At 53.9% G+C, this 230,686-nt stretch carries 208 protein-coding genes, 3 tRNA genes and 6 pseudogenes (2 of these 217 cut by a window edge); 116 read left to right on the forward strand and 101 right to left on the reverse strand.

Annotation, left to right across the window (positions count from 1 at the left end; translation table 11 throughout):
- Positions 1-124, reverse strand: the 5' portion of a protein-coding gene (nac, locus tag HA50_RS01780; RefSeq protein WP_084871932.1) for a nitrogen assimilation transcriptional regulator NAC. The gene continues 800 nt to the left of window position 1, outside the view; only the first 124 of its 924 coding nucleotides appear in the window; its start codon is at positions 122-124; the stop codon falls past the left edge of the window.
- Positions 125-617: 493 nt separating this feature from the next.
- Between nac and HA50_RS01785 the strand changes: the two genes are divergently transcribed.
- A complete protein-coding gene (locus tag HA50_RS01785) occupies positions 618-1,826 on the forward strand; it encodes a pyridoxal phosphate-dependent aminotransferase (RefSeq protein ID WP_084871933.1) in 1,209 nt (402 codons plus the stop codon).
- 53 nt (positions 1,827-1,879) lie between these two features.
- Here the strand turns inward: HA50_RS01785 and HA50_RS01790 are convergent, their stop codons facing one another.
- Genes HA50_RS01790 through HA50_RS01805 form a run of 4 tightly spaced genes read right to left on the reverse strand, consistent with a single transcriptional unit; the run spans position 1,880 to position 5,209 of the window.
- Positions 1,880-2,647 carry a 5-oxoprolinase subunit PxpA gene (locus HA50_RS01790; protein WP_084871934.1) on the reverse strand — a complete coding sequence of 256 codons (768 nt, stop codon included), beginning with the start codon at positions 2,645-2,647 and terminating at the stop codon, positions 1,880-1,882.
- A 19-nt stretch (positions 2,648-2,666) separates the two neighbouring features.
- On the reverse strand, positions 2,667-3,653 hold the full coding sequence (locus HA50_RS01795; RefSeq protein ID WP_084871935.1) for a 5-oxoprolinase subunit C family protein: 987 nt from the start codon (positions 3,651-3,653) through the stop codon (positions 2,667-2,669).
- A complete protein-coding gene (pxpB, locus tag HA50_RS01800) occupies positions 3,650-4,357 on the reverse strand; it encodes a 5-oxoprolinase subunit PxpB (protein WP_084871936.1) in 708 nt (235 codons plus the stop codon). Before pxpB ends, HA50_RS01795 begins: the two co-directional genes overlap by 4 nt.
- A 3-nt stretch (positions 4,358-4,360) precedes the next feature.
- Positions 4,361-5,209 (reverse strand): transporter substrate-binding domain-containing protein, encoded by an 849-nt coding sequence (locus HA50_RS01805; protein WP_084871937.1) that lies wholly within the window; start codon positions 5,207-5,209, stop codon positions 4,361-4,363.
- 253 nt (positions 5,210-5,462) lie between these two features.
- Between HA50_RS01805 and HA50_RS01810 the strand changes: the two genes are divergently transcribed.
- The gene (locus HA50_RS01810; protein ID WP_084871938.1) at positions 5,463-6,353 is read left to right on the forward strand and encodes a DMT family transporter; all 891 of its coding nucleotides are present in this window, start codon (positions 5,463-5,465) and stop codon (positions 6,351-6,353) included.
- Between the two features lie 45 nt (positions 6,354-6,398).
- Here HA50_RS01810 and HA50_RS01815 read toward each other — a convergent pair whose 3' ends face one another.
- Both HA50_RS01815 and HA50_RS01820 read right to left on the reverse strand, forming a co-directional pair.
- Positions 6,399-7,094: an RraA family protein gene (locus tag HA50_RS01815; protein WP_084871939.1), complete on the reverse strand. Its 696-nt coding sequence runs from the start codon at positions 7,092-7,094 to the stop codon at positions 6,399-6,401.
- Positions 7,095-7,105: 11 nt separating this feature from the next.
- On the reverse strand, positions 7,106-8,617 hold the full coding sequence (locus HA50_RS01820; protein ID WP_084871940.1) for a sialate:H+ symport family MFS transporter: 1,512 nt from the start codon (positions 8,615-8,617) through the stop codon (positions 7,106-7,108).
- A 308-nt stretch (positions 8,618-8,925) separates the two neighbouring features.
- On the opposite strand from HA50_RS01820, the gene licT reads away from it, so the two are divergent.
- Positions 8,926-9,789, forward strand: a complete 864-nt coding sequence (gene licT / locus HA50_RS01825) for a BglG family transcription antiterminator LicT (RefSeq protein ID WP_084871941.1) — start codon at positions 8,926-8,928, stop codon at positions 9,787-9,789.
- An 82-nt stretch (positions 9,790-9,871) separates the two neighbouring features.
- Here the strand turns inward: licT and HA50_RS01830 are convergent, their stop codons facing one another.
- The 3 genes from HA50_RS01830 to HA50_RS01840 all read right to left on the reverse strand — a co-directional run bounded on the left by HA50_RS01830 (position 9,872) and on the right by HA50_RS01840 (position 14,344).
- On the reverse strand, positions 9,872-11,266 hold the full coding sequence (locus HA50_RS01830) for a glycoside hydrolase family 1 protein (RefSeq protein WP_084871942.1): 1,395 nt from the start codon (positions 11,264-11,266) through the stop codon (positions 9,872-9,874).
- Positions 11,267-11,281: 15 nt separating this feature from the next.
- Complete coding sequence (gene bglF, locus HA50_RS01835; protein WP_084871943.1) at positions 11,282-13,138, reverse strand: PTS beta-glucoside transporter subunit IIABC; 1,857 nt, start codon at positions 13,136-13,138, stop codon at positions 11,282-11,284.
- Positions 13,139-13,420: 282 nt separating this feature from the next.
- Positions 13,421-14,344, reverse strand: coding sequence for a LysR family transcriptional regulator (locus HA50_RS01840; protein WP_084871944.1), 924 nt, complete (start codon positions 14,342-14,344; stop codon positions 13,421-13,423).
- Between the two features lie 147 nt (positions 14,345-14,491).
- Between HA50_RS01840 and HA50_RS01845 the strand changes: the two genes are divergently transcribed.
- The 10 genes from HA50_RS01845 (at position 14,492) to HA50_RS01890 (ending at position 24,525) form a co-directional block, all read left to right on the forward strand.
- Positions 14,492-15,448: a PDR/VanB family oxidoreductase gene (locus HA50_RS01845; protein ID WP_084871945.1), complete on the forward strand. Its 957-nt coding sequence runs from the start codon at positions 14,492-14,494 to the stop codon at positions 15,446-15,448.
- Complete coding sequence (locus HA50_RS01850; protein WP_084871946.1) at positions 15,445-16,650, forward strand: amidohydrolase family protein; 1,206 nt, start codon at positions 15,445-15,447, stop codon at positions 16,648-16,650. The genes HA50_RS01845 and HA50_RS01850 overlap by 4 nt, the downstream gene beginning before the upstream one ends.
- Positions 16,640-17,095: a RidA family protein gene (locus tag HA50_RS01855; protein ID WP_084878278.1), complete on the forward strand. Its 456-nt coding sequence runs from the start codon at positions 16,640-16,642 to the stop codon at positions 17,093-17,095. Before HA50_RS01850 ends, HA50_RS01855 begins: the two co-directional genes overlap by 11 nt.
- Positions 17,096-17,109: 14 nt before the next feature.
- A complete protein-coding gene (locus HA50_RS01860) occupies positions 17,110-17,988 on the forward strand; it encodes a creatininase family protein (protein WP_084871947.1) in 879 nt (292 codons plus the stop codon).
- A gap of 14 nt (positions 17,989-18,002) precedes the next feature.
- Complete coding sequence (locus HA50_RS01865) at positions 18,003-18,974, forward strand: ABC transporter substrate-binding protein (RefSeq protein ID WP_084871948.1); 972 nt, start codon at positions 18,003-18,005, stop codon at positions 18,972-18,974.
- A complete protein-coding gene (locus tag HA50_RS01870; protein WP_084871949.1) occupies positions 18,971-19,807 on the forward strand; it encodes an ABC transporter ATP-binding protein in 837 nt (278 codons plus the stop codon). Before HA50_RS01865 ends, HA50_RS01870 begins: the two co-directional genes overlap by 4 nt.
- Positions 19,804-20,604: an ABC transporter permease gene (locus HA50_RS01875; protein ID WP_084871950.1), complete on the forward strand. Its 801-nt coding sequence runs from the start codon at positions 19,804-19,806 to the stop codon at positions 20,602-20,604. Before HA50_RS01870 ends, HA50_RS01875 begins: the two co-directional genes overlap by 4 nt.
- A 23-nt stretch (positions 20,605-20,627) precedes the next feature.
- Positions 20,628-22,019, forward strand: coding sequence for an FAD-binding oxidoreductase (locus HA50_RS01880; protein WP_084871951.1), 1,392 nt, complete (start codon positions 20,628-20,630; stop codon positions 22,017-22,019).
- Between the two features lie 103 nt (positions 22,020-22,122).
- A complete protein-coding gene (locus HA50_RS01885; RefSeq protein WP_084871952.1) occupies positions 22,123-23,400 on the forward strand; it encodes an OprD family outer membrane porin in 1,278 nt (425 codons plus the stop codon).
- A gap of 327 nt (positions 23,401-23,727) precedes the next feature.
- Complete coding sequence (locus HA50_RS01890; protein WP_338117367.1) at positions 23,728-24,525, forward strand: helix-turn-helix transcriptional regulator; 798 nt, start codon at positions 23,728-23,730, stop codon at positions 24,523-24,525.
- On the opposite strand, the pseudogene HA50_RS32060 reads toward HA50_RS01890, so the two are convergent.
- Positions 24,500-24,772: pseudogene (locus HA50_RS32060) on the reverse strand (hypothetical protein); the annotation flags it as partial. The gene HA50_RS01890 and the pseudogene HA50_RS32060 overlap by 26 nt on opposite strands.
- A gap of 158 nt (positions 24,773-24,930) precedes the next feature.
- Between HA50_RS32060 and HA50_RS01900 the strand changes: the two are divergent.
- Positions 24,931-25,167 (forward strand): helix-turn-helix domain-containing protein, encoded by a 237-nt coding sequence (locus HA50_RS01900; RefSeq protein WP_084871956.1) that lies wholly within the window; start codon positions 24,931-24,933, stop codon positions 25,165-25,167.
- Between the two features lie 13 nt (positions 25,168-25,180).
- Here HA50_RS01900 and HA50_RS01905 read toward each other — a convergent pair whose 3' ends face one another.
- Positions 25,181-26,608, reverse strand: coding sequence for an alpha,alpha-trehalose-phosphate synthase (UDP-forming) (locus HA50_RS01905; RefSeq protein ID WP_084871958.1), 1,428 nt, complete (start codon positions 26,606-26,608; stop codon positions 25,181-25,183).
- A 222-nt stretch (positions 26,609-26,830) separates the two neighbouring features.
- Between HA50_RS01905 and kup the strand changes: the two genes are divergently transcribed.
- Positions 26,831-28,696, forward strand: coding sequence for a low affinity potassium transporter Kup (gene kup / locus HA50_RS01910; RefSeq protein ID WP_084871960.1), 1,866 nt, complete (start codon positions 26,831-26,833; stop codon positions 28,694-28,696).
- 319 nt (positions 28,697-29,015) lie between these two features.
- On the opposite strand, the gene HA50_RS01915 is transcribed toward kup, so the two are convergent.
- The 3 genes from HA50_RS01915 to HA50_RS01925 form a co-directional block, all read right to left on the reverse strand.
- Entirely contained in the window at positions 29,016-29,936 is a 921-nt protein-coding gene (locus tag HA50_RS01915) for an OTU domain-containing protein (protein ID WP_084871962.1), read from the reverse strand.
- A 401-nt stretch (positions 29,937-30,337) separates the two neighbouring features.
- Positions 30,338-32,077 carry a hypothetical protein gene (locus HA50_RS01920; RefSeq protein WP_084871964.1) on the reverse strand — a complete coding sequence of 580 codons (1,740 nt, stop codon included), beginning with the start codon at positions 32,075-32,077 and terminating at the stop codon, positions 30,338-30,340.
- Positions 32,078-32,283: 206 nt separating this feature from the next.
- On the reverse strand, positions 32,284-32,493 hold the full coding sequence (locus tag HA50_RS01925) for a YdgH/BhsA/McbA-like domain containing protein (protein ID WP_013512655.1): 210 nt from the start codon (positions 32,491-32,493) through the stop codon (positions 32,284-32,286).
- 1,277 nt (positions 32,494-33,770) lie between these two features.
- Here HA50_RS01925 and HA50_RS01930 point away from each other — a divergent pair.
- The 4 genes from HA50_RS01930 to cydC are packed head-to-tail and all read left to right on the forward strand — an operon-like array spanning position 33,771 to position 39,690.
- Positions 33,771-35,216: a cytochrome ubiquinol oxidase subunit I gene (locus tag HA50_RS01930; protein WP_084871967.1), complete on the forward strand. Its 1,446-nt coding sequence runs from the start codon at positions 33,771-33,773 to the stop codon at positions 35,214-35,216.
- Positions 35,217-35,232: 16 nt separating this feature from the next.
- Positions 35,233-36,279, forward strand: coding sequence for a cytochrome d ubiquinol oxidase subunit II (locus HA50_RS01935; protein ID WP_084871970.1), 1,047 nt, complete (start codon positions 35,233-35,235; stop codon positions 36,277-36,279).
- Positions 36,280-36,286: 7 nt separating this feature from the next.
- A complete protein-coding gene (gene cydD, locus HA50_RS01940) occupies positions 36,287-38,041 on the forward strand; it encodes a thiol reductant ABC exporter subunit CydD (RefSeq protein ID WP_084871972.1) in 1,755 nt (584 codons plus the stop codon).
- Positions 38,042-38,043: 2 nt separating this feature from the next.
- The gene (gene cydC / locus HA50_RS01945; RefSeq protein ID WP_084871974.1) at positions 38,044-39,690 is read left to right on the forward strand and encodes a thiol reductant ABC exporter subunit CydC; all 1,647 of its coding nucleotides are present in this window, start codon (positions 38,044-38,046) and stop codon (positions 39,688-39,690) included.
- 162 nt (positions 39,691-39,852) lie between these two features.
- On the opposite strand, the gene HA50_RS01950 is transcribed toward cydC, so the two are convergent.
- The gene (locus tag HA50_RS01950) at positions 39,853-40,029 is read right to left on the reverse strand and encodes a YlcI/YnfO family protein (protein WP_084871976.1); all 177 of its coding nucleotides are present in this window, start codon (positions 40,027-40,029) and stop codon (positions 39,853-39,855) included.
- A gap of 507 nt (positions 40,030-40,536) precedes the next feature.
- Between HA50_RS01950 and HA50_RS01955 the strand changes: the two genes are divergently transcribed.
- The 25 genes from HA50_RS01955 (at position 40,537) to pilV (HA50_RS02080) (ending at position 66,404) form a co-directional block, all read left to right on the forward strand.
- A complete protein-coding gene (locus HA50_RS01955) occupies positions 40,537-41,421 on the forward strand; it encodes a ParA family protein (RefSeq protein ID WP_084871978.1) in 885 nt (294 codons plus the stop codon).
- Entirely contained in the window at positions 41,418-42,524 is a 1,107-nt protein-coding gene (locus HA50_RS01960) for a hypothetical protein (protein ID WP_084871981.1), read from the forward strand. Before HA50_RS01955 ends, HA50_RS01960 begins: the two co-directional genes overlap by 4 nt.
- Positions 42,525-42,901: 377 nt before the next feature.
- Positions 42,902-44,266 carry an SPI-7-type island replicative DNA helicase gene (gene dnaB-PI, locus HA50_RS01970; RefSeq protein WP_084871985.1) on the forward strand — a complete coding sequence of 455 codons (1,365 nt, stop codon included), beginning with the start codon at positions 42,902-42,904 and terminating at the stop codon, positions 44,264-44,266.
- The gene (locus HA50_RS01975; protein ID WP_084871988.1) at positions 44,263-45,978 is read left to right on the forward strand and encodes a ParB family protein; all 1,716 of its coding nucleotides are present in this window, start codon (positions 44,263-44,265) and stop codon (positions 45,976-45,978) included. Before dnaB-PI ends, HA50_RS01975 begins: the two co-directional genes overlap by 4 nt.
- Complete coding sequence (locus HA50_RS01980) at positions 45,971-46,228, forward strand: TraR/DksA C4-type zinc finger protein (RefSeq protein WP_084871990.1); 258 nt, start codon at positions 45,971-45,973, stop codon at positions 46,226-46,228. The genes HA50_RS01975 and HA50_RS01980 overlap by 8 nt, the downstream gene beginning before the upstream one ends.
- A complete protein-coding gene (locus HA50_RS01985; RefSeq protein WP_084871992.1) occupies positions 46,218-46,961 on the forward strand; it encodes a DUF2786 domain-containing protein in 744 nt (247 codons plus the stop codon). The genes HA50_RS01980 and HA50_RS01985 overlap by 11 nt, the downstream gene beginning before the upstream one ends.
- 84 nt (positions 46,962-47,045) lie before the next feature.
- Entirely contained in the window at positions 47,046-47,645 is a 600-nt protein-coding gene (locus HA50_RS01990; RefSeq protein ID WP_084871994.1) for a DUF2857 domain-containing protein, read from the forward strand.
- Entirely contained in the window at positions 47,645-47,875 is a 231-nt protein-coding gene (locus tag HA50_RS01995; RefSeq protein WP_084871996.1) for a ParE family toxin-like protein, read from the forward strand. Before HA50_RS01990 ends, HA50_RS01995 begins: the two co-directional genes overlap by 1 nt.
- Before the next feature lie 78 nt (positions 47,876-47,953).
- A complete protein-coding gene (locus tag HA50_RS02000) occupies positions 47,954-49,183 on the forward strand; it encodes an STY4528 family pathogenicity island replication protein (RefSeq protein ID WP_084871998.1) in 1,230 nt (409 codons plus the stop codon).
- A 530-nt stretch (positions 49,184-49,713) separates the two neighbouring features.
- On the forward strand, positions 49,714-50,433 hold the full coding sequence (locus HA50_RS02005; RefSeq protein WP_084872000.1) for a PFL_4669 family integrating conjugative element protein: 720 nt from the start codon (positions 49,714-49,716) through the stop codon (positions 50,431-50,433).
- Positions 50,434-50,450: 17 nt separating this feature from the next.
- Positions 50,451-52,463, forward strand: a complete 2,013-nt coding sequence (locus HA50_RS02010) for a DNA topoisomerase III (RefSeq protein ID WP_084872002.1) — start codon at positions 50,451-50,453, stop codon at positions 52,461-52,463.
- 630 nt (positions 52,464-53,093) lie between these two features.
- A complete protein-coding gene (locus tag HA50_RS02015) occupies positions 53,094-53,588 on the forward strand; it encodes an STY4534 family ICE replication protein (protein WP_084878280.1) in 495 nt (164 codons plus the stop codon).
- A 75-nt stretch (positions 53,589-53,663) separates the two neighbouring features.
- Positions 53,664-54,212, forward strand: a complete 549-nt coding sequence (locus tag HA50_RS02020) for a single-stranded DNA-binding protein (protein WP_084872003.1) — start codon at positions 53,664-53,666, stop codon at positions 54,210-54,212.
- A gap of 136 nt (positions 54,213-54,348) precedes the next feature.
- Positions 54,349-54,780, forward strand: coding sequence for a DUF29 domain-containing protein (locus HA50_RS02025; RefSeq protein WP_084872006.1), 432 nt, complete (start codon positions 54,349-54,351; stop codon positions 54,778-54,780).
- A 709-nt stretch (positions 54,781-55,489) separates the two neighbouring features.
- Positions 55,490-56,776 carry a PFGI-1 class ICE element type IV pilus protein PilL2 gene (pilL2, locus tag HA50_RS02030; protein WP_084872007.1) on the forward strand — a complete coding sequence of 429 codons (1,287 nt, stop codon included), beginning with the start codon at positions 55,490-55,492 and terminating at the stop codon, positions 56,774-56,776.
- Position 56,777: 1 nt separating this feature from the next.
- Positions 56,778-57,221: a type IV pilus biogenesis protein PilM gene (pilM, locus tag HA50_RS02035; RefSeq protein ID WP_084872010.1), complete on the forward strand. Its 444-nt coding sequence runs from the start codon at positions 56,778-56,780 to the stop codon at positions 57,219-57,221.
- Between the two features lie 19 nt (positions 57,222-57,240).
- The gene (gene pilN, locus HA50_RS02040; RefSeq protein WP_084872013.1) at positions 57,241-58,914 is read left to right on the forward strand and encodes a PilN family type IVB pilus formation outer membrane protein; all 1,674 of its coding nucleotides are present in this window, start codon (positions 57,241-57,243) and stop codon (positions 58,912-58,914) included.
- A 3-nt stretch (positions 58,915-58,917) separates the two neighbouring features.
- Complete coding sequence (gene pilO2, locus HA50_RS02045; RefSeq protein WP_084872016.1) at positions 58,918-60,198, forward strand: type 4b pilus protein PilO2; 1,281 nt, start codon at positions 58,918-58,920, stop codon at positions 60,196-60,198.
- The gene (gene pilP / locus HA50_RS02050; protein WP_084872019.1) at positions 60,185-60,682 is read left to right on the forward strand and encodes a type IV pilus biogenesis protein PilP; all 498 of its coding nucleotides are present in this window, start codon (positions 60,185-60,187) and stop codon (positions 60,680-60,682) included. The genes pilO2 and pilP overlap by 14 nt, the downstream gene beginning before the upstream one ends.
- Before the next feature lie 7 nt (positions 60,683-60,689).
- Positions 60,690-62,264, forward strand: a complete 1,575-nt coding sequence (locus tag HA50_RS02055; RefSeq protein WP_084872022.1) for a GspE/PulE family protein — start codon at positions 60,690-60,692, stop codon at positions 62,262-62,264.
- A complete protein-coding gene (locus tag HA50_RS02060) occupies positions 62,254-63,369 on the forward strand; it encodes a type II secretion system F family protein (RefSeq protein ID WP_084872024.1) in 1,116 nt (371 codons plus the stop codon). The genes HA50_RS02055 and HA50_RS02060 overlap by 11 nt, the downstream gene beginning before the upstream one ends.
- Positions 63,370-63,378: 9 nt before the next feature.
- Positions 63,379-63,975: a type 4 pilus major pilin gene (locus HA50_RS02065; RefSeq protein WP_084872027.1), complete on the forward strand. Its 597-nt coding sequence runs from the start codon at positions 63,379-63,381 to the stop codon at positions 63,973-63,975.
- Between the two features lie 4 nt (positions 63,976-63,979).
- The gene (locus HA50_RS02070; protein WP_084872030.1) at positions 63,980-64,459 is read left to right on the forward strand and encodes a lytic transglycosylase domain-containing protein; all 480 of its coding nucleotides are present in this window, start codon (positions 63,980-63,982) and stop codon (positions 64,457-64,459) included.
- On the forward strand, positions 64,456-65,112 hold the full coding sequence (locus HA50_RS02075; RefSeq protein WP_084872033.1) for a prepilin peptidase: 657 nt from the start codon (positions 64,456-64,458) through the stop codon (positions 65,110-65,112). The genes HA50_RS02070 and HA50_RS02075 overlap by 4 nt, the downstream gene beginning before the upstream one ends.
- Positions 65,113-65,117: 5 nt before the next feature.
- Positions 65,118-66,404 (forward strand): shufflon system plasmid conjugative transfer pilus tip adhesin PilV, encoded by a 1,287-nt coding sequence (pilV, locus tag HA50_RS02080; protein WP_244193552.1) that lies wholly within the window; start codon positions 65,118-65,120, stop codon positions 66,402-66,404.
- A 369-nt stretch (positions 66,405-66,773) separates the two neighbouring features.
- On the opposite strand, the gene HA50_RS31650 is transcribed toward pilV (HA50_RS02080), so the two are convergent.
- The 3 genes and pseudogenes from HA50_RS31650 to HA50_RS02090 form a co-directional block, all read right to left on the reverse strand.
- A complete protein-coding gene (locus HA50_RS31650; protein WP_244193553.1) occupies positions 66,774-66,911 on the reverse strand; it encodes a hypothetical protein in 138 nt (45 codons plus the stop codon).
- A gap of 60 nt (positions 66,912-66,971) precedes the next feature.
- A pseudogene (gene pilV / locus HA50_RS31655) lies at positions 66,972-67,261 on the reverse strand (shufflon system plasmid conjugative transfer pilus tip adhesin PilV); the annotation flags it as partial.
- 426 nt (positions 67,262-67,687) lie between these two features.
- Entirely contained in the window at positions 67,688-68,581 is an 894-nt protein-coding gene (locus HA50_RS02090; protein ID WP_084878285.1) for a LysR family transcriptional regulator, read from the reverse strand.
- A gap of 218 nt (positions 68,582-68,799) precedes the next feature.
- Between HA50_RS02090 and pckA the strand changes: the two genes are divergently transcribed.
- The gene (pckA, locus tag HA50_RS02095; RefSeq protein ID WP_084872036.1) at positions 68,800-70,425 is read left to right on the forward strand and encodes a phosphoenolpyruvate carboxykinase (ATP); all 1,626 of its coding nucleotides are present in this window, start codon (positions 68,800-68,802) and stop codon (positions 70,423-70,425) included.
- A 53-nt stretch (positions 70,426-70,478) separates the two neighbouring features.
- Here pckA and HA50_RS02100 read toward each other — a convergent pair whose 3' ends face one another.
- The 14 genes from HA50_RS02100 to HA50_RS02160 all read right to left on the reverse strand — a co-directional run bounded on the left by HA50_RS02100 (position 70,479) and on the right by HA50_RS02160 (position 86,354).
- Positions 70,479-72,053, reverse strand: coding sequence for a phage tail fiber protein (locus HA50_RS02100; RefSeq protein WP_084872039.1), 1,575 nt, complete (start codon positions 72,051-72,053; stop codon positions 70,479-70,481).
- Between the two features lie 84 nt (positions 72,054-72,137).
- Positions 72,138-73,808, reverse strand: coding sequence for a hypothetical protein (locus HA50_RS02105; protein ID WP_084872042.1), 1,671 nt, complete (start codon positions 73,806-73,808; stop codon positions 72,138-72,140).
- Between the two features lie 49 nt (positions 73,809-73,857).
- Complete coding sequence (locus HA50_RS02110) at positions 73,858-74,604, reverse strand: beta-1,6-N-acetylglucosaminyltransferase (RefSeq protein ID WP_158087392.1); 747 nt, start codon at positions 74,602-74,604, stop codon at positions 73,858-73,860.
- Positions 74,605-74,804: 200 nt separating this feature from the next.
- Positions 74,805-75,341, reverse strand: coding sequence for a serine acetyltransferase (locus tag HA50_RS02115; protein ID WP_139810889.1), 537 nt, complete (start codon positions 75,339-75,341; stop codon positions 74,805-74,807).
- Entirely contained in the window at positions 75,341-76,651 is a 1,311-nt protein-coding gene (locus HA50_RS02120) for a flippase (RefSeq protein WP_084872051.1), read from the reverse strand. The genes HA50_RS02115 and HA50_RS02120 overlap by 1 nt, the downstream gene beginning before the upstream one ends.
- Positions 76,652-76,721: 70 nt before the next feature.
- Positions 76,722-77,537 (reverse strand): glycosyltransferase, encoded by an 816-nt coding sequence (locus HA50_RS02125; RefSeq protein WP_084872053.1) that lies wholly within the window; start codon positions 77,535-77,537, stop codon positions 76,722-76,724.
- 39 nt (positions 77,538-77,576) lie between these two features.
- A complete protein-coding gene (locus tag HA50_RS02130) occupies positions 77,577-77,930 on the reverse strand; it encodes a glycosyltransferase (protein WP_084872055.1) in 354 nt (117 codons plus the stop codon).
- Complete coding sequence (locus HA50_RS02135; protein WP_084872058.1) at positions 77,837-78,613, reverse strand: glycosyltransferase; 777 nt, start codon at positions 78,611-78,613, stop codon at positions 77,837-77,839. Before HA50_RS02135 ends, HA50_RS02130 begins: the two co-directional genes overlap by 94 nt.
- 31 nt (positions 78,614-78,644) lie before the next feature.
- Positions 78,645-79,889, reverse strand: a complete 1,245-nt coding sequence (locus HA50_RS02140) for a hypothetical protein (RefSeq protein ID WP_139810890.1) — start codon at positions 79,887-79,889, stop codon at positions 78,645-78,647.
- A 43-nt stretch (positions 79,890-79,932) separates the two neighbouring features.
- Positions 79,933-80,823, reverse strand: coding sequence for a glycosyltransferase (locus tag HA50_RS02145; RefSeq protein ID WP_244193554.1), 891 nt, complete (start codon positions 80,821-80,823; stop codon positions 79,933-79,935).
- A gap of 63 nt (positions 80,824-80,886) precedes the next feature.
- Positions 80,887-83,037: a polysaccharide biosynthesis tyrosine autokinase gene (locus HA50_RS02150; protein ID WP_084872066.1), complete on the reverse strand. Its 2,151-nt coding sequence runs from the start codon at positions 83,035-83,037 to the stop codon at positions 80,887-80,889.
- Between the two features lie 29 nt (positions 83,038-83,066).
- Positions 83,067-83,237, reverse strand: coding sequence for a hypothetical protein (locus tag HA50_RS31365; protein ID WP_158087393.1), 171 nt, complete (start codon positions 83,235-83,237; stop codon positions 83,067-83,069).
- Positions 83,238-83,353: 116 nt separating this feature from the next.
- Positions 83,354-84,097 (reverse strand): hypothetical protein, encoded by a 744-nt coding sequence (locus HA50_RS02155; RefSeq protein ID WP_084872068.1) that lies wholly within the window; start codon positions 84,095-84,097, stop codon positions 83,354-83,356.
- Between the two features lie 76 nt (positions 84,098-84,173).
- The gene (locus tag HA50_RS02160) at positions 84,174-86,354 is read right to left on the reverse strand and encodes a polysaccharide biosynthesis tyrosine autokinase (RefSeq protein WP_084872072.1); all 2,181 of its coding nucleotides are present in this window, start codon (positions 86,352-86,354) and stop codon (positions 84,174-84,176) included.
- Positions 86,355-88,133: 1,779 nt separating this feature from the next.
- Here HA50_RS02160 and HA50_RS02165 point away from each other — a divergent pair.
- Together HA50_RS02165 and HA50_RS02170 are read left to right on the forward strand one after the other, a co-directional pair.
- Entirely contained in the window at positions 88,134-89,354 is a 1,221-nt protein-coding gene (locus HA50_RS02165) for an oligosaccharide flippase family protein (protein WP_244193555.1), read from the forward strand.
- Positions 89,351-90,142: pseudogene (locus HA50_RS02170) on the forward strand (ATP-grasp fold amidoligase family protein). Before HA50_RS02165 ends, HA50_RS02170 begins: the two are co-directional and overlap by 4 nt.
- A gap of 165 nt (positions 90,143-90,307) precedes the next feature.
- Here HA50_RS02170 and HA50_RS02175 read toward each other — a convergent pair.
- Positions 90,308-91,570, reverse strand: coding sequence for a hypothetical protein (locus HA50_RS02175; RefSeq protein ID WP_139810891.1), 1,263 nt, complete (start codon positions 91,568-91,570; stop codon positions 90,308-90,310).
- Positions 91,571-92,072: 502 nt separating this feature from the next.
- Between HA50_RS02175 and HA50_RS02185 the strand changes: the two genes are divergently transcribed.
- The 3 genes from HA50_RS02185 to HA50_RS02190 all read left to right on the forward strand — a co-directional run bounded on the left by HA50_RS02185 (position 92,073) and on the right by HA50_RS02190 (position 93,028).
- Positions 92,073-92,273: a hypothetical protein gene (locus HA50_RS02185; RefSeq protein ID WP_084872080.1), complete on the forward strand. Its 201-nt coding sequence runs from the start codon at positions 92,073-92,075 to the stop codon at positions 92,271-92,273.
- Entirely contained in the window at positions 92,270-92,443 is a 174-nt protein-coding gene (locus HA50_RS31370; RefSeq protein ID WP_158087394.1) for a hypothetical protein, read from the forward strand. The genes HA50_RS02185 and HA50_RS31370 overlap by 4 nt, the downstream gene beginning before the upstream one ends.
- Positions 92,444-92,626: 183 nt before the next feature.
- Positions 92,627-93,028, forward strand: coding sequence for a VOC family protein (locus HA50_RS02190; RefSeq protein WP_084872082.1), 402 nt, complete (start codon positions 92,627-92,629; stop codon positions 93,026-93,028).
- Between the two features lie 174 nt (positions 93,029-93,202).
- On the opposite strand, the gene HA50_RS02195 is transcribed toward HA50_RS02190, so the two are convergent.
- Positions 93,203-93,865, reverse strand: coding sequence for a glutathione S-transferase (locus HA50_RS02195; protein WP_084872084.1), 663 nt, complete (start codon positions 93,863-93,865; stop codon positions 93,203-93,205).
- Positions 93,866-94,049: 184 nt separating this feature from the next.
- Between HA50_RS02195 and HA50_RS02200 the strand changes: the two genes are divergently transcribed.
- Together HA50_RS02200 and HA50_RS02205 are read left to right on the forward strand one after the other, a co-directional pair.
- Positions 94,050-94,616, forward strand: a complete 567-nt coding sequence (locus HA50_RS02200) for a TetR/AcrR family transcriptional regulator (protein WP_084878288.1) — start codon at positions 94,050-94,052, stop codon at positions 94,614-94,616.
- A gap of 243 nt (positions 94,617-94,859) precedes the next feature.
- Positions 94,860-95,282: an ester cyclase gene (locus HA50_RS02205; protein ID WP_084872086.1), complete on the forward strand. Its 423-nt coding sequence runs from the start codon at positions 94,860-94,862 to the stop codon at positions 95,280-95,282.
- Here the strand turns inward: HA50_RS02205 and HA50_RS02210 are convergent.
- The 4 genes from HA50_RS02210 to HA50_RS02225 form a co-directional block, all read right to left on the reverse strand.
- Entirely contained in the window at positions 95,279-95,692 is a 414-nt protein-coding gene (locus tag HA50_RS02210; protein ID WP_244193556.1) for a MarR family winged helix-turn-helix transcriptional regulator, read from the reverse strand. The genes HA50_RS02205 and HA50_RS02210 overlap by 4 nt on opposite strands.
- A 155-nt stretch (positions 95,693-95,847) precedes the next feature.
- Positions 95,848-96,159: a cupin domain-containing protein gene (locus HA50_RS02215; protein WP_084872091.1), complete on the reverse strand. Its 312-nt coding sequence runs from the start codon at positions 96,157-96,159 to the stop codon at positions 95,848-95,850.
- 159 nt (positions 96,160-96,318) lie between these two features.
- The gene (locus tag HA50_RS02220) at positions 96,319-97,647 is read right to left on the reverse strand and encodes an MFS transporter (RefSeq protein ID WP_084872092.1); all 1,329 of its coding nucleotides are present in this window, start codon (positions 97,645-97,647) and stop codon (positions 96,319-96,321) included.
- A 167-nt stretch (positions 97,648-97,814) separates the two neighbouring features.
- Positions 97,815-98,978, reverse strand: a complete 1,164-nt coding sequence (locus HA50_RS02225) for a mandelate racemase/muconate lactonizing enzyme family protein (RefSeq protein ID WP_084872094.1) — start codon at positions 98,976-98,978, stop codon at positions 97,815-97,817.
- Between the two features lie 169 nt (positions 98,979-99,147).
- Between HA50_RS02225 and HA50_RS02230 the strand changes: the two genes are divergently transcribed.
- Both HA50_RS02230 and HA50_RS02235 read left to right on the forward strand, forming a co-directional pair.
- Positions 99,148-100,074 (forward strand): LysR family transcriptional regulator, encoded by a 927-nt coding sequence (locus HA50_RS02230; RefSeq protein WP_084872096.1) that lies wholly within the window; start codon positions 99,148-99,150, stop codon positions 100,072-100,074.
- 189 nt (positions 100,075-100,263) lie between these two features.
- Positions 100,264-100,479: a YdgH/BhsA/McbA-like domain containing protein gene (locus HA50_RS02235; protein ID WP_084872098.1), complete on the forward strand. Its 216-nt coding sequence runs from the start codon at positions 100,264-100,266 to the stop codon at positions 100,477-100,479.
- 81 nt (positions 100,480-100,560) lie between these two features.
- Here HA50_RS02235 and HA50_RS02240 read toward each other — a convergent pair whose 3' ends face one another.
- Positions 100,561-101,391, reverse strand: coding sequence for an endonuclease domain-containing protein (locus HA50_RS02240; protein ID WP_276515514.1), 831 nt, complete (start codon positions 101,389-101,391; stop codon positions 100,561-100,563).
- Positions 101,392-101,821: 430 nt separating this feature from the next.
- On the opposite strand from HA50_RS02240, the pseudogene HA50_RS31660 reads away from it, so the two are divergent.
- Positions 101,822-102,046, forward strand: a pseudogene (locus HA50_RS31660) (VOC family protein); the annotation flags it as partial.
- A gap of 51 nt (positions 102,047-102,097) precedes the next feature.
- Here HA50_RS31660 and HA50_RS02250 read toward each other — a convergent pair.
- The 8 genes and pseudogenes from HA50_RS02250 to aspA form a co-directional block, all read right to left on the reverse strand.
- A pseudogene (locus HA50_RS02250) lies at positions 102,098-102,286 on the reverse strand (ISNCY family transposase); the annotation flags it as partial.
- 58 nt (positions 102,287-102,344) lie between these two features.
- Positions 102,345-102,534 (reverse strand): annotated as a pseudogene (locus HA50_RS31665) (ISNCY family transposase); the annotation flags it as partial.
- 158 nt (positions 102,535-102,692) lie between these two features.
- Positions 102,693-102,768: transfer RNA gene (locus HA50_RS02260), tRNA-Phe, on the reverse strand.
- Positions 102,769-102,876: 108 nt separating this feature from the next.
- Entirely contained in the window at positions 102,877-103,455 is a 579-nt protein-coding gene (dicD, locus tag HA50_RS02265) for a division control transcriptional repressor DicD (RefSeq protein WP_084872102.1), read from the reverse strand.
- Between the two features lie 64 nt (positions 103,456-103,519).
- The gene (locus HA50_RS02270; RefSeq protein WP_084872104.1) at positions 103,520-105,217 is read right to left on the reverse strand and encodes a protein-disulfide reductase DsbD; all 1,698 of its coding nucleotides are present in this window, start codon (positions 105,215-105,217) and stop codon (positions 103,520-103,522) included.
- The gene (cutA, locus tag HA50_RS02275; protein WP_084872106.1) at positions 105,193-105,516 is read right to left on the reverse strand and encodes a divalent cation tolerance protein CutA; all 324 of its coding nucleotides are present in this window, start codon (positions 105,514-105,516) and stop codon (positions 105,193-105,195) included. The genes HA50_RS02270 and cutA overlap by 25 nt, the downstream gene beginning before the upstream one ends.
- Positions 105,517-105,590: 74 nt before the next feature.
- Positions 105,591-106,892, reverse strand: coding sequence for an anaerobic C4-dicarboxylate transporter (locus HA50_RS02280; protein WP_084872107.1), 1,302 nt, complete (start codon positions 106,890-106,892; stop codon positions 105,591-105,593).
- A gap of 104 nt (positions 106,893-106,996) precedes the next feature.
- On the reverse strand, positions 106,997-108,433 hold the full coding sequence (gene aspA / locus HA50_RS02285) for an aspartate ammonia-lyase (RefSeq protein ID WP_084872109.1): 1,437 nt from the start codon (positions 108,431-108,433) through the stop codon (positions 106,997-106,999).
- Between the two features lie 385 nt (positions 108,434-108,818).
- Here aspA and HA50_RS02290 point away from each other — a divergent pair, with 385 nt between their 5' ends.
- The 4 genes from HA50_RS02290 to HA50_RS02305 all read left to right on the forward strand — a co-directional run bounded on the left by HA50_RS02290 (position 108,819) and on the right by HA50_RS02305 (position 112,004).
- Entirely contained in the window at positions 108,819-109,271 is a 453-nt protein-coding gene (locus HA50_RS02290; protein WP_208617275.1) for an FxsA family protein, read from the forward strand.
- 197 nt (positions 109,272-109,468) lie between these two features.
- The gene (locus HA50_RS02295; RefSeq protein ID WP_013507632.1) at positions 109,469-109,762 is read left to right on the forward strand and encodes a co-chaperone GroES; all 294 of its coding nucleotides are present in this window, start codon (positions 109,469-109,471) and stop codon (positions 109,760-109,762) included.
- Positions 109,763-109,810: 48 nt separating this feature from the next.
- Positions 109,811-111,460 (forward strand): chaperonin GroEL, encoded by a 1,650-nt coding sequence (gene groL / locus HA50_RS02300; protein WP_084872114.1) that lies wholly within the window; start codon positions 109,811-109,813, stop codon positions 111,458-111,460.
- Between the two features lie 196 nt (positions 111,461-111,656).
- On the forward strand, positions 111,657-112,004 hold the full coding sequence (locus HA50_RS02305; protein WP_084872116.1) for a DUF4156 domain-containing protein: 348 nt from the start codon (positions 111,657-111,659) through the stop codon (positions 112,002-112,004).
- A gap of 50 nt (positions 112,005-112,054) precedes the next feature.
- On the opposite strand, the gene epmB is transcribed toward HA50_RS02305, so the two are convergent.
- Positions 112,055-113,083, reverse strand: a complete 1,029-nt coding sequence (epmB, locus tag HA50_RS02310; RefSeq protein ID WP_084872118.1) for an EF-P beta-lysylation protein EpmB — start codon at positions 113,081-113,083, stop codon at positions 112,055-112,057.
- A 41-nt stretch (positions 113,084-113,124) separates the two neighbouring features.
- Here epmB and efp point away from each other — a divergent pair, with 41 nt between their 5' ends.
- The 4 genes from efp to epmA all read left to right on the forward strand — a co-directional run bounded on the left by efp (position 113,125) and on the right by epmA (position 115,305).
- Positions 113,125-113,691 (forward strand): elongation factor P, encoded by a 567-nt coding sequence (gene efp, locus HA50_RS02315; protein ID WP_084872120.1) that lies wholly within the window; start codon positions 113,125-113,127, stop codon positions 113,689-113,691.
- Between the two features lie 55 nt (positions 113,692-113,746).
- Positions 113,747-113,878: an entericidin A/B family lipoprotein gene (locus HA50_RS02320; RefSeq protein WP_013507637.1), complete on the forward strand. Its 132-nt coding sequence runs from the start codon at positions 113,747-113,749 to the stop codon at positions 113,876-113,878.
- A 102-nt stretch (positions 113,879-113,980) separates the two neighbouring features.
- The gene (locus HA50_RS02325) at positions 113,981-114,115 is read left to right on the forward strand and encodes an entericidin A/B family lipoprotein (RefSeq protein WP_084872122.1); all 135 of its coding nucleotides are present in this window, start codon (positions 113,981-113,983) and stop codon (positions 114,113-114,115) included.
- 212 nt (positions 114,116-114,327) lie between these two features.
- Positions 114,328-115,305 (forward strand): elongation factor P--(R)-beta-lysine ligase, encoded by a 978-nt coding sequence (gene epmA / locus HA50_RS02330; RefSeq protein WP_084872124.1) that lies wholly within the window; start codon positions 114,328-114,330, stop codon positions 115,303-115,305.
- Positions 115,306-115,334: 29 nt separating this feature from the next.
- Here the strand turns inward: epmA and degS are convergent, their stop codons facing one another.
- From degS to zapG, 3 genes are all read right to left on the reverse strand, one after another.
- The gene (degS, locus tag HA50_RS02335) at positions 115,335-116,396 is read right to left on the reverse strand and encodes an outer membrane-stress sensor serine endopeptidase DegS (RefSeq protein WP_084872126.1); all 1,062 of its coding nucleotides are present in this window, start codon (positions 116,394-116,396) and stop codon (positions 115,335-115,337) included.
- Between the two features lie 86 nt (positions 116,397-116,482).
- Positions 116,483-117,856 carry a serine endoprotease DegQ gene (gene degQ / locus HA50_RS02340; protein ID WP_084872127.1) on the reverse strand — a complete coding sequence of 458 codons (1,374 nt, stop codon included), beginning with the start codon at positions 117,854-117,856 and terminating at the stop codon, positions 116,483-116,485.
- Between the two features lie 107 nt (positions 117,857-117,963).
- Entirely contained in the window at positions 117,964-118,368 is a 405-nt protein-coding gene (gene zapG / locus HA50_RS02345) for a Z-ring associated protein ZapG (protein ID WP_084872129.1), read from the reverse strand.
- Between the two features lie 184 nt (positions 118,369-118,552).
- Here zapG and zapE point away from each other — a divergent pair, with 184 nt between their 5' ends.
- From zapE to sspB, 5 genes are all read left to right on the forward strand, one after another.
- A complete protein-coding gene (gene zapE, locus HA50_RS02350; protein ID WP_084872131.1) occupies positions 118,553-119,680 on the forward strand; it encodes a cell division protein ZapE in 1,128 nt (375 codons plus the stop codon).
- A 236-nt stretch (positions 119,681-119,916) separates the two neighbouring features.
- Positions 119,917-120,345: a 50S ribosomal protein L13 gene (gene rplM, locus HA50_RS02355; RefSeq protein ID WP_084872133.1), complete on the forward strand. Its 429-nt coding sequence runs from the start codon at positions 119,917-119,919 to the stop codon at positions 120,343-120,345.
- Between the two features lie 15 nt (positions 120,346-120,360).
- Complete coding sequence (gene rpsI / locus HA50_RS02360) at positions 120,361-120,753, forward strand: 30S ribosomal protein S9 (RefSeq protein WP_013507645.1); 393 nt, start codon at positions 120,361-120,363, stop codon at positions 120,751-120,753.
- A 327-nt stretch (positions 120,754-121,080) separates the two neighbouring features.
- Positions 121,081-121,722 (forward strand): stringent starvation protein SspA, encoded by a 642-nt coding sequence (gene sspA / locus HA50_RS02365; RefSeq protein ID WP_021184232.1) that lies wholly within the window; start codon positions 121,081-121,083, stop codon positions 121,720-121,722.
- A 3-nt stretch (positions 121,723-121,725) separates the two neighbouring features.
- A complete protein-coding gene (gene sspB / locus HA50_RS02370) occupies positions 121,726-122,211 on the forward strand; it encodes a ClpXP protease specificity-enhancing factor (RefSeq protein WP_084872135.1) in 486 nt (161 codons plus the stop codon).
- A gap of 79 nt (positions 122,212-122,290) precedes the next feature.
- Here sspB and HA50_RS02375 read toward each other — a convergent pair whose 3' ends face one another.
- From HA50_RS02375 to HA50_RS31985, 4 genes are all read right to left on the reverse strand, one after another.
- Complete coding sequence (locus HA50_RS02375) at positions 122,291-124,084, reverse strand: fibronectin type III domain-containing protein (protein ID WP_084872137.1); 1,794 nt, start codon at positions 124,082-124,084, stop codon at positions 122,291-122,293.
- A gap of 216 nt (positions 124,085-124,300) precedes the next feature.
- Positions 124,301-126,058, reverse strand: coding sequence for a sulfite reductase subunit alpha (locus tag HA50_RS02380; protein WP_084872140.1), 1,758 nt, complete (start codon positions 126,056-126,058; stop codon positions 124,301-124,303).
- A 67-nt stretch (positions 126,059-126,125) separates the two neighbouring features.
- Entirely contained in the window at positions 126,126-131,657 is a 5,532-nt protein-coding gene (locus HA50_RS02385) for a glutamate synthase-related protein (RefSeq protein ID WP_084872142.1), read from the reverse strand.
- 750 nt (positions 131,658-132,407) lie between these two features.
- Positions 132,408-132,536, reverse strand: a complete 129-nt coding sequence (locus tag HA50_RS31985; protein ID WP_276329366.1) for a hypothetical protein — start codon at positions 132,534-132,536, stop codon at positions 132,408-132,410.
- 28 nt (positions 132,537-132,564) lie between these two features.
- Between HA50_RS31985 and arcB the strand changes: the two genes are divergently transcribed.
- Both arcB and mtgA read left to right on the forward strand, forming a co-directional pair.
- The gene (gene arcB, locus HA50_RS02395) at positions 132,565-134,910 is read left to right on the forward strand and encodes an aerobic respiration two-component sensor histidine kinase ArcB (RefSeq protein WP_084872146.1); all 2,346 of its coding nucleotides are present in this window, start codon (positions 132,565-132,567) and stop codon (positions 134,908-134,910) included.
- A gap of 886 nt (positions 134,911-135,796) precedes the next feature.
- A complete protein-coding gene (gene mtgA / locus HA50_RS02400) occupies positions 135,797-136,519 on the forward strand; it encodes a monofunctional biosynthetic peptidoglycan transglycosylase (RefSeq protein WP_084872148.1) in 723 nt (240 codons plus the stop codon).
- A gap of 5 nt (positions 136,520-136,524) precedes the next feature.
- Here mtgA and npr read toward each other — a convergent pair whose 3' ends face one another.
- The 11 genes from npr to HA50_RS02455 form a co-directional block, all read right to left on the reverse strand.
- Complete coding sequence (npr, locus tag HA50_RS02405) at positions 136,525-136,797, reverse strand: PTS phosphocarrier protein NPr (protein WP_013507653.1); 273 nt, start codon at positions 136,795-136,797, stop codon at positions 136,525-136,527.
- On the reverse strand, positions 136,794-137,648 hold the full coding sequence (gene rapZ, locus HA50_RS02410) for an RNase adapter RapZ (RefSeq protein ID WP_084872149.1): 855 nt from the start codon (positions 137,646-137,648) through the stop codon (positions 136,794-136,796). The genes npr and rapZ overlap by 4 nt, the downstream gene beginning before the upstream one ends.
- Positions 137,649-137,700: 52 nt before the next feature.
- Positions 137,701-138,183, reverse strand: a complete 483-nt coding sequence (ptsN, locus tag HA50_RS02415; RefSeq protein WP_208617305.1) for a PTS IIA-like nitrogen regulatory protein PtsN — start codon at positions 138,181-138,183, stop codon at positions 137,701-137,703.
- A 173-nt stretch (positions 138,184-138,356) separates the two neighbouring features.
- Positions 138,357-138,644 carry a ribosome hibernation promoting factor gene (hpf, locus tag HA50_RS02420; RefSeq protein WP_013507656.1) on the reverse strand — a complete coding sequence of 96 codons (288 nt, stop codon included), beginning with the start codon at positions 138,642-138,644 and terminating at the stop codon, positions 138,357-138,359.
- 21 nt (positions 138,645-138,665) lie between these two features.
- A complete protein-coding gene (rpoN, locus tag HA50_RS02425; protein ID WP_084872155.1) occupies positions 138,666-140,099 on the reverse strand; it encodes an RNA polymerase factor sigma-54 in 1,434 nt (477 codons plus the stop codon).
- Positions 140,100-140,147: 48 nt separating this feature from the next.
- A complete protein-coding gene (gene lptB, locus HA50_RS02430) occupies positions 140,148-140,873 on the reverse strand; it encodes an LPS export ABC transporter ATP-binding protein (protein ID WP_084872159.1) in 726 nt (241 codons plus the stop codon).
- Between the two features lie 5 nt (positions 140,874-140,878).
- On the reverse strand, positions 140,879-141,433 hold the full coding sequence (gene lptA / locus HA50_RS02435; RefSeq protein ID WP_084872162.1) for a lipopolysaccharide ABC transporter substrate-binding protein LptA: 555 nt from the start codon (positions 141,431-141,433) through the stop codon (positions 140,879-140,881).
- On the reverse strand, positions 141,402-141,980 hold the full coding sequence (lptC, locus tag HA50_RS02440) for an LPS export ABC transporter periplasmic protein LptC (RefSeq protein WP_084872164.1): 579 nt from the start codon (positions 141,978-141,980) through the stop codon (positions 141,402-141,404). Before lptC ends, lptA begins: the two co-directional genes overlap by 32 nt.
- Positions 141,977-142,543, reverse strand: a complete 567-nt coding sequence (gene kdsC, locus HA50_RS02445; protein ID WP_084872167.1) for a 3-deoxy-manno-octulosonate-8-phosphatase KdsC — start codon at positions 142,541-142,543, stop codon at positions 141,977-141,979. Before kdsC ends, lptC begins: the two co-directional genes overlap by 4 nt.
- A 13-nt stretch (positions 142,544-142,556) precedes the next feature.
- Entirely contained in the window at positions 142,557-143,537 is a 981-nt protein-coding gene (gene kdsD, locus HA50_RS02450; protein ID WP_084872170.1) for an arabinose-5-phosphate isomerase KdsD, read from the reverse strand.
- A gap of 17 nt (positions 143,538-143,554) precedes the next feature.
- Positions 143,555-144,535 (reverse strand): calcium/sodium antiporter, encoded by a 981-nt coding sequence (locus tag HA50_RS02455; protein ID WP_084872172.1) that lies wholly within the window; start codon positions 144,533-144,535, stop codon positions 143,555-143,557.
- 226 nt (positions 144,536-144,761) lie between these two features.
- Here HA50_RS02455 and mlaF point away from each other — a divergent pair, with 226 nt between their 5' ends.
- The 7 genes from mlaF to murA all read left to right on the forward strand — a co-directional run bounded on the left by mlaF (position 144,762) and on the right by murA (position 149,548).
- Positions 144,762-145,577 carry a phospholipid ABC transporter ATP-binding protein MlaF gene (gene mlaF, locus HA50_RS02460; RefSeq protein WP_084872174.1) on the forward strand — a complete coding sequence of 272 codons (816 nt, stop codon included), beginning with the start codon at positions 144,762-144,764 and terminating at the stop codon, positions 145,575-145,577.
- Positions 145,578-145,581: 4 nt separating this feature from the next.
- A complete protein-coding gene (gene mlaE / locus HA50_RS02465) occupies positions 145,582-146,364 on the forward strand; it encodes a lipid asymmetry maintenance ABC transporter permease subunit MlaE (RefSeq protein ID WP_084872177.1) in 783 nt (260 codons plus the stop codon).
- A gap of 4 nt (positions 146,365-146,368) precedes the next feature.
- Positions 146,369-146,896 carry an outer membrane lipid asymmetry maintenance protein MlaD gene (gene mlaD, locus HA50_RS02470; RefSeq protein WP_084872179.1) on the forward strand — a complete coding sequence of 176 codons (528 nt, stop codon included), beginning with the start codon at positions 146,369-146,371 and terminating at the stop codon, positions 146,894-146,896.
- An 18-nt stretch (positions 146,897-146,914) separates the two neighbouring features.
- Entirely contained in the window at positions 146,915-147,547 is a 633-nt protein-coding gene (gene mlaC, locus HA50_RS02475; RefSeq protein WP_084872182.1) for a phospholipid-binding protein MlaC, read from the forward strand.
- Positions 147,547-147,852 (forward strand): lipid asymmetry maintenance protein MlaB, encoded by a 306-nt coding sequence (mlaB, locus tag HA50_RS02480; RefSeq protein WP_084872184.1) that lies wholly within the window; start codon positions 147,547-147,549, stop codon positions 147,850-147,852. Before mlaC ends, mlaB begins: the two co-directional genes overlap by 1 nt.
- Before the next feature lie 115 nt (positions 147,853-147,967).
- Positions 147,968-148,225: a BolA family iron metabolism protein IbaG gene (gene ibaG / locus HA50_RS02485; RefSeq protein WP_007886637.1), complete on the forward strand. Its 258-nt coding sequence runs from the start codon at positions 147,968-147,970 to the stop codon at positions 148,223-148,225.
- Positions 148,226-148,288: 63 nt separating this feature from the next.
- Positions 148,289-149,548, forward strand: a complete 1,260-nt coding sequence (gene murA, locus HA50_RS02490; RefSeq protein WP_084872186.1) for a UDP-N-acetylglucosamine 1-carboxyvinyltransferase — start codon at positions 148,289-148,291, stop codon at positions 149,546-149,548.
- Positions 149,549-149,617: 69 nt separating this feature from the next.
- Here murA and HA50_RS02495 read toward each other — a convergent pair whose 3' ends face one another.
- Positions 149,618-149,902: a helix-turn-helix domain-containing protein gene (locus HA50_RS02495; protein WP_084872189.1), complete on the reverse strand. Its 285-nt coding sequence runs from the start codon at positions 149,900-149,902 to the stop codon at positions 149,618-149,620.
- A gap of 239 nt (positions 149,903-150,141) precedes the next feature.
- Entirely contained in the window at positions 150,142-151,113 is a 972-nt protein-coding gene (gene ispB, locus HA50_RS02500; RefSeq protein WP_084872191.1) for an octaprenyl diphosphate synthase, read from the reverse strand.
- 254 nt (positions 151,114-151,367) lie between these two features.
- Here ispB and rplU point away from each other — a divergent pair, with 254 nt between their 5' ends.
- From rplU to HA50_RS02520, 4 genes are all read left to right on the forward strand, one after another.
- A complete protein-coding gene (rplU, locus tag HA50_RS02505; RefSeq protein ID WP_013507673.1) occupies positions 151,368-151,679 on the forward strand; it encodes a 50S ribosomal protein L21 in 312 nt (103 codons plus the stop codon).
- A 15-nt stretch (positions 151,680-151,694) separates the two neighbouring features.
- Positions 151,695-151,952, forward strand: a complete 258-nt coding sequence (rpmA, locus tag HA50_RS02510; protein WP_006121751.1) for a 50S ribosomal protein L27 — start codon at positions 151,695-151,697, stop codon at positions 151,950-151,952.
- 247 nt (positions 151,953-152,199) lie between these two features.
- Positions 152,200-153,375 carry an Obg family GTPase CgtA gene (gene cgtA / locus HA50_RS02515; protein ID WP_084872194.1) on the forward strand — a complete coding sequence of 392 codons (1,176 nt, stop codon included), beginning with the start codon at positions 152,200-152,202 and terminating at the stop codon, positions 153,373-153,375.
- A gap of 278 nt (positions 153,376-153,653) precedes the next feature.
- Positions 153,654-156,506 (forward strand): SET domain-containing protein-lysine N-methyltransferase, encoded by a 2,853-nt coding sequence (locus HA50_RS02520; RefSeq protein ID WP_084872197.1) that lies wholly within the window; start codon positions 153,654-153,656, stop codon positions 156,504-156,506.
- A 52-nt stretch (positions 156,507-156,558) separates the two neighbouring features.
- Here HA50_RS02520 and HA50_RS02525 read toward each other — a convergent pair whose 3' ends face one another.
- The 5 genes from HA50_RS02525 to HA50_RS02545 are packed head-to-tail and all read right to left on the reverse strand — an operon-like array spanning position 156,559 to position 161,411.
- Positions 156,559-156,975: a hotdog fold thioesterase gene (locus tag HA50_RS02525; protein WP_084872199.1), complete on the reverse strand. Its 417-nt coding sequence runs from the start codon at positions 156,973-156,975 to the stop codon at positions 156,559-156,561.
- Positions 156,976-156,978: 3 nt separating this feature from the next.
- Complete coding sequence (gene dhbA, locus HA50_RS02530; protein WP_084872203.1) at positions 156,979-157,737, reverse strand: 2,3-dihydro-2,3-dihydroxybenzoate dehydrogenase; 759 nt, start codon at positions 157,735-157,737, stop codon at positions 156,979-156,981.
- The gene (locus HA50_RS02535; protein WP_084872206.1) at positions 157,737-158,588 is read right to left on the reverse strand and encodes an isochorismatase family protein; all 852 of its coding nucleotides are present in this window, start codon (positions 158,586-158,588) and stop codon (positions 157,737-157,739) included. The genes dhbA and HA50_RS02535 overlap by 1 nt, the downstream gene beginning before the upstream one ends.
- A gap of 17 nt (positions 158,589-158,605) precedes the next feature.
- Positions 158,606-160,222, reverse strand: coding sequence for a (2,3-dihydroxybenzoyl)adenylate synthase (locus tag HA50_RS02540; protein ID WP_084872208.1), 1,617 nt, complete (start codon positions 160,220-160,222; stop codon positions 158,606-158,608).
- Positions 160,223-160,232: 10 nt separating this feature from the next.
- Positions 160,233-161,411, reverse strand: a complete 1,179-nt coding sequence (locus HA50_RS02545) for an isochorismate synthase (protein ID WP_084872211.1) — start codon at positions 161,409-161,411, stop codon at positions 160,233-160,235.
- A 176-nt stretch (positions 161,412-161,587) separates the two neighbouring features.
- On the opposite strand from HA50_RS02545, the gene fepB reads away from it, so the two are divergent.
- Positions 161,588-162,553 carry a Fe2+-enterobactin ABC transporter substrate-binding protein gene (gene fepB, locus HA50_RS02550; RefSeq protein ID WP_084872214.1) on the forward strand — a complete coding sequence of 322 codons (966 nt, stop codon included), beginning with the start codon at positions 161,588-161,590 and terminating at the stop codon, positions 162,551-162,553.
- Here fepB and entS read toward each other — a convergent pair.
- Positions 162,548-163,798 (reverse strand): enterobactin transporter EntS, encoded by a 1,251-nt coding sequence (gene entS / locus HA50_RS02555; RefSeq protein ID WP_084878291.1) that lies wholly within the window; start codon positions 163,796-163,798, stop codon positions 162,548-162,550. The genes fepB and entS overlap by 6 nt on opposite strands.
- Positions 163,799-163,980: 182 nt before the next feature.
- Between entS and fepD the strand changes: the two genes are divergently transcribed.
- From fepD to HA50_RS02570, 3 genes are read left to right on the forward strand one after another with little or no spacing between them, the layout of a single operon-like run.
- Positions 163,981-164,937, forward strand: a complete 957-nt coding sequence (gene fepD, locus HA50_RS02560; RefSeq protein ID WP_244193557.1) for a Fe(3+)-siderophore ABC transporter permease — start codon at positions 163,981-163,983, stop codon at positions 164,935-164,937.
- 14 nt (positions 164,938-164,951) lie between these two features.
- Complete coding sequence (gene fepG, locus HA50_RS02565; RefSeq protein ID WP_420851455.1) at positions 164,952-165,905, forward strand: iron-enterobactin ABC transporter permease; 954 nt, start codon at positions 164,952-164,954, stop codon at positions 165,903-165,905.
- A complete protein-coding gene (locus HA50_RS02570) occupies positions 165,902-166,702 on the forward strand; it encodes an ATP-binding cassette domain-containing protein (protein WP_084872221.1) in 801 nt (266 codons plus the stop codon). Before fepG ends, HA50_RS02570 begins: the two co-directional genes overlap by 4 nt.
- Positions 166,703-166,803: 101 nt before the next feature.
- On the opposite strand, the gene HA50_RS02575 is transcribed toward HA50_RS02570, so the two are convergent.
- The 3 genes from HA50_RS02575 to fes are packed head-to-tail and all read right to left on the reverse strand — an operon-like array spanning position 166,804 to position 172,169.
- Entirely contained in the window at positions 166,804-170,721 is a 3,918-nt protein-coding gene (locus HA50_RS02575) for an enterobactin synthase subunit F (protein ID WP_084872225.1), read from the reverse strand.
- Positions 170,714-170,935, reverse strand: coding sequence for an MbtH family protein (locus tag HA50_RS02580; protein ID WP_084872228.1), 222 nt, complete (start codon positions 170,933-170,935; stop codon positions 170,714-170,716). Before HA50_RS02580 ends, HA50_RS02575 begins: the two co-directional genes overlap by 8 nt.
- 16 nt (positions 170,936-170,951) lie before the next feature.
- Positions 170,952-172,169 carry an enterochelin esterase gene (gene fes / locus HA50_RS02585; RefSeq protein WP_084872230.1) on the reverse strand — a complete coding sequence of 406 codons (1,218 nt, stop codon included), beginning with the start codon at positions 172,167-172,169 and terminating at the stop codon, positions 170,952-170,954.
- Between the two features lie 254 nt (positions 172,170-172,423).
- Between fes and HA50_RS02590 the strand changes: the two genes are divergently transcribed.
- Positions 172,424-174,676, forward strand: coding sequence for a TonB-dependent siderophore receptor (locus HA50_RS02590; RefSeq protein ID WP_084872232.1), 2,253 nt, complete (start codon positions 172,424-172,426; stop codon positions 174,674-174,676).
- Here the strand turns inward: HA50_RS02590 and pmrB are convergent.
- The 3 genes from pmrB to dacB are packed head-to-tail and all read right to left on the reverse strand — an operon-like array spanning position 174,673 to position 177,823.
- Positions 174,673-175,731, reverse strand: a complete 1,059-nt coding sequence (pmrB, locus tag HA50_RS02595) for a two-component system sensor histidine kinase PmrB (protein ID WP_084872235.1) — start codon at positions 175,729-175,731, stop codon at positions 174,673-174,675. The genes HA50_RS02590 and pmrB overlap by 4 nt on opposite strands.
- Entirely contained in the window at positions 175,728-176,390 is a 663-nt protein-coding gene (gene pmrA, locus HA50_RS02600) for a two-component system response regulator PmrA (protein WP_084872237.1), read from the reverse strand. Before pmrA ends, pmrB begins: the two co-directional genes overlap by 4 nt.
- Positions 176,390-177,823, reverse strand: a complete 1,434-nt coding sequence (dacB, locus tag HA50_RS02605) for a serine-type D-Ala-D-Ala carboxypeptidase (protein WP_084872240.1) — start codon at positions 177,821-177,823, stop codon at positions 176,390-176,392. The genes pmrA and dacB overlap by 1 nt, the downstream gene beginning before the upstream one ends.
- Positions 177,824-178,070: 247 nt before the next feature.
- On the opposite strand from dacB, the gene greA reads away from it, so the two are divergent.
- The gene (gene greA / locus HA50_RS02610; protein WP_084872242.1) at positions 178,071-178,547 is read left to right on the forward strand and encodes a transcription elongation factor GreA; all 477 of its coding nucleotides are present in this window, start codon (positions 178,071-178,073) and stop codon (positions 178,545-178,547) included.
- A gap of 107 nt (positions 178,548-178,654) precedes the next feature.
- On the opposite strand, the gene yhbY is transcribed toward greA, so the two are convergent.
- Entirely contained in the window at positions 178,655-178,948 is a 294-nt protein-coding gene (gene yhbY / locus HA50_RS02615; protein WP_084872245.1) for a ribosome assembly RNA-binding protein YhbY, read from the reverse strand.
- Between the two features lie 126 nt (positions 178,949-179,074).
- On the opposite strand from yhbY, the gene rlmE reads away from it, so the two are divergent.
- The 17 genes from rlmE (at position 179,075) to HA50_RS02695 (ending at position 197,387) form a co-directional block, all read left to right on the forward strand.
- Complete coding sequence (gene rlmE, locus HA50_RS02620; RefSeq protein WP_084872247.1) at positions 179,075-179,704, forward strand: 23S rRNA (uridine(2552)-2'-O)-methyltransferase RlmE; 630 nt, start codon at positions 179,075-179,077, stop codon at positions 179,702-179,704.
- Positions 179,705-179,878: 174 nt separating this feature from the next.
- Complete coding sequence (ftsH, locus tag HA50_RS02625; RefSeq protein ID WP_036627470.1) at positions 179,879-181,807, forward strand: ATP-dependent zinc metalloprotease FtsH; 1,929 nt, start codon at positions 179,879-179,881, stop codon at positions 181,805-181,807.
- 85 nt (positions 181,808-181,892) lie between these two features.
- Positions 181,893-182,726 carry a dihydropteroate synthase gene (gene folP / locus HA50_RS02630; protein ID WP_084872249.1) on the forward strand — a complete coding sequence of 278 codons (834 nt, stop codon included), beginning with the start codon at positions 181,893-181,895 and terminating at the stop codon, positions 182,724-182,726.
- A gap of 6 nt (positions 182,727-182,732) precedes the next feature.
- Positions 182,733-184,067 carry a phosphoglucosamine mutase gene (gene glmM, locus HA50_RS02635; protein WP_084872251.1) on the forward strand — a complete coding sequence of 445 codons (1,335 nt, stop codon included), beginning with the start codon at positions 182,733-182,735 and terminating at the stop codon, positions 184,065-184,067.
- A 218-nt stretch (positions 184,068-184,285) separates the two neighbouring features.
- A complete protein-coding gene (gene secG / locus HA50_RS02640; protein ID WP_013507698.1) occupies positions 184,286-184,618 on the forward strand; it encodes a preprotein translocase subunit SecG in 333 nt (110 codons plus the stop codon).
- A gap of 47 nt (positions 184,619-184,665) precedes the next feature.
- Positions 184,666-184,752 (forward strand) — tRNA-Leu (locus tag HA50_RS02645).
- Positions 184,753-184,811: 59 nt separating this feature from the next.
- A tRNA-Met gene (locus tag HA50_RS02650) sits at positions 184,812-184,888 on the forward strand.
- Positions 184,889-185,101: 213 nt separating this feature from the next.
- Positions 185,102-185,554, forward strand: a complete 453-nt coding sequence (gene rimP / locus HA50_RS02655) for a ribosome maturation factor RimP (protein ID WP_139810892.1) — start codon at positions 185,102-185,104, stop codon at positions 185,552-185,554.
- Positions 185,555-185,578: 24 nt separating this feature from the next.
- Positions 185,579-187,066, forward strand: a complete 1,488-nt coding sequence (gene nusA, locus HA50_RS02660) for a transcription termination factor NusA (protein ID WP_084872254.1) — start codon at positions 185,579-185,581, stop codon at positions 187,064-187,066.
- Between the two features lie 17 nt (positions 187,067-187,083).
- The gene (gene infB, locus HA50_RS02665) at positions 187,084-189,777 is read left to right on the forward strand and encodes a translation initiation factor IF-2 (protein WP_084872256.1); all 2,694 of its coding nucleotides are present in this window, start codon (positions 187,084-187,086) and stop codon (positions 189,775-189,777) included.
- A 65-nt stretch (positions 189,778-189,842) separates the two neighbouring features.
- Positions 189,843-190,250, forward strand: coding sequence for a 30S ribosome-binding factor RbfA (gene rbfA, locus HA50_RS02670; protein WP_084872258.1), 408 nt, complete (start codon positions 189,843-189,845; stop codon positions 190,248-190,250).
- A complete protein-coding gene (truB, locus tag HA50_RS02675) occupies positions 190,250-191,206 on the forward strand; it encodes a tRNA pseudouridine(55) synthase TruB (protein ID WP_084872261.1) in 957 nt (318 codons plus the stop codon). Before rbfA ends, truB begins: the two co-directional genes overlap by 1 nt.
- A gap of 213 nt (positions 191,207-191,419) precedes the next feature.
- Positions 191,420-191,689, forward strand: coding sequence for a 30S ribosomal protein S15 (gene rpsO, locus HA50_RS02680; RefSeq protein ID WP_038016938.1), 270 nt, complete (start codon positions 191,420-191,422; stop codon positions 191,687-191,689).
- Positions 191,690-191,998: 309 nt separating this feature from the next.
- A complete protein-coding gene (gene pnp / locus HA50_RS02685; protein WP_084872264.1) occupies positions 191,999-194,137 on the forward strand; it encodes a polyribonucleotide nucleotidyltransferase in 2,139 nt (712 codons plus the stop codon).
- A gap of 252 nt (positions 194,138-194,389) precedes the next feature.
- A complete protein-coding gene (gene nlpI / locus HA50_RS02690; protein ID WP_084872267.1) occupies positions 194,390-195,274 on the forward strand; it encodes a lipoprotein NlpI in 885 nt (294 codons plus the stop codon).
- A gap of 105 nt (positions 195,275-195,379) precedes the next feature.
- On the forward strand, positions 195,380-195,436 hold the full coding sequence (gene yrbN / locus HA50_RS32100; RefSeq protein WP_100229640.1) for a protein YrbN: 57 nt from the start codon (positions 195,380-195,382) through the stop codon (positions 195,434-195,436).
- A gap of 16 nt (positions 195,437-195,452) precedes the next feature.
- Complete coding sequence (locus HA50_RS02695) at positions 195,453-197,387, forward strand: DEAD/DEAH family ATP-dependent RNA helicase (protein ID WP_084872270.1); 1,935 nt, start codon at positions 195,453-195,455, stop codon at positions 197,385-197,387.
- A gap of 68 nt (positions 197,388-197,455) precedes the next feature.
- On the opposite strand, the gene HA50_RS02700 is transcribed toward HA50_RS02695, so the two are convergent.
- Complete coding sequence (locus tag HA50_RS02700; RefSeq protein ID WP_084872273.1) at positions 197,456-198,202, reverse strand: SDR family NAD(P)-dependent oxidoreductase; 747 nt, start codon at positions 198,200-198,202, stop codon at positions 197,456-197,458.
- Positions 198,203-198,385: 183 nt separating this feature from the next.
- Here HA50_RS02700 and HA50_RS02705 point away from each other — a divergent pair, with 183 nt between their 5' ends.
- Complete coding sequence (locus tag HA50_RS02705) at positions 198,386-199,300, forward strand: AraC family transcriptional regulator (protein WP_084872276.1); 915 nt, start codon at positions 198,386-198,388, stop codon at positions 199,298-199,300.
- Between the two features lie 5 nt (positions 199,301-199,305).
- Here HA50_RS02705 and HA50_RS02710 read toward each other — a convergent pair whose 3' ends face one another.
- The 3 genes from HA50_RS02710 to ubiU form a co-directional block, all read right to left on the reverse strand.
- The gene (locus tag HA50_RS02710) at positions 199,306-200,316 is read right to left on the reverse strand and encodes a luciferase-like monooxygenase (RefSeq protein ID WP_084872279.1); all 1,011 of its coding nucleotides are present in this window, start codon (positions 200,314-200,316) and stop codon (positions 199,306-199,308) included.
- A 118-nt stretch (positions 200,317-200,434) separates the two neighbouring features.
- Entirely contained in the window at positions 200,435-201,319 is an 885-nt protein-coding gene (locus HA50_RS02715) for a U32 family peptidase (protein WP_084872282.1), read from the reverse strand.
- A gap of 9 nt (positions 201,320-201,328) precedes the next feature.
- Positions 201,329-202,324 (reverse strand): ubiquinone anaerobic biosynthesis protein UbiU, encoded by a 996-nt coding sequence (gene ubiU / locus HA50_RS02720; RefSeq protein WP_084872285.1) that lies wholly within the window; start codon positions 202,322-202,324, stop codon positions 201,329-201,331.
- Positions 202,325-202,526: 202 nt separating this feature from the next.
- On the opposite strand from ubiU, the gene ubiT reads away from it, so the two are divergent.
- Positions 202,527-203,054, forward strand: coding sequence for a ubiquinone anaerobic biosynthesis accessory factor UbiT (gene ubiT / locus HA50_RS02725; RefSeq protein ID WP_084872288.1), 528 nt, complete (start codon positions 202,527-202,529; stop codon positions 203,052-203,054).
- Positions 203,048-203,554, forward strand: a complete 507-nt coding sequence (locus tag HA50_RS02730) for a GNAT family N-acetyltransferase (RefSeq protein ID WP_084872290.1) — start codon at positions 203,048-203,050, stop codon at positions 203,552-203,554. The genes ubiT and HA50_RS02730 overlap by 7 nt, the downstream gene beginning before the upstream one ends.
- Here HA50_RS02730 and HA50_RS02735 read toward each other — a convergent pair.
- A complete protein-coding gene (locus HA50_RS02735; RefSeq protein ID WP_084872293.1) occupies positions 203,538-203,825 on the reverse strand; it encodes a GIY-YIG nuclease family protein in 288 nt (95 codons plus the stop codon). The two genes, HA50_RS02730 and HA50_RS02735, sit on opposite strands and share 17 nt — an antisense overlap.
- Before the next feature lie 101 nt (positions 203,826-203,926).
- Here HA50_RS02735 and HA50_RS02740 point away from each other — a divergent pair, with 101 nt between their 5' ends.
- The gene (locus HA50_RS02740) at positions 203,927-204,358 is read left to right on the forward strand and encodes a YhbP family protein (protein ID WP_084872295.1); all 432 of its coding nucleotides are present in this window, start codon (positions 203,927-203,929) and stop codon (positions 204,356-204,358) included.
- An 89-nt stretch (positions 204,359-204,447) separates the two neighbouring features.
- Here the strand turns inward: HA50_RS02740 and HA50_RS02745 are convergent, their stop codons facing one another.
- On the reverse strand, positions 204,448-204,972 hold the full coding sequence (locus tag HA50_RS02745; protein ID WP_084872299.1) for a type 1 glutamine amidotransferase domain-containing protein: 525 nt from the start codon (positions 204,970-204,972) through the stop codon (positions 204,448-204,450).
- A 183-nt stretch (positions 204,973-205,155) separates the two neighbouring features.
- Here HA50_RS02745 and HA50_RS02750 point away from each other — a divergent pair, with 183 nt between their 5' ends.
- A complete protein-coding gene (locus tag HA50_RS02750; protein WP_084872302.1) occupies positions 205,156-206,193 on the forward strand; it encodes a permease in 1,038 nt (345 codons plus the stop codon).
- Here the strand turns inward: HA50_RS02750 and nrdG are convergent.
- Together nrdG and nrdD are read right to left on the reverse strand one after the other, a co-directional pair.
- Positions 206,086-206,652: an anaerobic ribonucleoside-triphosphate reductase-activating protein gene (gene nrdG, locus HA50_RS02755; RefSeq protein WP_084872304.1), complete on the reverse strand. Its 567-nt coding sequence runs from the start codon at positions 206,650-206,652 to the stop codon at positions 206,086-206,088. The two genes, HA50_RS02750 and nrdG, sit on opposite strands and share 108 nt — an antisense overlap.
- Entirely contained in the window at positions 206,649-208,787 is a 2,139-nt protein-coding gene (nrdD, locus tag HA50_RS02760) for an anaerobic ribonucleoside-triphosphate reductase (RefSeq protein ID WP_084872307.1), read from the reverse strand. Before nrdD ends, nrdG begins: the two co-directional genes overlap by 4 nt.
- Positions 208,788-209,055: 268 nt before the next feature.
- Between nrdD and HA50_RS02765 the strand changes: the two genes are divergently transcribed.
- On the forward strand, positions 209,056-211,440 hold the full coding sequence (locus HA50_RS02765) for a beta-N-acetylhexosaminidase (protein ID WP_084872311.1): 2,385 nt from the start codon (positions 209,056-209,058) through the stop codon (positions 211,438-211,440).
- A 72-nt stretch (positions 211,441-211,512) separates the two neighbouring features.
- Here HA50_RS02765 and ridA read toward each other — a convergent pair whose 3' ends face one another.
- From ridA to argF, 4 genes are all read right to left on the reverse strand, one after another.
- Positions 211,513-211,899 carry a 2-iminobutanoate/2-iminopropanoate deaminase gene (ridA, locus tag HA50_RS02770; protein WP_084872313.1) on the reverse strand — a complete coding sequence of 129 codons (387 nt, stop codon included), beginning with the start codon at positions 211,897-211,899 and terminating at the stop codon, positions 211,513-211,515.
- 81 nt (positions 211,900-211,980) lie between these two features.
- Positions 211,981-212,445, reverse strand: coding sequence for an aspartate carbamoyltransferase regulatory subunit (gene pyrI / locus HA50_RS02775; RefSeq protein WP_013507722.1), 465 nt, complete (start codon positions 212,443-212,445; stop codon positions 211,981-211,983).
- Between the two features lie 13 nt (positions 212,446-212,458).
- Positions 212,459-213,394: an aspartate carbamoyltransferase gene (gene pyrB, locus HA50_RS02780; protein WP_084872316.1), complete on the reverse strand. Its 936-nt coding sequence runs from the start codon at positions 213,392-213,394 to the stop codon at positions 212,459-212,461.
- Positions 213,395-213,636: 242 nt separating this feature from the next.
- Positions 213,637-214,644, reverse strand: a complete 1,008-nt coding sequence (gene argF / locus HA50_RS02785; RefSeq protein ID WP_084872319.1) for an ornithine carbamoyltransferase — start codon at positions 214,642-214,644, stop codon at positions 213,637-213,639.
- 164 nt (positions 214,645-214,808) lie between these two features.
- Between argF and rraB the strand changes: the two genes are divergently transcribed.
- Both rraB and miaE read left to right on the forward strand, forming a co-directional pair.
- Entirely contained in the window at positions 214,809-215,231 is a 423-nt protein-coding gene (rraB, locus tag HA50_RS02790; RefSeq protein WP_084872321.1) for a ribonuclease E inhibitor RraB, read from the forward strand.
- A gap of 58 nt (positions 215,232-215,289) precedes the next feature.
- Complete coding sequence (gene miaE / locus HA50_RS02795) at positions 215,290-216,051, forward strand: tRNA isopentenyl-2-thiomethyl-A-37 hydroxylase MiaE (RefSeq protein ID WP_084872324.1); 762 nt, start codon at positions 215,290-215,292, stop codon at positions 216,049-216,051.
- Between the two features lie 67 nt (positions 216,052-216,118).
- On the opposite strand, the gene HA50_RS02800 is transcribed toward miaE, so the two are convergent.
- The 4 genes from HA50_RS02800 to pepA form a co-directional block, all read right to left on the reverse strand.
- Positions 216,119-216,622 carry a GNAT family N-acetyltransferase gene (locus tag HA50_RS02800; RefSeq protein ID WP_084872326.1) on the reverse strand — a complete coding sequence of 168 codons (504 nt, stop codon included), beginning with the start codon at positions 216,620-216,622 and terminating at the stop codon, positions 216,119-216,121.
- Positions 216,623-216,690: 68 nt separating this feature from the next.
- Positions 216,691-219,546: a valine--tRNA ligase gene (locus HA50_RS02805; RefSeq protein ID WP_084872329.1), complete on the reverse strand. Its 2,856-nt coding sequence runs from the start codon at positions 219,544-219,546 to the stop codon at positions 216,691-216,693.
- A gap of 5 nt (positions 219,547-219,551) precedes the next feature.
- Entirely contained in the window at positions 219,552-220,010 is a 459-nt protein-coding gene (locus tag HA50_RS02810; RefSeq protein ID WP_084872332.1) for a DNA polymerase III subunit chi, read from the reverse strand.
- Between the two features lie 114 nt (positions 220,011-220,124).
- Positions 220,125-221,636, reverse strand: a complete 1,512-nt coding sequence (pepA, locus tag HA50_RS02815) for a leucyl aminopeptidase (protein WP_084872334.1) — start codon at positions 221,634-221,636, stop codon at positions 220,125-220,127.
- A 269-nt stretch (positions 221,637-221,905) separates the two neighbouring features.
- Between pepA and lptF the strand changes: the two genes are divergently transcribed.
- Both lptF and lptG read left to right on the forward strand, forming a co-directional pair.
- Entirely contained in the window at positions 221,906-223,006 is a 1,101-nt protein-coding gene (gene lptF / locus HA50_RS02820) for an LPS export ABC transporter permease LptF (protein WP_084878299.1), read from the forward strand.
- Positions 223,006-224,082 carry an LPS export ABC transporter permease LptG gene (gene lptG / locus HA50_RS02825; RefSeq protein WP_084872337.1) on the forward strand — a complete coding sequence of 359 codons (1,077 nt, stop codon included), beginning with the start codon at positions 223,006-223,008 and terminating at the stop codon, positions 224,080-224,082. Before lptF ends, lptG begins: the two co-directional genes overlap by 1 nt.
- A gap of 100 nt (positions 224,083-224,182) precedes the next feature.
- Here lptG and HA50_RS02830 read toward each other — a convergent pair whose 3' ends face one another.
- From HA50_RS02830 to HA50_RS02840, 3 genes are all read right to left on the reverse strand, one after another.
- Positions 224,183-225,469 carry a DUF445 domain-containing protein gene (locus HA50_RS02830; RefSeq protein ID WP_084872339.1) on the reverse strand — a complete coding sequence of 429 codons (1,287 nt, stop codon included), beginning with the start codon at positions 225,467-225,469 and terminating at the stop codon, positions 224,183-224,185.
- Positions 225,470-225,479: 10 nt separating this feature from the next.
- Entirely contained in the window at positions 225,480-226,982 is a 1,503-nt protein-coding gene (locus HA50_RS02835; RefSeq protein ID WP_084872342.1) for a helicase HerA-like C-terminal domain-containing protein, read from the reverse strand.
- A gap of 71 nt (positions 226,983-227,053) precedes the next feature.
- Positions 227,054-228,625 carry an ABC transporter substrate-binding protein gene (locus HA50_RS02840; RefSeq protein WP_084872345.1) on the reverse strand — a complete coding sequence of 524 codons (1,572 nt, stop codon included), beginning with the start codon at positions 228,623-228,625 and terminating at the stop codon, positions 227,054-227,056.
- 532 nt (positions 228,626-229,157) lie between these two features.
- Here HA50_RS02840 and HA50_RS02845 point away from each other — a divergent pair.
- Together HA50_RS02845 and HA50_RS02850 are read left to right on the forward strand one after the other, a co-directional pair.
- Complete coding sequence (locus HA50_RS02845; RefSeq protein WP_084872347.1) at positions 229,158-229,889, forward strand: gluconate 2-dehydrogenase subunit 3 family protein; 732 nt, start codon at positions 229,158-229,160, stop codon at positions 229,887-229,889.
- Between the two features lie 36 nt (positions 229,890-229,925).
- Positions 229,926-230,686 carry the beginning of a GMC family oxidoreductase gene (locus tag HA50_RS02850; RefSeq protein ID WP_084872350.1) on the forward strand. Its footprint extends 1,009 nt past the window's final position, so the window shows 761 of its 1,770 coding nt (coding positions 1-761); its start codon is at positions 229,926-229,928; its stop codon lies beyond the right edge, outside the window.

The following is a 230,686-nucleotide window of genomic DNA, read 5'->3' on the forward strand; positions in this document are numbered from 1 at the left end:
CCCCTTCCAGCGTTGCCAGCTGCTGGCTCAGGGCGGGCTGGGCGATATGTAAAATATCGGCGGCCTGCGTCAGACTGCCGACATCGACAATTTTGACAAAATATTTAAGACGGCGAAGATTCATGGTCACTCCCTCCAACGGAACGCATATCAGCATCAAGCAAAGTTGATGCCAGAATAAGGTTTAGTGATTGAACTCAGACAGGAGGGTACGGCCAGTGTGCCTCCTAAGGCTTTTGCTGAGTTGACTCCGTGCCTGCTCAACAAATGCTCAGGCGGGGTATTTCGCACCGTTTTGGTGCGCTTTCCCATCAGCGTTACCAATGGCTGACGACAGCGATGCGCCAGATTGGCGCGTAAAACCGGCTAAAAGTAACACTTTTTTAACATATCCAGCGTAGCAACTGCGTGACCCGCCGCGCATTTCCGCGTAAAGCGCTGGATTTGTGGCCAAAGTGTGCGACCGGTCCAGTCATCGTTTTGTGTTATATCACCACAACAAAGCGCTATTAACGGTGGCTTTGGGCAAAAACCTATCCTCAGAGAACCTTGCTGGCCCTGCGCGTTTCGGCGTGCTGCGCCGTTTCTGCTGACCCTGAGATCAGGAAGAGTTCCCCATGCCCGAGATAGCCGATCGACTCAAGAATGTCACTGTTTCCGCCTCCGTCGCCATGACCCAGAAAGCACGCGATCTCGCGGCGCAGGGGATTGATGTGGTAGCGCTTTCCACCGGGGAGCCAGACTTCCCGACGCCGGATCACGCCATCGAGGCGGCCTACGCGGCGGCACGCGCCGGAGATACCCGTTACCCGCCCACCGATGGCACCCCGGCACTGCGCCAGGCGATTCAGCGGAAATTCAAACGTGATAACCAGCTGGATTACGACGTCAGCCAGATCCTGACGGCAGGCGGTGCCAAGCAGATCATTTTTAACGCGATGCTGGCGACCATTAATCCCGGTGATGAAGTGGTGATCCCGACGCCATCGTGGATCAGCTATGCCGATATCGTGAAGTTCGCCGGGGGCATTCCGGTGCCGCTGCCTTGTGCCCAGGAAAACGGTTTCAAGCCGCTGCCGGAACAGCTGGAGGCAGCGATTACCGACAAAACCAAATGGTTGCTGCTTAACTACCCGAGCAACCCGACCGGTTCCGTGGCGAGCAAAGCGGAGTTACAGGCGCTGGGCGAGGTGCTGCTGCGCCACCCGCAGATGTGGATCATGACGGATGATATCTACGAACACCTGATTTATGACGACGTGCGTTTTTACACCCTGGCGCAGGTGGAACCACGTCTGTATGACCGCGTGCTGACGGTAAATGGTGTATCAAAAGCGTATTCCATGACCGGCTGGCGTCTCGGTTTCTGCGGCGGCCCGGCAACGCTGATTAAGGCGATGAGTAACGTCAACACCCAGAACAGCGGCGGTGTCACCACCCTGACCCAGGCGGCAGCGGTTGCGGTGCTGGAAGGTCCGCAGGATTTATTGCAGGAACGCGCACGTATCTACCGCGAACGTCGTGATTATGTGCTGGAGCGTCTGACCTCGATCGATGGCCTGCGTTGTCACCGACCGCAGGGGGCGTTTTACCTGTTTGTGAATATCAATGGGTATATCGGCAAAGTCAGCGCCGGTGGCCGCCCTATCAATAACGATGCGGACTTTGTACTGGCCTTGATTGAGGAACAACATGTGGTGACGGTGCAGGGAGCGGCCTATGGCATGAGTCCGTTTATTCGTCTTTCCTACGCCACCAGCATGGAGCGTTTACAGACCGGCTGCGACCGTATCGCGGCGTTTTGTGCCGGTTGCCGTGAAGCCTGATGAGAGATGGATAAAAAAACGGTCGCTTCAGGGCGACCGTTTTTATTGGTGAATTATGCTACCACCTCGGCCGCTGGTGCCACCTGATGGCCGCTGGCCTCCACTTCGCTGCGTACGATGCTGGCGAGTGCCAGCGAACCGGGGGTATCGCTGTGGACCAGAATCGAGCGTGCACGCACGGCCAGTTCCTCACCCTCAATCGTGGTGACGGTGCCCTGTTGCAGAAACTGCCGCACTCTGGCGCGCAGCGCGCCTTCTTCGTTAATTACCGACCCCGCCACACCGCGTGGCACCAGACGCCCCTGGGCATCGTAGGCGCGGTCGGCGAGGAACAGCGTCAGGGTTTTTAATCCTGCCGCCTGCGCGGCGCGTTCAATAAGGGTATCCGGCTGGGCGAAGATAATCAGCGAACTGTCGATGCGGGCTACCAGCGCCATCACCTGCTGTGCCAGCTTTTCGTCGCGATTGACGATATTACCCATCGCGGCATGGAAGCTTAAATGCGCCACGGTGGTGCCTTCGGCGCGGGCGATGGCCATCAACGCACCCAGCTGATAGGCCACCTGCTGGCAAATTTCGTCAGCGGAAAACGGCAGCTCACGGCGGCCAAATCCCTGACGATCCCGCAGGCCAGGATGCGCACCAATGCCGACGCCATGTTGCTTTGCCAGCCGCACCATGTTGGTCATGATCGCCGGATCGCCAGCATGAAAACCGCAGGCGATATTGGCTGATGACACCACTTTCATCAGCGCAGCATCATCGCACAGCTGATACACGCCGAAGCCTTCTCCCATATCGGAATTCACATCAATCTTCATCGTAGGGTCCTTGCTCTGGTTAAGCGCTGATGGCCTTGCGCAGCGGCAGGCAGCTCAGGCGCAGCCGGGTGAGCCAGTGCGCGACTGCCTGCTCGATGGCGATGGCTTCACGCGCATCACTTTTCACTAACTGGATCGACTGGCCCGGCAGCAGCTGGCCGAGTCGCCACAGATCCTGTTCGATCACCCCGGCGATCTTGGGATAACCCCCGGCGGTGTTGGCATCGCTCAGCTGAATGATCGGTTCACCCGCTGGCGGCACTTGTACGATGCCGGGGATCAGACCGTACGATCGCATCTCCACCGTTTTTGACGGGAAGATCGGATCCCCTGCCAGCCGGTAACCGGTGCGGTTGCTTTGGTTCGATATCTGCCAGGATTGCTGCCAGAAACGGGCTGCATCGGCGGCAAACAGGTGATATTCCCCGGACGGAATGGCGCGTAGCTGGATCTCGCCCGCATTGTTGCGGGGAAACAGCGCGCGCAGTGCGCTTTCCGGCGGTTCAATGCCGATGCCGGACGTGGGCAGGGCCGGGCCGCTTGCGGCACCGAGCGCCAGCTGGTCGCCGCGCTGCAATGCCCGGCCATGATGTCCGCCAAATGCGCCACGTAGCGCGGTGCTGCGCGAATTCAGCACCACCGGCACATCAATGCCGCCACTGATGCACAGATAACCGCGTGCACCGCTGCGCGGATAACGCAGCTCCAGCACCTGTCCGGCTTTCACGCCGCAGCCCCACCAGGGCGGCAGCGGCTTGCCGTCCAGCGTGGCGCGGCAGTCGGCCCCGGTGACGGCGATACTGGTGTCCTGCAAAAAGCGCACGCGAAACGGAAACAACTGCACTTCAATCGCCGCGGCGTTCTCATCGTTGCCGAGCAGCAGATTACCCGCGCGCAGCGCCAGCGGGTCCATCACGCCGCTGACCGACACCCCCATATGGCGGTAATGAAAACGCCCCAGGTCCTGCACCGTATTGAGTGCGCCGCTCTGTTCAATCTCAATCACAGCTCAATCCTCTGCGGCAGAAAGCGGATACGGTCGCCGGGTGCCATCAGCGCCGGGGAATCCGCCAGCGGGTCAAACACCTCCAGCTCGGCATAGCCGATGGCGTTCCAGCCGTTCGGTCCGGTCAGCGCCGAAACCCCTGCCTGCGCGCCACCGATGGTGACGGTGCCTTTCAGCATGCTGAGGGAGGGCACTTTTTTACGCGGCGTTGCCAGCTGGGGATCCAGCCCGTGCAGATAGCCAAAGCCCGGCGCGCTGCCGAGCGCAAACACGGTGTATTCGTTTTGATGATGACGACGCACCACTTCGCGCGCACTGAAGCCGGTATGGCGGCAGACCGCATCGAGATCGATAGCGTGTTCACCGCCGTAATCCACCGGAATCTCAATCAATTTGCCCTGTGGATGCACCGCCTGCGCCTGCTCCCAGGCCGCATGCAGCCTGGCGCGTACCAGGGTTTCATCCGCTGGGATATGACGAAACAGCACCAGCAGATTGGTGACGCCGGGGATTAGCGCTTCGACGTCGTCATCGCCCGCCAGCAGACGTGCCAGCGACCAGACGCGGCGCTGCGAGGGCAGATCAAACCCCCCCGGAGCTTCAACCAGCCAGGCGCGCGCGCCAATGGTGGAGAGGGTAATGGTGGCACCCGCCAGTGCCGGAGCACTGGCAGGCTGGATAGCCGTTTTTGACATCACGGGCATGGGTTATTCCAGCGGTTCGAATTTCAGACTGGCGAGCGGCTGTACGCGCTCCTCACGCACCATTTTGTATTCGGTATTTGGCCCAATCCAGGTATCCCAGATTTTGTCGATGGTGCCATCATCGTCCATGGCTTTCAGGCCGCTGTTCACGCTGGCAAGCAGAGCGGGCTCATCACGTTTCATGCCGATGCCAATCGGTTCCAGCGCCATCGGTTCCTTGATCATCGCGAGGTCGATACCGTCTTTTTTCGCCTGAGTGATCATCTTGATGCCGGTCATGGTGTTGGTGACAAAGCCCAGCGCTTTGTTCTGTTCAACAGCCAGGAAAGCCGAAGCGGTATCCTGGAAAGTCACCGCTTTGGCCCCTTTCAGGTAGATCGACTGTTCCGAGGTGGTGCCTTTGGTGGCGCTGATACGCTTACCTTTGAAATAGCTGAGCGGCTTGTCGGCCAGCGGCGCTTTTACCAGCAGCATCTCTTTGGCGACGTAGTAGGGGTCGCTGAACTGGATCTGGCTGCCACGGGTTTTGGTGTAGGCGAGGTTGGCGATCAACACATCGGCACGGCCAGTGGCGATCACCGCAATACGCGCTTCCACCGAGGTCGGCACCAGCGTGGCTTTAACCCCCAGCTGTTTCGCCAGCGCATGACACAAATCCACATCCATACCGGCCAACTGACGGGTTTGCGGGTCCGGTGAGGAGAAGGGCGGCACATCGGAATACACCGCGCATTTGAGTTCACCGCTCGATTTAATGTTTGCCATCAGATCAGCATGGGCGGAAGCGATAGCCAGCAGCGGCAGCAGCGGCAGCAGCGCCAGCCCGATGGTGGTACGTCTTTTCATGGTCATGTGGTGCCCCTCAATGATGGTTATCGCGGCTGCGCCGGAAAATGTTCACTTTTCCCGGACTATATCGGCTTTGTTTTAAGGCGAATAAGAGGGAAACCCTGTTGCGCGATAGCGAAATACTATGACGGCTGGCGATAAGTTATTGCTATCCAGGCAGAACAAAATAGTGTTATCACGCGCGCCGCTCTCTCCTTAACGTAGGCACGTTGTCCTGCCGACAGGTGACTGGCAGAGAGAGAGTAAGGTTAAAGCAATGAATGCCCGATTAGGCGTATTACTGAAGATAATGGCGGCGCTGTGTTCCACCCTGATGCTGGCGTGCGTGAAGGGATTAAACGGCACCATTCCTACTGGCGAAGTGATTTTTTTCCGCAGTTTTGTGGCGCTGTTTCCCCTGCTGCTGTGGCTGAAAATCCAGGGGAACGTGCTGGCAAGCCTGAAGACGCGAAATTTGTTCGGCCATTTGATTCGCGGCTTTTCCGGCACCGGCGGCATGTATTTCAACTATCTGGCGCTGGTGTATATCTCGCTGGCCGATGCCACCGCACTCAGCTATGCCGCTCCCTTATTTACCGTGATCATGGCGGCGCTGCTGCTGAAAGAGCGGGTGCGGGCTTCGCGCTGGCTGGCAGTGGTGGTGGGGCTTTCCGGCATTCTGATTATGCTGTCTTCTAAACTGACGCTGTTTTCCGGCAGCGTAGCCCATGCCAGCGCCGGGATTGGCGTGCTGTGCGCGCTGGTCGCCGCCCTGTGTACCGCCATTTCCAACGTGCAAATTCGTTTTCTCAACGGTATCGAACAGCCGGGCGCGATTGTGTTCTATTTTTCGCTGATGACCACGATGATCGGCCTCGCCACCGCGTTGTTTGGCTGGACGATGCCCGGCGGCATGCAGCTGTTACTGCTGATTGGCTGCGGGTTATTTGGCGGCATGGCACAGATTCTGGTGACCCTCAGCCTGCGCTATGCCGATGCGTCGCTGCTGGCGCCGTTCGATTACACCACGCTGGTATGGTCGATGGTGGTAGGTTTCGTGTTCCTTGACAGCCTGCCGGGGCAAAGCACGCTAATGGGGGCTTCGATTGTGGCGCTGGCGGGGATTTTTACCGTGTGGCGCGAGCAACGCAAACTGGCGGTGGCCTGAACGATAAACCGCACCCCAGGGGAGCGGTTTATCGCACCATCACGATCAGCGGTAAATATCGTCGATAATTTCTACCTGCTTATTACGCAGCGTTTCATCCAGCCAGCCGCGCTCCAGCGAGCCGGTTTTCGCCAGCTCGAAGTTGCGTTTATCCACCTGCAAATAGGCCAGCGCATCTTCCAGAATGCGCGCCGCATCCTGGCGGGGAACCACAATCACCCCATCGGCATCGCCAAGGATAATATCGCCCGGCGCGACGTGGATTTTGCCACAGGCAATCGGCACGTTGATTTCGCCCGGTCCATCTTTAAACGGACCGCCCGGCGTCACACCTGCCGCGTAGATCGGGAAATCCATACGCGATAAACCCTCGATATCACGTACCGGACCATCCAGCACAATACCTTCCATACCGCTCTGTCTGGCATACGTTGCCATCACCTCACCCATCAGCGACTGGCTGCGATCGCCTTCATTTGACAGGATAATCACATCGTTACGACCGGCGATATCCATGGCTTTATGTAGCATCAGGTTATCGCCCGAGCGGGCTTTTACCGTGACGGCCAGGCCGCACATAATCGGTTTTTTTGGCGCGGTTTTCAGGTTGATCTCCGCCGCCAGCGCGGGCAGGCGGCTCATACAATCCGCCACGACGGCGGCGGGCAGGGTGCGAAACGCTTCCAGCAGCGGTTCGGCATCATTCGGACGGCGTAAATAAATACGATTTCCTGCGGTCATAGGGTCTCCTTTCAGGGTTTGCCTGAGTTAATCGGGGTAAGGTGTTCAGCGGCACGTTCTTCACGGGTGAACGCGCCAGAAAGTGGGGTGCCATCGACGGTGTCGTAGTGACGCACCGCCTGTGGCTTCAGCCAGCGCTGCATCCGGGAAGGCATATCAAAACCAATCAACAGCATCACCACGAAGGTCAGGCCGAAGGACAGGCCACCGAGGGCGCTGCCGAGAGAGGCGTGCTGGGCAATCAGCGCCCCCAGCACCGGTGCCAGCGCGCCGCCGAGTGAACCAATGTTGTAGATAAAGCTGAGGTTAGCGGCGCGTTGTTCGGTATCGAAGTAGCCACTGATCATCTTCGCCAGCAGGCCACCGACGCCCTGACTAAACAGCTGTTGCAGGAAGATCAGCAGACACAGCAACCAGACACTGGAGCCGTTCAGCATAAACACCGGGATGATGATCATCTGGGCAATCAGCAGGCTCAGGACATAGGTTTTGCGGGTGCCGATGCGGTCGGCGGCAATACCTGCTACGCAGCAGCCAAGTCCCATGCCGAAGCGGCTAAAGGAGAACACCAGCGCTACCACCTCCGGCGAGTAATGCAGCTCGGTTTTCAGGTAAGTCGGCAACAGCGCGTGGATCGGCCAGCCGTAGAGAAACACGCAGACGATGGTGACGGTGAGCATCAGGCTGGTGGGCCAGCGATCCCCGCCGCTTTGTATCAGAAAGCGGATAAAGATTGCGGCGGTGATGACGGCCAGCACCGCCGTCATTAGCCCGGAAGTTTGATGATCAAAGCAGAAGTAGAGCGCCGCCGCCGCCAGCAAACCCAGCAACAGGTTGAGGGCATTACGAAGCCGATTTGGCCCGCGAAATAGCGTATCGACCATGGTTTCTGTCGGTTTTGCCGCTTTGGCTTTAGCCGCTGCCCACTCTTCGGCTTCCGGGATGGCCCGGCGTAGCCACAGGGCGTAAAACACCGGGATGATGCCGAGGTAAAACAGCGAGCGCCAGCCCCACAGCGGCACCACCCAACTGTAGGCCAGCACCGACAGAATCGCACCAGCCGAAAAACCGGAATTGAGGAAGGCGCTGGCTTTGTTACGCATATCTTTCGGCCAGGTTTCGATGGCATAGGCCGAACTGGTGCCATATTCTCCGGCCATGCCAATACCCACTAAAATGCGGGCGATAAACATCCAGGTATAGTTAGGAGCAATACCACAGGCTAAGGTGCCACCAGCAAATAATATAATGCTGGTGATCATCGCACTTTTACGTCCGTATTTGTCGCCCATTGCGCCGAGGGCCAATCCACCAAACCAGCGCAAAATAAACGCCGCAGAAATTAACGCTGCCGCTTCTGCGGTACTGACATTAAATTCCGCCATTATTTCCGTCAGCACTAACGTAATAATGACGAAATCAAAACCATCCAGCATATAACCCATCCATGCGGCCCAGAACGCTTTCCATTGCTGGCGGTTAAGCCTTTTATACCAGGGTAATAGCGAGGTTTCTTCAGGCATGACTGGCTCCTGATGCGATTTATAGGGTAAGAGGAATAAGGGGCGTGCAGGCACGTCCGGTTCAGGGTGTTTATTTTTCTGTTTGAGGAAGCCTACCGGATAAATAACGTGTTACGAAAGTTGTGTTACGGCTAACAGCGGGGTGATCACGAAATGAAATTCAGTATTGATTTAACACAATGATAAATAAACTTATTGGATTTTATTATGGGGGGATAATTTTATTGTATGGGATTCTGGTATCATAGGTGCAATGAAATGGCGTCGAATCACCGTTATCCTGATTTCAGCTTGCCGCAGGGTGCAAAATGAAGATTGCGAAAATACTTAATAATAATGTGGCTATCGTACTGGGCGAGCAGGGCCAGGAACAGGTGGTGATGGGACGCGGGCTGGCGTTTCAAAAACGCGTGGGCGACCCGCTGGATGCGCAGTTGATTGAAAAGGTGTTTGCACTACAAAACCATGCGCTGACCAGCCGCCTGAGCGAGCTGCTCTCGGAGATCCCGATTGAGGTGATCACCACCACCGAATTGATCATCGCGCGCGCCCGGCAGCAACTGGGATCGACGTTGCACGAAAGCCTGTCGATCGCGTTATGCGATCACTGCAACTTCGCCATTGAACGCCACCGACAGAACCTGCCGATCCGCAATGTGTTGATCTGGGAGATCAAAACCCTGTACCCCAATGAGTATGCGCTTGGACTGGAGGCGCTGGCGATCATCGAAAAACGTCTCGGCGAACGGCTGCCGGAGGATGAAGCGGGGTTTATTGCCATGCATCTGGTCAATGCGCAGCTCGACAACGATATGTCGGATGTCGCGCATATCACGCGTTTTATGCAGGATATTTTGCAGATCGTGAAGTATCGCCTGCAACTGGATTATCGCGTCGAAAGCCTGAGTTACAACCGGTTCGTCAACCATCTGAAATTCTTCGCACAGCGCATGCTGGGCAAACGCGGCGTGTGCAGTGAGGACGAATCATTGCACGATGTGGTACGCGACAAGTACCCGGAAGCCTATCAGTGCACCCTCAAAGTGGATCAGCATATTCAGCAGAAATATCAGTACGCCCTGTCAAATGAGGAACGGATGTTTCTCACCATCCATATTGAGCGGGTGCGCAAAGAGACGCGCGCGTTGCAGGAAGATCCTGATGAAGCCTGAAAACGGCACGATCCGTAGCGGCGCGATTTATCGCGCGGTTTTTTGGCCTGCGCGATAAATCGCACCGCTACGACCAGGTGCTTTACTTCAGCGCCGCGCCGTGGCTGCTGATCACCTTCTGATACCAGAAGAAGCTTTTCTTGCGTGAGCGCGCCAGCGTGCCGTTGCCGTTATCGTCACGATCAACATAGATAAAGCCGTAGCGTTTGGAGAACTCCGCTTTGGAGGCACTGACCAGATCGATCGGTCCCCAGCAGGTGTAGCCCATCACTTCCACACCGTCTTCAATCGCTTCACGCACCTGCACCAGATGGTCGTTAAGGTACTGAATGCGGTAGTCATCATTGATGCTGCCATCGGCTTCGACCTTATCTTTGGCACCCAGACCGTTTTCCACGATAAACAGCGGCTTCTGATAGCGGTCATACAGCAGGTTCATCAGGATACGCAGGCCTTCCGGATCGATCTGCCAGCCCCAGTCTGAACTGGCCAGATGCGGGTTCGGCACCATCGACAGAATGTTGCCGCGTGCTTTCTGATTCTCTTCTTCATTGGTGGTGACGCAGCCGGTCATGTAGTAACTGAAGGAGATGTAATCGATGGTGTTTTGCAGATCGCGTTTGTCCTGTTCGGTCATTTCGATCTGGATCTGGCGATCGGCAAAGAAGCGTTTCATATACGCCGGATAGTAACCGCGTACCTGCACATCACCGAAGAACAGCCATTCACGGTTCTGTTGCATAGTTTCCATCACATCCGCCGGGCGACAGCTGAGCGGGTACAGCAGCGCACCCAGCAGCATGTTGCCGATTTTGCCGCCAGAAACAATCTCGTGGCAGGCTTTGGCCGCGCGTCCGCTGGCAACCAGCTGGTGGTGAATCGCCTGATAAATTGCCTGCTGGTCGCTCTCTTCCGGCAGACCGACGCCGGTAAAGGGCGCATGCAGTGACATATTGATTTCATTGAAGGTCAGCCACAGCTTCACCTTGTGCTGGAAGCGGGTGAACACCGCGCGCGCATAGCGTTCAAAGCAATCGATGGTGGTACGGCTGCCCCAGCCGCCGTACTTTTTGATCAGGCCATACGGCATTTCATAATGCGACAGCGTAACCAGCGGCTGGATGTTGTATTTCGCCATCTCATCAAACAGACGATCGTAAAACGCCAGACCTTCTTCATTCGGCTCGGCTTCGTCGCCCTGTGGGAAGATACGCGTCCAGGCAATTGAGGTGCGCAGCACGGTAAAACCCATTTCGGCGAACAGTTTGATGTCTTCCGGGAAGCGATGGTAGAAATCAATCGCGGTATCTTTGATACCGAAATCTCCGGTGTGGCGCTCAACGCGATCGCCAAAAATGCCTTTCGGTTGCAGGTCGGAAGTGGACAAACCTTTACCGCTGGTCTGATATGCCCCTTCTACCTGGTTAGCAGCGACAGCGCCGCCCCATAAAAATCCATCCGGGAAACGTGAGTTCATCTTGTAGCTCCTCAATTATTTCACCGCACTGAGTAACGGCGCACAGGCCGTGACCACAGACGGTTGCAGGGGTAAAACATCAATAAATTCATCGCTGTTGCTGACCACCACCGGGGTGGTGAGATCGTAACCGGCGGCCTCGATGGCGCAGATATCGAACTCCAGCAACAGATCGCCCACTTTGACGACGTCATCCACGGCGACATGTGGGGTGAAAAATTTCCCGTCGAGTTTGACGGTATCGAGGCCGACGTGGATCAGCACTTCCGCGCCATCCGCTGCCGTCAGGCCGATGGCGTGACTGGTGCGGAACAGCGACGACACCACGCCATCAATCGGTGACACCACGCGGCCATTGTCCGGCACAATGGCGACACCTTTGCCCAGCAGGCCGCTGGCGAAGGTCTCATCTTTGATCGTTTCCAGTGCCAGTACCTTGCCTGAGATCGGGCTAAACACGGTTTGTTTGCGTACCGGAGAAGTCGGTTCCGCTGGCGGCGCGCTGGGTGGTGCGACCTGCGGCAGGCCAAACAGGTATGTCGCGATGGAGGCGAACAGCAACGCCACCGCCGCCCCGGCAAAAGAAGCGTAGACGCTGGCATCAATGCCGCTGGTGGGCACCACCTGAATAAAGGTGAAAATGCTGGGGAAGCCGAAGGAGTAAATGGTGGTGTGCCAGAAACCGAGAATCGCCGCACCCAGCGCGCCACCGATACAGCCGAAGATAAACGGGCGACGATGGGGCAGGGTGATGCCGTACACCGCCGGTTCGGTAATGCCGAAGATGCTGGCGCTGAACGCAGAGCCCGCCATCGCTTTCACTTTGGCCTCGCGGGTGCGCAGCATCACGCCGAGCGTGGCACCTGCCTGGCCGAGCACCGCAGGCATCAGCAGCGGCAGCAGGGTGTCATGGCCGAAGTTGGCGAGGTTGTTCAGCATGATCGGCACCAGCCCCCAGTGCAGACCGAAGATCACGCAGATCTGCCAGATCGCTCCCATCACCGCACCGGCAATGGTTGGGCTGAGGCTGTAGATCCACAGATAGCCTTCGGCCAGCATCCGGCTCAGCCAGGTCGCCGCCGGGCCGATGGCGAGAAAGGTCAGCGGTACGGTGATCAACATACAGATCAGCGGCGTGGTGAAATTGCGCACCGCGCCCGGTGAACGTGGGTGCACCGCGCGTTCAATCAGGCTGGCAACCCAGGAGGAGAAGATAATCGGGATCACCGAGGCGCTGTAGTTAAGGATCTCCAGCGGGATGCCGAGGAAACTGAAGTGCTGGCCCTGCTGCTGCTGTTCAAACGCGGTCAGCATCAGCGGATGCACCAGCGCGGCGGCAATCGCCATACCGACAAACGGGTTAGCGCCGAATTTCTTGCTGGCGCTGTAGCCCAGCAGAATCGGCAGGAAGTAAAACAGGCCGTCGCTGGTGACAAACAGCAATTTATAGCTGCCGCTCTCCTGATCCATCACGCCGAGCACCAGCGCCAGCGCCAGCAGACCCTTGATGATGCCCGAGGCGATCATCACGCCAATAAATGGGGTGAAGATGCCGGAAACCAGATCGATAAATCGCGCGAACAGGGTTTGTTTGGGTTCATCAGCCCGTTCTGCGCCATCATTCTCCAGCCCGTGACGACCCACCACCTGTTGATAAACATCGCCGACGTGGTTGCCAATCACCACCTGATACTGGCCGCCGCTCTCCACCACCATGATGATGCCGGGATTATTCTTTAGCTGCGCGGTATGCGCTTTGCCCGGTTGTTTCAGTTTGAAGCGTAAACGCGTGGCGCAATGCACCACGCTGATGATGTTGGCTTTACCGCCCACACCTTCGACAATTTCGTCGGCCAGTTCCTGATATGGCATACACACTCCCGCTTTTTCGGCTGTTGTTGTCGGGTTTTCCCGGATTGGAGGCAAAAAAAAACCTAAATCGCACCGCGCTCGGAAATCCGAATGCGGTGCGATTTAGGTTTTGCCTGCGTCAGCAGTAACAATCCTCAAACGCCGCCATCTTCCAGCAATCAACGCTGAACAGGCAAAGGGAGAAGGGTGGAAATGTGAAGAGGGTCAAAAAATATGCGCGATAAATCGCGCCGCCACGGCTGGATGCGGTCTGTAGCGGCGCAATTTATTGCGCGGGTTTTGCTATCCCGCCTGCGCTTCTTCGTTCTGCATTAACGCGAAAAATGACTCCAGCTCGCGCAGCATCATCGACGCGGCAATCGACAGCTGGCGCTGCGGGGCGACGCACAACGACAGGGTGAACGGCTTCAGGATGCCATCAATCAGCGGGATAAATTTCAGCTCGCCACGGCGGTATTCATCCACAATATCCAGCCAGCACATCAGGCTGATACCGACGTCATCACGCACCAGCGAACGCAGCATATGGATATTGTTGGTGCGGCCCACCTCATTCAGGGTGATGCCGGAACTGTTCACCAGCGCCTCCAGCGGCTCCGCCAGCATCAATGGCGCGGCGGGCACGATAAACGGCCAGGACTCGCAATGGCTGAAGCGGATACTTTCCAGCTTTGCCAGCGGATGCTGGCTGCTGACCACGATGCCGAGCCGCAAGTCGGCGAATGATTTCACCAGCAGTTCGCGTGAGCAATTTGGATTGAGCATGATGCCGAAATCGGCGTCGCCATTGGTCAGCGCATTGGCGATATGGATATTGCTCATGGTGGTGAGCGTAAAGGAGATGCCGGGATACTCGGTGCGGATACGTTGCAGAATCGACGAGAAAAAGCCGCGGTTGATGGCGTCAATGGTGGCGATATGCACATGACCGTGACGCAAACCGCGCAGATCATCCAGCTGGGTACAGACGCGCCCAAACTCGCGCTGCCAGTTCTTTGCGGCGTTAAGCAGGATTTCCCCGGCGGCTGTCATACGTAATCCTGATGGATGACGCTCAAACAGCGGCATATCCAGCTGCTTTTCCACACGCAAAATTTGCCGGTCGATGGAGGATGCCGACACGTGCAGCGTCTCGGAAGCCTTACGCAGTGAACCCTGGCGGGCCACCTCGGTGAAATAAATCAGAAACCGGGAGAAGGCGAACATAGCAGGTGCTCTCTTTTTTGCAACGCTTCGTGCTAATTAAACAGATGGACGCTTACACACAGGCAAAATAATAATCGCAATCACGATAAAAACAAGACTACGCGCGGCTTCCCGGCCGATGACGAGTCCGTCGTATGCAGGATTATTATGAAGCAGGCAGAGAATCTGGCTGTCACCGTCATCGCAAAGCAGTTCAACGGTGCTGGCAATGTATTACTGACCCTGGCGTCTGCCAGCGGACACCCACTACCGGCATTCACCCCCGGTGCCCATATTGATGTGACCATTCCCGACTGCGGCAAGCGGCAGTATTCGCTGTGCTCGGCTGCCGGGGAAGATCACTACCAGATTTGCGTCCGTCTCGATCAGGCATCGGGCGGCGGCTCCCGCTGGCTGCACCATTATGTGCAGTCAGGGGCGAACTTAGCCATTTCCGCACCCCGTAACCATTTCCCGTTACCCGATGCACCGCGCACGCTGCTGTTTGCCGCCGGTATCGGCCTGACGCCGCTGCTGGTGATGGCGGAAGAGCTGGCGGCGCGCGGTGCGGATTTCACGCTGCATCTGTATCTCAAACGCCACGATGAACTGCCGTTCAGCACCCGTCTGGAGCGGCTGGGCGAGCGCGTGCAGCTGCATTACAGCAGCGAAGGCGACAGCCTGCGCCAGCGTATCCCGGCCGATCTCCAGCAGCCGCTTAACAGCGTACTGGTGAGCTGTGGACCGGCCGGATTTATGGATCATCTGCACCAGCTGGCATTGCAGCACGGCTGGCAGGCCACGCAACTGCATAGCGAGAAATTCAAAGCTGTTGCCACTGCGCAATCGGTTGCTGGCGACACGTTTGAGGTTGAAATCGCTTCCAGCGGGGCGCGTTACACCATCGATGCCGATGAAACCATTGCCGAGGTGCTGGAGCGGGCAGGTATTGAGATCGAACTTTCCTGCGAGCAGGGCATGTGCGGTGCCTGCATCACCAGCGTGCTGAGTGGTGAACCGGACCATCGCGATGAAGTGCTGAGTCAGAAAGAACGCGCCGCCAATGACTGCATTGTGTTGTGCTGCTCACGCTCCCGTTCCCCGCTGCTGGTACTCGATCTATGAACGCGTATCCAGGCGCGAGCGGCGCGCGTTTACCCCGCTGGCTGTTACCCGAAAACTGGCCGATGCAGCAGGGGCAACCGGCGCTGGCAACCTTGCATTTCACTGCCGATGGCACCCGTTTCGAGCCACATCGCGACATCAGCGGCTATCTGGCGCTGGGTGGTGCGCTGGTGCTGCCCGCGCTGATTGAACCCCATGCCCATCTGGATAAAACCTTTACCGTGCAGCGCAGTCCGGCTCAGCAGCCGGGCCTGCTGGCGGCCATTGCCGCCATGCATCAGGATCGCGACCGCTGGAACGCGGACGATCTGCGCAGCCGGGCCACGCAGGCGCTGAACTGGGCAGTGGAGGCCGGTGTGGGCCTGCTGCGCACCCATATCGACTGGTTTTCTGCCGACGCGCCGCTGGCGTGGCAAATCGTTGGCGAGTTGCAGCACCCGTTATGCGTTATCGAGCGGGTCGCGCTGGCCCCGGTGACATTTTTTGCGGACGCCGACCAGGCAGAGCATATCGCTGCGCAGGTGGCGGCCAGCGGTGCCGTGCTCGGCGGCTTTATTCACAGCAGCAACTGGGACGCTCAGGCGTTCACCCATTTGTTGCAGGCAGCAGAGCGCTGGCAGCTGGATATCGATTTGCACATCGACGAAGAGTTGAGTGCTGATGCGCAGGGGCTGCGCTGGCTGGCGCGCTATTTGCAACAGCATCCGTTTAGCGGACGCATCACCTGTAGCCACGGCTGTGCGCTGGCGCAGCAGGATGACGGCACCGCCATCCTGGATGTGCTGGCGCAACATCGCGTCACGCTGATTGCGCTGCCGCTCACCAATCTGTTGTTGCAGGACGCCGTGCCGGGCCGCACGCCGCGTCAGCGTGGTTTAACGCTGATTAAAGAAGCGCAGGCGCGCGGCATTCCGCTGCTGCTCGGGGCGGATAACGTGCAGGACGCTTTCTGCCCGGTTGGCAGTTACGACCCACTCGACACCCTGTTCAGCGGCCTGCTGAGCGCTCAGCTGGGTGCGGCTTTTGATGAGGCATCGGCCCTGATTTGCCAGCGCACCGCGCTGCATGACGGTGCAACTTTGCCTGCGAATGATTTTGTCATTTTCCCTGATGCCGATACGGCCAGCTGGCCGCTGCGCCACCGTCGTCGCTATCGGCTAACACAGGGGATCTGTTATGGGGAATTCTCTGATGACGCTTGATGTTGGGGCGGGTAAACCGCTGGCGAAATATGCCGCGTGGCGACGCGCGGGCGACTTTATCTTTCTCTCCGGCATTATCCCGGTGAACCCGCAAACCGCGCTGATTGTGCGCGGTTACGACGATATTCCTGCTGCGGCCCAGCAACTGCTGGGACGTACCGGTGAGTTCTCCACCGATATCAAAGAAGGGCCGATTCTGGCGCAAAGCTGGTATGTGCTGGAGAGCATCCGCACCACCATCGAGAGCGCGGGCGGCCAGATGAGCGACGTGATCAAACTGGTGCAGTACTTCCGCAATCTGGACCACTTTCCCCACTACAGCCGGGTGCGCAAGCTGTTTTATCCCGATGCGCCGCCGGTTTCCACCGTGGTTCAGGTCAGCGAAATGCTGCCCAGTCCGGATGTCTTAATTGAAGTTGAAGCGACGGCGTGGTTGCCGCAATAACACGAGGAAGCGAGATGTTACATGGTTATATTCCGGCAAACCGCTTTTTGCCGTACCTGAGCTGGACTGATATCGCCACGCTGGAAGACAAAGCCAACACGGTGATTGTGCTGCCAACCGGCGCGATTGAACAACATGGCCCGCATCTGCCGTGCGCGGTGGATAGCGTGATTTCATCCGGCGTGGTGGGGCATGCACTGGCGCGTTTACCGGCGACGATCCCGGCCTATGCCATTCCGCCGATCACCTATGGCAAATCCGATGAGCACCTGCATTTCCCCGGTACCCTGACGCTGACCGGTGAAACCCTGCTGCACACCATTCTGGAGATTGGCGAGTCCTTGTACCGCGCCGGTTTCCGCAAGTTCCTGATGGTCAATGGTCATGGCGGTCAGCCGCAGCCGTTGCAGATGGCGGCGCGCGAGCTGCGTCTGCGCCACGGCGACATGATCATCATCATGCAGGACACCTTCAAAGTGCCGAACTGCGCCGAAAGTTTTATGGACGAGCAGGAACGCCAGATGGCGATGCACGCCGGACATGCAGAAACGGCGCTGATGCTGGCGCTGGCCCCCGACACGGTGCAGATGGAAAAAGCGGTGGTGAATTATCCCCCGGAGTTTCCCTGCCCGACGCTTTCCAGCACCCGCCCGATGGCAGCCTGGGCGTCATATGACTTTGGGCCCAGCGGCGTGATCGGCGATCCGCGTCCATCTACCAAAGAGCAGGGTGACGCGATTCTGGATTCACTGGCGACCAGCTGGGCGCAGGTGATTACCGAAGTGCATCAGATGGCATGGGTGACACGCGCCGAACCGGCGTGGGGCACCGGGCAGTGGCAGGGCAAAGTATTAGACCAAAACGACGCAGCATCATTATTACCACCGCGCTAATTCGGGGATCGGCTATGAAAAAAACATTGAGCATTGTTGCCGCGCTTTCCGTGGCCCTGTCGGCCCAGGGGATGGCTGCCGAGAAATTTACCTTTATGACCAACTGGTATGCTCAGGCCGAGCATGGCGGTTTTTATCAGGCTCAGGCACAGAATCTGTATCGTGATGCCGGGCTGGACGTCACCATTAAGATGGGTGGGCCGCAGGTGCACACCATGCAGCTGATGGCGGCGGGCCAGGCGGACTGCATCATCAGCGATAACATGCAGGCGCTGGAATCCTGGCAGCAGGGCGTGGAAGCGGTGCCGGTTGCTACCACCTTCCAGCATTCGGCGATTGTGTTTATCACCCACCCGGATGTGAAAAATCAGGCTGATTTGCAGGGGAAAACCTTCCTGCTGGCCGCCGAAGCGTACACCTCCTACTGGCCGTGGGCACAGAGCGCGCTCAACCTGAAAAACGCCCATGTGCGTCCGTATACCTTCAGCGTGCAGCCGTTCCTCGCGGATAAAACCCTGGTACAGCAGGGCTACGTAACCTCCGAACCTTTCGCGGTGCAGAAAGCCGGGGCGCAGGCCAACGTCTACCCGATCAGCGACTGGGGCTACCCGCCGTACGGCAACAGCATCGTGTGCATGAAATCGACCATCGAGAAACGTCCGCAGGCGGTCGCGGCCTTTGTTAAGGCTTCAATGCAGGGCTGGAAAAACTACCTGGAGAATCCGGCAGCGGGCAACGCGCTGATTAAGAAAGAAAACCCGCAGATGACCGACGAACAGATCGCCTTCGGTATCGCCCAGATGAAGAAGTATCAGATGCTGACCGGCGGTGATGCACAGACCGGGGGTATCGGCATTATGACCGTGCCGCGCCTGAAGCAAACCTGGCAGCTGCTGGTGGATAACAAGCTGATCGATCCGGCCAAAGTCCCGTTTGATGGCAGCTACACCCTGAAATTCATTCAAGATGTGAAGGTTATGCCATGAATGCCGCCAGCCGACTGACTCTGATGAGCAATGATGCGCAAGCGGTGCCGCTGCATGCGGCACCTCCGGCGATTGAAGTGCTCTCTGCCGAGAAAATTTACCCGAACGGTACACGCGCGCTGCTGCCAGTGGACCTGACGATTCGCCAGGGCGAGTTTGTCTCGCTGCTCGGTCCGTCTGGCTGTGGCAAAAGTACCTTACTGAAAATGATCGCCGGTTTGATTGAACCGAGCGATGGCAAACTGATGCTGTTCCGTCGCGATCGCCGGGAAAAACAGCGGGATTTGCCGTTATCGTTCGTGTTTCAGGAAGCGACATTGATGCCGTGGAGCAGCGTGCACAAGAACGTGCGCCTGCCGCTCGATCTGGCCGGTGTGCCGCGTGCTGAAGCGGACACCCGCGTGCGGGAAATCCTTGAACTGGTCGGTCTCGGCCAGTTTGGGCATGTGCTGCCGCGTGAGTTGTCCGGCGGGATGCAGATGCGTGTCTCGATTGCCCGTGGGCTGGTGACGCGCCCGAAAGTGCTGCTGATGGATGAACCTTTCGGCGCACTGGATGAGATCACCCGTAACAAGCTGGATAGCGATCTGCTGCAACTGTGGCAGGAGCAGAAGCTGACCGTGGTGTTTGTTACCCACTCGATTCAGGAAGCGGTGTTTTTATCGCAGCGCGTGATCATGATGGCAGCCCGCCCAGGGCGCGTGGTGGATGACATCAGCATTGATGCGCCGTTCCCGCGTGATGACGAGTTCCGCGTCAGCCAGCAGTTCACCCAATATGCGCAGCAGTTGCAGCGCGGCCTGTTCGCCGCCAGTCAGGAGAGCAAATCATGAAAAAGCCGTTAGCCGCGCAGCGTCAGTTTCAGCAGTGGCTGTTTCCGGCGCTGGTCGCCATCGCCCTGTTGCTGCTGTGGCAGTTTCTGGTCACTACGTTGAAGATCCCGGCCTTTCTGGTGCCGTCACCGCTGGTGGTAGCGCAAAGCCTGGTGCAGAACTTCCCGACGTTGTTTATGTCGCTGCTGTATACCCTGAAGATCACCGTGATCTCCTTTGTGGTGGCGATTGTGATCGGATCGATCGTGGCGTTCCTGCTGGTGCAGAACCGCTTTATCGAAACCGCGCTGTTCCCGTATATCGTGTTTTTGCAGGTGACACCGATTGTCGCTATCGCACCGTTGATCATCATCTGGGTGAAAGACACCACCATGTCGCTGGTGGTCTGTGCCACGCTGATGGCGGTGTTCCCGATTATTTCCAACACCACTCAGGGCCTGCGTAGCGTCTCGCCGGGTTTGCTGAGTTATTTCAAACTTAACCATGCCTCGCGTTTGCAGATTTTGCTGCGCCTGCGCATTCCCTCGGCTCTGCCGTACTTCTTCGGTGCACTGCGGATCTCCAGCGGTTTGTCGCTGATTGGCGCGGTGGTGGCGGAGTTTGTTGCTGGCACCGGCGGCACCGATACCGGGCTGGCCTACCAGATTTTGCAGGCGGGTTATCAGCTCAATATTCCGCTGATGTTTGCCGCGCTGCTGCTGATTTCTCTGGCCGGGTTCCTGCTGTTTGCTGTGATGTCCTGGCTGACGCGCCGTGTGCTGGCCGCCTGGCATGAGAGTGAACTTAGCCCGACCTGATACCTCAACTACAGGAAATGAAGATGTCTGATTCCGATCGTCAGTCTGCACTGGCGGCGCTGGTTGCGGCGTTGCCTGAACTCGACTGGATTAAAGAAGCGCCGAAGGTGAAACGCCTGTCGCGTGATTTTCACTGGTTCAGCCCGGTGCTGAAACCGCAGCTGGAAGAGAAGTTTGCTGAGCTGGCTGTGCGCCCGCGTGATGAACAGGAGCTGGCAGCGGTGGTGGCAGCCTGTGCTGCCCATCGTATCCCACTTAACCTGCGCGGTGGCGGCACCGGCAACTACGGCCAGCTGATCCCGCTGGATGGCGGGTTGATGGTCGATATGACCAAACTGAATGCGGTGGTGAGTATGGGGCAGGGCACGGTGCGTGCGCAGGCCGGGATTCGCCTTGGCGACCTGGAAGCGCATACCCGTCCGCTCGGCTGGGAGCTGCGTTGTATGCCGTCCACCTGGAAGCTGGCGACCCTCGGCGGCCTGTTTGGTGGTGGCTTTGGCGGCGTGGGCTCCATCAATTATGGTCCGCTGGCGGCACCCGGCAACGTGCTGGCGGTGAAGATGATGACCATGGAAGAGACGCCGCGTATTTTGACGCTGGAAGCGCCCGATGCGCTGCTACTGCATCATGCCTATGGCAGCAACGGCATTGTGCTGGAGATTGAGCTGGCACTGGCTCCGCGTCATGACTGGATCGAACGCCTTGATACCTTTGCCAGTTTCCCGGCGGCGATGGCGTTTGCCGATGCGCTGGCGAAATCGCCAGGGCTGGTGAAGCGTCAGATTGCGGTGATGGCTGCACCGGTGCTGGATTATTTTACCGATCTGGCCGAGGCCGACGTGGCAGGGCAGCATGGCGTGATTTCTGTGGTAGGCGTGGAGAGCGACCGTCTGCTGCCGTCGTTGCTGGCCCAGCATGGTGGACGCAGCGCGCTGCATTTTGCCGAGGGCGAGAATCCCGGCCATTCGCTGATTGAATATTGCTGGAACCACACCACCTTGCAGGCGTTGAAGGTGGATAAGACCCTGACCTATCTGCAAACCGCTTACGCAGCGGACAATTATTATCAGCAGGCGCTGGCCATGGAAGCGCAGCTGTCTGATGAAGTGATGTCGCATATTGAGTTTCTGCGCGATATGAATGGCACCCTGACCTGCAGCGGATTGCCGCTGGTGCGATATAGCGATGAAGATCGTCTGAACGCCATCATGGATATTTATCGTGATAACGGGGTGAAAATTAATAACCCGCACGTCATTCATATTGAAGATGGCAAACAAGGGATGGTGCGTGCCGATGTTGTGGCTATGAAACGTGCCTGCGATCCGTATAATTTACTTAATCCCGGCAAATTACGTGGCTGGGAAGTGCGCGAAACATTGCCGGATGTGAAAATAACCGGTGTAAATAATTAATCGATAATAAGACTTTTTTGTGGCAAAGCTCACCACCGACGGTACATTTATTGTCCGTTTGGCGAAGCTTTGCTCTTTTTAAAAAGTGACGAGGCTTGGGACTATGCAATTAAAAACACTGAGTGGTGCGTGTCTTGCTGCGCTGTTTTTCCCTCTGGCTCCCGCTGCACTGGCGGCGACACAGAGCAATATCAGCGATTGTCAGTATGGTGCGAGTGGCGTAAATAGCTTCACCGATATATTTACCTGCGGTACCGTGAGCGGCAGTCTGCGTACGCTTTATTATTCAACACACAACGCTTATTTCTCCAAAGGCTTTAATCAGGACACCGTGAGTTACGGTGGTAGCCTGAAATATGAAACCGCGCCATTCTATGGTTTTCGTGCCGGTGTGAGTGGTATTTTTCTGCGCGGTATCGATCATCCTGACGAAGCGCACACCATCAGCGATATTGGTGATAATCAAACCAACTTTGGTGAAGCTTATTTAAGCTGGCAACAGGATAACTTTAAAATAACGGCCGGTGATCAACGAATCAATATTCCTTTCGTTGGCGATTACGACTGGCGTATTACCCCCATCCTGTTCCGCGGTATCGACACCAATTACGGTGACAGCACTAACTTCCTGCATGCGACTAAAATCTGGCGTTATAAGCCGTGGGGTGATGATCAGTTCCTGAATACCACCGCTTATACCGATGTGGAAGAACGCACCAACGGTATGTGGGCGTTGGGTGGCGGTCGCGGTACGCAGTGGGACAATAAGAAGCTGACCGGGCAGCTGTGGTATCAGGAATACGCCGACTATACGCGTCTGGTGTATGCTGAGAGCCATCTGCAATGGCAGGATACCTTGTTCCAGCCGGATGTGGGATTACAGTTTATTCGCGGCACCAGCGCAGGCAAGGCTCTGGCCGGTGAAGTGAATAGCACCTCATACGGTGCGCAGCTGGCGCTGACGTTTACTCCGGCACTGAGCTGGAAACTGGGCTATGACCATATCGCTGCCAGCGGCAATAGCTGGAATAACGGCTCGCTGGTGACGCCTTATGCGCACAATACTTCCTCCGGACCTTATTTTGCTCAGCCGTTCTTCACCAGTACTCAGGATCTTGGCAGCGGCAACGCCTATATGACCAACCTGAACTACGTGATGAATGAAAGCCTGTCGCTGGGTACGCAGTATTCCTTTATGGACCTGAAACCGTCACCGGCTTCGGCCAGCATCAACCAGTCGGAATATCTGGTTTATTTCACCTGGAGCTTCAGTGGTGTGCTGAAGGGCCTGAGCCTGACCGATTTCGCCGGGGTGCAGACATCACCGTTGTATGATTCTCACTTCTGGCAGAACCGTTTAAGCCTGGAATACGATTTCTAACCCTGCCAGGGAGGCCTTCCGGCCTCCCTTGTTTATTGCGCGGTGCATGGAATTGCGCGATAAATCGCGCCGCTACGGGTTGGTGCCGGTATTATTTCACGGGGTGTTTACAAGGAAACGTAAATAATTCCATGTTGATTTACTGAGTAAAAACTACTTATTGATGCTTTTAAACTGTAGCCTGACTCACATTATACTAATGAATAGTTATTTAATTTAAGGTGGGCCTTTACTCGCGATAATATCACGAATAGTCTTTTGTTATTCGTGCTGAAGGGTAAACAAGGAGTGTTTATGAGTGGTTCTCATAATTATCATTTGCAGGCAATGATTAAATTCTGGGAGGTAAGCAGTGAGCCATGGGGGGCTAAAGATAGAAATTCAAAGTTTATTTATGCGAATAAACGCTATCATGAGCTACTCTCGCTACCATATGGCTTTAATGTTGAAGGTCGATATGACGGAGAATTACCCGCTTCAACGGCTGAGTTTCAAAATGAGTTTCAGGCCCATGATCGTAAGGTTGAAAAATTATTGGATAGAGTTACTTCAATAGAGATACACCCTTTTGAGCAGAATCATTATCTCCAGCCGTGGTATTTTGATAAGTATCCTTTAATGGACAGTCATGGTGTCTGTATAGGAACTATCTTTCATGGCAGACCAGTGGAAATGATTACGTTAACACGACTGGACAAAATTAAAATCCCCTCGTCTCTGGTGTTTACTCCGCCATCTGATTTCTTTTTAAAAAGAGAATGGGAGATCGTATTTTACTTATTACAAGGGTTTTCAGCGAAAGATATTTCTGCTCACCTCCATATATCACATCGCACAGTGACTAACCATATCCAAAATGTTTATCAAAAAGCCAATGTTAGCTCAAGAAGGGGATTGATAGAGTTCTGCTATGAAAATAACATATCTAATTATATTCCGGATAGGTTTTTTCAAAACGCCAGAATCTCTATCAATTTAACAGGATTTCTTAGGAAATACTGTCAAAACCCGTTCGATCATATGTCAGATGTGATGGTGGGCATAAAAATATTAATTCTACGCGCGTATGAGCGACCAGCTGATGCGCGGTATTTGCGGAGATACAAAACGTACTGCCCCGCCTGAAGGTCGTTTCGGTGATATGACCTAAACTCCCCTCATTGACTTCGGCAGTAAAAATAGCACCCTCACCAGAAAGGATGATATACCACTCTTCACCTTCGTGGTGGCAATGGCAGCCAACCTTATTTCCTGCTTCGATCACCGTGGCATAAAGATCCTGATCCGTACCATTGATCAGGTTTTGAATTGAAATTCCAACAGAATTATCCTTGATTGCATCATCGGTATGAAAATCTGAGAATAAGATCACATTAATACTCCTTTATAAAATAAGTATTCCATACTCTGTCCATTTGATACCCGTCAATATCATAATGATCTATGATTATCGAGTTAAGTATTGCATAGATTAATGTTCTTCTGTCAATTTTAAATTAAAAAACTTCCCATTATGCTGGAGATAAAAGAATGGACTCAAATCAACCCTTATCCGACTGGCACCGGGAAGATATACTCGCCGCAATCAGAAAGAAGAAAAAATCAATGGCTGCGCTATCACGGGAATTTGGTCTTTCTTCGGGGACATTAATCAATACGCTAAACCGTCCATGGCTGCGCGGAGAACGTATAATTGCGGGTGCGATCGGCGTAAAAGCCGAAGAAATCTGGCCGAGTCGTTACCAATTAAGAAAGCAAAAGTCGTGACGTCGTCTTTTAATTAATACCTCACACGACTACTAAACCCGGAAGACAACAGCAGGCTGCCCGCCATTAATCCGATATCTTCATTTTCCGGGGTATTGAGATCCTCCAGAAAATGCGTGGCCCACCAATGGCAATCCTGCTGATGAATACCTTTCATCAGCCGGGCATGGCGATTTTGCCGTTCGCTGAGCGGAATACGCAGCGCAGTATGAATGGCATCGGCAATGGCATCGGGATCGTAAGGATTGACGATCAGTGCGCCATCCATATGTTCTGCGGCTCCGGCAAACTGCGACAGGATCAGCACGCCAGGATTGGCGGGATCCTGCACCGCAACATACATCTTCGCCATCAGACTCATACCCGCCATCAGCGGCGTGACCAGTGCGACGCGAGACGCGCGGTAGATACCGGCCTGCTCCTCCCGGCTATAGGATTTGGTCAGATAACTGATCGGGCACCATTCCAGCGTACCCTGTACACCATTCATTTCACCGCACAGATTCTCCAGTTCATGACTCAACTCAGCCGTGCGCGGTGTGTAGCCAGCAGCCGGAGAAGCCAGTTGTAGCAACATCATATTTCCCGTGTAATCCGGGTGATGGCGCAGTAACACCTCAATGGCGCTGATGCGGTAAGGCAGACCGGCGCTGTCATCAAGATGGCCGCCGCTCAGGATGGTGTTTTCCGGCAGGGTTGCCCGACATTGTTCTTCCATATAACGGCAACTGTTACTTGCCAGCAGACAGTGCGCATCTTCCAAATCGATACCCACCGGATACACCCCGGTGCTGATAATCTGCCCGTGAATGCGTATGCGCGTGGCGCTCAGGCGTTCGCAGCGGAATGTGCTTTCGACCCACAACAGAAAATTGTTCATATCCTGGCTGGTCTGAAAACCAATCAGATCGCAACACAATAACGACTCAGCCAGCCATGACCAGTCAGGAATGGCGGAAAACCCCGCGCCTGCCGGGAAGGGTTGATGGAAAAACAAGCCGATGCGATTTGTCAGCCCGGCAGTGCGTAGCATTTTCACGCTCGGTATCAGGTGGTAATCCTGGACCCAGATAACATCATCGGGCATGGCGTATTCGGCGATTGCTCTGGCATAGCTTTCGTTGAGTTTCCGATACTGGCTCAAATCGTCCTGATTAAAACGTGCCAGGTCAGGTCGCTGATGAAACATCGGCCACAGCCCCTGATGAACATAATGATGGTAGCCCTGTTCCACTTCACCCCGACTCAGCGGGAAGCTGAGGGTGTCAAATTTATGGCCGTGGCGAAAATTCAGCGGGTGAGGTGTCTCTGATGAAATGGCCTGAGTTTTTCCGTCCCAACTAATCCACAACCCGCCACGGCGTGACAGGATGCTTTCATACAGCGCGGATAAGGTCGAAGCCCGTGACAGATTGTGCGAAACCAGAATGAAGCCTGACATAGCATTTTCCCTTTGATCACCATGAAAACCATTTCCATTGATTTAAGCGTTCTGCATATAAAAAAGGCGTAAAAAAACGACGGACAGGTATAAAAATCAGGCAAAAACGGGCCTTACTCTCCACTTCGTTAGTCAGGGGCAGCAGCTATAATTGCTTCATCCAGTGGTTGGCAAACTGGCTATCTGACGCGTGTGATAACCCTCTGAAAGGATGCATTCCTTATGGCTTCAACAAAGCAATCTCTTCCGGCTGGCATGCTGGCGGCAGCAGGCATTGTGTTTGGTGATATCGGCACCAGCCCGCTTTATACGTTGCGGGAATGCCTTTCAATTTTGCCCGATGGCAGTCCGACACCAGCAGCGGTGATGGGGTTTCTGTCACTGATCTTTTGGGCACTGACGTTGATCGTCACCGTGAAATACGTTTGCTTTGTGATGCGCGCCGATCATGACGGTGAGGGCGGGATCCTGACGCTGATGTCACTGGCGCGTCAGCATGTCACCGGTCGCGCCGGATATTTTATTGTGCTGGCGGGGTTGATCGGCAGTGCATTCTTTTATGGTGACGGCGTGATTACGCCTGCCATTTCGGTCATGTCGGCGATTGAAGGGATTGAGGTGGTTGCACCTGGGCTGGATCACCTGATTGTTCCGCTTTCAGTGATCATCCTGACCTTGCTGTTTATTATTCAGAAACACGGCACCGAGCGGGTGAGCCTGGTATTTGGTCCGGTGATGCTGGTGTGGTTTCTGACCCTTGCGGTGCTGGGTATACGCGGCATCATGATGAACCCCGGCGTGTTGCAGGCGTTGAATCCACTCTTTGCGCTGGAATTTCTCAACAGCCATAAGGCGCTTTCCTTTGCCGCGCTGGGCATGGTAGTGCTGGCGGTGACCGGGGCTGAAGCCTTGTATGCGGATATGGGCCATCTGGGAAAAACACCGATTCGTCTGGCATGGCTGGTTATTGCCATGCCCGCGCTGGTGCTGAACTACTTCGGCCAGGGGGCGCTGGTGCTGGCGGACGCCGACGCGGTGCGTAATCCTTTTTACCTGCTGGCTCCCGACTGGGCGCAGATCCCACTGATTGTGCTGGCGACCTTATCGACGGTGATCGCCGCGCAATCGGTCATTTCCGGTGTTTATACCCTGACGCATCAGGCCATCCGGCAAGGATTCCTGCCACCGGTGCGCATCGTCTATACCTCATCAACGGAGTCCGGGCAGATTTATATCCCGGTCGCGAACTGGCTGCTGTTCGCGGCAGTGACGGTGATTATTATCTCTTTTCGCCAATCTTCGGCGCTGTCGTCGGCATACGGTATCGTGGTCACGGGAACCATGGTGCTGACAGCTTGTCTTGCAAGCGTGGTTGCCTTTAAAAACTGGCGCTGGCCGCGGGCGGTGGCACTGGTGTTCCTCGTTTGTATGCTGATCATCGATGTCCCGTTGTTCAGTGCCAATCTCATGAAACTGCTGTCTGGCGGCTGGGTGCCCGTGTTACTGGCGATGACGATGCTGGTCCTGATGCTGATCTGGAGTAGTGAGCGCTCACTGTTGATCCGTCGTCTGGCGGATGACCCGATAGGACTGAAAGCTATGATCAGTTCGCTGGAAGCAAATCCGCCGAAACGGGTGGAAGGTACTGCTGTCTTCCTGTCACGCAAGGAATATGAAATTCCCCAGGCGTTGCTCCACAACCTTAAACATAACCGCGTGCTGCATGCACGGACGGTACTTTTGCATATCCGGACCATCGATACGCCAAGGGTGCATAACCAGAAACGGATCAGCATCCAGCAACTTTCGCCTTCGTTCTGGCAGGTGACAGCGGCCTATGGCTGGCATGAAGTGCCGTCGATGCAGGAGATCCTGCATTTATGTGGACTGGAAGGGTTCGGTTGTACCTTGCAGGAAGCGTCGTTTTTTACCTCACACGATACGCTGGTGATGAAGAAACGAAATGGCCTGGCGCGGGCGAAAGGGGCGATTTTCCATTTCTTTCAACGTAATGCCTTGCGGGCACATGAACAATTTATGATTCCACCCAATAGGGTGATTGAGTTGGGCGGGCAAAAGGAGTTCTAAGCTGAACCTAGACGGTTCTTAAATCTAAAGCAGATATCCATGCCGAACAGACTAACCAAAGGTATAGTTTTACAACCTTTGGTTAGCTGTCGGGGACATTATGGTTATCACTCATTTCTTACATCTGCGCGAATTACTGCAAATACTTTTCGTTATTATCTGTGTGATTTTAAAGCATTTTTCTCACCGTAATTTGTGGGCGAAAATTGTACTGGCCTGCATGATCTATGCCGCTGAGGCACTGATATTAATTCTCTTTAACCAGACCTAGTTTCGGCCTGCTGGATTAACCAGCGTTGTCGTGAACGGCGGTCGGAACTCAATACGGTGTCGCTTTAACGCTGGTTCTCGCTTCCTGCCATTCCTGATAAAGCGTCGCCATATCCACCCACTGCAACCATTTTGCCGGGTGCAGTAAAAATTCATCGGCGACGGCATTGCGTAGCGCTTCGGCAGTAAACCCGACAAAGCCCAGTAGCCCGAGTCCGATGCTGACGCTTTCGTACAGGCAGTTACCATCATAACGGGTGTCAATGGTCCTGCCATCAAGGCCGACAGGCCAGTAATGTGCTGATGCATCACTCCCGGTGGATGTTCCCGACAGGGTGGTATCCCGCTGCAAAACGAGGCTTAAATAGATTTCGTTTAACTGAGGTTCTTCACTGGCACGTATTTCCTGGGCATTGATGCTGCCATCGGCGCGAAACTCGTTAACCACAAACACGATGCCGGACGGCATTATCCCGGAGGCCAGCAACATATTGAGAGCATCATCCGCGAGCTGGTTATTGAAACTTCCTGACTGGCGTAACAGGAAATGACTCATCTCCTGGATCTGCTGAACGGAAGGCTCCCAACCGGAAGCTGGGGGGACAGCAGCCATATTGAAATGAATGGCGGCAGGTCGTGGGGTTATCACGCTATTCAAATCGACCGGTGAAGAGATATGGGAGGGAAGGGGTGTTATCAGCCGGTTGATATCACCGGGAGCCAGTGTTTCGAAGGGAGCTGGCGTGGGAATCGGGGTCAGATTATTGAAATCAAGTAATGAAGGCACCGGTGAGACAGCCACAGGCGCAGGGATAAGGAAATTATCGGCGTCTCTGACGCGCCCCGAAACTTTTATACCCAGCTCATGCAGGGTGCGTATATCTAAACAGGTCAGTACGCTGATATCGCTCAGTGGCAATCGCGGGTACAGCTTATGCAGGCGTCCGGCGTATTCATGGAGGGTTTCCATTTTCTTCCGTGGGGTGATTTTCTTTATCCTGGCACCTTCCTTCGACAGCGATTGATATTCTGGCCGATAGCGCAGCCTGCGTTCGTCTTCTCCTGTCAGCAGGCTGATATCACGGTAGGATGGTTTAGGCTTTAAGCTGAGTAGTCGGCGGGCGTAATCTTCCGTTGATTCGGCAGTGCCTCGCGGAGTGCTGACATGGATTTGCTTCCCGAGGTCTGACAGCGTTTGAAACGCAGGTATTTTCTTCAATGCCTGCAAACTTAATTTTGTCAGCCGACAAATCGCCCTTTGGGGGATATTGGGAATCAGTTGCTGCAAACGCACGGCATAGTCTTCAGGAGCCTCTTCCGGCTGCCAGGTGTGCTGAAAAATGGTCGTCCAAACGAGCCTGGGGAATTTTTTTAATTTTTTAGCCTGTTATTCGCCTCCAGCAAATGGTGGCTGGCAGCGTGGGTCTTAACTGGACGCGGTTGAGGTAAGCGCGGGACGGGGGCCGTCTTTTTTCGTCGCATGGCTTTCTTATTTGAATCAACAATATCCCTGAATTCCGGCCTTTTGCGCAGGGCTGATCCTGATGCTTTGGTGATGCTACTTAGCTCGGGGATGGTTAACCCCGGATGATCTTTATGCAGCCGCACCGCCCAATCCATCGGTGTTTCCTTATCCTGTTGCGGCGTTGCCTTACCCGCTTCTTTAGCCGTGTCGGTCAGCGGGATAAATTCAGGCCACTGCCGCAAATTTTGTTCGCTCACGCCAACCACAACGCAAATTTCAGTGGGTTTCAGATGTGGATGCCCGGTAAGCAGACGTACCGCGTAGGCATGGTTGCTCTCGCCATCCTGACGGCGTGTGGTTTGCTGCGCGATTTCAGCCGCAGGCGTCAGTTCCTTAAATTCCGGTCTTTGCCGCAGATTCGGTTCGCTCATACCGGAGATATAACTGATATCGTCAAGAGTCAGGTCGGGGTTAGCCCGAAACAGGCGTATGGCACATTGCAGCGGCGATTCATCATCGCGGCGGAATTGGGTTGCGAAAGCTCTCTGGCCCGCTTCCGATAGTGTTTTGAATTCTGCTCTTTGCCTTAGATCGTTTTCATCCATCCTGGCGATAGCACTCAGTTCATGAGGTGTCAGGCGTGGGTAAAGTGTGTGCAGGCGGCGGGCGTACTCCAGCGGGGTTTCATCCTTAAGCTGCCGGGTCAGTTGCATCGCGCTGGTGGCTGCTTTGGTGAAACTTTTAAACATCCACAACTTGCGCAACCGCCGGATATCCATCCCTGCCAGCACGCAGAAATCATCTTCACACAGGTCGGGATAGAGCGGATAAATGCGCCGGACGTAAGCTGGACCTGATTCATTTTCTTGCTGTGGCGTGGCTGCCTGCGCTTCCTCCCCTTCTGGTGACAGGATTTTAAACTCCGGCCGATAGCGCAAATCCTGTGCGCTCACCCCGGAGAGCATGCTGATATCGCGCTGTAATAAATCAGGGTTTTGCATCAGCCGCAGAACATAGTGACTATCGGATTCATTAAGTTGTCGGCGGGTGGTGATTTTGGCAATCTCACCGGCCGATGACAGGGGGTGATGACGCTTTTTTGCTCGCGCAATTTGTTGCCTGCCATTATCGCTAAGGACTGCCATCAGCGCCGGCATCCCCCCTGGCTCATGTGCTGCGCGATAAAGCAGGGTTTCAGCCGGAGTGAGTGATTCCGCCAGCGTGGTGTTCTGCAACTGATGGGTGATCCTTTCATTAATGGTCGTCAGCACTTTTTTAGCTTTTCCCACATTTTCCAGCTTCTTCGTTAACCTGTGCTTCATCGCCACGATTTTGGGGTGCTTTGCGGAATGTTGCCGCTGATCGGGGGTGAGCACTCTGCTTGCAGCATCAGGCCGATGGATACGGGGTTTCACCGCCTGGCGCGGCTGGTGTTTGAAGGTTACCTGCGGTTGCAATGGGGGATCGTTTTCACGGTTGCTGCCTGATGAAGGCCCCTTGCCTGGCTCACGCGGTTGCAGAGATACCGGGAGCTGCCAGCAGGAAGAGACAGCGTTAAAGGGCAGGGTGAGGGGATGGGGGACTGCATGGGAAAACCGAATCGTTCCGGTACTGGAGTAAGGCACAATAATGTTGTTATCCGACATGGAGATCGCTTTTGCTGGATTGGGTTAGAGCAAGTGAGGTTTATAGATGCCTGATAACCAATGATTTGATAATCATTAAAAAGGGATTTTTCCCTGATATTTAAATGAGGCTGCGCCTGGCTTGCAGAGATGTCAGGAGAGGGCGCTTAAAAGCAAAAGGCCGCCATGTGGCGACCTTTTCCAGTGATTCTCAATACAACTATCTGTTATTTGTACAGTTCTGCAGTCATGTGCACACGGTTATTGGTGTTCGCTTCGGTGATTTTGTATTGAGCACCTTGTTGCGCTGCCTGAGCAGCGATTTTGGCTTCAGCGCCATCCAGGGTTGAGGCGGAAGCGGTGATGCTCTGCGCGAAGCTACCGAAAGAAATCAGTGACAGGGCGGCAACTGCAACGAAAGTTTTGATGGATTTCATGGTCATTTCCTCAGAGATAATTTTTAGTGGGTGGGGTGTCGTGCCCCGATGTGAGAGAGAATAGACCTGTCGCCCGATGGATAAAAGCTGAGCGTTTTGCTCAAATAATTCAAAAAAATTGACTAAGAATTGCACGGGTTTGCTCTGTGCGGTATCCGGCGGTGTGCACCGGCACAACATTGCGCGATAAATCGCGCCGCTACGGCTCCGTGCGGTTATTGGCCTGGTCGGCATTAAGGTACAACTGGGCACACAGGCGTAGGGTGCGAATTTATTCACACCAGGGATTGACGCTCAAGACGGTAGCGACGGTGTTATGCGATGTTGACACCTGGCCCCAATGCGCATGAATTGCAGCGGCACAATTTGCTGAATTTTGCATTTCAGTGCTATCGAGCCGAATGACGTTTGTTCAGGCAATAAGGTGGCAATGTTACCAGGAAGTTATATTTGTTGTTAATAATGGATCGAAAGGTTGGCAATGTAGCTTATGTGATAATCCAAATGTCGGTTGTTTTGTGAATTTCATGTTTTTATATTGGCTGTGACGTTATTATTAATGGCGGGAATTATTATTTTTTTAAAGCCAAATTGATTGTTGTTTCTCTCTTCATTTTCCCATCTTGCGGGATTCCCTATGCGATGATATCGTTGTAATAAATTGATTTAAATCAATTTTTTGTTTAACGAATTGTTATAATTGAGCGAGATGGAAGCATCAGTTTTAGCGATTTATTTTCTTTTGGTTACAGTTCGTTGATTGATTGCGGCCATTTTTCTTTCTTGTGAATGAATATAATGTGGCGGGCAACAAAAATATGGATTACCCACATTTTTCTTGACAATATCCGGGTGGGGAGGAATATACTGAGCCTCATTCGGACTACACAGAACCTATATTGGGCTTTTATGACAATATATGCGTCTCGAAACCTGGGTACATCTCTAATAAGTAAATTTCAGCAGTAGCAGTAATTTGCTTATTGTCGGGTACTGTTAGCGCTTAGTTAATAAGCTTCGTCAGCAAACGCGTCTTAGTCAGCATGGTTTATCACCAGGCTACAAAGTCACGGCTATGCTTTCGAACATTATCCTGTTTCAGTCGTTTCTGTCAGGGGAATGTGCTAGCGGTAAGTCACCGACGTGAGGCATACGATGGTGCGGCACCTGTTTCTACTCTCCCTGTCTCGACTCTTATCATTTCACCTGCCAGGTAAGAGGAAGGGCGCCCGGTTGTCGCTGGCTAATACGGTCACTTAATAGAAAAGAAGATAGTCATGTTAAGTAATGATCTCACATCGCTGATTACGCGCATCGACTTTGCGCTAATCTCTTCAATACATATCATTTATCCACCGCTGACCATTGGTCTGGCTGCGCTTCTGTTCATTTCTGAACTGATGTGGGTCAGAAAAAATGACGAGAAGTGGTATCGGTTGTGTCGTTTTTTCGAAAAGCTGTTCATTGTTAACTTTGGTGCCGGTGTGGCCACCGGTGTCACGATGGAAATGGCTTTTGGTATCCTTTATGGTCGTTTTTCCCAGGCTGCCGGACCCTTTTTCGGTCAGGTGCTGGGCTATGAGACCATCACCGCCTTTATGTATGAAGCGGGCTTCATTGGATTGATGATTTTTGGCTGGGGCAAGATTAGCCGTGGCATGCATCTGTTCGCTACCTTCAACGTTGCCGTTTCCTCAACGCTGTCAGCGATGTGGATTCTGGTGGCTAACTCCTGGATGCAAACGCCTACCGGAGTCGAATATACGGATGGCATCTTCCATGTGACTGACTGGATGGCCGCGCTGTTCAATCCGAACGCCCGTACCGCCTTCCCGCATATGCTGCTCGCCAGCTTTGAGCTGTCGCTCACCTTCGTGGTCGCGACCTGTGCCTGGTTCGTGCTGAAGCGTCGTAATGTTGACCTGTTCCTGCGACCGTTGAAGTATTCACTGGTTTTGCTGGCCATCGTCGCTGCCACCCAGATCTGGATGGGCGATATGCTGGGCGAAGAAACCCTGGAGCATAAACCTGCTGCGCTGGCCGCGATGGAAGGGCATTACGACACCTATGATGCCGACGGTAACGTCAACAGCGCCTGGCATATCCTCGGTTGGCCGAATGCCGAAGGGACGGGGCTGGCATGGTCGATTTCTATCCCTCATGCATTGAGCCTGATTGAAACCAAAACCTGGAACGGTCCGGTCCGTGGCCTGAACAGCTTCCCGAAAGATGAACAGCCGCCGGTGGTGCTGCCGTTCTATGCCTTCCGCGCCATGAGCGCTGCGGGTGGTGCCATCCTGCTGGTGAGTCTGTGGGGTATCTGGTTGATGTGCCGTCGCCGTATGACGGTCGAATTGGCTCCACGTAACACTGTGTTCCTGTTTATCGCTGTGGCGATGGTGGTGCTGCCTTATATCGCGGTGATCGCCGGTTGGTGGACGCGTGAAATCGGTCGTCAGCCGTGGATCGTCAACGGCCTGATGCGCACCGAGGACGGTATGAGTGCCATGACGCTGGGTCTGGCTATCTTCTGGTTTGTCGGCTTTGCCATCTTCGAGTCGGCGGTGATCGCCGGTACGATCTGGTTTATGGCGAAGGTGGTTCGTATCGGACCTGACTTAACCAGCAAGCTGCCAGGTGAAGGACATGATCACCTCGGCCAGCTCGACCTGCCGCCAGACGGTGGTCACGCTGACCATCCTGAATACGTTCGCCCGGTCTGATACGGAGAAGACACCCATGGATATGCTTACTCATACTCAGCAGTTCCTGACCATCGCCTGGTGGTTGGCGTTTGGCATCAGCGTGCTGCTGTACATTGCGCTTGATGGCGCAGACCTTGGGGCGGGGATCTTCTCGCTCTTCGTTAAAGATCATGACGAACGCGGTGCCATCATGGCCGCGATGGCCGGTACCTGGGATGCCAACGAAACCTGGCTGATCGTAGCCGGTGGCATTATGTTCGGTACCTTCCCGTTCGTGTACGGTTCGGCTTTCAGCTATCTGATGGTGCCGATGGCTCTGGTGCTGTGGGGCATTATGTCCCGTGCGGTTGCGCTGGAGTTCCGTCACCTGGCTTCCCCGTTCTGGCAGCGTTTTTCTGACCACGTATTTGGTATCGCCAGCCTGGCGGTCACCTTCTTCGGTGGGATGTGTGTGGGTGCGGTGTTGCAGGGCTTTGCACTGGATACCCCGGCGCATGGCGTGCCGCATTACGCGGGTGGGGCGTTTAACTTTATTTCGGCTTTCTCCATCTGGACCGGTATCGCCTCCTGTGTGGCCATGACCTTTTCCGGCGTACTCTTTGTGCGTGCGCGTTTTGAAAAGTCTGAGCCTATCCGCCAGGATGCCGCTCGCTGGACCGCGACCATCTTTTGGTTAGCGATTGCTGCGGTTGTCATCACCTGGGTGTGGAGCGCTGCGATCTTTGACTGGGCGCGTGCGAAATGGTTTGGCCCGCATTTCTGGGTCTGGGGACTGTTCGGTCTGATCGCCCTGTACTGCATTGAGCAGGTGCGTCGTGACACGCTGAAGGACAAAGATGTTGCCGCGATTATGTGGTTCAACGGTGCTGCGCTGATTCTGGGCTTCGGCATGCTGATTAGCATGTTCCCATGGTTAGTTCCGGGTACCTGGACCATCTGGGCCGGTGCCAGCCCGCAGGTTTCCCTGATCACCTTTACCCTGACGATGGGTGGGTTTGTACCCGTGATGCTGATGTATAACTGGTATCAGATTTGGGTGTTCCGGGGACGCATCTCCAAACTGGTTGGCTACGGACACTAAATAAATCATGTCGGCTCGTCCTCCCCTTAGTGGAGCGGCCGCTCGCCTGGCGGAACGCTGGCTCTCCAGCCAGCGTCGCCAGGCAGGTGCGCTCTTTTCCCTGTCTGTCACCATGGCAACGCTGAATGCCATCATGATGATTGTCCAGTGCTGGTTGCTGGCATGGTTGATTGACCGGGTCGTTATCGGCGGTAAAGGATTAGCCGACCTGTTCCCGGCGCTTTGGCTGTTACCCGCCGTGATGATCCTGCGTGCAGGCCTGGATTGGCTGCGCCAGGGCTTTGCTTTTGAGACCGCTGCACGTATCCGTCAGACGTTGCGCACAACCTTACTGGAACGTATCTCAGCACTTGGCCCTGCATGGAGCCAGCAACAACGCACCGGCAGCATTGCCAGCTCGTTGGGTGAGGGTGTTGAAGCGATCGAAACCTATTTTTCCGCTTTCCTGCCGCAAAAAATCATTATCGGCATCGTCCCGCTGGCGATTCTGGCCGCGTTGTTCCCGTTTGATTGGGTCTCCGGGCTGATCATGCTGATAACGGCTCCGCTGGTGCCGCTCTTTATGATTCTGGTGGGCAAGGGGGCAGAGAAAATGAGCCTCAGGCAGTGGCATAAGCTCAGCCTGATGAGTGCGCATTTCTTTGATGTTATTTCCGGCCTGACGACGTTGCGTCAGTCCAATGCGGCCCGCAGACAGGCGGCGATCATTGCCGCGATCTCCGAAAACTATCGTCATACGACGATGAAAGTTCTGCGTGTTGCCTTTCTTTCTTCGCTGGTGCTGGAATTCTTTGCCACCATCAGTACCGCCATGGTGGCGGTGTATGTCGGCTTCCGCCTGTATTACGGCGAGATGGCTTTCCTGCCGGGCCTGTTCGCCCTGCTGCTGGCGCCTGAATTCTTTCGCCCGCTGCGCGATTTGGGTGCGCATTATCACGCGCGTATGGATGCGATTGGCGCAACCGAAGGCTTGCTGGCGATTCTGAACACCGAGCCGCCAGCACAATCAGACAGCAAGCCACTGCCTTGCGCTGTGCCGCAGGAAATTCAGCTCGAAGGTGTGGGATATCGTCACCCGGAAGGCGGGGGTATCGAAGATATCTCCTTTACGCTACGCCGGGGCGAAACGCTGGCTATTGTCGGCACCAGCGGCGCAGGCAAGACCACTCTCGCCAGGCTGCTGCTGAGGTTTATCACCCCAGCTTCAGGACGGATTCTGGTTGATGGGCATGACTTGTCAGCGCTGGATCTGCCTGAGTGGCAACAGCACATTGGCTGGTTGCCGCAACGCCCGACTTTGTTTGCCGGATCGATAGCGGACAACATTTGTCTGGCGCGTCCTGATGCCGGAAAAGAAGAACTGCTTGCCGCAGCAAAACTGGCTCAGGCTGCCAGCTTCATTGAGGCGTTACCGAACGGGTATGCTTCCCAGGTGGGTGATGGCGGCCAGGGATTATCTGGCGGACAAATCCAGCGCGTGGCGATGGCCCGCGCGGTGCTGACTGCGCCACCGCTGCTGATTCTGGATGAACCAACGGCGGCACTGGACGGCAAAACCGCACGGCAGATGATGACTGCGCTGGCCGAGGCACTGCCGGATTCGGCACGTTTGGTGATTACCCATGACACCGAAATGGCGGCGATGGCCGACCGGGTATTGGTGCTGGCAAACGGCAGGGTGATCGAATCGGGCAAACCTGAGGAGCTGTTGCAGAGTGGCGGCGTGTTCGCCGAACTCGAACGGCTACAGAAGGGAGCATAAACATGAATGACTTACGACATTTATTGCAGCTGGCGCGCCCCTGGCGGTTGCGCATGGCGCTCGGCATCGGTTTGTCTGTGGTCGTCATCCTGTCTAACGTCACGCTGCTGGCGCTGTCTGGCTGGTTTATCACCTCGATGGCGCTGGCAGGCATGGGCGCACTGACGCTGGAGTTCTTCGCGCCTGCTGCTGCCATTCGTGGCTTGGCGGTGCTGCGTACCATCGCACGCTATCTTGAACGCCTGGTCACCCATGATGCGACATTACGGCTGCTGTCGGTGTTGCGTGTCTGGTTCTATCAGCATCTTGAGCCTCTGGCTCCGGCGCGATTGCAGGCATTCCGTGATGGCGATGTGCTGGCTCGCCTGCGGGCAGATATTGATAGCCTCGACAACTTTTATCTCAGAATCTTTGCGCCTGCCGTTGCCGGGCTGATCTCATCCGTTGTGATTCTGTGCGTGTTGTTCTGGTTTTCTCCGGGCGTCGCGGCGATTGATGCCGCCATGCTGGTGCTGGCCGGGGTGATTGTCCCCCTCGTGGTGGTGGCACGTACCCGGACCAGCGGCAACGCGGTTGCGGGCTCACGTGCATCGATCCAGGTCGCCTCGACCGATCTTATCCGCGGTCTGGGTGAGTTGCAGGTTGCAGGTGCCGTCAGCCGCCAGGCCCGGCATTTGTCGCAGCTTTCGCAAAAGCTGATTGCTGCACAGCGTCAGCAGGCCTGGGTCGGCGCATTGGGCAGCGTACTGTCAGCCCTTGCGGGTCAGATCGGCATGTTTTGCGCCTTTATCCTGCTGGTTAGCGCGGGGCATGCAGGCGGTCTGGCCGGTAACGACATCGTGATGTTGTTGTTTGCGGTGCTCGCCAGCGCGGAAGCCGTGGCCGCATTGCCGACCGCCTTTGCCGCGCTGGGCGTCACCCGCGAAGCAGCACGCCGTATTTTTTCTCTGGCAGAGCTGACACCTGCCGTTGAGTTGCCCGCAGCCAGCCCGATGCCTGAAACCTTTGACCTGACGTTTTCAGCGGTGACCATGCGTTATGGGCCAGAGCATCCGACGGTGTTCGACTCGCTCAGTTTCCACGTACCCCAAGGGCATTGCCTTGCCATTCTTGGTCCGAGCGGGGCGGGTAAAACCACCATTCTCAACCTGATTCAGGGTTTCTGGCGTTGCGATAAGGGCAGCGTTGCGATAGGTGGCTGTGAAGTAACCGATCTGTCTGACGAAGTATTACGCCAGGCTATTTCAGTGGTCGGGCAAAAAACCTATCTGTTTAATGCATCGATTCGCGACAACCTGCGGCTGGTTGCCCCTGACGCGGATGATGACGCGTTATGGCAGGCGCTCAGCCAGGCTTCACTGGCAGAAGAAGTGCGGGCTTTCCCGCATGGGCTGGATACGCTGGTCGGGGAACTGGGTGCGCGTCTTTCTGGCGGACAGGCACGGAGAATTTCCATTGCCCGCGCATTCCTGTCGCATGCACCGATTATTTTGCTGGATGAACCGACGGAAGGTTTGGATGCCACGAATACGGAAATGGTGCTGAATGCACTGAAGGAACTGGTAAAAGGAAAAACCACGTTGTTGGTGACGCATCAAATTCAGCCATTAATGCTTGCCGATAGCCGACTGGTGCTTGAAGGCGCGTAAAATAAAAGGCCTGTGACGGATTGGGCTATTATCCGGACAGGCCTTTAATTCGTATTTGATATTACCCTTCGCCAAAAATCTGTTATATCCAACCAATACTTCATCCTGAACTATTCCTTTTTCTGCTGCCAAGCTGGATAAATATTACAAGAAAGGCTGCGATTAATCCTTTTTCAGACTCTTCTGTACTTCCCGCACTTTAAGACGGCAGGCATCCACCACCCAGGCTGAGAAGTTCTGGCTGTTCTCACTCCCCATGCTTTCTTCAATCTGATCAAGCAACGCATGCGAGAAGCGAATGTGTTTGCGACGGGTCTTCGAATTTGTCATCTTGTCCATATATTTCCCCTGTGAAATTATCAAAATTTATAAAATGGATGAAAGGCAAAATAATATTTTTATCAGACGGTTTCTGTAGAAAGAGTATCAGCAGGTGTTTTTGATATTTTCCCGAACCGGTCAGGTCTCTCTGATATGAAATACTATCTTACCAGAAGGTCATCGAATTCATCGTTATTTCAATTCGCGGATTCAGGATTATTCCCGGTGCGGGTTTTGAGTAGCGAACATCACGGATGTAATAATTATGCTATAAAAATTTCTGAGATATTGGTACTGAAAGTACCGAATTTTTATTTACAAAGCGTTAGCTAATGTAAACCGGCGAGAGTCGCTGGCAGATGGGGGCTAAAAAGCAAAAACCCAGCCATAAGGCTGGGTTTTCTGAATTTTGGTGCCCGAACCCGGAATCGAACCAGGGACACGGGGATTTTCAATCCCCGTGTTTTTGGAAAGCAGTGAAGTGAGCAATCGTTCTCATCTGAATAACGTTATTCAGGTTACGAAATGCATTCAAAAACGAAAGTTGTCCCCGTAGTTTCTACCAAAGGTGGTGAGGGGAAATCAACCCAGGCCGCTAACCTGGGCGGTTTTCTCGCCGATGCGGGTATAAAAGTCCTCATCATCGATGGCGATCATGCTCAGCCTACCGCCAGCAGTATCTACCCCTTATCTTATGAAGCCCCTTGTGGACTGTATGAGCTCCTCATGCAGACCGTTGACCTTTCCCGGGCTGATAACATTATTTCCCGTACCGCGATCGATAACCTGGACGTTATTGTCTCCAACGATCCGCGCAACCTTCTGCCCACTTACATGCTCAATGTTGCTGACGGGCGCGTTCGTCTCCGTAATGCACTTTCAAATCCACTCTTCAGCCAGTACGACGTCATCCTGATCGATTCTCAGGGGTCACGTTCCGTGATGTCTGAGCTCATTATTCTTGCCGCAACCGGTGAGATGATCGGGATGGTTAAACCCGTGCTGCCTGATGTCCGCGAATTTATGCGCGGTACTGTTGCACTGATGGAGGAGCTGCTTCCTTACGGAGCATTTGGGATCAGCCTGCCGTGCATTCGTATGCTGGTGAACTGCATGGATTACACGCTTCTGGCGAAAACTACCGTTGAGCAGGCTGAGAGCATCATTCTGAGCGGAGATTACAGTCAGCATTCAGACAAGATCCGTATCGGGATGCTTCAGACCCGCATTTACGATCTGGATGTGTATAAGCAGGGGCACGCTTCCGGGCTTCCCGTCCACCGCCTGGAGAAAAAGACCACCCGTAAGAGCGATTCAGCATTTGATTCCATGCATAAGCTCGCCTGCGAACTGTTTCCTGAGTGGCGGGACCGCTTTGATATGCTGGCGTCTGCAGGAGATGAAAAATGAACGTTCGCGAGCTGAAATACGCATTTCCCGGTTCACTCACCCGCTCATCCCTGGAGGAAATCAGTGAGGTGGTCAATGCGGCCTGCGCAGGAAACATCGTTTTCCGGTCACATCCTCTGCGTGTTCAGTTCCGTGCTGCAACCGGTGGGCTGTTGCAACAACAACGTCTTCTGGACGGTTCAACCGGTTACTGGACTGAGCATCCCGTGGAACTGGAGCAGTGGTATCGCACGTACTGGTGTCCTCTGCATCAGGCGGCAGTAGATGCTGATCAGTCAGCATGGCGTCAGGCACTGGTACATCTGTATGTGTCTGAAACGGGTGACCTTAATACTCATGAAAGTATTCACGGTTACTACGATGCCTCTGCACTGCTGCTGAGTCAGTATGAAGAAGATGATGACGAAGAAGACGGTCATGGTGTAAGTCGGATTGACAGTCTGCGCCATCAACGCTATCTCGCCAAAGTCTGGGTGGGACGCGAACTTTACAGGGCGTTGAGGTTATACCGTTTTGGCGAAAAAGAGATGGTCCGCCAGGCCTTTATAAAAGGCAGCCAGAGCCGCAGTGTAGCCCGTCACTATGAGGCGCTGTCTTCTCTTCATCAGTTTAAACGTCCGGGGCTGTTATTGTCCTGGGCAATCGAAAACACCTGTGAACTTTCCGGCTCTGAAGCGGGTACACAGTATCTTCAGCAGTGGATCACCCGGTTACTTGCGGACCCTGGTTGTTCTTCTTTAGCGGAGTCTGGTGCCGCTGATGGAGAATGGTTCCGTGAGCATCTTGTCCGGGCTGCCAGCCTGTTTACTGAGCTCTGGCGTGAAATGTTCTTACCTCCGTTGTCCATCCCGGCTGAAAGGCACGATCAAGCTCAGGCGGGAGCTCCGCCGCTTCCACAAACACATCTGTGTGCCAGCACTCCGTATAAGGACCGTATTCCTGATGATGCGCATTGCGGTGATTTTCTTCTGGCGCTCCGTTTTTCCTGCGAAGGTGATGCACCACATCACGGACCCTCAGAACGGCAGGATACGAAGCCTGCGGACCAACCAAATCAAGTTCAATCCAGTCACCGGAATGAACAGGAGGGAAAGGATGATTAGATTCCATAAGGTGTGGCGTCAGCGGGGTTTCAACACCGTCCTTCCAGATGACCTGACTGTTGCGAAAGAAGTGAAATTTCAGCGTGTAAGTCTTAACAGAATCAATGCCGGACGACAGCTGTTTGTTTGTTTCCATTTTGTTTCCTCAAACTTGTTAGTGGGAATAGACATGCTGCCTGCATCTTCAGACCAGAGCGGGCAAACTCAGTGGTCTGTAATCGTGCAGGCAGTCTCAGGGAGTTTACTTCCGGCAGCTGTTCGTCTGGCACCCTTTACGTATGTTTACGTCAGTGTCAATTCTCTGAAAAGGAAGGCTTTATCAGAGAGTGGCAAAGTAGCGAAATTTATATCAGTAGCCTTCCGACAGGGAGGTGCGTATGTCTGATAATCGCAGAAATATCCCGGGTATTTATTCACCCGATGCAGAGCAGTCCGTCATCGGTGGTCTCATGCTGGATAACGATCGCTGGGATGAGGTCGCTCTCCGTATGAATGCTGATGATTTTTTCCATAAAGTACACAGGGCTATATTCCAGGAAATGACGCGTCTGGTCGCCGCCGGTAAGCCGCTTGACCTGATTACGCTCGCGGAAAGTATCGAGAGCCGCGGGAAAGACGCGCTTGAACAACTGGGTGGTTTCGCCTACCTGGCCGAACTGGCCAAAAATACCCCGAGTGCGGCCAATATCGTTGCGTACTGCGACATTGTGGCGAAACACAGCCGGGGACGGCAGCTTGCCGCCATTGGCGCTGAAATTACTGAATCCGTCAGAACCCCCGGCACTGATATCGAAAGGTTGATGGAAACTGCCGAGCAGAAAATCACCCGACTGGCAGAGCGTGGGGAACCGGGGCAGGGTGTCACGCTGATTGATGGTCTGGAAAAACTGCTTCCGGAGCTGGAGCGGCGGTGCAATGTACCGGATGGTATCACCGGCACGCCTACCGGGTTTGATGAGTTTGACCGCATGACCAGCGGTCTGCAGGCGGGCGACCTGGTGCTTATCGCGGCGCGTCCATCAATGGGGAAAACTGCCTTTCTAATCAGCCTTCTGCTCAACTCATTGCTGAAAAAAATAGATTCTCATGGTCAGTTTTACAGCCTTGAACAGCCCACCGAGCAGATCGTGATGCGCATGGTTGCTTCACTGGGGAATGTAGACCTTACCCATCTCAAAAGTGGTCTGATGGATGATGAGGACTGGGCGCGGGTTTCAAATGCCTGTGCACTGATGACCGGAGATATCAAAGATCGCCTAATTATCGATGATACCGGCTCGCTGACACCGACGATGCTGCGTATCCGTGCCCGGCGCAATGCCCGTCGCTATGGCCACCCTTCGATCATCGGACTTGATTATCTGCAACTGATGCGCTGCCCGGAGCAGGAAAACCGTACGCAGGAAATCTCCGAGATTTCACGCTCACTCAAAGCGCTGGCCAAAGAGATGGGGTGTCCGGTGGTGGCGCTGTCTCAGCTGAACCGCCAGCTGGAAAGCCGTGCTGATAAGCGCCCTAATAATGGTGATCTGCGCGATTCCGGTGCGCTGGAGCAGGACGCTGACGTCATCGTCTTTATCTATCGTGACGAGGTCTATCACGAGAACACCGAAGATAAGGGTGTTGCTGAAATTATTATCAGTAAACAGCGCCAGGGACCCACGGGAACGATCCGCCTGCAGTATGAAGGCCGCCACACCCGTTTTTCTGACATCGGGAATCGTTCAGGGAGGAGCGTATGAGTAATGCGAACAACGTCCGCCACATTAATCTCGGTGCAGCCATGCTGCAGCGGGGCAAAACCCCGGCTCAGGGGGATACGGTTCCCGCCGCCGCTCCCCTGCCGGTCAGCGAAATGGCGATGGTACTCACGCTCGATCAACTGCGACCGAACCCCGATAACCCGCGTAAAGGTCGTAATCCGCGTTATGAGGAGATCAAAGCCTCCGTTCGCGCACGCGGACTGGATTCCATTCCCAAGGTGACACGCGATCCGGACGGTGAAGACGTTTATATCTTCAGTGACGGAGGCAATACCCGGTATCAGATCCTGTGTGAGCTGTGGCAGGAAACCGGTGATGAGCGTTTCTATCGTGTTCACACCATTTTTAAACCGTGGCCCGGCCGGCTGAAATGTCTTGTCGGGCACCTGGCAGAAAATGAGGTGCGTGGAGAGCTTACCTATATAGATAAAGCGTTTGGTGTACACAGTGCCAGAGCCATTCAGGAAGAGCTGATGGGGCGAGCTGTGACACTGAGAGAACTGTCAGAATTATTAAATAATGAAGGCTATCCCATTGACTATTCAACCATCAGCAGGATGGAGGATACATTAAAATATCTCTGGCCCTGCATCCCGACCTTGCTCAACAGTGGTCTGGCACGTCTGCAGGTGCTGGCATTGCTGCGCATCCGTTCTCAGGCGGGAAAGGTCTGGTCGCAGTTCGCCCATGAGTCCTCCCCGCAGTGTACGTTCGATCAGGTCTTTGAGGATAGTTGCCGGGGGTTTGACGATCCAGACAGCTATGCGTATGAGACATTCCGTGATGAGTTCATCGGCCAACTGGTTAAGGTGCTACCGCATCCCAGCCTGAACTATGACCGCTGGCTGATTGAACTGGACCCACGCGAGCAGAAACGCCGTGAGCAGTTTGGCGAGCCGCCTCCGCTGCCGGTACTGACGCCGCCACCGGAAAGAGCGGCAGGTCGTGAACCCCCGGAGCCTCAGGTCACTGTCCTGCCTCCGGATACTGCGTCCGAAACACCGTTCACGGGGCTGCGCAGCGGCACGCTGACATCCCCCGGACGCCCGGAGCCGGCGCCGGAACTGCCTGCTGCCGCTGAACTGCCGGTGAACGCACTGGTGACCGCCGGCAGTGAACCGCGTCGTGAAGTGCAGAATGACCTTTTTGGAGGACGGCCGGTTATTTCCAGCGAAACGGCTGACAATGACAGCATTCCCCTCCCTGAACTCAGCCCGGGCACACTGATGTCAGCTTTTGGCGAGGATAATGCGTCCCCGGCTGCGTCCGTCAGTTCGGTCGCCTTCGCGGCAACCGGCCTTGAGCCCGTCAGCGATATCTGGCATATCCCGGCACTCCAGGATGATATCGAGCACCTTCAGGATATGGCCTACCGTCTCGTTTTCGAAATCGCGGAGGCGATGGGCTGTGCGGACAGCGTGCGTGAGGATAAAGAACTTTTGTCTGCGGGCTTTACCGTTTCTGATGACGGCAGCGAGTTCTCCCTTTTCCTTGCCGGTCTCTCCGGCTCGTTACCCGACAGGCAGTTCAACATGTTTATGTTCTGCCTGAATTTCTTCGGTTCTCAGTCACCCGCTGATACAGCCGTATTTGACGATATCACGGTGGTGAAAACCCTGCGCCTTATCCGCGTTATCCGCCGTCTGCGGGAACTGCAGCGTCAGGCTGCGAAAGGAGGGGAAAATGTCTGATGACCTGAACGACGAAATGGCCCAGGCCAGCACGGCCCTGTTTACCCAGCGCGGTATCGATGCCGTCAGGGCGCAGGTGCATTCTGCGCGTCCGTCAAAAGCGTTCTGTGAATGCTGCGGTGCGGATATTCCGGTTGCACGACAGCGGGCCGTCCCGGGCGTGGAACTCTGTGCCGGCTGTCAGGACGTAAAAGAGCGTCAGGACCGACACCGGGCTGCCGGTGGAAGGGGGATGCGCTATGCCGGATAACGCAAAAATCACTGCCCGTATCCGGCGCCTGATGGCGCTGGGCACCCGCAACAGCAACCCGCATGAAGCCGCGCGCGCCGTGGCGCTGGCTCAGCGTCTGATGCAGCGTCACGGGCTGACGCCAGACATGCTTTCCCTCAGTGAAGTCACTGAATCAGTCTGCTTCAGCCTGACCAGTGATGCAGAAAAGGTGCCGGCCTGGCTGAGCTCACTGGCCACCGTGGTCTGCATGGCGACGGGCTGCCGGTGCTGGTTTGGCTGGCACGTTCATGTCAGTACAAATGGAGTGAGCAGCGTGCGCCGTTCACTGCACTTTTATGGTTTCAGCGAACGACCGGAGGTGGCGCTCTACATCTATACCGTTCTCCAGCGGCAGTTGCGTGCCGCTACAGACGCGCATATGTCCGGGTATCGCACGCGCCGCATTCTTCTGCGCACGCGCCGTCGCCGGGCAGACCAGTTCCGTGAGGGCTGGGTATCCGGCGTCTGTCAGGTATTGCAGTCCTTTTCACCCTCCGGGGAAGAGAACGCCGTACTGCAGCGCTGGCTGGCTCAGCGCCATGCCGGCGAGCCGCTGGAAAATATGGCGGTCCGGTCTGCAGGTAAGTGCCGGGGTGACAGAACGGCCCGGGTGGCCGGTTTTTTCGCAGGCCGCGATACCGACCTCCATCATGGCCTCAGTGGCGCACAGGCTTCCCGGCAGATTACGGCGGGAGGGCACGCACATGACTGACGTTCTTTTATGGAGTGCCTGCCTGTCGGGCTGGCTTTTTGATGTTCTGCTCATCGCTGACCGGGCGATATCAGGAGGTGGCCTGTGAGCCAGCATAATCTTTCTCAGGCCACCACGGCCATTCTGTCCTCACTGCTGATGGACGTCAAAAACGGCAATATCCGCCGCTGTGAGTCACTGGGTATGTCGGTCGAGGAAATCCGCGCGCTGAGTCATCTGAGTCTTGATGAACTGCACTACCTCAGCCAGTCACACGTTTCTGTGCTTGATGTCACCCTGAACCATGAAAACTTCTGGCTGATGCTGAATCAGGCACGCAATGAGCAGAAGCGCTTCATGATGATTGACCGCGCACTGGAGCTCGGCGGTTCGATGGAGCTGATTGACAGATACTTCGGTCTGTCTCCTTCCGAGGTGAGTGCCCGCCGCCGTCTGATGGGCATTGAATCGCGGCAGGGGCGAACCCAGGCCCTGACAGAGCCACAGGACGCTGCGCTCTGGGCTGAGTGGAAAGCGGCCGGTTTGTCATCACCTGACTCCCACCAGGCGCTGGAAGCGATGATGCTGGCGGCTGAGCAACTGGGTCTTTCCCTGACAGCCGTATGGAGCCGGGTCTGCCAGTGGTGTCGCGAGGCGAATGCCGCCGGCCGCCGGGCTGAACCCCCTGTGCGTAAGGAGGCCTGATGGAGATGGGTGATTTTTCTCCCCGCCAGCAGGTATCGCCGGCAGTCCGCCGCCGTGCGCAGCAGCTGTTCCGCGCGGCATGCTGCGGACAGAAGGTGTTCAGTCGCCTGACCATGAACGGCTACCTCAAGATAGATGTGGGGCCGTTCTGGCGCATTCTCAGCAAGGATGGCGGCCGGCAGTGGTGGCTGATGGATCATGAGACCTACAACCGTGAAATACGCCGGTAACGGATTGCCGCTGATGACCACACAGTGCCGGGTTTATCCCGGCACTGTGCTGTCTCAGGCAGAAGAGGAGAGCATAAAATGACCATTCCCGCCGACAGCATCGTGGCGCACACGCTCGCTAGAATGCAGCAGAATCTTGAGCGGCGCGTCGATACGGGCGATGTCAGCCAGGAGCGCAGCGGGCTGCTGTTCATGGGGAACGTGCACGATGCGTTCCCGCGCAGGCTGTTTCTGGATACACGCCTGTCACCGCTGGATAAAACCGCCTGGGTGATGATAAGGCTCTACGCCCAGCAGAATGAGGGCGCCATCTTCCCGACCTACGATGAGCTGCAGGTTCAGCTTGCCTCCGCGCATTCAGAGAAAGCCTCCCGGGACACTGTGAGCCGCGTTCTGCTGATGCTGCGCCTGACCGGCTGGCTCAGCCTGTGTAAGCGGGTGCGCGATGACCGGGGGCGTGTGCGGGGGAATATCTACGCACAGCATGATGAGCCGCTGGGTTACCGTGACGCCGAAACCTTCGATCCGGGCTGGCTTAAGCTGGTTGAAGAGAGCTGCCTTAGTCGTAATAAAGCGGTCCGCATGACCGCGCTGGCCGTGGTGAATGACATACTTCAGGACCCCGGAATGCGTCACCGTCACAGCCGCCTGTCCCTCATCGAAAGCCGCCTGGGCGCGCCGTCCACGCCTGAGCAGATGGTCAGTCAGCGCCGGGCTGTGTACCGGAGTCCGGAATCCGGACTCAGTCAGAAAAGCGCCAAAAATACCGCGGGATCACTGAGTCCGGAAAACGGACTCAGTACCCCGACAGCGGATAAAACACAGAGTCCGGAATCAGGACTCAGTCTGAAATCAGGGAGTTACACCGGAGTCCGGAATCCGGACTGTAACGTACGTTCTTTCACACAGAGTGTGAATAAAAAAACGTACGTACCGGGTGAAGAACATTTTCTGCCTGACGATTTTGTGAACGGACTGAACAGCGAGGACCGGCAGATGCTGACCACACAGATGGCCTCACTGCCTGAGGCGGTGGCGAAGACGCTGGCTGACATGCTGCGTGAGCAACTGCGGCTTGGCAGACTGAAGAACCCGGTGGGCTGGCTGTTCACGATGCTGCGACGTGCCCGGAGCGGTGAGCTGAACCTGCCGGAAGCAGCACCTGCCGGTTCCGGCAGCAACAATCCACAGACAACCGGTACGCGTGCTGTACCGGCAGCAGCACTGCCTGTTCAGCCTGCCAGAAGGCCTTCCCGGGATGAGGTCAGGGCGATGATCGAGAGCATACGACAGAATGTTGGCCGATAAACCGGCGGTTAAAATTTAATCTTGCTGCCAGTGGCAGCAAGATTAAAAAACGTACAAAGGATAACTCCTGGCAGAATGAGTAACCCTGTAGGCTGGCTGTTCACGATGCTGTGACGTGCCCGAAGCGGTGAGCTGAACCTGCCGGTTCCGGCAGCAACAATCCCCGGACAGCTGGTACGCGTGCTGTACCGGTGGCGATCATCCCTGTGCAGCCTGCCAGAAGGCCTTTCCGGGATGAGGTCAGGGCGATGATATAGAGCATACAACAGAATGTTGGCAGATAAACCGGTGGTTAAAATTTGAGCTTGTTGCCACTGGCAACAAGTATGTTTTTTGAGCAGTGCAGATCTGGCAAGTTAAAAGTGGCTCTTAATTTCGATTAAAAAGTGACCTTGTTGCCAGTGGCAACAAGATTAAAAAACGTACTAATGATAATTTCCTGTAGTTAATTATGAGTTTCACATTGTTGGTCATGCATGTGATTCAGGACTATGCCAGCTCTTCTTAACTGAATACAGGCGATGACAACGATGGCAGAAAAGCAAAAACGGGCCGGGGCCCTCCAGTCCGAACTCCATATCGAACTGCATACCAACTACGCGATAGGTTTATGGGAGGGGCGCAAACGGGAGAGCCGGGAGGATGGTAAAAAAGGAAAGCAGCCGATTATGGGCATGCCCCAGTTCCTGTACCGCGCTACGCTCATTAACAAAGACTCCATCCAGAACGATCCCTGGGCAGATATGGCTATGCTGGCTCTGGAGGAAAAAATTGAGTATGCCGGCAGGCAAATGAACTCTCTGATTGCGAGCCTGGACAAACAAATGAGCTTTATCCCGGCGGGTGTGACTATCAGCGATGCTCAGGCGGCGGAACCTCTGGACTTGACCGTTTTCAGCGGTACTCCGCTGGGGTATCGATGCGTATTTCTGCTGATGGGGTTCGATCAGTTTGCCAAAAAAGTCCTCCAGGCGGCGCATTATGGTGTCATTTCACGCACGCAGCGCTATGAACTGCTGGGTGATGGCAGCCGGCTTCTGCGTGAAATTTACGGATGTGTGCTGCGTTATCGCAAAACCGGCGTAACACGTCTGGATGCGGTGGAGAATAATGAAGTCTGGCAGAAAGCCTGTCAGGAGGTGGGTGAGCCCGATCGTGCTGTCCTGCTCGGAGAAAAACGCTCAGCATTTTCCCCGCCTGTTAATGAAGCGAGCGTGAACCTGCTGCGCCTGCGTTATCAGGCAGTCTGAGTCGCAGGAGGCAGGTTATGCGTCTTTATATCTGTGAAAAACCCTCTCAGGGGCGCGATCTGGCCGGTGTTCTCGGTGCCACCCGACGCGGTGACGGCTTTCTGGCAGGCGCGGGCGTTACCGTCACCTGGGCGGTGGGGCACCTGCTCGAAACCGCCCCGCCGGAGGCTTACGGTCAGCAGTACGGTCAACCCTGGTCATTGTCTGTATTACCCATTCTGCCCGCCCCCTGGCAGGTTGTTGTCAAAAAAGAGACACAGGATCAGTTCAAAGTCATCGAGCGGCTGCTGCGTCAGGTTGACGACGTTGTCATTGCCACTGATGCTGACCGTGAGGGGGAGGTCATTGCGCGCGAGTTGCTGGATTACTGCCGCTGGGAAGGCCTGGTGCAGCGACTCTGGCTGTCTGCACTGGATGAACTCAGCATCCGGACGGCGCTTCAGGATCTGCGTCCCGGTCAGGCCACGCTAGGAATGTATCACGCCGGACTGGGGCGCGCCCGGGCCGACTGGCTGATAGGCATGAATCTCTCGCGCCTTTATACCCTGCGCGCGGCAGAGGCGGGTTTTGATGGCGTGGTTTCGGTCGGCCGGGTGCAGACGCCGACGCTGGCGCTGGTTGTCCGGCGGGACCGGGAAATCGCTTCCTTTGTGCCGAAACCTTACTGGCAGGTTAAAGCGATCATTTCCGCCGCTGGCCTCACCTTTCCGGCGCAGTGGGTGCCGGCTAAGGTGTATACCGACGAGGAAAAGCGCTGTGTTCACCAGAACATTGCGCAGCAGGTGGCGCAGCTTTGCCGGCAGACAGGTCACGCAGTGGTGACAGAATGCGACACAAAGCGGGAAAAAGCTGCCGCGCCGCTGGCTTTTTCTCTCGGGTCTCTGCAGCAGGCATGTGGCAGGTTGTGGGATATGTCCCCGCAGCAGGTGCTGGATACTGCCCAGAGCCTGTATGAAAAGCACAAGGCGACGACCTACCCCCGCACCGACTGCGGTTATCTGCCCGAATCCATGCGTGAGGAGATTTCCGGCGTGCTCGATGCCATCGGCCGCACCGACCCGGAATGTTCGCCGGTGCTGGCCCGCCTCGACAGAACCTTTGTCTCGCGCATCTGGAACGACAAAAAAATCACGGCACACCACGGTATTATCCCCACCCGCAACGCGTTTCAGCTGTCCGCACTAACGGAAGCCGAGCGTAACGTTTATCTGCTCATCCGCCGTAACTATCTGGCCCAGTTCCTGCCCCTGCACGAGTCTGATATCACCCGCCTGCAGTTTGACATCGGCGGACAGCTGTTCCGCACCACGGGGCGGACGGAGGTCATTAAGGGCTGGAAAGCCCTGTTTGAAAAGGCCGGTGATGATGAGCCGCAGGAGGAGGATGACGCGGCAGTGGCCCTGCCGCCGCTTGCCCGGAATGACCGCTGCGCCGTGACCGGTGCGGAGGTGACGCAGCTGATGACCCGCCCGCCGGCGCACTACACCTTTGCCACGCTGATTGGTGCCATGATGAACGCGGCAGCATTCGTCACCGACATCGCACTGCGTAAAGTGCTTAAAGACAACGCAGGCCTGGGCACCGAAGCCACCAGGGCGGGTATTGTTGAGCAGTTGCTGAACCGACGCTTCATTGAGCGGAAAGGCAGCAAGGTCATGACGACCGAACTGGGCGCCGATGTGATCGATGCCCTGCCGCCCCAGCTGACCGAGCCGGGCATGACGGCACTGTGGGAGCAGGCGCTGGACGAGGTTGCCGCCGGGCGCATGTCACTGGAGGACTTCCTGCATCGGCAGGCTGGCTGGACGCGCAACCTGGTCAGCCTGGGGGCACAGCAGCAGGTCCGCATCCGCGTGCCCCCCACGCCTCCCTGTCCGCTGTGCAGCGGGAAAACGCGCCTGCGTAAGGGGGAGAAAGGCGAGTTCTGGAGCTGCCTGCGCTATCCGGCATGCAAAGGTGTCATCAACATCGGCAGCACCAAAAAGAAACGTCCGCGCAGGGCTAAGTCTCCTGAATCAAAGAAGAATTAATCCGCCGACTCCGATTGCGGGTCGTCAGGGGCTTTGCTATTGTGACCCCGGCTCTGAAGCCGCACCCCGTGACTGCGGGTTCCGTCAGCATCTAATGCATGTGCTGGCGGAATACAGTCTGACCGGTCCCGTCCACACCTGAACGGGAGCCGGTAAGGCACAAAAACTCCGTGAAACCCGTGCCGGGCCCTTTCAGCCTGCGGAGCCACTGCGTTACGCAGATTAACCTCAGGTCGATGGTGCAGACCTCAGAAGGCGGTGCCGCAGGGCACCGCTTTTTTATTTTGGTGTACTGATGATTTTTTGCACGCTGCGGCGTTGACAACCGCAGCGCCAGAATGAATGATAATGAGGCTTATCGTTGTCGTTCCGACAACTGCCAATGCCTGGGTGATTTGAGACAGGCGCCTTCGGGTAATCACAGCCAATGCCACATTAACCTGAGAGTGGCGCCTTCGGGTGGTTTAAACCTGTTAACCTTTGCAAACAGGGACCTGATAACCAGGTTAAGGTCCATTTCACCAATTCAGCCAGTCGGCAACCCTTGCTGACCTCCCTGCGGGAAACACTTCCCGTACGGGACAGATGTTTCTCCGCAACCTGTTCAGTTTTTACTCCGGAGAAACCATCATGACTGCAAACACTGCCACCCCTGCTTCAAACGACTCTGCTTCTGGTACTCAGCAGAAAAAAGAGTTTTTCAACCTTAACGTCAGTGGTATCGGCTATCTCAGTTCGATACGCCGCGTACAGGGCCCCAACGGCGAATTCACCTGCGCTGTTATCAATGCCCTGACCGGTCCGACGGACAATGCGTCTTATACCCGTTTCGATGTCACCATCGCGGGAGCAGAGACCACCAAACTTATCAACCGCTGCCAGAAGGCCGTTGATGAAGAAGAAAAGGTGCTGACTGGCTTCGTGCTGAGCGGACTGAAAGCCGATGTGTTTACCCTGCAGTCGGGGGAGCACGCCGGTGAAAGCCGCCCTTCCCTGAAGGCCCGCCTGATTAAGGTGGAGTTCATCAAGAAAGGACAGGACGTCGTTTATCAGGCCCCCAATGCTTCCCAGACGCCGGAATCCGGTTCATCGGCTCCGAAAGAGTACGATGCGAACTCATTCTAAGCGTCACGGACACACCACCGGAACACATCCCGGTGGGTGTGCTCCTCTCAACCCCATTCTTAAGAGGAAATCATTATGTCCGCACGCGGCGTCAACAAGGTGATTATTGTCGGTCACTTAGGGCAGGACCCTGAAGTACGTTACATGCCAAATGGTAATGCAGTGACCGGATTAAATCTGGCCACATCTGAAACCTGGCGTGATAAACAGACCGGTGAAAACCGTGAAAATACTGAATGGCATCGTGTCGTGCTGTTTGGCAAGCTGGCTGAGGTGGCCGGTGAATACCTGCGCAAGGGTTCACAGGTGTATATCGAAGGTCAGCTGCGCACCCGAAAATGGACGGACAACAGCGGCACTGACCGCTGGACAACCGAAATCGTTGTAGGGGTAAACGGAACGATGCAGATGCTGGGCGGTGGTCGTAACAACGGCACCAGTACCACTGGAAACAATGCGCCGTCAGGTCAGCAGAGTGGCTGGGGCGAGCCTCAGCAACCTCAGCAGACACCGTCAGCGCCACGAAATACGGCGAATGAGCCACCGATGGATTTTGACGACGATATTCCGTTTGCGCCGCTCGGGCTCAGTATCCCGAACCATGCGTTATACGCGATTTCATAATACTAATGCCGGTTATTCCGGCATTTTCTTTAACGATAACAGCAGGGTTGATTGAGCAGATCTGATCAATTTTGACTGTCACCCTTTTCTCTGACAGACTCAGGTGCTACCTCATTTCTGAGTTTCAGGAGGGATTATGACAACCCGATATGACAGTGACTTTTATGGCTGGACCAGAGAACAGGCAGATTTGCTGCGCTCAGGCAAGCTCGCACAACTGGACACTGTGAACCTTCTGGAGGAAATCGAAAGTATGGGCAACAGCCAGAGGAATGAGCTGGAATCCAGACTGGAGGTTCTGTTTCTTCATTTACTGAAGTGGACATTCCAGCCCTCCCACAGGGGAAAAAGCTGGCAGCTCACCATAGCAGAACAACGACGGAAAATTGAACGTCGCCTGGCGAAAAGTCCAAGTCTGAAACATGATCTGGATGAAATAGCCCTGGATGCTTATGGTGATGCCATTTTGTCTGCGGCGCGTGAAACAGGCATGGATGAACATGTTTTTCCTGAGTCCTGCCCCTGGTCGGTTGAACAGGCAATGACGCATGATTTCTTTCCAGGCTGACTGATATACATCGATGATAAAGCCAGCTTTTTGCTGGCTTTTTTTTTGGGTAATTCATTCCCATCTGGATGCCACTGAGCCAGCCGGATGTACTGCCACTGGGGCAGACTTTCATGTGTTTGCCGATAACGCCATCAGACCATAAAACTGGCTTTTATGGTCTGACGGCGTTGCCCCGAAGGGGATCTTTGCATCATGGTGACATATTTACCGGTATTCCCTGTACACGCACAGAAGCAGAATAGTCAGCATCCTGTTTCTGAGGTCGTCTGCTATGTCACGTTATGCCGGAGCGAAAAAGAATCTCAGGTTATCGAATATCACCTGGATCATCTCTCTTTTTGATTTCCTGGTGGTTGTGATACCTGCTGCAGTGATGTTTATGTTAATTGTGTTGTTGTGCATATTCAGGGGAACGTATGCTGAGAGGGGCTGTTCCCCGGTGCCCTCATCACACAATCAGCCCCTCACTGAACAGCAGATAAACACTGACTGTGCACGCCGCACTGGCATCATTACCCCCGCTGAATAATTGGGATAAAACCGCACTAGTGCGCTGTTGGTGACAGCTGTCCCGATCCATCCTTAACCTGCCCGACTGACTCCGCGCTGTTTTTCTTCAGCTCCGGGAAAGAGTTTCGCATTGCCCGCATTTTCATCACCGCCAGAATAGCACTCCTGACTAAGACTATTCCTGGGGTAGATCCTGATGGCAGTACCTTCACGACGCGCGACAAACGGTGCCGGACTGCTCGCCTGCTCCGTCCTGCTGGCCGGCTGCAGCCACACGGTTTCGGACACCGCATCCTATCCTGCCGGGCGCTATCAGCAGCCCGCCCGTTTTGATGATATTTACCGCACCCGCGTACCTGAAGTTGTGCGCTATGACCGCTACACGCTGGCCAGTACGCGTCCGGACGATGCGCAGCGCGACCCGCTCAGCCAGATAATTGATATCACCATGCCGTCGCAGCTGGTCAGCACCGTCGGCGAAGGGTTCCGCTATCTGCTGCTGGAGTCAGGGTATTCACTGTGCTCAGCCACTTCTTCAGCATTTTCGGAACTTCTCAGCCGTCCGCTGCCTGCGGTGCAGCGCGATATCGGCCCGGTGAAGCTCAGTGAAGCCCTGCAGATTGTGGCCGGACCGGCCTGGCGACTGAAGGTGGATGAAGTTAACCGCGAAATCTGCTTTGAACTGCGGGATCAGTACCGCAGCTTCGCCGCACCTTTACTGGTTCCGGTCTCACTGGCATCACAGCATGCGTCCGTCAGTCTTCCGCCTGTCATACCATCCGCTCGGACTGCGGGGGCAGCCGGCACAGTCAGTGCGGTGCCGCGTAATCCCTTTACCGGTGATACGCGCATCAGCAGCACCCCGGGCACCGGGCAAAAACCGGTACTGACGCCGCAGAGTCTGGCCGTCCCGTCACCGGTACTGTCAGCAGCGAAGACACCGTCCGCGCCGAAGTCCACCGCGCGGTCGCCAGCCGGAAGCCTGCCCGTGCCACGACCTGCAGCCGCACCGAAAACAGCTTCATCTCAGAAAACCCCTGTTACAGCCGTTCACCCGGTGACGGTGCAACCGACTACAGTGAACGCCGCCCGGCAGGCTGTTCCTGTCCGTCCTGTCACCTCGCTGCCGCCCGCCCCATCCGTCAGCAGTCAGACAGCTTCTGCCTATCTACCCGGTGCGCCGGTTGCGGCACTGCCCACCGGACAGGCGTGGCGGGCTGAGCCGGGCTCCACGCTGAAGGAGACCCTGACCGGCTGGGCCGCGAAGGCCCCCTGCAGCAACGGCGGGAACTGGGTGGTCATCTGGCCGGTGTCGCTGGACTACCGCATTGATGCACCCCTGGTGTTTCACGGCAACTTCGAATCCGTGCTGGTACAGGTCTTTGACCTCTACCGCAAAGCGGAAAAACCGCTGTTTGCCGAAGCCAGCCGTATCCAGTGCCTGGTATCGGTGAGCGACAGCCCGGCGGGCGGAGGTCACTGAGGTGGGGTTCGCGCTGCCCGTATTTGTTTTCTGCCTGGTCATTGCGCTGATGGCCGGTGAGGCACAGCGCCACTCGGCTGAGCACGTCCGTACAGCCATGCAGCAGACCCTGCCTGACCAGCTTGCCACCGACATGCTGCGCTCCGCTGACGCGGTGAACAACTGGCGCCACGGCCGGGCGGTGGTGGACGGACCGGTGTCACCCGCGCAGACCGGCATGATGCCGGTGCCGGACAGCCGTATTCAGACCGTGATCCAGGGGGGACGCCTCTGGGTCTGGGTGCCCGCCACCGGCGGCGTGTTTGCGGCGCTGCGTACGCAGTCCGTGACCTCGGCGCTGGTGCTGACCGTCAGCGGCGGCCGTCTGCGGATGGCGGACGGCACCGACATGAACCTGCCCCTGCCGTCCGGCGTGACGGAGGGCAGCATTGTTTACCTCAACTAATCTCATCAGGGAGCTGCGGATGCCGCGTTTACCTTTCTGTCTGACCGCGCTGGCCGCTTCGCTTGTGCTGTCATCATGTTCGCTGAATGAAATCAGCAAAATGGATAAGGAGGCCACGGGGCAGGCCGATACCGCTCAGCGGGTGCTGCAGAGTCGCCAGACCCTGACTCAGCCCACCGTTGTCTGGTCCGATAAACCCTGGGTGAACCTGCAGCCGGTCACGCCGGTCATCTCCACGCCGGATGAGAAGAACCTGCCCGCCTGCCAGATAACCATTAACCGGCCGGAGGGGATTTCACTGCCTGAGCTGGGGCAGCGTATCACTGCACTCTGCGGCGTGCGCGTCTCCATCACGCCGGATGCGTTTGCCGCGCTGAACACTATGAGCACCGGCAGCGTGGTGACCTCGCAGATGAGCGGTAATCTGCCGGCACCGGATGATAACGGACGCGTGCCGCTGTCACAGATGGGCACCACGGCTGCACAGGCGGTCTCCTCTCAGCAGGCCCCCTCGCTTATCCGCGGTCTGAAATTCCAGGGCGATATCCGCGACCTGCTGGATTATGAAGCCAGCGGCTACGGACTGTCATGGCGCAGCGACAGCAGCGGCGTGTATTTTTATCAGCAGGATACGCGTACCTTTCAGCTCGTTATCCTCAATACGAAGGTGAACAGCAGCGCGTCGATCAACTCCGGCTCCGGCAACCAGCTCGGCAGCGGTGGCGGCACGTCCGGCGGGACGACCGGCGACATCAGCTCGAATCAGAAGACCGATTACGGCATGAACAGCGACCTGTACGATGATATCCGCAAAACCATTGAGCAGATGGTGACGCCGAAATCGGGTCGCTTCTGGCTGTCGGCGGCCACAGGCACCCTGAGCGTGACCGATACGCCGGACGTGCTGAACCGGATCGGCCGCTACATCGAATACCAGAACAAAGTGCTGAGCCGGCAGGTCCAGCTCAATATCCAGATTGTCAGCGTCAACCAGACGCATAACGAGCAGATGGGGCTGGACTGGGGTCTGGTCTATAAGTCTCTGCAAAACGTGGGGGCAAGCCTCACCGGTTCAATGGCGAACGCCTCCACGTCTGCGGCCAGCGCCGGTATTTCGATTCTGGACACCGCCAGCGGCAATGCCGCGAAATTCTCCGGCTCCAGCCTGCTGATCCATGCCCTCTCCGAGCAGGGTAACGTCAGCATGGCGCTGAACCAGACCGACCCCACCGCCAACCTGACGCCGGTGGCCTATCAGCTCTCGAAATCCACCGGGATGCTGACCAGCTCCAGCTCGACGGCCACCGCCAACGTGGGGGTGACGTCAACGATGACCACGACCAACGTCACCACCGGCCTGTTCATGACCATGCTGCCGTTCATTCAGGAAAACGGCGACGTGCAGCTGCAGTTCGCCTTCAGCTATACCAGCCCGCCGGATATCAAAAGCTTCGTCAGCCGCGACGGTAACACCCGCAATGACACGGCAGACACTTCCACCGAGGGGCTGGCGCGTAAGGTGAACCTGCGCTCCGGCCAGACGCTGGTCCTGACCGGCTCGGAGCAGCAGAACGTCTCATCGGATAAGCAGGGGACGTTCACGCCGGGCAATTTTATCCTGGGCGGTGGCCAGAGCGGCACGCGCGGCCGCACCACGCTCGTCATCATGATCACCCCTGTTCTGCTGAGGTAACCCATGTCTTCACGCCAAAAATCTTCCCTGCGCCCCGGCATCCGCATCACACACCGGCGCCGTGACTGGCTGGCCGGGCTTCACTGGGAACCGCAGCGGAGCCCATTAACGGCCCGGCTGCGGGGAAAAGCCTCACCGGACACGCACGGTGTCATTGCCGGCAGAGGAAATGCAGCCATGTCAGGCGTGGTTTCCCCGGGGCGCGTGCGCCGCAGCCTTTATTCACTGGCCGTGGCGTTCCTGCTGTCCGAAGGCGGCAACGCCTGGGGCATTTACCGCCTGAGCCGGGATGAAGACCTGTGGGTGTTCTTTGCCGCCAGCGGCGGTCAGCTCTCCGTGATGGGCGACGTGACCGGCTCACGGGCATTTATTGCGTCGGCGGCACAGAACTTTCTGCGCTTTAACGATGCCGATGCTCCGGGCCTGCGCTGTGCGGCCATCGCAGACGATGAGAGCGAGGCCACCACGCTCACGGACTGGCTGAGCGGTGCGCAGCTGAAGCGCTGCCGCCTGCATAAACGCCTGACGCCGCTGTCCCTCATCCTGCCGGCTGTTGCTGTCACTCTGGCGACGGCGGCCGGCCTTTACTGGCACGGCACAGTGCAGCAGCAGGCCGAACAGGCGGCGTCGATGGCGGCGTTTCGTGCCCGCATGGCGATGACGCCGGAAAAGCCGGCGACCCCGGCCCGCGCACCGCACCCGTGGGCCACACTGCCTCCGGTGTCCGTGCTGCTCAGCAACTGCTGGCTGACGCGGGAGCCGGTCTTTGCCTCGGTGGCCGGCTGGCGTTTCACCGACGGTGAGTGTGTGCCGGAAGGACTGCGGCTGCGATTTGTCGCCACGCCCGGCTCAACGGTTGAAGACTTCTCCCGCCGCGCCCGCGAACTGCTGGGACATGCGGCTGTTTTTAACCTGCAGGAAGGCGGAAAAAATGGCGATGTTTTCATTCCCTTCCGTCAGTACACCGTCAGTGAGTACACCGATGAAGCGCTGCCCGGTGCCGATGCGCAACTGATGCGGTTTATCTCTCACCTGCAGCGGCGCAACCTGGACGTGAAATTCACGGAGGTGAAGCCACCTGCCGTCGCGCCGGGTCAGAAGAAAACCACGCCCGTGCAGGACTGGCGGGAGTTTACGTTTTCTGTCAGTTCGCGCCTGCAGCCTGAACGCCTGCTGCAGGATTTCGATGCAACGGGGCTTCGCCTGAGCAGCGTGTCCATCACCATGAGGCCGCAGGGGCAGTTCGGATACACCATGAAGGGGAGCATTTATGCGCAGAATTAATCCCGCCAGGACGGGGCTGCTGCTGTCCGTTCTGCTCAGCGGACCCGCGCTGTCAGCCACCACGGCCGATGTGCTGCCGCCGAACGTCACCCTCGGGGAGCTGGAAGCCGCACAGGCCAGGAACCTGATTCTGGAGCAAAAGGTCCAGACCGCCCGTCTGGAGCAGCAGCTGCGCGAAAGCCAGTCCGGGCAGAGTACCAACCGTAATTATCTGGCCTCCGCCACTCAACCTGCAATGCCACTGATGGCGCAGCCTGCCCCCTCACAACAGGCCACGTCAGCAGGCACGGAGAAGCGCGCCGGCAGCGTACGCCTGCAGGAGATTTACGGTCGCGGCACACAGCTGCGCGCCCGCATTGTGCTGCCGGACGGTGGTGTAACCGAGGTGGTGAAAGGCGACCAGATCCCCGGCACCGCAAAACGGGTCACGGAGGTCACGTCCACGCTCGTGCGCCTCAGTGACGATTCTGAACTCTCCTTCTGAGGCCACGATGACGCCCGATAAAGACATTATGGATTTTGTGTTTGCCGAACAGCATTCGTCCGGCGGCGTGACGCTGCTTATCGACGGTAACCGGCGAAAAGAACCGGCCATACAGCGCTGGGTAATGGATGTCACCCGCGAGTATCCGACCGCTAAAACCGAGTTTGTGGCGCTGAGCGAGCTGAACCGCCGGCGCGAAGTGGCAGAGCGTCAGGGGCTGGCCCTGTCTCAGAGCGTCAGTGAGGCTGAACTTAACAGCCGTGATATCAGCGTATCTCAGGATAAAGTCATCAGCTATATGAGACTGGGGAACGAGATCAGTGCGTCTGATATCCATATTGAAATCAGCGCCGACCGTAAGCTCAGTATCGTCCAGCTGCGCATTCACGGCGAGCTGGAAGTGGTGGATGAAGTGAAAGATGCGGAGGGGATGACGCTGGCCTCCACCGCCTATCTTTCCATGTGTGACGTACGCGAGCAGTCCTTTTTTGCCGGCCGCGAACAGTCAGGGCGCATCGATGCGAAGTTTGCCCGCCGTGCCGGTCTGTATGGCGCCCGCTATGAACACCGCCCCACGCCCGACGGGCTGATTGTGGTCATGCGACTCATTCCTGATGACGGCGATAACATTCCCGGGCTGCCGAAGCTGGGTTTTCTGCCGGAGCAGATAGCGCTCATTGTGCAGATCCTGCGCCTGCCGGAAGGCATGGTGCTGCTGACCGGGCCGACCGGTTCCGGCAAAAGCGCCACGCTGCGCGTGTTCAGCGATATCTGGCTGAAACTGACCGGCGGAAAAAAGCGTCTGCTGACGCTGGAAAACCCGCCGGAGGGACGTATCCCCGGCGCCATCCAGACCCCCGTCATGCCGGCTGACAACTCTCCTGATGCCATCAGCCGTGCCTGGGATAACGCCAACGCCTCCGCGCTGCGTCTCGATCCTGATGCCATTCTGAATGGCGAAATGCGTGACCTGTATTCCCTCATCGCCGCCATTTACGCCAGTGAAACCGGCCACGCGCTGTTCTCCACCCTGCACACCCAGAGCGCCATCGGTGCCCTGCGGCGTATGGAGCACTTCGGCGTTGATCGCCACCTTCTGGCCGATGCGTCACTGGTCACTGGCCTGATAGGCCAGCGTCTGGTGCCGCTGCTGTGTGAACACTGCCGTATTCCCTGGCAGGTGAAAGCACCTGAGCTTGACGGCGAAACCCGTGCGCGCCTGGAAAAATACTGCACTGTGGAGGGGGTGTGCGACACCAGCAAACTTTTCTTCCGTAATCACGAGGGCTGTTCTCACTGCCAGAAAACGGTGCCGCTGACCGGCCGCATCGTCAGCCGCGGCGTCACCGGCCGCACGGCCATTGCCGAGGTGGTCCGGACGGATGCCCGACTGATGCAGCTCTGGTTGTCTCTCGGCCCGGCCGTTGCCCGTCAGCACTGGGTAAACCAGGGGGGTATCACCCGCCGTATGCATCTGCTGCGTTATCTCGCACAGGGGCGCGTTGATCCGGTGGAAGGCGATCTTATCTGTCCTCTGGACGAGGACGACATCATGCAGTGTGAGGTGCCCTATGTCGGTTAAGACCCGTTTTTCGCCTGAGCGTGATATGTCGCTGGCGGAAATGCTGCGGTATCGCCTGGTCAGGGCCACCTTCACCGGGCAGTATCGCCAGCCGTTTTACGAAACCCTGCGCTTTTTGCTGGAAAACCGCAAACAGCTGAAAGAGGCGCTGACCCTGATTGGTGAGGTGCATACCGACTTTGGCCGGCGCTGGCACCCCTATCATGAGCTGGTACAGGACTGCCTTGAGGGCGTGAAAGACAACCGCGAGGGGCGGTCCCTGCAGGATGTGCTTGCTGCCTGGGCACCTTATGAAGAGGCAGCGCTTATCAGCGCCGGGATAGAAACCGGCAATATTCCCGGCGCGCTGATGCAGGCTGACAAGCTGATTGTCGCCCGTCGGCGCATCCTCGGTCAGGTGGTTTTTGCCTCGGTCTTTCCGTCAGCGCTGGCCCTGCTGAGCACGGGGCTGCTGCTGGCCAACAACATGGCACTGGTGCCCACCTTAAGCAAAATGTCTGACCCGGCACGCTGGACCGGTGCACTCGGGCTGATGAACGGCGTGGCACAGTGGACGGATCAGTGGGGGGTGACCGCAGCGGGTGCCGCCGTCGGGGGCGTCATTCTGGCGTTCTGGTCGCTGCCGCGCTGGCGGGGACGGCTGCGACGCCTGGCCGATCACCTGATGCCCTGGTCGGTTTACAAAGACCTGCAGGGCGCGGTGTTCCTGATGAATATCGGGGCGCTGCTCGGTGCCGGTGTGCAGGAGCTCAAGGCGCTGCAGATCCTGAACGCGTTCGCTCCGCCCTGGCTCCAGGAGCGTATTGAGGCCGCAATGGCGTGCATGAGCGAGGGGGACTCGCTGGGCATGGCGCTGCGCCAGAGCGGTTATGACTTCCCCAGCCGCGAGGCGGTGAACTACCTCTCGCTGCTGGATAAAGGCAACAGCGCCGCGTCGCTTATCACAAATTATGCCGATCGCTGGCTGGAGCAGGCGCTGGCGCGCGTGGCCCGCAAAGCGAACGTCACAAAGCTCTTTTCTCTCGTTCTGATTATGAGTTTCTTCTTACTCATCCTGCAGATGGTGATGCAGATTCAGGACATGAACACCTTCAACATACATTAAGGAACGACCATGTCATCTCAGACATCACATTATCACCCGCGCCAGCCAGACCGGGGCTGGGGCATCCTTGAACACGGCAGCATTGCCCTGTTTACGGTTATCGTCATCTGCATTGTCGGGGCGCTTGTCTGGAGTCTCTCAGGCAAAAAGTCTGTTGCGGTGGAAACCTCAAATATCCAGACCGTTGTGACCAATGCCCAGCAGCTCAAGCAAACCCAGGGTGGGTATAACTTTACCAGTGGCACCACCATGACCGGTACGCTGATTCAGCAGGGGGGCGCGCCGAAGGCTGGCTGGACGATTCAGGGGACGGCCAGTTCCGGCACGGCGACGATGTGGAACAGCTATGGCGGCCAGGTTGTCATGGCACCGGTGGCATCAAACGGATTCAATAATGGTTTCTCCGTCACCACGCAGAAAGTGCCGCAGGCCGACTGTATCTCCATTGCCACCCAGCTCGGCTCCGGTGGCGCGTTCAGTGCCATCAGCATCAACAGCACCGACTACAGCGATGGCCTGGTCAGCGCCGAAGATGCCGGCAAAGCCTGTACTGCTGACACAGGCATGACGGGCAACAACACCCTGGTCTTCACGCACAACGGCTGATGACATGCTGCGCCTGACTGCCCTCCTGCTGTTTATCCTGCTCAGCCCCCGCGCGGGGGCATTCTGCTTTGACGCAGCAGGGGCAAAGTACCACATCGATCCGCTGCTGATTCAGGCCATTGCCACCGGCGAAAGCAGTCTGCGTCCGGGGATTACGAATGTTAACCGCGATAAAAAGACCGGGCGTGCACTCAGCAATGATTACGGGCTGATGCAGGTCAATTCCTCACACATCCCGGGGCTGATAGCGCAGGGGGTTATCAGCAGTCCACAGGATCTGCTGACCCGTCCCTGTCTCAATGTGCAGACTGGTACATGGATTCTGGCAAAACATTTTCAGGTATGCGGCATCAGCTGGAACTGTCTGGGTTCTTACAACGCCGGTTTTCGTCAGGATCGCCATGAAACGCGCGAATCCTACGCCAACCGGATTTATGCCATTTACCGGCGCCTTTTACTGAAAGAACGGGGGATCAGACTGTGACGCTGCTGACGCTGAGTATGCCGTGGCCAACGCTCGGCATCCTTTTTCCACTGAGCCTCGGTTTGTTTAATTTTATGGCGAGCCTCGTCAGTATTAACCTGGTGACATCGGGTAACTGGAACGGGCGCAGTACTCCTGTACCTCCGGCGATAGTCTGGCTGTATGCCGCTGCTGTCAGTGTCATGCTGCTGGCCCCCGCACCGGCGATGGCGCGCCTGCTGTCATTTTTTATCAGCCTGTTTCTTTTCAGAATGACGCTTACCGATGCGCTGACGGGACTGCTGCCCCGGGAAATGACGGTGAGCTGCCTGACTGCGGGGCTTGCTGCCGCACTTCTGCACCCGGGGTTTACGGAACATCTCCTTTCTGCGGTCATCGCGATGCTGATATTCGGCGGCTGGCGATATGGCTCAGCGAAGATTCAGGGTCGCGAGTGTCTGGGGCTGGGCGATGTGTGGCTGGCAGGTGCCATTGCCGCATGGCCCGGTGGAACCGATGGGCTTTTTGCCCTGCTGACCGGTGTAATGTTTTTTGTGCTGTGGCAGTTAACGGTGCGTCGCATCAGCGAGGGTGGGCCGATGGGGCCCTGGTTGTGTGCCGGTGCGATGTCAGTGACGCTTCTAAAACTTTATCAGCCGCTTATTACATGGTGATGCCAGTGAACTCAACAAAAACAATCGATCGTGGCTGGGCTATTCTCAGCACGGGTGCGGCTTTAGTCATTCTGCTGCTGGTCAGCGTATGGGGATATTCGCTTATCAGTGACTGGATGCAGAAACGAACCTGGATGAACACCTCCGCGCAGGTGTCCCGTTTCACGCAGGCGGTAAAAAGTTATACCGGGCGTTATTACGATACGCTGCTCGCCAGTGCCAGCACCACCGCGCCGGTCATTGTTACACCCACTATGCTGAAAAATACCGGTTTTCTGGAGCAGGGCTTCAGTGAGACCACCATTGACGGTCAGGCTTATTCCGCTGCGGTGATACGCAATACCACCAACACCGACCAGCTACAGGCGATGGTCTACACCCGGAACGGCTCTGCGCTGCCGTTTCTCGCTCTGCGTCAGATATCAATGGATATCACTGCCGGCATGGGGGGGTACATCTGGACGTCAGGTATCGCCACCGGTGCAATGGGGAGCTGGACCGTTCCTCTCTCTCAGTTTGGTGTCAACAGCACTCAGGGTCATATTGCCACACTGCTGACTACGGATGAACTGGGGGTAGCACGCGGCGAAAGTGACCGCCTTTACCGTTTTTCGGTCACCGGTAAGCCCGATCTTAATACCATGCATACCAGCATCGATATGGGCGGCAACAACCTCAACAATACCGGAACCGTCAATGCCGTAACGGGGACGTTCAGCGGCAACGTGACCGCCGGTGGCAATATGACCGCAAGTGGCACGGTCACGGGACAGAACGTCACTGCAGGGACAAATGTTACCGCCGGCAATACCATTACAGCCAATAGCGATATCCGTTCGAATAATGGCTGGTTCATTACGCGGGACGGGAAAGGCTGGCTGGATGAAACGCATGGCGGTGGTTTTTATATGTCCGATGATGACTGGGTTCGGGCTGTTAATAACAAAAATATTTACACCGGTGGCCAGGTGCGCGGGGGAAGCCTGCGGGCCGATGGCAACGTGTCCGCAGGCGGCGTATTAACTCAGGATCAGGTCAACACAGCAGACACATCGTGCAACATTACTGGGGCGAGAAGCCATGATGCGTCTGGAGCCCCACTTTCCTGTCAATCCGGTGTGTGGAAAGATAGTGATGCAAACCTCAAACAGGACCAGTGTACTCAGATCGGAAACTCTCAGGGGCGAGACTTTTCCGAACATCGTTGCCCGGCTGGCTGGTACACCGCTGGCCTGGAGTTTGTTGGCCACCAGGATAGCGAATCTGCCTATGTCATTACCTGCTGTCACTGAACGATTGTTAATTTAGCCGTTTCGGTACATGCGTTTGGTTGCAGAATGAATACGTTTTGAAAACTATTTGCCTGTCTGTCAATCCGGTGTGTGGAAACGGTCATCCACTGAGACACAGATCCGCAGTGCTTCCGCACCCAAGACGGTAACCGTTGACTGCAATGGTGATGAGGTTCTGGTCGGAGGGGGAGCAGCATGCTATTCCGGCTCCGATGAACGTTTAAAATGGAGTAATCCGAACGGAAATAGCTGGGCAGGTGCCTGCCCAAACACGACCGTAACGGCTTATGCTATCTGCGCTCACAAATAATGACTTATGCGTATTCATCTTGTGATTGATGCCTCTTTCAGACCTGTTCACAGGAAAAGTCAGGGCTGGGCTGAAGCACAAAGCTGCATGTAGTCGCCGTCGTTTGGCACCCCATTCTGGTAGGTGCCACCACAGGATGGACCGTAGCCGTTAAAGTTAACGCCGCTGTCGCCGTGCAGCACGAAATTCGCCAGCATGTAAGGCCATCGGCCTCCACAGGTGCGGCAGGTCTGCCACTGGACACCGCCACTTTTTGACCACACACCGGATTGACAGGAAAGTGGGGCTCCAGACGCATCATGGCTTCTCGCCCCAGTAATGTTGCACGATGTGTCTGCTGTGTTGACCTGATCCTGAGTTAATACGCCGCCTGCGGACACGTTGCCATCGGCCCGCAGGCTTCCCCCGGCGCACCTGGCCACCGGTGTAAATATTTTGTATTAACAGCCCGAACCCAGTCATCATCGGACATATAAAACCCACCGCCATGCGTTTCATCCAGCCAGCCTTTCCCGTCCCGCGTAATGAACCAGCCATTATTCGAACGGTATATCGCTATTGGCTGTAATGGCTAGCTAGCTAGTGATGATGTGTAAACAGTAGGCTATTCCGGCCACGTTATTCCTATCAAGATTAAATGGCAACTTAAATAGATAAATACATTAAAAAAAATTGTACAGCGGAAGTGAACTTTGTCAGAAAACTCAATTCATCCCGATAAAGACGTGGGATAAGAAAACATTATCCCTTATCACTTTCATTTAGATGCAATTATTCATAGCTGTGAAACACATTAATAACCGCATCGGGATAATTCTTTACTCACTTACACTGCTACGATTCTCATTCTTATTACTATTATTCTGCCGGGTTGCAAGAAAATTCGAACAAAGCATGAGCAGGTGGCGCGAAGTAGAGAAACGCTACTGTCCTTTATAACTCACCCAAACATGCCCGCCGAACATGATTAACACTAATCCAGTCTGATATTTTGCGATTTTATATGCTGCCAGAAGCGCTCTGCTGCAAGATTTAACCTCGCCCCCGAACGATAAACATACGCCGAGATCGGCAACGACAGCGAACCATCCATAATGGCCAGTTTACCTTCTCGCAATTCCCGCTGAATCGAATACTGCGGTAACCACCCCACCCCATGGCCGTTTACGATCATCCGTTTGAGCAGCTCACTCATGGAAGACACAAAACTGAGGGTAAAGGTATTCTCGGGAATTTTATCGATGACCTGATTAACCTGGCGTCCCATATAGCTGTCGTTGGCATATTTCATCAGCGGCAAAACATCGCCATTCAGACTGAATAAGGGTCTGCCATCAACATCACAGGGGCTGACCAGATGAAGGAAGGAGTCAAAAACCTTATGATGAATAAAGGGATAATTCATAAACTCTTCGTTGTAGAAGGTCAGAATAAAGTCGCTTTTGCCTTCTTTCAGGTTATAAACCGCCTCGTCTACGTTGATCGACTCAACATAATGGATTCTTTCCGCGCTATCGGTGTATCCGGCGATCAGATTAGGCAGCAGCAGGACGGAAAGTGAGGGCGCGGCATCGAACTTGATACTTTGCCGAAAGTTGTCCAGCCCTTTGATTCGATTCAGCTGGTAATCCATATCATCCAGCATGTTGCGAGCGTAACCGACAAAACTCTTCCCCTGCCGGGTAAGTTGCAGTGGATTGACGCTGCGATCGAAGATGGCAAAGCCGATGGCAGACTCAAGTGATTGAATCCGGCGGCTAAATGAAGACTGGGAAATGTTTCTTTTTTCCGCCGCTAAGGTAAAGCTGCGGGTCTCTTCCAGGGCAATGACGTCATAAAACCACTTAACTTCAAGATTACTGACCACAGTGCGGAATCTCACAAAACCATAACTGGCGCTATGCAAATTATGCATGGCATATAGAAATTATGCAATCATTGCATCTGAATGATGGTGCTAGTATCCAGAACAGTTGATTAACTGATTTGCGCAAACTCATTAACAGCTCAGTTAACTATCACGCTCAACAACCGGTCGCAGTTTCATGCAACCCAATATTCAGCCAGCTATCAGTCAGGTATAATATGTCCAGCACTGCGATGATTAAAACAGCCCTGTCAGATTTAGGGATCACCGACGTTTCGGAAGTGATCTATAACCCGGATTATGATCTGCTTATCGAGCATGAAACTTCATCTGAACTCAGTGGCTATGAGCGCGGAATGATGACCGCATCCGGTGCCGTCGCAGTGGATACCGGCGAGTTCACCGGGCGTTCTCCGAAGGATAAATATATTGTCCGCGACGAGCTGACGCAGGATAGCGTGTGGTGGTCTGACGCTGGTACTGGCCGCAACGATAACAAACCCCTGTCCCCTTCGGTCTGGACTGAATTACGCCATCTGGTCTCAAACCAGTTATCCGGTAAAAAGCTGTATGTCGTCGATGCCTGGTGTGGTGCCAGCACCGACTCACGCCTGGCGGTACGCTTTATTACCGAGGTTGCCTGGCAGGCGCACTTCGTGAAAAACATGTTTATTCCGCCGCTGGCTGAAGAACTGGAGAATTTCACACCTGATTTTATCGTGATGAACGGTTCTAAATGCACCAATCACAACTGGCAGGAACAGGGCCTGAACTCTGAGAATTTCGTCGCCTTTAACCTCTCTGAGAAGATGCAGCTGATCGGTGGTACCTGGTACGGCGGTGAAATGAAGAAAGGTTTGTTCTCGGTGATGAACTATTTCCTGCCGCAGCGGGGTATTGCTTCCATGCACTGCTCAGCCAACCGTGGTGCAGCGGGTGATGTCGCATTGTTCTTTGGCCTCTCCGGAACCGGCAAAACCACCCTTTCCACCGACCCGCAGCGCGAGCTGATCGGTGACGACGAACATGGCTGGGACCATGAAGGCGTCTTCAACTTTGAAGGGGGTTGCTACGCCAAAACCATCAATCTGAGTGAAGCCGCTGAGCCAGAGATCTACCGCGCCATTCGCCGCGATGCGCTGCTGGAGAATGTGGTGGTCAGAGCTGACGGCAGCGTCGATTACGCTGATGGTCGCAAAACCGAGAACACGCGTGTCTCCTACCCGTTGTCGCATATTGAGAATATCGTCAAGCCGGTATCACGTGCCGGAAATCCGTCTAAAGTGATTTTCCTCGCGGCTGATGCCTTTGGCGTATTACCGCCGGTATCGCGCCTGACGACTGATCAGATGAAGTATCACTTCCTGTCTGGCTTTACCTCGAAACTGGCGGGCACCGAACGCGGCATTACCCGACCTACCCCAACGTTTTCAGCCTGCTATGGCGCAGCATTCCTGATGCTGCATCCGACCCAGTACGCTGAAGTGCTGGCGGAGAAAATGGCCGAAACGGGCGCAGAAGCCTGGCTGGTCAACACTGGCTGGAATGGCGCAGGTGAGCGACTTTCACTGCGCGACACGCGCAATATCATTCGTGGCATTTTGAATGACACCATTGTGCTCGGCGATAATACGCTGCCGATATTTGGGTTGTTGATCCCGGATGCGGTGCCGGAAGTGCAAACCAGCCAGCTCGATCCGCGTAATGGCTGGGGATCTGAAGAAAAATGGCAGGAAGAAGCGACCAAACTGGGCCGTCTGTTTGTGGCGAACTTCAGTCAGTACGCCGGGACGACGGAAGGTGCGCGCATCGCCCTGGCAGGGCCTGACGTTGCCAGCGAATAACGGCTAAGCACGCATGCCTCCCCGCTGTGCAGTGGGGAGGCCATCTGCACGCATCACAGCAGTGTTGTGTGTATATCGACCCAGCTGTCAGCGGGAATATCAGCATAGTCACCGGCAACCGGGGTCACCGTGCCTTCCGCACTGTTATAGGTGTATTTCAGCGACCTGACACCAATCACAAGGGCATTGGAAGCGTCGGATTCGATGGCTGCCACCAGATGTTGCATTCCTCCCCCTCCCGCAATCATCGGATTGCTGATTCTCCAGGCGGAATTTTTCCTGATTGCCGATGCGCCGCTGACTTTATATTTCCCTGTCGATTCCTTTGTCACCACAATTTGACCTGACTGCGCATAACCACGATTAATCGCACTAAAATTATCGTTTTGTTTAAAGCCATCCTGCACCGGCGATCGTGTTGCTGCGGGTATCGCATCACAGATGCGGATCACCGCTCCCAGCGTCTTTACCACACGGCCGTCGTTAAGTGGAACATAGGTATTTGATGTTAATGAATTGGCCGTCTCCACATACACAATACCATCAGGCTCACTGGTGACGTGCTCATCACCTGAACTGTTAATAAAGACTTTTTCCACGCCTGAATTTGCGGCATCCGTATAACGCAGTGGAATGAATGTCGCCCCTTCATTGCGTGCTTCGATTTTTGCATACACGATGAGCATGTTGTTCGGAACATCGTACACGTAGCCAAATTGCGTTAGATCTGCGCTGCCATGGCGGGAGTCGGAGGGATCGCGCAGGTTGGTAATACGCAAAACATGCTTTGCGGTAGAAGCATTCAGAGATGAAACCAGCACATCATTGCACTGGATAAGATAGGTATAGATTGATTCTGATAGCGTCCCGCCGGAGATATAAAAGCCGGTGAAGTTGGGGCCTGAACTCCTGATACCGGTCTTAATCGCAAATAATTTGACCCAATAAGGCTGGCTGTTCCAGCCAGTGGGATAGACACTGCCCTTCCTCAACGGCGCGATTAAATCCTTATCTGTTAATGCGCGTGGAGCAACCACCCCGGCACCACCATAAGGTGCACCGTAATCGGTATATTGCCCGGGACCTGCAATGTACATGTCAGCAGAACCGTCGGATTTGGGGAGAAAAATCAACGATGAATGCAGCGTATCATCCTCAGCACCGGCAAAAGGTAATCGCAATATGCTGCCATTCCATGCCGCGACACCCTGCCCATAGGGTTCTGTGAACGGAATCGCCACTCTGGCCGCCGTGGGACGTCCTTCTTTTGTCGCATAGGTCTGCATACGACCACGTTCATCAATAATTAAAGCCGCCCGGTTGTCCGGACCGCCAAAAGTCATTCCGGCGATACCTTTTGGATCCGAAGCGCCCTGCACCACGTCAAACTGACCACGTTGTTTGACCCGGTCAAACACCGAGACTAAACCATTGCCAACGGTATCCTTCCCTTCACCGCTAAAAACGTCAGCCGTTGGTTCTGCTTTGGTCGCGTGAGGAATGCCCTGCACCGGATGAGCAGGTAATCGGACCTCAGCGGAAGCTGCCGCCGAACTCCGGGTTGAGAACAGCGTGAGAAGTGCTGAAGGAAGGATCCAGTTCAAAAGATTTCTGCGTGATATCGTCATAATTAATCACTGCCTATGCTGGTCATATTAAAAAACTCTACAGCACAAAAAAGAGTCCCGGACATCATTATTATCGGCCGATAATTATTGTTGCCAGCCAATGTTATTTCCTGTCTTACCCCATATATCCACACTGGCGTTGGCCGTTCCTGTTTTTAACGCAGGGGAATCGCTGGCAAGCTGAAGGATATTTTTTGCCTCTTTCATTCCCGCTGGAGGGACCAGGGGTACGGTGAATCTGAATTTGGGATCGACATAGTGTAAGTCGCGGGTTGAAACCCCCGGTAAGGCTGCCGGAGCTGCGGCAACCCAGGCTTCCGAGAAGAAAATACAATTTTTAAAGGCATATTTGGTCAGTAAACTACCAAACGTCGCGACATGCTCCGGGCTGATAAGATCTGAGTTATCCCGGTGCTTCCAGTAAAAAATACAATTCTCAAGGGTCAGCGCGGTGGCAGCCGGATTATCTTCTTTACGTGGATTGCAATAAAGAACATGGTCATTGGCCTGAGAAACGGTGTCGATGAACAGACAATTACGCACCACATTGTTATAGCAGTAGCGAAAACAGCAGGCTTTTTTCCAGTAAATATCAGAGGTTCGCTGCGTTCGCGCTACCCCATCATTGTACGAGACAATATATTCAATCACGTTATCAACACAGCCAACACCGTAGGTATGGTAGAGCGTGTAGGTATCTTCACTGAGTGGTTTATAGCCGTTAGCATGGTACCAGCTGTTAGAGAACGGCCCCTGTACCAGCATGAAGGGTTTGGCATTATTGGTCAGGTAGCCCCAGCGCAACAGGCAATTATTGCAATGGTAATCTAAATCCAGTGCGTAACGATCGGGTGCTGCCGGGCCGGAACCATGCACTTCAAAATTCTGGCCAGTGGCATAAGCGCACATAGTCATCCATAACGGAACATCAGCACGGGCGGTGGTCCAGGCCTGTGGATCTTTTACCGGGTTATAAACATTGGTGCGGTAGGAAGAATAATAAATATTATCCCAACCCGATTCCCATTCATCACCACGAACATCGCGGTTTTTGTTTTTACTGGCGGCACCGGAAAGTAAAACGCCGTAGTTGACAATATTAGTGAATGAAACATCAAGGATACGTACCCCATAACTCTTGCGCTGGTCACCGTAATAGGTTGCAGGATCGGAAAGATTGGGGTTACCGCGAAAAAATATGCCACAGTTGATATGATCACCATAAATATCATGGATAAAGATTTTATGGGCAATATTCGTCTTGTCTCTGACTGCCAGATGAATACAGGCAACTTCTTTAGTGGGTGCTGACCCAGCTATCGCAGCGGGATCACCGATAAAATTAATATGGTGAATTTCCAGATTGCATATCCCGTTTTCGTCTCCCCGAACCGTGCCATACAGATAACCGCCGGTATGCTGTTCACCAGGTGGCGAGGAGAGCTGTAACGAATTGATATTAAAGTTCTGGAACGTCGTGTCGGTATGACGTGTGGCGGCATCTTTAGGATACCAGATCGGCCAGGCACCCTCTCCATACGATGTCAGAACACTTTGCGTCCCCGAACGATTGAGGAAAAAGGCGAGTTTATTCTGGCTAAGATAGGACCAGTTAAAACGCGTGCCACATTTGATCGCAACAGTGACAGGATGGCTGACACCGGAGGCGATGACTTCATCCATCGTACGAAAAGGGTGCTCCTGACTCCCGTCACCACGCGCAGTCGATGAAGGATCAACATAGATATACTTCATTCTGAAATACCCTGATAATAAGCGGGCCAGGATGCAAGCCCTCTACTATTTATTGGATCAGTTTTTCGAAGAACTCATAAGGAATGCCTGATGATATTTTCCTTGTAAAGACACAGCCCGAAGCTTTGATCCTGGCGAGGTCACTACAATCAAGAGTTCTTGGATAATCCGGCCCGGTTGTCCAGTCGATATATCTTAGAGCGTCATTCAGTTTATTTTCATCATGATAATTATCGGTCACACCGATCTCCTTAAGAGCAGTATGAAAGAAAACCTCATCAGAAATAAAAGAATGATGAAACAAATCACGATACCAGTCATTGGCGTTAATAAATGCCATTAAAGACTGCAACGTTTTCTGGTTCAATGAAATCCAGTTGGTACCTTTGTAAAACTGTGCGACCTTATGGGCATCCTGTTTAAAACGTCTGCTGACATAAAATGGCATAATAATCCTGAACATTCGAGTCTTCATCTTTTCAGGAAGGCTTTTATTTTTCTTATAGAAATAGTGTGGGTAGTCATACCTGACCCTGAGCAGAGGATCCACATAAGTATTGCGTTTATCCTGATAGTGGATCAGATTCCTCATTGCAATGGAGGATAACAAATCATTGATTTCCTGGTTGGTCATACACGGGAGGTCATCTCCCGAAATTAAAAACATATAATCAAAGCTAAAGTTTAATGCTTCATTAAAAGTTTTAATCGTCGAGTCAACAAGGCTGTACCCTCCCCAGGATATATCAACACGATCTCTGACAAAGAAAATATTTTTTTGCAGTGAAAACGTCAAATTCATCCATCGGAGACTTAGCATCCACATGAATTAAAATGATATTTTCTTCAAAGGCAGACAAATAATTCACCGTATATAAAAGTGGATTGGTGATTTTATGGCAAAGAATACAAAATATTTTCTTCATTTTCTACTCTCCTAAAGATGAAACAGCTCATTTTAATGAATTCGATCAACAGGATAAGCAATACTTCACATCAGGCTACGCGAATATTTTCTGGTTGATACTTACGGGTTTTGATAAAGGGCTTCTGCGCTATCACGTAGTGATCGTCAGCGACACTGGTCATCACTATGGCCCCTGCACCAATAACAACATTATGGCCGATCTCAATATCATCACCGAGAATACAGGAGTTAACTCCCATCGAGACATTATCACCGATGATAAAATGCTCTGGATAAGACAACCTATTCCCTCCCACGGTACAACATTGTCTGATATTGAAATTCTTGCCGATGACACAGCCGCTATTGATAACCACCGAGTAGGCATGCCAGACGACAAATCCATGACCAATTTTCGTCCGGTATGAAATTTCAATGCCAAACATAAATTCATTAAAAAACTTATGCATAATAACAAAGAGTAACGTTATCGGATAAAACACCGCCACGCGCCGGGCATGTAATGAGGCCAGCCGATACAGCAGTACAACCAGCTTCGATTTGATGCCTGGATTCATTTTAATTTCTGACAACGTCAGTTTCATGCTGCGAAAGATATTCATCATCACTCACCTGATCCAGGATTGTAGTTAATCCTGACTTGTTTATTATTAAGAAAACCAAGACAATTAATCTGAAATGTTCTGACATGCAACCTGAATACAATCCCGCTCCTGAAGAAATAATTAAACACAGTTAAAGAAATGAGTTCTGTCAATAGCGTCGCTATCGCGGCACCACAGATGCCATAGAACCAGATAAGTGGAAAATTTAAAACTATACTGGTCAGCAGCACCAACAGTGTTTTTTTGGACAAAAAGGCATAGCCAGAATACTTAGCGATAAAGCGTCCTGACACGGTTCCCAACGCTGACAGCATGGTTGAACCAAAAATAATCAACAAAGGTATGTAGGCAGCCTCATATTTTTCGCCATAAAAGTAATCGATGAAGTAGCGACCAAAAAAGAATGACACGATAAAAACGGGTAATGATATGGCAATAACTGTGATATTAAGCTTAGCCGTTTTGTTCAATGCTTCTTCTTCATCATTTTCTGAAAAAATTGCCGGAAATGCAGAGGTCGTAAAGGCATTGAAGACAAATGACCATGCACCAGCAAGGGTAGCCGCAACCGAGAACACACCGACGGTCCCATGACCCTCCATAAATTCCAGCCCCATCATCGAGAGTCGCGTATAAAGTGCAACCGAGATTGAGGAGATCACGAATGCCATACCGGAGTAAAAGAGGTATTTGGCATAGCGCATCTGATTTCGCCAGACCACTGTTGGCCGGTCGATTTCAAGATGGAAAAGAAACCGACGCAATACAAAAGGTATCAGGCCTGTCAGGATTATCGGTACACATAACCAGACTGGATCCATTTCCAGCCAGGCAATCCCCCAGCGGCAAAGCAGGCTCACCACCAGACCAATCACATTGATCAACGTGTTCTTTTTTGACTCCAGCTTTGCATCAAAGAACAGGTTATAAACATCGAGTGTGGTGAATAAGCAGGCCAGACAACAGGCAAAAACAAAATAGATCCCCTCTTCACCCAATCGCCACCAGGTAAATGCAATGAAGGGAATACAGAGCACAGCAAAAATCAACAACCTGAACCAGGTTGTGGTGAGTGTGATCTTGATCCCCGACTGCTGGTTCCTGCTCATCCTTTTGTAAATGATGACATCGCTGCCCATCTGGGCGACAATTTGTGTTATCTGGAAAATTGACGTCGCGAACGCGATCTCTCCAAATATCTCTGGCCCTACATATTTTGCTACGAAGGACGTAACGAAAATCAGGCCAAATACAGCTATCAGCTTTTCAGATATGATCCAGAAAGCATTAGTGACCACTCGCCTGTTCACAGCAATCTCCTGTAAGAGCACAACTGTTTCACATCAAAAAAATAAATATGGTGGGATGGAAAGGTAAAGATTAAATTTTTACTCTATCAACACGATAAAGAAAGTTTAGAAACTTCTCTGGTGCAACCCGGGTAGAAACCCGAACAAGAAAAGCAGCAAGATTGTTAACTATCGAAACCGTCTTCAATTGTCTTTTCAGATTAAAGAGAGACGCTTCACTCTTAATGTAGTTAAAACCCCGGCGTTTCTTTAACATGCCAGAACCGACACGCACATTCAACAAAATATCTGTTAAATTATGTGTTGTAAAATTCTCTGCGATTATTCTTAACCAAAGGTTGTAATCCTCCATAAATAAATGATGACGATAGCCCCCAACCTGTTCAACTACCGATTTTTTAAAAATCACACTCATATGATTGAAGGGATTTTTGAGTCTTGAAAAGCGTTTAATATCCGTATGATTCTCGGGAAGACGTTTAAGTCGTTGCTGTCCGGTTTCATCAAACTCAATAACCGCAGCCCCGAGTAAGGCGACATCAGAATTTTCCTCCATATACTTCATCTGTCGCTGAAAACGCTCCGGAAAACAAATGTCATCCGTATCCATACGCGCGATATATTCGCAAGAACAGTGCTTCATTCCTTCTGCCAGCGCCAGTCCTAATCCGATATTCTTTTCCAGTTGTACCCGTTGAACGGAGAGTTTACTTTCCCACCGTGTTACCACTTCCTCCAGAACATTATCAATAGGGCCATCGATAACCAGAATGATTTCCTTAGGCTGAAGCGTTTGTTGTTCCAGACTGAGAAAACAACTTTCCAGGTTTTCTGGTGTTTCTTTATAGTATAAGGACATGAGTACAGAGAATGGTTGTTGTAACATATGTCACCTTTTGCTGTGTGTAATCAGTAATCAATGCAATCAAATCTCCTGATAAAGTTCGCTATAGCTAAGTGCCATTTTTTTTGCGGAATAGTTTTTTGAATAATTGTTTTTAGCGTTTACTGACAGGCTGACCTTGTCGTTAAAAAAATAGTGTTCATCAAGACAATCAATCAGTCCTGATGTTGTTTTATTAAATAAAAAACCGCTTTTCTCCTTATGGGCATCAAGGACTTCTTTGTGTGGTTCGATATCTGAACAAATAAATGTCTTACCTGAAGCCATTGATTCGATAAGTGCTAATGGAAGACCTTCAGCATGTGATGCTGAAATGAAACAATCGAAGTCTTTATAAAGGGCATACGGTTGATCGATGCTGCCATGAAAAATAATCTTTTGTTATTAAAACGACTCCGAAGATGTTCTTCATCCACACCCGCACCAATAATATGCAGTTCAGCTCGCTTCCCTGGGCACCAGGCATCAAAGGCTTCCAGAACCTGTTGAACATTTTTCCGTTTGTTTAGCACACCCAAATAAAAATAATGCACGACATTGCCATGGCGCTGATGCTGCAAAGCGCGTGGCTGTTCGACACCATTGGGAATAGCCGTCACTTTCTTCATCGCGTGATGACTCACGCAATGCTTCATCACCGCATAAGAACAGGCCACTTTATGAAAATGACGAATCATGAAGCGTCCGACCAGGCCCTCAAGCATTCCTTTAACGAATCCTTTGGTCTGAACGAAGTCCACTTCAAAATAATTATGTATCGTGGTGACCTGCGGGGCCGAGGCAAACGAGAAATAGTTGAAGATATCGGAGACCGTGCAATGACTATGCACAACCGAAAACTCCCCTTTGCGGATAAACTTCAGCACCTGTAAAACAGCGGTTCGTTTGAATATGGTGACTTTAGCTCGTGCAGCAAACTCCCCTTTGCGTTCGCCATCGTTAAGGGCCAAAACTTCAATGTTATAAAAGTCAGGCAGATTTTTTATTATGGTCAGACATACGTTTACGGGTCCCGCATTTTTTAAACTCGGGACAATAAAAAGGATCTTGTTTTTCATTGTGTGGTGTCTTTTTTAAAAATTGATAAAATTATCTATGCTTTATCCAGTACCCGTCATAGTCGATATCGTTGAGGTACTTATCAAAATCTTTCTCGCTATAACTCAGCAGAAATACCGGGCTTGTCCAGGCGTAAGACCACAAGCCGCCCATCGACAACGTTCTTCTCTGTGTATAGATATTGATGACCAGCAGACTCAGCAGTGCAAATACGACAAGAAAATTCCTGAGCAGAATGCGAAACCTTGCCGAATTGAGTCCAGCAGAAAATAAATAGACATAGCAAATCCGAATTGCCAGCAGATACTGTGCAACGTTGAGATAGCGCCCCATTGCCGTATATGAGATAGACATGATAAAGCAGCAGGGAATAAATATATTCAGAAATCTGTCGAATCCTTTTACTTCACTTTTACTCAGGAGGTAAAAAACTAAGGAAACTAATCCAAGCACGCGAGTAATAAACGCCACAGCAATAGTATTACTATCGTTTGGCGTGGCACTAAAGGAACCGTCTACGTACCCTCCCATTGCATAATCACCAATTCCCATAAATGCGATACTGGGCAGAATCGAGCGCAACGCCACGGCACTCAACAACCAGAAAAATATGCTGAGTGGCAGTACATATTTCTTTTCGACTTTCACCACGATGCTCGCCAGAAAAGCAAGTAACACAAACATCATGGAAAAATGCATCATTATCGAAAGTGCCAAAAATCCACCACAGCGTAACTTACTACGACTGTAATAACAGGTGACGGCATAAATCATAAATACCAGAGAAGTCCCATAACGGATGCCCAACACCAGGTTTAAAATATTTAATGTTGAAAATACCGTGAAATAGGTTAATGCGAGCCTGCCGGATGAGACTGTCCGGTTTTCATTCCCTGGATTTTTTATCAGCGTGACATTTCTGAAAGATGCCAGCAACAGATAACACATCACTCCGCCATAAAAAGCAGGAATAAAAAAGAACGGGATTTTCAATAGCTGGAATATCCAGCCATTAACATAGAGCAGGACATCAGTATGCACCCCGGCAATATCTGAAAATCGGGTTCCCGGACCATATGCACTGATCTCAAGATAGCGTCGGTAGAGATCACCTAATGGTGGAATCTTGATCAGTAAAAAAAAGTAGAACATCGACATGACAAAAAATGGCAAACGGTTCATTCCCTTTTTATCCAGAGAGAAAAAGGAAAGCACCAAACCGCCTAATGGAATAGTCATGCTCATTGCTAAGCTCAGGGGCATCAGCTTATTCATTCTCATAGTCATGAGCGCACCTTAAATTATTGTCAGTTATTCTTTATTTATGGATGCCAATAAGTTTTCTGACTTTGTGCTTAGCCAGTATCAGCAGGTTGTCAATGCCAGGATAATGAATAAATTCTTTAAAATTTATCTCGTCTTTCCTGTTCTGCTTATCCTGAAAGTAGAGTGAATTAAGATGCTGACGACTCAGATGCGCTTTATGTGTGGTAATAAATTTTTGATATCCCTGCCATGCCTTACTTCCCGTGGTAATCCGTGGCCGGTCATCTTCAATGTTCACCACATAAGTTGCATCATTCATTCTGTAACAGGCACCGTAGCGCAGAATCATGCGATACCAGAGATCATAATCCTGCCAGGCGGGGAAACTGGTATCAAAACCCCCGACGTTTTTCATCATCACTGTCTTGATAAAAACCTGGTTACCCACCCAGTTTTTAAAACCCATCATATTCAGCGTGACATCCCCGGTGTATTCTTTCCATTTACGCTCGATGTCACGGTTTTTGAAGATCATGTTGGCGCACAGGAATGATTTATTCAGCCTTCTGCTGGCATCAACAAAGTTAGCCACCCTTGCACTGAGGAAATAATCATCATCATCAAGGCCAGTAATAAACTCACCCCTGGCAATTTCGATACAGCGATTGCGTGCATAACATGCCCCCATCGGCACGTCGTTTTTCAGATACACGATTCGATTATCACTCTTTTGCATCTCAGCGATGACGGCTGCGGTGTCATCAGATGAACCATCATCACAGACAATAATTTCCAGATTTTTATATGTCTGGTTTTGGACTGATGCTATCGCGCTCTTAACCAATGACGAACGGTTATGCGTGGGAATGTAAACTGTGACCAGTGGTTGCGCTGCATGCCTGGCATTCATAATCTTATCTCCATGCATAAAAGGAATATGCATATTTATTTTTAGATACCGTATTTATAATAAAAATCAATTCATCTGATGCTCTAAAAACTGCTTTTAACTTTTACCTGCGGATTCATACGAATATTGGATATCGCTGTAACTGTAGTAACCATTGGCACGAAGTTTTGCCCCATTCAGAATAAAGCCATTCACAGTGATGCCGCTGCGTTCAAAACGACGCAGACTAATTTCTAATTCCTTCACCGTATTTTTTGCACAGCGAACCACCATCATCGTGGTGCCAGCGTAGGTGCCGATAATTTCCGCATCTGTGACCGCCAGCACCGGGGGCGTATCTATCACTACTAAATCGTAATGCTTCTCTGCCCAACGCATTAATTCGCCAAATCGTTTGCTCATCAGCAGTTCGGTAAAACCCTGGGTGACTTTGCCACGTCCGATAAAGTGCAAACTGTCACTGATTTCAACCGGCAGGACTGATGAGATCGGATAATCCGCCGCAAGTATGTCCGCTAACCCAGTCTTACCTGGGATATTGAAAATTTGATGTGCGGTTCCCCTGCGTAAATCCGCATCAATCAACAGCACTTTCTTGCCTGTTTGTGCAATCACTGCACTGAAGTTAGTGCTGACGAAAGTTTTCCCTGCGCTCGCACTGGCGCCTGAAATCATCAGGATATTGTTGCGCGCTTCAAGCATGGCGAAATACAGGTTGGTACGCAGGCTACGCATCGCTTCAATGGCCAGATCGTCAGGATTTTCACGCAGCAGAAAAGCCGAAGACATTTGACAGGATTTTTTCCGGTTATTTTTTTCCAGCCATTCCGAAAAGGGAATGCTCGAATACACCGCTAACCCCCGTTGTTCCAACTCATCTGAAGTTTCCACCGCTTTATTCATCGCTATTCTGATAAAAATCACCGTCGCTGAGACAAAAAGCCCCAACAGCAATCCCTGAATAACAATAATGAGTTTTTGCAGTGCCAGTGATTCAGAATCATCTACCGCGCTATCGACAATGCGAACGTTGCCTATCGCGCCGGAAATGGCGACGTTAAGTTCCTGCTGCCTCGCCAGTAAACGCATGTAAATATCATGTTTAGAATCCACGTTCCGCGTCAGGCGCAATATCTCCTGCTGGATAAGCGGCATGTCGGAGATCTTCTCATTCAACTTCGCTTTTGCTGTCAGCAGCGTGTTGCGTTTTTCCAGCAGGATCTTATAAGCCGGATGATCTCTGGTATACAGCTGTGAAATTTCAGACTCGCTGATGGTGAGGTCATTCAGCTGGCTATCAATAGCTACCGACTGGTCAAGAACGGATTGCGCCTCTAACGGCAGATCAATCGTTCCATTTATCTCTCTGGCCGCATTGAGCTTATCTTCATAGTTATCTAAATCACGGCGGACAATCGGCAGTTGTTGATCTAAATACGCGAGGCTTTGGCTATCCTGCGCAGCCTGTTCACTGATGTTCTGGCTCAGATAATGCGATGCGATATTATCCAGGATTTTAATGGTTTCGCTGCGATTATGACCTGTCAGTGTCAGGGTGAGCATGCCGCTATTGATGACCGGGTCAAGTACCGTCAGATTGCGCATCACCGCGTTAATCGCATTCAGTCGCGAGGTATAGGTTGCGATAAATTGCGTGCCAGGCAGGGCACTGATTCTGTCTGCCAGAATCTTCATCCCCGCCTGGCCGGCCACTATCCCGGTTTCCGCAATGAAGGATCTATTTTGATAATCAACCTGATAGTGATGGCTATCAATCACCGTTAATATTGCCTGGTCAGTTTTATCGTCCGTTGCCCCAGGGAGATAGAGCTGGCTGACATCGATTTCGCCCCCGGTTTCACCTGTCAGCTGCGCCAGCGCATCACCAATGAGCGGCAAACGCTTCGGCTGAACATTGGCCTGCAAATTCAGGTCGTCAACCGTCTTACCGATAATCTCTCTGGACTGTAGCAACTTCACATCTATCGAAGAGACCGGCTTACCGTCTGGCATTAAGCTACTGTGACCGGCAATAACGGTGTTGGTCGGTTCTGGTTCAACCTGAATAAGCGCGTTTGCCTGGTACGTGGCGGGCAATAGTAAGGCGTAGCCCAATGCCAGTAGCATAAAACCAGTGGTGATACCCAGAATCAAATGACGGGAATCAAGCAACTCTGCGCAGAGTCGGCTTACCTCAACGCCATCTTCTTCTTCCATATAAATATTCACAACGGGTTTAGTGGCCATGATTTCATCCTGTTATCTTGCTGCATTACTTACAGGCATAGCCCGCGCCAAATGACAGACAGACAAATATCTGCGGCAATCTCCAGATTGAGATTTTTCGCAATAATGGCTGCCAGTGGCGAGTGCGCCATAAAATGAATCAATGCCAGAGAGATTAACAAGGCGGCGTTAAAGTGTATGCGCTGCTGTAAAGTAGTCATATAAAGTAAATCCAATCCATTACATCACTGATTATTTTTTTCTATACATATTTTAAAAATGCAAAGCTATCTCAGAAAACCTGATTTCGTTAAAGCATCATTGATAACACATCGTTTCAATAGCGAAACCGACTCACTTTAACGGATAAAAATCCATCACGTATTTTGTCAAGCAAGCGCCATTTACTGGTTAAATCGTGAGATTGTGCAAGTGAATAGTTAAGTGTATTGACCACTTGTATCGCCACATCAATCTTTTCCATTTTCAGCAATTCAAGCCGACTAAAAAATCCGGTATCACAACTATTCAGTGTGAAATGATTGTCGAACACACCTGTACTTATTGCAGAAAATTTTTCAACCAAAGAGCGATAGATCACCAGACCTAAACCTAATGATTTCACGCTCACCCCGGTGTTGATTTTCAGGCCATCACTGGTTTTGCATACCGCGTCATTAATGATGGGGAAATACACTTTCCCATCAAGCCGACCGCGGATACTTGGTATCTGCAAATCCACGCCATTTTCATGATAACGGTCCAGTCTTTTTATATATTCTTTGTTCAGAATACTGTCATCATCAAAGAAAATAAATCGTTCGTATCTTTCATTTGACCTGATAACGTCATTGCAGACTTCACCGAGCGGTAGCTCACCAATCGATTCTTTGATATCGATACTACTCACAAAAAACCCTAACGTATGAATGAAGTCTTTATCAAATTGCAGTGGAGTAGGTCCCCGATTAATGATCAGCAGATCCGTATCAGCATAAGTTCTGTTCATCATGCAATTCAGTACGCGTGAGTCTTTATAATTTTTACCACTTAAAATTACGACGAAGATAGTTTTACGCATAGGAAAACCCTTAACCATTGAGTTTAGCGTTTAAAAGCAGCCTCTTTTTCAGGACGGCAATTTCATTTACTCACAGCTATCGTCCATTTTTGTCTTCTGCATAAGTGTAGTTATATGGACTATATCCGTAGACATAATAACTACTCACTTTATTGACCACGCCATTAAGAATGCAGCCTTTAATTTCCACCCCTGCGCTTTCGAAACGTTTAATGCTCACTTCAACTTCTTTGAGGGTGTTAACTTCAAACCGGGCTACCAGCATTGACGTACCGACATGGCGTCCAATAATGGCGGCATCGGTAACAGCCAGAATCGGTGCGGTATCAACCAGTACCAGGTCATAATTGTTGGATGCCCAGGCCAGAAATCCTTCAAATCTCTTATGTGAGAGCAATTCCGCCGGATTAGGTGGAATACTTCCGCGAGGAATGAAATCGAATCCCGCGCAGGAAATCTTCTTATCTAACTCCGCCGGATTCACATTGCCGGTAATAATGTCCGACAATCCCTGTTTGCCAGTATGGTTAAACAGTTTGTGGGCATAACCTTTGCGCATATCCGCATCAACAAATAGCACCCTCTTGCCGGACTGAGCCATCACGGCCGCTAAGTTGCTGGCAACAAATGTCTTACCCGCATTTTGTGTGGGACCAGAGATCATCAGAACATTATTTCTGGCTTGCAGCATCGCGAAGTAAAGGCTGGTGCGCAGACTACGCATCGCTTCTATGGCGATATCCGCAGGATTCTCAATTGCCAGGAATTTGCTCTCTGCAACAGCGTTCTTCCCTTTGAAGCGTTTTGCTTTCCCGCCGTTGTTCAGTTTACTTAGCCATTCTGACATCGGGATACTGGCATAAACGCTAATACCCTGCTCTTCCAGCTGCTCAGGAGATTCAATTCTGCGGCGCAGCAGAATTTTCAGCACGATCACCAGTAGTGCAAACAACAACCCCAGAAGCAGACCCGTGACAACCACCATCAGTTTTTGTGGCTGGACGGGTTTAGGTTGCGTGACGGCCCTATCAATAATCCGCACATTGCCGATGACGCTGTTCTTCGATACATCCAGCTCTTGTTGACGATTGATCAGCTGCATGTAAATCGCCCGGCCAGAATTGACATCGCGGCTCAGTCGTTCAACTTCCTGTTGGGTAGCTGGCATTTCTGAAGCACGATTATTCAGGTTATCGCGTTCCTGCAATAAGGTCTGACGCTTTTCAAGTAACGTCTTATAGGTTGGATGACCTTTGGTATACAGCTTAGAAATATCAGCTTCGAGGAAAGTCAGCTCATTCAGCTGGCTATCAACATTCACCATTTGATCAAGCAGCGATTTTGCTTCCAGCGATAAATCGACTGAGTCTTTCTGGCTACGATAATGATTCAGTTTGTCTTCTGCGGTATCGAGGTCACTGCGCACCTGTGGCAGTTGCTGATCGATAAAATCCAGACTTTGCGCATCCTGGGTCGATTGCCGGATAACATTCTGATCTAAATAGTTCTGGCTGATATTGTTGAGGATCGTCCCTGCCCTGGCTTTGTCATCACTGCTCAACCTCAGCAACAGGATCCCAGTATCTTTACCCTGATCCTCCACACTGAAAGCATCCTGCAAATTGGCAATGGCGGCCAGGCGTGAGACATATTTAATGGTGAATTGGGTGCCCGGTTGGGCGTTCATGCTGTCAACATTCATAGCGAAGCCATCACGGGTAGCGAGCTGGCCCACTTCACCATCAAACTGGATGTTATCACCCGCAACATGAAAGCGGTTCTTGTCCAAAACCGTTAAGGTAATATGCGGGGCGTCACCACCGGTTCGCGGCATATAGAGCCGATTGATGCTGAGTTTACCTGGCACCTCACCGGTCATTCTCGCCCAGCCACGGCCAAAAAACGGAAAATAGTTCTGGCTAATAACGGCCTGTAAGTTCAAATCCTCTACGGTTTTTCCCAGGATCATGCGTGATTGCAGCAATGCCATTTCGGGTTTAGCAACGGACTGCGTATCCGGCAGTATCTGGTTAATACTTTCGAGGATGGCATTACCCTGATTTTTCTGAATCCGAACCATTGCATTAGCCTGATAAATCGGCGTAGCGAATAACGCATAGGTCACCGCAAGCATCGTAGAAATGATTGCCGCACCAATAATCAATTTACGATGATCAAGCAGTTCACCGTACGCGCGCGCCAAATCGATTTCATCTGATTCGGCGGTGACGATTTTATGTTTGATAGCCGTTGTCATGCCATGATTCCTGTGATATCAGCCGGTGAGTTTTTTTGCCCCACACATACAGGCCTGATCGATAAGTTGATAAACGGTTCGCAAGCTTCCGTGTTTTGGTGCCAGGTATTCGTAGTGACTCGCTGGCCTAACCCGTGCCCAAATAGCATGATTTTTCCTCTTACCTGAGGCGAACGCGCAACCATCAGCACATCACCAATGCCGAAACGGTATAGATATTTTTTAATTTCGCCTTCCAGTTATTGGCTGGAAATCACCGTTTCGATTGCAATGACTCTATTAATTTTTGGTATTAATGGAGAGAGGAGACCGATATTCATCGGTGCCCTACCTGCATCCATTTACTTAACCAGATCTTGACTGCTCATTGAGCAAAAATGTTCAGGAGTCAGGATGCAGACCGGAAAAACAAAACAGATATCACGATACCAGATAGCCTGTAAGAAATTGCCTTCGTCCTGGTTGGCACTATCTTCCTATTAAGTTCAAAAGAATATAGCCTCTTTCCTAAAATACAAAAAATGCCGACACCGCAGAGTAATTAGCAACCTTATTCCGGCATCTGACCATTCCGTCATGATCGGTTGACTTACTTTCCATAGCGTAGTTTCCCGATTGATAAAATAATGTCACACCGCCTGGTTAAATTTCTAACCCTTCGTTTTTAATGAAATATTTTTTCTGGTTTTTAATGTTTTTCGGAATCAGTACATAGCGTCATAAAGAAGTCTGAATATTCTTTTCACACGTCAGATCGCTGAACATTGCGGCTTTTTTAGACGCCTCTGCGAGGATATTTGATTTAGTGATTATCTTATAGCGATTGTGGGAAAGAGGTGGTAGGCCATGATGTGAACAGGGACGAAGAATAAAAACAGGCTGACAATAAATCTCAAAAAAACATCATAGTAACAGACAGTTACAGCTCACCCCCGTAAAATCACTCAGGTCAGAACTATTCGGTAACGTAATGGCTTCAGATCCCCACCATAGGGAACTTCATTCCCTTATTACCCCAACTTAAAGTAACTATGGTCGGTGTTGCACCTTTGCTTTTTCGCAGCCGTCACGAAGGTCATCCCATGGCACATTGATAACCCTTATTGCAGTTACTTTATCTTCTTTTAATGTTTAATGGTCGGCTTCTGCGATTTATCTTAGTACCACCCCTGATAGCAAAGTCATTACCAGATCCTGACCATTTGGCTTAAGAGTGATTGTTAATATATTTCCATAACACCTGAGTCACATTCATAATTTATTATTAAGTCGCATTTCTTTGCTGGCTAATCTTTACTTCCCTTCGAAAAAAATTCATCAATTAACCTGGAAACTGCAAAGCTAATGCTGTACGCGATAAAAAAACAAATCAACAGACGCGACCGGATCTTTTAAGCGCATACCCTTGCATGGACACCTTCAACAGGGGTGAAAACACCGCAGGATTAGCATGCTGCCACCTGGGCCACTGAAAAGCAGTGCTACCGCAGAGTAGCATCCCATTTATCGTATTCTCTGACTATAAAACACGATTAATAAGTGGACTTATTATCAGGATGTCATTGCTACTAATCTGATTTATTGAAAATAGCCTTCACTATTTCCTTACAAACAACCAGAATACCAACCAAATAAAATACGTGAAAAAATGAACGCAGATGAATATTCATCTAAATAGAAAGAAGCATTACAGATAAATAACCATTTTATTCATAAGCAAATAACAAAAACAACTATACAGATGAGAGACATGAAATGTACTCTAACGCAATATGGATCATGCTGGAAAAATCAGTCAATATTATCGGACTGATCTATATCAATTCACTAATGGCGAAGTACATTGGTCCGGAAAACTTTGGAAAAATTAATATTTCCACGTCGCTTTTTATATTCGTGCAAACATTATCATGGTTTGGTGGTCAGAATATTCTGTTTAAACGCATGAGTGAAAGGACAAAATCCGGGATCGCAATGGCGATACACACGCAAAATCAACGGCGTATTCTCTTTCTCTTGTCATCAGGTTCCATTTTAGTTTATTTATACTTATTCACTGATTCGATTGTATTTTTATTTGGTGTAGCCAACTGCATTGCCACATACTACATCGTGATGGATTTCTTTTCCATTTACAACAACACTCAATTAAAGTCAAAAATCAACACAATAACCAATGTGATTGGGCTGTCTTTCGCACTATTAATCAGATTCAGCATCTCACACTTCGAATTGCCGGTTTACTACTTCACAATACCCATTATCATCATCCCTCTCATCCCTTATATCATGCGCCTGGTTTACTTTAAATACACAACCAAAATTGAAGAAAATAGCAAAGGGGTTGGAGTATATAATCGGTACATGCTTTATACCGGAGGGACCTTAATCTTATCGAGCTTATCAATAGATATATATACTCAGATATCCAGTATTTTTTTGACCAAAATACTTTCTTACTCAAATCTGGGGGTTTATAACGTCGCACTAACAATGGGAGGTGCCTGGTCATTTATCGCCCTGGCATTAATAACGAGCTTCTTTTCAAGAATATATAATGAAAAAGATCAAATAACCATTGATAAGCTACTCATTAAAATTAATCGACTTGTAATTCTGGTTTCTCTTATTGCTTTAGGTGGATTCTATCTTTTTGGTGATGTCTTTATACACCTATTGTATGGGGATAAGTATATGGATTCAGTTAATATCACCCCCATCATAATCATTGCTACGATGTTCTCTGCATTAGGGACAATTTGTTACCGATATATAATAAAAGAATCTGGATATAATTACCTGGCAAAAAAAATGTTTTTATGTTGCATATTAACAATACCATTATCCTGGGTGATGATTAGCACATTCGGGATTAATGGTGCTGCCTATTGCTTTTTGATTGTAGAGTTTTTGTCTTGTACGTTACTTAATTATTTTTTCAGAAATAAAACAATCATTAAGATGCACCTTAATATTTTTAACCCGAGGGTATTTAAATGAGTATGATCAAGCAAGCAGTTAAATCAGCGTTAAAAATCAGCGCTAACACCTTTCCTGAATCCTATGCTAAAGCTCACTACTTTATTAGGTTCAAGAGGAAATTAAACTTAACAAACCCTACCAGTTTTAATGAGAAAATACAGTGGCTTAAGTTCAACGAACTCAATAATGCTATTTATACGCAGTGCGCTGATAAATATAAGGTCAGGGAGTATGTTTCCGCTAAAGGGTGTGGCGAAATTCTTAACACCCTTTACGGAGTTTATGATAAGCCACAAGATATAGACTACGATGCATTGCCTGAAAAATTTGCACTTAAATGCAACCATGGAGCTGGATATAACATAATATGTAATGACAAATCATCAATCTAGCTAGCTAGAAAGAAAATATTATGTGAAAAGTACATTGAAAATGAACGCGGCGGCTTTCCTGATGATTATAAATTTTACTGTTTTAATGGAAAACCCTATGCGGTAATGGTTTGCATCGGGCGAGAGAAGGGAACACCTAAGTTTTATTATTTTGATATGAACTGGAATCCTCTTCCTTTCGAGGACACCATTGAATTAATAAAAGAAAACTATCACCCAAAGGTACCTGATGGTTTTAACAAAATGAAAGACTATGCAACTAAACTATCTTCCGATTTTAAATTTGTCAGGGTTGATTTCTATCTCCTAAATGGCAACGTTATTTTCGGAGAGCTGACATTTACTCCTTCAGCGGGACTGGACGTAACATTGCAGGAAGCTGATATCGTTTTAGGAAGCCAACTGAAGTTATAGTTGAATACGATAAATACACTTACCATTAGATAAGAGAACTGCGTTACCACTTAGTCTGCCAAAAAAACACAAGTCGGCAATTCAGCGGTATGCCGCCTTGGTTCAGCATCAATAGGTGAGCACGCTCAAAATTACCGGCGCAACCCAGTTCATCTGGCAAACAAGCTACTCACCGGCTATGGTTGCTGTCTCAGAAAGTTTTGCCCACAAAGGTAATGGAAAAAGAGAATTGATGGGATAAGGAGTCGATTCCTCCCGGCTAAGTCGCTTTTGTTCCGCTATTTTTTCTCTGATCATTTCAGGATTAAGATGGGGCTTAAGATACCCTGGCAGCTTTTTGAATCTTTCAATCATTGGCCCTTGTTCCAGATTGGACCATGTTTTCACTAAGGCTGGTCCTGCCGAATCGTTATCTGACTTTTGGGCAAAGTCAGCCAGAAAGGATTCGATGCTTTGGTACGTGCGAAAAACATTGTTGTTGAAATCATAAGCACTACCTGATTTGAACAGCGTATAACGTATGATGGCTGTAACGAGCATGGCATAGTCACGCGAAGTGAGTTTAAATCTCAGGGCCGACATTCTGATAAGTCCAAAACCTTCAGACCCCATACCAATACGAAAACGCAGGTCGAAGTCCAGCAGGCATGCGATAAGCGCCGGGACACGTTCTATTTTCTTTATCAGACCGGTATTAACGCTCTTGTACCATTCGCTAAGTGCGTCAATAACGCCGTCAGCACTTTTGTTATCTGTGGAACCGAAAGGACCAGTAAGCGGTGATTTATCATATGCTCTGGTGATCTCAGCCTTAATCCCCTCCATCAGACTGTCAACCTGTCCGAGGTTAATCACGTTACTCAACAGGACTGCGTCAAAATCCATGCGAAAATGATGCTTATTTTTCTCTACGGTGCACATCTCGCTGAACAGAGAAGCAGGTTCATATTTTGCATGAGAACGCCAGTGCAGAAGGTCAAAAGTCGCCTTGAGATGCTTACCTATTATTTGCGCAAGGGCACCTTTCAGCTCTGACGCAAAGGCTTCCCTGTTTACCTCTATGCCCTTCTCCTCAATGATGTCAGTCAGCCTGTCGAGACTGAGTGCAGGGTTAAAGAGTGGTTCATCGTTGTTACTCATAGGAAAAGGACTTTTGTTCAGACCTTGCCATCTATGCACGATGAACTCAGTCAGGGAGAAGCCGTCGAATGCCAGGAGCTGCTGAAAAACTGACAGGGGGTCATGCAGCATCGTATACATCGCGAAATAGGAGAAGGGGTGGCTCCCACTGTAAGTTGTGAAGGCGATTTGTTTGCTCTCGATGTCAGCCAGCAATGTTGTGCTCGATAAGCTTCCATCGTTGAGCAGCATAGCCACGATATCATTACTGCCTTTCCCCTGCTCCAGGCTGTTCAGCACCTCACCCATCAATTTATGGTCTTTCCTGGCTTCATGCACCAGCTGAATCCGATTGTTAAACCCCCTGTCATCTGAACATTCTATGTACCTCTGTCTGCTGTAGATAGCCAACAGCAATACCTGTTCCCAGGCCATTTTGTGAATTGAATGCAGGGTATCCTGCAATGCCCTGACATTCAGTCCCAGTACATCTTTATATTTTTGATTTTCTTTAATTTTTTTAACCCTCGGCCTGTGCAACAAATCAACGTGATTGACCTAAAACCCTACCCAAATTTTCTACATAACCATAAAATAATAAGATTTTTTATCATCATACTGTTTTTGGGTAATGTAATTTACAAATTACCTAACAAATCATCCCCAAATCAATCATTAGAATAATATTTATATAAATATCATGCATTTGACAATCCCAATCTTGTTTCATAGATTTGAAATATTCCATGAAGTGTTTCTATACAGGTGTCATGGATTCTGAAAAAACCGTTTTGATTAGAAAGGTAGAGCTATGCCAAGGTCAGCAAAAACGCCGATTGATGACGGCGGAGATTACGTTACTGTAACGCCCAGGGATGAGTATTCAGCACAGTTGTTAAACCGTCAGCTGAAGCGCATTCAGAGTTTCATGCCATCGCAACAGCACCGCGTTACTCCGATTAAGCTGGCGAAACAGCTGGTGATGGAAAAGGCCGAAGAGGATGCGAAATGAAAAAGGCAGCCTATGAGGAGCGGTTTATCGCTGGCCAACCCGTCACCTTTAAACCAAGCACACAACAGAAAAAAACGTTGTGCAAAGCAGCCAGGAACACTGGAAAAAGTGTCACGGAATATGCAAATGATGCGCTGGTAGAAAATCTCAGGGAAGAAGACCAGCAATAGGACCCGGCATCAACTGTGGGAGCAATTGCGAACTTGCCTTTATCGCTGCCCGGCAGTTGCTGCGGGCAGCCTAGTGCCAGGAGAGGACCTTATTATTTTGGCCTCATCTATGCAGCCAGTAACGTTCAATTGTGTTAAAAAGTTGTTTCCAGGCAGAGGTATCTAAAACTTGATGGAGCAGAAATGAGAACGCAAAAACGATGCATGGGTTACGTGGCCATCGTGGTCGACGATTATGACCGCGCGATTAATTACTACACCGACAAACTGGGCTTTACGTTAGTAGAAGACACGCCGCAACCGGGTAAGCGCTGGGTAGTTGTGACGACTAATCCAGAAAGCGACTGTAATCTTCTCCTGGCCCGTGCTTCAAATGAGCGGCAAGAAGGCTTTATTGGCAACCAGTGCGGCGGGCGGGTATTCCTGTTCCTACAGACTGACGATTTTTGGCGTGACTATAACGCCATGAAGGAAAAAGGTGTTCATTTCTGCCAGGAGCCACGTAAGGAGGAGTATGGGATGGTCGTTGTGTTTGAGGACATCTACGGCAACCGCTGGGATCTTTATCAAAACCAACAAAATTAAAGCTCTTAAGATCAGATTACTCATGCGTGATCAATCTGCTTTTCGTTCGAAGCTGCCCATCATGTCTACTTAAGCAACAGGCGTAGCGTAGGATATTTTCCGTTTTCCCGGTGGCCCCCAGGTCCCTCCGCAAAGTTGGTGCGGAGGGTTAAGCTAATTAAGCAGGTATAGTAATCAGACCTTTCTCTGCAAACATTCGATCTCAACCATCGCCTTCCACTGCTGAACGGATGGCCTTGCCTGCATTCGGTTATACCACTCAAGCAAGGCGGCACATTCTTGCGGTACAGCAAGCTTCACTAAAGTAGAAAAGATCATCCCTCCGATTACCGCGATATCTGCCATTGAGAAAGTATCACCGGCAACATAAGGTTGCGCTTGCAGAACCCGGTCAAAGTAATGCATCCCCCTGACAGCCTTATCACGCATCCGGTTGCCCCACTCCGGGTTCTGATACAGTTCAACCTCAGGTCCCAACCCTGGCGTAGCGTGATGGAAATACGTGCTGACTGCATCGAGGAACTCAATTTCAGCACGCTTCGTCATCATATGAATGATGCCCTTATCAGCTGGTGTTGTACCGGTCAGACTGTATGGTGGGTCAAGCGCATCCAAATACTGCGTGATAGCCGTACACTCAGCGATAAGCGTACCGTCATCAAGCTCCAGAACTGGCAGCGTGCCTGAATAGTTGAGGGCCAGGAATTCGCTTTTTTTATGCTCACCAGTCCATAAGTTAACAGGGACAAATTCTGTTTTGGAAAGCATCCCTTTTTCGGCAAGCGCGATACGGACTCGTGCAGGATAGGGGCCGGAATACCAGTCATAGATTTTCATCGGAGGAATTTCCTTAATGTCTATCAGTACAATTTGATAAGTGGTCGGAAACAACTACCTACCACATGGTAGTTTCACATTAAGAGTGAATTTGTTTTTAACGGATGTCAACATCTATCTGTCAGTTGGCAGGTTGCTTGTGCATGTGTATAGTGAGAAACGAACGTTTAAGAAAGAGGCTAAGATGAGCGTAAATGCACGGGAAGCTATACTGGCTGAGGCGAAGTGTGCGGCTCAGAAGCACGGGTATAACGGGATAAACTTTCGCAGTATTGCAACGCAGATTGGCATTAAAAATGCCAGTATCTATTATCACTTTGCCAGCAAGGCGAAACTTGGTGCGGCTGTTGCTCACCGCTACTGGGAGGATACTGCGCTGCATCTTGAGACTATACGTAATACCAGCGCCAGCGCTGGCGAAGCCTTAAGGCGTTATCCCGCTATTTTCCGTAAATCCCTTGAAGATGATAATAGGCTGTGTTTATCCAGTTTTATGGCCGCTGAATATGAAGATCTGCCCCAGGAAGTTAAAGCCGAGGTGCAGGCTTTTGTTGATGCCAACGTCGTGTGGCTGAGCCAAATGCTTAGTGAGAAAGGTGGAGGCGATTCTGAGGCTTACAGAAAGCAGGCTCTCGCTATTTATACGGCCGTTGCGGGTGCTCAGCTGATAGCGCGCACCCGCCAGGACATTCAATTATTTGATGAACTCATAGCGACTTATCAGCAGGCAGGTCTGATCCCCACTGCCTAAACAGAAATGCGCCTAAATGCAAACTTCCGCTTCTCCTGCATGGACATAACAAATTAACGAAAAAAATCCATCTTATTCTGTATGCAACAGGACTGTACCGGACGTAAATTTACCGCGATCTCCCTCTTTACCTAAAACACTGCTCCCGGCTACCGGGTATAACAGCGCCGCCTGACCCGCACTTAAGACTTGCTGAAGCCGCTCCTGATATATACAGTTAGACTGTATATATCAGGAGGGCGTATGTCACTAACCAACAAACTTGCAGTCTGTCGCTTTAACCATGAGGTGATTGAGGCCGGGGAACGTGAGGCATTTGATCAGCTTGTCGCCGCAAATTTTATCAACCGGTCGGCGACACCTGGGACTCCAAACGATCGTGAAAGTCTGTGGCGAACGTTTGATCAACTGCTCCGTCCGGCATTTTCCGGACTCACTGTCACTATTGAGGAACAGGTTGCTGAACGTGACTGGGTGACCACCCGAAAACGTATCTCGGGCATTCACAGCGGCACATTAATGGGTATCGCGCCCACCGGATTGACTGTGGCCATAGAGGTGATCGATATGGTTCGCCTGGAAAACGGTCAGTACGTTGAGCATTGGGGAATGAACACATTGAGCAACGTTATTGCCCAACTGCAGCAAACACAAAACCAGCCTTAAAGCAGTTTACGCAGCGCCTCAAGGCCTTTTTTCAGGTCTTGTTGTGCCTGCTCATCCAGCTTTGTCGTTATTTCATTAGCAATCCAGCTGGCGCGCCTTGCACGTGCGGCCATCAGTTGCTGGCTACCCGCGCCACTGAGCACCAGCAGCAACGCACGTGAATCCAGCTCGTTTTTTTGCCGCACCACATTGCCCTGTTGTTCCAGTTCATTAATGACCAGACGCATACTCTGGTGTTTAACACCGCGCAAACGTGCCAGGTCAGCAATTGATAGCGGGCCGTGGGTTTCCAGAAGTTCCAGGGTTTCATGCTGTGAATTACGCACCGTATCGGTGGCAACGCGAACCTGCCGCACAAAAGTGCTGACTACCTGGCGAAGTTCTTCAGCGAGAGTAAGTGGTATGCCCAACGGATTTTCCTGCATGTGATTTATTCCATGGGATATACGGTAAAGCAAGGCCGGACGTTTTACAAAGCATTGACGCCATGGCTGTTTGGCGGGGATTTGCGGTCTTAACCCGAAAATACGCTGCGCGCTTTTCGGGTTAGTGAACAGAAGTGCGGTTAAACAGATCCCTCTTTTTCGATCACCAGGACGCGGGCGGCTCCTTGTGGATGGGCTACGTGTTCTGTCCCCTCACTGGCATAGAAAATATCACCGGTATGCAGCGTCTTACTTTTTACCTCACCATTTTCTTTGTAGAGCATCTCGACGCAGCCATCCATCACAGCAAAAACTTCCTGTCCATCGTTGATGTGCCACTTGTACGGTTGATCGGTCCAGTGAAGCTTTACGCTGGTGTTATCAAAACTGGCAACCGGTAAAGATTCCCAGGCCTGAGAGCCAGTAAATTCTTTGCTGCTATAAAACTTCATTTTTTCCCCTGACATAAAAATGGATTCACTCCGTTCATGCAGGAGTAACAGACGGGATCGTCTGATTCAACACCTTCAACGTCTCTTGTCCGGATCTGTCACCGTTACGTCCGCATCACGCCCAGCCTGCCCCCGTGTCGGGAAGCAGGCTGTGATGGGTCATTCCCTGACGGGAAGAGGCCGGAACGCCTGCCTGATGTCCCAGACACTCTCCTTCTGGCCCACCGCAAGCGCAAACAGTACCCCGCCCACGATGGAGAACAGGCCGAGAACACTCCATGCCAGCGTCATATCGGTACCGCCACTCAGATGCTTCAGATACCCGGCCACCAGCGGGCCGCCAAACTGCCCGATGAAATTGCTGCATGCCCCCACAAATGCCACCGCTGGCACCGCTTTTTTCGTTGGCAGGATTTCAGTCAGCCGGACATAGACCAGCGGCACCAGCATCTTCATGGTCAGGCCGACAAACATGAACAGGACAATCTGCACCCAGTAGTAAGCCAGCGGAACAAAGGCGGCGGCCGACAGAGCAATTCCGCAAAAAACGGTAGGGATGGCCGCGTGCAGCCGCCGTTCCTGGTTGTACTTATCGGAACGCCGGGTGATATACCAGATACCGATCATGGTCATCAGGAAGGGTATGCCGCTTATCAGGCCAACCATAAATTCACTCAGCGTGCCGTAACCTTTGAGAGCCGTCGGCAGCCACAGCGTAAAGCCATACGCCAGCATGCTGTGCAGCGAATAGCCGATCAGCATCAGCCAGAGCGCGGGTATTTTCAGGATGGTCCACCATGGGTCAGATTTCTCTTTGACATAGCCCGACTGTTCCGCTGCCAGATCTTGCTGTATATGGTCCCGGTCTTCAGCGCTGAGCCAGCTTGCAGCCTGAATACTTTTGGGCACCAGATAAAACCAGATGATGCAGAACAACCACGCTGGTGCGCCTTCAATGATCATCATCATGCGCCAGTTATGATGCGCAAGAATCCAGCCAGAGATCGGACCGGCAAGAAACGCGCCCGCGCCGAGGCTGAGATTCCAGATACCGAAAGCACGTCCGCGCTCCCGCTTCATAAACCACTGCGCCAGAAACATCGCCGTTGCGGCCTGAATCGGCCCTTCCGCCAATCCGAGGAAGAAGCGGATGGCGACCAGTTCGCTGAAGCTACGCGTCAGGCCGGTCAGCATGGCGCAGGCACCAAACAGAAACAGGCTGACACCAATGATTCTTCTGGAACCAAAGCGCAGTGCCAGCCAGCCTGCGGTGAACTGCGTAGCGACATAACCCCAGGCAAATGCACCGCCGAGCCAGCCAGCTGCAACCGGGTCAAGCCCCATTTCGGCGGTAATATGGGGCAGCGCCATGCCGATATTGACCCGGTCGAAAAAAGAGAGGGTGTACATAATAAAGACGGCAGGTAATATTATTGTCCAGCGTTTTGTTCCGATAAGTGCATTACCTTTAAGAGTATTTTCTCTCATGATAATTTCCTCGTTTGGAGCAGATGTAGGGGGAAGCTGAATTAAGATCCTTTTAAATATCAGTCAGATATTTTTATTTATTATTTAGAAGCCAAGACAACTTAATGATTTCCACAACGCCTCCCGACAACACAGAGAGGCGAAGTAAGGCGATAATCCGGCAGGACTTATTCAGCCAGCGCGCGCATTTCTTTAATAAGGTCAGATTTGCCTTCAAAACCGATACCCGGCAGCTCCGGCATAATAATGTGGCCATCTTCCACCTTCACCGAATCCGGGAAGCCACCATAGGGCTGGAACAGATCCGGATAGCTTTCGTTGCCCCCCAGACCGAGACCTGCTGCGATGTTGAGGGACATCTGGTGGCCGCCGTGAGGAATGCAGCGTGACGGCGACCAGCCGAACTGTTCCAGCACATCCAGAGTGCGCAGGTACTCCACCAGACCGTACGAGAGCGCGCAGTCAAATTGCAGATAGTCACGATCCGGACGCATGCCGCCATAGCGCAGCAAATTGCGTGCATCCTGGTGAGAGAAAAGGTTTTCACCGGTCGCCATCGGACCCGGATAGAATTCTGACAACGCCGCCTGCAGGGAGAAATCCAGTGGATCGCCAACCTCTTCGTACCAGAACAACGGATACTCACGCAGCATTTTGGCGTAGACAATACCGGTTTCCAGATCGAAACGACCATTAGCGTCTACCGCGAGGCGCGCTTCGCTGCCAATCTCGTCCAGAACAGCCTCAATACGACGGCGGTCCTCTTCCAGCGACGCACCACCGATTTTCATTTTCACCACGTTATAACCACGGTTCAGATAACCACGCATTTCCTGACGGAGGGCGCTCAGGTCTTTGCCCGGATAATAGTAACCACCCGCCGCATAAACGAAGACGCGCGGATTGGCCTTTACGCCCTTCATTTCTGCCAGCAGGTGGAACAGCGGTTTGTCCGCGATTTTCGCGGTGGCATCCCAGATCGCCATGTCCAGCGTACCGACTGCCACTGAACGTTCCCCGTGGCCGCCGGGCTTTTCATTGCTCATCATCACGTCCCAGATTTTATGCGGATCCAGGTTGTCGCCTTTGGCATTCAGCAGGCTGCCCGGTTCGGCTTCCAGAATACGATTGCGGAAGCGTTCACGGATCAAACCGCCCTGACCGTAACGGCCATTGGAGTTAAATCCATACCCCACTACGCGGCGGCCACCCACCTCAACATCAGTCACAACGGCAACCAGGCTCGTCGTCATTTTGCTGAAATCGATGTACGCATTACGGATAGGGGAAGCAATGGGTTGGGTAATTTCTACAACATCCAGGATACGCATGTTCTCTCCTGCGGTTCTCAGTTAATGACCATCAGACTTAAGGGTTATGTCATGCCAGATAATTATGGGCATAATGCATCAACGTAGTATTCGAGGACGTCGGGGTCCTGTCTGATGCAATCCTAAGCAGTCAGGGCATTCTGTTCTAATGCCAAAGAGGCAGGCTGTAATGCAAAATCGGCATCACCTGGAGTTAACATGGCTTGAGGACTGCGTTGCGCTGGCGCAGTCACTGAATTTCTCCCGGGCAGCAGCTTCACGATATGTGACGCAGCCTGCATTCAGCCGCAGGATTGTTTCGCTTGAAGAGTGGTTGGGGACGCCGCTTTTTGAGCGCAACCGTCGCGGCGTCAGCCTGACGCGTGCGGGAGAAGTTTTCGTCACGCAGATCCCGGAACTTATCCGCGCGCTCTACACCCTGAGAAGCGAAGCCATCGAAGCGGCAGGAGAAACCCGGCCAGACGTTATTTTTTCCGCCACGCATTCCCTGTCGTTTTCATTTTTTCCGACGCTGATGCGTAACAACGAAAAAATTGCCCGCTTTGGATCCTTCCGCCTGTTATCTGACACGCTGAGTGCCTGTGAACGGATGATTGAAAAAGGTGACGCTCAGTTTCTGCTTTGCTACCACCACCCTCACATGCACATTAACCTCGATGATGCGAAATACCTCAGCGTGCGGCTTGGACGTGAAACATTATTGCCTTACGCAAAATGCGATCCGGCAACCCGACAGCCGCTGTGGCATGCCTCCGGCGGGAAAAAATTCCCTTTCCTCTCTTATTCTGCGGAATCTGGCCTGGGCAGGATCCTTGCGAATATCTCACAGGTAAACCGGGCCAGGCGCGGAATGGATATCGCCTTCACCGCCGATCTGGCGGCCACATTGCTGGCAATGGTCAGAGCCGGAGACGGTATCGCATGGCTGCCGGAAACACTCGCAGGTCCGGATGTCGAAGCCGGGACGATTGCCGCTGCGGCGGGCAAAGACAGCGCCCTGTGGGTGCCGATAGACATCAGGCTTTTTCGGCCAGCAGCGAGAATGTCCAGGGCCGTCGAGGAACTGTGGGAAATTTTTGTAGATGGTCAGGTCTAGCCTGAGCGTGGGTGTGCTGGGGCATGTTCCTTCAATGGGTACCGACCCTATAGGTATGCCCTATCAGCGTGATAGTTAGCATGATCACAATACCAGCATTTATTGTTAATCTGCTAATGGTTACTATGGTTATCATTATTCCATCGAAAGCAATCATGCTTTCAACCATACAAACCCAGGAATAAGACCATGAAAACTATCAAAGCAATGACCATCGCCGCCGCCGCCGCTCTTTCTCTGATGTCAGCAGCAAGCTTCGCCCAGAGCATCTCTGTTACCGCCGATACCCTGGACGGTGCTGAAGCACAGGTTGCCGCTCAGGCCGCACAGCATGGCGATCAGTATAAAATTACCGAAGCCAACACCAACAACCGTGTGCATATGACCGCAGAACTGTACAAATAACAGATGGTCGCAAAAGGAAGTGCCGGAAGAGGTCGCCCCCAGGGGCGGCCTTTTTCGCATCTGAGGCCGTTTTAACGCTTTTCACACGCCAAAAATAACGTCTGCTTCAGGGAAATTTATCTCTGCAACTTTCAGGCGAAAACGCCGCGCAAAATCCGGATTATTGGCGCAGCGCTGTTTGAGCAGCATCATCCGCTGGTTCCGCTGAGCCATTTCATCCTGATACACCCTTTCGATCTGCCCCTGTATTTCCAGATCCTCGTTGGGTGAAGGTTTGGTGATCGCTTTCCACCGGTAAATCTCTTCACGTGATGCTTTTACCGGACCATCGTTTTGCGCTTCAAGTTTCGCCATAAGATTTTCGTAATTCTTGCGGGCTAACGGCGGCATGGCATCACGACGGATGTCGCGCTCCGTTTCCGATACCAGAGCTTCAAGCAACATCTGCTCGGTGCTGATGGCAGACTTAAAGTCAGCCAGTGCCTTCTGCTTCGTACTGGCAATGTCAACGAAACGGTCCAGCGCGCTCACTCCGTCAGCAATGGCACTGAGGTGTTGGGACAGGCTTTTGCGTGGTGCTGCTGACTGCGGTCTGGCTGGTCGGGTATAGCGTGGCATCTCCACCATGGCAGCTTTGACCTGGCTGATGGCCTGGTCGGGAGTGTTGAAAACCACTTTCGCCGGGATGCGCAACACCCTGTAGCCCTCCCCAACGGAAAACGCATCCCGGATGCGATCGCGCTCCTTCTGCTCCGGGGACGAGTGCCACGCGGCACCGTCAATCTCAATCACCTGACGACCATTCGCCACAAAATCAAAACGGTAGTTCCCTACACTTACCTGCATTTCCAGTGTTAGTGTGGGGGAGATTAATTTTCCGTTATCCGGTGTGAGATTAAACGCGGTAACCATCGCACGAAGGAACTGCTCTTCAGCGGGTGACTCACAGCCTGCGCAGAATTTGCTGAGCCAGTCCTCATCGCCCGCTTTCACATCACGCCAGGTGGGCCCAGGTGGAACGCTGATGACTGACTGGGCCATCAGATCTTCATAGATAGTCCATATCAGCCAGCCAATGACCAGCAGCATAAATGGAAAGAAGAAGCAGACGGGTAACAGCACCGCAATAATCCCGACGCGGCGCCAGATGGTTTTATTTTTATTATCCTGCACAACTACACCCCTGTTGTCGTAAATACATTTATCGTTGCTTATTTTTATGCCTCTGCAATGGGCATTTTCACACTTCAATAATATTCCCGCTGGCATTATCACAGACATGCGTTTGAATATGGAGAGTTTTATGGCTCAATAATATCCTCCCCCCTGCTTACGAGGTGAGGATTACATCCACTACGCATTCAGTATCCGGAGCGAAGCTTTCGATGCGTTTGCTGAGCATCTGAAATCGTCGGGTGTTACGGAGTGGAAAACAAATAAAAGCGAAGGGAAATCGATCTATTTTTTCGATCCGGATGGACACAAGCTGGAAGTTCATGACGGGGATTTGGAGAGCCGACTCAGCGCCTGCACGGCTCATCCGTATGAGGGAATGGAATTTTTCTAGTCTGACGGGGCCGGGCGTAACAACAAAAACATCATAGCTGACAGGGGAAGATCAGTGGTCAAGCTGTGACAGATCGTCTTCGGTCAGACCGGTCATTTCCATCACTTCGCTGCGGTCCATACCGTTCAGCAGCATAGTGCGGGCCACTTGAAGTTTACCTTTCTTAATACCCATCTCAATGCCCTTCTGTTCAAGCTGTTGAGCAATAGTCATCCGTTTGACCTCGCGTTTCGGCACTCGCGGTATCCGTTCGCCTGTAAATTCCATGAATACTCCCGATAGTGAGGCAAGATAGGGATTAGTGCTTAATCCGCGACAGCTGTTCTTCGGTCAGACCGGTCATTCTCATAACGGTGCTACGGTCCATACCGTCCAGCAACATATTACGGGCAACTTTCTCGATTCCGCGTTGTTCACCGAGCTGGATGCCCTTCTGTTTAACGCTGTTCCGCGATAGTCATCAGTTCGTCCTTGTGTTTCGGCACTCGTGGTGTCCGCTAGCTAGCTAGGGTGWRACATCCTCCGGATTCTTAATCCCTAAACCCTCAGATGCAGAACGAAGTGCCTCATCCTGCATGATGACGGTCAGGGACATTGTCATGCCTGTTAAGGATCTCATCTCTTAACACGCAGGCTCTGAAGTTGTTGGTGCCCGAACCCGGAATCGAACCAGGGACACGGGGATTTTCAATCCCCTGCTCTACCGACTGAGCTATTCGGGCAACGGGGCGCATTAAACCCTAATGGCTTACGATCGTCAACGGCTTTCGCGAAAAAACCGGAGGAAACGTGATTGATTGCCTGCTTTTCAGGCAGAACGGCCAAAATCGTCAGGATAGCGCGCCGTTCTTGCGGCACAGCGCGATGCTCAACACGTCTTCAGCCAGATGGCGCGCCATCGCGACATCATGCACGTTACGCTTCACCAGCAGCTTGCTCAGGCAGCCTTCGAGAATCAACTCCATCTGATCGGCAACCATTGGCGGGTTATCCAGCTCAAGATTGACCAGAATCTCGTGGGTAAACTGCCAGGAGGCGCGTTTCTGCTGTTCTGCCAGCTGATGAACCGGCTGATCGGGCTGCGGATAGAAGCTACAGGCAGCAATAAACAGGCAACCGGGGAAACGCCCTTTGCTGACGTGCTCCGCCAGCACTTCGTAGCGTGCCAGCAGTTTTTCCGCACCTGTCAGATGCTCGTTGAGCTGCACCTGGCGTCGCCAACTATCAATCTGCTGGGCGTGGTAGCGCAGGGCGTCATACAGCAGGGCATCACGATCCGGCCAGTAGCGTTGTAATTGCTGAGGCGATAGACCGGTTTCTCCGGCCAGCTGTTGCAGCGAGGTGGTTGCGGCGAGGCCGCTCTGTTCAAGCACATTTAACGCATGCTCGAGTATCTGTTCACGTTGCAAGTGACTCTCCTCTGGTATGCGGCCCGTTCGGTAAGCGAACGGGCGGTGTCATGCCCAGTGTCGTTTAACGCGGCAGATTGTGCAAATGCGCGCGAAATTCATCGGCGCTCAGGAAGCCGGTCACGCGGGAGTTGGGGATTTCTTTACCTTGCGCATCGAAGAACAAAATGGTGGGTAAGCCCAGCACCTGCAAATGCTGTAGCAGGGCGTTGTCCTGCGCGCTATTGGCGGTGACGTTCGCCTGCAACAACTGCACCTGACTCAGGTCGTTGCGCACCTTGTCGTCGCTAAAGGTATATTTCTCAAACTCTTTACAGGCGACGCACCAGTCAGCATACAGATCAACCATGGTCACGCGTCCCTGGGCCTGTTGCAGCGCGCTATCCAGTTGCTGGCTGCTGGCAATCGGCTGGAATGGCAGGTGCGCAACAGTTTGTACCTGGCTGCTGCCGAACGCCCAATCCTGTATGGGACGGACCGACACCAGCGCCGCGGCCAGCAGCACAATTTGAGCGATGCGCCATTTCCCCTGCAAACCCAGGCTCAGGCGGAATGCCCAGGCAAAGAACGCCACGCCGAGCAGGCTCCACAGGCGCATGCCCCACACGTCACCCACCACGCGTTCCAGCAGGAACACCGGCAGCGCGAGGATGACAAAACCAAAACCTTCTTTAACGCTTTGCATCCAGGGGCCGCTTTTCGGCAGCAATTTATTGCCGAACAGCGTAACGGCAATCAGCGGCAGACCCATACCGAAGGCGTACAGCCACAAGGTACCGGCACCGGCCAGCAGATTGCCGCTTTGCGCGATATACAGCAGGATGGCGCTAAGCGGTGCGGTGGTGCAGGGGGAACAAATCAGCCCCGCCAGCGCGCCCATCATAAATACCCCTGGCAGCGATCCACCCTGGTGGCGGTTGCTCCACAGTGTCAGACGCGTTTGCAGGCTGGCGGGCAATTGCAGGGTAAACAGGCCAAACATCGACAGCGCCAGCACGATAAACAGCAGCGAGAGCGCAATCAGTACATAAGGGTGCTGCAACGCCGCCTGGAAGCGTAAACCCGCCGCCGCGACCACTACCCCGAGCAGGGTGTAGGTCAATGCCATGCCCTGCACATACACCATCGCCAGAGCAAACAGCCGTCCCAGCGAGAAGCGACGCGGTCCGCCGAGAATAATGCTGGAGATAAGCGGATACATCGGCAGCACGCAGGGCGTAAAGGCGACGCCAATACCAATCAGCAGTGCCCACAACGGTGAGAACGGCAGCGGCGTAGCCTGGTGGCCCGGTTGGGCGCTCACCGCCGGGGCGGCGTTATTGGCCGCCACGGCATTCAGCGGCACGGAACGTGTTTCCGGCGGATAGCAGAAACCGGCGGCAGCACAGCCCTGATAAGTGACCGTCAGGCTGGCACCTGCGCTGGCCTGATGCAGGGTTATCGGCAGTTGTAAATCCTGCGGGTAGATTTCACTTTTGCCATAGAACTCATCTTCATGAGGTTGACCCTGTGGCAGCACCAGCGGTGCCAGCTGGGCCTTTTGCGGCGTGATGTGAATTTGCTGACGATAAAGGTAATAGCCGGATTTCACTTTCCAGCTCAGCGTCAGTTGATTGCCCTGCTGGCTGAAATCGAAGCCGAAGGCCTGGTCAACCGGCACAAAGCGGCTGTTGTTATTGGGCGAAAAAATAGATGCCTGCGCTGACAGGCTGATAAACAGCGCCAGGCAGATGCCGATCAGGCGAGAGATGCGTGCAACCATGACAAGTATTCACTGTCTCCATGTTGTACCGGCAGCGCCAGCAATTCCGGCACATCATAAGGATGCGCCGCTTTAAGCAAATCCATCAGCGCCTGCTGATGTTGGGTGTCGCACTTCAGCAACATCTGAACTTCGCTGGCCTGCTCCAGTTTGCCTTCCCAGACATAAAACGAGGTGGCACCTGGCAACAGCGTGACACAGGCTGCCAGTTTCGCGGCGAGCGCGCTGGCGGCCAGTTGTTCAGCAATGACCTGGTTCGGGGCCGTGCACAGCACGACGACCGCAGAATGGATGCTCATCGGCAGGCTCCGGTGGCGAAAGGGTGGATGATAACACGGCCTGATAAACACAAGGTTTACAGGATGTAACCGCGTTACAGGATCAGGCCGCCAAGCAGGAAGCCAAACAGCACCGAGAGAGCGATAGCCAGCACCCCTGGCACGATAAAGGAGTGATTAAACACATACTTGCCAATGCGTGTGGAACCGGTGTCGTCCATTTCCACCGCGGCCAGCAGGGTGGGGTAAGTCGGCAGCACAAACAGGGCTGAGACCGCGGCGAATGAGGCGATGGCGGCATGGGGAGAGACCCCCAGCAGCAGCGCGGCAGGCATCAGCGCCTTGGTGGTGGCGGCCTGCGAATACAGCAGGGTGGCAGCAAAGAACAGCACCAGCGCCAGCATCCACGGGTAGCTTTGCAGCATATCGCCCGCCAGGGTCTGAATGTTATTGAGGTGCGCTTTGACAAAGGTATCGCCCAGCCAGGCGACACCCATCACGCAGATACAGGCGCTCATGCCGGATTTGAAAGTGCTGGCGCTGAGGATCTCCCCGGTATCGATTTTGCAGGTCAGACAAATCAGCGTCGCTATGGTCAGCATAAACACCACGATGGCTTCATTGCGCGGCAGCACCGGGTGGGCAATCAGCCCAACGCTGTCGCTGATGGCGGTGGCGTACAGCACCACGGCGGCAATGCCAATCAGAAATAGCAGGACGGAACGTTTCGCTCCGGGTTTGAGGTTAAACACCTGTGCACCGCGTAACGTCACTTCCCCCTTCGCCAGCCGGGCCTGGTAGACTTCATCGTCTTTCAGTTCCTTACCAAGGAAATTGGTCACCATGGCGGCGCAGAAGATCGCCAGCATCGTCGAGGGCACCGCGACGCCGAGCAGAGCCAGATAACTGACGCCACGCGGTTCCAGCAGCGAGGCAAAAAACACCACGGCGGCCGAAATCGGTGAGGCGGTAATCGCAATCTGCGACGCCACCACGGCGATGGCCAGCGGGCGCGAAGGGCGCACACCTTGTTCTTTCGCCACTTCCGCAATCACCGGCAGCGTCGAGAAAGCGGTGTGCCCGGTGCCCGCCAGCAAGGTCATCAGATACGTTACCAGCGGGGCCAGCAGGGTCACGTAGCGCGGATGGCGGCGCAGCAGGCGCTCGGCCAGACTCACCAGATAATCCATGCCGCCTGCCACCTGCATAGCCGCAATCGCGGCGATCACCGCCATGATGATTTCAATGACATCGAAGGGGATGGCGCCGGGTTTCATACCGAAAAACAGCGTCAGCACCAGCACGCCGAGACCCCCGGCGAAACCAATGCCGATCCCGCCGAGACGCGCACCCAGCCAGATCGCCAGCAGGACGATCAATAATTCCACTACCACCATCTTTTTCACTCCCTGAAATGCGACATCTGTTAGTTGTAGTCGCCAAAAAAAAGCACGCCCGCATTTTATACGGGCGTGCTTACGACAACGTGATCCAGAATGGATTATTGTTCGTTTTCGTCGGTGTAGCGGCGGGCTTTATAGGCCGGGAACATCAGGTTCTGAATGGAGAAAATATCGTCCAGTTCGGCTTCGGTGAGCAGGCCACGTTCCAGCACCACTTCACGGACGCTTTTACCGGTTTCGGCACAGATTTTCCCGACGATGTCACCGTTGTGGTGGCCGATGTACGGGTTAAGGTAAGTCACGATACCGATTGAGTTGAACACGTAGGCTTCACACACCGCTTTGTTGGCGGTGATGCCATTCACGCATTTCTCCAGCAGGTTGTAACAGGCGTTGGTCAGGATGCTGATGGATTCAAACAGCGCCTGGCCGATGACCGGCTCCATCACGTTGAGCTGCAACTGGCCCGCTTCGGCGGCCATGGTCACCGTGGTGTCGTTGCCAATCACTTTGAAGCACACCTGGTTAACCACTTCCGGCACCACCGGGTTGACTTTGGCAGGCATGATGGATGAACCAGCCTGTAATTCAGGCAGGTTGATCTCGTTCAGGCCAGCGCGTGGACCCGATGACAGCAGGCGCAGGTCGTTACAGATTTTCGACAGTTTCACCGCCAGGCGTTTCAGCGATGAATGCACCATGACGTAAGCACCGCAGTCTGAGGTGGCTTCAATCAGATCTTCCGCCGGGACCACCGGCAGGTTGCTGACTTCCGCCAGACGCTGCACAGCCAACTGCTGGTAGCCGTCAGGCGTGTTCAGACGTGTACCGATGGCGGTTGCGCCAAGGTTCACTTCCAGCAACAGTTCCGCCGTACGCAGGACGCTGCGCGTCTCTTCATTCAGCAGCACGTTGAACGCATGGAACTCCTGGCCGAGGGTCATCGGCACGGCATCCTGCAACTGGGTACGGCCCATCTTCAGAATATTTTCGAACTCGACCGCTTTGCGCTGGAAGCCTTCACCCAGTTGATTGATAGCATCAATCAGTTTCAGGATGGAGGTGTAAACGGCAATGCGGAAGCCGGTGGGGTAAGCATCGTTGGTAGACTGACACTTATTCACGTGATCGTTAGGGTTCAGATACTGGTAGTCACCTTTGTGGTGTCCCATCAGTTCCAGACCGATGTTGGCCAGCACTTCGTTGGTGTTCATGTTGACGGAGGTACCGGCACCGCCCTGGTAGACGTCAACCGGGAACTGGTCCATGCATTTGCCATTGTTCAGTACCTCATCGCAGGCCTGAATAATGGTATTGGCGATATTGCGCGGGATGGTTTGCAGCTCTTTATTAGCAAGGGCGGCGGCTTTCTTTACCATCACCATACCGCGAACGAATTCGGGTATGTCACTGATTTTACTGTTACTGATATAGAAATTTTCAATCGCACGCAGAGTATGAACACCGTAGTAGGCGTCGGCAGGTACTTCACGCATGCCTAGCAGGTCTTCTTCGATACGAATGTTGTTCGCCATGATTACCTTCTTATTATTGCTGCTGAGTGGCTGCCGGGCGTACTCTGAGGCGATCAGATTCGGACGGCGAGTCACGTGCAGGTGATGCAATTATATTGTCGTGGAATACCAGCGCCGACATTTTATCCATCTTCGGTCTGGCGAGCACGATCATATTCTGTCATTCCAGAAAAGCCTGTGCACAGATCACTTTACGGGGTTTTGCAGACGTACCGGTAATAACGATACGTGATGTTTGTCACAATTTTAACCCGGCTGGAAAAATTCGGCAGGATCGGTTGAAAACAGCGGTCCGGATGACCATCTCTTTTTATACGGTCCCTCTGACCATCCCATTCTGCTGCCTGGCATGAAGCGAGGTAGCCCTAACTCACAGGAGATATCGGTGCGCTGGTTACCGTTTGTGATTTTTTTTGTACTGGCCTGGATTGAGATCACGCTTTTCATCAAGGTCGCGCATGTGCTGGGCGTGCTGCTCACTATGCTGCTGGTGATTTTCACCTCCTGTATCGGGGTGTCACTGGTAAAAAATCAGGGTGTGAAAAACTTCATGCTGATGCAGGAGAAGCTGGCGCGTAACGAAAGCCCGGCCGCTGAGATGGTGAAAAGCGTCTCGCTGATTATTTCCGGCTTTCTGCTGCTGTTACCGGGTTTTTTCACCGATTTCCTTGGTCTGTTACTACTGCTGCCGCCGGTGCAGAAACACCTGACGCTGAAACTGATGCCGCATTTGCGGGTCTGGCGGGGGCCGGGAGCCGGGCCGGATAGTGGCTTTACCGTCGATGGCGAGTATGAGCGTAAAGACAGTGACCGTATCGGTCACGACAAAGACCAGTAATAAATATCAAAGGCGGCGCAAGCCGCCTTTTTTGTCGGGAATTTCGCCATCTGTTACAGAAACGAAAATTTTTTCTATTTTCCCCCTTGAAACGCTTCGAAGTCACCCTAATCTCTTCCACCACGAGGCCGGAAGCCATGTAGCCCGGCGTTCAACCCTTAACTGAATGATTGGACTTTCTAAAGGAGAGCTATCACATGTCAATTCGTCCGTTACACGACCGCGTGATCGTCAAGCGTAAAGAAGTTGAAGCAAAATCAGCTGGCGGCATCGTCCTGACCGGTTCTGCGGCAGGCAAATCAACCCGTGGTGAAGTGGTTGCGGTAGGTAAAGGCCGTATCCTGGAAAACGGCAACATCCTGCCACTGGATGTCAAAGTGGGCGACGTTGTGATTTTCAATGAAGGTTACGGTGCAAAAACCGAGAAAATCGACAACGAAGAAGTCCTGATCATCTCTGAAAGCGACATTCTGGCAATTGTTGAAGCGTAATTTTTACGCGTAATTCACTGAACGAAACGAATTTAAGGGATATTTGAAATGGCAGCTAAAGACGTAAAATTCGGTAATGACGCACGCGTAAAAATGCTACGTGGCGTGAACGTACTGGCAGATGCAGTAAAAGTTACCCTGGGCCCGAAAGGCCGTAACGTGGTTCTGGATAAATCTTTTGGTGCACCGACCATCACCAAAGATGGTGTTTCTGTTGCGCGTGAAATCGAGCTGGAAGACAAGTTCGAAAACATGGGTGCGCAGATGGTGAAAGAAGTTGCCTCTAAAGCGAACGACGCAGCAGGCGACGGCACCACCACCGCGACCGTACTGGCACAGGCTATCGTTAACGAAGGCCTGAAAGCCGTTGCGGCTGGCATGAACCCGATGGACCTGAAGCGTGGTATCGACAAAGCGGTTATCGCTGCTGTTGAGCAGCTGAAAGCGCTGTCTGTTCCGTGCTCTGATTCCAAAGCGATTGCTCAGGTTGGTACCATTTCTGCTAACTCCGATGAAAGCGTCGGTACCCTGATCGCTCAGGCGATGGAAAAAGTGGGTAAAGAAGGCGTTATCACCGTTGAAGAAGGTACCGGTCTGCAGGACGAGCTGGACGTGGTTGAAGGTATGCAGTTCGACCGTGGCTACCTGTCTCCGTACTTCATCAACAAGCCGGAAACCGGTGCTGTTGAACTGGAAAGCCCGTTCATTCTGCTGGCTGACAAGAAAATCTCTAACATCCGCGAAATGCTGCCGGTGCTGGAAGCGGTTGCCAAAGCTGGCAAACCGCTGCTGATCATCGCTGAAGACGTGGAAGGCGAAGCGCTGGCAACGCTGGTGGTCAACACCATGCGTGGCATCGTGAAAGTAGCTGCGGTGAAAGCACCGGGCTTCGGCGACCGTCGTAAAGCGATGCTGCAGGATATCGCTATCCTGACTGGCGGTACCGTGATCTCTGAAGAGATCGGTATGGAGCTGGAAAAAGCGGCACTGGAAGATCTGGGCCAGGCAAAACGCGTTGTGATCAACAAAGACACCACCACCATCATCGACGGTGTGGGTGACGAAGTGGCTATCTCTGGTCGCGTGACGCAGATTCGTCAGCAGATCGAAGAAGCGACTTCTGACTACGACAAAGAAAAACTGCAGGAGCGTGTAGCGAAACTGGCAGGCGGCGTGGCCGTGCTGAAAGTGGGTGCCGCAACTGAAGTTGAAATGAAAGAGAAGAAAGCTCGCGTTGAAGATGCCCTGCACGCGACCCGTGCTGCGGTAGAAGAAGGCGTGGTTGCTGGTGGTGGTGTTGCCCTGGTGCGCGTTGCTGCTGAGCTGACTGAGCTGACTGGCCAGAACGAAGACCAGAACGTCGGTATCAAAGTTGCGCTGCGCGCGATGGAAGCTCCGCTGCGTCAGATCGTATCTAACGCCGGTGAAGAGCCGTCTGTGGTTGCCAACAACGTGAAAGCGGGTGACGGTAACTACGGTTACAACGCGCAGACCGAAGAATACGGCAACATGATCGACTTCGGTATCCTGGATCCGACCAAAGTAACCCGTTCTGCTCTGCAGTACGCGGCTTCTGTGGCGGGTCTGATGATCACCACCGAATGTATGGTTACTGACCTGCCGAAAGGCGACGCACCTGACTTAGGCGGCGGCGCTGGCGGTATGGGTGGCATGGGCGGTATGGGCGGCATGATGTAATCGCCCCCCGGCTGCTTTTGTTATCTGAGAACCCCTGATCGGAGACGGTCAGGGGTTTTTCTTTTGCTGGCGAAAGGGTATAAGTAAGGGCGCAATACTTCGGCTTTCCGGGTTAGGGCAATGAATGTTCAGAAAAAATACGCGTTTTTTCTGCTACGCTGCCGCCCGACACAGATGATAATAAATGGGGATTACAATGCGGATTAACCTCTTGCTCGGACTGGCAGTCGGTAGCTTACTGCTGGCGGGCTGCACCAGCTCAAATCAACTGAGTGCCGGCGGCGAGCGCGTGACCTTCGTCGATCAGCAGCCGGGCAGCCAATGTCAGCTGCTGGGAAATGTCACCGGTTCACAGAGTAACTGGCTGAGCGGTTCTGGCGGTGAGGGCAGTTCATTGCGCGGTGCAGCTAACGACCTGCGTAACCGTGCAGCGGAAATGGGTGGCAACACCATTTACGGCGCAACCAGCCCAACGCAGAATCTGCTGTCTGCATTTGCCCCGCTCGACAGCAAAATGACTGGCCAGGTTTACAAGTGCCCATAAGGGTATCGTTGTAAAAAAAGCCGCTGATGCGGCTTTTTTTATTGGCAGATTTATTCCTGGCGTAGCTGCAAATCCAGCGGGGTTTTGCTGGGTTCGCCACCAATCTCACGGGCCAGCTTCGGCACCATATAACCCGACACCATGGTCAGCAGCTCGCGCACCAGCGCACGGGCTTCATCGTCCGGCACAAAGAAATGTGCGGCTCCCTGCACCTTGTCCAGCACATGCAGGTAATAAGGCAGGATACCGGCATCGAACAAGGCATTGCTGAGGTCGGCCAGACAGCGCGCATTATCGTTAACGCCGCGCAGCAGCACACTCTGGTTCAGCAGGGTGACGCCCGCCCGTTTCAGCATCTGCATGCCATAACGCAGTTCATCATCGATCTCCTGCGCATGGTTGATATGGCTCACCAGCAGCACCTGCAGGCGCGTATCGGCCAGCAGCTGGCACAATCCCTCGGTAATACGCGCCGGGATGACCACCGGCAAACGGCTGTGAATGCGTAAGCGCTTCAGATGCGGAATTTTTTCCAGCGCATCAACCAGCCACGCCAGTTCGTGATCCTTCGCCATCAACGGATCGCCACCCGAGAAGATGATTTCATCCAGCTCCGGATGGTCCGCAATATAATCAATCGCTGCCTGCCAGTTACGTTTGTTGCCCTGATTATCCTGATAAGGAAAATGGCGGCGGAAGCAGTAGCGACAGTTGACCGCACAACCGCCTTTTACCAATAACAGTGCGCGGTTTCTATACTTATGCAGTAAACCCGGCACCACGCTGCTTTGCTCATCAAGCGGGTCGGTGCTGTAACCTGGCGCATCATTGAATTCCTGACGGCTGGTTAACACTTGCAGCAGAAGCGGGTCCTGAGCATCGCCTGTTTTCATGCGCTGAATAAACGCCCGTGGCACCCGCAGGGCAAAAAGTCGCCTTGCATCAGCGCCTTCGGCCAATTCCGCATGGCGTTCGAGAGCTAAAAGTTGCAGTAATTCAGCAGGATCGGTGACAACATCAGCAAGTTGCTGCAACCAATCTTCTCTGGAAGGGGGATTTAGGGTTACAATGTGTGCCATTTTTTTGGCTATTACCAGTTCAATATTTACAGAGGGCCTTTATGGCGACTTATCTTAGCAACGATTTTCGTTCCGGTCTTAAAATCATGTTCGAAGGCGAGCCGTATTCCATCGAATCCAGTGAGTTTGTTAAGCCGGGTAAAGGCCAGGCATTCGCACGCGTAAAAATGCGTCGTCTGCTGACCGGGTCTCGCGTTGAGAAAACCTTCAAATCAACCGACTCTGCCGAAGGCGCAGACGTTGTTGATATGACCCTGCAGTATTCTTACAACGACGGTGACTTCTTCTACTTCATGCACCCGGAAAGCTTCGAACAGTATCAGGTTGAATCTAAGGTACTGGAAGACGTGCAGAAGTGGCTGCAGGACAACGCAGATTGTATCGTTACCCTGTGGAACAACAAAGCCATTGCTGTTCAGCCGCCGAACTTTATCGAAGCTGAAGTTATCGAAACCGATCCAGGCCTGAAAGGTGATACCGCAGGTACTGGCGGTAAGCCGGCTACTCTGGCAACTGGCGCAGTGGTTAAAGTGCCGTTGTTCGTACAGATTGGCGAAGTGGTTAAAGTGGACACCCGCTCTGGCGAATACGTTTCTCGCGTAAAATAATCGTCACATCAGGCGCATCCTTCGATGCGCCTTTTTTTTAAGTGAGTTCAGAATAATGAAAAAGCTGGCAAAATTCGTCGCCTTTGCGTTGCTGGTCTCCTCGGCATTGAGTGCCTGCAACACCTTTCACGGCTTTGGTGAGGATGTCTCCCATTTGGGTGGCGCTATCTCACGTGCTGCTAAGTAAGCGCCAGGACAACGCCTTTTTCTGTGGCTGACGCCGCAGCGTTGCGTATAAGGACTATGCTTTAGAAGCTGTACTTTTACTGCAACCAAAAAGGATATTGTCATGTTAAAGAAAAGTATTGTCGCGATTTTCTCGGTATTGATCCTTTCCACCCTGCTTTCTGCCTGCAACACCACCCGTGGTGTAGGGGAAGACGTAGAAGCAGGTGGCAAGGCGATTCAACGCACCGCACAGTAAGGTCCGACCGGTGCGGAACGCGCTTTCGTACCGGCTTTTCATCCCATATCTGCTTTGTCTCAAATGTCTTCTCCTCCTGCCCGTACGGCTTTTAAACCTCCTTACCCTGTGGTGATATGGAAAGTTCTCGTGACCGGTAAGCGCTATGGCGTTGTTTGCCCTTGCCATTACGGGTAGACTTCCACCCCTTATCTGTATAAGGAGTCATCAACATGAGCGAAACGGCAAGCTGGCAGCCGAGCGCACCCATTGCCAATTTGTTGAAACGTGCCGCTATCATGGCGGAAATTCGACGTTTCTTTGCCGATCGCGGCGTGCTGGAGGTCGATACCCCGGCGATGAGCCAGGCGACCATTACTGACATCCATCTGGTACCATTCCAGACGCGTTTTGTTGGCCCCGGTGCCAGCGAAGGGCGTGATCTCTGGCTGATGACCAGCCCGGAATACCATATGAAGCGCCTGCTGGCGGCGGGCAGTGGTCCGATTTACCAGATGGGTCGTTGCTTCCGTAATGAGGAAGCCGGACGTCACCACAACCCTGAATTCACCATGCTGGAGTGGTATCGCCCGCACTACGACATGTATCGCCTGATGAATGAAGTCGACGATCTGCTGCAACAGGTGCTGGAGTGCGATAGCGCAGAATCCCTGTCATATCAGCAGGCGTTTATTCGCCATCTGGAACTGGACCCGTTATCCGCAGATAAAGCGCAGTTGCGTGAAGCGGCGGAAAAACTGGGTGATGGTGAGCTGGCGCGTGATGAAGAAGATCGCGACACGCTGTTGCAGCTGCTGTTTATGCTGGGCGTCGAGCCGAAAATTGGTATCGATAAGCCGACGTTTGTCTACCACTTCCCGGCCAGCCAGGCGGCACTGGCTGAGATCAGCACCGAAGATCACCGCGTCGCGGAACGTTTTGAGGTGTATTACAAAGGGGTGGAGCTGGCGAACGGTTTCCGTGAGTTAACCGACAGCCGCGAGCAACGTCAGCGCTTTGAGCAGGATAATCGCCGTCGTGCGGCGCGTGGTCTGCCACAGCACCCCATCGACACCAACCTGCTGGATGCACTGGCGCACGGTATGCCTGCCTGTTCTGGCGTGGCACTGGGCGTGGATCGTCTGATTATGCTGGCGCTGAAAGCCGACTCGTTGAGTGAGGTTATTGCTTTCCCGGTTGGCATTAGCTGACAGCCATGTGGGCGTTGCAACGCCCACACTTAATTACTGCTTTGCGGGAACTCTTCGATTGTCACGGGCAGCGTCATTTTCTGTTCATTACGCAGAATCTGCACATCAATCACCGAGCCGGGGCGAATTTCGGCGACCTGATCCATGGTTTCCTGGGCCGAAACAGCCGGTTTACCATTGACGCTCAGCAGTACATCGTTGGCCTGAAGTCCGGCGCGGTCGGCGGGGCCACCTGGCGCGACTTCGCTGACAATAATGCCCTGCACGCGATCGAGGGTACTGCCCTGACTGTGTAGCGGCGGCAGTTCACGTCCGGTAATGCCAATATAACCGCGGATCACCCGGCCATCACGAATCAGCTTATCCATGATTTTGGTTGCCAGTACGGTAGGAATGGCAAAACCAATCCCTTCTGGCGTCTCGCCATCGTTACTTTTATCAAACGTCAGGGTGTTGATGCCCATCAGCTCACCGAGTGAGTTGATCAGTGCACCACCGGAGTTACCCTGGTTGATTGAGGCATCAGTTTGCAGGAAGTTCTGGCGACCGGAGGAACTGAGGCCGACGCGGCCCGTGGCGCTGATGATGCCCTGGGTTACCGTCTGACCAAGGTTGTATGGGTTACCGATCGCCATCACCACATCGCCGATATGCGGCACGCGGTTGGGGTTGATCGGAATCACCGGCAGATTTGATGCGCTGATTTTCAGCACTGCCAGATCGGTCATCGCGTCGGAACCGACCAGCGTCGCTTCAAAGAACCGGCCATCCTGTAAGGCGACGATAATCTGATCGGCATTATTGATGACATGCTTATTGGTAAGGATGTAGCCTTTGCCGTTCATGATCACGCCGGAACCCAGCGTGGTAATGCCGCGATTGTTATTACCATGCGCGCTGCGGTTATAGACGTTGACTACCGCAGGCACAGCACGACGCACACCCGGATTAAAGCTGAAGGGTGCCTCATCATTGCTGTTGTCATGTTCAATCAGGGCACTGGTGCCCATACGGAGTGTTGGGATCGCTGCCAGCAAAATACCCGCAACGATCAGGCCCATCACCACAGAACGCAAAAGTTTAAGAAACATGGTGTTAGTTTAAGCCGGATAAGATCGCAGGGCAGAATAGCATGAGAAAGGCGGACAAACACCTGCTTGTCCGCCAGTTGTGATGATTATCGTAAGAGCAGGTAAATACTGTCTTCGCCGCGCACCACATTCAGTGCCAGTACCGGCGGTTTCGTATCCAGCACTTTGCGCATTTCCGCCAGGCTTTCCACCCGGCTGCGGTTCACGCCGACAATCACATCATCTTTCTGCAGACCCACCTGTTCAGCCGGTGTGCCTTTCTCGATGGCGTCAACTTTCACCCCTTTATCACCCGTTTTGGTATTGCCATCGCTCAGGGTTGCGCCCTGTAATGCCGGTGACAGCAGCTGGGCACTGGCGGTGGTTTGCGCACTCTGATCCAGCGTGACGTTAATGGTGATCGGTTTGCCATCGCGCAACAGGCCAAGTTTCACCTGCTGGCCCGGAGGCGTGGTACCAATTTTCACCCGCAGTTCGGCAAAGCTGGTAATGGCTTTGTCATTCACTGAGGTGATGATATCGCCAGCCTTAATCCCCGCTTTTTCTGCTGCGGATTTCGGTAGCACTTCAGAAACGAAGGCACCACGCTGCGCATCGACGTTAAATGCCTTCGCCATATCGGCGGTCATTTCCGTCCCTTTGATGCCCAACTGTCCACGTCGCACTTCGCCGAACTGAATCAGCTGCTGTGCCAGGTTCATCGCCATATTGCTCGGGATAGCAAAGCCGATACCGATATTGCCGCCGCTGGAGGCCAGAATCGCGGTGTTGATACCGATCAGCTCGCCATTGAGATTGACCAGCGCGCCACCGGAGTTGCCACGGTTAATGGCGGCATCAGTCTGGATAAAGTTTTCCAGACCTTCGAGATTGAGGCCGCTGCGACCCAGTGCCGAGATGATGCCAGAGGTGGCAGTCTGACCAAGGCCAAACGGGTTACCGATGGCAACGGCGAAGTCACCCACTCTGAGGGTATCGGAATCGGCAATTTTCACCTGGGTCAGGTTTTTCGCGCCCTGTATCTGAATCAGCGCAATATCGGTCTGCTCATCATGACCAATCAGTTTGGCGTCATACTCGTTGCCATCGCTCAACTGAACGCTGATTTTGTCCGCACCATTCACCACATGATTGTTGGTCAGCACATAGCCTTTGGCGGCGTCAATGATAACGCCAGAGCCAAGCCCTTCAAAAGGCTGAGGTTGCTGGTTTTGTCCCGGCAACTGACCAAAAAAGCGTTTCAGTGGCTCAGGCAGATCCTGCCCCTGCGCGGCGGTTTCGGTGCCTTCCACATGCACACTGACCACTGCCGGTAACACTTTTTCCAGCATCGGTGCCAGGCTCGGCAGTGCCTGCCCCTGAATTTGCGCCGGGAGAGTTGCCAGTGCGTTTGGCGCGGCGGCCAGACTCATCCCAATGCTCAAGGCTAATGCGCTTAACAGTCGTGCTTGTTTTTTCATTGCTACAACGCTCTCGCTGCGAAAAGGGGATTAAAAAAGTGTGACAGTTGTTTGGGGTAAGGGTTCGACAAACAAAAAGGGCACAGCGTCGCTGTGCCCCAAAAAGATTAATTACGCGGTGCGCGTTCGCCGCCACGTAACAGGCCGGATGCGCCATCAGAATAGTCGCGCGGGATTTGCACCGGCGCCTGATCGTTATCGGCTTCCGCTTCCGTCAGCTGATAGGCAAACGGATTTTTCTCGCCTGGCAGATTCGGCAGCAGGTCGTTAGAACCTTTCGCCATATGCTGATACAGCTGGCGGTAATCACGCGCCATGTTATCGAGCAGTTCTGCGCTGCGCGCGAAGTGGTTGGTCAGCTCTTCGCGGTAATCCGCCAATTCAGCCTTGGATTTTTCCAGTTCGTACTGCATGGTGCGCTGTTCGCGCAGTTTTTTGTTGCCAAAACGCACAGCGACTGCGCCGACAATAATGCCAATCACTAAACCAATCAGCCCGTATTCCCAGGTCATAATGACTCCCGTGTAATTTCCGTTGCTTCGTAGGGCATTGCTTCTGTTTCAACTTCAATAGTAGCCACTATACCCGTTAATCTATTGGAAGTGGAACTCTGGAGCGGCATCGCTTAGTGTAGAGCGGCCTAATTTTCGACAACCGACACATGAATCGGACTTTTTCAGGGACTCTGAGAGAACAATGCAAACCTCATCTCCGCTTGCGCGCTATGAGCAAGCGCTGTCGCAGGGCGAATTTCGCCCGGATGACGTACAACGGGAAGCCATCACCCGCTTAGATGCCATTCAGCAAGGACTGGTGGCGCGTCAGCCCGCCGCGGTCCCGGCCAGCAAAGGCTTGTTTGGCCGTCTTTCTAAACTGATGAATAAAGAAAAAAGCAGTAAGGAAGCGCCGGTGCGTGGCCTGTATATGTGGGGCGGCGTGGGGCGTGGAAAAACCTGGGTGATGGATTTGTTTTTTCAGTCTATTCCTGGTGAGCGTAAATTACGCCTGCATTTTCACCGCTTTATGCTGCGTGTCCATGAAGAACTGACCCAGTTGCAGGGGCACAGTGACCCGCTACTGATCGTTGCTGACCGCTTTAAAGCTGAAACCGATATTCTCTGTTTCGACGAGTTTTTCGTCTCCGATATTACCGACGCCATGTTGCTTGGCACGTTGATGGAGGCGCTGTTTGATCGTGGCATCGCGCTGGTGGCGACCTCGAACATCCCACCGGATGACCTGTACCGCAACGGTTTGCAGCGTGCGCGCTTTTTGCCTGCTATCGAGCAGATTAAGCGTCACTGTGATGTGATGAATGTGGATGCCGGTATCGATTACCGTTTGCGTACCCTGACGTCGGCGCATCTGTGGAGTTTCCCACTGAATGAGGAAACCCATGCGGAAATGGAGCGTATGTTCCGCGCCTTGTCCGGTAAAGCCCGCCATGATGCCCCGGTGCTGGAAATCAACCACCGCAGCATGCCGACGCTGGGTGTGCAGGACGGCGTACTGGCGATTGATTTTCTGACGCTGTGTGGTGAAGGGCGCAGCCAGCACGACTATATCGAGCTATCGCGTCGTTTCCACAGCGTGTTGCTGTATGATGTGCCGGTGATGATTTACAAGACGGAAGATCAGGCGCGCCGTTTTCTGGCGCTGGTGGATGAATTCTACGAACGCCATGTGAAACTGGTGGTGGCCGCTGAGACGTCGTTGTTTGAGATTTATCAGGGCTCGCGTCTGAAGTTTGAATATCAGCGCTGTCTGTCGCGCTTACAGGAGATGCAGAGCGAGGAGTACCTGCGTTTACCGCATCTGCCCTGATTCGGCGCAAAAAACCTGACGTGGGGGCGTAAAAAAGTTCGATCTTTACGGGCGACTTCTCTATAATCTTGCGACCCCACGTTACGGCAGAGGTTTTTCTTCCCAGAAACCTTTGTGATCCGGTAACTCTACCTGAGGGGGTGGGCTTGCTGGGCGAAATGGTCGTGTGAGCCTCAATCGTTAACTTAGCGTTTGGGATTTCACCAACGTGTAACTTTATTTGGGTAAGCTTTTCAATGAAAACTTTTACAGCTAAACCAGAAACCGTCCAACGTGACTGGTATGTTGTTGACGCAACCGGCAAAACCCTGGGTCGCCTGGCGACTGAACTGGCGCGCCGTCTGCGTGGTAAGCATAAAGCGGAATACACTCCGCACGTTGATACCGGTGATTACATCATCGTTCTGAACGCAGAAAAAGTTGCTGTAACTGGCAACAAGCGTACTGACAAGATCTATTATCACCACACTGGTCACATCGGTGGTATCAAGCAGGCGACCTTCGAAGAGATGATTGCCCGCCGTCCTGAGCGTGTGATTGAAATCGCGGTTAAAGGCATGCTGCCGAAAGGCCCGCTGGGTCGTGCTATGTACCGTAAACTGAAAGTTTACGCAGGCAACGAGCACAACCATGCGGCGCAGCAACCGCAAGTTCTTGACATTTAATCGGGATTACAGGCAATGGCTGAAACTCAAAACTACGGCACTGGTCGCCGCAAAAGCTCATCCGCTCGCGTCTTTATCAAGCCGGGTAGCGGTAACATCGTAATTAACCAGCGCTCTCTGGAGCAGTACTTCGGTCGCGAGACTGCACGCATGGTCGTGCGTCAGCCGCTGGAGCTGGTTGATCTGGTTGGTAAACTGGACCTGTACATCACCGTTAAAGGTGGTGGTATCTCTGGTCAGGCTGGCGCGATCCGTCACGGTATCACGCGCGCTCTGATGGAGTACGACGAGTCTCTGCGTTCTGAACTGCGTAAAGCGGGCTTCGTTACCCGTGATGCGCGTCAGGTTGAACGTAAGAAAGTCGGTCTGCGTAAAGCACGCCGTCGTCCGCAGTTCTCCAAACGTTAATTGTTGCTGCTTCGGCAGTCACAGTTGGCACAAAAAACCCGCTTCGGCGGGTTTTTTGCTTTTGCCGGACAGGGATTGTTGCCACAAAAACGCGAGCTTTACCCGCATTTTGCCTGCAAATCACTTTCCCCGCCCCACAAGCTGCTTAAAATCTGGTAAACTGACTGTCACTTTGCGCCCGCGAGCCGGAGCGTTGTGCGTATTATTTCCGCCAGGATGGGCGGAAAATGCCGCAAACGCTGGCTGTGTGCGAATCTGATAAGCAGGTGAGTCGCCGTGTGGTTGGCTATTCGCAGTAATTTTTTGTGAACAAACTTGGAGGTTTTCATGGCTGTCGCTGCCAACAAACGTTCGGTAATGACGCTGTTTTCTGGTCCGACTGACATTTTCAGCCATCAGGTACGTATCGTACTGGCTGAGAAGGGCGTCAGCGTGGAGATCGAGCAGGTTGAAACGGATAACCTGCCGCAGGATCTGATTGACCTCAACCCGTATCGCACAGTGCCAACGCTGGTAGATCGTGAACTGACGCTGTATGAATCCCGCATCATCATGGAATATCTTGATGAGCGTTTCCCGCATCCGCCGCTGATGCCTGTCTATCCGGTTGCTCGTGGCGAAAGCCGTCTGATGATGCACCGTATTGAGCAGGACTGGTATAGCCTGATGCGCATCATTGAAACCCGCACCGGTGCAGAAGCCGATGCCGCGCGTAAACAACTGCGTGAAGAGCTGCTGGCCATTGCGCCGCTGTTCTCACGTACTCCGTTCTTTATGAGCGAAGAGTTCAGCCTGGTCGATTGCTATCTGGCACCGCTGCTGTGGCGTTTACCGTCTATGGGTGTTGAACTGGCTGGCGCCGGATCGAAAGAGCTGAAAGGCTACATGACCCGCGTATTTGAGCGTGACTCTTTCCTCGCTTCACTGACTGAAGCAGAACGTGAAATGCGCCTTCAAGCCCGGGGCTAATCTATGGAAATGTCGCAATTAACGGCCCGTCGCCCTTATCTGTTGCGTGCGTTTTATGACTGGCTGCTTGATAACCAGCTGACGCCGCATCTGGTGGTCGACATCAATCTGCCTGGTGTACAGGTGCCGCTGGAATACGCGCGTGATGGTCAGATTGTGCTGAACATTGCACCGCGTGCCGTCGGCAACCTTGAGCTGGGTAACGAGCGCGTTGAGTTCAACGCACGCTTCGGTGGGGTACCGCGTCAGGTTTCAGTACCGATGGCGGCCATTCTGGCTATCTATGCCCGTGAGAACGGTGCAGGCACCATGTTCGAACCGGAACCGGCCTATGAGCTGGCAGCCCAGGACGAGCTGGAAGGTCAGGAAGAAACCATGATGTCGGTGATTGATGGCGATCGTCCCGACGATTCAGCTGACGATGAAACCCCGCCAGATGATGAGCCGCCGCCACGTGGTGGTCGTCCATCGCTGCGCGTGGTGAAATAAACGCCAGTTGACCGACGGGGTCACAATGAAAAAATCCGGGAACATAACGTTTCCGGATTTTTTTTATGCGACGTAAAAATTAATCTTTATACGGCTCCCAGGCCTGTGACCAGTGCTGACCTGCATCAGGCTCGTAAGCCCATGCCGCAGCCCCACACCAGCTGGTATACGGCCAGGGTTTGCACTGATAAAGACCGCCTTTATTGGACACCACATCGCCAGCTTTGTAGTTGGTGCCTTCTTTATAAGCGGGATGCTCAGAAGGGATCGAGTCACCGGCCAATGTCGTCACTTCCAGCGTTTGGCTCTTGTCAGAAACACTGTTGGTCACGCTGACAGCCGCAACCTGATACTGATATTTGGTGGCGGCAGATAATCCGCTATCAGTGAGGCGAGTCTGCGTCGTTTCTTTAATCTGCACGCCGTTACGGTAAACAACGTAGTGTTTGATCGCCACATTAGTCACCGCTTCCCAGCTCAGTGTCGCACTGGTTTTATCGATATTTTCCGCTTTTAATCCCTGAGGTGTGGCAGGTGTACAATCTTCGCACTCAATACCCGGCGTGGTCACTGAAGTGGTCTGGCTGGGTAAAGAAACATTGCCCTGCTTATCCTGAGCCGTGACGAAATAATCGTATCTTGTCTCGGCCTTAACATTATTATCCACATAGGAAGGGATCGGTGTTGCGGCGATATTGACGTCATTACGCCACACCTGATACTGGCTCACACCCTGGTTATCCGTTGAGGCCGTCCATGAAAGCGCAATTTTATTGGCTGCAACGTCATGAGCGGTTGGCATACCTGGCTGGCTCGGGGCTTCATGATCAATATCAGGCGGGGTATTTTCATGCACCAGACTGGCATAGCGGCGCAGGAACTCGTTACCGTAGGGATTGCCGTTGGCACTGGTACCGGCATCCCAGTTAATTGACCAGGTCATCAGCCCTTTAATTGGCGTACCCTGAGCATTCAGTTTTTCCCAGGCAGCGCGCACATCCGCTTCATTACGCGCATAACCGTTTGCGGCGGCATCCGGGTTACTCGGCAGGCCAATCGCCAGCTTATTTGCCGGGATTTGCATATAGCCACGCGCACCGTGGATGAGTGAGTCGGTCAGGTAGTACAGGAAATCGGCTTTACGAGCTTCGTCCCCCTGAGTAACCGAACCACCTGGAATATCCTCTGCCCAGAGTCCATCACCTGCCTGATTGTAATATTGCGGAGCGATGAAATCATAATAGCCTTCTAAAGACTTAATGATTTGTTCATATTGACCGCCTGAACGCAGGTAGGGAAATTCCGGTGCCATGCTGATAATAAATTTGGGATACTGATTTTTAACCAGTTTCAATGCAGCAGGAATTTCTGTCTGGTTGGAGCCTGCGGTAATTGAGTGGCCTTCTAAATCAATATCCACACCATCGATACCGTAGAGCTCAATCAGGCGAATAATCTCCGCCGCGAACTTCTGGCCATCACCCGGTTTCAGTGCGATATCACGTGCATCGGCTCCGCCGAGCGACAGCATAACCGCCTGGCCGCGTGCATTGAGGGTTTCGACTTGTTTACGGAACTCTTCATCCGTCATGTTATAAGGGTGAAAAGTCGGGATACCTTCATCCGTCATAAACGCGACCGTCACAACATCATATTCCGCCGGGACATCGGATAATTTTATATAAGGTGCAGTGCCGCCTTTATATCCGTCTGATTTACTGGCCCAGTTATGCCAGAAACCGACCAGAACAGGTTTTTGGCTGATGTCCGGCATAAATGATGCAGCACCGGCGGCAAAGCCCGCCTGGCTGGTTAACCCCATGGTGAGCAAAATGGCGGCTGCCAGGTATTTTTGTTTAAAACTTTTCTTCATGAAGAATAAAACCTTTTAAATAAGCGAAATTATCTCCTGTAGTGTATTTAAAAAGCGAAACAGGCTATTTAGGGGGTATCCCTGAATAAAAGCGAACTGTCTTTATTTGATCGGTGGTCTGACGGGTGGGGTGAAGAATTCTCTTAATGCCAAAGAAAAATGCCAGTCAGCATTCACTGACTGGCATTCAACAAACGAAGCGCTTATGTCGCGGTCTTAGTAGACGTCACGCAGGTAGCGTTTGTCTTTCTTCAACTGGTCGATATAGGCAGCGGCACGCTCGCTGGACAAGCCACCGAACTGTCGAACCACTTCGTACAGTGCGGAATCGACATCTTTCGCCATGCGCGATGCATCACCACACACGTAGAAATATGCGCCTTCCTGCAGCCAGGCGTACAGCTCAGCGCCTTTCTCCAGCATGCGGTTCTGCACGTAAATTTTCTCTTCCTGATCGCGTGAGAACGCCAGATCAAGATGCGTCAGCAGGCCACTTTGCTGCCACTCGTTCAGCTCATCCTGGTAGATGTAATCGTGTTCCTGATGCTGGTCGCCAAAGAACAACCAGTTTTTGCCTTCAGCACCGGTGACTTTACGCTCTTGCAGGAAAGCACGGAACGGCGCAATACCGGTACCCGGACCAACCATGATCAGCGGTGCCTTGTTGTTGGCGGGCACGCGGAAAACTTTATTCGGTGAAATAAAGATTGCCGGTTTCTCGCCGCGACGCACACGTTCAGCCAGGTATGTGGAGCAAACGCCGTTACGGGCGCGGCCAGCGCTATGATAACGCACCGACGCGATGGTCAGATGGACCTGGTTCGGATGCGCTTTCGAGCTGGAAGAGATGGAATAAGCACGGTGTTGCAGCGGACGCAGCATCGCAACAAATTCCGGCACCGACAGGCTACGCGTCAGCTCCAGTTGCAGCAGGTCCAGGGTGTCTTTGCCCCACAGCCACACGCCAAGGGTATCTTTGTCGTCGTGCTGTAAGACGTGGCGCAGTTCCTGGTTAGTGGTGTTCTGGCCCACCCACTCAATCAGTTTGCGCGACGGTTCAGAGATTTCGAACTGATAAGTCAGCAAGTCACCGAGGTTACGGTCAAAGCCCGGCACCGGCGTTTCATAATCAGCGTTCAACTGGGTCAGCAGCAGCGTCACCAGCGCAGGGTCATTTACTGGGATTACGCCCAGTGCATCGCCCGCTTCGTACTTTAGTCCGCTGTCCGTCAGATCAAACTCAAAGTGACGGATATCTTTGCCTGACTGCTCACCAGAAAGACGTTTATTGGTCACCAGCGCAGCGGCATACGGGTTCTGTTTATTGCTACCCGGAATGACCGGTGCTTCCGGCGCGCTCTCCAGCACCGTACCGCTGCTGCCCGCACTGGCGGCAAACTGTGGCATGGTGCTGCCGATCCAGGCGCTGGATGGCTCTTCGTAATCAATATCGCAGTCGATACGGTCAACGACGCGTTTTGCACCCAACTGCTCCAGGCGCATATCGATAAATTTACCGGCCTGGCAGAAGCCGTCATAACCGGTATCACCAATCGCCAGTATGGCGAAGTGCATCTGCTCCAGACGTGGCGCGGTGCTGGCAGAAATGGCCTGCCAGAACAGCTGCGCGTTGTCCGGCATTTCGCCTTCACCGTAGGTAGAAGTGACAATCAACACATGACGCATGGTGGCGAAGACATCAATATCCACTTCACCCAGCGCCTGAACCACCGGCACCAGGCCTTTGGCTCGTGCCGCTTTCGCTGCCGTTTGGGCCAGCGCTTCGGCGTTGCCGGTCTGCGAACCGAACAGGATATGCAACTGGGTGGTGGTCGCCGCACCGGCCGCCGGAGCGGTCTGCTGCTTGTCTTCTAACACCAACAGGCGCGAGTGGAGACCGGCGAGAAAACCCGCCAGCCAGTATTTTTGATCACCATTGAAAGGTGCATCTTCAGGAATGTAAGGAATCTTCATGGGTACTTTTACTCAATCCCGTTCAGTCATATTCAGTCGATAATACACAAATTCAATAGCTCAGCTATCAGGATAATTTTCCGACAGCCGCTGCGATTTCCGGCAACGCCGCGCGGGCGAACAGCTCTTCAAAATCAGGCAGATGACCCAGGACATCACGGTTACGGGCATCCTGATAGATGATCCAGCCATAGGTCGCCAGGCTATCCATCGAGCGGATGTTACGTTGCGTCAGCGCCGCTTTGTAATCCGACATACGTTTGGAGGCGATCAGGCTTGCCAGTTCGTCATCGTTGTAGTTCTCGATAGCGGAGCGCGCATGACGTTGCAGCTTGCTCACCAGCGAGAAATCTTCTGTCATCAGCAGGTTACGCACTGCTTTCTCAACAGCCGGATCTTCCACCGAGGTCCCTTTTGGCAGCTTGCTCAGTGCCAGCTGCTGCGCGAAACTCAGCACGGTGTAGTTGTTGAGCAGCACGAACATTTCCAGCGTATCGGTGGCACCGTAAGCCGGTACCGCACCATTAGCGATGGTTTTACCGGCGCGCCAGGCCGCTTTAAATTTCGCCACCTGATGTGCAGCCAGCGACGTTGACAGTTCTTCCAGCAAATCCTTACGTGACTTGGCCTTCAGAATCTCACCGCCATCCTGATAGAGCAACAGCGAACGCGGCATGACATAGACAAAGTGGTGGCACTCGGTTTCCCAGTTCGCCAGCAGCCATGCGGCACGCGGCGAGTTGGTCGCTTCCAGATGCCAGTTCAGCATGGTCAGCACCGCTTGTTTGTGCACTTTCGCCATTTCGTCTTCATCGGCGATGGAGCCAAACAACACCGAGTCTCCGGCGGCGTGCGCAGCCAGCGAACCGTACGGATCGTACTGGTAAGCAAAGCCGCCGCTCATGCCGTTGCCAAAGCCTTTACCGAAGGTGCCCAGGTTGAGAATGGCACCGTTGGTCATGTATTCACAGCAGAAGTCACCAACGCCTTCAACCACAGCGGTCGCACCTGAGTTACGTACCGCGAAACGGTCGCCCGCCTGGCCCTGTACAAACAGACGGCCACCGGTGGCGCCAAACAGCGCAAAGTTACCGATCAGCACGTTACCATCGCTGTCCTGTGCGCCGCCGCCCGGTGACATCACCACCAGTTCGCCGCCGCATTGGCCTTTACCGACGCCATCGTTACAGGTGCCATAGTGCTTCATCTGCATACCATCGTTGCAGAAGGCACCAAATGACTGACCAGCAGAACCTGAGGTCTGGATCTGTACGGTGGCCGGAGCCAGATAATGACGACCGCGATCGTCTTTAAACACTGCCGGGATGGCGGCTAATTGTTGCGCTGACAGCTCATGGTTCAGCATGCGTTCGATATCGATCGCCAGCTGGCCGCCCACGCTTTTGTTACGGTTGTTAAGGGTGATGCCTGCGCCCAGTTCAATGGCACGGCTGCCTTTGGCGACCAGTTGATCTTTCAGTTCTTCCACCCAGCCATCATCCAGGGCGAAATCTTTTTCCAGATAAACCGGTTTGGCGATTTTTTGCTCTGGCACCACGGTCAGCATGGCGCGCAGGTCCAGCTTGCCGACTTCCAGCGGGTGATCCATCAGGTGCAGCAGATCAGAACGGCCACGCGCTTCACGCAGTGAACGCAGACCGAGGCGTGCGAGGAACTCACGTACCTCCTGTGCCACGTTGATGAAGTACTGCGCCAGCTGGCGCGGGTCACCATCAAAGGCTTCGGCATTGGTGGTCAGACCGGCCGGGCATTTAACGTTACAGTTTTTCGCCATGACGCATTTCAGCATCATCAGCGCAGTGGTACCAAACTCGAAGCTGTCGCCGCCGAGCAGGGCAGATTTGATTACGTCGCTACCGGTCTGCTGTGCGCCGGAGCAACGCAGCTGCACTTTATCGCGCAGACCATTGGCACACAGCGCCTGATGGACTTCCGCGATGCCGATTTCAGCCACACGACCGGTATATTTCAGGCTGGTAACGGATGCCGCACCGGTACCACCGGTGTTACCGGCGACGTTGATGACATCCGCACCCGCTTTGGCTACGCCAACCGCGATGGTGCCGATACCTTCGGAGGACACCAGCTTAACGATGACGCGCACGCGTGCTGCTTTACAGTCGTGAATCAGCTGCGCCAGGTCTTCGATAGAATAGGTATCGTGATGTGGCGGCGGTGAAACCAGCTCCACACCCGGTGTACCACCACGGGCAGCCGCAATTTCCACCGTCACTTTCGGTGCCGGTAACTGGCCGCCTTCACCTGGTTTTGCCCCCTGGCCGATTTTAATCTCCAGCTCTTCCAGCATCGGATCGGCAAGGTAGGCCGCCCAGACGCCGAAGCGACCGGATGCCAGCTGTTTGATGCGTGAGGCACGGATGGTGCCGTGGCGTGAATAGTGTTCGCCACCTTCACCACAGTTACTCATGCCGCCAACCATGTTGGTGCCGTGAGCCACCGCTTCATGTGCCGGTGCCACCAGCGCACCATGGCTCATCGCACCCGACGCGAAGGTACGGGTGATTTCGTGCGCCGGTTGAATTTCTTCCAGCGGCAGCGAAGGCAGGGCGGTAAAGATGCGTGACAGATAATCAGCGGCTTTGCCGTAAGCGGTGATGTGCAATGTGCCATTCACCACTTCGCTGTTTTCAATATCGTCGGCGAAACGGGTTTTCAGTGCGCGCGCCAGTGCTGCCAGACGCTCGCTTTCCGGTTTTAGGCCCGCGATGGCATCAACCAGACGCAGGGTGAACTGGTTCAGGCTGCCGTTAACCGCTTCACATTGCAGACCGCGCGTCGCGAAACCGTTGTTGACCAGCGAATAGCGACCCAGTTTGCGGCCAAATTCGGCTTCGCTATCAACGTGGGTCAGGTCACACGGCAGCGCAAGGATATCGCGCAGCGCCGCCGGACGGCGTTTACGTTCGGCATACATCAGGCTGGAGAACTGACGATAATCCGGCGTGATGGCAAAGTTATCGATGACATCGTTCGGGATACGTTCGAAGCTGCTGTCTTTAAAGGACTCAGCTTTAATGCTGAAAGCGTTATCCAGCTTCGCCAGCGTCATCAGACGAATAAAGTTATCCTCTTCGCGTGCTTTGTCAGCAAAGCGAATCGGCTGCTCCGTCATATCAATAAAGGTACGCACGGCGATGGTGCCGTAAGAGTGGCCCGCACCTTCGGCACGTTCTTTAAACAGGCCGAGCAACGGCACTTCTGCCTCACCCTGAATTTTCAGCGAGCTTTGATGCCAGTCAACCGCCATCTGGGCGATAGCCGGGAAGCCCGCGCCACCGACCGGCGTTTTGATATTCGGGAAGTATTTTTTCAGCACCGGATCATTGGTATCGAGGAAGTTCGGCTCGAAGAACTCACCACAGCTGTAGCTTTCCACGGTACACAGGCCCACTTTGCCCATGGTTTTCATCAGCGCTTTTTCTGCGGCTTTGGCATAGCGTTTAAAGGCTTTGTTGCCTTCTTCGCCTTCGCCAAATTTCTCTTCGGCACGCATCTGCACGCCCAGCGGGTAGACGGCGGATGCGCCGAAGCCCAGTGTGGCGGCGATATGGTGTGAAGAGATGCTCTGGCCGCTTTCCACCACCAGTGAAACATCGAGACGCAGACCTTCCTGCACCAGACGCTGGTTGATGGCAGATACCATCAGCAGCATCGGGATCGCTGCATGGGTCGAGGAGATATGGCGGTCAGTCAGTACCGCAATACCGCCCTGTTGACGGGCGAAATCCACCACCTGCTGCGCCAGGTCATCAATGGCTTTTTCCAGCGCGGCAGCATTGGCGGCACGGCTGACGATATCTTTGCCGATAACTGGCTGGTACAGCATCTCAAAGCGCTGGTACGGAGCCACTTTCTGCTCGCGCAGACGCAGCATATCGAGGTGAGTCAGGATTGGGGTTGGCACCACAATCTGCTGGCCTTTGCTGCGGCCCAGATGCGGCTTGGCTCCCAGGGCCACGCGCAGCGTCATACCGTCCGCTTCACGGATGGAGTCGAGCGGTGGGTTGGTGACCTGAGCAAAGCGCTGCGAGAAGTAGTGCGCCATACCACCTTCATGATCGGACAGGCCATTAATGGCGTTGCCGTAACCCATGGCTGAAATTTTCTCAGCGCCGGTTTGCAGCATCGGGTCCATCATGAATTTGAAGCTTTCCTGGTTGTAGTAGTAGGCGACAAAACGCTGATAGGTTTTGAGGTCTCCACCATAACGCAGCGGCGAGCCGAGTTTCTCCGCCGGGATCTCCGGCAGATCTTGCAGGTCAATACGGGCTGCACTCAGCAGGGCCGGATAGTCTTTCTCAGCGGCCAGCTTTTCCAGCGCTTCAACGGTGGTAAAGGAGCGTTTTTCACGGTGATCGTAATACAGCATACCGCCCGCTTCGATGCGACCGCGGCGCAGGACGCTTTCCGGCGGGAAGGCAATCTGGCCTGCTTCCGACATGGCACCGATATATTCTGCGGTCTCGACGGAACGCAGTGGGCGCAGACCGAGACGGTCCAGACGCGCGCCAATCACTTCGCCGTTACCAAAGATCAACGCTGCCGGGCCATCGTTCTTCTCTTCATACAGGGAGAAATATTCCAGCATGGCGCGCACTTCGGTTGAGAGCGAGGTGTCGTTCTCCCAGGCTGGCGGCATCATGGAAACCACGGCGTTGATCAGGTCAAGATTGTCTTCCATCAGGCGGCTGTGGATGCTCTGGTCCAGACGTGAGCTGTCTGACTGGCCGTTCGGACGAACGATCTTTTTGCCACGCGCCAGCGCCAGTGCGGATTCGGCGATGCGGTTTTTACGGTCAGTGTTCAGTTCACCGTTATGGGCCATCAGGCGGAACGGCTGCGCCATGGTGGTGTGCGGATCGGTGTTGGTCGAGAAACGGGTATGGAAAAACAGACCACGAACATGGTGGTCCGGGTCGGTTAAATCTTTAAAATACGGAATGACTTCATTGGAGTTCAGGCGCGCTTTAAACACCTGGGTGCGCGAGGAAAGCGACAGCGGGTAGAGACCGCCGAATTCGCTTTCAGTAAAGGCCTGAGCTTCAATGTCCAGCAGCGCACGATAGATGCGTTGCTCAAATTCGTTCTGGCTGGCGATGTCCTGCGGGGCAGCAAACACCCACTGCACAATCGGCAACTGGAATTGCAGGGCAGCCGGGCGCGTTACGCTGCCGTCCAGCGGCATGTCGCGTTTTACCAGCACCGGGAAGTTATAGGCTGCCAGGGTTTCTTCCACCAGACGTTCGGCATTGGCGCGCAGTTCGCCATCTTTAGGAACAAAGAAGTTACCCACGCCAAAACGGCCGGCTTCCAGCGGCTGACCAGTGACTTTACGGAAGAAGTGCAGAGAAAGGTCGACGTTTACGCCAGCACCATCACCCACGCCTTCTGCCGACATCCCGCCACGGTGCGGCACTGTGCATAGTGCGCTGTGCGCCATTTGCAGGATCTCATGAGTCTGCTCGCCGTCCTTACGGGTAATGAAACCTACACCACAGCTATCACTGCCCGCTGTTGGATCATACAAGCCATAGGGATAAGGTTTTTGAGTGGACATTGAGGGTTCTCCTTAAACAAACTGCTTTGACATTACCTGCATTATTTCAAGCACAGAGCACTGCTGAGTCAGCTCACAGGCGCTGTATCAATTTCTACCCCGCCCGGCAATGAGCGGGCGTCGCAACACCGAGCAATTCCTCTCAAGACCTAGTATGGACGTCCTTGATGAGTTGCTCTTAAATCCGGGTCTCTTAACTGGAGATAACTTGCATCTAGAGGGAGTCTTCTTGCTGCATAGATATGCCGAGACACTGGCCCGACAGGAAAGCATCCAGCGGACTTCCAACTTATCGGGAAAGCGAACTCAGGTCAAATAGCCAGCTTTATTGAGGGTAATATGCTTTTTTGTTGGTTAACGATATGATTTTAATAGTCTATTTAAGAAAAAAGTTGTCGATGTACCGGTTGGCAATCCCGCAAGAAGTGTGAGCCGTCTCACTGTGGTGCAGCCTCCAAATCTCTGCACCATGCTGGGGCTGGTGGTGTTTTCAGCATAAAATGCTGTTAAGGACACTTCGTGCACAGGATGTATCTGTTTTTCTTATGGCGTCATATTTGAATCAGGATGGGGGGTGTCATTAGTAAAATTAATCATGCTGAGCGTGCTTAAAACATCGCTTAAGTTGAATGGATATGCAAAAAGGAACAGCAACCATTGGACAATATGGCTGCCAGGGTACTGATTAGCACGGCGTGCTGAGAAATGGGCCGCAAAAGCGCGGCCCTCCAGATTATTCAGTTGGCAGAATTAGTCAAGCGCTTTACGCATAAACACCGTAACGTCGGCGAAATCGCGCTGCAATGCACCATTACGGGGCATAACAACAGCGATACGGCGCGGCCAGTCAGCGCGTATCCCCAATAATTGCGCTATCATGAGCCAGATTTCGTTCAGGGAGTGGGTAATGAAACAGATTCGTCTTTTAGCGCAATACTACGTTGATTTGATGGTCAAACTGGGACTGGTGCGGTTTTCGCTGCTGCTGGCCTCAGCACTGGTGGTGCTGGCGATGGTGGTACAGATGGCCGTCACTATGGTGTTGCGTGGCCATGTCGAGAGCATTGATGTGGTGCGTTCGGTATTCTTTGGTCTGCTGATTACCCCCTGGGCGGTTTACTTTCTCTCGGTGGTGGTTGATCAACTGGAAGAGTCGCGCCAGCGCCTCTCACGGCTGGTGGATAAGCTGGAAGAGATGCGCACGCGCGATCTTGAGCTGAATCAGCAGATGAAAGAAACCATTACTCAGCTCAACCAGGAAATCGCCGACCGTATTAAAGCCGAGCAGGCGCGTGAACAGGTGATGGATAAGCTGCGCGAAGAAATGGCGCGCCGTGAGCAGGCACAAATCGAACTTGAGCAGCAATCCTCCTTCCTGCGCTCTTTTCTTGATGCTTCGCCGGATTTGGTGTTTTACCGCAATATCGATAAGCAATTCTCTGGCTGTAACCGCGCGATGGAGCTGCTCACCGGATTGAGTGAAAAGCAGCTGATTGGTCTGACGCCGCGTGACATTTATGATGAAGATGCCGCCACCAAGGTGCTGGAAACCGATGAGAAGGTGTTTCGCCATAATGTGTCGCTGACTTACGAACAGTGGCTGCAATATCCCGATGGGCGCAAAGCCTGCTTCGAAATCCGTAAAGTCCCTTATTACGATCGCGTCGGGAAGCGCAGTGGCCTGATGGGCTTTGGCCGCGATATTACCGAGCGTAAGCGCTACCAGGACGCGCTGGAGAATGCCAGCCGTGAAAAGACCACCTTTATTTCCACCATCAGCCACGAGTTGCGTACCCCGCTGAACGGGATTGTCGGGCTGAGCCGCATTCTGCTGGATACCGATCTGAATCAGGAGCAGCTTAAATACCTGAAAACCATCCATGTGTCCGCCATCACCCTCGGCAACATCTTTAATGATGTGATCGAGGTGGACAAGATTGAGCGGCGTAAAGTGCAGCTGGATAACCAGCCGCTCGATTTCACCGGTTTCCTGTCCGATCTGGAAAATCTCTCCGGCCTGCTGGCGCAGCCGAAAGGGCTGAAGTTTGTGATGTCACCTGAACTGCCGCTGCCACACAAAATCTGTGCCGATGGCACGCGCCTGCGACAGATCCTGTGGAACCTGATTGGCAATGCGGTGAAGTTCACCCAGCAGGGCGAAATCGTGGTGCGTGTTGCTTATCGTCAGGATGAAACCCTGCGTTTTGAGGTGGAAGACTCCGGCATGGGTATCCCGCAGGAGGAACAGGACAAAATCTTCGCCATGTATTATCAGGTGAAAGACCAGCATGGTGGCAAACCGGCAACGGGTACCGGCATTGGGCTGGCGGTGTCACGCCGCCTGGCACAGGCGATGGGCGGCGATATCAGCGTGCGTAGCGTGCAGGGGCAGGGTTCCTGCTTCATTGTTGAGATCAAGGCTCCACGCGTCGCTGAAGAGGTTGAGGATGACAACCTTGACGACAGCATGCCGCTGCCTGCGCTGCATGTCCTGTTGGTGGAGGATATTGAGCTGAACGTGATCGTGGCACGTTCGGTGCTGGAGAAACTGGGTTGCAGCGTTGAAGTGGCGATGACCGGTACCGCAGCACTGGAGATGTTCGATCCCGAGGAGTTCGATCTGGTGCTGCTGGATATTCAGCTGCCGGACATGACAGGTCTTGATGTGTCACGCGCGATTCATCAGCGCCATGCGGGTGAGATATTGCCACCGCTGGTGGCGCTGACCGCCAACGTGCTGAAAGACAAAAAAGAGTATCTGGATGCGGGCATGGATGAGGTGCTGAGCAAACCGCTGGCGGTACCTGCGCTGACGGCGATGATTAAGAAGTTCTGGGATTATCAACCTGAAGCGGATACGCCGGTGGCAGCCCCTCAGGCCGAGGAGAAAACCCGTGCGCTGCTTGATGTGCCGATGCTGGAGCAATATATCGAGCTGGTGGGGCCGGGATTGATCACCCAGAGTCTGACCATGTTTGAAAAGATGATGCCGGGTTATCTGGATGTGCTGGATTCAAACATGATGGCGCGTGACCAGAAAGGTATTGCGGAAGAAGGGCACAAAATCAAAGGTGCGGCGGGGTCCGTTGGTCTGTTGCATCTGCAAAAGCTGGCGAAACAAATTCAGTCACCGGAGTTGCCTGCATGGTGGGATAATGTTCAGGAATGGATTGATGAGTTAAAACAGGAATGGCGACACGACGTTAACGTATTACGTGAGTGGGTAGCTGCGCGGGAAAGTAACAAACCTTAGAAAAAAATGACCCCAGTCGAAACTGGGGTGCGCGAATACTGCGCCAACACCAGGGAAATTGTCGCTGCTGCTATTATTTGAGGTCTATCCTGAGCAACAGCGTGGTATTGGTTAACGCTTCCAAAACACCTTAGCAAATTCGTCATCAGTTGTGACAAGATTCATTAAATTGTGTGATGTTGAGCAGCGTTTAAATACAGAAAACATTAATTTGATGACACAGTCAAGCAAGGAATCAATTTCTTTGCCTCATTGTGTTATTTTTGACCAAATGTTCTATTTTTGCTGTGGTCTTAACGTGCTGAAGTGGCAGAAAAACCCGACAAGCGCAGCGAAAGTCAGCTGGTAGCAAAAATTTTGCTTTTTTTCAGGTTAACCAACTGAAAAATGGTACGAATATGGAAGGAGTGGTTGGGTTATCCAAAACGTTTTGGAAACCGTCGACAGAAAGTTCCGGTTTATGGTTTTAGCCATGTATGTAAACCAAATGTCATACAAAATGCTTTACCACAAATGGTGGAAGTCACAGAGTATCTGCTGCGAAATTACACATTTTTTTCATAATGCTTTCGTTAATCAATGAACATGGTCAAACGCTGAGAAGGCCTAATGTTAAGTATGGTGAATCATTTGATGTGACTCGTATCACATTCGGTTAATTGTCCATAACGAACTCTTCCGATGAGAGTTTGAACATGGAACCGATTCCTTAATAGCGGAAGTGATTGATGTATTTGGCTCTATTAAAGGAACGATGGTTGCGCAGGTAATGACTTTGTTTGTTTAATCAACTGGTCACTGAGTAATTTTTAGCACCCGGGTGTCGCTGAGTGTTATCGTGACCGGAGTGATTGATTAATACAGGGAACAGGTAAGAGTAAATTTGATGAGTAAGAATAAAGGGAAACTTCGGCAACGTATTAAAGTGATAATGGCAAAATTCCTGCTCGCCTGGTTGGGTATTTGGCTGGCGGCAATTTTGTTGTTTTCTTTTTTGCCGGTACCTTTCTCCGCGGTGATGGTGCAACGACAGGTCGGGGCCTGGTTGAGCGGCAATTTTGATTACGTGGCGCATTCCGATTGGGTCAGTATGGATCAGATCTCCCCGTGGATGGCGCTGGCGGTGATTGCTTCTGAAGACCAGAAATTCCCGGTCCACTGGGGATTTGATGTGCAAGCGATCCAGTCGGTGCTCGATAACGAAGGGGATGAACGCATGCGCGGTGCGTCAACGCTTTCACAGCAGACCGCAAAAAATCTGTTCCTGTGGGATGGACGTAGCTGGGTGCGAAAAGGTCTGGAAGCCGGGCTAACGGTGGGTATTGAAACCGTATGGACCAAGCGCCGGATTCTGACGGTCTATCTGAATATCGCGGAATTGGGCAATGGGGTATTCGGTGTGGAGGAGGCGTCGCAACGTTATTTCCACAAACCCGCCAGCCGTCTGACGATGTCGGAAGCGGCCCTGCTGGCGGCGGTACTGCCGAATCCGATCCGTTTCCGCGCCGATGCGCCTTCAGGCTATATTCGTCAGCGCCAGCAATGGATCATGAGGCAGATGCGCCAGCTGGGTGGGGAAGGTTTCCTGAATCGCTACAAGTTGCACTGAGGCGATTAATCTTCGTCGAAACCCGCTTCAAATAACTCGATCACCGCAGCCAGTGCCTGAGTCTCTTCCGGTCCGCTGGCTTCGATCTCAATATGGCCCCCTTTGGCGGAGTCCAGCATCAGCAGCGCGATGACGCTGCTGGCTTCGGCTTCCGTTCCGGCTTCATTGCGTAGTAGTACTTCAGCGTCGAAACTCTGCACCAGCTCAAACAGTTTCATGGCCGGGCGGGCATGCATCCCCAGCTTGTTACGAATCTCAACGGTCTGCTTCACGGTCATGATTTGCGTTTTTCCAGGGTGCGATGACGGGACTGCACATTTTTACCACGTGAGCGGAAGTAATCGGCCAGCTGTTCAGCAATGTACACCGAACGGTGCTTACCCCCGGTACAACCAATGGCGACGGTGAGATAACTGCGGTTATTGGTTTCCAGCATCGGTAGCCACAACTCAAGGTAGCTGCGCGTCTGGTAGATAAAGTTATGTACTTCGGTATGTCGATCGAGAAACGCCGCCACTGGACGATCGAGGCCGGTCATCGGACGCAGTTTCGGATCCCAGTGCGGGTTAGGCAGAAAACGCACATCAAAGACATAATCGGCATCGATTGGAATGCCATGTTTGAAGCCAAAGGATTCAAACACCATGGTCAGTTCACGTTCGCGTTTACCGAGCAGACGGGTACGCAGCATTTCTGCCAGCTCATGCACTGACATCTCTGAGGTATCGATAATCAGATCGGCGCGTGAGCGCAGCGGCTCCAGCAGATCGCTCTCCTCATCAATGGCGCTCTCCAGTGACAGGTTTTTACTGGAAAGCGGATGCAGGCGGCGGGTATCGCTGTAGCGACGAATCAGCGTGTTGCGATCGGCGTCGAGAAACAAAAGCTGCGGCGCAAAGGACTCTGGCAGATTATTGAGGGCAGTTTCAAAAATCTCCGGCGATTCAGGCATGTTCCGCACGTCAATACTGACGGCGGCCGAGATATTGCGTTCGGTTAACGTATTTGCCAGTTCGGGCAACAGCACCACTGGCAGGTTATCGACACAGTAAAACCCCATGTCCTCAAGCGCACGTAACGCGACTGATTTTCCTGAGCCTGACCGACCGCTAACGATCATCAGCACCATCACATTTCTCCCGTTTTAAACCGGCACCCTGGCCGGTAAAAGTGTCTGTCGCTTAAGGATGGTCGTCCTGCGCTTCTGTGATAATGGCATAGAGTTCTTCATCGCTCTGCGCCGCGCGCAGACGACGACAGACGGTTTTATCTGCCAGGCGTTTTGCCACCAGCGATAGCGTATGCAGATGGGTTTTGCACTGGTCCGCTGGCACCAGCAGCGCAAACAGCAGGTCTACTGGCTGATTGTCGACCGCGTCAAAAGCGATCGGCTGATCGAGGCTGATAAACACACCTACGGCGCGCAGGGTGTCTTCCTCCAGCTTGCCATGCGGAATAGCAATGCCATTGCCAATACCGGTACTGCCCATGCGTTCACGGGTGAGGATTGCTTCGAAAAGCGTCTGGTGAGGCAGATTGAGCTGCTTAGCTGCCAGCTCGCTGATAATTTCCAGCGCACGTTTTTTACTCTGGCAGTGTACGCCGCTGCGGGTGCAGTCCAGCGTGAGGACCGAGCTCAATTCCAGTGTCAGATCGTTGTTCATCATCGTTTCACTTGCGAGTTCACATAGCCGCGAGGATCACCCACTTTAACCCGTTAACGGGGAAAATGCAGGCTCTCCTGTTGGCGCTTGCGCAGATGACAAAACGGGGCGGTCAGCCCGCCCCATTCTGTGCTCTGAGTGCCGAACCGGTCGGCACTCTGCAAGCGTGAAGGTTAGTGTTTTTTCAGTTTGTCTTTATGTTTAGTCAACTGACGGGAAAGCTTGTCGATCAATCCGTCAATGGCCGCGTACATATCTTCCGCTTCCGATGTCGCGTGCAACTCCCCGCCGTTCACATGCAAGGTTGCATCAGCAATCTGCGTTACCTTCTCCACTTTCAGAACAATATAGACCTGATTGATACGATCAAAATAGTGTTCCAGTTTGGCAAATTTGCTATTTACAAATTCGCGCAGCGGTTCGGTAATCTCTACATTCAGTCCGGTAAGGTTTATCTGCATAGGTCTTCCTTCTCAATACATTCAAACCAGCTGTTTACGCTGGTTCGAGGGCGGGATGGACAAAGACTCGCGATACTTAGCAACCGTACGGCGGGCCACCATGATGCCCTGTTCAGATAACATGGAGGTCAGTTTGCTGTCGCTCAAGGGTTTTGCGGGGTTTTCCGCAGAGATCAATTTTTTCACCAGCGCACGTATCGCCGTGGAAGAGGCTTCGCCACCGCCTTCGGTGTTCACATGGCTGGAGAAAAAATATTTCAGTTCAAAGATGCCACGCGGGCTATGTAAATACTTCTGCGTGGTGACGCGCGAAATGGTGGATTCATGCATATCCACGGCTGAGGCGATATCCGCCAGCACCATGGGGCGCATATACTCCTCGCCCTGCTCAAAGAACGCCTGCTGCTGCTCGACAATACAACGTGTCACTTTCAGCAGCGTGTCGTTACGGCTCTCCAGGCTCTTAATCAGCCATCGGGCTTCCTGTAAGTTGCTGCGGATAAACTGGCTATCGCTGTCGTTACGCGCAGCTCCGCCCATCGCAGCATAATGCTGGTTGATTTTCAGACGCGGCACGCTGTCAGCATTCAGTTCAACCGTCCAGCGCGTGCCAGTTTTGCGTACCAGCACATCAGGAATGACATATTCCGGTTCGCTGGTATTCACCGACTGGCCCGGACGCGGATCGAGCGATTGAATCAGCAGCATGGCGTCTTTCAGCACATCTTCTTTCAGACGCGTGACACGCATCAGACTGCGAAAATCATGATTGGCCAGCAGGTCGAGATGTTCGCTAACGATGAGGCGCGCTTCGGCCAGCATCGGTATATCGCTGGCATATTGTGAAAGCTGGACCAGCAAACAATCACGTAAATCGCGTGCACCGACACCGACCGGGTCGAAACGCTGCACGCGTTTCAGTACCGCCTCCACTTCGTCTAGCGTCAGCTCCTCATCGCCAATACTGTCGCAGATATCCTGCAACGTCACGGTGAGGTAGCCGGTATCGTCAATCGCATCCACAATCGAGGTCGCAATGGCACGGTCAGTATCGGTGAAGGGCGTCAGTTCGACCTGCCACATCAGGTAGTCCTGCAATGACTGCGTCGTCTCTCCCTGGTACACCGGCAATTCATCATCCTGATAATCGGTCCCGGTGCCTGAAGGCGTACCGGCGGTGTAGATCTCATCCCAGGTGGCGTCGAGCGGCAACTCTTCCGGCATATCCTTCTGTTCAAGTGCCTCGCGCGTGTCGAGCGCTTCGCTCTCCTGATATTCGCGTGTGTCTACTTCTTCATGGAGATCTGATTGTTCAAGCAATGGATTGCTTTCCAGCGCCAGTTGTAATTCCTGCTGGAGTTCAAGCGTAGAGAGTTGCAGCAAGCGGATTGCTTGCTGCAACTGGGGTGTCATCGCCAGCTGTTGGCTGAGCCTGAGTTGCAAACCTTGCTTCATAATCCGGATTGAATTTCCTAAGCAAACGTCGGAGGTTACGACACCTTATCAGAGTCTGAACTCTTCGCCCAAATAAACACGCTTAACCTGCTCATCTGCAAGTATTTCATCGGGGGTGCCGTGGGCAATCAAATGCCCCTGGCTGACGATGTAAGCGCGTTCACAAACGGCAAGGGTTTCGCGCACGTTGTGGTCGGTGATCAACACGCCTAGTCCGCTATCGCGCAGATGCTCAATGATCTTCTTGATATCAATAACGGAAATGGGGTCGACACCCGCAAATGGTTCATCCAAAAGGATGAATTTAGGGTTGGCGGCCAGCGCACGGGCAATCTCCACGCGGCGGCGTTCACCACCGGAAAGTGCCTGACCCATGCTGTCACGCAGATGCTCAATGTGGAACTCTTCCATTAATTCATTGGCACGGTCCTGGCGCTGTTCTTCGCTAAGATCATCACGAACCTGCAATACCGCCATCAGGTTGTCGTAAACGCTCAGGCGACGGAAAATCGATGCTTCCTGCGGCAGATAACCAATGCCACGGCGCGCGCGCGCATGCAGTGGCAGGAGACTGATGTCTTCATCATCAATGATGATGCGACCGGCATCACGCGGCACAATACCCACCACCATGTAGAAGGTGGTGGTTTTACCGGCCCCGTTGGGACCCAGCAGGCCGACGATTTCGCCGGATTTCACCTGCAGGCTAACGTCTTCTACCACGCGGCGGCCTTTATAGGCTTTCGCCAGGTTTTCAGCGATCAGTGTGGCCATAGAAATTAGTTACTCTTCTTTTGGCTCTGGGATGAACCGTTTTTGTCCTGCAACTGCGACGGCACCAGTACGGTGGTCACGCGTTTGCTCTGGCCCTGACTGAAGGCCTGCATTTTCTGTTCTTTCACCAGATAGGTGATGCGATCACCTTTGATATTGCTATCCAGCTGCTCAATGTAAGCGTTACCGGTCAGCTCAACAAAGTCATTGGCCAGTTCGTAGTGCAGCTTGGCAGCATGGCCTTGTACCGGCTTACCGCTGTCCTGCATTTGATAGAAAGTGGCGGGGTTGCCCCATGCATCAACGATGGTTTTTTTGCTATCGCCGCCCGGACGCGTCACCACCACTTTGTCTGCGGTGATTTTGATCGATCCCTGGGTCACGATCACATTGCCGGTGAAGGTGGCGACATTGCCTTGCAGATCCAGCGCCTGGTTTTCTGAAACGATATTGACGGGTTTGTCCGAGTCTCCTGTTAATGCCAGAGCGGGCAGACTGGTGGCTAACAGAGCGCTGACCAACAGTAACTTAAGGCTGTTTTTGTTCATTTTGGATTTCATAGGAGGATTTGACCTTTTCAATCAACTCGGCATTTTTTGTCCGTAAGTTGCCGCGCATCTTCATGCCAGTAGAGTTAAAACTGCGGCCATAAAGGGTGACCTGATCGTCTGAAGTGACATCCTGGGTAACCAGATTGACTACCGCATTATCCGTTTTGATGCGCTGTAACTCGGAATCCTGCGTCAGGGTGTTTACTTCAACGTGGCCGTATAGATAAAGCATACGATCTTTGGTGAGCTTTGCCTTATCCGAACGAACAGACCAGGTTGGAATTTTGTTCACGTCATAGGTGGTCATCACCGGATTTTCGAACCAGCTCAGTTGATCGGCATCAAAGTAGGTAACTTTATCCGAAATCAGCTTATAGGCCAGCGCACCATCGGGATTGTATACCACGGTGTGAGAAGTCGAGCTGGTATAGGTCGGCTCCTGATCGTTGGTGGCAACCGGTGTTTTGCTCTCATCCTGGTTGGTAAGATTCCAGCCGATCAGCACCAGAGCGATTAAGGCCAGAATCAGCGTTATCCAACGCCTGCTTTTACTCATACTGATTGCCCTTTGGCATCCTCAAATTTATTCTGCGCCATTAAGATCAGATCGCAAAGTTCACGTACTGCACCGCGGCCACCGGCAATGCGGGTGACGTAATGCGCGCGCGGCAGCAGAATCGGGTGCGCATCGGCAACGGCGACACTGAGACCGACTCGCGCCATGACCGGCCAGTCGATCAGGTCATCACCGATATACGCAACCTGTTCGGCAGATAATGACAGTTTATCCAGGAGTTCGCGCCAGGCCAAAAGCTTATCCGATTGTCCCTGGTAAAGATGCGTAATGCCGAGGGTTTTGCAGCGATCTTCCATCAGTCTGGCATTGCGGCCGGTAATAATAGCCACTTCGATGCCTGAGGTCAGCAGGCAACGAATGCCATATCCATCGCGTACGTTAAAGGCTTTCAATTCTTCGCCGCTGTTGCCCATGTAAATCAGGCCATCTGACATCACACCATCAACGTCACAAATCAGCAGGCGGATTTGCGCTGCACGCGCCATCACCTCTGCGCTCACCGGACCATAGCAGGTTTCCACTGCGGGTGTTTCAACACTCATGTTCTTTTCCTGTTCAGACCACACCGGCGCGCAGCATGTCATGCATATGTACCACACCGAGCAGGCGATCGTCATCGGCCACCAGCAATGCAGTGATGTTTTTGTTTTGCATCAGGTTAAGGGCATCCACCGCCAGCAGGTTGGGGCGTACGCGGATACCCCCTCGGGTCATCACATCCTGAATGCGGGCTGACTGGAAATCGATACCCATATCAAACACCCGGCGTAAGTCACCGTCGGTGAAGATACCTTCAATTTTCATCAGATCATCGACGATCACCGTCAGACCGAGATTTTTCCGCGTAATTTCCAGCAAAGCATCACGCAATGAGGCATCACGCGTGACATGAGGGATCTCGTCGCCACTGTGCATGATGTCACTGACATGCAGTAACAGTTTACGCCCCAATGCGCCACCTGGATGGGACAATGCAAAATCTTCCTGGGTAAAGCCGCGCGCTTCCAGCAGCGCCACCGCCAGCGCATCCCCCATCACCAGCGTGGCGGTGGTGCTGGTGGTGGGGGCCAGACCGAGTGGGCAGGCTTCCTGCGGCACTTTCACGCATAGATGGACATCGGCGGCCCGGCCCATTGCGCTATCGGCACGGCTGGTGATGCAAATCAGCTGAACTTTCTGGCGTTTCAGCACCGGTACCAGCGCGAGGATTTCGTTTGACTCACCGCTGTTCGAAATGGCAATCACCACATCGTTGGTACTGACCATCCCCAGATCACCGTGGCTGGCTTCTGCAGGATGCACAAAGAAGGCGGGGGTGCCGGTGCTGGCGAAGGTCGCGGCGATCTTTTTGCCAATATGCCCTGACTTGCCCATCCCCATCACCACCACTTTACCCCGGCAGGCAAAAATCATTTTGCAGGCGCGTGAGAAGTCGTCATTGATATATTGATCGAGTTGTTCCAGGCCTTCACGCTCAATACGCAGCACCGCTCTGCCTGCCTGTTGAAAGTCAAAATCCGGTTGCTGATGTGACATACTCAGTCTGTCCTTTATTAACCTGTGATAAACATGGGGCTAAGCCACAGCCAGCACACCCACACGATAAATCCTGCTAACAATAAGGCACCTGCCGCCCGGCCAATTCGGCGTCGGCGTTGCAGGCACAACAGGGCGAACAGCACGCTGACACCCAACATCACCCAGTAATCACGGGCAAAAGCATGGGGATCAATGCTGCCCGGATGAATCAACGCGGGCAGGCCCAGAACAATGGCCAGATTAAAAATATTGGCACCGATCAGGTTGCCGATGGCGATATCGTCCTCGCCTTTCATCGCGCCAGCGATGACGGTAGCCAGTTCCGGCAGGCTGGTGCCTACGGCGATTAACGTCAACCCCATCACCAGTTCGCTTACGCCGAAGTAATCGGCAAATACGGTCGCGTTATCGATCACCATGCGGGTCGACATTGGCAGGATCAGCAGTGCAACGGCGAGCCACAGGAAGGCCACGGTGTTGCCGCTCTCGTCACGCGGCAGCTCCGCCAATTGTTCGCGCGTCAAGGTGTCGTTATTTTCACGCTCGGCCCGGCGTGCGATGCGGATCGCCACCAGCAGATAACCCAGCGCAATCAGCAGCAAGGCTACGCCATCAAGGCGACTGAGATAATTATCAAACAACATAATACCGCTCAGTAATGAGACCAGCAGCATGAGCGGGAGTTCGCGGCGAATCAGATTGGAATGGACGGTTAACGGATGCAGCAGGGCCGCTCCGCCGAGGATTAACAAAATATTGGTGATGTTCGAACCCAGCGCGGTGCCGACGGCTAAATCCATCTGTCCGTGCTGTGCCGCTGAAAAAGAAACGATCAATTCAGGGAGCGAAGTGCCGATGCTGACCACGGTCATACCGATGATTAAGGGGGGTATGCCGAAGGATCGACTGAGGATTGCGGCACTGAATACTAATCGGTCAGCGCCGTAAGCCAGTAAAATCAATCCAATGAACAGCAGGGCAGTGGCTACGAACATGAAAAATCCTTGATGGCCAGATGTGTCGGCACGCCTTGCCCGACGGGTATCAACTTTAGCGCATTGAAACAGGCGCTGATTTTGACTGTCTGAGAGGCAAAAGTAAATTTTAAGGCTATTTTCGCCAAACCAGGTGGGTAAGTTTCTGTAAAACTCTCGTGCAACGTGGACTTACAGGCTACCATCCCGGGATACGAGAACGCCCGATCCCCATTAAGAGGTAAAGATGATCCAGCAGCAAACGAATCTGGTTGAGGTTCGTGGCGTGAGCTTTTCGCGCGGAGATCGCACCATCTTCGACGACATTTCATTAACGGTGCCCGAAGGTAAAGTGACCGCCATTATGGGGCCATCTGGCATTGGGAAAACCACGCTGTTGCGCCTGATTGGCGGCCAGCTCCAGCCAGATAAAGGTGAAATCTGGTTCCGTGACGAAAACATTCCCTCACTTTCACGCCGCAGATTGTATGAAGTGCGTAAAAAAATGAGCATGTTATTCCAGTCCGGCGCACTTTTTACCGATCTCAGCGTCTTTGATAACGTGGCCTGGCCGCTACGGGAACATACGCAACTTCCGCCAGCGCTATTGCACAGCACGGTGATGATGAAGCTGGAAGCGGTAGGGTTGCGTGGTGCTGCGCAGCTCAAACCGGCGGAACTCTCCGGCGGGATGGCGCGCCGTGCAGCACTGGCGCGTGCGATCGCGCTGGAACCGGATCTGATCATGTTCGACGAACCCTTTGTCGGCCAGGATCCGATCACCATGGGAGTACTGGTAAAATTGATCGACGAGCTGAACCACGCGCTGGGGGTGACCTGCATCGTGGTTTCGCACGATGTGCCAGAGGTCTTGAGCATTGCCGATCATGCCTATATTGTTGCCGGGCAAAAAATTATTGCTCAGGGAAGCGCGCCTGAATTGCGGAGCAATCCCGATCCACGCGTGCGTCAGTTTATTGAAGGGCACGCGGACGGTCCGGTGCCGTTCCGCTTTCCGGCCGGGGATTATCTGGCCGATTTGACCCACGCAGGGAGAACCTAAGCTGATGTTGTTAAAGGCGCTGGCGTCACTTGGACGTCAGGGGATTAACACCTGTGCGGCATTTGGCCGGGCAGGGATGATGCTGTTTCATGCGCTGGTGGGAAAACCGGCGTTTCGCAAACATGCACCGTTGCTGATCAAGCAACTCTACAGCGTGGGCGTAATGTCCCTGCTGATCATTATGGTCTCCGGGCTGTTTATCGGCATGGTGCTTGGGTTGCAGGGCTATCTGGTCCTGACCACCTACAGCGCGGAAACCAGTCTCGGCATGTTGGTGGCGTTGTCGCTGCTGCGCGAACTCGGTCCGGTGGTTACCGCTTTGTTGTTCGCCGGGCGTGCCGGTTCGGCGCTGACCGCAGAAATTGGCCTGATGAAAGCCACCGAGCAGCTTTCCAGCATGGAAATGATGGCGGTTGACCCCTTGCGACGTGTGGTATCACCACGTTTCTGGGCCGGTTTTATCAGTATGCCGCTGCTGGCGCTGATTTTTACCGCAGTGGGGATTGCCGGTGGCGCGCTGGTTGGGGTCAGCTGGAAAGGTATCGATCCCGGCTTCTTCTGGTCAGCGATGCAGAACGCGGTGGATTTCCGTACTGATATCATCAACTGCATTATCAAAAGCGCGGTTTTCGCCATTACGGTGACATGGATTGCGCTGTTCAACGGTTATGATGCTATCCCCACGTCGGAGGGGATCAGCCGGGCAACGACGCGTACCGTGGTACATGCTTCACTGGCGGTACTCGGTTTGGATTTTGTGCTGACAGCACTGATGTTTGGGAAATGATGCAATGCAAAGCAAGAAAAACGAAATTTGGGTAGGCGTCTTCATGCTGCTGGCACTGCTGGCACTGCTGTTTCTCAGCCTGCGTGTTGCTGACCTGAAATCGCTGGGGACTGAACCCACATGGAAGCTGTATGCCACCTTCGATAACATCGGCGGCCTGAAAGTGAGCTCACCGGTTAAGATTGGCGGCGTGGTGATTGGCCGTGTGACCGATATTTCGCTGGATGACAAAACCCTGTCGCCGCGCGTCACCATGGACATCAGCGACCAATACGCCAACAAAATACCGGATACCAGCTCACTGGCGATCCGTACCCAGGGATTACTGGGTGAACAGTTCCTGGCGCTTAATCTTGGCTTCGACGACCCGGATCTGGGTTCGTCTATGCTGAAAGATGGCGGTACGCTGCGCGATACCAAATCAGCGATGGTGCTGGAAGATTTGATTGGCCAGTTCCTTTACAAGAGCGGCGACAACAAAAACGATAACAAACAACAGGGTGCGGAGAGCGCGCCTGCAGCAACTGAATAACCCCAGAGGTAAAACACGATGTTTAAACGTTTACTGATGATTGCCATGCTGGCCATCGTTCCACTGGCCGCTACGGCAGCGGACCAGAGCAATCCTTATAAACTGATGGATGAAGCGGCGGCGAAAACCTTCACCCGTCTGAAGAACGAGCAACCGAAGATCAAGCAGGATCCTAATTATCTGCGTGATATCGTGCGTCAGGAATTGCTGCCCTACGTGCAGATCAAGTATGCGGGTGCGCTGGTGTTAGGTCGCTACTATCGTGATGCCACACCGGCACAGCGTGATGCTTACTTCGCGGCATTTGGCGATTATCTGGCCCAGGCCTATGGCCAGGCGCTGGCCCTCTACCACGGTCAGACTTATCAAATTCAGCCCGAACAGCCGATTGGCGATGCCGATATTGTGGCAATCCGTGTCACCATTCTCGATCCGAGTGGCCGCCCACCGGTTCGTCTTGATTTCCAGTGGCGTAAAAACAGCCGCACGGGTGGCTGGCAGGCCTACGATATGGTGGCTGAAGGCATCAGCATGATCACCACCAAACAGAATGAATGGGGCGATTTGCTGCGTACCAAAGGTATCGATGGTCTGACCGCGCAGTTGAAAGCCTCTGCAGCTCAGCCAATCACTCTGGATAAGCAGCAATAATGAGCGAACCGTTACGCTGGCAGCGTACTGCCAGCACGCTGGCCCTGAGTGGCAAGCTGGACCGTGACACCTTGTTGTCCTTGTGGCAGGAACGGGAAACGGCGATGGTTGATATTGAGACCATTGATGTGACTGCCCTCGACAGGGTGGACTCAGCCGGACTGGCGCTGCTGGTTCATTTGCGTGAGATTGCCAGGGCGCAGGGCAGCACGCCGCTGTTTAGCGGCATCACGGATAAACTTCAGTCACTGATTACGCTGTATAACCTGCAGCAGATTATTGTTTCTGCGGAAAAAACAGCCTGATTATTGCCCTTAATGATAAAGCCCCTGATTTTTTCAGGGGCTTTTGCGTATTTAAGAGTCAGACGCTTTCCTCTAAGATGTCTGCCTTATTATTATCAACTTGAAGCAAAGAGCGATGGAAAATAGTGAAGTTCAGGCGGTGCTGATGCAGGCGTTGCCATTAGAAGAAGTGCATGTTCTCAGCAACGACGGTAGCCACTTTCAGGTGATTGCGGTCGGCGAGATGTTCGGTGAGCTGAGCCGGGTTAAAAAACAGCAGGCTGTGTATGCGCCACTGATGGAATACATTGCGGATAATCGCATTCATGCGGTTTCCATAAAAACTTATACTCCTGCCGAGTGGGCGCGCGATCGTAAACTTAACGGTTTCTAAGCGCACTGCTTTGGTGCGCCCGCGCAGGCGGGCTTGTTTGATTGATAATTGAGAACCGTGTTAATGGACAAATTTCGTGTGCAAGGCCCCACCCGTTTAAGTGGTGAAGTGACCATTTCCGGGGCGAAGAACGCTGCGCTGCCTATTCTGTTCGCAGCGCTGCTGGCAGAAGAGCCGGTAGAGATTCAGAATGTGCCGAAACTGCGTGACATCGACACCACCATGAAGCTGCTGAGTCAGCTGGGTGCGCAGGTCGAGCGTAATGGTTCGGTGCACGTTGATGCGCGCGAAGTTAATGTCTTCTGTGCGCCTTATGACCTGGTGAAAACCATGCGTGCTTCGATCTGGGCGCTGGGGCCGCTTGTCGCGCGTTTTGGTCAGGGGCAGGTTTCACTGCCGGGTGGTTGTGCCATTGGCGCACGTCCGGTTGATCTGCACATCACCGGCCTTGAGCAGCTGGGTGCAGAGATCAAACTGGAAGAGGGCTATGTTAAAGCCTCGGTTGATGGCCGTCTGAAGGGCGCGCATATCGTGATGGACAAGGTGAGCGTCGGTGCCACGGTGACCATCATGAGTGCGGCAACGCTGGCGACAGGCACCACCATCATTGAAAACGCTGCGCGTGAACCGGAAATCGTTGATACAGCGAACTTCCTGAACACCCTGGGTGCAAAAATCAGCGGTGCTGGCACCGACAAAATCACCATCGAAGGCGTAGAACGTCTGGGTGGCGGTGTCTATCGTGTCCTGCCGGACCGTATCGAAACCGGTACTTTCCTCGTTGCTGCTGCGATTTCGCGTGGCAAAGTGCTGTGCCGCAATACTCAGCCTGACACCCTGGATGCGGTACTGGCTAAACTGCGCGATGCCGGTGCGGATATTGAAACCGGTGCCGACTGGATTAGCCTCGATATGCACGGTAAGCGCCCAAAAGCGGTTAACATTCGCACTGCACCACATCCGGGTTTCCCGACCGATATGCAGGCGCAATTTACGCTGCTTAACCTGGTGGCTGAAGGCACCGGTGTGATCACCGAGACCATTTTCGAAAACCGCTTTATGCACATCCCGGAACTGATTCGTATGGGCGCGCATGCGGAGATCGAAAGCAATACCGCCATTTGTCACGGCGTGGAGACGCTGTCGGGTGCGCAGGTTATGGCGACCGATTTACGTGCATCGGCAAGTCTGGTGCTGGCGGGTTGCATTGCGGAAGGCACTACGTTGGTCGATCGTATCTACCATATTGATCGTGGTTACGAGCATATCGAAGATAAACTGAAAGCCATGGGTGCCAATATCGAGCGCGTTAGCGGCGAATAATTGTCTTCCTGACTTTTAATAAGAAAACCAGCCATACAGCGGCTGGTTTTTTTTGGGGCTACACGCGTATCACTTTGCAGATTCAGCCACCTTTTTGGGCTTTGGACGCAACTTGCGTTTCCGCAGACGCTGAGTTTTAGGATCAAAATAACGGCTTGGCCAGATCTCCGCAGGGTGGACACCCAACGCGTTAGCGATCAACCACTCTCCTTTTGGCCAGGAACGGGAAATGGCATTCGCCAGAGTCGATGAACTCAGGCCCGACTTACGCGATAGCGCCGCCATTGTGGTTCCTTTCTTACGCAGCTTTGCAATGATGTCTGCCGGGTGCCAGTCTTGTTTCCATGCATGCATAAACGCTCTTCTCCATGTCCATGTTGTCTTCTCATCCTGCGGATGAGGGATTCTTTCCGGTGTAGGAATATCTGGAATCATACGGAATTATATAGCAGATGGTTCCAATAAGTTTCCAGTAAAATCGTAACCATTGCTAGTAACTGCGAACTGTTTCGCAAAAGCACTGCAAACAATGAAAAGACGTACAAGGGAAGTGAGAGCAGGAAAAGGGGGACCAGAGCTGGCCCCCGCAGGGATCAATAATCGCGTTGTACAGACATGTGGGCTAACGCTTCAAGGGCGCTACGCCAGGGACTTTCTGGCAGTGCTTCCAGGGCAGCAATGGCCTTGTCAGCTTCTTCTTCTGCGCGCTGCCGCGTCCATTCCAGCGAACCACACTGGCGCATGGCTTCCAGCACCGGTTCCAGTAAATGGCGACCATTACCTTCTTCAATCGCACGGCGAATCATCTGCGCCTGTTCTGGTGAACCGTTACGCATCGCATGCAGCAGGGGCAGGGTAGGTTTACCTTCGCTCAGGTCATCGCCGGTATTTTTGCCCAGCGTCTCGCCGTCCGCGCTGTAATCCAGTAAATCGTCAATTAACTGGAAAGCGGTACCAATATAGCGTCCATAATCCTGCAACGCTTTTTCCTGCGCCGGGGTGGCTTCGGCAAGAATCGCCGATGCCTGTGAAGCGGCTTCAAACAGACGGGCGGTTTTGCTGTAAATCACCCGCATGTAATTTTCTTCAGTGATGTCCGGATCGTTGACGTTCATCAACTGCAAAACTTCACCTTCGGAGATGACGTTCACCGCTTCCGACATCAGCGCGAGGATCTTCAGGGATCCCATGCTGGTCATCATCTGGAAAGCACGGGTATAGATAAAATCACCTACCAGCACACTGGCGGCATTGCCAAATGCGGCATTGGCCGTGGCTTTACCACGGCGCATATCGGATTCATCCACGACATCGTCATGCAGCAGCGTGGCGGTGTGGATAAATTCGATCAGCGCCGCATTGGTGACATGTTGCGAACCCTGGTAATTCAGTGCTCGTGCAGACAGCACGGCTATCATCGGGCGAATGCGTTTTCCACCGCCACTGATGATGTAATGACCCAACTGGTTAATCAGCGAGACATCTGAATTCAACTGGTCGAGGATGGTCTGGTTGACGGCCGCCATGTCCTGCGCGGTTAATTCATTAATCTGTTCTAAGTTCATTCGTCTGTTCAGCTATGACTCGTTTTCGGCATGGTAAGCGCTTTTACCCAGCGTGAGTTCAGGTAATCTGTTACTGATTGTACTTGAAAAATCGGGTTGATAAACGTTTGCATTCATCCTGCGCTTTTTTTCTGCAAGAGAGTGCAAAGTGCACTTGTCTTCTGCCGGAGATTTGCGTAGAATTCGCGCCCTATTGTGAATATTTATAGCGCCGCCTGATTAACAGAAAGGCAAGCGCAGAAGCGGAGTTTTATATGTACGCGGTTTTCCAAAGTGGTGGTAAACAACACCGAGTAAGCGAAGGTCAGACCGTTCGCCTGGAAAAGCTGGACATCGCAACCGGTGAAACCATCGAGTTTGACCAGGTTCTGATGATTGCAAATGGCGAAGACGTGAAAATCGGCGCGCCACTGGTTTCAGGCGGTGTGATCAAAGCAGAAGTCGTTGCTCATGGTCGTGGCGAGAAAATTAAAATTGTTAAGTTTCGTCGTCGTAAGCACTACCGTAAGCAGCAAGGCCACCGTCAGTGGTTCACTGATGTGAAAATCACTGGCATCAGCGCCTAAGAGGAGATCTGACAAATGGCACATAAAAAGGCTGGTGGCTCGACTCGTAACGGTCGTGACTCCAACGCAAAACGTCTGGGTGTAAAACGTTTCGGTGGTGAATCTGTTCTGGCAGGTAGCATCATCGTTCGTCAGCGTGGTACCAAATTCCACGCCGGTAACAACGTAGGCTGTGGTCGTGACCACACCCTGTTTGCTACCGCAGACGGCAAAGTGAAATTCGAAGTTAAAGGTCCGAACAACCGTAAATACATCAGCATCGTTGCTGAGTAAGGTTGTCGTGACGCAGACGGTTAACGTCTGAACGAACGAATGAAAGGCCCCGCAGCTTTGCGGGGCTTTTTACATTCTGCTACGGCGTGCACGTAAGCCCTGCACCCTTGCGCAGATTGCTGTACAATTTATGTACACATGGCATTGCCAATCCTGTATTATCCGCCGCCGGTCAGCGCAGAAGACCCTGGCGGACCCGTTCGTCGTCAGAGTTCTGCCGCGAACGACAGTGTGACGGAGAAAGAAAATGAAGTTTGTTGATGAAGCGACGATCCTGGTGGTCGCGGGTGATGGCGGTAATGGTTGCGTGAGCTTCCGCCGCGAAAAATACATTCCGAAAGGCGGCCCTGACGGCGGCGATGGCGGTGATGGCGGTGATGTCTACCTGCTGGCGGATGAAAACCTTAATACCCTGATCGATTATCGTTTCGAAAAATCTTTCCGTGCTGAACGTGGCCAGAATGGCCAGAGCCGTGACTGCACCGGCAAACGCGGTAAAGACATCATTGTTAAAGTCCCGGTGGGTACGCGTGTTATTGACCAGGGCACAGGCGAAACGCTGGGCGATATGACGCGCCACGAGCAGCAGCTGATGGTTGCCAAAGGCGGCTGGCATGGCCTGGGTAACACCCGTTTTAAATCTTCGGTTAACCGTACACCACGCCAGAAAACCATGGGTACACCGGGTGAAAAGCGTGACCTGCAGCTGGAGCTGATGCTGCTGGCTGACGTTGGTATGCTTGGCTTACCGAATGCCGGTAAATCGACCTTTATTCGCGCCGTTTCTGCGGCCAAGCCGAAAGTGGCAGATTATCCGTTTACCACCCTGGTGCCGAGCCTCGGTGTGGTGCGTATGGACAGCGAAAAGAGCTTCGTGATTGCCGACATCCCAGGCCTGATTGAAGGCGCTGCGGAAGGTGCCGGTCTCGGTATTCGCTTCCTGAAACACCTTGAACGCTGCCGCGTCCTGCTGCACCTGATCGACATCGCACCGATTGACGAGTCAGATCCGGTTGAAAACGCGCGCATCATCCTGGGCGAGCTGGAAAAATACAGCGATAAACTGTATCAGAAGCCGCGCTGGCTGGTGTTTAACAAAACTGACCTGCTGAGCCGTGAAGAAGCGGAAAGCCGCGCTAAAGCCATTGCAGAAGCGCTGGGTTGGGAAGAGAAATACTATCTGATTTCTGCTGCCAGCCGTGATGGTGTCAATGAGCTATGCTGGGACGTGATGAGCTTTATCGTCGCCAATCCGAAAGAAGCGGAAACCGAAGAGAAGCAGCCGGAGAAAGTGGCCTTCATGTGGGATGATTATCACCGTGAAGCCATGGAAAACGCGCAGGAAGTGGAAGAAGACGACGATTGGGATGATGACTGGGACGAAGATGACGACGAAGGCGTCGAAATCATCTATCAGCGTTAATCTGCGTTATCTCTGCTGTAGAAGTTAAGATCTGATCTGGTCGTTACTCTGGTAACGGCCAGATTTTTTTTGCGCCGGATGTGAATGCCAACCGGCAAGATATCCATCCGCGCTGCTCCGCCGTTCCCCTTTCCCTTCATCTTCATTTTGTGCATAAGGCACCGTTTCGTTACGGACTATTGTGCCAGGATCGTCTTGGTTAAGAACAACCCGCCCGCACAAGCGACCAGGATCAGGACGCTTCAATGATCATATTTATGTATTTAAAAGGATCCTAAATGCAACCTGTCGAAAAATTAACGCCTTCTATCCGCACAACAATTTCTGCATCACCGCATGCCCCCGCATTTGCATCAACGCTGGCTGAAACCATATCTTTTGTTCACCAGGCAAATATATCCGACGTGCCGGTGATTAATCATGCCATCGAGATTAAACAGGAACCGCCTGAAGAAGAGGTTGTTGCGCCTTATCATCAACGTCGCCCCGGTGGAATGCCGGTGTTGTTGAATTTCTATGATCAATCAGAAGCCTTAGGGATTAAGCAGGGGCCGCTACGCGAAGAGTTAATGCATGTTGATGCCGACAGCTTGAAAATCAATAGCGCGGATAGAAAGCTTTTATCTAAAAAAATGGCAGATTCTGCAATCCAGCAAATACGAAAAATCATTAAGGATATTCAGGCAGGGAAAACCGCAGATGCAGCCTGTTACCATATATTTAATGATGAAGAGCATCCTGAATTGGGTTTTGGTTTAAAAGCGGCAAGAACAATCAAATCGGGAGAAGTCTTGCCGGGTTTGTATGGTGGTTTTATTCTGAGAAACACCGCGCAATGTGATGAAATGTATGCTGGAAGTGACATTAGTTTCCCCACCTATTTTTTTGAAACGAAAGGACACAGGCCGAGAGCGCAAAGTGGCACCCGACGAAAACCCGTAAATGTTTGCAGTGGTATTGCAGGTCACTTGAAAAACACTGATCTGGCGTTTGTGAATACCGCCTCTGTCCGGGAGGATAAAGTGGTTTGTTCAGATAAAAACAATCTGATGGCTATTCGGGCTGGGAAGGAAATCATTGTTTATATGGCCATTCGCGATATCGAAAAAGATGAGCCATTATTAATAAATTATGGCCAAAGATACCGATTAATTAAGCACCGTCCTCCTGTTGTTAAGACTGAACCTCATGATATCTCTGTTAGAGGCGGAGAGTCAGCGGAACTTCCCCGTGGGTTATGCTGGCTGGCAGAAAAGATTGGTGAAGCCAACAGCTGGGTTGATGCCAGTTTTGAAGTGTTGCCGCAGTTGATCGCACTTTCAGATACCTTTCGTCAACAAAATGCGTTGCTCGTGATTACCAAAAAAGAGCATGAGGGGGATAAACAGCCTCAGGGAGACATGGTTGTTTCGGTTATTGATTCCTCAAATGGTGAGATTGTTGATCATAAAGAAATAATCAATACAGAACGTCATCTGGCGGTTATCCAATATGTACCGAACGAAAATCATTATAATGCGATTTGGTCCCCTGTGGGGAATGTCAGTTTCACTTTTACGGATAATGTCTACAGGGTGGATACCCAAAAGGGCCATAAAAACAGAGTGCAACCCATCGGGAAAACGGGCTTTTGTATGACAGACTCCGCTGCATATGCTTTATTCAAAGGCAGAAAAGATAAAAACCTTCAGAACAAACCGCTTACTGACACGATGATTGCGGGTATCTATGGCTATGAATTACGGGAGGAGATTAAGCATCTCATTCAGGTACTGCCACAAAAAGATCAGCAGCTCACTGCGGATTTAGAAAAAAAGATACAAAGCCTAAAATTATTCGAAAAAGGGGAGGCTTTCCGAGCTGATAAGGCAAGTCAAGACACGGAAATGGGGGCTGACGATATTTTTCCAGCTGATATGAAAATCCCCGGACAAAAGAACTGGGGAGTAACAGCGGAAATGCTAAGGGAATTTAAAAAACTGCCGGCCTCAGAAAGGAACAGAAATAAGTTTATTAAAAAACATCGTCTCGTGGCCGCTACAGCAATGAAATATTTCACCTTCGACGGTAAGTTGACATTGCGAGGGAAGCAAAGACTGTTGCTGGCTGAAGGACATAAGTTTTCTAATCCTAAAGCAGCGATTAATGAATGGCTAAATAAAACGGATGAAGAGCGGGCCAGACCAGGAGCAAGGGAAGCGTTGGCGATAAAAAATAATGTTTTGTTTGAAACGCTCGATTCGGTACTACGCAACACAGGGATCAATGCACGGGGTATAAAAAGTTTACAAAGAATTGAAGATTATGCCCGTAACAGAATAGAGGACAAAAATCACTTTAAGCCCGAACATATGAAGGAGTTGCAAGGATTATTAGCAGAGAATGATAACAAACTGTCGCAGGAAAATCTGCTGACATTCTGCAGAAAAAATAATCTGGATGAAACCAGGCTGCATTACTTTTTTTCAGATAATAAATTTAGCGCGCGTGGCAGAGCGGTGTTGAACCGGCAACCAGGTAAAGATGACAGGATCACCGCAGGTCTTATCAGGGAGTGGATGGATATGGGAGAGGCACGGAAAAATTACGGTGCCAAGACCACTTTTTGTGAGAGAAACAATATCAGTCGTTATACGCTCCAGGTTTATGCCACTGCCGATGGCTTAAATAATGCGGGTGAAAAAATCTTCCAGGTCGAGCAACAAAATGAAGTTATGATGGCGGCAATGATAAAGTGGGCTGGTCTCACCTGGGAAGAACGTAATGAAAAAAATGCTATTGAGAAATTCAGCAAGAAAAACAACATAAGCCATGAACCATTCCGGCAAAAGGTGATGGTAAAAAACGTGTTTAAAGATAAAGGAAGGAATTTTTTGCTGGAACGGGGTATGACCCGTGAGGAAATTGATGCCTTAGTTGCTCAGAGTGGCGAGCCTGAAAAACATCATGCTTTTAAAAAGATAACCCTTGATATTATCGATGGTTATCGGACATCAGGCCGGAAGCATAATCAGCAGTCGTTTACCGAATATTGTAAAGAGGTGGGTTTTGAGGAACGTCGCCTGGTGCGATATATCGGCTTTAATGGCAATTTAACGCTCAGAGGCAAAGCAAAATATAACAAGAAGTAGCCATTTGCACAGCAGGTAAAGAAAGGTGAGCACCTCAGTGCTCACCCACGTTCTAACCCAGCACCGCCACCGTCAGACGGGTGCTGCAACACAGCTGATCGCGTCCATTGCGAATCTCAATCTGCCAGCTTTGATTACGTGCGCCGAGATGCAGTGGACGGCAGATACCGCGCACTTCACCGCTGCTGACTGCGCGATGGTGGCTGGCACTCACTTCAATCCCCACCACGCTTTTTCCCTCTTCCACGCTCAGGTAGCCAGCAATCGATCCCATCGATTCCGCCAGCACCACCGACGCACCACCGTGCAGCAGGCCAAACGGCTGCTGCGTACGGGTATCGACTGGCATGGTGGCTTCGAGATAATCATCGCCAATCACGGTAAACACGATGCCAAGATGCCCCACCAGCGAGTTTTCACCGATTTTGTTGAGTGCTGCCAGATCGAACGGTCGTTTCCAGATAGCCATGCATCAGGCTCCCAATGTTGCGCCACCATCGACCACAATATCCTGCAACACCACATGGCTGGCAAGATCCGAAGCAAGGAACAAAATATTGGCCGCGATCTCCTGAGGCTGCGCGATCTTGCGCAACGGGATCCCCAGTTTGTATTGATCCTGGAAGCCGTTGATCATCTCCTGTTCTGCTTCCGGCGTATGCCACAGGCTGCGCTGCATATCGGTATCAGTTGAACCGGGCGAAACGATATTGCAGCGTACCCCGAGCGGGGCCATCTCCAGGCCGACTGTGAGGCACAGGCTACGCAATGCGGCTTTTGATGCGCCATAGGCGGACATGCCGAGGCGCGGCGCATGGGCGGCATTGGAGGCGATAGTGACGATGGCGCCAGCACGCTGCTGACGGAATACCGGCAGCGTTTGCTGGAACATATTGAATGCCCCGCCTGCGTTGACGGCCAGGCACGCCTGCCAGTCCTCAAACGCCAGTTCTTCGGTGCTGCCGATGCGCAGGATCCCGGCACCGTTTACCAGCACATCGAGACGTGGCTGTTCGGCCAGCAGACGCTGGCAGACATTTTTCACTTCGGCGGCATCGGCCACGTTCATCACCTGGCAGGAGAAGGGATATTCCGCCTGATCAAAACGCAGATCGAAGCCGACGACCTGCGCGCCCGCCTGATGGAAAGCCAGAGCGGTATGGTAGCCGATACCTTTACCGGCACCGGTGACCCAGACAATTTTTCCGCGGAAATCGAAAGGCAGGCTCATTACGCGCGCTCCCGTGACAGCAGCGCCCACCAGCCATCAATGCTGGGGCTTTTAGCCAGACTGACGAAATCAATATCGCTATGCACCTGACGCCAGCGAGCAGCCAGTGCCATTACCCGCACGGAATCGAGACCGTAATCAATCAGGTTCTCATCATCTTCCGGTACATCGTCATCTTCCAGCAGCGGCAGAATCAGCGCGCGCAGTGCGTCTTTGGAGAGCGGCAGCGGCATCAGGTCAGCCGTCATCACCACTTTGCCACTGCGGCCTGCGGTGTAGGTCAGCGCCATCATATGTTCTTCGCGGGTGAAATCAGCCAGCGCATCGGCCACCATAAATGGCTGGATGTTACGCATAAAGGCATCGGTCGCGGTGGTCAGGCAGCCGATGTGGGCGTACACGCCGGTGATGATCAGCTGATCGCGTCCCATCTCTTGCAGGATCGATTCCAGCGGCGAACGGTGGAAAGCGCTGTAGCGCCATTTGGTCAGTACCTGATCATCCTGATCCGGGGCCAGTGCATCGACGATCTTCTGTTGATCGGGATGTTTGTTCAGGCCCGGTCCCCACATATCGTTAAGCAGGGCGCGATCCGCATCGCTTTGCTCATTCGGCTGTGCGGTGTAGAACACCGGAATACCCTGCGCTTTGCAGTAGGCACGCAGACGCGCAATGTTTTCGACGACCTGATTCACCAGTGGGCTGTTTTCGCCCCAAAAGTTAAGGAAATAGGCCTGCATATCGTGAATCAGCAGCGCCGCGCGTTGCGGCTCCAGGCTCCACTTCACCTTGTTGGCAGGCAACTCGGTGGCGGCTGGCAGCGGATAAGAGGTCAATTTTGGAATAGCCATACAATCTCCGGAACAGGTCAGGCTTGCGCTTGTTGGTCGGCAAGCTGTTGGCGCAAACGTTTTTTATCCACCTTGCCAACCGGGGTCAGCGGCAGGGCGTCTACGCAGGTAATACGATCGGGTAATTTGAACTCGGCAACGCCCAGTTCGCGCAGATGGCGACGCAGCGCCACCGGTTTAAGCGGCTGGCTGGCGACGATAAAGGCGCAGCTTTTTTCACCCATCAGCTCATCGTTCATCGACACCAGCGCGGCGTGGATCACATCCGGGTGCCGTTGCAGCAGGTTTTCGATCTCTTCCGCCGCGATCTTCTCACCGCCACGGTTGATCTGATCTTTCTCGCGGCCCTGCACGGTGATGTAACCCTGTGGGTTGATCTCAATCAGATCGCCGGAACAGTAAAATCCATCGGCATCAAAGCTGGCCGCGTTGTGCTCCGGGCTGCGGTAGTAGCCACGGAAGGTATAAGGTCCGCGCGTCATCAGACGGCCCACTTCACCGCTCGGCAGGGCGTTGCCCTCGGCGTCAGCCACCCAGACTTCATCATCGTCAGAAATCGGGCGACCCTGGGTGGTGAGGATGGTTTTTTCGTCATCGCCGAAGCGGGTGTAATTCACCAGGCCTTCAGCCATGCCGAACACCTGTTGCAGCCGGCAACCGATTTCCTGCTGAATCCGCGCGGCGAGGGTTTCACCCAGCTTGGCACCGCCCACCTGCATACGTTCGAGCGAGGCCAGTTGTTTATTGCTGCCCCATTCCTGAATCGCCTGCAACCACAGGCTTACCGCCGGTGGCACCAGGCCGGTGTCGGTGATCTGATGCTTTTCGATTAACGGAAAGCACAGCGTGGCGCTGGGATCGGCGGCCAGTACCACCTGGCCTCCGGCATAAAAGACGCCAAGCGCGCCTGGCGAGCTCATCGGGAAGTTATGCGCAGCAGGTAACGCCACCAGATAACGGGTGCGATCAGTCACGGCACAAATCTCAACGCTACCGCGAATGCTGTAGTAGTAGTCATTGTGGGTGCGTGGGATCAGTTTTGGCGTGCCGGTACTGCCGCCGGAAAGCTGGAAGAACGCCACTTCATCACCGGCGCTCGGCGTGGGGATAAAGTCACCGGCAGCTTCAGCCAGCAATGCGTCGAGGGTGTTTTCCGGCTGATGATCGTTACGCAAAATCACCTGTTGCAGTGACGGATGCGAACGGCACAGCGTATCGATAAAGCTGTCATCGGCAAACAATGGATGGCTGCGATCGGCAATCAGCAGCACCGGTTCAATCTGCGCGGCATAGGCGGTCAGCTCGGTACGTTGATGGCTGAACAACGCATTGACCGGTGCCACGCCGATTTTGAACAGGGCAAACAGCGTCAGGTAGAAATCCGCCACGTTGCCGAGCTGTACCAGCGCAGTATCGCCGGTTTTCAGGCCGCGACGTTGCAGTGCCGCCGCCAGATTGTCAGTCAGCTGATGCATTTCACGATAGCTGATGTGACGATCGCCATCGATAACCGCGATAGCCTCATTGTGTTGCTGACGCGCCAAAATGTCGGTCATCGGCACATCGAGCCAGTAGCCTTTCTCGCGGTAACGCGCGGCCAGGTCATCCGGCCAGCGGTTGTAGGGAATACTCATGGTCTTTCCTTTATTGCAGTCCAAAGGCGCGCAGCATGGTATCCAGCTTCACGCCGGTTTCACGCCATTCTGATTCGGGTTGAGAGTCGGCAACGATGCCCGCACCGGCGAACAGACGTACGTGCGTGTCGTGCACCGTGCCGCAGCGAATCGTGACCACCCATTCGCCATTGCCTGCCTCATCGCACCAGCCGACAATGCCGCCAAACAGCTGGCGATCAAAGGGCTCCAGCGTCTGAATCAGTTGCTGAGCGCGCTGATGCGGGAAACCGCTCAATGCCGGGGTCGGATGCAGCAGACAGGCCAGCGACAGGGCATTGTCGCGCTCGTCCTGCACTTCGCCATCTATCTGGGTGGCGAGGTGCCATAAGGTTGAGGTGGTAATCAACGACGGCACTGTCGGCACCGACAATCGGCGACTACGCGGTTGCAGTGTGCCGCGCATCGCATCGGTGACCAGCTGATGTTCGTGCCGATCTTTACCGGAGTTCATCAGGGTATCCCCAGCGGCTTGATCACGCTGGCTATCATTATCCCGGCGCGCGGAACCGGCCAGCGGACAGGAGCTGAAGTCACGGCCGTGCTTACGCAGCATCAGTTCCGGGCTGGCACCGAGCAGCACACCGCCTTGCGGCAAGGGCAGATGGAAATGGTAGCTGTTGGGATTTAGCGCAATCACCCGCTGCATCAGCGCAGCGCTATCCACCGGTTGTTCGGTGACGATATCCATCAGGCGCGACAGCACCACTTTGTCGAGGTCGCCCCGTTGGGTGGCGGCGACGGCATCGGCCACCATCCTGAGAAAGACATCGTGATCCGGTACGGCCGCACGGCGACGCACCTCGGGCAACGCACCGGGTTTGGCGGGCAGCGCGGCCAGCAGATCGGCGCGGTTAAAGGTTTGATGGGATTCAGGAATAAATAAGGCCGCAGGCTGGCTGACATCAAACGGGATGGCACCCACCAGAATCGGTTTCTCAATACCTTGCTTTTTGGCTGCAGCGAAGTGCTGACGCAGCTGCTGCTGAAAATGGCCCTGTAAATCGGCAGCATCCTGCACCGACTCAGTCAGCGTGGTGTAACAACCCTGCGTTACCAGGCTCTGCCAGGGCGAAGTAAACAGGAATCCGCGGCAAAGTGCGGAAAAATCCTGCAGCCAGGCATTTTCAAACGTGGACGATTCCACCATAATTTCCACCTTTAAATGATAAGATTATTAAGAATGATTATCATTTTTATTATGGCCCAGTAACCTACGTCGAACGGGCGAAAGAGTCAATCGATTCGCGGGAGTTCCCTTATCTTTAGGCGTTTTCCGGCGCTGATGCCGGTCGCCGAATTAAGCTAAACGGTGGATGAAAACTTATGAATAAATGCGGATTATGGGGCACGTTTGTCCTGTTGTTCATTTTGCAGGCTTTCAGCAGCATGGCGCGCGCTGATCAGGGCTGGCCGCGCAAGATTCAAACCGAGCAGGGCATCGTCACGCTCAGCAAAGCGCCGCAGCGCATTGTCTCGACCAGCCTCACGCTGACTGGTTCGCTGCTGGCGATTGATGCCCCGGTGATCGCCTCGGGGGCGACTGCCCCTAACAGCCGTCTTTCTGACGATCAGGGATTCTTCCGTCAGTGGGGCGAGGTGGCGAAACAGCGTGGCGTGAAGCGTCTGTATATCGGTGAACCCAGTGCGGAAGCTGTTGCGGCGGAAGCGCCGGATCTGATTATCGTCAGCGCCACCGGCAATGACTCCGCCATCAAGCTGGTCAGTCAGCTGTCTGCCATTGCTCCGACTTTGGTGATCAACTACGACGATAAAAGCTGGCAGGATCTGGTGACGCTGCTCGGCGACGCCACCGGCCACGAAGCGCAGGCGGCACAGCGCATTAAGGCTTTCGACGATCGTGAAGCGGCACTGAAAAAAGCCATCACGCTGCCACCGCAGCCGGTTTCTGCCATGGTGTGGAACGGTGACGGGCGTGCGGTGAATCTGTGGACGGCAGAATCAGCCCAGGGCAAATTGTTGCAGCAGCTCGGTTTCACCCTGGCGATGCCCCCGGCCAATATTCAGCAGAGTCACAGCATGGGGCAGCGTAAAGATATCATTCAGCTATCGGGTGAAACCGTTGCCAGCGGCCTGACCGGCCACAGCTTCCTGCTGTTTGCTGCCGATGATAAAACCGCACAATCGGTACTGAGCAATCCGTTCCTGGCACAAAACGAGGCAGTCACGCATAAGCAGGTGTATGCGCTGGGGGCGGATACCTTCCGCCTTGATTACTACAGCGCCAGCAATCTGCTGGCGCGTCTGGAGAAATTGTTCGTTAAATCATGATGCGTCTTCCGCCAGCGTGACCGCTGGCGGTTGATAGCGGCGTAAGCGCCCCATCAAAAACCACATCAGCACACCCAACACCGCCGCCGCGAAGCCAAACATTGTCGCGGCCTGCGGTGGCAGCAGCCATGATCCCATCGCGCCAATCATTGCCGCCCCCAGCGCATCGCCCGTGACATTCTGTGCCGTCCACAGACTGTTGATCCGCCCAAGAAGCGCATCCGGCGTTAACGCCTGGATCATGGTGTACTGCACCAGGCTGGTAATTGAACTGAAGTAGCCAAAAGCCACCAGGCACAGCAGGGCGAGGGGGAATGATGGCATCAGGCCAAACAGCCCCAGCGCAACGAAAGCGGCAATCGCGCTGCTGAGAATCAGCAGCCCCGGGCGGCTGGCATGCGCCAGGCGGCCACTGGTTAATGCCCCTACCGCCGCGCCGAGTGGCACCGCGGCAAACATCAATCCGAGCCGATCGGCGCTGACCTCCCAATGCGGTGCCAGGGCCGGGTACAGCACGCGGATGGCACTGGCCAGCGTCACCAGTGCACCGATCAGTGCCGCCATTCCCACCAGCGGCGTGCTAAACAGGAACTGCACACCCACGGCGAGTGATTTCAATGGGTTCTCACGCGGCTGCGGCGGTAGCGGCAATGGCGGGAGTTTGAGCAGAGTCAGCACGGTCAGCAGGGTGCCCGCCGCTGCCAGTGCGAAGTTCCACACCACACCGCCGCTGGCAATCACCATACCGGCAATCGCCGGGGAGAGAATCGAGCCGAAGCGTACGGTTAGCATGGTCAGGGCACCGGCCTGCATCAGGTTTTCGCGCCCGACCAGCGCCGGTGTCGCAGCCAGCAGCGCGGTCACGCCAATCGCACCAAAGAAGCCATCCCACAATCCCAGCAGATACACCGCCATCAGTGAGGGCTGTGGTAATGCAGCGTTAATCGCCAGCCCGACAAAGCCAAGGCCGCAGGTAGAACGGGCGAATAAAATCAGCTTCTTACGTTCATAGCGGTCGGCCAGCACGCCCCCGGTCAGCAAACCGATAAACATGCCGCAGGCTGCTACAGTCACCCCCAGACCGACCAGCCAGGATGACGCCGTCATCTGCTGAATTTGTACCGGTACCGCCACCGCCAGCATGCCGAGGGCGACAATCGAGATAAAACGGGCGATAAACACCGCGCGAAACGCCGGGTGGGATTTAAGCAGGGAGAGATCAATAAAGTGGGAGGGTTTGTTCATTTCTTTGCCTTTTTGCACCAATTTTCCTCATCTTCCGTGAGGCGAGTCATGATAACATAGACAAATACGAGTAATAACGATAACAAATATCATTATCATATTTCCCTTACGCACGCGAAAACGTTGTTAAGTAGAAGGTTCAGAACGCTATGCGCCAGACTCGTGCACTCGCAGGATCAGGGATGCTGCTGGTGCTCCTTATTGCCCTCAGTTTGATGCTGGGAGCAAAATCTATCTCTTTTTCCGATGTTTATCATTCGCTTATCTCAACCTGTTCTGACGCGGATTGCGTGATTGTGCGCGATGCGCGTCTGCCACGTACGCTGGCCGGATTGCTGGCAGGCGTTGCTCTGGGGCTGGCGGGGGCGTTGATGCAAAGCCTGACGCGCAACCCGCTGGCCGATCCGGGGATTCTGGGGGTGAACGCCGGGGCGGGTTTCGCCGTGGTGCTGGGCATTGCGCTGTTTGGTGCCGACACACCGGTCGCATGGCTCGGATTTGCTTTTGGCGGCGCGCTACTGGCTTCGCTGCTGGTGGCGATGACCGGCGCGATTGGTGGCGGACGCGTGAATCCGGTGCGTCTGACTCTGGCGGGGGTGGCGCTGGGGGCGGTGCTGGAAGGGTTAACCTCGGGGATTTCGCTGCTCAATCCTGACATCTACGATCATCTGCGTTTCTGGCACAGCGGTTCGCTGGATATCCGCAATTTCACCATTTTGCGTACCCTGTTTCCGGCGGTGCTGGTGGGCAGCGTGGTGGCCTTTTGCCTGTCGCAGGCGCTTAACAGCCTGAGTATGGGGGGCGATATGGCGACGGCACTGGGAACCCGCGTGGCGCGTACCCAGCTGCTTGGGCTGCTGGCGATAGCGCTGCTGTGCGGCGCGGCAACGGCAGCGGTCGGGCCGATCGCTTTTCTCGGTTTAATGACGCCGCATCTGGCACGCTGGCTGGTGGGCAATGACCATCGCTGGTTGCTACCTGCCACCGCGCTGCTGACGCCGATCCTGTTATTAGCCGCAGATATTATTGGTCGCCTGCTGGTACCTGGTGAGCTGCGGGTGTCCATCGTCACCGCGATGCTTGGCGCGCCAATGTTGATCGTGCTAGTACGACGCAAATTAGGGCGAGGTGCGGTATGACGCGGCGCGCACTGATGAATTCGCTCTGGCTGCTGCTGGGCTGCGGACTGCTGGCTTTTCTGGCGCTGACGCGTGGCGCACTGCCGATCAGCGGTGAACAGGTGTGGCAGGTGCTGCTGGGTGAGGGTGCCAGCAACGTAAAACTGATTCTGCTGGAATGGCGCTTGCCGCGTGTGCTGATGGCGTTGCTGATTGGCGCAGCGCTCGGCATCAGCGGCGCGATTTTCCAGTCGCTGCTGCGTAACCCGCTCGGCAGCCCTGATATTTTGGGTTTTAACACCGGAGCCTATAGCGGTGTGCTGGTGGCGCTGGTGCTGTTTAATCAAAATGCCTCGGCAATGACCCTTGCCGCGCTGCTGGGCGGCATTATCACCGCAGCGCTGGTGTATCTGTTTGCCTGGCGTAATGGCGTAGAAACCTTTCGTTTGATTATTGTCGGCATCAGCGTGCGTGCCTTGCTGATGGCGCTCAACAGCTGGCTGATTATCAGCGCGTCGCTCGAATCTGCGGTCAGCGCCGGTTTATGGAGTGCCGGGTCGCTCAACGGCATCACCTGGGCGAAGACACCGCCGGTGATTGCCGTGTTATTGCTGAGTCTGCTGCTGGTGGCGCTGCTGGCACGCCGGATGCGTCTGCTGGAGATGGGGGATGACACCGCCTGTGCGCTTGGCGTACCGGTGGAGCGCAGCCGCCTGTGGTTAATGCTGCTTGGTGTGGTGCTGACCGCAGCCTCGACTGCACTGGTCGGACCGATTTCGTTTATTGCCTTGCTGGCACCGCAGATAGCCCGTCGTCTCGGCGGCGGTATGCCGCTGACCGCGCTGTGCGGTGCGTTGCTATTGATCGCTGCGGATTTTGCCGCGCAGCATCTGTTCCTGCCTTATCAATTGCCGGTTGGCGTGATTACCGTCAGCCTCGGTGGACTTTATCTGATTGCTTTACTGGTGCGGGAGGCGCGACGCCAATGACCGAAATTCCTTCACGTCTCTATGGCGAAGGGCTGACGCTGGGCTACGACAAAAAAGTGGTGGCGGAGAATTTGTCGGTGGCGATCCCGGAAGGGGAGCTGACGGTGATTATCGGCCCCAATGCCTGCGGCAAATCGACCCTGCTACGCACCCTGAGTCGCCTTAATCCTCCGCTGAAAGGCCAGGTTTTTCTTGATGGTGAAGCCATCAATCGTTATCCCACGAAAGAAGTGGCGCGCCGTCTCGGCCTGTTGCCGCAAAGTTCCAACGCCCCGGCGGGGATCAGCGTTACTGAGCTGGTAGCGCGTGGTCGCTATCCGCATCAGCAGCTGTTTGGCCGCTGGCGTGCCGAAGATGAAGCGGCGGTGCAGCAGGCGATGCTGGCGACCGGCGTGGCTGATCTGGCGCAGCAGCAGGTGGATACGCTCTCCGGTGGGCAGCGTCAGCGAGTGTGGATTGCCATGGTGCTGGCACAGCAGACGCCGTTACTGCTGCTGGATGAACCGACCACCTGGCTGGATATCACCCATCAGATTGAACTGCTGGAGTTGATGCAGGATCTTAATCAGCAGCACGGGCGTTCGCTGGTGGTGGTGCTGCATGACCTCAATCATGCCTGTCGGTATGCCACGCACCTGATTGCGATGCGCCATGGGCGGATTATTGCCGAAGGGAAACCGGCAGAGATCGTCACCCCGGCGCTGATTGAGCAGGTCTATGGCTTGCGCTGCGTGATTGTGGAAGATCCGGTGGCACATACGCCGATGATCGTGCCGCTGGGACGACCAGGCAAATAACAGCACAGACGTGTAGCGGCGCGATTTATCGCGCGGTTCCGTGCATGATGCCGGAAAAACCGCGCAATAAATTGCGCCGTTACCAGAAGGTGCGATCAGGATCAGAATTCGCTCAGCAGTCGCTGCAACAAGGGACCAATCTGCTCGAACATCTGCGGTGAAATGATATCTACGTGGGCGCAATCCATCGGCCACACTGCCAGTTCACCGACATAGGGTGCCCAGGCGCGTCGCGCGTCCTGCCCCGGTTGCTGCGTTTGCTCCGCAAGGAACAGGGTTGCGCGTCCGGTAAAGCGGGCGCTGCGCGCGGTCGCCAGCAGGCGAACCGAGCTGGCGTAGTTTGCTTCGATGGTATCGAACATCGCCTGCATCTCTTCACCCGCCTGATGACGTTGCGCAGCAATAAACTGCTCACGCTCACGGTTCACTTCTTCCAGCACTGCCGGGTCCAGCACGTTCTCACCGCGTTTTTCGTCCCAGTTCTGCGTCTCCGGCGGCCAGGTATCGAGCAGGCCAAGGAACGCCACCTCTTCTCCGGCAGCTGTCAGCCGTGCGGCAATGCCCTGCGCCAGGGTGCCACCCAGCGAATAGCCAATGAAGTAATAAGGGCCGTGCGGCTGCACCTCACGCAAGGTACGCAGATGGGCGTCACAAACCTCATCCAGATGCGCGCTCTGATTCAGCGGGCTATCGGTATCCGGTGACTGAATACCCATCAGCGACCAGCGTGGATCCAGATAGCGTTGCAGGATGCTGAACTGCCAGGCAAAACCGGAGGCCGGGTGGAAGCAGAACAGCGTGGGTCCATTACCCTGGCGTAACGGCAGCACCGCTTCGAAACCGGCCTGTTGGTGAGATTGTTCATCACTCAGCAGGGCCGCCAGTTTTTCGACGGTGGAAGCAACCATGATCTGGCCCACAGACACCGGCTGTTGCAGCTCCCGACGCAACTGTGCAGCAAGACGCATCGCCAGCAGAGAATGGCCGCCAAGGGCAAAGAAATCATCCTGCGCGCTGATGCTATCGCGCGCCAGCAACTGGCAAAACGCCGCTGCCAGCTGGCTTTCCAGCCCTGGATGAGGTGCGCGTCCGGTGCTGGCCATGGCGGCCTGCGGTAGCGGTAAGGCTTTGCGATCCAGCTTGCCATTGCTGCTGAGCGGGAAGGCTTCCAGCTGCACAATCGACACCGGCACCATATGGGCGGGCAATTGCTGCGCCAGCGCATGACGTAGCGTTTCGCCATCAACCGCATGATCGGCAATCACATAACCGACCAGCTGGCGGGCATCGCCCTGCGCCGCAGCGCCACCCAGCACCACCGCGTGCGTGACGGCCTGCTCGATGCCTGGTTGGGCGCATAGCACATGATCGATTTCATTGAGTTCGATGCGCTGACCACGAATTTTTAACTGATCGTCGCTGCGGCCAAGATATTCCACCGCGCCATTTTCCAGCCAGCGTGCCACATCGCCGGTGCGATACATTCGTTCGCCGTTGCCTGCCGGATCGGCGACAAAACGGCTGGCGGTGAGGTCAGGGCGTCCCAGATAGCCATGCGCCAGCTGGATTCCGGTCAGATAGAGATCGCCAGCGACACCCGGCGGCACCGGTTGCAGGCGGGCATCGAGAATGCGCAGGCCGGTGTTCCACACCGGATAACCGATCGGCACGCTGGCACCTGTAACGGCGGCCAGCGCCTCGCCAAACGCCGGATACCAGCTGACATCCACCGCCGCTTCCGTCGGGCCATATAAATTGTGCAGCGGCACCTGGGTCAACAGTTCCCACTCGCGCGACAGATCGGTTGGCAACGCTTCGCCGCTACAGAAGACGCGGCGCAGGCTGGTGCAGCTGCTGATAGCTGCATCGTCCTGCAAGGCCGCGACAAAGGCCGCCAGCATGGAGGGGACAAAGTGGGTGGTGGTCACCTTATGTTGCGCGAACAACTGTTGCAGCGCTTCCGGATCGCGATGGGCTTCCGGCGGAGCCATCACCAACTGCGCGCCAACCAGCAGCGGCCAGAAGAATTCCCACACCGAAACGTCAAAGCTGCTCGGGGTTTTCTGGAGCACCACATCATCAGCTTGCAGCGGGTAGTGATCCTGCATCCACAACAGGCGGTTGACGATGGCTTCATGGCCGACCAGTACCCCTTTGGGACGCCCGGTGGAACCCGAGGTATAGATGATATAAGCCCCGTCCTGCGGCTGCGGCGCGCTGATGGGAGCAGGGGCATTCAGCTCAGAGGAGAGCGTATCGAAATGCAACTGGCTGACTGGCGCAATGGCCGCAAAACGCGCAGAGAGCGAGGCCGAGGTCATCAGGGTTTTGGGGGCCGCGTCTTCCAGCATCAGTTGCAGACGGTCGTCGGGATAACCGGTATCGAGTGGCAGATAAGCGGCACCCAGTGTCACAATCGCCTGTAACGCCAGCGACAGTTGCACCGAGCGCGGCAGTGCCACCGCCACGATGTCACCGCGTTGTACGCCAGCGGCGCTTAACTGCTGCGCCAGCGCAAAGACCTGCTGCTGCATCTGGCGATAGCTCAACTGATGCTGCGCATCGGCCAGCGCCGGAGCATCCGGGGTGCGCGCGGCCTGCCGGGCCAGCAGTGATGCCAGCGTTTCCGCCGGGAGCGGATGCGCGGTGTGGTTGATGTCTGCCAGCTGGCGATGTTCTTCAGCCGTCAGTAGATCCAGCTCACCGCACGGGCGCTGCGGATCTGCCGCCAGTTGTGCCAGTAACAAGGCGAAACGACGGCTATGGCGTTGCAGGGTGGGCAGATTGTAGCGTGCCGCATTCGCCAGCAGCTCCAGCGTCAGTTCACCCTGCTCGCTGATGTAGATGGCAATTTCCAGATCGCGCACCGGGCCGGATGCCAGCTGATGGGTAATCCCCTCGACACCGGCGAAATCCAGCTGGTAGTCAAACATCTTCAGGTTGATCACCGGGCCGTAAAGCGGATCGCCATCACCGAGACGCCCGAGATCGCGCATCACCTGTTCGGCATCGTAACGCTGGTGGCGGCGCATCTTTTTCACTTCACCGGCCAACTGATTCGCCAGCGTAGCCAGCGGTTGTGCCGGATCGTAGTGGATCGCCATCGGCAGCACGTTGATCACCGGGCCGGTGGCGCACAGTGCCGCCGAACCGATACGACGCATAAAGATAAAGCCAGCGGAGAAGTCGTTTTGCCCGCTCAGACGGGCCAGCCACAGCCCCACCAGTGCGAAGGCGAGATCGGCGGCGCTATGCTGAGGATGCTGGCTCACCAGCTGCTGGAAGGTGGCGCGATCCAGCGTCAGGCTGTGACGCAGCAGATCGGTACTGGCGCTTTGTCCTGCCAGTGGCTGGGGTGAGAGCGACGCAGGTGCAGGCAGGCTGGCACCTTTTTCACGCCAGAACTGGCTGTCACGCGTGAAGGAAGTGGATTGCTGATAGCGCTGATACTCTTCCACTACCTCGCTAAAGGGGATAAAGGGCGTTGGCTCCGCTTGCTGTTGCTGCGCCCAGGCGCTGTACAGATTGGCGATGCGGCGCGTCAGAGCGGTAAAACTGAACCCATCCACCACCAGATGGTGATAACGCTGATACCAGAACCAGTGCTGCTCACCCAGCCGGAACAGGCAATGATGATACAGCGGCGCACCGCTCAGCACGCGCAAATCGCCGTTCATATCGGCGCGCATCAGGGCGCGGGCTTTGCCTGCCGGGTCAGCTTCTGTGCGCAGATCGATGATCTGCGGCTGGCTAAAGTTCTGCGCCTGCGGCCATTGCAGCGCTTCGCCGTCCACTTCGCCAAACGCCATATTTAGCGTATCGGCTTCCTGCATACCCGCAATAATCGCTTTGCACAGCAGGGCGCTATCGATATCACCCTGCAATTCAATAAAGTGCGCGACCGCATAGGCGTTGTGATGGCGGGACAACTGATCGGCAATCCAGATGCCGGGCTGGGCCGCCACCAGCGGCAGGGTTTGCTGTTCGGTGAGATGTCGGTTCATCAGGGATTCAGACATTGTCGCTCCGGTTGGTGTCCTGCGTCAGCGGCCGGATATCCTGCCAGTTTTGTTCCAGCCAGCTCAGACAAGCGGGTTGCGGCTGTGGGCCAAACACCGTTTGCCAGCCAGAGGGGAGGGCGCTGAACGCGGGCCATAAACTGTATTGTTGCTGCGGATTGCGCAGCACCAGACAATCCTGCTGCGGATCGTCAAAGGGATTGCGATGTTCCATGTCGGCTCCTGCTTGTTTAATGCGGGGTCGGATTGCGCCACAGTGCCTGCAGGCCATCCAGCAGACCGCCACGCCAGCACAGCGCATCGTGTCCGCCTTCTACCGGCTGGTAATCCACCTGATAACCCGCCGCCTGCAACAACTGCTGCAATTGCTGATTAGCCTGCAAAATCAGCCCTTCACGTTTGCCTGCTTCCAGCCAGAAACGCAGTGGCTGACGCGGTGCCAGACCCTGTTCCAGCTGCTGGATCAGCCAGCCGTGCGCATTACCGCGCTCCGGCCACCAGAAGGAACCGGACAGACTGATGGCATTGCCAAACTGCTGCGGCCAGTGCAACGCGGCGAAAACCGAGGCGAGGCCGCCAAAACTTTGCCCGGCCACCACGGTGCTGTCAGCGTTCTGCCGATAAGGTGCCCACTGCGCCACCTGAGGGAGTAACTCTTCCTGTAAGGCTTGCCAGAACAGGGCATTGCACGGCAACTCACGGCTACGATGTTCGCGGTCGATGATGTCAATAAACAGATACACCGCCGCAGGCAGCGCGCCCTGGTCGGTAAGTTGTTGCAGCGGACCGGCAATCGGCATGCTGTGCGCCCAGAATTGCCCATCGAGCAAAATGGCCAGTGGTCGCTGCCGGGGTTCAGCTGCGCCGGTGCAGTACAGCCAGACGGAACGGCTGTTGCCCAATAAGGCGCTGTCCCAGCGATATTGCTGTAAGGCGATTTCAGGGGCACGACCTTCATCAATGGCGCGCCATACCTGTTGATTGGGGGCTTGTGGCAGATGCAAGGGAGAAACCCCCATACCGCGTCCACCAGACCAGCCACGCAGGGCATTGAGCGGATCGGCCTGGGCGGTGGGGAATTTATCGCGCCACCAGTTGCGCAGGGCATACATGTCGGCATCCCCGGCGAAATCGGTCGCTTGTTTATCCGGCATCAGGCAGTAGCTACCACGCCAGTTAGCTGGCAAGCGAGTCTGCCAGTACCAGACATCGGTATGGGCGACACGTACCAGGGATTGCGGGGGGCGGTGCTGGTGGTGATCGGTCACGCCGGTAATGTTGATCCACACCCGCTGCGTGCGCGACTGCGTTTCATTGCCCTGCGGATCGCGCCAGAAGAAAGTGACCTGACATGCGCCATCCACTTCTCCCTCGACATACGGGATGCCTTTACGTTGCTGCTCCTGCCACCAGGCTTCACTGCCGGTTATCTCGTTTAGCCAGGTCATAGGTGCTGCCAGTCGCCGTTTACTCAAGGATCTTTTCACAAAGGTTACAGATAATACTATTGATAATTATTTGCATTTGCAATAGGGTGTTTCCGCTCATAAATGAGCACGCTCGTTCCGCCTGTCACCTTTCTCATAAAGGAAGGGATGCGCGACGGATGGCACTGCCAGGTTTGGGACAGGGCGACGATAAAGGATTGTGACTTTCTCACCGGCGCGCCAGTTACGTTTGCTGGCAATCCAGGAACGAAAAAATGAAAAAATATTCGCGTTTATCATTAGCCATTCTGATTGAACTGGGGCTTCTCTCCGGTACCACCTGGGCAGCAGAAACCTCCAGCAGCACGACTACCAGCACAGACGCCGCTTCCGTGGATGGGGGCACCATGATGGTGACCGCCCAGCAGCAGACATTGCAGGCCCCCGGCGTTTCCACCATTACCGCCGATGAAATCAAAAAACATCCGCCAGCGCGCGATGTGTCTGAAATCATTCGCACCATGCCGGGTGTTAACCTGACCGGTAACTCCACCAGCGGCCAGCGCGGCAACAATCGTCAGATTGATATCCGTGGTATGGGCCCGGAAAACACCCTGATCATGGTCGATGGTATGCCGATCACCAGCCGTAACTCGGTACGCCTTGGCTGGCGTGGCGAGCGTGATACGCGTGGTGATACCAACTGGGTACCGCCAGAGTTGATCGACCATATCGATGTGATCCGTGGTCCGGCCGCGGTGCGCTACGGCAACGGCGCGGCGGGTGGCGTGGTTAACATCATCACCAAGAAATACACCGATCAGAAGTGGCACGGTTCCTGGAACACCTATTTCAACGTTCCGCAGCACAAGGATGAAGGCGCAACCAAACGCACCAACTTCAGCCTGCAAGGACCGCTGGGCGATGACTTCAACTTTCGGTTGTACGGTGGCTTAGCCAAAACTCAGGCGGATGCCTACGATATCAACGAAGGCCATGCCGCAGACCGTACCGGGACTTATGCGGGCAGCTATCCGGCAGGGCGCGAAGGCTCCGTCAACAAAGATATCAATGCGTTACTGAGCTGGGCGTTTGCGCCGATGCAAACCCTGGAATTGCAGGCAGGCTACAGCCGTCAGGGCAACCTGTATGCCGGTGATACGCAGAACACCAACACCAGCACGCTGGTGAAAAGTATGTACGGTGACGAGACCAACCGCCTGTATCGCCAGAACATCTCGCTGAAATGGACCGGTGCCTGGGACAACGGTGTCAGCACCAGTACCTGGGGACGCTACGAGAAAACCCGTAACACCCGTATCAACGAAGGTCTGGCGGGCGGGACCGAGGGGATCTTCTCCAACAGCGGCTTTAACACCATCCAGCTCGACGACATTATGCTGCACAGTGAAGTCAGCATTCCGTTTGAATGGTTGATTAACCAGACCGCAACGCTGGGTACTGAGTGGAATCAGCAGCGCATGAAGGATCCTTCTTCGACCACCCAGTCTGCCAGCTACGGTAGCGTGCCGGGCATCTCGAATACCGGACGCAGCCCGTATTCTCAGGCTGAAATCTTCTCGCTGTTTGCTGAAGACAACATGGAGCTGACAGACAGCACCATGCTGACGCCGAGTCTGCGTTTCGATCATCACTCGATTGTTGGCAACAACTGGAGTCCGTCACTGAACCTGTCGCAAGGGCTGGGTGATGACTTCACGCTGAAGATGGGGATTGGTCGTGCCTATAAAGCGCCGAGCCTGTATCAGACCAACCCGAACTATCTGTTGTACAGCAACGGTCAGGGTTGTGCTGACGCGTCCAGCGCCTGTTATTTGCAGGGTAATAAAGACCTGAAAGCAGAAAACAGTATCAACAAAGAGATTGGTCTGGAGTGGAAACACGAAGGCTATCAGGCCGGTCTGACCTGGTTCCGCAACGATTATCGCAACAAAATCGAAGCGGGTATGGTCTCAACCGGTACTGCCTCTAACGGCACCACCAACATCTACAAGTGGGAAAACGTACCGAAAGCGGTGGTTGAAGGGCTGGAAGGCACCATCAACATCCCGTTCTCTGACACCGTAACGTGGAATAACAATTACACGTATATGCTGCAGAGTAAGAACAAAGAGACCGGCGACCGTTTGTCGATTATCCCGCAATATACCCTGAACTCGACGCTGAGCTGGCAGGCAACAGAGGATCTGTCGCTGCAAACCACCTTTACCTGGTATGGCAAGCAAGTGCCTAAGAAGTATGACTATCATGGCAACCCGGTTACTGGCAGCGCCACCGATCAGGTTAGCCCATACTCCATTATCGGCATGAGCGGCACCTACGATATTAACAAGTATGTTAGCGTCACCCTGGGTATCGACAACCTGACTGACAAGCGTCACTGGCGTCAGGGTAATGCCCAGACCACCGGCAACGCGACGACCGGCGCGTATTTGTATGGTGCCGGTGCGAACACCTACAACGATTCAGGCCGTACTTACTACATGAGCCTCAACACCCAATTCTAATTGAGATGATGAGGCAAACGGCAGCGGGCAATCAGTCCGCTGCCGTCTTTCCGGTTAACCAGTTCCAGGCTGCCGTGATGCATCTGCACAATGCGCAGCACAATATTCAGACCCAGACCGCTGCCACCATAGCGTTGATCGCGACGGCGGAACGCCTTAGTCAGTTCCTCTGCCGCACTGGCTTCAATGCCCGGTCCCTGATCCCATACTTCAACGATGACCTGCTGTTCTTCTTCACGTAACAACACCTGCACTTCACTGCCTTCCGGGCTGTAGCGCGAGGCATTTTCCAGCAGATTACGCAGCATCAGACGCAGCAAAACTGCCTCACCCTGTTGCGGTACATCCGCGCCCTGCGGCCAGAACAATTGCTGCTGACGCTGCGCGTAAAGTTCGGCCATCTCCGGCTGCAATGGTTGCATGATGTCCTGTTGCCAGTGCAACTGCTGATAGTGACCGCCAGCCAGCGCCTGGCCAGCACGCGACAGCATCAGTAATTGTTCAACGGTGTGCATTAGCTGGTCGATACGTTCCACCAGCATGGCGCTTTGCGGCACGTTTTGCTGTTGCAGCAGCTCCAGATGCAGACGCAGTCCGGCCAGTGGCGTGCGTAATTCGTGGGCGGCATCTGCGGTGAACAGGCGTTCCTGTTGCAGCGTATGATCGAGACGCGACAGGAGCTGATTGATCGAGGTGGTCACTGCCACGATTTCTTCCATCTCGGAATAGAGCGGCAGCGGGGACAGATTATCGGCGGAGCGATGGGCGAGGCTGCTTTGCAACGACTTCAGCGGGCGGATAATCCAGTTGATGGCCCAGAAGGAGAACAGCAACGTCAGGCACACCATCACCAGCGACGGCAACAGCAGTGAGGCAATGGCTTCGCGGATTTCGTTTTCGACGTGATCGTTACGTGCTTTGGCGGTGAGCGTTTCGTTCACCAGAAAACCGATCTGCTCGCGACTTTCGTGCCACAGCCAGACGGCGCTCATGATCTGGCAGGTGAGCAGAATCAGCGCCAGCATGATCAGCAAGCGCTGACGCATGCTATTCATTCACGTTCTTCCAGCCGATAACCGACGCCACGCACGGTCTTGATACGATCTTTACCGAGTTTGCGGCGCAGATTGTGAATATGGACTTCCAGCGTATTGGAACCGGGATCATCGTTCCAGCTGTAGAGATCCTGTTGCAGGGTTTCGCGGTGCACATTCTGCCCGACGCGCATCAGCAAACGGGTCAGCAGCGCGAACTCTTTCGGCGTGATTTCCAGCGGCTGGTTCTCCAGCAGCACCTGCTGAGAACTGAGGTTGAGGGTGAGATCACCCTGCTGCAACAGGTTGTCGCTATGGCCCTGATAGCGGCGAATCAATGCCCGCACGCGTGCCTGCAGTTCCACCAGCGCAAAAGGCTTCACCAGATAGTCATCGGCACCGGCATCCAGCCCATCCACCCGATCTTCCAGCGCATCACGCGCTGTGAGAATCAGTACCGGTACGGCGATGCCATCGCGACGCCACTGACGCAGTAGCGCAGCACCGTCACGATCGGGCAGACCGAGATCCAGTACGATCAGGCTGTACTGACCACTGCGCAGCAACGCGTTGCTTTCTGCGGCGCTGGCGGCGCAGTCAACGGCGTAACCCTGGGCGCTCAATGCCTGGGCCAGGCCCGATTGCAGCAGCGCATCATCCTCAACGATTAACAGTTTCATCAGTTGTTCTGGTAAATGTCCTTGTAGAGGCGGCTTTCAAAACGCACCAGCGGAATGCGGCGTGTCTTCTGGTCTTCCGGCGGAACAGCATAACCGGACAGATACTGGACAAAGGCAACGCGCGCGCCGCTGGCAGTGGTGATGAATCCTGCCAGATTATAGACGCCCTGCAGCGAACCGGTCTTCGCCGATACCTTACCATCAACGCCCGCTTCATGCAGACCACCACGATATTGTAGCGTGCCATCGTAGCCCGCCAGCGGCAGCATGGAGATGTAGTTCAGCGTTGAATCATTTTTGGCGATATATTGCAGCACCTGCATCATGGTACTGGGCGCGACCAAATCATGACGTGACAGGCCTGAACCGTCTACCTGAATGGTGTTGCCGAGATCAATACCGGCTTTTTCGCGCAGAATGCGGCGCACCGCATCAGAACCGGCGCGGAAGGTGCCCGGCACGTTGAAGTAATGATGGCCAATGGTACGGAATACGGTATCGGCAATCATATTGTCCGATTTCTTCAGCATGGTGTGCAGCAAATCGTGCAACGGTGCGGATTGCGTGGAGGCCAGCACGGTACCCGGCGACGTGACCTGCGTCTGACGCACCAGATGGCCGCTGTAGTCGATATCCGCAGCGCGCAGTTCATCCTTCAGGATCTCGCCCGCCCAGGCTGCGCCATCCTGCACGGCAAAGGCCAGTGGCAGCGGTTCTGCCCGCTGACGCATGCAGCCGGTCAGGGTGTAGCGATTCAGTTCGCCTGGCACCACATCCAGCTCGCAATATTGCCCTTCGCCGCTGTTAGGGCCGAGGGTACGTACCTGGCTGAACATATGCGCCGGGTAATAGGAAGCGATGCGCACAAAGGCGGTGTCGCCCGGCTTGCTGGCGCTGTAGAGCGAAACGGAGAAACAGTTTTTATCGACGATGGCCGCCCCTGGCGGTGCGCTGAAGCATTGCGTCAGATCGTTCCATGGCCAGCCCGGTGCCATATCGTGGCTGGCGAAGACCGAGGTATCGATCACCAGGTTGCCTTTAATATGGGTGATGCCCTGCTTTTTCAGCGTGGCGACCATGTTGCGCAGATCCTGACGGCTTAATGTCGGATCACCGGCAAAGCGTGCCACCAGATCCCCATTCAGGGTGCCATCGCTGACTGCGCCTTTGGTTTCCAGCGTGGTCTGGAAACGGAAGTCAGGCCCCAGTTCCAGCAACGCCGCCAGCGCGGTCACGACCTTCATGGTACTGGCGGGTAACGCCATTTGTTTGCCATGAAAATCGATTATCGGGGTTGATGCGCCCACTTTTTGTACCATCAGCGCCAGGTTTGCGCCGTCTGGTAAATACTGCATGTATTCCTCAACGGGGGCTGCTTGTGCCTGCAGCATAAACGCACAGGTTAATCCGGTAACAAGTCGTGAAAATCGCATAATCTCGCGGTAACTGACGGGTGAAGGCGACAATACTACGTCCCCGGACGGTGCAAAGTAAACGATGACCCACAGGGAACTCTGGGGTAAAATACGTATCAAAATGCAAAACCCATCCTGACCCGGAAACCTTTCCGGGTCAGGATTCTTTTGCTTGTGAAAATGAGGTAACGCGCCGCAGAAGCTGTTTTCTGCTGTCACCGGTCAGGATGACGCTGTTAACCAGGAAAGATGACGAGGAGCCAAAATGAAACAGATTCCGATGACTTTAAAAGGCGCTGAAAAGCTGCGCGAAGAGCTGAACGAACTGAAAACCGTTAAGCGTCCGCGCATCATCGCCTCTATCGCCGAAGCCCGTGAGCACGGCGATTTGAAAGAGAATGCCGAATACCATGCTGCCCGCGAAGAACAAGGGTTCTGCGAGGGACGTATTCAGGAGATCGAAGCGAAACTCTCCAATGCGCAAGTGATTGATGTGACTCAGATGCCGAAAACCGGTCGCGTCATTTTTGGTGCTACCGTGCAGGTGCTGAACATCGATACTGATGAAGAATCGACCTACCGTATCGTGGGCGATGACGAAGCCGACTTTAAACAAAATCTGATTTCAGTGAACTCGCCGATGGCGCGTGGTCTGGTCGGGAAAGAAGCGGATGACGTCGCGATCATCAAAACACCGGGCGGGGATGTGGAATATGAGATCCTGAAGGTGGAATACATCTAATATATTGCTACGCTTTGAAATGCGTTGCTGCATATTGTAAAGAAAGGAAAAAGGCCGCATAGCGGCCTTTTATCCCATGGCGGAGCATGGCACCTTCTCTGCCCGCCTTAACGAGGCAGAGAAATCTTGCTCTCTTTTGCAGGGCGATACAGCACCAGCGTTTTGCCGATGACCTGTACGTTGCAAGCTTTGGTTTCGCGGACGATAGCGTCAACGATCAGGAGCTTAGTTTCACGATCTTCCGAGGCAATTTTTACCTTGATCAATTCGTGATGCTCTAGCGCCTGTTCGATTTCGGCGAGCACGCCTTCAGTCAGGCCATTACCACCCAGCATAACAACGGGTTTAAGCGGGTGGGCAAGGCCTTTCAGGTGCTGTTTTTGTTTGGTACTCAGATTCATCGTATTTTTTTGCTTACTTAGGGATTGAAAACGGTTCATTCTACCGCCATCTCGGGTATATCGCCAAATCAACGCAACCCATGCGTGCTGATTTATCGCTACGATGACGATTTAACTGGAAAAATTATGACGGGTAAAAAGCGTTCGGCCAGTTCCAGTCGCTGGCTTCAGGAACACTTTAGCGATAAATATGTGCAACAGGCACAGAAAAAAGGGTTGCGTTCGCGCGCCTGGTTTAAACTTGAGGAAATACAGCAGGGTGACAAGCTGTTCAAACCCGGTATGACAGTGGTCGATCTGGGAGCTGCACCCGGTGGCTGGTCGCAATATGTGGTACAACTGATTGGCTCGAATGGCCGTATCATTGCCTGTGACCTGCTGCCGATGGACCCGATTGTCGGTGTTGATTTTCTGCAAGGCGATTTTCGTGACGAAGCAGTGCTGAAGACGCTACTGGAACGCGTTGGTGACGAAAAAGTGCAGGTAGTTATGTCGGACATGGCGCCGAACATGAGTGGTACACCTGCAGTTGATATTCCGCGTTCGATGTATTTGGTAGAATTGGCGCTGGAAATGTGTCGGGATATCCTGGCCCCAGGCGGCAGTTTTGTGGTGAAAGTGTTTCAGGGAGATGGCTTCGATGAATACCTGCGGGAAATTCGCTCCCTGTTTACGAAAGTGAAAATTCGTAAGCCGGATGCTTCGCGATCACGTTCGCGCGAAGTGTACATTGTGGCGACAGGGCGCAAACTATAACCCGATTTACCGGAATCAAAGCAAGGCGAGCAATGCGTTTACACCGATGAGAATTCTGACTTTCAGGGTAAACAAGCAAAATCATCAGCGCCGCGATTCCAGGTATGAAGGATATATAGTACCCTACGCTGTCTGTTAACACCGTTGTAATATGAGGTTAATCCCTTGAGTGACATGGCGAAAAACCTGATTCTCTGGTTAGTCATCGCGGTCGTGCTGATGTCAGTATTCCAGAGCTTTGGGCCCAGCGAGTCGAATGGCCGTAGGGTTGATTATTCAACCTTCCTGTCGGAAGTGAACCAGGATCAGGTCCGCGAGGCACGTATTAACGGGCGTGAGATTAACGTTACCAAAAAAGACAGTAATAAATACACGACCTATATTCCTGTCAACGATCCCAAGTTACTCGATAACCTGTTGACCAAAAACGTCAAAGTGGTTGGCGAACCGCCGGAAGAACCGAGCCTGCTGGCTTCGATCTTCATCTCCTGGTTCCCGATGCTGCTGCTGATTGGCGTGTGGATCTTCTTTATGCGTCAGATGCAAGGTGGCGGCGGGAAGGGCGCGATGTCCTTCGGTAAGAGCAAGGCCCGCATGCTGACGGAAGATCAGATCAAAACCACTTTTGCTGATGTGGCCGGTTGTGATGAGGCCAAAGAAGAAGTGGGTGAGTTGGTCGAGTATCTGCGTGAACCGAGCCGTTTCCAGAAACTGGGCGGTAAAATTCCCAAGGGCGTCCTGATGGTGGGTCCGCCGGGTACCGGTAAAACGCTGCTGGCGAAAGCTATCGCCGGTGAAGCAAAAGTGCCTTTCTTTACTATCTCCGGTTCTGACTTCGTTGAAATGTTCGTGGGTGTTGGTGCATCTCGTGTGCGTGACATGTTCGAACAAGCGAAAAAGGCGGCACCGTGCATCATCTTTATCGATGAAATCGATGCGGTGGGTCGTCAGCGTGGTGCCGGTTTAGGCGGTGGTCACGACGAACGTGAACAAACGCTGAACCAGATGCTGGTTGAGATGGATGGTTTTGAAGGCAACGAAGGCATTATCGTTATCGCGGCAACGAACCGTCCTGACGTGCTTGACCCGGCGCTGCTGCGTCCAGGCCGTTTTGACCGCCAGGTCGTGGTTGGCCTGCCAGATGTTCGTGGTCGTGAGCAGATTCTGAAAGTGCATATGCGTCGTGTGCCGCTGGCAACCGACATCGATGCCGCCATCATCGCACGTGGTACGCCGGGCTTCTCCGGTGCTGACCTGGCGAACCTGGTGAACGAAGCAGCGTTGTTTGCTGCACGCTCCAACAAGCGTGTGGTATCGATGGTTGAGTTCGAGAAAGCGAAAGACAAAATCATGATGGGTGCGGAACGTCGCTCCATGGTGATGACGGAAGCGCAGAAAGAATCCACCGCCTATCACGAAGCGGGCCATGCGATTATTGGTCGTCTGGTGCCGGAACACGATCCGGTTCATAAAGTGACCATCATCCCGCGCGGCCGCGCACTGGGTGTCACCTTCTTCCTGCCGGAAGGCGATGCGATTAGCGCCAGCCGTCAGAAGCTGGAAAGCCAGATTTCTACGCTGTATGGCGGTCGCCTGGCGGAAGAAATCATCTATGGTGTTGAGCACGTTTCAACGGGTGCATCTAACGACATCAAAGTGGCGACTAACCTGGCGCGTAACATGGTGACCCAATGGGGCTTCTCCGAAAAACTCGGTCCGCTGCTGTATGCAGAGGAAGAGGGTGAGGTGTTCCTCGGTCGTTCTGTCGCGAAAGCCAAGCACATGTCTGATGAAACGGCGCGTATCATCGACCAGGAAGTAAAACACCTGATCGACAGCAACTATCAGCGTGCACGCCGTATTCTGGGTGAAAACATGGACATCCTTCACGCGATGAAAGACGCGCTGATGAAGTATGAAACCATCGACGCACCGCAGATTGATGACCTGATGGCGCGTCGCGAAGTGCGTCCGCCAGCTGGCTGGGAAGATCCAGGCAGCAACTCTTCTGACAATAACGGTACGCCGAAGGCGCCACGTCCGGTTGATGAACCGCGTACGCCAAATCCGGGCAACACCATGTCAGAACAGCTCGACAAGTAAGAGGCACCAACCTCAATACAAACCCCGGCCGGTCCGGGGTTTTTTACATCCCGCAGTTCAGTAATTCCTCAAGGAGACTCTCACCATGAAGTTGTACGCCCGTGATTCCCATCTCGATCTGTCGTTTCCCCATGTGATGGGTATTTTGAATGTCACGCCGGACTCCTTCTCCGATGGTGGTAAGCATAACTCACTGGTGGATGCGTTAACGCATACCAATGAGATGGTCAACGCGGGGGCGACCATCATTGATGTGGGTGGCGAATCGACGCGCCCTGGTGCGGATGAGGTCAGTGTTGAAGAAGAACTGGAACGTGTGATTCCGGTCGTGGAAGCCATCGCCCAACGTTTCGAAGTGTGGATTTCGGTCGATACTTCTAAAGCCGAAGTCATCCGTGAATCTGCGCGAGTGGGCGCTCACATCATTAACGATATTCGTTCGCTGGCGGAACCCGGTGCGTTGCAGGCGGCGGCGGAGACCGGGCTGCCGGTGTGCCTGATGCATATGCAGGGCGAACCGCGCACCATGCAGCAGGCTCCGCAGTATCAAAATATCGTCGGCGAAGTGGACGCTTACTTCACCGAACAGATTGCACGCTGCGTGGCGGCGGGGATCAAAAAAGACAATCTGCTGCTCGACCCCGGCTTTGGTTTCGGTAAGAATCTCAACCACAACTATGAACTGCTGGCTGAACTTAGTCATTTCCACCATTTCGGTTTGCCGCTGTTAGTGGGGATGTCGCGTAAGTCTATGATTGGCCAGCTGTTAAATGTCGGTCCGGCGCAGCGTCTGACTGGCAGCCTGACATGCGCGGTGATTGCCGCCATGCAGGGCGCACAGATTATTCGCGTGCATGACGTGAAAGAAACCGTTGAGGCGATGCGCGTTGTGGAAGCAACACGCAGAGCAAAAGGATAAAAAGGCATGAGTGATCGTAAATATTTCGGTACGGATGGTATTCGCGGCAAAGTGGGTGAAGCGCCGATCACCCCTGATTTCGTACTGAAGCTGGGTTGGGCGGCAGGTAAAGTGCTGGCGCGTCACGGTTCGAGAAAGGTACTGATTGGTAAAGACACGCGTATTTCAGGTTATATGCTGGAATCGGCACTGGAAGCCGGACTGGCGGCGGCTGGCCTGTCTGCCGCGTTTACCGGACCGATGCCCACACCGGCCATTGCCTATCTGACGCGCACTTTCCGCGCGGAGGCCGGGATTGTGATTTCAGCCTCACATAACCCGTTCGACGATAACGGCATCAAATTTTTCTCTGCTGAAGGCACCAAGTTGCCAGACGAAGTGGAAGAAGCCATTGAGCTGGAGATGGAAAAGCCGATTACCTGCGTTGAATCGGCAGAATTGGGTCGTGCCAGCCGGATTGTCGATGCGGCCGGTCGTTACATCGAATTCTGTAAAGGCACCTTCCCCAGTGAGCTAAGCCTGAATGGGTTAAAAATTGTGGTGGATTGCGCCAATGGGGCGACTTACCACATTGCACCTAATGTGCTGCGTGAGCTGGGTGCGACGGTGATTGCTATCGCGACCCAACCTGATGGCATGAACATCAATAAAGAATGTGGTGCCACCGACCTGCGTATGTTGCAGCAGCGCGTGCTGGCTGAGAAGGCGGACCTGGGTCTGGCCTACGATGGTGACGGCGACCGCATCATGATGGTTGACCACCTTGGCAATAAGGTCGATGGCGACCAGATCCTTTACATCATCGCCCGTGAAGGTTTACGCCAGGGGCAGCTGCGCGGTGGCGTAGTGGGTACGCTGATGAGCAATATGGGTCTTGAGCTGGCGCTTAAACAACTCGGTATTCCGTTTGTGCGCGCCAAAGTCGGTGACCGCTATGTGCTGGAGAAGATGCAGGAGAAAGGCTGGCGACTCGGCGCAGAAAATTCCGGTCATGTGATTTTGCTGGATAAAACCACTACGGGTGACGGTATCGTTGCAAGTTTGCAAGTGCTCACTGCTATTGTGCAAAACCATATGAGTCTGCACGATTTGTGCAGCGGTATGAAGATGCTGCCGCAGGTGCTGGTGAACGTGCGCTTTAGCGGCGACAGCGATCCTTTGCAGACCGATGCCGTCAAGGCGGCCAGCGCTGAAGTAGAAAAAATCCTCGCCGGGCGTGGGCGGGTATTGTTGCGTAAATCCGGCACTGAGCCACTGATTCGCGTGATGGTCGAGGGTGAGGATGAAGCGCAGGTCACCGCGCTGGCGCATCAAATTGCCGACGCTGTGAAGGCCGTTTAATCAGGCCACAGGCGGCAGGATTTTTCGCTTTCCGCCTGTAAAATCACCGTGATGGCGCTTTTTTCCGCAATCAGTTAGGTTCGTGAAAATTGCGCTTGCAGAGGTATGCGCCTTTGGTTAGTATTCACACCCGCTTCTGGTGGGTGATGACGAGACTCCCCATCGATACTGGTTGAAGCTTTAACTGTGCGGTTTACGCGCAAGGAAACAGGTTGATTATGTACGAAGCTCTTTTGGTAGTTTTCCTTATTGTGGCACTGGGCCTTGTGGGTCTGATCATGCTGCAACAAGGTAAAGGCGCTGATATGGGAGCATCATTTGGTGCAGGCGCTTCTGCGACGCTGTTTGGTTCTACCGGGTCTGGTAACTTTATGACTCGCATGACCGCAGTACTGGCGACGCTGTTCTTCATCATCAGCCTGATTCTGGGTAACCTGAACACGAATAAAACTTCCAAAGGAAGCGAGTGGGAAAATCTGACTGCGCCGGCGAAATCTGAACAGACTCAGCCAGCGAAACCGGCAACCCCGGGTAACGATATCCCGCAGTAAGATCGTCAGCTTGCAATGCGACATAATATTGTCGCTGTCAGTGAAGTGCCGAGGTGGTGGAATTGGTAGACACGCTACCTTGAGGTGGTAGTGCCCGATTGGGCTTACGGGTTCAAGTCCCGTCCTCGGTACCAAATCTCAGTATGACTTGCAATTTTCGCAAGTTTGGCGTACTATTCGCCACGTTTTCGGACGCGGGGTGGAGCAGCCTGGTAGCTCGTCGGGCTCATAACCCGAAGGTCGTCGGTTCAAATCCGGCCCCCGCAACCACTTTCCCTTAGAGTTCTTTTTCAAATATACTGTATGCATCGACGGACGCATTCCACAGTAAGTTTTGAAAAAAATTCTTCTGGATTGTGCTCCGAGCCGCATCGCGGCATACAGGGTCCAGTCACAAAAAGCCCCGATCTTTCGGGGTTTTTTGTTATCAGGAAATCGCAACACTGGGCTATAAGGCCCTTTTTTTATGTCTTGGGGGTGGGCTTGTCCACATTAGAGCAAAAATTGACAGAGTTGATCTCTGCTCCAGTAGAAGCGCTTGGCTACGAATTGGTCGGTATCGAGTTTATTCGTGGTCGCACATCAACCTTGCGCATCTATATTGATAGTGAAGAGGGTATCAATGTTGATGATTGCGCCGATGTCAGCCACCAGGTCAGCGCTGTGATGGATGTGGAAGATCCCATCACGGTGGCTTACAACCTTGAAGTTTCCTCACCGGGTCTTGACCGTCCTCTTTTTACCGCTGAACATTATGCACGTTTCGCCGGTGACGAGGTGAGTCTGGTACTGCGTATGGCCGTGCAGAACCGCCGTAAATGGCAGGGCATCATCAAGTCTGTCGAAGGCGAGATGATCACGGTAACCGTTGAGGGCAACGATGAAGTGTTCGCGCTGAGCAACATTCAGAAAGCGAACCTGGTCCCCCACTTTTAAAAGTCCGGATTGAGGCTAACCAGGATGAACAAAGAGATCTTAGCTGTAGTAGAAGCCGTTTCTAACGAAAAAGCCCTGCCGCGCGAGAAAATCTTCGAAGCGCTGGAGAGCGCTTTGGCCACTGCGACCAAGAAGAAGTATGAGCAGGAAATCGACGTGCGCGTCAGCATTGACCGCAAAAGCGGCGATTTCGATACTTTCCGTCGCTGGCAGATTGTTGAAGAAGTCACGCAGCCAACTCGCGAGATCACGCTGGACGCAGCCCGCTTCGAAGATGAAGCATTCAATCTGGGCGAATATGTTGAAGATCAGATTGAATCGGTCACCTTTGACCGTATCACTACCCAGACGGCGAAGCAGGTTATCGTACAGAAAGTACGTGAAGCTGAACGCGCAATGGTGGTGGATCAGTTCCGTGAGCAGGAAGGCGAAATCATCACTGGCGTGGTGAAGAAAGTGAATCGCGATAACATCTCGCTGGATCTCGGCAGCAATGCTGAAGCGGTGATTGTGCGTGAAGATATGCTGCCGCGTGAAAACTTCCGCCCAGGTGACCGTATTCGCGGCGTGCTGTATGCCGTGCGTCCGGAAGCGCGTGGTGCGCAGCTGTTCGTCACCCGTTCCAAGCCGGAAATGCTGATCGAACTGTTCCGCATTGAAGTACCGGAAATTGGCGAAGAAGTTATCGAGATCAAAGCGGCAGCGCGTGATCCGGGTTCTCGTGCCAAAATCGCAGTGAAAACCAATGACAAACGTATCGATCCAGTGGGTGCCTGCGTAGGTATGCGCGGTGCACGCGTTCAGGCGGTTTCCAGTGAACTGGGCGGCGAGCGTATCGATATCGTGCTGTGGGACGATAACCCGGCACAGTTTGTAATTAACGCCATGGCTCCGGCTGATGTGGCGTCAATCGTGGTGGATGAAGACAATCACACCATGGATATCGCCGTTGAAGCTGGCAATCTGGCTCAGGCGATCGGCCGTAACGGCCAAAACGTGCGTCTGGCTTCCCAGTTGAGTGGTTGGGAACTGAACGTAATGACCGTCGATGACCTGCAGGCTAAACATCAGGCCGAGGCCCATGCGGCCATCGATATGTTCACCAAACATCTCGACATCGACGAAGACTTCGCCACCGTACTGGTGGAAGAGGGCTTCTCTTCTTTGGAAGAGCTGGCATATGTACCGATCAACGAGCTGCTGGAAGTTGATGGCCTTGATGAAGACACGGTAGAAGCCCTGCGTGAACGAGCAAAAAATGCGTTAACTACCCTGGCACTGGCGAAAGAAGAGAGCCTTGGTAATCAGGAACCTGCTGAAGATCTTCTGAATCTCGACGGTCTGGATCGTGCTCTGGCTTACCGCCTGGCGGCAAAAGGCGTTTGTACGCTGGAAGATCTTGCCGAGCAAGGTGTCGACGATCTGACAGATATCGAAGGGCTGGATGATGAGAAGGCCGGCGCGCTGATCATGGCCGCGCGAAATATCTGCTGGTTCGGCGATGACGCATAATTACAGGAAGGAACAGCATGACAGATGTAACCGTAAAATCGCTGGCCGCCGAAATTCAGACTCCGGTAGATCGCCTGGTACAGCAATTTGCTGATGCGGGGATCCGTAAGTCTGAAGACGACGCGGTGAGCCAGCAAGAGAAAGAGACCTTACTTTCCCACCTGAATCGTGAACATGGTCAGGCAGGTTCAGGTAAACTGACGCTGCAACGCAAAACACGCAGCACCTTGAATATTCCAGGCACCGGGGGTAAAAGTAAATCGGTGCAAATCGAAGTCCGCAAAAAGCGCACCTATGTGAAGGGTGATGCAGAAGCTGAGCAACAGGCTCAGGCTGAAGCAGAAGCCGAGGCGCAGCGTGAAGCGGAAGAGAAGGCGCGTCGCGAGGCGGAAGAACAAGCCCGTCGCGAAGCTGAACAAAAAGCGCAACGTGAAGCCGAAGAAAAAGCCAAGCGCGAAGCCGCTGACAAGGCGAAGCGTGAAGCAGCGGAAAATGAGAAAGTGACTAATCAACCAACCGACGAAATGACCAAGGCTACGCAGTCTGACAAAGCCCGTCGTGAAGCTGAAGCCGCAGAACTGAAGCGTAAAGCTGAAGAAGAAGCGCGCCGTAAACTCGAAGAGAACGCGCGCCGTGTGGCCGAAGAAGCCCGCCGTCTGGCAGAAGAAAAATCTGCTGAGTGGGAAAAACCCGACGAAGAAGACACCAGTGACTATCACGTCACCACCTCAACCCATGCCCGCCAGGCAGAAGATGAGAACGATCGTGAAGTTGAAGGTGGTCGCAGCCGCACGCGTACCACTAAAGCTGCACGCCCGGCCAAAAAAGGCAACAAGCATTCTGAAGCCAAAACCGACCGTGAAGAAGCGCGCGCCGCTGTTCGTGGTGGTAAAGGCGGTAAGCATCGCAAACCTAGCTCCCTACAGCAGGGCTTTAACAAGCCAGCTCAGGCAGTGAACCGTGATGTTATCATCGGTGAAACCATCACCGTTTCCGAACTGGCCAACAAAATGGCGGTGAAAGGTTCTCTGGTCATCAAAGCGATGATGAAGATGGGTGCAATGGCAACCATCAACCAGGTTATCGATCAGGAAACGGCTCAGCTGGTAGCGGAAGAAATGGGTCACAAAGTGATCCTGCGCCGTGAGAATGAGCTGGAAGAAGCGGTGATGGACGATCGTGATACCGATGCTGCGCAGGAAAGCCGCGCACCGGTTGTGACCATCATGGGTCACGTTGACCACGGTAAAACCTCACTGCTGGATTACATCCGTTCAACCAAAGTCGCTTCTGGCGAGGCTGGCGGTATTACTCAGCATATCGGCGCATACCACGTTGAAACCGATAACGGCATGATCACCTTCCTGGATACCCCGGGCCACGCCGCGTTTACCGCGATGCGTGCACGTGGTGCGCAGGCTACGGATATCGTTATCCTGGTGGTAGCGGCAGATGATGGCGTGATGCCACAGACTATCGAAGCAATCCAGCATGCTAAAGCCGCGAAAGTGCCGGTTGTTGTTGCTGTGAACAAAATCGATAAACCGGAAGCCGATCCCGATCGCGTTAAGAACGAGCTGACTCAGTACGGTATCATTCCGGAAGAGTGGGGCGGCGAAAACATGTTCGTCAACGTTTCTGCGAAAGCAGGTACCGGTATCGACGATCTGCTGAATGCCATTCTGCTGCAGGCGGAAGTGCTGGAACTGACCGCTATCCGTGAAGGTATGGCAAGCGGCGTGGTGATTGAATCGTTCCTCGATAAAGGTCGTGGTCCGGTTGCTACCGTTCTGGTGCGTGAAGGTACGCTGAACAAAGGCGACATCGTGCTGTGCGGCTTTGAATATGGCCGTGTGCGTGCGATGCGTGACGAGCTGGGCCGTGAAGTTCTGGCTGCAGGTCCGTCTATTCCAGTCGAGATCCTTGGCCTGTCCGGTGTTCCGGCTGCGGGTGATGAAGCCACTGTGGTACGTGACGAGAAGAAAGCGCGTGAAGTCGCACTGTATCGTCAGGGTAAATTCCGCGAAGTGAAACTGGCGCGTCAGCAGAAGTCGAAGCTGGAGAACATGTTCGCCAACATGACCGAAGGCGAAGTTTCCGAGCTGAACATCGTACTGAAATCCGACGTACAGGGTTCTGTGGAAGCGATCTCCGACTCCCTGCTGAAACTCTCCACCGACGAAGTGAAGGTGAAGATTATCGGTTCGGGTGTGGGTGGTATCACCGAAACCGACGCCACGCTGGCAGCGGCTTCCAACGCGATTATCCTTGGCTTCAACGTGCGTGCTGATGCGTCTGCGCGTCGCGTGATCGAAGCGGAAAGCGTGGATCTGCGTTACTACTCCGTCATCTATAACCTGATCGACGAAGTGAAAGCAGCGATGAGCGGCATGCTGGCTCCGGAATACAAACAGCAGATCATTGGTCTGGCTGAAGTCCGTGATGTGTTCAAGTCACCGAAATTCGGCGCTATCGCAGGCTGTATGGTCACCGAAGGCAACATCAAACGTCACAACCCGATCCGCGTTCTGCGCGACAACGTTGTTATCTATGAAGGCGAGCTGGAATCTCTGCGCCGCTTCAAAGACGATGTCAACGAAGTGCGTAACGGCATGGAATGTGGTATCGGCGTGAAGAACTACAACGACGTTCGTGTTGGCGATATGATCGAAGTCTTTGAAGTGATTGAAGTTAAACGCACCATCGATTGATCATCATCTGATGTGTTGCAATTTGGGAGGCCATTGGCCTCCCGAATTATTTGGGAGAAATAATCATGGCGAAAGAATTTGGTCGCCCGCAGCGCGTTTCTCAGGAGCTGCAGAAAGAGATTGCCATTATTCTGCAACGCGAAATTAAAGATCCGCGCCTCGGTATGATGGTGACGGTCTCTGGCGTTGAAGTGTCACGCGATCTGGCTTATGCCAAAGTGTTTGTCACTTTTCTGAATGATAAAGATGAAGAAGCGGTGAAAAACGGTCTGAAGGCGCTGAAAGAAGCTTCAGGCTATATCCGTACTTTGCTGGGTAAAGCGATGCGTCTGCGCATTGTGCCTGAGCTGACCTTCTTCTATGACAACTCGTTGATCGAAGGTATGCGCATGTCAAACCTGGTCACCAATGTTGTCAAAAATGATGCTGAACGCCGTGGCGATCATGCAGCGGACGACGACAAGGAGGATTGATGAGTCGTCCTCGTCGTCGCGGTCGCGATGTGCATGGTGTATTGCTGCTGGATAAGCATCAGGGCGCGTCTTCCAATGACGTGCTGCAAAAAGTAAAACGCATCTTCAATGCGAACAAAGCGGGTCACACCGGTGCGCTGGATCCTCTGGCGACGGGCATGTTGCCCATTTGCCTCGGCGAAGCGACCAAGTTCTCGCAATATCTGCTGGATTCAGACAAGCGTTACCGCGTGATCGCCCGCCTCGGCGAGCGTACCGATACCTCCGATGCTGACGGCAACGTGGTCGAAACGCGTGCGGTGACCTTTACTCAGGCGGAACTGGATGCGGCGCTGGAAAGTTTTCGTGGCGACACCCAACAGGTGCCAACCATGTTTTCGGCGCTGAAGCATCAGGGACGCCCGTTGTATGAGTACGCGCGTCAGGGAATCACCGTCGAGCGCGAACCCCGTCCCATCACCGTGTATGAACTGCTGTTCATTCGCTGGGAAGGGGACGAGCTGGAGCTGGAGATTCACTGCTCCAAAGGCACCTATATTCGTACCATCATTGACGATTTGGGTGAAAAGTTGGGCTGTGGTGCGCATGTGACCATGCTGCGTCGCTTGCAGGTTTCCCGCTATCCGGCAGAAAAAATGGTGACGCTTGAGCAGTTGCAGGCTTTGCTGGAACAGGCGAATGCCGCAGAAATTCCACCGGCTGATTTGCTTGACCCTCTGCTGCTACCGATGGATAGCCCGGCGGCGGATTTCCCGGAAGTGAATCTGCCCGATGCTATCGCGGTTTACTTCAAGCTGGGGCAACCGGTAGAGGCCGCTGACGTACCTGCTGCTGGCCTGGTGCGTGTCACTGAAGGTGAGGCGCGCAAGTTTATTGGTATGGCCGAGATTGATGACCGGCAGCGCGTTGCCCCGCGCCGCCTGGTGGTGGAGTTTCAGGAATCTATCCCTAAATAATTCAAGTTGCAGGAAGGCGGCAAACGAGTGAATCCCCAGGAGCTTACATCAGTAAGTGACTGGGGTGAATGAGCGCAGCCAACGCGCCTGCAGCTTGAATTATGACGGGGCATTTGCGTTGCTGTCAGACCGAGAGTAGAATAGCGCGGCTTTAAAGCGGGCTGCTGAATTAGAGATCGGCACCCATACATTCATTAATTACTGGAGTTTATTATGTCTCTAAGCGTAGAAGCTAAAGCAGAGATCGTTGCCAAATACGGTCGTGGCACCAACGACAGCGGTTCAACTGAAGTTCAGGTTGCTCTGCTGACTGCTCAGATTAACCACCTGCAGGGTCACTTCTCTGAGCACAAAAAAGACCACCACAGCCGTCGCGGTCTGCTGCGCATGGTATCCCAGCGTCGTAAGCTGCTGGACTACCTGAAGCGTAAAGATGTAGCACGCTACACCAGCCTGATCGAAAACCTGGGTCTGCGTCGCTAAGTCTGAAGAATCTGATCAAGGGCGTAGCGCAGACAGTATGCAAAAAAACGCATCTGACGATCAGATTTGTGCGAGTTTCGCGAAAAGGGGGCCTTTACGGCCCCTTTTTTCGAGCAATCGGCAGCAATCCGGTCCAAACTCATGTATTGTTGCTGAGAGTGATCTTCGCTTGCAGAGGTTCGCGCGGCTAATGAGAGGCTTTACCGCAAGGGCGGTTAAAGGTTGTCATTAGTCGCGAGGATGCAGCTGAAGATCGGTAATCCCCGGCGGGCCTGAGATGGGTCTGCCCCGACGTTAAGGACTTTTATTTTGCTGAACCCGATCGTACGCAAATTCCAATATGGTCAGCATACCGTCACGCTGGAAACCGGCATGATGGCACGCCAGGCCACTGCCGCTGTGATGGTGAGCATGGACGACACCGCGGTTTTCGTAACCGTTGTTGGCCAGAAAAAAGCGAAAGCTGGTCAGGATTTCTTCCCGCTGACCGTTAACTACCAGGAGCGTACCTACGCTGCTGGCCGTATCCCGGGTAGCTTCTTCCGTCGTGAAGGCCGTCCGAGCGAAGGCGAAACCCTGATCGCGCGTCTGATTGACCGCCCGGTTCGCCCGCTGTTCCCGGAAGGCTTCGTGAACGAAGTTCAGGTTATCGCTACCGTTGTTTCCGTTAACCCGCAGGTTAACCCGGACATCGTGGCAATGATCGGTGCCTCTGCTGCACTGTCACTGTCCGGTATCCCGTTCAATGGCCCGATTGGCGCGGCACGTGTTGGCTACATCAACGATCAGTACGTCCTGAACCCAACTGCTGACGAAGTCAAACAATCTCGTCTGGATCTGGTTGTTGCCGGTACCCAGAACGCGGTGCTGATGGTTGAATCAGAAGCTGACATCCTGACTGAAGATCAGATGCTGGGCGCAGTGGTATTCGGCCACGACCAGCAACAGGTTGTTATTGAGAACATCAATGCACTGGTGGCTGAAGCTGGCAAACCGCGTTGGGACTGGCAGCCAGAAGCGGCTAATGATGCCCTGATTGCACGCGTTGCTGCCCTGGCAGAAGCACGTATCAGCGATGCTTACCGCATCACCGACAAGCAGGAGCGTTATACTCAGGTTGGCGTCATCAAAGATGAAACCATCGCTGCACTGCTGGCTGAAGATGAAACTCTGGATAGCGCTGAAATCGGCGATATCGTGCACAGCCTTGAGAAGAATGTTGTTCGTACCCGTATTCTGAACGGTGAACCGCGTATCGATGGCCGTGAAAAAGACATGATCCGTGGTCTGGACGTGCGTACTGGCGTGCTGCCGCGTACCCACGGTTCAGCTCTGTTCACCCGTGGTGAAACTCAGGCGTTGGTTGCTGCGACCCTGGGTACTGCACGTGATGCGCAGAACCTGGACGAGCTGATGGGTGAGCGCACCGACAGCTTCCTGTTCCACTATAACTTCCCTCCGTACTCGGTGGGTGAGACTGGTATGGTCGGTTCGCCGAAGCGTCGTGAAATTGGTCACGGTCGTCTGGCGAAACGCGGCGTGCTGGCAGTGATGCCGAAACAGGAAGATTTCCCGTACACCGTACGTGTGGTATCTGAAATCACTGAATCAAACGGTTCTTCTTCTATGGCTTCCGTCTGCGGTGCTTCTCTGGCACTGATGGATGCAGGCGTACCGATCAAAGCGGCCGTTGCCGGTATCGCGATGGGTCTGGTGAAAGAAGACGAGAAATTTGTTGTTCTGTCTGACATCCTGGGTGACGAAGATCACCTCGGCGACATGGACTTCAAAGTAGCCGGTAGCCGTGAAGGTATTACCGCGCTGCAGATGGACATCAAAATTGAAGGGATCACCCGCGAGATCATGCAGGTTGCTCTGAACCAGGCTAAGGGTGCGCGTCTGCATATCCTGAGCGTGATGGAGCAGGCAATCAGCACGCCGCGTCAGGAGATCTCTGAGTTCGCACCGCGCATTTACACCATCAAGATCAATTCTGACAAGATCAAAGATGTTATCGGTAAAGGCGGTTCTGTCATCCGTGCGCTGACTGAAGAAACCGGCACCACCATCGAAATCGAAGATGATGGCACTGTGAAGATCGCAGCGACCGATGGTCTGAAAGCGAAAGAAGCAATCCGTCGTATCGAAGAGATCACCGCAGAAATCGAAGTGGGCCGTATTTACACTGGTAAAGTGACCCGTATCGTTGATTTCGGTGCCTTCGTTGCGATTGGCGGCGGCAAAGAAGGTCTGGTTCATATTTCACAAATCGCTGATAAGCGCGTTGAGAAAGTGACCGACTACCTGCAGATGGGCCAGGAAGTTCCGGTTAAAGTACTGGAAGTGGACCGTCAGGGCCGTGTGCGTCTGAGCATCAAAGAAGCGACAGAGCAGAAACCGCAGGCGGAAGAAATTACCGCTGCGACTGATGCACCTGAAGCAGAATAAGTATTTCCTGATTAACCACTCCCTGCCTGGCAGGGAGTGGTGTTTGTATACCGCAGGTAATTCGGGTTGCAGGAAAGCGGCGGCGAGTGCATCCCCAGGGGCTTACATCAGGTAAGCGACCAGGGCGAATAAGTACAGCCAACGTACCAGCAATCTGAAGTATTACGGGTATCATCGCGAGGGCGGGAACCCTTGTGCATAGCAGGCGGATGACAGGATGGTTATCCCAATGTTTGTATTCGGGAGTGGGAAATGAAGCCTTTTTTGCGCTGGTGTTTTGTTGCGACAGCTTTGACGCTGGCAGGATGCAGCAACTCCAATTGGCGTAAGAACGAAGTTCTGGCAGTACCTTTGCAGCCCACACTGCAGCAGGAAGTGATTTTGGCGCGAATGGAACAAATTCTTGCCAGTCGTGCCCTGACCGATGATGAACGCGCACAGCTATTATATGAGCGTGGAGTGTTGTATGATAGCTTAGGTCTGAGAGCATTAGCGCGGAACGATTTTTCGCAAGCGCTGTCTATCAGACCGGATATGCCCGAGGTGTTTAACTATCTCGGCATATATTTAACGCAGGCAGGCAATTTTGATGCTGCCTATGAAGCGTTTGATTCTGTACTTGAGCTTGATCCAACTTACAATTATGCGCATTTAAACCGTGGTATCGCCCTCTATTACGGCGGTCGATACAAGTTAGCGCAAGATGATCTGCTGGCGTTTTATCAAGACGATCCTAATGATCCATTCCGCAGTCTGTGGCTCTACCTCGTTGAACACGAGATGGATGCCAGCAAGGCCAAAGTAACGCTTAAACAACGTTACGACAAAGCGGTCCGGGACCAATGGGGATGGAATATTGTCGAGTTCTACCTGGGCGACATCAGTGAAAAAACATTGATGGAACGTCTCAAGGCGGACGCAACGGATAACACCTCGCTCGCTGAACATCTCAGTGAAACCAACTTCTATTTAGGTAAGTACTACCTAAGTCTGGGGGAGAAGGACGACGCGAAAGCGTTGTTCAAACTGGCGGTGGCCAACAACGTCAACAACTTTGTTGAACACCGATACGCATTGTTGGAACTGGCGCAACTCGGCCAGGCACAAGACGATTTATCAGAATCTGACCAGCAATAGCTGACGAACTTTTATTGCCTGAATTACCCGTTAAGTCATCATCTTCCGGGATGAGGGCTTTTCTGTTCGTCGAAACTTCTAATTTGAGCCGGTTCACACTTTTCGATGAAAATGACTGAAAATTTTCATGACGAGTTATGTAGACTGGCCGCCGCAATCTAAGAGGCACGTGTACTACATGACTGATATTCAAACCACTTTTGCTGATCTGGGCCTTAACGAATCCATCCTGTCTGCTCTTAACGACATGGGTTACGTCAAGCCGTCACCGATCCAGGCCGAGTGCATTCCGCACCTGCTGGCTGGCCGTGACGTGCTGGGTATGGCACAGACCGGTAGTGGTAAAACTGCAGCGTTCTCTCTGCCGCTGCTGAACAACATTGACCCGTCGCTGAAGGCACCGCAGATTCTGGTGCTGGCACCCACCCGCGAACTGGCGGTGCAGGTAGCTGAAGCAGCGACTGAATTCTCTAAACATATGCGTGGCGTAAACGTATTGGCCCTGTACGGCGGCCAGCGTTATGACGTGCAGCTGCGCGCACTGCGTCAGGGCCCACAAATTGTGGTGGGCACCCCGGGTCGTCTGCTCGACCACCTGAAACGCGGTACGCTTGATCTGTCTAACCTGCGTGGTCTGGTGCTGGACGAAGCCGACGAAATGCTGCGCATGGGCTTTATTGAAGACGTTGAAACCATCATGGCGCAGATCCCGGAAGGTCATCAGACCGCTCTGTTCTCTGCCACCATGCCGGAAGCGATTCGTCGTATCACCAAGCGTTTCATGAAAGATCCGCAGGAAGTGCGCATTCAGTCCAGCGTTACGACTCGCCCGGACATCTCTCAGTCTTACTGGACCGCTTATGGCCGTAAAACTGACGCGCTGGTGCGTTTCCTCGAAGCAGAAGACTTCGATGCTGCGATCATCTTTGTGCGTACCAAAAACGCAACGCTGGAAGTGGCTGAAGCGCTGGAGCGCAGCGGTTACAACAGCGCAGCACTGAACGGTGACATGAACCAGGCTCTGCGTGAGCAGACGCTGGAGCGCCTGAAAGATGGTCGTCTGGACATCCTGATCGCGACCGACGTTGCGGCACGTGGTCTGGACGTTGAGCGTATCAGCCTGGTTGTTAACTACGACATCCCGATGGACGCAGAATCTTACGTTCACCGTATCGGCCGTACCGGTCGTGCGGGCCGTGCAGGCCGTGCGCTGCTGTTCGTTGAGAACCGCGAGCGTCGTCTGCTGCGCAACATTGAACGCACCATGAAGCTGACCATTCCGGAAGTTGAACTGCCGAATGCCGAGCTGCTCGGTGAGCGTCGTCTGGCTAAATTTGCTGCGAAAGTACAGCAGCAGCTGGAAAGCAGCGATCTGGACATGTACCGCGCGCTGCTCAGCAAAATGCAGCCGGAAGAAGAGCTGGATATGGAAACCCTGGCTGCTGCACTGCTGAAAATGGCACAGGGCGAACGTCCGCTGATTCTGCCAGCAGATGCACCGCGTCCGCAGCGTCGTGAATTCCGCGATCGTGATGATCGTCGTGACAGCCGTGATTCACGTGACTCACGCGGTCCGCGTGAAAGCCGTGATGGCGACCGTCCGCGTCGTGAGCGTCGTGACGTTGGCGAAATGCAGCTGTACCGCATTGAAGTGGGCCGTGATGATGGCGTTGAAGTTCGTCATATCGTGGGCGCGATTGCTAACGAAGGCGATATCAGCAGCCGTTACATCGGTAACATCAAGCTGTTTGGTACTCACTCCACCATCGAACTGCCGAAAGGCATGCCGGGTGAAGTTCTGCAGCATTTCACCCGCACGCGTATTCTCAACAAGCCGATGAATATGCAGTTGCTGGGCGATGCACAGCCGCACGAGCGTGGTGAGCGCAGTGGCGAACGTCGTAGCGGCGGTCGTGATTTCGGTGGTGAGCGTCGTGGCAACCGTGAAGGCGGTGCTGCTGGTGCACGTGGTGAAGGTCGTGAAGGCGGTCGTCGCTTCTCTTCTGAGCGTCGTGAAGGTGGCCGTGAAGGCGGACGCTTCAGCCGTGAAGGTGGCCGTGGCCCGCGTCGCGAAGAAGCAGGTGCTGCTGCACCGCGTCGTCGTGACATCTAAGTCGCAAAGCTAAAAAGTAAAATGGGACGCCTCGGCGTCCCATTTTTTTATCCAGCGTAAGCTAAAGTTTACACCCCGCCAGCGATCAGCACCCGTTCACCGCTGACATAGGCTGATTCTTCCGATGCCAGAAACAGCGCAACCTGCGCGACATCTTCCGGCAAACCAAAACGTCCCAGCGGTGTTGCCGCAATTAACTGTGCTTTTAGCTCCGGATGCATCTTCTTCGCGGCCAGTAAGCCTTCGGTCAGGATGATGCCAGGTGCCAGCGCATTAACGCGGATATTGCGGGGACCCAGTTCTCGTGCCAGTCCCTGGGTGAGGGTATCAATCGCGCCTTTGGTCGCTGCCCACAGCACCGAGCCTGGGGTGCTGCGCTGGCTATTTAGCGCGCTGAGGTTAATGATGCAACCGCCTCGCGTGGGGAAATGCCGGGCTGCCTGCTGGCAAACCAGCAACGTACCCAGCAGATTGACATTCAATTGCTGCTGTATCTCAACAACATTTAGCGCCACAAAATCGCCGTGATGAAAAATGCCTGCATTGTTGACCACAATATCCGGTGCGCCAAATTGCTCAATACAGGTAGCGAACAGCCGTGCCACATCATCTTCACGCGAGATATCGGCCTGAACGGCGATAGCATCGCAGCCCAGCCCGCGAATATCGGTAACGATATCAGCAGCGCCAACTTCATCCTGACGATAATTCACCACAACCCGGGCGCCGGCCGCCGCGAAAGTCATGGCGATAGCAGCACCGATGCCTTTCGAAGCGCCCGTCACCAGCGCAATTTTGCCTTCAAGTGCTTTCATCGTGTCTCTCCACCTGAGGTTTCGGGGAAGCATAAGAATGCGCTGTCCATACAATTAGCAGGTAGTGCAATCCTGCAAGCTTTTTGCACGATCCTGCAAATCTCAGCACTAGAGGCCAGGCGCTACGTCAACGCCAGGTTAGAATAAAGACTCAATGATCCCTCATTGCGGAGCGCTCAACGCATGATTCATCAGGAACAGTGGCAGCAACTGGTTGCCATGATTGCCCGCCACGCCCCAGACGATGGACGTCATCTTAGCGCCATCGATTTTCTCTCTTTTGGTCGCAGCTCCAGGCCAACCAGCCTGTCACACGTGGCCACCTGGGCCAGTTTCGCGTTGGTGGCACAGGGGCAGAAATCGCTTCGTATGGGTGAGGATGTGATGCATTACGGCGCGGGAGATTTGCTGCTGGTGACGCTGGATATGGCGGTGCAATCCTGCGTGGTCACGGCGACACCGGAGAAACCCAATCTGGGTGTGGGCATCACCATCAATGAAACACGTCTGATGCGCTATCTGGAACATTTCCCGATGCATTTGGTGGGTGCCGCAGCGACCAATGAGCGCGGTATCACGGTACACAAGGTGGCTCCTCCGCTGGTGGATGCGGTGATTCGTCTGGTCGAGTTACTGGATCAGCCGCAGGATATTGCTGCGCTGGCGCCGTTGATTGAACAGGAAATTTTCTATCGACTGCTCACTGGCCCGGAAGGACCCCGCATTCTGAATATGGCGCTGGCAGAACGTCCGGGCAACAAAGTGGCGCGAGCGGCACGCTGGCTGCGGGAAAATTTTCATCAGCCCCTGAAGATGGATCAACTGGCAAGCAACGTAGGCATGAGTATTTCGTCCCTGCATCACCACTTTAAAGCGGTTACCGCCATGACGCCGATGCAGTATCAAAAGCAATTACGCCTCAACGAAGCGCGCCGCCTGATGTTGATGGAAAAGCTGGACGCCGGAACGGCAGGGTATCGGGTGGGGTATCAGAGCGCTTCACAATTCAGCCGCGAATACAGCCGTTTTTATGGTCAGTCGCCGGGACGTGATGTGCGGCAGAATGCGGTGGGGGCCGAAGCCTGGCCACCGCAATAACCCGGTTACAGCGAGCGGGCGGCTTCCATCGCCAGTGCAAACGAGCGCAAACGCGCCTGCGGATCGTAAATCTGGCCATTCACCATGATTTCATCCGCCTGGGTTTCACGCAGCAAGGCCGCAAGGCCATGGCGCACTTTATCGCTATCACCCACGATCGACATGCTCAGCGCCTGCTGGACACCATATTGTTCTGACGGCGACCACAGGTTATCCATGTTCTCCACCGGTGCCGGTAGCGGGCCGGGCTTGCCGCGACGCAGGTTGATAAACTGCTGCTGCATCGAGGTGAACAGGAAACGGGCATCGCGTTCGCTGTCGGCGGCAACCACGTTCACACATACCATGGCGTAAGGTTTTGCCAGACGCGCTGATGGCTGGAATTTCTCACGATACACATGCAGCGCCTGGAACAGCAGGTCAGGGGCGAAGTGTGAGGCAAAGGCGAACGGTAAGCCCAGTTGAGCTGCCAGCTGCGCGCTGTAGAGGCTGGAACCCAGCAGCCATACCGGAATTTTCGAGCACAGGCCCGGTACTGGCTGCACCGGCGGACATTCACCGACTTCGGCGTCAAACCAGTTAATCAGCTCGGCAACATCGTCCGGGAAGCTATCAGCCTGCGCGCCGGAAAGATGGCGACGCAGCGCCAGCATGGTGCGCTGATCGGAACCCGGCGCACGGCCCAGACCGAGATCAATACGTCCCGGATAGAGTGATTCCAGGGTGCCAAACTGCTCTGCAATCACCAGGGGTGAATGGTTGGGCAGCATAATGCCGCCTGAACCGAGGCGCAGGGTTTCGGTGTTGGCAGCCAGATAACCAATCAGCACCGAGGTGGCTGCACTGGCAATGCCGGTCATGTTGTGGTGTTCAGCTAACCAATAGCGGTAAAAGCCGAGGGCTTCAGCCTGACGGGCCAGGGCCAGCGAATTGTGGAACGCATCACGCGGCGTTGCGCCCTGTGGAATGGGGGCCAGGTCCAGCACGGACAGGCGAACAGTTTTTTTCTCAGACATGGGCACTCCAGAATAAGTATGGCGCAGGTGTTCATTAAGCCTGCGCCATCCAGTATTACGCATCAGTACCCATATTAAAACTGCTAATAAGGGCAGGAATATAGCCGGAACGTGCCTTTCAGCGGCCGCTATCCAGCGCCATTCCTGCCAGGCGTCGCCAGTAACCATTGCTGTCACTGCCGCGGGCCACCATCAGCGGCGCTTCACCCGCTTCGTTGGCGCGGAAGCGATCCACATCCTCCAGCGTGCTGTCGTCCTGCGGCGATAAACGGACGATTTCGACCCAGTTATGCATGCCGACCAGATCATTGCCAAGGTTGTAGCAGTAGCCACTCATGGTTTGGATACCATTCAGCACAAACACCTGCTGGCCTTCCTGGGACAATACGCGTCGTCCGTTGGGATAGTCGATGCAACAGGTCTGACAATCGTCTTTGGCGCGATTTTCCGAGCGCGCGGTGAAGCAGCGCGCGGACAAGGCCAGCGGCAGATAGCCGTAACCCAGCACTTCTACCTCAAAGCGATCGCGGATGCCTGCGGCATCGCACTGCTGCAACAGCTGAATCAGCCAGTCGCGTGACATCTCAACCGGCATACACCAGCGCGTCATGCCTTCTTTCAGCAACAGCTGCAAGGTTTGCGCGTTGTAGACGTTAAGCGTCGGGCCAGCGACGAAGGGTAACTGGCGTTCGGCCGCCATATTCACCGTACCGATGTCGTTGGCTTCAATCAGAAACTCGCCGTTTTCCACATAGCGGCGCAGTTCTTTCAGTTCCGATGGCGATTGCAGCAGCGCCAGCGTGCTAATCACCACCTGTTTGCCGTGCCGGGCCAGTGCGCGGCCCATTTCCATCCATTGGGCGAAAGGCGTGGCGCGGCGTTTGCTGCACACCGCCTCACCCAGATAGACGATTTCTGCGCTGGATTGCGCGGCAAGCTGATAAAAGTTTTCCAGTTTGTCGCTGGGCCAGTACCACAGTACCGGGCCGATTGCGTATTTCATGCTGACTCCTTACTGCCAGTCGCGATGGTAAGCACCGAGCGTGGTCTGGCTACCTTCAGAAAGTTCACCCAGCGCCTGCATCCAGGGTTCCTGGACGGCGTATTGCTCTGGCGCGGCCATACAACGGTCAATCGCCTGACGCCACACTTTCGCCACCTGCGCCACATAGGCCGGGCTGCGCTGGCGGCCCTCAATCTTCACTGATGCCACACCGGCACGCAGCAGTTCCGGCAGCAGCGACAGGGTGTTGAGGCTGGTGGGTTCTTCCAGCACGTGATAACGCTGGTTATCGACCTCGTAGCGTCCTTTACACAGGGTGGGATAACCGGCACTTTCCTCCGGTCCATAGCGGTCAATCAGTACCTCATTCAGGCGTGATTCCATGCCCTGCGGCGTCTGTTGCCAGCGCACGAATTTGGCGGGTGAACAGGCTCCGGCGCTGTTCGGTGATTCTCCGGTCAGCCATGAGGAGAGGTAGCAGCGGCCTTCGGCCATGATGCACAGGCTACCGAAAGCGAACACTTCCAGCGGTACCGGTGTTTCACGCGCCAGCTGCTTTACCTGATGCAGCGACAGTACGCGCGGCAGCACCACGCGATGCAGCTGAAAATGACGGTGATAAAAGCGGATCGCTTCCAGATTGGTGGCCGACGCCTGTACTGAAAGGTGGCGTTCAACCTGCGGATAGTGCTTTGCCGCATATTCCAGCGTGGCGATATCGGCGAGAATCAGCGCGTCAGCACCATTTTGCGCCGCGATATCAATCGCCTGTTGCCAGCGATTCATGCCGTCAGGATGGGCAAAGGTGTTAATCGCGACGTGCAGCTTGCGCCGATGCTGGTGCACAAAGCGCGCCGCTTCGGCCAGTTTTTTGTCGGTAAAATTAAGACCAGCAAAGTGGCGGGCATTGGTATCGTCTTTCAGGCCGACGTAGACGGCGTCGGCGCCATGCTCCACCGCCGATTTCAGCGCGGGTAAATTCCCCGCCGGGCACAGCAGTTCCATACATTTTCCTCCCCCGGGTTCTGGACGGCGTTGAGTGTAGGTAAGCACTCGTCACAGAATGTTGATTTAAGGCAGTGAAACGGCCAATGGTGATGCAGATTGAAGATTTTTCGCACAACCAGAGTGCGAATTCCTTGATCTCAGTGGAGGCGAAGCCAAACGGATGTGGCAGAATAGGTAAAATTTTCTGAAGGGAGTGCAGATGGTGTTTACTCGCTTACGCGGTCTGATTGTTGAAAAAGGGCCAGAATTCTTAGCCTTACCGGTGTCATTAACCCCTTTCGCGCTGAAAAAAGCCGTTTTGCAACAACTCCTAAACTGGCAATTTCGCCATGCTTTGGCTGAGGGTGAGTTAGACTTTCTGGAAGGGCGCTCCCTGGGAATCGAAATCAGCGACATCAATTTGCGCTGGATGACCACGTTACAGGCCGGGCGTCTGACTGTTTCGCGCGACACCGAAGCTGATGTCTGGTTTCGCGGCGAAGCCAACGATCTGTTGCTGGTGGCAGCACGCAAAGCGGACCCCGATATGTTGTTCTTTCAACGCCGTCTGGTGATTGAAGGTGACACGGAGCTGGGGCTGGAGGTGAAGAACCTGATGGATGCCATTGAACTGGATGCCATGCCCACGCCATTGCGAACGGGATTGCAGCAGCTGGCTGCTTTTGTTGAGGCTGGACTGAAACAGGACGCGAAGGCCACTGAGTCGCGCGCGGGGATCTCATGTTGATTCGTACTGAAATTGGCGTCGATGCGGCCAGCATCGACAGTCTGTTAAAGCGCTGTTTTACCAGCGCCGCCGAAGCGGAACTGGTACAGCAGTTGCGTGAAGATGGTTTGCTGACCCTTGGCGTGGTGGCGACCGATGATGAAGGTCAGGTTTTGGGGTATGCCGCGTTCAGCCCGGTGACGTTGCAGGGCGAAGACCGTAACTGGGTCGCTCTGGCACCGTTGGCGGTGGATGAGACGGTACGCAAACAGGGCATCGGTAAACAGCTGGTGTATGAAGGGCTGGATGCGCTGAACGAATTTGGTTACAGCGCGGTGGTGGTGCTGGGCGATCCGGCTTACTACCATGACTTCGGCTTTGAACCGGCAGCGCGTCACGGGCTACATTGCCGCTGGCCTGGCTCGGAAGCCGCATTTCAGGTGTATAAACTGGCTGATGACGCGTTCGCAGGGGCGGAAGGGCAGATCGAGTTCGCTGCACCCTTCAATCGTTTTGCGTAAACCAGTTGTTCAGGCTGGGCGGCTGTTGCGCCACCAGTTGCAGTTTCTGTGCCCGGCTTAACTGCTTCACCTGATACTCAAGCCGTGATGCGGCAGACCGATCGCCCGCATCACAATGAAATACCAGCGTCAGTGGACCTTTTCCGCGCAATGATCGCGCTCCACGTCCCTGCTGATGCTGCTGTAAACGCCGGTTCACGTCTGTGGTGATGCCGGTGTAGAGTTGGCCTGCGGCGGTTTGCAGCATATACAGCTGCCAGCCCTGCTCCATGATGATTAACCTCGGAAAAATCGCTGACAGGCAGTGTAGCGCGCATCAGGCGTTGCCGCTATCCGTCAGCACAGGCCTCCGGCCTGCAAGGGAGTTCGATTGTGTCCGACCATTCCCATCTGATTCGCTACCTGAAAAAACAGCATGCGCTGTCGCTGTGCGCGACAGACGGCGACGATCTATGGTGCGCCAACTGTTTTTATGTCTTCGATGAATCCCGCATGGTTTTCTGGCTGATGACCGAGCCGGATACCCGACATGGCCAGCTGATGCAGGCTAATCCGCGCGTGGCCGGCACCGTCAACGGCCAGCCGAAAACCGTGCTGCTGATCAAGGGTGTACAGTATCGCGGCCATATTCAGCGCTTAAGCGATGAGGCTGAACAACAGGCGCGTCATGCTTATCAGCGCCGTTTCCCGATCTCACGCGCCGTCACGGCACCGCTGTGGGAGATTGTGCTGGAAGAAGTGAAGATGACCGATAACGCGCTGGGCTTCGGCAAAAAAATTGTCTGGCAGCGCGGTGATTCGTAGCGGCGCGATTTATCGCGCAATGCCGTGCGTGCTGGCGGAAAAAAACGCGCGATAAATCGCGCCGCTACGGGTTGTGCAGGCTTAATCTATCAGGCCGTAGTGTTGAGAATCCGCAGGGATTCGCGGTTAAAGGCGGGCAGATCATCCGGGGTGCGGCTGGTGACCAGTTTGTCATCATCCACCACCACTTCTTTGTCGTAGAAGTCCGCACCGGCGTTGCGCAGATCAATGGCGATGGCTTTCACGCAGGTCATTTTGCGCCCGCGTACGCCATTGGCACTGATCAATAACTGCGGCCCGTGACAGATGGCAAATACCGGTTTGCCACTGGCGACAAACGCTTTGGTGAAGTTGACGAAACGATCGTCACCGCGCAGCGTATCGGGTGAATGTCCGCCCGGCAGCAGCAGGGCATCGAACTCTGCCGCGTCCACGTGATCAATATCCTTATCGATTTTTACCTCGGCTTTGCCTTTTTTGCCTTTGACAGTTTTACCGGCTTTCATCTCGATGGTGACCACTTCATGGCCCGCTTTGGTGTAAGCCTCCGCCGGTGAGGTAAATTCTGAGTCTTCAAATTCATCGGTAATCAATACCGCAATTTTCTTGCTCATCTTTCTCCTCCTTGTCGTACCTGGGTGTCAGATCAAGTGTGGTTGCCCACCTGCAAAACGCAAGCAGGTCAAATTTAGAGCGTTTAAGCATGGAAAAATTCCTTCACCTGATAAACACTCAGGTTAATCCGTCGTGCCGTCCGGTGCGATTTTCGTTATTCAGGTTGAATACGGGACTCTGCCATGAATCAACTCACTTCTGTCGCTCCGGCAACGCGTTTTGCCTGGTGGAAACCGCTGTTGTTTCTGCTGGTGGTGGTCATTGGACTCTGGTACGTCAAATGGCAGCCGTACTACGGCAAAGCCTTCACAGCGGCGGAAACGCATTCCATTGGTAAATCGATTCTGGCGGGCGCTGATGCCTCACCCTGGCGTGCCGCGCTGGATTACGCGATGGTTTATTTTCTGGCGGTGTGGAAAGCGGCAGTGCTGGGCGTGCTGCTGGGATCGCTGGTACAGGTACTGATCCCGCGCAACTGGCTGCTACGGCTGATGGGGCAAAACCGCTTCGGCTCAGCGCTGGTGGGCACCGGCCTCGGGCTGCCTGGGATGATGTGTAGCTGTTGTGCAGCACCGGTTGCCGCCGGGCTGCGTCAGTCGCAGGTGTCCAGCGGGGCGGCGATGGCCTTCTGGCTGGCAAATCCGGTGCTGAATCCGGCCACGTTGATCTTTATGGGATTTGTACTTGGCTGGCAGTTTGCCGCCATCCGGCTGGTGGCAGGGGTCATCATGGTGCTGGGCATTGCCTGGCTGGTGCAGCGCAGCGTGCCAGAGCGCATCACCTCCCCGGTGGCCATTCAGGACACCGGGCCGGAAGAGTCTTTCCTGCAACGCTGGCTGCGCGTGCTGTGGCGACTGTTCTGGAACACCATTCCGTTGTATATCGTGGCGGTGCTGCTGCTGGGGGCAGCGCGTGTCTGGTTGTTCCCACACGCCGATGGTGCCGTGGGCAATACCTTGTTTTGGGTGGTGGTGATGGCGCTGGCGGGATGTCTGTTTGTGATCCCGACGGCAGCCGAGATCCCGATCGTTCAAACCATGATGCTGGCGGGAATGGGCATCGCGCCAGCCCTGGCGCTGTTGCTGACATTGCCCGCCGTTAGCGTACCTTCGTTACTGATGTTGCACCGGGCTTTTCCGGCCCGCGCCTTGTGGATAGCCCTGCTGGGTGTGGCCGTCAGTGGGATGCTGGTCGGGGTGCTCGCCCTGGGGCTGGCGTAAATACCAGATTTTCTGATTGCGGCTGCCGCGCCACAGCAGCCGCGCATCTTTCTCTTCTTCGATAAAACGCCCGTCGATTAGCACGTCGATTTCCGCGATCACCTCGCGCTGGGCATCACTCAGCTCCGCCAGCTGATAGCCGGTCCACAACCAGATATCCTTATCCGGACATTCGCGCCGTACGCGTTTCACCAGGCGACGTATATGCGGCACGTTATGCGGATGCAGCGGATCGCCGCCGCTTAGCGACAATCCCTGACGCGGAATGCGACGATCCTGCAAATCGGCGATCAATTTTTCTTCCATCGCCAGCGTAAACGGCACACCGGAATCGAGTCGCCAGGTGCTCTGGTTGTAGCAGCCACGGCACTGGTGCTCGCAACCGGCGACAAACAGCGTGCAGCGCGTACCCGGCCCGTTAACGATATCGACGTCATAATAGCGATGGATATGCATCATCCCAGTTGCCCCGTATCCAGGTGTTTAACCCGACGCTGCACCTCTTCCTGCTTACCGGCGTTAAACGGACGCGCATCCGGGCTGCCGAGATAGCCACACACGCGCCGCGTTACCGAGACGCGTGCCGGGTCGTGATTACCGCAGCTGGGGCAGGTAAAGCCTTTGCTGGTGCAGCTGAATTCGCCACTAAAACCACATTCATAGCATTCATCAATCGGCGTATTGGTGCCGTAATAGGGCACGCGGTCGTAGCTGTAATCCCAGACATCTTCCAGCGCTTTGAGGTTGTGCTGGATATTGGGATATTCGCCGTAACAGATAAAACCGCCGCTGGCGATAGGTGGGTAGGGGGCTTCAAAATCAATTTTGTCGTACGGATTAACCTTCTTCTCGACATCAAGATGGAAGCTGTTGGTGTAATACCCTTTGTCGGTGACGCCGGGCACCACGCCAAATTCGGCGGCATCGAGGCGGCAGAAACGGTCGCACAGATTCTCGCTCGGTGTGCTGTACAGGCTAAAACCGTAGCCGGTTTCGGCTTTCCATGCATCGACGGCCTGGCGCAGATGCTCAACAATCTCCACCCCTTTGGCGCGCAGATAATCAGCATCATAGGGATGTACCTCGTTGCCGCTTAGGGCATTGAGGGTTTCATGCAGGCCGATATAACCGAGAGAGATGGAGGCGCGACCATTGCGGAAAATTGGTCCGATATCGTCATCCGCGTTGAGACGCACGCCACAGGCACCTTCCATATAAAGAATCGGTGCGACGCGCGCTTTGGTTTTTTCCAGCCGGGCGATACGCGTCATCAGCGCACGTTTAGCCAGCGCCAGACGCTCATCCAGCAGCGACCAGAAACGTGCTTCATCACCCTGCGCTTCCAGTGCAATGCGCGGCAGGTTAAGGCTGATGACCCCGAGATTATTGCGCCCTTCATGAATCAGCTGGCCATTTTCCTTGTACACGCCCAGGAAGCTGCGGCAGCCCATCGGCGTTTTAAACGATCCGGTGACTTTCACCACTTGATCATAATTCAGGATATCCGGGTACATGCGCTTGCTGGCGCACTCCAGCGCCAGTTGTTTGATGTCGTAGTTCACATCACCCACGCGGCGGTTGATGCCTTCGCGGATGGCAAACACCAGTTTCGGGAATACCGCGGTTTTATGGTTTTTGCCCAGTCCGGCTATGCGATTGCGCAGGATCGATTGCTGTATCAGGCGCGCGGCCCAGTCGGTACCGAGACCAAAACCAAAGGTCACAAACGGCGTTTGTCCGTTAGCGGTATGCAGCGTGTTGACCTCATATTCCAGCGACTGAAAGGCGTCGTAGCACTCTTTTTCAGTACGCGCGCGGGCATAAGCCTCGGCATCGTCGATCTGCCACTCCAGTGCGACGGCCCGGTGTTTTTCCAGGCTCAGGGTGACAAAGGGGGCCAGCACCTCGTCAATACGGTTGATGGTGGTGCCGCCGTAAATATGGCTGGCGACCTGGGCAATGATCTGGGCGGTGACGGCGGTGGCGGTGGCGATCGATTTTGGCGGTTCGATCTCTGCATTGCCCATTTTGAAGCCGTTGGTCAGCATGCCGCGCAGATCGATCAACATGCAGTTAAACATCGGAAAGAAGGGCGAATAATCGAGATCGTGGTAGTGGATCTCGCCGCGCTCATGCGCCAGCACCACATCACGCGGCAGGATTTGCTGCTGTGCGTAGTGTTTAGCCACGATGCCCGCCAGCAAATCGCGCTGGGTAGGGATCACTTTGCTGTCTTTGTTGGCGTTTTCATTCAGCAGGGCGGCGTTGGTTTGTTCCACCAGGCCACGAATCGCGTGATGCAGTTTCCCGCGCTGCTCGCGTGCCAGATCGCGATCGTGACGATATTCAATATAGGCGCGCGCCAGTTGGGGCCAGGGGCCGCTCATCAGCGTCTCTTCAACTGCGCACTGAATGTCGCGAATATCCACTTCGTCGCGGCTAGCCAGCTGCTGGCCCACCTCGGTCGCCACCTGCGCGCACCAGGCGCTATCGTTCACCTGGGCAGCGCGTGCTGCCGCCTGCACCGCACTGGCAATGCGCTGTTCATCAAAAGGCACTTTGCAGCCATCACGCTTAATCACTACCGTTGCCATTTAGCCTCCATGAAACTACATGTTGTGGTTTTATTGAAGTGTAATATCTACATATGGTGTTTGCGCGGAAATTAATTAGGCCGTTATTGACCAGGCGCAAGGAAGTTCCTGCAAAGCATGAAAGGCGTGCATTCTGCCATCTGACTAAACTGAAAAAGTTTTAACACGCCCATACTTCTGGTTTGCCTGGCTTGATTTGCGTCGCGAAGCAGATTTAATGGGCTTTTTGCCGGTTTTGGTCCGTCAATTTTCCACAAGGATGCCCCTCATGCCTCTGCCCCGAACGCTGCTCGCCTGTTGTTTATCAATGAGTTTTTCTGCTTTCGCGACACCGGCGGGTGACCTGCCGCTTATGCCCTGGCCGCAACAGGTTGAACAGCCGCACAGCGGCGGAGCGTATCAGCTGACACCACAGCTCACGCTGCAAATCTCGGGCGATCATCTGGAGGGGGCGGAGGTGCGTTGGCTGGCGCGCATCGCACGGCAAACCGGCTGGCCGTTGTTGCCGTCTGGCGATGCAGACGAAAAGGCCACCATTCGCATCCAGATTGCGGATGCAGTTGATCCACTCCCCCAGCCGGACAGCGATGAAAGCTATCATCTGGTGGTCAACAGTGACGGCGTGTTGCTGGAGGCCAGGACTCGCTTTGGCGCGATGCGCGGCATGGAGACGTTGTTGCAGCTGATTGAAAACAGCGAAAGTGGCACGGTGATCCCCTACGTCACCATCGATGATCAGCCGCGTTTTGCATGGCGCGGCTTGCTGATCGATTCTGCCCGTCACTTTATGCCGGTGGAGACCCTCAAACGTCAGATTGATGGCATCGCGGCGGCGCGTATGAATGTTTTCCACTGGCATCTGACCGACGATCAGGGCTGGCGCTTTGCCTCCAGCCATTATCCCCAATTGCAGGAGAAAGCCAGCGATGGTCGCTACTACACGCAGCAGGAAATGCGTGATGTGGTGCAATACGCCACGCAACGCGGTATCCGCGTGGTGCCGGAAATCGATCTGCCCGGCCATGCATCGGCCATGGCGGTGGCGATGCCGGAGTTGATGAGCGCGCCAGGACCCTATGCGATGGAGCGCGGCTGGGGGGTGTTTAAGCCGTTGCTCGATCCGAGTAATGAAGAAGTCTTCAACTTTATTAATACGCTGGTGGGGGAGGTGGCGGCGATCTTTCCGGATCCTTACCTGCATATTGGTGGCGATGAAGTTGATCCCACGCAGTGGAATGATTCCCCAAAAATTCAGCAGTTTATGCGCGATCATGGCCTGAAAGACGCCCATGCCTTACAGGCGTGGTTTAATCAGCGGGTGGAAAAAATCCTCGAAGCCCATCAGCGGCAGATGGTGGGCTGGGACGAAATCTATCATCCCGATCTGCCGCATAGCATTCTGATCCAGTCATGGCAGGGGCAGGATGCGCTGGGCGAGGTGGTGAAAAATGGCTATCGCGGCATCCTCTCAACCGGTTTCTATCTCGACCAGCCACAGCCTGCGGCTTATCACTACCGCAACGAACCTTTCCCCCAGGGGTTGAATGGGCAGGATCAGCTGCAACCGGGTGAACAGGCGCAGAGCTGGCAATTCACCCTGCCGCGCCTGAAGGGCAGCCCGGTGCAGGGCAGCTTCACCCTGATTGACGGCAAAGGAGGCTGGCGCGGGTTTATCGACTTCAGCGGCAAAGCACGGCGCATGGTCAGCCAGGTTGACTGGCTGTCCCCTGGGCAGGTGACGTTCCGTGTCGATAGCTGGATGGGAGAAGTACAGCCGGTGGTGACGCTGACGGAAAACAACCTGACCGGTTATATGCTGGTGGGTAACGTGCGTTATCCCACCGAGGGGAGCCTCCTGGCGCAGATGCCAGCGGGTATCGCTCCGTCACTGCCGACAACCCAGCAACTGAGCGACAATCTGTTGGGCGGCGAAGCGGCGCTGTGGGCAGAAAACGTCAACAGCCAGATTATTGATACCAAACTGTGGCCGCGTACTTTTGTCGTGGCCGAGCGGCTGTGGTCAGCCGCTGACGTGAACGACAGCGACAATATGTACCAGCGTCTGCGTGCTATCGATCGCTGGAGCACCGTGTCGGTAGGGTTGCAACAATACCGGCAGGCGGAGGTGCAGATGATGCGTCTGGCCAACAGTACCGATATCACCCCGCTGCGCGTGCTGAGCGAAGTGCTGGAACCGGCGCAATATTACACGCGCCAGCATCTGAAATTCCAGGCGGGGCACTACAACTATTTTGAACCACTGAACCGGCTGGCTGACGTGCTACCTGCGGAGAGTGAAGCGATACGTTTGCTGGATAAACAGGTTGATGCGTTGATTACCAACCGCGAAAACCATCAGGCCGCCAACGCCATTCGCCAGCAGTTACAACGCTGGCTGAGCAATTGCGACCGGGTAATGCCGCTGACGCTGCATAACTATCAGCTGCATGCGTTACAACCGCAGGTGCAGCAGGTGGCTGAGCTGAGTCGTATGGGGCTGGATTTAGTGGCGACGTTGCAGCGTAATCAGGCGTATGGTGCAGGCGAAGTGGCGCAGATGCAGGCAAAACTGGATGCGGCTGCACAGGTGCAGGATGAAACGGTGCTGGCTATGGTGCGACCACTGGAGAAACTACTGCGTTCTTTCAAATAATCACGGACGTAGCGGCGCGATTTATCGCGCGGATTTTTCTGGCATCGCGCGAAATCGCGCCGCTACGTGGGATCAACGACGAATCGCGATCGCTTCGATCTCAATCTTCACGTCTTTCGGCAGACGTGCCACTTCTACGCAGGAGCGTGCCGGGAAGCTGGCGTTATGCTCGGTGAAAAAGGCTTCATAGGTGGCGTTGACGGTGGCGAAATCGTTCAGATCTTTCACGAACACCGTGGTTTTTACGATATCGCCCACTTTCAGGCCAGCGGCTTCAACAATCGCCTTCACGTTTTCCAGCGACTGACGCGCCTGAGCGGAAACATCTTCTGCTACGGCACCGGTTTGCGGATCCACCGGAATCTGGCCGGAGGTGATGATCATGCTGCCGAGATCCACGCCCTGTACATACGGACCAATCGCTGCCGGTGCTTTTTCAGTACTGATTTCGCGAGACATTGTTTCTCCTTAAGAAAGTGCGCCGCCAGCCGCTGCCAGCGACGTGAAAATATCGACCCATTATAGGGACGATGCCGACGATTACCAGTGACCGAGCACCACGTGATGCGCGAACTCTTTCTCGCAATATTTGCACTTCAGATGCACTTCGTTATCGCGCTTTTTCACCGCAAAACTGGAGAACACCGGCTCGCTGCGGCTGATGCAGTTGCCGTTCGGGCAGGTGAGCACGCGCTCGATACGATCCGGTAACGTCGGGGCGATCTTCGCCACCACTTCATACTCGTCGATGCGGTTGACGGTGGCATGCGGCGCATACACCGCCAGCTGGTTGATTTGATCGTCGGTCAGGAAGGTGTTTTCGATCTTGATCAGATCCTTACGTCCCATTTCACCGGAAGGCAGATTCAAACCAATGGTGATGCGCTGATCGGTTTCCGTCAGGCGAAACAGCGACAGTAACTTAAAGCCAACCTGTGCCGGGATATGGTCAATCACCGTGCCGCGTTTGATGGCTTCAACCTGCAATTTGTTATCGTGTGTCATGCTGTTTTCCTCCTTACAGGGCCAGGTCGCGATTCAGGACCAGCGCCAGCAGCGCCTGGCGGGCGAAGATGCCGTTACCCGCCTGCTGGAAATACCAGGCGTGTGGCGTGCTATCGACGTCGGTGGTGATCTCATCAATGCGGGGCAGCGGATGCAGCACCTTCATATTGTCGCGTGCCCCTACCAGGTCGCTGGCGCGCAGAATGAACTGGGCCTTAACGTTGGCGTATTCCGACGGGTCGAGACGCTCTTTCTGCACGCGTGTCATATACAGGATATCCAGCTGCGGCAGCACTTCTTCGATGCTGTCATGACGTGACCAGCTGATGTTGCGTTCATCCAGCATATCGGTGATGTAAGACGGCATCGCCAGCGCATCAGGGGCGATAAAGAAGAAGCGGTTGCCGTCGAATTTTGCCAGCGCCTGAGTCAGGGAATGCACGGTACGGCCATATTTCAGGTCACCGACCATCGCCACATTCAGGTTATCCAGACGGCTCTGGGTTTCGCGAATGGTAAACAGGTCGAGCAGGGTTTGGGTCGGATGCTGGTTGGCACCGTCACCGGCATTAAGAATCGGCACGCCGCCGGAAAACTCGGTCGCAAGGCGAGCGGCCCCTTCCTGCGGATGGCGCATCACGATGGCATCAACATAGGTGCCAATCACCGAGATGGTATCGGCAAGCGTTTCACCTTTCTTACCGAGCGAAGTGTTGCTGCCGTCAGCAAAACCCACCACCGAGGCACCGAGGCGATGGATGGCGGTTTCGAACGACAGGCGGGTACGCGTCGAGGCTTCAAAGAAGCAGCTGGCAATCACGTTGTGCTTCAGCAGCTCTGGCTGTGGATGCGCTTTCAGCTGTGCAGCGGTATGCAGTACCAGCTCCAGCTCGTCGCGGCTGAGATCGTTAATAGAAATAATGTGCTTACGATATAGCGGGTTGGCCATAGCTCTCTCCTCTGCGCTGCCGGATGACGGACAAAAAAAGCCCCTGCTTAAGGGGCTTTTTTTGCGATCGATTGATGACGGAAAGAAACAGATGCGCCGCCAGCTTTCTGGCGTAATGGAGCGTCAAATTGTGCGCTGCGCTGTTGCATGCTTCCTCCCGGCAAATTGTGGCGCATTATACGCATTCACTGATTTGCATCAAGCAAAAATCGCGGCGAGGTAAACGTTTGCCCTGGCGGCTGTTACGGCTGCCCCAGCGTGGCGACCATCACCGCTTTGATGGTGTGCATACGGTTCTCTGCCTGATCAAATACGATGCTGTGCTCCGACTCAAACACGTCATTGCTGACTTCCATGCCGTCTTGCAGACCGTACTGCTCGGCCATCTGGTGTCCGAGGGTGGTTTGATCGTCGTGGAAGGCGGGCAGGCAGTGCAGGAATTTAACCTGCGGATTGCCGGTGAGCGCCAGCATCGCGCTGTTGACCTGATACGGGCGCAGCAGGGCGATACGATCGGCCCATACCGATTTGGCTTCGCCCATCGATACCCATACGTCAGTGTAGATGAAATCGGCACCCTGCACGCCTTCGGCGATATCTTCCGTCAGGGTAATTTTGCCACCGGTTTTCTGTGCCGCCACACGGCACTGCTCCACCAGTTGTTCTTCCGGCCAGCAGCCTTTCGGTGCCACCAGACGCAGATCCAGCCCGACCAGCGCTGCCGCTTCCAGCATGCTGTTGCCCATGTTGTTGCGGGCGTCACCGACGTACACCAGCGTCATTTCGCTCAGGGATTTTTGCGGCAGATGTTCCTGCATGGTGAGGAGATCCGCCAGCAGCTGCGTCGGATGGAACTCGGTGGTCAGCCCGTTCCATACCGGCACGCCAGCATATTCGGCAAGGGTTTCCACCAGCGCCTGGCCGTAGCCACGGTACTGGATGCCGTCATACATGCGTCCCAGCACGCGCGCGGTATCTTTCATCGACTCTTTATGGCCGATCTGGCTGCCGCTCGGGCCGAGGTAAGTGACGTTAGCACCCTGGTCGTAAGCGGCAACTTCGAAAGAGCAACGGGTACGGGTCGAGTCTTTTTCGAAGATGAGCGCGATGTTTTTACCTTTCAGGTACTGCGTTTCGCTGGCGTTTTTCTTTGCGTGTTTTAATTCACCGGCAAGACTTAACAGGTAATCAATTTCTGCTGGGGTGAAATCCAGCAATCTCAGGAAATGACGTTGATTCAGCTGACTCATACAGCTCTCCGTGTGATCATCATAAATGAATTAAAATTCAATCTAACCGTATGAATATGCATTTTCAACCCCGACGTTAAGAAACTTTGTGTTTTGAGTAGTGGCGCGCGAGGCAGTGTGGGAAAATAATTGCATTCATTGCCGAACATTTTGAGGACATCACCATGGCATACGAAGCATTGCTGGAAGAACAACGCGAAGAGACGCGGTTGATCATTGATGAATTACTGGAAGATGGCAGCGATCCGGATGCGCTCTACACCATCGAGCATCATCTCTCCTGCAACAATTTTGACTCGCTGGAAAAAGCAGCGGTTGATGCCTTCAAGCTGGGCTACGAAGTCACCGAGCCGGAGGAACTGGAGCTGGAAGATGGCAGCACGGTGATGTGTGTCGATATTCTGAGCGAAGCGGCGTTGAAACCCGAGCTGATCGATGCGCAGGTTGAGCAACTGGTGAACCTGGCGGGTAAATACAACGTCGATTACGACGGCTGGGGAACCTATTTTGAAGACCCGGATGCTGAAGACGAAGATGACGACGGCGACTTTATCGACGATGAAGACGACAACGGTGTGCGTCACTAAGGCTTAACGGGCGGCGCAGGCCGCCCGAACTCAATTCCCCGCAAGACAAAGACAACCGATGAATTACGCCCCGCTGTTAGAACCTATCCATCAGTTTCTGCATTGCCGCACGCCGCAGGCGTGGATTGATGAAGCGCGCAAACCAGAAAATCTGACGTTGCTGCTGACCGATCATATGGTATGCGAGTTGAAAGCGGCACAAACCGCCGTCTGGCTGATTCGCAAATATGTCGCGGATAAGCCCAGTGGTGACGCCATTCTGGCGTGGCTACAGCCTTATGAAGATTTCATCTTTGGTGAAAATCACGACAGCAACTTTATCAACGCCCATAAGAATCTGACCAAAAGTATCATCGTGCGTAATGAACTGCCGTGGGCGGATGATTTGGTGGAAAAGATGGTGCTGCTGATCAAAGAAGAGCTGCATCATTTTTATCAGGTATGGGAAATCATGCAGGCGCGCGATCTGCCGTATCGCAAAATCACCGCCAGCCGCTACGCGAAGGGATTGCTGCGTGAAGTCACCACACATGAACCGGATACGCTGGTGGATAAGCTGATTTGTGGCGCTTACATTGAAGCGCGTTCCTGCGAACGTTTTGCCAGCCTGGCACCGTATCTGGATGAGCAACTGGAGAAATTCTACATTTCCCTGCTGCGTTCAGAAGCACGTCATTACCAGGATTATCTGGCGCTGGCGGCGCAGATATCGCCGAAGGATATCGCACCACGCGTACGCGCCATTGGTGAGGCAGAAGGGCGGTTAATCAGCGAACCGGATACGGAGCTGCGTTTTCATAGCGGTGTACCGACCTTCTGACGTAGCGGCGCGATTTATCGCGCAATGTTTTTGGCGCGTGTACAAACCCGCGCGATAAATCGCGCGGCTACAGGGTCCGTAGCATCCGTACTTCGCAATCCACATGCCCGGTGCAGCCCAGCGCTTCTTCAATCAGCGTAAAACCGAGCGATTCATATAACTTAATGGCACGCGTCAGGCTGCCGGTGGTTTCCAGATAACAGCGGCGAAACCCCTGCTGGCGCGCATAATCCATCGCGCGCAGTGCCAGATCACGCGCCAGGCCAAAGCCGCGCACTTCCGGCATAAAGTACATCTTTTGCAATTCACAAATATCTGGCGCACTGCATGCCAGTGGTGCCACGCCGCCCCCGCCCAGCACCTTGCCCTGATGCTCGACAATCCAGTAGGCGCTGTTCGTTTCGCTATACAACTCAAACAAACGATCCAGGTTGGGATCGGACACGGTATAGCCTTTGTCTGCGGTCAGACCGAACTCGGCAGACACCGCGCGAATCACCTGCGCAATCAGCGGATTATCGGCAGCAGTAATCGGGCGCACCTGAAGATTCAGTGGGGTGACGGTGGTCATTATCATCTCATCCGATATAAAAAAGCCGGGCAGTGCCCGGCTTCGGTTAAGCAGTTGGCCTGAAACGCTTACAATGCCGCAATCACGCCCTGCTGTTCAATCAGTTTTGCTTTCGATTGTTCCAGCTCTGCTGCACGCTCGCGCTCCTTCGCCACCACCGCTTCCGGTGCGCGGGCGACAAAGCCTTCGTTCGCCAGCTTGGTCTGGATCTTCTCGATCTCAACATCAAGCTTGGTCAGCTCTTTAGCCAGACGATCCAGCTCCGCGTCTTTGTTGACCAGATCCGCCATCGGGATCAGCAGCTCCGCGCCTTCAACGATCTTGGTCACCGATACCGGGCCTTTCTCGCCCGCAGGCAGAATGGTCAGGCTTTCCAGGCGCGCCAGACGCGACAGGAAGTTGCGGTTCTCTTCCACGCGACGCAGCGCCGCAGGGGAGCAATCACGCAGCAGCACATCCAGCGGCTTGCTCAGTGCGATGTTCATTTCGGCACGGATATTACGTACCGCGACAATCGCCTGCTTCATCCACTCGATATCCGCTTTGGCCACGGCATCTTCTTTCGCCGCATCGTACTGCGGGAACGGTTGCAGCATGATGGTATCGTCGCTGATATTTTTCAGGCCTTTGACACGCTGCCAGATGGTTTCGGTGATAAACGGAATAATCGGGTGCGCCAGGCGCAGCAACGCTTCCAGCACGGTGACCAGCGTATTACGCGTGCCGCGCAGTTCCGCTTCGCTGCCGCTGTTCATCACTGGCTTGGTCAGCTCCAGATACCAGTCACAGAACTGGTTCCAGGTGAAGTCGTACAGCAGGTTCGCCGCGATATCGAAACGATAGCTGTCCAGCGCTTCACGATAGGCTTTCACCGTGCTGTTGAACTCGGTCAGGATCCAGCGATCCGCCAGCGACAGCTTCATTTCGCCGCCGTTCTGACCACAATCCTGATCTTCGGTGTTCATCAGCACAAAGCGGCTGGCGTTCCACAGCTTGTTACAGAAGTTGCGGTAGCCTTCCAGGCGCTTCATATCCCAGTTGATGTCGCGGCCGGTTGACGCCAGTGCCGCCAGGGTAAAGCGCAGGGCGTCGGTGCCTGATGGCACGATCCCGTCCGGGAACTGCTTCTCGGTGCGTTTACGGATTTTATCCGCCAGCTGCGGCTGCATCATGTTGCCGGTACGTTTTTCCAGCAGATCTTCCAGCGAAATGCCGTCAACCATATCCAGCGGATCGATGACGTTACCTTTCGACTTGGACATCTTCTGTCCTTCTTCGTCGCGGATCAGGCCGGTGATATACACGGTCTTGAACGGCACCTGCGGTTTGCCGTCTTCATCTTTCATGAAGTGCATGGTCAGCATGATCATGCGGGCAATCCAGAAGAAGATGATGTCGAAGCCACTCACCAGCACGCTGGTCGGGTGGAAGGTACGCAGCGCTTCGGTGTTCTCCGGCCAGCCGAGGGTCGAGAAGGTCCACAGGCCGGAAGAGAACCAGGTATCCAGCACGTCTTCGTCCTGGCGCAGCGCGATGTCGGCAGCCAGATTATTTTCCTGACGAACTTCCTCTTCGGTGCGACCTACGTACACGTTGCCGTGGTTGTCGTACCAGGCCGGGATGCGATGACCCCACCACAGCTGACGGGAAATACACCAGTCCTGAATATCACGCATCCAGGAGAAATACATGTTTTCGTACTGCTTCGGCACAAACTGGATGTCGCCGTTTTCCACTGCTTCCACCGCGACTTTCGCCAGCGGGGCAGTGCGCACGTACCATTGGTCGGTCAGCATGGGCTCGATCACCACACCACCACGGTCGCCGTAAGGAACGGTCAGATCGTGAGGTTTGACCTCATCCAGCAGGCCGAGTGCGTCAACCGCAGCCACCATCGCTTTACGCGCGGCAAAACGTTCCATGTTCTGGAACTGCGCCGGGATTTCGTTGCTGTACACATCGGTTTCTTCACCGTTGGTGTCCAGCACTTCGGCGGTGACACGGATATCGCCATCGAAAGTCAGGATGTTGATCATCGGCAGCGCGTGACGACGACCGACTTCGTAGTCGTTAAAGTCGTGCGCCGGGGTGATCTTCACGCAACCGGTGCCTTTTTCCATATCGGCGTGATCATCACCGACGATCGGAATGCGACGGTTGACCAGCGGCAGGATCAGTTCTTTGCCGATCAGATCTTTGTAGCGCGGATCTTCCGGGTTCACTGCCACACCGGTATCGCCCAGCAGGGTTTCCGGACGGGTGGTGGCGACCACCAGATAATCTTTACCTTCCGCGGTTTTGGCACCATCGGCCAGCGGATAGCGGATATGCCACATGGAACCTTTGGTTTCACGGTTCTCCACTTCAAGGTCAGAAATGGCGGTACGCAGTTTCGGATCCCAGTTCACCAGGCGCTTGCCACGGTAAATCAGGTTCTCTTTGTACAGGCGTACAAACACTTCTTTCACGGCATTGGAAAGCCCTTCATCCATGGTGAAGCGCTCGCGCTCCCAGTCAACCGAGTTGCCGAGGCGACGCATCTGACGGGAGATATTGCCGCCAGATTCCGCTTTCCACTGCCAGATTTTGTCGATAAAGGCGTCGCGACCGTAATCCTGACGCGTTTTGCCTTCTTCAGCCGCGATTTTGCGCTCAACCACCATCTGGGTAGCGATACCCGCGTGGTCAGTACCGGCCTGCCACAGGGTGTTTTTACCCTGCATACGCTGGTAGCGAATCATGGTGTCCATGATGGTCTGCTGGAAGGCGTGACCCATATGCAAGCTGCCGGTGACGTTCGGCGGCGGGATCATGATGCAAAAGCTTTCCTGGCTGGTATCGCCATTGGGTTTAAAGTAGCCCTGCTGTTCCCAGTGCTCGTAGAGCGGCTGCTCGATATCTTGCGGGTTATATGTCTTTTCCATTTCTGCTATGTCGTTTGCGGCTGTGGTGGTGTCGCCGTATTCAATTGGAAACCAACGCTGCGATACGCTTTGTAGCGGTCACGCGCCAGTTGTTTCTGGGATTCTTCGTAAGGTACGAAGTCTATCACTTCATGGAAAGCAGTAGCAAAATCTGCAAACTGCGGCAGCAGGCTGATCAGCAAATCGCGTGGCGAGCTGCCACGACGTTGCGGCCACGCCAGTTCAACCGGTGCGCCATAACGCGGCCCTTCACCGGCCAGGTTATGCGGCACAAAGGCGTTGGCCGGGCGCTGCCATAATGCTTCATCCAGACGATTCGCCTGCTGTTCATCGTTGCAGGCAATCAGGATGCGTTTGCCGTCACGCCAGCGTGCTTCGGCCAGATCGCACACCAGCGCTTCGATGGCGCTCAGGCCGTCGCTGGCAGTATCGGACTCCATCACATAAAAGGTGGCGTTTTTCATGGCGGGCTACATTCCATTAATGACATTGGGGCGCATTATGCGCCCTGTAGCGGCGCGATTCATCGCGCCTTTTTGTTCGAGGACAACATGCGCGATAAATCGCGCCGCTACCAATCAATCGTCGCCGTTCAGACCTGCACGATTCAGCAGGAACTGCGACAGCAGCGGCACCGGACGGCCGGTGGCACCTTTGGCTTTACCGGAACGCCAGGCGGTACCGGCGATATCCAGGTGGGCCCAGTTAAATTTGCGGGCAAAGCGTGCGAGGAAGCAGGCGGCAGTGATGGCACCACCAGGGCGGCCGCCAATGTTCGCCATATCGGCAAAATTGGATTCCAGCTGTTCCTGGTACTCATCCGCCATCGGTAAACGCCAGGCGCGGTCGCCAGACTGTTCTGAAGCCCCGATCAGTTCGTGTGCCAGCGGATTATGGTTCGACATCAAACCACTGACATGATGGCCCAGCGCAATTACGCAGGCACCGGTCAGGGTAGCGACGTCAATCACCACTTCCGGCTCGAAACGCTCAACGTAAGTCAGGGCATCACACAACACCAGACGACCTTCGGCATCGGTGTTCAGCACTTCTACCGTCTGGCCTGACATGGTGGTCAACACATCACCCGGACGCATGGAACGGCCATCCGGCATGTTTTCACAACCCGCCAGCACGCCGACCACGTTCAGCGGCAGATTCAGCTCCGCCACCATGCGCATCACGCCATAAACCGAGGCAGCGCCGCACATGTCGTACTTCATTTCATCCATGGCTTCGGCGGGTTTGATCGAGATACCGCCGGAATCGAAAGTCAGACCTTTACCGACAAGCACAATCGGACGTTCGTCCGGATCGCTGCTGCCTTTGTATTCAATCACTGACATCAGCGATTCATTCTGCGAACCGGCACCGACGGCGAGATAGGCATTCATACCCAGCTCTTTCATCTGCTGTTCGCCAATCACGCGGGTGGTGACATTTTTGCTGAAGGCATCCGCCAGCTGGCGCGCCTGTGACGCCAGATAAGCGGCGTTACAAATATTTGGCGGCATATTGCTGAGGTCTTTGGCGGCTTTCACGCCAGAGGCGACAGCCAGACCATGCTGAATAGCGCGTTCGCCGCTGGTCAGCTCACGACGCGTCGGCACGTTAAACACCAGCTTACGCAGCGGGCGACGGGGTTCGACTTTGTTGCTTTTCAGCTGATCGAAGTTGTACAGCGCCTCTTTGGAGGTTTCGACTGCCTGACGCACTTTCCAGTAGGTATTGCGGCCTTTAACGTGCAGCTCGGTCAGAAAGCATACCGCTTCCATCGAGCCGGTATCGTTCAGCGTGTTAATCGTTTTCTGAATAACCTGCTTGTACTGACGCTCGTCCAGTTCGCGTTCTTTGCCGCAGCCGATCAGCAGGATGCGCTCGGAAAGAATATTTGGCACATGGTGCAGCAGCAGTGTCTGGCCCACTTTACCCTCAAGCTCACCGCGGCGCAGCAGGGCGCTGATGTAGCCGTCGCTGATCTTATCGAGCTGTTCGGCAATCGGTGACAGACGGCGCGGTTCGAAAACACCAACTACAATACAGGCGCTACGCTGTTTTTCCGGGCTACCGCTTTTTACACTGAACTCCATGCACTCTCCTGAATCTTAAAGACAACGGCCGAAGCTGTCGTTAGAATGTAGCGCGCTCGTAACGCATTAAATTTGTTGCGACGCCATGACATTTAAACGCCGGCGGTCATAATGAGTTAGGGTGGCAATGTGTTGTTTTTTCACCACCCGGACGCGTTTGTCATACTATTTTAGCTGCGATGACGGCCATTGATGAAGAAAAATGGCTGATAAGCGTTGAAACTAGCGATTTTCCTGCAAAAAGACAAGTTATCACAGGCGTACTAAGCGTGATCATCATTAGATATCTGGTTCGGGAAACGCTCAAAAGCCAGCTGGCTATCCTGTTCATCCTGCTACTGATCTTCTTTTGTCAGAAGTTAGTGAGGATTCTGGGTGCCGCGGTGGATGGCGAAATCCCGACAAACCTGGTTCTGACATTGTTAGGACTTGGCGTGCCTGAAATGGCACAACTAATCCTGCCCCTAAGCCTGTTTCTGGCGATTTTAATGACCCTTGGGCGGCTGTACACCGAAAGTGAAATCACGGTGATGCATGCCTGCGGCCTGGGTAAAAGCGTGCTGGTGAAAGCAGCTATGATCCTGATGCTGCTCACTTCCATCGTGGCAACCATCAACGTGGTATGGCTGGGTCCCTGGTCCTCGCGTTATCAGGATGAGGTGACGCAGAACGCGAAAGCCAACCCTGGTGCGGCGGCGCTGGCGGCAGGTCAATTCCAGACCTCCAGCGACGGCAATGCGGTGTTGTTCGTTGAAGACGTGAAGGGCAATCAGTTCGGCAACGTCTTCCTCGCGCAGCTGCGTCCGAAGGGCAATGCGCGTCCTTCCGTGGTGCTGGCCGACAGCGGCCATATGCAGCAACGTCCGGATGGCTCGCAGGTGGTGACGCTGGATAAAGGCACCCGCTTTGAAGGCACCGCGATGCTGCGGGATTTCCGCATTACCGACTTCGTCAATTATCAGGCGGTAGTGGGTTACAAAGAGGTGGTGCTGGATCCCAATGATTCCAGCCAGGCCGATATGCTCACGCTGTGGCACAGCAAAGATCCTTCGTTTAACGCCGAGTTTAACTGGCGTCTGACGCTGGTGTTTGCGGTGCTGGTGATGGCGTTGATGGTGGTGCCGCTTAGCGTGGTGAACCCGCGCCAGGGCCGAGTGCTGTCGATGCTGCCCGCTATGCTGCTGTATCTGATCTTCTTCCTGCTACAAAGCTCGCTGCGGTCGAATGCGGCAAAAGGCAAGTTCGATCCGGCGATTTGGATGTGGGTGGTTAACTTCGCGTATCTGGCGCTGGCGATCGGCCTGAACCTGTGGGATACGGTGCCGATGCGCCGCATCCGCGCCCGTTTTAGCCGTGGAGGGTCAGTGTGATGTTTAAGGTACTTGACCGCTATATCGGCAAAACCATCTTTAACACCATCATGATGACGCTGTTCATGCTGGTGTCACTGTCGGGCATCATCAAGTTTGTTGATCAGCTGCGTAAAACCGGGCAGGGCGTGTACACCGCGCTGGATGCCGGTTACTACACCCTGCTCAGCGTGCCGAAAGATATCGAGATTTTCTTCCCGATGGCAGCACTGCTCGGCGCGTTACTGGGTCTCGGAACCCTGGCGCAGCGTAGTGAGCTGGTGGTGATGCAGGCATCGGGTTTTACCCGCATGCAGGTGGCACTGGCGGTGATGAAAACGGCGATTCCGCTGGTGTTGCTGACCATGGCGATTGGTGAGTTTGTTGCGCCGCAGGGCGAACAGATGGCGCGTAACTACCGGGCCCAGCAGTTGTATGGTGGGGCGCTGGTCTCGACGCAAAATGGTCTGTGGGCGAAAGATGGTCGCAGCTTCATCTATATCGAACGCATCAAAGGCGATAACCAGATTGATGGTGTCAGCATCTACAACTTCAACGATCAACGTCGTCTGCTGAGCGTACGCTATGCGGCGACCGCCACCTGGGATAACGCGAAGAAGCTCTGGGTGCTGTCGCAGGTCGATGAGTCCGACCTGACAGATCCGAAGCAAATTACCGGTTCGCAGAGCCTGAGCGGTGAATGGAAAACCAACCTGACGCCAGATAAGCTGGGTGTGGTGGCGCTGGATCCGGATGCGCTGTCGATTCGCGGCCTCTACAACTACAGCAAATACCTCAAGCAAAGCGGGCAGGAAGCCGGTCGTTATCAGCTGAATATGTGGAGTAAAATCTTCCAGCCACTTTCCGTGGCGGTGATGATGCTGATGGCGCTGTCGTTTATCTTCGGCCCGTTACGTAGTGTGTCGATGGGGGTGCGCGTGGTAACGGGTATCAGCTTCGGCTTCCTGTTCTACGTGCTGGACCAGATTTTTGGCCCATTAAGCCTGGTGTATGGTATCCCGCCGATTCTCGGCGCGATTCTGCCGAGCGGCGCGTTCCTGCTAATCAGCCTGTTCCTGCTGTTTAAACGGCGCTGATAGCGGCATCATCCGTAACCATTGTTGGCCTGGTCGGCATGAATGCCGACCCTACAAGCGTAGGGTGCGCATTCATGCGCACCGGGTGGTTGACGTTCCGTTACGGGGAACGGCTTAAATGCTCAATCAACATTGGAAGCTGCGATAGCAGGTACAACACCAGCCCAATCGAACCGCCCACCAGCGTGCCGTTGATGCGGATAAACTGCAAATCCCGGCCAATATTCAACTCAATCTGCTGCGACATCTCACGGGCATCCCAGCTTTTTACCGTATCGCTGATATGGCGCGTCAGAAACTGTGCAAACTCCGGTGCCACGCTGCGCGCGGCATCTTCCAGATGCTGATTCATTGAGGTACGCAGCGCCTGATCGGCTGCCAGCGTTTCCCCCAGCCACAACGCCGCCAGCCGGACCCGTTCCTGCACGCGTGAGTTATCGCTACTCAGATCTTCCTTCAGCCAGCCACGCAAATCCTGCCACAATTCACCGATATAACGGTTCAGCGACTCATCTTCCTTTAACCAGCTTTTGATGACATCGGCACGCTCCGCCATGTCCGGATCGTTTTTCAGCTTTGTAATCAACCGTTCCACCGCGCGGTTAAAACCAAGGCGAAATTCGTGCCCCTGATCGAGCGCCACTTCATCCAGAATCGAATCCACCGCGTTGGCCACCAAATCGGCGCTGTGCTCACCGAGCCACTCAGTCGGCAGCATTTTGGCTTTAATCGGATGCTCACGTTTCAGCCAGCGAACAATTTGCGTGGCGATAAATTCCCGAGTGCCCGGTTTATGCAGCAGGCGCAGCAGTTGTTGTACCGCAGCATCCAGCAGTTCCTGATGACGATTGTTTTTGGTCAGGCTCTCCAGCAGCAGCGCGCTGGATTGCGTGAGATCCACTTTGTCGAGGGCGCGATGCACCGCCCGGCGCAGAAACTGCTGAATACGGGCATCGTCAGTAAGATCGAGAAAGCCGCGCATCACCTGCAACAGATGGCGGCCAATGCGATCGGCGTTACCCGGCGCATTCAGCCACTGCGCCAGCATTTGGGACGGATCATGACGCCGAATCAGCGCCAGCAGCGAATCGGTATCGAGGAATTTTTCCTGCACAAAACGCCCAAGGTTTTCGCCGATGCGGTCCTTATTGCGGGGGATGATCGCGGTATGGCGCGAAATAAACGGCACCGGTACGCGGCGGAATAGCGCGACCACCGCAAACCAGTCAGCCAGTGCGCCCACCATCGCCGCTTCCGCAATCGCCTTCACGCCGCTCACCCAGAAGTTGGGCGGTAGAAACAAGGTGATGACAAAAATCGCTGCGGCAATCAGTAACAACGACAATGCCAGACGCTTGCTCCGTTTGAGCTGTTGATGTTTATCCATATACCGCTCCCTAACGACGACGACCTCCCATCAGGCTGCCAAGCACGCCGCGAATAATTTGATTGGTAATTTGCCGTGTGGCGCTTTTCGCCATGGTTTGTACCACGCCATCACGTTTGCCGCCCCGTGGGCCGGTGCTGCCAAACAGGATATCTTTGAGACCGCCGAGGATGCCATCATCGACCGATACACTATTCCCTTTGGCCTCTGGTGCATTGCTTTGCTCAGTGGCGGCCTGAAAGCCTTTTTGCAGCATTTCAAAAGCCGACTCGCGATCGATTTCAGTATCGTATTTGCCATACAGCGGTGAATGGTTGATCAGCCCGTTACGTTCATCGCTGCTGACCGGACCCATACGCGAACCCGGTGCAATCACCATCGCACGTTCGACTATCGACGGGCTGCCTTTTTCATCCAGGAAAGAGATCAGCGCTTCGCCGGTGCCGAGCGCCTGAATAGCGTCGACGGTATTAAACGCCGGATTGGCGCGCATGGTTTCGGCGGCGGTTTTCACCGCTTTCTGATCTTTAGGGATGAACGCGCGTAACGCATGCTGTACCCGGTTCCCCAGCTGGCCCAACACGCTGTCAGGAATATCGCCAGGGTTCTGCGTGACAAAATAGACGCCGACGCCTTTGGAGCGGATCAGGCGAATCACCTGTTCCACTTTTTCCAGCAGCACCGCAGGCGCGTCATTAAATAGCAGATGGGCTTCATCGAAGAAGAACACCATTTTCGGTTTATCGAGATCGCCCGCTTCCGGCAATTGTTCATACAACTCCGCCAGCAGCCACAGCAGGCTGGTCGCGTAAAGTTTGGGCATCTGATAGAGCTTTTCAGCGGAGAGAATGTTGATAAAGCCGTTGCCCTGGTCGTCGCAGCGCATCCAGTCGCGGATATCCAGCATCGGTTCGCCAAAGAAATGTTCCGCACCTTGCTGTTCCAGCGCCAGCAGACCGCGCTGGATGGCACCGACCGATGCGCTGTTGATGTTGCCGTATTGCGTCTGGAAGGATTTGGCGTTGTCGCCAATATATTGCGTCATGGCGCGCAGGTCTTTGAAATCCAGCAGCAACAAGCCCTGATCGTCGGCAATGCGAAAGATGATTTGCAGCACGCCACTTTGCACCTCATTGAGGTTAAGCAAACGCGCCAGCAGCAGCGGGCCGAGATCGGACACCGTCGCGCGTACCGGGTGGCCTTTCTCGCCAAAGATATCCCACAGCATCACCGGATTACGTTGTGCCTGCCAGTCGGTAACCCCGATCTTCGCCAGACGCGCCAGCAGCTTTTCTGAGCCTTCGCCCTCAGCGGCCACGCCCGTCAGATCGCCTTTCACATCGGCCATAAAGACCGGTACGCCAATCGAGGAGAACGACTCCGCCAGCTTTTGCAGCGTGACCGTTTTACCGGTACCGGTTGCACCGGTAATCAGGCCGTGGCGGTTGGCCATCTGCGGTAACAGATGGAGTTTCACTTCCGGGGTTTGTGCAATCAGCAGCGGGCTGGTCATGATTTTTCTCTTTCAGGCAAATGGTTATGCCTGAAAGAATAGCAAAGGTGCGCCAGCCGCTACGTAACAGATTAGTGTTTTTCTACCGTATCGAAATACAGCAGGCTGACGCCGATCCCCTGTTGCACATGGTCGATATTGTTGCGCACCGCCACCTGCTGTGCCCCTTGCAAGGTGATGACAAACGGTGAGTTTTGCTGCAATGACTGCTGCAATTCGGTGTAAAGCTGACGGCGTTTGGCGGCATCGCTTTCTCCGGCCGCAGCACGGGTTTTGGCGCTTAAGTCCGGGATTTCCCAGCCAACGCGCCAGGCCAGGGTTTTCGATCCGCCAGGGACGTTATAAGCAAAGGCGCTGGCGTTGGTATTGGGATCGACATAATCCGCCCCCCAGTAGATAAAGATCGACTGGAAATCACGCCCACGCATTTTGCTCCACAGCTCCGATTCCGCCACCGGTTGCAGCTCAATTTGCAGATCCGCTTTGGCGAAGCTGGCCTGTAGCGCCTGGGCCACATCAATGTAAGGCGGCTGGTTGATCACCGTCAGGGTGAAGCGACTACCCGGCTTAATCCCCCCCTGTTGCAGGATCTGCTTTGCTTTCGCCACATCGTAATGGAAGGGCTGATTTTCCAGCGCGCCGTCGAAACCCTGCGGCAGGAAACTCTGATGAATACGGTATTGGCCTTTCAGCAGTTGATCGGCAATGGCGTGATAATCCACCAACCAGCGTGCCGCCTGCCACAGGGCCGGGTTGCCCAGCGCAGGTTGTGCCTGGTTTTGCGTGTTGAAACCGAGGTAGTACACCAGGCTGGAGGGGAAGGCATCGATACGCAGATTTTTATCACTTTTCAGGGCGGCAATCTGATCGGGGCCGAGCTGGTAGGCGACATCGACATCCCCCTGCTGAATCAGCAGACGACGCGCACCGGCATCAGCCACGCCTTTCAGCAGGATACGATGCAGATGGGGCTGCGGCTGGGCCTGTGCGTTAGCGTTCAGCACCAGTGCCTGCTGCGGCACGTATTGCTGAATCACAAAGGCAGCGCTACCCGCGGAGTGGGTATGTAGCCAGCCGTTACCGAGGTCGTTATTGCTGGCATGTTGCTGCACCGTTTTGCTGTCGACAATCGATGCCACCGGCGCGGTGAGCAGGCGCAGCGCCAGGTCCTGACCAATCGCCGCTGGCCACTGAATTTCCAGCTGGTGGTCGTTCAGCACCTTAAACTGTCCGGCGATATTGTCCGGCGTCCAGCCAAACTCCGCGAGGATAAACGAGGGCGCTTTGTTGAGTTGCACAGCGCGGGTGAGTGAGAACACCACATCCTGGGCGGTCACCGGATTGCCGCTGGAGAAATGCGCTCCCTGTTTCAGGTTGAATACCAGGCTGTGCGCATTGCTGCCCGGTTGCCAGGAGGTGGCCAGCAGTGGCGCGAGTTTCTGTGGGGTATCGCGATCCGCCTCAACCAGCGTCTGATACAGATTACGCTGGACGCTGTTGCTGATGGTTTCAAAGCTTTCGGCGGGGTCGAAGCTGATAATGCCGTCGAGCGGTACCGCCACAACCAGCGTGTCTTTGGGCGTTGCCGCCTGTAAGGCAAAGGCGCTACCCATTAACGCCAGTAACAAAACGAATGATCGCATTATGGTTATCCTGAGTGATTGATTAACTGACTCTATCGCTGAGGTCGTCAGGGCAAAATGCCGGTTTGTTCTGAGCTGTGCCAGAAATTAACAATTCGTTTCGGTGTTCAATTATTTCGCTTATTTTGTGCGCTGCCTGTCATTTTTCAGAAATAGATATGGAGTTGTTGTTTCTATTAAGTAAATAGAATGTTATTAATGAGAATAATTCTCTTGTATGGAAGTATGATTTCTTTTTATCGATTAATTTACGGTATTATTTCAATGCGTAAATTCTTTTGGTCATTTGCACAGTCGATTCGTACAAAAACCTGACATTTGTACGGATAAAACGGAAATTCCCGCCTCGAAAGCCCTTTACCAGCCCGTAACCAAAATTCAACATCATGATGGTTTCTCATCAAAACACATTTTTAATTTAACTCTTACACTTTGAAATATCTGTATGCCTAAGATTGCCAGGTTGTTTACCGATTAATTAAGCCATTAACAAAAATAATTATCTTTCTTAGCAAGTGAGAGTCGTCAGGCCATGCTTCTACAAAAACCGACCACCAGACGTAAATTTCTGCTTGGGTCGCTTTTGGCTTTGCCATTAAGTGACCTGGTATTTAAGGGATTAACTGCGGCCCAGGCTGCGGAAATGGCAGCACCGGAACTTGCCGACTATAAACCGATCTTTTTCAGCGCCGATGAGTGGCAATTTATCCTTGCCGCCACCGATCGCCTGATCCCCGCCGGGGGAAATGGCAAAGCACCTGGCGCGCTGGAAACGAACGTACCGATCTTTATCGACCAGCAGCTGCACAGCCCGGAGTTTGGCGATGAAATCTACATGCAGGGTCCGTTTGACGTGCATGCGCCCGCCACCATGGGTTACCAGATCCCGTTCACGCCGCAGCAGATGTACCACACCGGTATCAAACTGGTGAATCAGTGGACGCAGAGCAGCTATCAGAAAGCGTTCCACGAACTGACGCTGGAAGAGAAAGACGCGGTTCTCACCAAAGTTAACAAGAATGATGGTATCGACTTCGCTGCATTGGGCGAGCCGAACCTGAAAGCCTCCCAGTTCTTTAGCCAACTGCTTGCAGATACCAAACATGGCTACCTCGCTGATCCGATGTACGGCGGCAACAAGGGCATGAAAGCCTGGATTGCCATCGGCTTCCCTGGCGCACGCGCCAGCTTCACCGAGTGGGTTAAACAGCACAACGTACCGTACCCGCTTGGCCCGGTCAGCATTATGGGTGAGCGCGCGTAATTGCGTTTCGCATCAGGTATTTGAGACAGGAATAACATGGCACAGATTACTAAAAAAGAAGTCGACGTCGTTGTCTGCGGCCTCGGCTGGGCAGGCTCGTTAATGAGCATTGAACTGGCGCTGGCCGGTCTGGAAGTTCGCGCGCTGGAGCGCGGCGGTGAGCGCGATTACCCCGAATTCGCCTACCCGAAACCGGCCGATGAATACGCCTATAACGTACGTAACAAGGTATTTGCCACACCAAAAGAAGTGGCGGTCACCGTGCGTTACAACATGGACCAAACGGCGCTGCCGACCCGTAAATGGGGCGCGTTTGCACCGGGTACTGGCGTAGGTGGTGCGGGTATGCACTGGACGGCGGTATTGATTCGTCCGACCCCAACCGACATCAAACTGAAGACCTACGCCGATCAGGCCTACAAGCCGGGTGTTTTGCAGGAAGATATGCGCGTGATGGACTTCCCGTTCACCTGGGATGAGATCGAGCCTTATTACATCAAATTTGAGAAAATCTGCGGCCAGTCCGGTAACACCGGTAACCTGCGCGGCCAGATCCTCGAAGGCGGTGACCCGTTTGAAGGCCCACGCTCTGAGCCTTATCCGCTGCCAGCGCTGGAAGATACGCTGAACAACGTGATGTTCAAAGAAGCCGCCACCAAACTGGGCTACCATCCGTTCCCGAACCCGTCTGCTTGCGTGTCACGCGCGTGGAAAAACCCGTATGGCAATACCATCGCGCCATGTAACTACTGCGGTTACTGCTCGAAATATCCGTGCCTGAACTACTCCAAAGCCTC

The sequence above is a fragment of the Pantoea cypripedii genome (assembly GCF_002095535.1).
GTDB lineage: Bacteria > Pseudomonadota > Gammaproteobacteria > Enterobacterales > Enterobacteriaceae > Pantoea > Pantoea cypripedii.

Coding starts and splice junctions, on each gene's coding strand:
- HA50_RS01785 (WP_084871933.1), top strand. CDS start 618: ATGCCCGAGATAGCCGATCGACTCAAGAATGTCACTGTTTCCGCCTCC.
- HA50_RS01790 (WP_084871934.1), bottom strand. CDS start 2,647: ATGAAGATTGATGTGAATTCCGATATGGGAGAAGGCTTCGGCGTGTAT.
- pxpB (WP_084871936.1), bottom strand. CDS start 4,357: ATGCCCGTGATGTCAAAAACGGCTATCCAGCCTGCCAGTGCTCCGGCA.
- HA50_RS01805 (WP_084871937.1), bottom strand. CDS start 5,209: ATGACCATGAAAAGACGTACCACCATCGGGCTGGCGCTGCTGCCGCTG.
- HA50_RS01810 (WP_084871938.1), top strand. CDS start 5,463: ATGAATGCCCGATTAGGCGTATTACTGAAGATAATGGCGGCGCTGTGT.
- HA50_RS01815 (WP_084871939.1), bottom strand. CDS start 7,094: ATGACCGCAGGAAATCGTATTTATTTACGCCGTCCGAATGATGCCGAA.
- HA50_RS01820 (WP_084871940.1), bottom strand. CDS start 8,617: ATGCCTGAAGAAACCTCGCTATTACCCTGGTATAAAAGGCTTAACCGC.
- licT (WP_084871941.1), top strand. CDS start 8,926: ATGAAGATTGCGAAAATACTTAATAATAATGTGGCTATCGTACTGGGC.
- HA50_RS01830 (WP_084871942.1), bottom strand. CDS start 11,266: ATGAACTCACGTTTCCCGGATGGATTTTTATGGGGCGGCGCTGTCGCT.
- bglF (WP_084871943.1), bottom strand. CDS start 13,138: ATGCCATATCAGGAACTGGCCGACGAAATTGTCGAAGGTGTGGGCGGT.
- HA50_RS01840 (WP_084871944.1), bottom strand. CDS start 14,344: ATGTTCGCCTTCTCCCGGTTTCTGATTTATTTCACCGAGGTGGCCCGC.
- HA50_RS01845 (WP_084871945.1), top strand. CDS start 14,492: ATGAAGCAGGCAGAGAATCTGGCTGTCACCGTCATCGCAAAGCAGTTC.
- HA50_RS01850 (WP_084871946.1), top strand. CDS start 15,445: ATGAACGCGTATCCAGGCGCGAGCGGCGCGCGTTTACCCCGCTGGCTG.
- HA50_RS01855 (WP_084878278.1), top strand. CDS start 16,640: ATGACGCTTGATGTTGGGGCGGGTAAACCGCTGGCGAAATATGCCGCG.
- HA50_RS01860 (WP_084871947.1), top strand. CDS start 17,110: ATGTTACATGGTTATATTCCGGCAAACCGCTTTTTGCCGTACCTGAGC.
- HA50_RS01865 (WP_084871948.1), top strand. CDS start 18,003: ATGAAAAAAACATTGAGCATTGTTGCCGCGCTTTCCGTGGCCCTGTCG.
- HA50_RS01870 (WP_084871949.1), top strand. CDS start 18,971: ATGAATGCCGCCAGCCGACTGACTCTGATGAGCAATGATGCGCAAGCG.
- HA50_RS01875 (WP_084871950.1), top strand. CDS start 19,804: ATGAAAAAGCCGTTAGCCGCGCAGCGTCAGTTTCAGCAGTGGCTGTTT.
- HA50_RS01880 (WP_084871951.1), top strand. CDS start 20,628: ATGTCTGATTCCGATCGTCAGTCTGCACTGGCGGCGCTGGTTGCGGCG.
- HA50_RS01885 (WP_084871952.1), top strand. CDS start 22,123: ATGCAATTAAAAACACTGAGTGGTGCGTGTCTTGCTGCGCTGTTTTTC.
- HA50_RS01890 (WP_338117367.1), top strand. CDS start 23,728: ATGATTAAATTCTGGGAGGTAAGCAGTGAGCCATGGGGGGCTAAAGAT.
- HA50_RS01900 (WP_084871956.1), top strand. CDS start 24,931: ATGGACTCAAATCAACCCTTATCCGACTGGCACCGGGAAGATATACTC.
- HA50_RS01905 (WP_084871958.1), bottom strand. CDS start 26,608: ATGTCAGGCTTCATTCTGGTTTCGCACAATCTGTCACGGGCTTCGACC.
- kup (WP_084871960.1), top strand. CDS start 26,831: ATGGCTTCAACAAAGCAATCTCTTCCGGCTGGCATGCTGGCGGCAGCA.
- HA50_RS01915 (WP_084871962.1), bottom strand. CDS start 29,936: ATGGAAACCCTCCATGAATACGCCGGACGCCTGCATAAGCTGTACCCG.
- HA50_RS01920 (WP_084871964.1), bottom strand. CDS start 32,077: ATGTCGGATAACAACATTATTGTGCCTTACTCCAGTACCGGAACGATT.
- HA50_RS01925 (WP_013512655.1), bottom strand. CDS start 32,493: ATGAAATCCATCAAAACTTTCGTTGCAGTTGCCGCCCTGTCACTGATT.
- HA50_RS01930 (WP_084871967.1), top strand. CDS start 33,771: ATGTTAAGTAATGATCTCACATCGCTGATTACGCGCATCGACTTTGCG.
- HA50_RS01935 (WP_084871970.1), top strand. CDS start 35,233: ATGGATATGCTTACTCATACTCAGCAGTTCCTGACCATCGCCTGGTGG.
- cydD (WP_084871972.1), top strand. CDS start 36,287: ATGTCGGCTCGTCCTCCCCTTAGTGGAGCGGCCGCTCGCCTGGCGGAA.
- cydC (WP_084871974.1), top strand. CDS start 38,044: ATGAATGACTTACGACATTTATTGCAGCTGGCGCGCCCCTGGCGGTTG.
- HA50_RS01950 (WP_084871976.1), bottom strand. CDS start 40,029: ATGGACAAGATGACAAATTCGAAGACCCGTCGCAAACACATTCGCTTC.
- HA50_RS01955 (WP_084871978.1), top strand. CDS start 40,537: ATGCATTCAAAAACGAAAGTTGTCCCCGTAGTTTCTACCAAAGGTGGT.
- HA50_RS01960 (WP_084871981.1), top strand. CDS start 41,418: ATGAACGTTCGCGAGCTGAAATACGCATTTCCCGGTTCACTCACCCGC.
- dnaB-PI (WP_084871985.1), top strand. CDS start 42,902: ATGTCTGATAATCGCAGAAATATCCCGGGTATTTATTCACCCGATGCA.
- HA50_RS01975 (WP_084871988.1), top strand. CDS start 44,263: ATGAGTAATGCGAACAACGTCCGCCACATTAATCTCGGTGCAGCCATG.
- HA50_RS01980 (WP_084871990.1), top strand. CDS start 45,971: ATGTCTGATGACCTGAACGACGAAATGGCCCAGGCCAGCACGGCCCTG.
- HA50_RS01985 (WP_084871992.1), top strand. CDS start 46,218: ATGCCGGATAACGCAAAAATCACTGCCCGTATCCGGCGCCTGATGGCG.
- HA50_RS01995 (WP_084871996.1), top strand. CDS start 47,645: ATGGAGATGGGTGATTTTTCTCCCCGCCAGCAGGTATCGCCGGCAGTC.
- HA50_RS02000 (WP_084871998.1), top strand. CDS start 47,954: ATGACCATTCCCGCCGACAGCATCGTGGCGCACACGCTCGCTAGAATG.
- HA50_RS02005 (WP_084872000.1), top strand. CDS start 49,714: ATGGCAGAAAAGCAAAAACGGGCCGGGGCCCTCCAGTCCGAACTCCAT.
- HA50_RS02010 (WP_084872002.1), top strand. CDS start 50,451: ATGCGTCTTTATATCTGTGAAAAACCCTCTCAGGGGCGCGATCTGGCC.
- HA50_RS02015 (WP_084878280.1), top strand. CDS start 53,094: ATGACTGCAAACACTGCCACCCCTGCTTCAAACGACTCTGCTTCTGGT.
- HA50_RS02020 (WP_084872003.1), top strand. CDS start 53,664: ATGTCCGCACGCGGCGTCAACAAGGTGATTATTGTCGGTCACTTAGGG.
- HA50_RS02025 (WP_084872006.1), top strand. CDS start 54,349: ATGACAACCCGATATGACAGTGACTTTTATGGCTGGACCAGAGAACAG.
- pilL2 (WP_084872007.1), top strand. CDS start 55,490: ATGGCAGTACCTTCACGACGCGCGACAAACGGTGCCGGACTGCTCGCC.
- pilN (WP_084872013.1), top strand. CDS start 57,241: ATGCCGCGTTTACCTTTCTGTCTGACCGCGCTGGCCGCTTCGCTTGTG.
- pilO2 (WP_084872016.1), top strand. CDS start 58,918: ATGTCTTCACGCCAAAAATCTTCCCTGCGCCCCGGCATCCGCATCACA.
- pilP (WP_084872019.1), top strand. CDS start 60,185: ATGCGCAGAATTAATCCCGCCAGGACGGGGCTGCTGCTGTCCGTTCTG.
- HA50_RS02055 (WP_084872022.1), top strand. CDS start 60,690: ATGACGCCCGATAAAGACATTATGGATTTTGTGTTTGCCGAACAGCAT.
- HA50_RS02060 (WP_084872024.1), top strand. CDS start 62,254: ATGTCGGTTAAGACCCGTTTTTCGCCTGAGCGTGATATGTCGCTGGCG.
- HA50_RS02065 (WP_084872027.1), top strand. CDS start 63,379: ATGTCATCTCAGACATCACATTATCACCCGCGCCAGCCAGACCGGGGC.
- HA50_RS02070 (WP_084872030.1), top strand. CDS start 63,980: ATGCTGCGCCTGACTGCCCTCCTGCTGTTTATCCTGCTCAGCCCCCGC.
- HA50_RS31650 (WP_244193553.1), bottom strand. CDS start 66,911: ATGCTGGCGAATTTCGTGCTGCACGGCGACAGCGGCGTTAACTTTAAC.
- pckA (WP_084872036.1), top strand. CDS start 68,800: ATGTCCAGCACTGCGATGATTAAAACAGCCCTGTCAGATTTAGGGATC.
- HA50_RS02100 (WP_084872039.1), bottom strand. CDS start 72,053: ATGACGATATCACGCAGAAATCTTTTGAACTGGATCCTTCCTTCAGCA.
- HA50_RS02105 (WP_084872042.1), bottom strand. CDS start 73,808: ATGAAGTATATCTATGTTGATCCTTCATCGACTGCGCGTGGTGACGGG.
- HA50_RS02115 (WP_139810889.1), bottom strand. CDS start 75,341: ATGATGAATATCTTTCGCAGCATGAAACTGACGTTGTCAGAAATTAAA.
- HA50_RS02125 (WP_084872053.1), bottom strand. CDS start 77,537: ATGTTACAACAACCATTCTCTGTACTCATGTCCTTATACTATAAAGAA.
- HA50_RS02135 (WP_084872058.1), bottom strand. CDS start 78,613: ATGAAAAACAAGATCCTTTTTATTGTCCCGAGTTTAAAAAATGCGGGA.
- HA50_RS02140 (WP_139810890.1), bottom strand. CDS start 79,889: ATGAATAAGCTGATGCCCCTGAGCTTAGCAATGAGCATGACTATTCCA.
- HA50_RS02145 (WP_244193554.1), bottom strand. CDS start 80,823: ATGCATATTCCTTTTATGCATGGAGATAAGATTATGAATGCCAGGCAT.
- HA50_RS02150 (WP_084872066.1), bottom strand. CDS start 83,037: ATGGCCACTAAACCCGTTGTGAATATTTATATGGAAGAAGAAGATGGC.
- HA50_RS31365 (WP_158087393.1), bottom strand. CDS start 83,237: ATGACTACTTTACAGCAGCGCATACACTTTAACGCCGCCTTGTTAATC.
- HA50_RS02155 (WP_084872068.1), bottom strand. CDS start 84,097: ATGCGTAAAACTATCTTCGTCGTAATTTTAAGTGGTAAAAATTATAAA.
- HA50_RS02160 (WP_084872072.1), bottom strand. CDS start 86,354: ATGACAACGGCTATCAAACATAAAATCGTCACCGCCGAATCAGATGAA.
- HA50_RS02165 (WP_244193555.1), top strand. CDS start 88,134: ATGCTGGAAAAATCAGTCAATATTATCGGACTGATCTATATCAATTCA.
- HA50_RS02175 (WP_139810891.1), bottom strand. CDS start 91,570: ATGGGTGAGGTGCTGAACAGCCTGGAGCAGGGGAAAGGCAGTAATGAT.
- HA50_RS02185 (WP_084872080.1), top strand. CDS start 92,073: ATGCCAAGGTCAGCAAAAACGCCGATTGATGACGGCGGAGATTACGTT.
- HA50_RS31370 (WP_158087394.1), top strand. CDS start 92,270: ATGAAAAAGGCAGCCTATGAGGAGCGGTTTATCGCTGGCCAACCCGTC.
- HA50_RS02190 (WP_084872082.1), top strand. CDS start 92,627: ATGAGAACGCAAAAACGATGCATGGGTTACGTGGCCATCGTGGTCGAC.
- HA50_RS02195 (WP_084872084.1), bottom strand. CDS start 93,865: ATGAAAATCTATGACTGGTATTCCGGCCCCTATCCTGCACGAGTCCGT.
- HA50_RS02200 (WP_084878288.1), top strand. CDS start 94,050: ATGAGCGTAAATGCACGGGAAGCTATACTGGCTGAGGCGAAGTGTGCG.
- HA50_RS02205 (WP_084872086.1), top strand. CDS start 94,860: ATGTCACTAACCAACAAACTTGCAGTCTGTCGCTTTAACCATGAGGTG.
- HA50_RS02215 (WP_084872091.1), bottom strand. CDS start 96,159: ATGAAGTTTTATAGCAGCAAAGAATTTACTGGCTCTCAGGCCTGGGAA.
- HA50_RS02220 (WP_084872092.1), bottom strand. CDS start 97,647: ATGAGAGAAAATACTCTTAAAGGTAATGCACTTATCGGAACAAAACGC.
- HA50_RS02225 (WP_084872094.1), bottom strand. CDS start 98,978: ATGCGTATCCTGGATGTTGTAGAAATTACCCAACCCATTGCTTCCCCT.
- HA50_RS02230 (WP_084872096.1), top strand. CDS start 99,148: ATGCAAAATCGGCATCACCTGGAGTTAACATGGCTTGAGGACTGCGTT.
- HA50_RS02235 (WP_084872098.1), top strand. CDS start 100,264: ATGAAAACTATCAAAGCAATGACCATCGCCGCCGCCGCCGCTCTTTCT.
- HA50_RS02240 (WP_276515514.1), bottom strand. CDS start 101,391: ATGGTTACCGCGTTTAATCTCACACCGGATAACGGAAAATTAATCTCC.
- HA50_RS02270 (WP_084872104.1), bottom strand. CDS start 105,217: ATGGTTGCACGCATCTCTCGCCTGATCGGCATCTGCCTGGCGCTGTTT.
- cutA (WP_084872106.1), bottom strand. CDS start 105,516: ATGAGCATCCATTCTGCGGTCGTCGTGCTGTGCACGGCCCCGAACCAG.
- HA50_RS02280 (WP_084872107.1), bottom strand. CDS start 106,892: ATGGTGGTAGTGGAATTATTGATCGTCCTGCTGGCGATCTGGCTGGGT.
- aspA (WP_084872109.1), bottom strand. CDS start 108,433: ATGGCGAACAACATTCGTATCGAAGAAGACCTGCTAGGCATGCGTGAA.
- HA50_RS02295 (WP_013507632.1), top strand. CDS start 109,469: ATGTCAATTCGTCCGTTACACGACCGCGTGATCGTCAAGCGTAAAGAA.
- groL (WP_084872114.1), top strand. CDS start 109,811: ATGGCAGCTAAAGACGTAAAATTCGGTAATGACGCACGCGTAAAAATG.
- HA50_RS02305 (WP_084872116.1), top strand. CDS start 111,657: ATGCGGATTAACCTCTTGCTCGGACTGGCAGTCGGTAGCTTACTGCTG.
- epmB (WP_084872118.1), bottom strand. CDS start 113,083: ATGGCACACATTGTAACCCTAAATCCCCCTTCCAGAGAAGATTGGTTG.
- efp (WP_084872120.1), top strand. CDS start 113,125: ATGGCGACTTATCTTAGCAACGATTTTCGTTCCGGTCTTAAAATCATG.
- HA50_RS02320 (WP_013507637.1), top strand. CDS start 113,747: ATGAAAAAGCTGGCAAAATTCGTCGCCTTTGCGTTGCTGGTCTCCTCG.
- HA50_RS02325 (WP_084872122.1), top strand. CDS start 113,981: ATGTTAAAGAAAAGTATTGTCGCGATTTTCTCGGTATTGATCCTTTCC.
- epmA (WP_084872124.1), top strand. CDS start 114,328: ATGAGCGAAACGGCAAGCTGGCAGCCGAGCGCACCCATTGCCAATTTG.
- degS (WP_084872126.1), bottom strand. CDS start 116,396: ATGTTTCTTAAACTTTTGCGTTCTGTGGTGATGGGCCTGATCGTTGCG.
- degQ (WP_084872127.1), bottom strand. CDS start 117,856: ATGAAAAAACAAGCACGACTGTTAAGCGCATTAGCCTTGAGCATTGGG.
- zapG (WP_084872129.1), bottom strand. CDS start 118,368: ATGACCTGGGAATACGGGCTGATTGGTTTAGTGATTGGCATTATTGTC.
- zapE (WP_084872131.1), top strand. CDS start 118,553: ATGCAAACCTCATCTCCGCTTGCGCGCTATGAGCAAGCGCTGTCGCAG.
- rplM (WP_084872133.1), top strand. CDS start 119,917: ATGAAAACTTTTACAGCTAAACCAGAAACCGTCCAACGTGACTGGTAT.
- rpsI (WP_013507645.1), top strand. CDS start 120,361: ATGGCTGAAACTCAAAACTACGGCACTGGTCGCCGCAAAAGCTCATCC.
- sspA (WP_021184232.1), top strand. CDS start 121,081: ATGGCTGTCGCTGCCAACAAACGTTCGGTAATGACGCTGTTTTCTGGT.
- sspB (WP_084872135.1), top strand. CDS start 121,726: ATGGAAATGTCGCAATTAACGGCCCGTCGCCCTTATCTGTTGCGTGCG.
- HA50_RS02375 (WP_084872137.1), bottom strand. CDS start 124,084: ATGAAGAAAAGTTTTAAACAAAAATACCTGGCAGCCGCCATTTTGCTC.
- HA50_RS02380 (WP_084872140.1), bottom strand. CDS start 126,058: ATGAAGATTCCTTACATTCCTGAAGATGCACCTTTCAATGGTGATCAA.
- HA50_RS02385 (WP_084872142.1), bottom strand. CDS start 131,657: ATGTCCACTCAAAAACCTTATCCCTATGGCTTGTATGATCCAACAGCG.
- HA50_RS31985 (WP_276329366.1), bottom strand. CDS start 132,536: ATGATAGCGCAATTATTGGGGATACGCGCTGACTGGCCGCGCCGTATC.
- arcB (WP_084872146.1), top strand. CDS start 132,565: ATGAAACAGATTCGTCTTTTAGCGCAATACTACGTTGATTTGATGGTC.
- mtgA (WP_084872148.1), top strand. CDS start 135,797: ATGAGTAAGAATAAAGGGAAACTTCGGCAACGTATTAAAGTGATAATG.
- npr (WP_013507653.1), bottom strand. CDS start 136,797: ATGACCGTGAAGCAGACCGTTGAGATTCGTAACAAGCTGGGGATGCAT.
- rapZ (WP_084872149.1), bottom strand. CDS start 137,648: ATGGTGCTGATGATCGTTAGCGGTCGGTCAGGCTCAGGAAAATCAGTC.
- ptsN (WP_208617305.1), bottom strand. CDS start 138,183: ATGAACAACGATCTGACACTGGAATTGAGCTCGGTCCTCACGCTGGAC.
- hpf (WP_013507656.1), bottom strand. CDS start 138,644: ATGCAGATAAACCTTACCGGACTGAATGTAGAGATTACCGAACCGCTG.
- rpoN (WP_084872155.1), bottom strand. CDS start 140,099: ATGAAGCAAGGTTTGCAACTCAGGCTCAGCCAACAGCTGGCGATGACA.
- lptB (WP_084872159.1), bottom strand. CDS start 140,873: ATGGCCACACTGATCGCTGAAAACCTGGCGAAAGCCTATAAAGGCCGC.
- lptA (WP_084872162.1), bottom strand. CDS start 141,433: ATGAAATCCAAAATGAACAAAAACAGCCTTAAGTTACTGTTGGTCAGC.
- lptC (WP_084872164.1), bottom strand. CDS start 141,980: ATGAGTAAAAGCAGGCGTTGGATAACGCTGATTCTGGCCTTAATCGCT.
- kdsC (WP_084872167.1), bottom strand. CDS start 142,543: ATGAGTGTTGAAACACCCGCAGTGGAAACCTGCTATGGTCCGGTGAGC.
- kdsD (WP_084872170.1), bottom strand. CDS start 143,537: ATGTCACATCAGCAACCGGATTTTGACTTTCAACAGGCAGGCAGAGCG.
- HA50_RS02455 (WP_084872172.1), bottom strand. CDS start 144,535: ATGTTCGTAGCCACTGCCCTGCTGTTCATTGGATTGATTTTACTGGCT.
- mlaF (WP_084872174.1), top strand. CDS start 144,762: ATGATCCAGCAGCAAACGAATCTGGTTGAGGTTCGTGGCGTGAGCTTT.
- mlaE (WP_084872177.1), top strand. CDS start 145,582: ATGTTGTTAAAGGCGCTGGCGTCACTTGGACGTCAGGGGATTAACACC.
- mlaD (WP_084872179.1), top strand. CDS start 146,369: ATGCAAAGCAAGAAAAACGAAATTTGGGTAGGCGTCTTCATGCTGCTG.
- mlaC (WP_084872182.1), top strand. CDS start 146,915: ATGTTTAAACGTTTACTGATGATTGCCATGCTGGCCATCGTTCCACTG.
- mlaB (WP_084872184.1), top strand. CDS start 147,547: ATGAGCGAACCGTTACGCTGGCAGCGTACTGCCAGCACGCTGGCCCTG.
- ibaG (WP_007886637.1), top strand. CDS start 147,968: ATGGAAAATAGTGAAGTTCAGGCGGTGCTGATGCAGGCGTTGCCATTA.
- murA (WP_084872186.1), top strand. CDS start 148,289: ATGGACAAATTTCGTGTGCAAGGCCCCACCCGTTTAAGTGGTGAAGTG.
- HA50_RS02495 (WP_084872189.1), bottom strand. CDS start 149,902: ATGCATGCATGGAAACAAGACTGGCACCCGGCAGACATCATTGCAAAG.
- ispB (WP_084872191.1), bottom strand. CDS start 151,113: ATGAACTTAGAACAGATTAATGAATTAACCGCGCAGGACATGGCGGCC.
- rplU (WP_013507673.1), top strand. CDS start 151,368: ATGTACGCGGTTTTCCAAAGTGGTGGTAAACAACACCGAGTAAGCGAA.
- rpmA (WP_006121751.1), top strand. CDS start 151,695: ATGGCACATAAAAAGGCTGGTGGCTCGACTCGTAACGGTCGTGACTCC.
- cgtA (WP_084872194.1), top strand. CDS start 152,200: ATGAAGTTTGTTGATGAAGCGACGATCCTGGTGGTCGCGGGTGATGGC.
- HA50_RS02520 (WP_084872197.1), top strand. CDS start 153,654: ATGCAACCTGTCGAAAAATTAACGCCTTCTATCCGCACAACAATTTCT.
- HA50_RS02525 (WP_084872199.1), bottom strand. CDS start 156,975: ATGGCTATCTGGAAACGACCGTTCGATCTGGCAGCACTCAACAAAATC.
- dhbA (WP_084872203.1), bottom strand. CDS start 157,737: ATGAGCCTGCCTTTCGATTTCCGCGGAAAAATTGTCTGGGTCACCGGT.
- HA50_RS02535 (WP_084872206.1), bottom strand. CDS start 158,588: ATGGCTATTCCAAAATTGACCTCTTATCCGCTGCCAGCCGCCACCGAG.
- HA50_RS02540 (WP_084872208.1), bottom strand. CDS start 160,222: ATGAGTATTCCCTACAACCGCTGGCCGGATGACCTGGCCGCGCGTTAC.
- HA50_RS02545 (WP_084872211.1), bottom strand. CDS start 161,411: ATGGTGGAATCGTCCACGTTTGAAAATGCCTGGCTGCAGGATTTTTCC.
- fepB (WP_084872214.1), top strand. CDS start 161,588: ATGAATAAATGCGGATTATGGGGCACGTTTGTCCTGTTGTTCATTTTG.
- entS (WP_084878291.1), bottom strand. CDS start 163,798: ATGAACAAACCCTCCCACTTTATTGATCTCTCCCTGCTTAAATCCCAC.
- fepD (WP_244193557.1), top strand. CDS start 163,981: ATGCTGCTGGTGCTCCTTATTGCCCTCAGTTTGATGCTGGGAGCAAAA.
- fepG (WP_420851455.1), top strand. CDS start 164,952: ATGAATTCGCTCTGGCTGCTGCTGGGCTGCGGACTGCTGGCTTTTCTG.
- HA50_RS02570 (WP_084872221.1), top strand. CDS start 165,902: ATGACCGAAATTCCTTCACGTCTCTATGGCGAAGGGCTGACGCTGGGC.
- HA50_RS02575 (WP_084872225.1), bottom strand. CDS start 170,721: ATGTCTGAATCCCTGATGAACCGACATCTCACCGAACAGCAAACCCTG.
- HA50_RS02580 (WP_084872228.1), bottom strand. CDS start 170,935: ATGGAACATCGCAATCCCTTTGACGATCCGCAGCAGGATTGTCTGGTG.
- fes (WP_084872230.1), bottom strand. CDS start 172,169: ATGACCTGGCTAAACGAGATAACCGGCAGTGAAGCCTGGTGGCAGGAG.
- HA50_RS02590 (WP_084872232.1), top strand. CDS start 172,424: ATGAAAAAATATTCGCGTTTATCATTAGCCATTCTGATTGAACTGGGG.
- pmrB (WP_084872235.1), bottom strand. CDS start 175,731: ATGAATAGCATGCGTCAGCGCTTGCTGATCATGCTGGCGCTGATTCTG.
- pmrA (WP_084872237.1), bottom strand. CDS start 176,390: ATGAAACTGTTAATCGTTGAGGATGATGCGCTGCTGCAATCGGGCCTG.
- dacB (WP_084872240.1), bottom strand. CDS start 177,823: ATGCGATTTTCACGACTTGTTACCGGATTAACCTGTGCGTTTATGCTG.
- greA (WP_084872242.1), top strand. CDS start 178,071: ATGAAACAGATTCCGATGACTTTAAAAGGCGCTGAAAAGCTGCGCGAA.
- yhbY (WP_084872245.1), bottom strand. CDS start 178,948: ATGAATCTGAGTACCAAACAAAAACAGCACCTGAAAGGCCTTGCCCAC.
- rlmE (WP_084872247.1), top strand. CDS start 179,075: ATGACGGGTAAAAAGCGTTCGGCCAGTTCCAGTCGCTGGCTTCAGGAA.
- ftsH (WP_036627470.1), top strand. CDS start 179,879: ATGGCGAAAAACCTGATTCTCTGGTTAGTCATCGCGGTCGTGCTGATG.
- folP (WP_084872249.1), top strand. CDS start 181,893: ATGAAGTTGTACGCCCGTGATTCCCATCTCGATCTGTCGTTTCCCCAT.
- glmM (WP_084872251.1), top strand. CDS start 182,733: ATGAGTGATCGTAAATATTTCGGTACGGATGGTATTCGCGGCAAAGTG.
- secG (WP_013507698.1), top strand. CDS start 184,286: ATGTACGAAGCTCTTTTGGTAGTTTTCCTTATTGTGGCACTGGGCCTT.
- nusA (WP_084872254.1), top strand. CDS start 185,579: ATGAACAAAGAGATCTTAGCTGTAGTAGAAGCCGTTTCTAACGAAAAA.
- infB (WP_084872256.1), top strand. CDS start 187,084: ATGACAGATGTAACCGTAAAATCGCTGGCCGCCGAAATTCAGACTCCG.
- rbfA (WP_084872258.1), top strand. CDS start 189,843: ATGGCGAAAGAATTTGGTCGCCCGCAGCGCGTTTCTCAGGAGCTGCAG.
- truB (WP_084872261.1), top strand. CDS start 190,250: ATGAGTCGTCCTCGTCGTCGCGGTCGCGATGTGCATGGTGTATTGCTG.
- rpsO (WP_038016938.1), top strand. CDS start 191,420: ATGTCTCTAAGCGTAGAAGCTAAAGCAGAGATCGTTGCCAAATACGGT.
- nlpI (WP_084872267.1), top strand. CDS start 194,390: ATGAAGCCTTTTTTGCGCTGGTGTTTTGTTGCGACAGCTTTGACGCTG.
- HA50_RS02695 (WP_084872270.1), top strand. CDS start 195,453: ATGACTGATATTCAAACCACTTTTGCTGATCTGGGCCTTAACGAATCC.
- HA50_RS02700 (WP_084872273.1), bottom strand. CDS start 198,202: ATGAAAGCACTTGAAGGCAAAATTGCGCTGGTGACGGGCGCTTCGAAA.
- HA50_RS02705 (WP_084872276.1), top strand. CDS start 198,386: ATGATTCATCAGGAACAGTGGCAGCAACTGGTTGCCATGATTGCCCGC.
- HA50_RS02710 (WP_084872279.1), bottom strand. CDS start 200,316: ATGTCTGAGAAAAAAACTGTTCGCCTGTCCGTGCTGGACCTGGCCCCC.
- HA50_RS02715 (WP_084872282.1), bottom strand. CDS start 201,319: ATGAAATACGCAATCGGCCCGGTACTGTGGTACTGGCCCAGCGACAAA.
- ubiU (WP_084872285.1), bottom strand. CDS start 202,324: ATGGAACTGCTGTGCCCGGCGGGGAATTTACCCGCGCTGAAATCGGCG.
- ubiT (WP_084872288.1), top strand. CDS start 202,527: ATGGTGTTTACTCGCTTACGCGGTCTGATTGTTGAAAAAGGGCCAGAA.
- HA50_RS02730 (WP_084872290.1), top strand. CDS start 203,048: ATGTTGATTCGTACTGAAATTGGCGTCGATGCGGCCAGCATCGACAGT.
- HA50_RS02735 (WP_084872293.1), bottom strand. CDS start 203,825: ATGGAGCAGGGCTGGCAGCTGTATATGCTGCAAACCGCCGCAGGCCAA.
- HA50_RS02745 (WP_084872299.1), bottom strand. CDS start 204,972: ATGAGCAAGAAAATTGCGGTATTGATTACCGATGAATTTGAAGACTCA.
- HA50_RS02750 (WP_084872302.1), top strand. CDS start 205,156: ATGAATCAACTCACTTCTGTCGCTCCGGCAACGCGTTTTGCCTGGTGG.
- nrdG (WP_084872304.1), bottom strand. CDS start 206,652: ATGATGCATATCCATCGCTATTATGACGTCGATATCGTTAACGGGCCG.
- nrdD (WP_084872307.1), bottom strand. CDS start 208,787: ATGGCAACGGTAGTGATTAAGCGTGATGGCTGCAAAGTGCCTTTTGAT.
- HA50_RS02765 (WP_084872311.1), top strand. CDS start 209,056: ATGCCTCTGCCCCGAACGCTGCTCGCCTGTTGTTTATCAATGAGTTTT.
- ridA (WP_084872313.1), bottom strand. CDS start 211,899: ATGTCTCGCGAAATCAGTACTGAAAAAGCACCGGCAGCGATTGGTCCG.
- pyrI (WP_013507722.1), bottom strand. CDS start 212,445: ATGACACACGATAACAAATTGCAGGTTGAAGCCATCAAACGCGGCACG.
- pyrB (WP_084872316.1), bottom strand. CDS start 213,394: ATGGCCAACCCGCTATATCGTAAGCACATTATTTCTATTAACGATCTC.
- argF (WP_084872319.1), bottom strand. CDS start 214,644: ATGAGTCAGCTGAATCAACGTCATTTCCTGAGATTGCTGGATTTCACC.
- rraB (WP_084872321.1), top strand. CDS start 214,809: ATGGCATACGAAGCATTGCTGGAAGAACAACGCGAAGAGACGCGGTTG.
- miaE (WP_084872324.1), top strand. CDS start 215,290: ATGAATTACGCCCCGCTGTTAGAACCTATCCATCAGTTTCTGCATTGC.
- HA50_RS02800 (WP_084872326.1), bottom strand. CDS start 216,622: ATGACCACCGTCACCCCACTGAATCTTCAGGTGCGCCCGATTACTGCT.
- HA50_RS02805 (WP_084872329.1), bottom strand. CDS start 219,546: ATGGAAAAGACATATAACCCGCAAGATATCGAGCAGCCGCTCTACGAG.
- HA50_RS02810 (WP_084872332.1), bottom strand. CDS start 220,010: ATGAAAAACGCCACCTTTTATGTGATGGAGTCCGATACTGCCAGCGAC.
- pepA (WP_084872334.1), bottom strand. CDS start 221,636: ATGGAGTTCAGTGTAAAAAGCGGTAGCCCGGAAAAACAGCGTAGCGCC.
- lptG (WP_084872337.1), top strand. CDS start 223,006: ATGTTTAAGGTACTTGACCGCTATATCGGCAAAACCATCTTTAACACC.
- HA50_RS02830 (WP_084872339.1), bottom strand. CDS start 225,469: ATGGATAAACATCAACAGCTCAAACGGAGCAAGCGTCTGGCATTGTCG.
- HA50_RS02835 (WP_084872342.1), bottom strand. CDS start 226,982: ATGACCAGCCCGCTGCTGATTGCACAAACCCCGGAAGTGAAACTCCAT.
- HA50_RS02840 (WP_084872345.1), bottom strand. CDS start 228,625: ATGCGATCATTCGTTTTGTTACTGGCGTTAATGGGTAGCGCCTTTGCC.
- HA50_RS02845 (WP_084872347.1), top strand. CDS start 229,158: ATGCTTCTACAAAAACCGACCACCAGACGTAAATTTCTGCTTGGGTCG.